General features: G+C 69.7%; 165 protein-coding genes, 4 tRNA genes and 1 pseudogene (1 of these 170 running past the window's edge). 71 read left to right on the forward strand and 99 right to left on the reverse strand.

Annotated elements, in window-relative coordinates:
* A protein-coding gene (locus HHX30_RS19615) for a M1 family metallopeptidase (RefSeq protein ID WP_249350219.1) crosses the window boundary here: on the forward strand, positions 1-345 show its end. Its footprint begins 1,146 nt before the window's first position; only the last 345 of its 1,491 coding nucleotides appear in the window; its start codon lies off the left edge, out of view; its stop codon occupies positions 343-345.
* 127 nt (positions 346-472) lie between these two features.
* On the opposite strand, the gene ilvA is transcribed toward HHX30_RS19615, so the two are convergent.
* From ilvA to HHX30_RS19630, 3 genes are read right to left on the reverse strand one after another with little or no spacing between them, the layout of a single operon-like run.
* Positions 473-1,687 (reverse strand): threonine ammonia-lyase, encoded by a 1,215-nt coding sequence (ilvA, locus tag HHX30_RS19620; protein ID WP_169983427.1) that lies wholly within the window; start codon positions 1,685-1,687, stop codon positions 473-475.
* 28 nt (positions 1,688-1,715) lie between these two features.
* On the reverse strand, positions 1,716-2,684 hold the full coding sequence (locus HHX30_RS19625; RefSeq protein WP_169983428.1) for an ROK family protein: 969 nt from the start codon (positions 2,682-2,684) through the stop codon (positions 1,716-1,718).
* Positions 2,681-3,982, reverse strand: a complete 1,302-nt coding sequence (locus tag HHX30_RS19630; RefSeq protein WP_169983429.1) for an FIST N-terminal domain-containing protein — start codon at positions 3,980-3,982, stop codon at positions 2,681-2,683. The genes HHX30_RS19625 and HHX30_RS19630 overlap by 4 nt, the downstream gene beginning before the upstream one ends.
* Before the next feature lie 198 nt (positions 3,983-4,180).
* Here HHX30_RS19630 and HHX30_RS19635 point away from each other — a divergent pair, with 198 nt between their 5' ends.
* From HHX30_RS19635 to HHX30_RS19650, 4 genes are all read left to right on the forward strand, one after another.
* Complete coding sequence (locus HHX30_RS19635; protein ID WP_169983430.1) at positions 4,181-5,590, forward strand: sigma 54-interacting transcriptional regulator; 1,410 nt, start codon at positions 4,181-4,183, stop codon at positions 5,588-5,590.
* The gene (locus tag HHX30_RS19640; protein WP_169983431.1) at positions 5,587-7,566 is read left to right on the forward strand and encodes a VWA domain-containing protein; all 1,980 of its coding nucleotides are present in this window, start codon (positions 5,587-5,589) and stop codon (positions 7,564-7,566) included. Before HHX30_RS19635 ends, HHX30_RS19640 begins: the two co-directional genes overlap by 4 nt.
* Positions 7,567-8,077: 511 nt before the next feature.
* Positions 8,078-8,512 (forward strand): hypothetical protein, encoded by a 435-nt coding sequence (locus HHX30_RS19645; RefSeq protein ID WP_169983432.1) that lies wholly within the window; start codon positions 8,078-8,080, stop codon positions 8,510-8,512.
* A 67-nt stretch (positions 8,513-8,579) separates the two neighbouring features.
* Complete coding sequence (locus HHX30_RS19650; RefSeq protein WP_169983433.1) at positions 8,580-9,797, forward strand: MFS transporter; 1,218 nt, start codon at positions 8,580-8,582, stop codon at positions 9,795-9,797.
* Between the two features lie 30 nt (positions 9,798-9,827).
* Here the strand turns inward: HHX30_RS19650 and HHX30_RS19655 are convergent, their stop codons facing one another.
* The gene (locus tag HHX30_RS19655) at positions 9,828-10,967 is read right to left on the reverse strand and encodes a cystathionine gamma-synthase (protein ID WP_169983434.1); all 1,140 of its coding nucleotides are present in this window, start codon (positions 10,965-10,967) and stop codon (positions 9,828-9,830) included.
* Positions 10,968-11,084: 117 nt separating this feature from the next.
* Complete coding sequence (locus tag HHX30_RS19660; protein ID WP_169983435.1) at positions 11,085-12,455, reverse strand: cystathionine beta-synthase; 1,371 nt, start codon at positions 12,453-12,455, stop codon at positions 11,085-11,087.
* Positions 12,456-12,575: 120 nt separating this feature from the next.
* Here HHX30_RS19660 and HHX30_RS19665 point away from each other — a divergent pair, with 120 nt between their 5' ends.
* The 3 genes from HHX30_RS19665 to HHX30_RS19675 all read left to right on the forward strand — a co-directional run bounded on the left by HHX30_RS19665 (position 12,576) and on the right by HHX30_RS19675 (position 16,343).
* Positions 12,576-13,550 (forward strand): SGNH/GDSL hydrolase family protein, encoded by a 975-nt coding sequence (locus tag HHX30_RS19665; RefSeq protein WP_169983436.1) that lies wholly within the window; start codon positions 12,576-12,578, stop codon positions 13,548-13,550.
* A gap of 47 nt (positions 13,551-13,597) precedes the next feature.
* Entirely contained in the window at positions 13,598-14,962 is a 1,365-nt protein-coding gene (locus HHX30_RS19670; protein WP_169983437.1) for a PQQ-binding-like beta-propeller repeat protein, read from the forward strand.
* 163 nt (positions 14,963-15,125) lie between these two features.
* A complete protein-coding gene (locus HHX30_RS19675) occupies positions 15,126-16,343 on the forward strand; it encodes an acetyl-CoA C-acetyltransferase (RefSeq protein WP_169983438.1) in 1,218 nt (405 codons plus the stop codon).
* 48 nt (positions 16,344-16,391) lie between these two features.
* Here the strand turns inward: HHX30_RS19675 and HHX30_RS19680 are convergent, their stop codons facing one another.
* The 3 genes from HHX30_RS19680 to HHX30_RS19690 all read right to left on the reverse strand — a co-directional run bounded on the left by HHX30_RS19680 (position 16,392) and on the right by HHX30_RS19690 (position 18,152).
* On the reverse strand, positions 16,392-16,802 hold the full coding sequence (locus tag HHX30_RS19680) for a PPOX class F420-dependent oxidoreductase (RefSeq protein WP_169983439.1): 411 nt from the start codon (positions 16,800-16,802) through the stop codon (positions 16,392-16,394).
* A 160-nt stretch (positions 16,803-16,962) separates the two neighbouring features.
* The gene (locus HHX30_RS19685; RefSeq protein ID WP_169983440.1) at positions 16,963-17,181 is read right to left on the reverse strand and encodes a DUF4287 domain-containing protein; all 219 of its coding nucleotides are present in this window, start codon (positions 17,179-17,181) and stop codon (positions 16,963-16,965) included.
* A 185-nt stretch (positions 17,182-17,366) separates the two neighbouring features.
* Complete coding sequence (locus HHX30_RS19690; protein WP_169983441.1) at positions 17,367-18,152, reverse strand: Bax inhibitor-1/YccA family protein; 786 nt, start codon at positions 18,150-18,152, stop codon at positions 17,367-17,369.
* Between the two features lie 414 nt (positions 18,153-18,566).
* Between HHX30_RS19690 and HHX30_RS19695 the strand changes: the two genes are divergently transcribed.
* Positions 18,567-20,072: a cell wall metabolism sensor histidine kinase WalK gene (locus HHX30_RS19695; RefSeq protein ID WP_169983442.1), complete on the forward strand. Its 1,506-nt coding sequence runs from the start codon at positions 18,567-18,569 to the stop codon at positions 20,070-20,072.
* A gap of 7 nt (positions 20,073-20,079) precedes the next feature.
* Here HHX30_RS19695 and HHX30_RS19700 read toward each other — a convergent pair whose 3' ends face one another.
* From HHX30_RS19700 to HHX30_RS19710, 3 genes are read right to left on the reverse strand one after another with little or no spacing between them, the layout of a single operon-like run.
* Positions 20,080-21,051, reverse strand: coding sequence for an asparaginase (locus HHX30_RS19700; protein ID WP_169983443.1), 972 nt, complete (start codon positions 21,049-21,051; stop codon positions 20,080-20,082).
* Positions 21,048-21,875 carry a Clp protease N-terminal domain-containing protein gene (locus HHX30_RS19705; protein WP_169983444.1) on the reverse strand — a complete coding sequence of 276 codons (828 nt, stop codon included), beginning with the start codon at positions 21,873-21,875 and terminating at the stop codon, positions 21,048-21,050. The genes HHX30_RS19700 and HHX30_RS19705 overlap by 4 nt, the downstream gene beginning before the upstream one ends.
* Before the next feature lie 54 nt (positions 21,876-21,929).
* Positions 21,930-22,667, reverse strand: a complete 738-nt coding sequence (locus tag HHX30_RS19710; RefSeq protein ID WP_311922634.1) for a trypsin-like serine protease — start codon at positions 22,665-22,667, stop codon at positions 21,930-21,932.
* 351 nt (positions 22,668-23,018) lie between these two features.
* Between HHX30_RS19710 and HHX30_RS43310 the strand changes: the two genes are divergently transcribed.
* Positions 23,019-24,074 carry a pentapeptide repeat-containing protein gene (locus HHX30_RS43310; RefSeq protein ID WP_169983446.1) on the forward strand — a complete coding sequence of 352 codons (1,056 nt, stop codon included), beginning with the start codon at positions 23,019-23,021 and terminating at the stop codon, positions 24,072-24,074.
* Between the two features lie 133 nt (positions 24,075-24,207).
* Here HHX30_RS43310 and HHX30_RS19720 read toward each other — a convergent pair.
* The 3 genes from HHX30_RS19720 to HHX30_RS19730 form a co-directional block, all read right to left on the reverse strand.
* Positions 24,208-24,283: transfer RNA gene (locus HHX30_RS19720), tRNA-Leu, on the reverse strand.
* A 241-nt stretch (positions 24,284-24,524) separates the two neighbouring features.
* On the reverse strand, positions 24,525-25,868 hold the full coding sequence (locus HHX30_RS19725) for an NAD(P)/FAD-dependent oxidoreductase (RefSeq protein WP_169983447.1): 1,344 nt from the start codon (positions 25,866-25,868) through the stop codon (positions 24,525-24,527).
* A gap of 165 nt (positions 25,869-26,033) precedes the next feature.
* Positions 26,034-26,831: a uracil-DNA glycosylase gene (locus HHX30_RS19730; RefSeq protein WP_169983448.1), complete on the reverse strand. Its 798-nt coding sequence runs from the start codon at positions 26,829-26,831 to the stop codon at positions 26,034-26,036.
* A 185-nt stretch (positions 26,832-27,016) separates the two neighbouring features.
* Here HHX30_RS19730 and HHX30_RS19735 point away from each other — a divergent pair, with 185 nt between their 5' ends.
* The gene (locus HHX30_RS19735; RefSeq protein WP_311922617.1) at positions 27,017-28,222 is read left to right on the forward strand and encodes a cytochrome P450; all 1,206 of its coding nucleotides are present in this window, start codon (positions 27,017-27,019) and stop codon (positions 28,220-28,222) included.
* A 63-nt stretch (positions 28,223-28,285) separates the two neighbouring features.
* Here the strand turns inward: HHX30_RS19735 and HHX30_RS19740 are convergent, their stop codons facing one another.
* From HHX30_RS19740 to mfd, 9 genes are all read right to left on the reverse strand, one after another.
* The gene (locus HHX30_RS19740; RefSeq protein WP_169983449.1) at positions 28,286-29,281 is read right to left on the reverse strand and encodes a DUF1700 domain-containing protein; all 996 of its coding nucleotides are present in this window, start codon (positions 29,279-29,281) and stop codon (positions 28,286-28,288) included.
* Complete coding sequence (locus tag HHX30_RS19745; RefSeq protein ID WP_169983450.1) at positions 29,278-29,607, reverse strand: PadR family transcriptional regulator; 330 nt, start codon at positions 29,605-29,607, stop codon at positions 29,278-29,280. Before HHX30_RS19745 ends, HHX30_RS19740 begins: the two co-directional genes overlap by 4 nt.
* Positions 29,608-29,730: 123 nt before the next feature.
* The gene (locus HHX30_RS19750; protein ID WP_211592230.1) at positions 29,731-30,669 is read right to left on the reverse strand and encodes a Ppx/GppA phosphatase family protein; all 939 of its coding nucleotides are present in this window, start codon (positions 30,667-30,669) and stop codon (positions 29,731-29,733) included.
* Positions 30,666-31,262 carry a DUF501 domain-containing protein gene (locus HHX30_RS19755; protein ID WP_169983451.1) on the reverse strand — a complete coding sequence of 199 codons (597 nt, stop codon included), beginning with the start codon at positions 31,260-31,262 and terminating at the stop codon, positions 30,666-30,668. Before HHX30_RS19755 ends, HHX30_RS19750 begins: the two co-directional genes overlap by 4 nt.
* A complete protein-coding gene (locus HHX30_RS19760; protein WP_310742356.1) occupies positions 31,259-31,711 on the reverse strand; it encodes a septum formation initiator family protein in 453 nt (150 codons plus the stop codon). Before HHX30_RS19760 ends, HHX30_RS19755 begins: the two co-directional genes overlap by 4 nt.
* A 149-nt stretch (positions 31,712-31,860) precedes the next feature.
* On the reverse strand, positions 31,861-33,141 hold the full coding sequence (gene eno / locus HHX30_RS19765) for a phosphopyruvate hydratase (RefSeq protein ID WP_169983452.1): 1,281 nt from the start codon (positions 33,139-33,141) through the stop codon (positions 31,861-31,863).
* An 82-nt stretch (positions 33,142-33,223) separates the two neighbouring features.
* Positions 33,224-34,213, reverse strand: a complete 990-nt coding sequence (locus HHX30_RS19770) for a MazG family protein (protein ID WP_169983453.1) — start codon at positions 34,211-34,213, stop codon at positions 33,224-33,226.
* Between the two features lie 48 nt (positions 34,214-34,261).
* Complete coding sequence (locus HHX30_RS19775; protein ID WP_169983454.1) at positions 34,262-34,951, reverse strand: SurA N-terminal domain-containing protein; 690 nt, start codon at positions 34,949-34,951, stop codon at positions 34,262-34,264.
* Positions 34,952-35,003: 52 nt separating this feature from the next.
* Positions 35,004-38,501 (reverse strand): transcription-repair coupling factor, encoded by a 3,498-nt coding sequence (gene mfd / locus HHX30_RS19780; protein WP_169983455.1) that lies wholly within the window; start codon positions 38,499-38,501, stop codon positions 35,004-35,006.
* A 228-nt stretch (positions 38,502-38,729) separates the two neighbouring features.
* Between mfd and HHX30_RS19785 the strand changes: the two genes are divergently transcribed.
* Complete coding sequence (locus HHX30_RS19785; protein ID WP_169983456.1) at positions 38,730-39,461, forward strand: methyltransferase domain-containing protein; 732 nt, start codon at positions 38,730-38,732, stop codon at positions 39,459-39,461.
* 4 nt (positions 39,462-39,465) lie between these two features.
* On the opposite strand, the gene HHX30_RS19790 is transcribed toward HHX30_RS19785, so the two are convergent.
* Complete coding sequence (locus tag HHX30_RS19790; RefSeq protein ID WP_169983457.1) at positions 39,466-40,737, reverse strand: hypothetical protein; 1,272 nt, start codon at positions 40,735-40,737, stop codon at positions 39,466-39,468.
* Positions 40,734-41,252 (reverse strand): SigE family RNA polymerase sigma factor, encoded by a 519-nt coding sequence (locus HHX30_RS19795; RefSeq protein WP_169983458.1) that lies wholly within the window; start codon positions 41,250-41,252, stop codon positions 40,734-40,736. Before HHX30_RS19795 ends, HHX30_RS19790 begins: the two co-directional genes overlap by 4 nt.
* 54 nt (positions 41,253-41,306) lie before the next feature.
* Between HHX30_RS19795 and cysC the strand changes: the two genes are divergently transcribed.
* Positions 41,307-42,596 carry an adenylyl-sulfate kinase gene (gene cysC / locus HHX30_RS19800; RefSeq protein ID WP_283246816.1) on the forward strand — a complete coding sequence of 430 codons (1,290 nt, stop codon included), beginning with the start codon at positions 41,307-41,309 and terminating at the stop codon, positions 42,594-42,596.
* Positions 42,597-42,612: 16 nt separating this feature from the next.
* Here the strand turns inward: cysC and HHX30_RS19805 are convergent, their stop codons facing one another.
* A complete protein-coding gene (locus HHX30_RS19805; RefSeq protein WP_169983460.1) occupies positions 42,613-43,644 on the reverse strand; it encodes a glycoside hydrolase family 26 protein in 1,032 nt (343 codons plus the stop codon).
* A gap of 322 nt (positions 43,645-43,966) precedes the next feature.
* On the opposite strand from HHX30_RS19805, the gene HHX30_RS19810 reads away from it, so the two are divergent.
* The 7 genes from HHX30_RS19810 to HHX30_RS19840 all read left to right on the forward strand — a co-directional run bounded on the left by HHX30_RS19810 (position 43,967) and on the right by HHX30_RS19840 (position 51,640).
* Positions 43,967-45,235, forward strand: coding sequence for a YveK family protein (locus HHX30_RS19810; protein WP_169983461.1), 1,269 nt, complete (start codon positions 43,967-43,969; stop codon positions 45,233-45,235).
* Positions 45,236-45,273: 38 nt separating this feature from the next.
* Positions 45,274-46,674 (forward strand): hypothetical protein, encoded by a 1,401-nt coding sequence (locus tag HHX30_RS19815; RefSeq protein WP_311922619.1) that lies wholly within the window; start codon positions 45,274-45,276, stop codon positions 46,672-46,674.
* Complete coding sequence (locus HHX30_RS19820) at positions 46,671-47,597, forward strand: hypothetical protein (RefSeq protein WP_169983462.1); 927 nt, start codon at positions 46,671-46,673, stop codon at positions 47,595-47,597. Before HHX30_RS19815 ends, HHX30_RS19820 begins: the two co-directional genes overlap by 4 nt.
* Positions 47,594-48,448 (forward strand): sulfotransferase domain-containing protein, encoded by an 855-nt coding sequence (locus HHX30_RS19825; protein ID WP_169983463.1) that lies wholly within the window; start codon positions 47,594-47,596, stop codon positions 48,446-48,448. The genes HHX30_RS19820 and HHX30_RS19825 overlap by 4 nt, the downstream gene beginning before the upstream one ends.
* Complete coding sequence (locus tag HHX30_RS19830) at positions 48,415-49,719, forward strand: polysaccharide biosynthesis C-terminal domain-containing protein (RefSeq protein WP_311922621.1); 1,305 nt, start codon at positions 48,415-48,417, stop codon at positions 49,717-49,719. The genes HHX30_RS19825 and HHX30_RS19830 overlap by 34 nt, the downstream gene beginning before the upstream one ends.
* Complete coding sequence (locus HHX30_RS19835; RefSeq protein ID WP_169983465.1) at positions 49,716-50,624, forward strand: sulfotransferase domain-containing protein; 909 nt, start codon at positions 49,716-49,718, stop codon at positions 50,622-50,624. The genes HHX30_RS19830 and HHX30_RS19835 overlap by 4 nt, the downstream gene beginning before the upstream one ends.
* 461 nt (positions 50,625-51,085) lie before the next feature.
* Positions 51,086-51,640, forward strand: coding sequence for a DUF3800 domain-containing protein (locus HHX30_RS19840; protein WP_396704608.1), 555 nt, complete (start codon positions 51,086-51,088; stop codon positions 51,638-51,640).
* 152 nt (positions 51,641-51,792) lie between these two features.
* Here the strand turns inward: HHX30_RS19840 and HHX30_RS19845 are convergent, their stop codons facing one another.
* Entirely contained in the window at positions 51,793-52,293 is a 501-nt protein-coding gene (locus tag HHX30_RS19845; protein ID WP_169983466.1) for a MarR family winged helix-turn-helix transcriptional regulator, read from the reverse strand.
* Positions 52,294-52,390: 97 nt separating this feature from the next.
* Here HHX30_RS19845 and HHX30_RS19850 point away from each other — a divergent pair, with 97 nt between their 5' ends.
* The 3 genes from HHX30_RS19850 to HHX30_RS19860 all read left to right on the forward strand — a co-directional run bounded on the left by HHX30_RS19850 (position 52,391) and on the right by HHX30_RS19860 (position 54,935).
* A complete protein-coding gene (locus HHX30_RS19850; RefSeq protein WP_310742352.1) occupies positions 52,391-53,335 on the forward strand; it encodes an EamA family transporter in 945 nt (314 codons plus the stop codon).
* A 137-nt stretch (positions 53,336-53,472) separates the two neighbouring features.
* Positions 53,473-54,093, forward strand: a complete 621-nt coding sequence (locus HHX30_RS19855) for a cyclodeaminase/cyclohydrolase family protein (RefSeq protein WP_169983467.1) — start codon at positions 53,473-53,475, stop codon at positions 54,091-54,093.
* The gene (locus HHX30_RS19860; protein ID WP_169983468.1) at positions 54,090-54,935 is read left to right on the forward strand and encodes a bifunctional 5,10-methylenetetrahydrofolate dehydrogenase/5,10-methenyltetrahydrofolate cyclohydrolase; all 846 of its coding nucleotides are present in this window, start codon (positions 54,090-54,092) and stop codon (positions 54,933-54,935) included. Before HHX30_RS19855 ends, HHX30_RS19860 begins: the two co-directional genes overlap by 4 nt.
* A 38-nt stretch (positions 54,936-54,973) precedes the next feature.
* On the opposite strand, the gene HHX30_RS19865 is transcribed toward HHX30_RS19860, so the two are convergent.
* A complete protein-coding gene (locus HHX30_RS19865) occupies positions 54,974-56,194 on the reverse strand; it encodes an MFS transporter (protein ID WP_169983469.1) in 1,221 nt (406 codons plus the stop codon).
* A gap of 218 nt (positions 56,195-56,412) precedes the next feature.
* On the opposite strand from HHX30_RS19865, the gene HHX30_RS19870 reads away from it, so the two are divergent.
* Both HHX30_RS19870 and HHX30_RS19875 read left to right on the forward strand, forming a co-directional pair.
* The gene (locus tag HHX30_RS19870) at positions 56,413-56,727 is read left to right on the forward strand and encodes a YciI family protein (protein WP_169983470.1); all 315 of its coding nucleotides are present in this window, start codon (positions 56,413-56,415) and stop codon (positions 56,725-56,727) included.
* Entirely contained in the window at positions 56,724-57,968 is a 1,245-nt protein-coding gene (locus HHX30_RS19875) for an RNA polymerase sigma factor (protein ID WP_169983471.1), read from the forward strand. Before HHX30_RS19870 ends, HHX30_RS19875 begins: the two co-directional genes overlap by 4 nt.
* An 85-nt stretch (positions 57,969-58,053) precedes the next feature.
* On the opposite strand, the gene HHX30_RS19880 is transcribed toward HHX30_RS19875, so the two are convergent.
* The 3 genes from HHX30_RS19880 to HHX30_RS19890 are packed head-to-tail and all read right to left on the reverse strand — an operon-like array spanning position 58,054 to position 60,292.
* Complete coding sequence (locus HHX30_RS19880) at positions 58,054-59,295, reverse strand: RNA polymerase sigma factor (RefSeq protein ID WP_169983472.1); 1,242 nt, start codon at positions 59,293-59,295, stop codon at positions 58,054-58,056.
* Positions 59,292-59,615 carry a YciI family protein gene (locus tag HHX30_RS19885; protein WP_169983473.1) on the reverse strand — a complete coding sequence of 108 codons (324 nt, stop codon included), beginning with the start codon at positions 59,613-59,615 and terminating at the stop codon, positions 59,292-59,294. The genes HHX30_RS19880 and HHX30_RS19885 overlap by 4 nt, the downstream gene beginning before the upstream one ends.
* A 53-nt stretch (positions 59,616-59,668) precedes the next feature.
* Entirely contained in the window at positions 59,669-60,292 is a 624-nt protein-coding gene (locus HHX30_RS19890; RefSeq protein WP_169983474.1) for a dihydrofolate reductase family protein, read from the reverse strand.
* 639 nt (positions 60,293-60,931) lie between these two features.
* Between HHX30_RS19890 and HHX30_RS19895 the strand changes: the two genes are divergently transcribed.
* Positions 60,932-61,306 (forward strand): DoxX family protein, encoded by a 375-nt coding sequence (locus HHX30_RS19895; RefSeq protein ID WP_169983475.1) that lies wholly within the window; start codon positions 60,932-60,934, stop codon positions 61,304-61,306.
* Between the two features lie 10 nt (positions 61,307-61,316).
* Here HHX30_RS19895 and HHX30_RS19900 read toward each other — a convergent pair whose 3' ends face one another.
* From HHX30_RS19900 to HHX30_RS19915, 4 genes are all read right to left on the reverse strand, one after another.
* Positions 61,317-62,141 carry a WecB/TagA/CpsF family glycosyltransferase gene (locus HHX30_RS19900; RefSeq protein ID WP_169983476.1) on the reverse strand — a complete coding sequence of 275 codons (825 nt, stop codon included), beginning with the start codon at positions 62,139-62,141 and terminating at the stop codon, positions 61,317-61,319.
* On the reverse strand, positions 62,141-63,052 hold the full coding sequence (locus tag HHX30_RS19905; protein WP_169983477.1) for a glycosyltransferase: 912 nt from the start codon (positions 63,050-63,052) through the stop codon (positions 62,141-62,143). Before HHX30_RS19905 ends, HHX30_RS19900 begins: the two co-directional genes overlap by 1 nt.
* Positions 63,049-63,972, reverse strand: coding sequence for a sulfotransferase (locus tag HHX30_RS19910; protein WP_310742351.1), 924 nt, complete (start codon positions 63,970-63,972; stop codon positions 63,049-63,051). The genes HHX30_RS19905 and HHX30_RS19910 overlap by 4 nt, the downstream gene beginning before the upstream one ends.
* 132 nt (positions 63,973-64,104) lie before the next feature.
* Positions 64,105-64,794, reverse strand: a complete 690-nt coding sequence (locus tag HHX30_RS19915) for a metalloregulator ArsR/SmtB family transcription factor (protein ID WP_211592232.1) — start codon at positions 64,792-64,794, stop codon at positions 64,105-64,107.
* A 127-nt stretch (positions 64,795-64,921) separates the two neighbouring features.
* Here HHX30_RS19915 and HHX30_RS19920 point away from each other — a divergent pair, with 127 nt between their 5' ends.
* From HHX30_RS19920 to HHX30_RS19935, 4 genes are read left to right on the forward strand one after another with little or no spacing between them, the layout of a single operon-like run.
* Positions 64,922-65,443 carry a DUF2231 domain-containing protein gene (locus HHX30_RS19920; RefSeq protein ID WP_169983478.1) on the forward strand — a complete coding sequence of 174 codons (522 nt, stop codon included), beginning with the start codon at positions 64,922-64,924 and terminating at the stop codon, positions 65,441-65,443.
* 32 nt (positions 65,444-65,475) lie between these two features.
* Positions 65,476-65,904: a hypothetical protein gene (locus HHX30_RS19925; RefSeq protein ID WP_169983479.1), complete on the forward strand. Its 429-nt coding sequence runs from the start codon at positions 65,476-65,478 to the stop codon at positions 65,902-65,904.
* A 1-nt stretch (position 65,905) separates the two neighbouring features.
* Positions 65,906-66,505, forward strand: a complete 600-nt coding sequence (gene folE, locus HHX30_RS19930) for a GTP cyclohydrolase I FolE (RefSeq protein ID WP_169983480.1) — start codon at positions 65,906-65,908, stop codon at positions 66,503-66,505.
* A gap of 16 nt (positions 66,506-66,521) precedes the next feature.
* The gene (locus HHX30_RS19935; protein ID WP_169983481.1) at positions 66,522-67,739 is read left to right on the forward strand and encodes an FAD-dependent oxidoreductase; all 1,218 of its coding nucleotides are present in this window, start codon (positions 66,522-66,524) and stop codon (positions 67,737-67,739) included.
* A gap of 117 nt (positions 67,740-67,856) precedes the next feature.
* Here the strand turns inward: HHX30_RS19935 and cysN are convergent, their stop codons facing one another.
* The 4 genes from cysN to HHX30_RS19955 are packed head-to-tail and all read right to left on the reverse strand — an operon-like array spanning position 67,857 to position 72,311.
* Positions 67,857-69,119, reverse strand: a complete 1,263-nt coding sequence (gene cysN, locus HHX30_RS19940; protein WP_169983482.1) for a sulfate adenylyltransferase subunit CysN — start codon at positions 69,117-69,119, stop codon at positions 67,857-67,859.
* The gene (gene cysD, locus HHX30_RS19945) at positions 69,119-70,033 is read right to left on the reverse strand and encodes a sulfate adenylyltransferase subunit CysD (RefSeq protein ID WP_169983483.1); all 915 of its coding nucleotides are present in this window, start codon (positions 70,031-70,033) and stop codon (positions 69,119-69,121) included. Before cysD ends, cysN begins: the two co-directional genes overlap by 1 nt.
* An 11-nt stretch (positions 70,034-70,044) precedes the next feature.
* A complete protein-coding gene (locus HHX30_RS19950) occupies positions 70,045-70,845 on the reverse strand; it encodes a 3'(2'),5'-bisphosphate nucleotidase CysQ (protein WP_283246818.1) in 801 nt (266 codons plus the stop codon).
* A 2-nt stretch (positions 70,846-70,847) separates the two neighbouring features.
* Positions 70,848-72,311 carry a sugar transferase gene (locus HHX30_RS19955; protein WP_396704542.1) on the reverse strand — a complete coding sequence of 488 codons (1,464 nt, stop codon included), beginning with the start codon at positions 72,309-72,311 and terminating at the stop codon, positions 70,848-70,850.
* 75 nt (positions 72,312-72,386) lie between these two features.
* On the opposite strand from HHX30_RS19955, the gene HHX30_RS19960 reads away from it, so the two are divergent.
* On the forward strand, positions 72,387-73,055 hold the full coding sequence (locus tag HHX30_RS19960; protein ID WP_211592233.1) for an exonuclease: 669 nt from the start codon (positions 72,387-72,389) through the stop codon (positions 73,053-73,055).
* Here HHX30_RS19960 and pth read toward each other — a convergent pair.
* From pth to HHX30_RS20000, 8 genes are all read right to left on the reverse strand, one after another.
* Complete coding sequence (gene pth, locus HHX30_RS19965; RefSeq protein ID WP_169983484.1) at positions 73,030-73,641, reverse strand: aminoacyl-tRNA hydrolase; 612 nt, start codon at positions 73,639-73,641, stop codon at positions 73,030-73,032. The two genes, HHX30_RS19960 and pth, sit on opposite strands and share 26 nt — an antisense overlap.
* Positions 73,642-73,720: 79 nt before the next feature.
* Entirely contained in the window at positions 73,721-74,317 is a 597-nt protein-coding gene (locus HHX30_RS19970; protein ID WP_169983485.1) for a 50S ribosomal protein L25/general stress protein Ctc, read from the reverse strand.
* 136 nt (positions 74,318-74,453) lie between these two features.
* Positions 74,454-75,212, reverse strand: coding sequence for an enoyl-CoA hydratase-related protein (locus tag HHX30_RS19975; protein ID WP_169983486.1), 759 nt, complete (start codon positions 75,210-75,212; stop codon positions 74,454-74,456).
* Between the two features lie 29 nt (positions 75,213-75,241).
* Complete coding sequence (locus HHX30_RS19980) at positions 75,242-75,772, reverse strand: hypothetical protein (protein WP_169983487.1); 531 nt, start codon at positions 75,770-75,772, stop codon at positions 75,242-75,244.
* Positions 75,769-77,016, reverse strand: a complete 1,248-nt coding sequence (locus HHX30_RS19985; protein ID WP_169983488.1) for an FAD-dependent oxidoreductase — start codon at positions 77,014-77,016, stop codon at positions 75,769-75,771. The genes HHX30_RS19980 and HHX30_RS19985 overlap by 4 nt, the downstream gene beginning before the upstream one ends.
* A 5-nt stretch (positions 77,017-77,021) precedes the next feature.
* Entirely contained in the window at positions 77,022-77,216 is a 195-nt protein-coding gene (locus tag HHX30_RS19990) for a ferredoxin (protein ID WP_169983489.1), read from the reverse strand.
* Between the two features lie 31 nt (positions 77,217-77,247).
* Positions 77,248-78,465 (reverse strand): aromatic ring-hydroxylating dioxygenase subunit alpha, encoded by a 1,218-nt coding sequence (locus HHX30_RS19995; RefSeq protein ID WP_169983490.1) that lies wholly within the window; start codon positions 78,463-78,465, stop codon positions 77,248-77,250.
* Between the two features lie 44 nt (positions 78,466-78,509).
* The gene (locus HHX30_RS20000; RefSeq protein WP_211592234.1) at positions 78,510-79,862 is read right to left on the reverse strand and encodes a nucleobase:cation symporter-2 family protein; all 1,353 of its coding nucleotides are present in this window, start codon (positions 79,860-79,862) and stop codon (positions 78,510-78,512) included.
* 353 nt (positions 79,863-80,215) lie between these two features.
* Here HHX30_RS20000 and HHX30_RS20005 point away from each other — a divergent pair, with 353 nt between their 5' ends.
* The 8 genes from HHX30_RS20005 (at position 80,216) to trpS (ending at position 88,552) form a co-directional block, all read left to right on the forward strand.
* Complete coding sequence (locus tag HHX30_RS20005; RefSeq protein ID WP_211592235.1) at positions 80,216-80,962, forward strand: aspartate/glutamate racemase family protein; 747 nt, start codon at positions 80,216-80,218, stop codon at positions 80,960-80,962.
* Positions 80,963-80,970: 8 nt separating this feature from the next.
* Positions 80,971-81,918 carry a polysaccharide deacetylase gene (locus tag HHX30_RS20010; RefSeq protein WP_169983491.1) on the forward strand — a complete coding sequence of 316 codons (948 nt, stop codon included), beginning with the start codon at positions 80,971-80,973 and terminating at the stop codon, positions 81,916-81,918.
* Positions 81,915-82,610, forward strand: a complete 696-nt coding sequence (locus HHX30_RS43315; RefSeq protein ID WP_211592236.1) for a GntR family transcriptional regulator — start codon at positions 81,915-81,917, stop codon at positions 82,608-82,610. The genes HHX30_RS20010 and HHX30_RS43315 overlap by 4 nt, the downstream gene beginning before the upstream one ends.
* Positions 82,611-82,730: 120 nt before the next feature.
* A complete protein-coding gene (locus HHX30_RS20020) occupies positions 82,731-84,017 on the forward strand; it encodes a DUF1116 domain-containing protein (protein WP_169983492.1) in 1,287 nt (428 codons plus the stop codon).
* Complete coding sequence (locus HHX30_RS20025; RefSeq protein WP_169983493.1) at positions 84,014-85,588, forward strand: amidase family protein; 1,575 nt, start codon at positions 84,014-84,016, stop codon at positions 85,586-85,588. Before HHX30_RS20020 ends, HHX30_RS20025 begins: the two co-directional genes overlap by 4 nt.
* Positions 85,588-85,992 (forward strand): DUF2237 family protein, encoded by a 405-nt coding sequence (locus HHX30_RS20030; RefSeq protein ID WP_169983494.1) that lies wholly within the window; start codon positions 85,588-85,590, stop codon positions 85,990-85,992. Before HHX30_RS20025 ends, HHX30_RS20030 begins: the two co-directional genes overlap by 1 nt.
* Entirely contained in the window at positions 85,989-87,245 is a 1,257-nt protein-coding gene (locus HHX30_RS20035) for an MFS transporter (RefSeq protein ID WP_169983495.1), read from the forward strand. Before HHX30_RS20030 ends, HHX30_RS20035 begins: the two co-directional genes overlap by 4 nt.
* A gap of 215 nt (positions 87,246-87,460) precedes the next feature.
* The gene (gene trpS, locus HHX30_RS20040) at positions 87,461-88,552 is read left to right on the forward strand and encodes a tryptophan--tRNA ligase (RefSeq protein ID WP_169983496.1); all 1,092 of its coding nucleotides are present in this window, start codon (positions 87,461-87,463) and stop codon (positions 88,550-88,552) included.
* A 54-nt stretch (positions 88,553-88,606) separates the two neighbouring features.
* Here trpS and HHX30_RS20045 read toward each other — a convergent pair whose 3' ends face one another.
* The 3 genes from HHX30_RS20045 to HHX30_RS20055 form a co-directional block, all read right to left on the reverse strand.
* Complete coding sequence (locus HHX30_RS20045) at positions 88,607-89,584, reverse strand: ribose-phosphate diphosphokinase (RefSeq protein ID WP_169983497.1); 978 nt, start codon at positions 89,582-89,584, stop codon at positions 88,607-88,609.
* Positions 89,585-89,873: 289 nt separating this feature from the next.
* Complete coding sequence (gene glmU, locus HHX30_RS20050) at positions 89,874-91,352, reverse strand: bifunctional UDP-N-acetylglucosamine diphosphorylase/glucosamine-1-phosphate N-acetyltransferase GlmU (RefSeq protein WP_169983498.1); 1,479 nt, start codon at positions 91,350-91,352, stop codon at positions 89,874-89,876.
* Positions 91,353-91,516: 164 nt separating this feature from the next.
* A tRNA-Gln gene (locus HHX30_RS20055) sits at positions 91,517-91,587 on the reverse strand.
* A 1,159-nt stretch (positions 91,588-92,746) separates the two neighbouring features.
* Here HHX30_RS20055 and HHX30_RS20065 point away from each other — a divergent pair.
* From HHX30_RS20065 to HHX30_RS20080, 4 genes are all read left to right on the forward strand, one after another.
* Complete coding sequence (locus HHX30_RS20065) at positions 92,747-93,685, forward strand: acyl-CoA desaturase (protein ID WP_169983499.1); 939 nt, start codon at positions 92,747-92,749, stop codon at positions 93,683-93,685.
* A 277-nt stretch (positions 93,686-93,962) separates the two neighbouring features.
* Positions 93,963-94,979: a TetR/AcrR family transcriptional regulator gene (locus HHX30_RS20070; RefSeq protein ID WP_182909742.1), complete on the forward strand. Its 1,017-nt coding sequence runs from the start codon at positions 93,963-93,965 to the stop codon at positions 94,977-94,979.
* A 146-nt stretch (positions 94,980-95,125) separates the two neighbouring features.
* Positions 95,126-97,222: an RNA degradosome polyphosphate kinase gene (locus tag HHX30_RS20075; RefSeq protein WP_169983500.1), complete on the forward strand. Its 2,097-nt coding sequence runs from the start codon at positions 95,126-95,128 to the stop codon at positions 97,220-97,222.
* Positions 97,222-98,130 (forward strand): NUDIX hydrolase, encoded by a 909-nt coding sequence (locus HHX30_RS20080; RefSeq protein WP_249350222.1) that lies wholly within the window; start codon positions 97,222-97,224, stop codon positions 98,128-98,130. Before HHX30_RS20075 ends, HHX30_RS20080 begins: the two co-directional genes overlap by 1 nt.
* Positions 98,131-98,178: 48 nt before the next feature.
* On the opposite strand, the gene HHX30_RS20085 is transcribed toward HHX30_RS20080, so the two are convergent.
* Both HHX30_RS20085 and HHX30_RS20090 read right to left on the reverse strand, forming a co-directional pair.
* The gene (locus HHX30_RS20085; RefSeq protein ID WP_169983501.1) at positions 98,179-99,645 is read right to left on the reverse strand and encodes a CYTH and CHAD domain-containing protein; all 1,467 of its coding nucleotides are present in this window, start codon (positions 99,643-99,645) and stop codon (positions 98,179-98,181) included.
* Positions 99,646-99,703: 58 nt separating this feature from the next.
* Complete coding sequence (locus HHX30_RS20090; protein WP_169983502.1) at positions 99,704-100,450, reverse strand: trans-aconitate 2-methyltransferase; 747 nt, start codon at positions 100,448-100,450, stop codon at positions 99,704-99,706.
* Positions 100,451-100,531: 81 nt separating this feature from the next.
* Here HHX30_RS20090 and HHX30_RS20095 point away from each other — a divergent pair, with 81 nt between their 5' ends.
* The 7 genes from HHX30_RS20095 (at position 100,532) to HHX30_RS41770 (ending at position 113,732) form a co-directional block, all read left to right on the forward strand.
* Complete coding sequence (locus HHX30_RS20095; protein WP_169983503.1) at positions 100,532-101,056, forward strand: MarR family winged helix-turn-helix transcriptional regulator; 525 nt, start codon at positions 100,532-100,534, stop codon at positions 101,054-101,056.
* Between the two features lie 440 nt (positions 101,057-101,496).
* A complete protein-coding gene (locus tag HHX30_RS41755; RefSeq protein WP_249350223.1) occupies positions 101,497-103,353 on the forward strand; it encodes a serine protease in 1,857 nt (618 codons plus the stop codon).
* 958 nt (positions 103,354-104,311) lie between these two features.
* On the forward strand, positions 104,312-105,814 hold the full coding sequence (locus HHX30_RS40730; protein WP_211592239.1) for a serine protease: 1,503 nt from the start codon (positions 104,312-104,314) through the stop codon (positions 105,812-105,814).
* Between the two features lie 407 nt (positions 105,815-106,221).
* Entirely contained in the window at positions 106,222-107,721 is a 1,500-nt protein-coding gene (locus HHX30_RS20115) for a serine protease (protein WP_169983504.1), read from the forward strand.
* Positions 107,722-108,222: 501 nt separating this feature from the next.
* Positions 108,223-109,767, forward strand: coding sequence for a serine protease (locus HHX30_RS41760; RefSeq protein WP_249350224.1), 1,545 nt, complete (start codon positions 108,223-108,225; stop codon positions 109,765-109,767).
* Positions 109,768-110,378: 611 nt separating this feature from the next.
* Positions 110,379-111,950, forward strand: coding sequence for a serine protease (locus HHX30_RS41765; protein ID WP_249350225.1), 1,572 nt, complete (start codon positions 110,379-110,381; stop codon positions 111,948-111,950).
* Positions 111,951-112,151: 201 nt separating this feature from the next.
* Positions 112,152-113,732, forward strand: coding sequence for a serine protease (locus HHX30_RS41770; RefSeq protein WP_249350226.1), 1,581 nt, complete (start codon positions 112,152-112,154; stop codon positions 113,730-113,732).
* 57 nt (positions 113,733-113,789) lie between these two features.
* On the opposite strand, the gene HHX30_RS20135 is transcribed toward HHX30_RS41770, so the two are convergent.
* From HHX30_RS20135 to HHX30_RS20175, 9 genes are all read right to left on the reverse strand, one after another.
* Positions 113,790-115,595 (reverse strand): ABC-F family ATP-binding cassette domain-containing protein, encoded by a 1,806-nt coding sequence (locus HHX30_RS20135; protein ID WP_169983505.1) that lies wholly within the window; start codon positions 115,593-115,595, stop codon positions 113,790-113,792.
* Between the two features lie 12 nt (positions 115,596-115,607).
* Positions 115,608-116,546: a 4-(cytidine 5'-diphospho)-2-C-methyl-D-erythritol kinase gene (locus tag HHX30_RS20140; protein WP_169983506.1), complete on the reverse strand. Its 939-nt coding sequence runs from the start codon at positions 116,544-116,546 to the stop codon at positions 115,608-115,610.
* Positions 116,547-116,806: 260 nt separating this feature from the next.
* Entirely contained in the window at positions 116,807-118,318 is a 1,512-nt protein-coding gene (locus HHX30_RS40735; RefSeq protein WP_211592240.1) for a serine protease, read from the reverse strand.
* Between the two features lie 402 nt (positions 118,319-118,720).
* On the reverse strand, positions 118,721-119,026 hold the full coding sequence (locus HHX30_RS40740) for a hypothetical protein (RefSeq protein WP_211592241.1): 306 nt from the start codon (positions 119,024-119,026) through the stop codon (positions 118,721-118,723).
* Positions 119,027-119,179: 153 nt separating this feature from the next.
* The gene (rsmA, locus tag HHX30_RS20155; RefSeq protein WP_211592242.1) at positions 119,180-120,034 is read right to left on the reverse strand and encodes a 16S rRNA (adenine(1518)-N(6)/adenine(1519)-N(6))-dimethyltransferase RsmA; all 855 of its coding nucleotides are present in this window, start codon (positions 120,032-120,034) and stop codon (positions 119,180-119,182) included.
* A 26-nt stretch (positions 120,035-120,060) separates the two neighbouring features.
* Positions 120,061-120,918 (reverse strand): TatD family hydrolase, encoded by an 858-nt coding sequence (locus tag HHX30_RS20160; protein ID WP_169983508.1) that lies wholly within the window; start codon positions 120,916-120,918, stop codon positions 120,061-120,063.
* Positions 120,919-121,072: 154 nt separating this feature from the next.
* Positions 121,073-121,270, reverse strand: a complete 198-nt coding sequence (locus tag HHX30_RS20165) for a hypothetical protein (protein WP_169983509.1) — start codon at positions 121,268-121,270, stop codon at positions 121,073-121,075.
* A 57-nt stretch (positions 121,271-121,327) separates the two neighbouring features.
* Positions 121,328-122,920 carry a methionine--tRNA ligase gene (gene metG / locus HHX30_RS20170; RefSeq protein WP_169983510.1) on the reverse strand — a complete coding sequence of 531 codons (1,593 nt, stop codon included), beginning with the start codon at positions 122,918-122,920 and terminating at the stop codon, positions 121,328-121,330.
* A 55-nt stretch (positions 122,921-122,975) separates the two neighbouring features.
* Positions 122,976-124,214 (reverse strand): glycosyltransferase family 2 protein, encoded by a 1,239-nt coding sequence (locus HHX30_RS20175; protein ID WP_311922626.1) that lies wholly within the window; start codon positions 124,212-124,214, stop codon positions 122,976-122,978.
* 396 nt (positions 124,215-124,610) lie between these two features.
* Between HHX30_RS20175 and HHX30_RS20180 the strand changes: the two genes are divergently transcribed.
* A complete protein-coding gene (locus HHX30_RS20180) occupies positions 124,611-126,047 on the forward strand; it encodes a hypothetical protein (RefSeq protein ID WP_311922627.1) in 1,437 nt (478 codons plus the stop codon).
* Between the two features lie 32 nt (positions 126,048-126,079).
* Here the strand turns inward: HHX30_RS20180 and rsmI are convergent, their stop codons facing one another.
* Positions 126,080-126,910, reverse strand: a complete 831-nt coding sequence (rsmI, locus tag HHX30_RS20185) for a 16S rRNA (cytidine(1402)-2'-O)-methyltransferase (RefSeq protein WP_169983512.1) — start codon at positions 126,908-126,910, stop codon at positions 126,080-126,082.
* Between the two features lie 106 nt (positions 126,911-127,016).
* On the opposite strand from rsmI, the gene HHX30_RS20190 reads away from it, so the two are divergent.
* Together HHX30_RS20190 and HHX30_RS20195 are read left to right on the forward strand one after the other, a co-directional pair.
* Positions 127,017-128,624: a phospholipid carrier-dependent glycosyltransferase gene (locus tag HHX30_RS20190; RefSeq protein WP_169983513.1), complete on the forward strand. Its 1,608-nt coding sequence runs from the start codon at positions 127,017-127,019 to the stop codon at positions 128,622-128,624.
* A 103-nt stretch (positions 128,625-128,727) separates the two neighbouring features.
* On the forward strand, positions 128,728-130,122 hold the full coding sequence (locus HHX30_RS20195; RefSeq protein ID WP_169983514.1) for a hypothetical protein: 1,395 nt from the start codon (positions 128,728-128,730) through the stop codon (positions 130,120-130,122).
* 54 nt (positions 130,123-130,176) lie between these two features.
* Here the strand turns inward: HHX30_RS20195 and HHX30_RS20200 are convergent, their stop codons facing one another.
* On the reverse strand, positions 130,177-131,022 hold the full coding sequence (locus tag HHX30_RS20200; protein ID WP_169983515.1) for a cellulose binding domain-containing protein: 846 nt from the start codon (positions 131,020-131,022) through the stop codon (positions 130,177-130,179).
* Positions 131,023-131,151: 129 nt separating this feature from the next.
* Entirely contained in the window at positions 131,152-131,565 is a 414-nt protein-coding gene (locus HHX30_RS20205) for a VOC family protein (RefSeq protein ID WP_169983516.1), read from the reverse strand.
* Positions 131,566-131,648: 83 nt separating this feature from the next.
* Here HHX30_RS20205 and HHX30_RS20210 point away from each other — a divergent pair, with 83 nt between their 5' ends.
* Both HHX30_RS20210 and HHX30_RS20215 read left to right on the forward strand, forming a co-directional pair.
* The gene (locus tag HHX30_RS20210; RefSeq protein WP_169983586.1) at positions 131,649-132,611 is read left to right on the forward strand and encodes a YafY family protein; all 963 of its coding nucleotides are present in this window, start codon (positions 131,649-131,651) and stop codon (positions 132,609-132,611) included.
* A gap of 4 nt (positions 132,612-132,615) precedes the next feature.
* Complete coding sequence (locus HHX30_RS20215) at positions 132,616-133,533, forward strand: amidohydrolase family protein (RefSeq protein WP_169983517.1); 918 nt, start codon at positions 132,616-132,618, stop codon at positions 133,531-133,533.
* Here HHX30_RS20215 and HHX30_RS20220 read toward each other — a convergent pair.
* The 10 genes from HHX30_RS20220 to galU all read right to left on the reverse strand — a co-directional run bounded on the left by HHX30_RS20220 (position 133,517) and on the right by galU (position 141,193).
* Complete coding sequence (locus HHX30_RS20220; protein WP_169983518.1) at positions 133,517-133,891, reverse strand: VOC family protein; 375 nt, start codon at positions 133,889-133,891, stop codon at positions 133,517-133,519. The genes HHX30_RS20215 and HHX30_RS20220 overlap by 17 nt on opposite strands.
* Positions 133,888-134,538: a TetR/AcrR family transcriptional regulator gene (locus HHX30_RS20225; protein ID WP_249350227.1), complete on the reverse strand. Its 651-nt coding sequence runs from the start codon at positions 134,536-134,538 to the stop codon at positions 133,888-133,890. The genes HHX30_RS20220 and HHX30_RS20225 overlap by 4 nt, the downstream gene beginning before the upstream one ends.
* Before the next feature lie 25 nt (positions 134,539-134,563).
* Positions 134,564-135,997, reverse strand: coding sequence for a cell wall metabolism sensor histidine kinase WalK (locus HHX30_RS20230; RefSeq protein ID WP_169983519.1), 1,434 nt, complete (start codon positions 135,995-135,997; stop codon positions 134,564-134,566).
* Positions 135,998-136,231: 234 nt separating this feature from the next.
* Positions 136,232-136,308 (reverse strand) — tRNA-Ala (locus HHX30_RS20235).
* Between the two features lie 50 nt (positions 136,309-136,358).
* On the reverse strand, positions 136,359-137,078 hold the full coding sequence (locus HHX30_RS20240; RefSeq protein WP_169983520.1) for a hypothetical protein: 720 nt from the start codon (positions 137,076-137,078) through the stop codon (positions 136,359-136,361).
* Between the two features lie 370 nt (positions 137,079-137,448).
* Positions 137,449-138,090, reverse strand: coding sequence for a GNAT family N-acetyltransferase (locus HHX30_RS20245; protein ID WP_079313233.1), 642 nt, complete (start codon positions 138,088-138,090; stop codon positions 137,449-137,451).
* Positions 138,091-138,145: 55 nt separating this feature from the next.
* Entirely contained in the window at positions 138,146-138,622 is a 477-nt protein-coding gene (locus tag HHX30_RS20250; RefSeq protein ID WP_169983521.1) for a molybdenum cofactor biosynthesis protein B, read from the reverse strand.
* A gap of 3 nt (positions 138,623-138,625) precedes the next feature.
* Positions 138,626-139,102, reverse strand: coding sequence for a cyclic pyranopterin monophosphate synthase MoaC (moaC, locus tag HHX30_RS20255; protein WP_169983522.1), 477 nt, complete (start codon positions 139,100-139,102; stop codon positions 138,626-138,628).
* A complete protein-coding gene (glp, locus tag HHX30_RS20260; protein WP_169983523.1) occupies positions 139,099-140,283 on the reverse strand; it encodes a gephyrin-like molybdotransferase Glp in 1,185 nt (394 codons plus the stop codon). Before glp ends, moaC begins: the two co-directional genes overlap by 4 nt.
* A gap of 4 nt (positions 140,284-140,287) precedes the next feature.
* Positions 140,288-141,193, reverse strand: coding sequence for a UTP--glucose-1-phosphate uridylyltransferase GalU (galU, locus tag HHX30_RS20265; RefSeq protein WP_169983524.1), 906 nt, complete (start codon positions 141,191-141,193; stop codon positions 140,288-140,290).
* A gap of 33 nt (positions 141,194-141,226) precedes the next feature.
* On the opposite strand from galU, the gene HHX30_RS20270 reads away from it, so the two are divergent.
* The 3 genes and pseudogenes from HHX30_RS20270 to HHX30_RS43755 form a co-directional block, all read left to right on the forward strand.
* Entirely contained in the window at positions 141,227-141,793 is a 567-nt protein-coding gene (locus HHX30_RS20270) for a 5-formyltetrahydrofolate cyclo-ligase (protein ID WP_169983588.1), read from the forward strand.
* A 33-nt stretch (positions 141,794-141,826) separates the two neighbouring features.
* The gene (locus tag HHX30_RS20275) at positions 141,827-143,332 is read left to right on the forward strand and encodes a potassium/proton antiporter (RefSeq protein ID WP_169983525.1); all 1,506 of its coding nucleotides are present in this window, start codon (positions 141,827-141,829) and stop codon (positions 143,330-143,332) included.
* A gap of 52 nt (positions 143,333-143,384) precedes the next feature.
* Positions 143,385-143,606, forward strand: a pseudogene (locus HHX30_RS43755) (FmdB family zinc ribbon protein); the annotation flags it as partial.
* Positions 143,607-143,620: 14 nt separating this feature from the next.
* On the opposite strand, the gene HHX30_RS43760 reads toward HHX30_RS43755, so the two are convergent.
* On the reverse strand, positions 143,621-143,794 hold the full coding sequence (locus tag HHX30_RS43760) for a hypothetical protein (RefSeq protein WP_396704613.1): 174 nt from the start codon (positions 143,792-143,794) through the stop codon (positions 143,621-143,623).
* Between the two features lie 75 nt (positions 143,795-143,869).
* Here HHX30_RS43760 and HHX30_RS20285 point away from each other — a divergent pair, with 75 nt between their 5' ends.
* Positions 143,870-144,673 carry an S-methyl-5'-thioadenosine phosphorylase gene (locus tag HHX30_RS20285; RefSeq protein WP_169983527.1) on the forward strand — a complete coding sequence of 268 codons (804 nt, stop codon included), beginning with the start codon at positions 143,870-143,872 and terminating at the stop codon, positions 144,671-144,673.
* A 127-nt stretch (positions 144,674-144,800) separates the two neighbouring features.
* Complete coding sequence (locus HHX30_RS20290) at positions 144,801-145,409, forward strand: SAF domain-containing protein (protein WP_169983528.1); 609 nt, start codon at positions 144,801-144,803, stop codon at positions 145,407-145,409.
* Positions 145,410-145,433: 24 nt separating this feature from the next.
* Here HHX30_RS20290 and HHX30_RS20295 read toward each other — a convergent pair whose 3' ends face one another.
* Both HHX30_RS20295 and HHX30_RS20300 read right to left on the reverse strand, forming a co-directional pair.
* Positions 145,434-146,558, reverse strand: coding sequence for a D-alanyl-D-alanine carboxypeptidase family protein (locus HHX30_RS20295; protein WP_169983529.1), 1,125 nt, complete (start codon positions 146,556-146,558; stop codon positions 145,434-145,436).
* 130 nt (positions 146,559-146,688) lie between these two features.
* Positions 146,689-147,276, reverse strand: coding sequence for a hypothetical protein (locus tag HHX30_RS20300; RefSeq protein ID WP_169983530.1), 588 nt, complete (start codon positions 147,274-147,276; stop codon positions 146,689-146,691).
* A 158-nt stretch (positions 147,277-147,434) separates the two neighbouring features.
* On the opposite strand from HHX30_RS20300, the gene HHX30_RS20305 reads away from it, so the two are divergent.
* A tRNA-Arg gene (locus HHX30_RS20305) sits at positions 147,435-147,507 on the forward strand.
* Positions 147,508-147,694: 187 nt separating this feature from the next.
* Here the strand turns inward: HHX30_RS20305 and HHX30_RS20310 are convergent.
* From HHX30_RS20310 to HHX30_RS20350, 9 genes are all read right to left on the reverse strand, one after another.
* A complete protein-coding gene (locus tag HHX30_RS20310) occupies positions 147,695-148,216 on the reverse strand; it encodes a hypothetical protein (RefSeq protein ID WP_211592244.1) in 522 nt (173 codons plus the stop codon).
* Between the two features lie 67 nt (positions 148,217-148,283).
* Positions 148,284-149,648, reverse strand: a complete 1,365-nt coding sequence (locus HHX30_RS42760) for a tyrosine-type recombinase/integrase (RefSeq protein WP_169983531.1) — start codon at positions 149,646-149,648, stop codon at positions 148,284-148,286.
* Complete coding sequence (locus HHX30_RS20320) at positions 149,645-149,836, reverse strand: AlpA family transcriptional regulator (RefSeq protein WP_169983532.1); 192 nt, start codon at positions 149,834-149,836, stop codon at positions 149,645-149,647. The genes HHX30_RS42760 and HHX30_RS20320 overlap by 4 nt, the downstream gene beginning before the upstream one ends.
* Positions 149,833-151,224, reverse strand: a complete 1,392-nt coding sequence (locus tag HHX30_RS20325) for a replication initiator (RefSeq protein ID WP_169983533.1) — start codon at positions 151,222-151,224, stop codon at positions 149,833-149,835. Before HHX30_RS20325 ends, HHX30_RS20320 begins: the two co-directional genes overlap by 4 nt.
* 96 nt (positions 151,225-151,320) lie before the next feature.
* A complete protein-coding gene (locus HHX30_RS20330) occupies positions 151,321-151,470 on the reverse strand; it encodes a hypothetical protein (protein ID WP_169983534.1) in 150 nt (49 codons plus the stop codon).
* Positions 151,471-151,491: 21 nt separating this feature from the next.
* Positions 151,492-151,842: a hypothetical protein gene (locus HHX30_RS20335; protein ID WP_169983535.1), complete on the reverse strand. Its 351-nt coding sequence runs from the start codon at positions 151,840-151,842 to the stop codon at positions 151,492-151,494.
* 17 nt (positions 151,843-151,859) lie between these two features.
* On the reverse strand, positions 151,860-152,519 hold the full coding sequence (locus HHX30_RS20340; protein ID WP_169983536.1) for a DUF2637 domain-containing protein: 660 nt from the start codon (positions 152,517-152,519) through the stop codon (positions 151,860-151,862).
* A gap of 18 nt (positions 152,520-152,537) precedes the next feature.
* Positions 152,538-153,890 carry an FtsK/SpoIIIE domain-containing protein gene (locus HHX30_RS20345; protein ID WP_169983537.1) on the reverse strand — a complete coding sequence of 451 codons (1,353 nt, stop codon included), beginning with the start codon at positions 153,888-153,890 and terminating at the stop codon, positions 152,538-152,540.
* Positions 153,883-154,224, reverse strand: coding sequence for a hypothetical protein (locus HHX30_RS20350; protein WP_169983538.1), 342 nt, complete (start codon positions 154,222-154,224; stop codon positions 153,883-153,885). Before HHX30_RS20350 ends, HHX30_RS20345 begins: the two co-directional genes overlap by 8 nt.
* A 128-nt stretch (positions 154,225-154,352) precedes the next feature.
* On the opposite strand from HHX30_RS20350, the gene HHX30_RS20355 reads away from it, so the two are divergent.
* The gene (locus HHX30_RS20355) at positions 154,353-154,709 is read left to right on the forward strand and encodes a GntR family transcriptional regulator (RefSeq protein WP_169983539.1); all 357 of its coding nucleotides are present in this window, start codon (positions 154,353-154,355) and stop codon (positions 154,707-154,709) included.
* 177 nt (positions 154,710-154,886) lie between these two features.
* On the opposite strand, the gene HHX30_RS20360 is transcribed toward HHX30_RS20355, so the two are convergent.
* Positions 154,887-155,105, reverse strand: a complete 219-nt coding sequence (locus tag HHX30_RS20360; RefSeq protein ID WP_169983540.1) for a hypothetical protein — start codon at positions 155,103-155,105, stop codon at positions 154,887-154,889.
* A 150-nt stretch (positions 155,106-155,255) separates the two neighbouring features.
* On the opposite strand from HHX30_RS20360, the gene HHX30_RS20365 reads away from it, so the two are divergent.
* The 3 genes from HHX30_RS20365 to HHX30_RS20375 are packed head-to-tail and all read left to right on the forward strand — an operon-like array spanning position 155,256 to position 156,996.
* A complete protein-coding gene (locus tag HHX30_RS20365; RefSeq protein WP_169983541.1) occupies positions 155,256-155,996 on the forward strand; it encodes an XRE family transcriptional regulator in 741 nt (246 codons plus the stop codon).
* 2 nt (positions 155,997-155,998) lie between these two features.
* Entirely contained in the window at positions 155,999-156,475 is a 477-nt protein-coding gene (locus HHX30_RS20370) for an NUDIX hydrolase (RefSeq protein ID WP_169983542.1), read from the forward strand.
* Between the two features lie 53 nt (positions 156,476-156,528).
* Positions 156,529-156,996: a hypothetical protein gene (locus HHX30_RS20375; protein ID WP_169983543.1), complete on the forward strand. Its 468-nt coding sequence runs from the start codon at positions 156,529-156,531 to the stop codon at positions 156,994-156,996.
* 31 nt (positions 156,997-157,027) lie between these two features.
* On the opposite strand, the gene HHX30_RS20380 is transcribed toward HHX30_RS20375, so the two are convergent.
* The 3 genes from HHX30_RS20380 to HHX30_RS20390 all read right to left on the reverse strand — a co-directional run bounded on the left by HHX30_RS20380 (position 157,028) and on the right by HHX30_RS20390 (position 158,466).
* On the reverse strand, positions 157,028-157,582 hold the full coding sequence (locus tag HHX30_RS20380; protein ID WP_169983544.1) for an HD domain-containing protein: 555 nt from the start codon (positions 157,580-157,582) through the stop codon (positions 157,028-157,030).
* Between the two features lie 67 nt (positions 157,583-157,649).
* On the reverse strand, positions 157,650-158,129 hold the full coding sequence (locus HHX30_RS20385; RefSeq protein ID WP_169983545.1) for a GntR family transcriptional regulator: 480 nt from the start codon (positions 158,127-158,129) through the stop codon (positions 157,650-157,652).
* A complete protein-coding gene (locus HHX30_RS20390; RefSeq protein ID WP_169983546.1) occupies positions 158,113-158,466 on the reverse strand; it encodes a hypothetical protein in 354 nt (117 codons plus the stop codon). Before HHX30_RS20390 ends, HHX30_RS20385 begins: the two co-directional genes overlap by 17 nt.
* Before the next feature lie 162 nt (positions 158,467-158,628).
* On the opposite strand from HHX30_RS20390, the gene HHX30_RS20395 reads away from it, so the two are divergent.
* Together HHX30_RS20395 and HHX30_RS20400 are read left to right on the forward strand one after the other, a co-directional pair.
* A complete protein-coding gene (locus HHX30_RS20395) occupies positions 158,629-159,354 on the forward strand; it encodes an XRE family transcriptional regulator (protein ID WP_169983547.1) in 726 nt (241 codons plus the stop codon).
* Between the two features lie 104 nt (positions 159,355-159,458).
* A complete protein-coding gene (locus tag HHX30_RS20400; protein ID WP_211592245.1) occupies positions 159,459-160,091 on the forward strand; it encodes an integrase core domain-containing protein in 633 nt (210 codons plus the stop codon).
* Between the two features lie 635 nt (positions 160,092-160,726).
* Here HHX30_RS20400 and HHX30_RS20405 read toward each other — a convergent pair.
* Positions 160,727-162,061, reverse strand: coding sequence for a restriction endonuclease (locus HHX30_RS20405; protein WP_169983548.1), 1,335 nt, complete (start codon positions 162,059-162,061; stop codon positions 160,727-160,729).
* Positions 162,062-162,218: 157 nt separating this feature from the next.
* Here HHX30_RS20405 and HHX30_RS43320 point away from each other — a divergent pair, with 157 nt between their 5' ends.
* Positions 162,219-163,271, forward strand: a complete 1,053-nt coding sequence (locus HHX30_RS43320; RefSeq protein WP_169983549.1) for an LAGLIDADG family homing endonuclease — start codon at positions 162,219-162,221, stop codon at positions 163,269-163,271.
* Positions 163,272-163,460: 189 nt separating this feature from the next.
* Here the strand turns inward: HHX30_RS43320 and HHX30_RS20415 are convergent, their stop codons facing one another.
* The 3 genes from HHX30_RS20415 to HHX30_RS20425 are packed head-to-tail and all read right to left on the reverse strand — an operon-like array spanning position 163,461 to position 167,108.
* Entirely contained in the window at positions 163,461-165,410 is a 1,950-nt protein-coding gene (locus HHX30_RS20415) for a DUF3732 domain-containing protein (protein WP_169983550.1), read from the reverse strand.
* A 4-nt stretch (positions 165,411-165,414) separates the two neighbouring features.
* The gene (locus tag HHX30_RS20420; RefSeq protein ID WP_311922632.1) at positions 165,415-165,900 is read right to left on the reverse strand and encodes a three component ABC system middle component; all 486 of its coding nucleotides are present in this window, start codon (positions 165,898-165,900) and stop codon (positions 165,415-165,417) included.
* Complete coding sequence (locus HHX30_RS20425) at positions 165,897-167,108, reverse strand: ABC-three component system protein (protein ID WP_169983552.1); 1,212 nt, start codon at positions 167,106-167,108, stop codon at positions 165,897-165,899. The genes HHX30_RS20420 and HHX30_RS20425 overlap by 4 nt, the downstream gene beginning before the upstream one ends.
* A gap of 431 nt (positions 167,109-167,539) precedes the next feature.
* Here HHX30_RS20425 and HHX30_RS20430 point away from each other — a divergent pair, with 431 nt between their 5' ends.
* Positions 167,540-167,809, forward strand: coding sequence for a hypothetical protein (locus HHX30_RS20430; RefSeq protein ID WP_211592246.1), 270 nt, complete (start codon positions 167,540-167,542; stop codon positions 167,807-167,809).
* Positions 167,810-167,981: 172 nt separating this feature from the next.
* Here the strand turns inward: HHX30_RS20430 and HHX30_RS42765 are convergent, their stop codons facing one another.
* The gene (locus tag HHX30_RS42765; protein WP_169983553.1) at positions 167,982-169,010 is read right to left on the reverse strand and encodes an HNH endonuclease domain-containing protein; all 1,029 of its coding nucleotides are present in this window, start codon (positions 169,008-169,010) and stop codon (positions 167,982-167,984) included.
* A gap of 30 nt (positions 169,011-169,040) precedes the next feature.
* Here HHX30_RS42765 and HHX30_RS20440 point away from each other — a divergent pair, with 30 nt between their 5' ends.
* Positions 169,041-169,382: a nucleoside triphosphate pyrophosphohydrolase gene (locus HHX30_RS20440; protein ID WP_169983554.1), complete on the forward strand. Its 342-nt coding sequence runs from the start codon at positions 169,041-169,043 to the stop codon at positions 169,380-169,382.
* Positions 169,383-169,452: 70 nt separating this feature from the next.
* Here HHX30_RS20440 and HHX30_RS20445 read toward each other — a convergent pair whose 3' ends face one another.
* Entirely contained in the window at positions 169,453-171,885 is a 2,433-nt protein-coding gene (locus tag HHX30_RS20445; protein WP_169983555.1) for a hypothetical protein, read from the reverse strand.
* 608 nt (positions 171,886-172,493) lie between these two features.
* Between HHX30_RS20445 and HHX30_RS20450 the strand changes: the two genes are divergently transcribed.
* Positions 172,494-173,018 carry an integrase core domain-containing protein gene (locus HHX30_RS20450; RefSeq protein ID WP_169983556.1) on the forward strand — a complete coding sequence of 175 codons (525 nt, stop codon included), beginning with the start codon at positions 172,494-172,496 and terminating at the stop codon, positions 173,016-173,018.
* A 367-nt stretch (positions 173,019-173,385) separates the two neighbouring features.
* On the opposite strand, the gene HHX30_RS20455 is transcribed toward HHX30_RS20450, so the two are convergent.
* The 3 genes from HHX30_RS20455 to HHX30_RS20470 form a co-directional block, all read right to left on the reverse strand.
* Positions 173,386-173,658, reverse strand: coding sequence for a trypco2 family protein (locus HHX30_RS20455; protein ID WP_169983557.1), 273 nt, complete (start codon positions 173,656-173,658; stop codon positions 173,386-173,388).
* Positions 173,659-173,675: 17 nt separating this feature from the next.
* Positions 173,676-176,159, reverse strand: coding sequence for a serine protease (locus HHX30_RS20460; protein ID WP_211592247.1), 2,484 nt, complete (start codon positions 176,157-176,159; stop codon positions 173,676-173,678).
* Between the two features lie 965 nt (positions 176,160-177,124).
* Entirely contained in the window at positions 177,125-178,570 is a 1,446-nt protein-coding gene (locus tag HHX30_RS20470; RefSeq protein ID WP_169983559.1) for a pentapeptide repeat-containing protein, read from the reverse strand.
* Between the last annotated feature and the right edge of the window lie 461 nt (positions 178,571-179,031).

Below are 179,031 nucleotides of genomic sequence, written 5' to 3' on the forward strand. Positions count from 1 at the left end.
TGGGCGGAGCACACCGGCCAGTACACGGCCGATTCGGCCTTCCGGCGCTACTACGAGAACGCGGCGGACCCGATGTGGACCTATCCCCCGGGCGCGGCCCGCGCCGACGACCTGTTCAGCGCCGCCGTCTACAACCGCGGCGCCATGACGCTGCACGCGCTGCGCCGGGAGATCGGCGACCAGAAGTTCTTCCCGCTGATCAGGGCGTGGGCCGACGCCCACAGGCACGGCAACGTCACCACGCAGGAGTTCGTCGCGCTGGCCGAGCGCGTCTCGGGCAAGGACCTCAAGGGATTGTTCGACGCCTGGCTGTTCCAGCCGAAGCGTCCCGCCCCGGTCACCTGACCGTCCACACCGGGGGACGGCCCTCGCTCCGCTCCGGTCACCCGGCCGGCCGGTGGACCGCGAGATTCCAGCCGATGTCCACGGCGTCGCCCGGCCTCAGGTTCGGCCCCTGGCCGCCGCGGCCCGATCAGGAGAACAGCAGCTTGTAGCCGTCCCGCCGCAGCGCGCTCAGCACCTCGTCGCAGTGCGCGGGGCCGCGGGTCTCCAGCTGCAGCAGGACCTCGGCCTCCTCCAGGTGCAACCGGGAGCCGAACCGCTCGTGCACCACGTCGAGCACGTTGGTCCCGAGGTCGGCCAGCCGGGCCAGCAGCGCGGCGAGCGCCCCGGGACGGTCGGTCAGCCGGATGCGGAAGGCGAGGTAGCGGCCCGCCGCCGCGAGGCCGTGCCGCAGCACCCTGGCCAGCAGCAGCGGATCGATGTTGCCGCCCGACAGCACGACGACGACCGGCGGCTCGAACGCGTGCGGCTGGTCGAGCAGCGCCGCGACTCCCGCCACCCCGGCTGGCTCCACCAGCAGCTTCGCGCGTTCGAGGCACAGCAGCAGGGCACGCGACAGCGACTCCTCCGACACCGTGACGACGCTGTCGACCAGGTAGTGGATCAGCTCGAACGGCAGTTCGCCCGGCCGCCCGACCGCTATCCCGTCAGCCATCGTGGACGTGGGCTCGACCATGACCGGACGGCCCGCGGCCAGCGAGTCGGGGTAGGCGGCGGCCCGCTCGGCCTGCACGCCCACCACCTTGATCCCCGGGCGCTGGGACTTCACCGCGAGCGCGACCCCGGCCGCGAGACCCCCGCCGCCGATGGGCAGCACGATCGTGGCCGTGCCGGGAAGCTGCTCCAGGATCTCCAGGCCGACCGTGCCCTGCCCGGCGACGACGTCGGGGTGGTCGAACGGGTGGATGAACACCGCACCGGTCCGGTCCGCGTGCTCCCTGGCCGCCCGCAGCGCCTCGTCGACCGTGTGCCCCGCGAAGACCACGTCCGCGCCGTACGCCCGGGTGGCCTCCACCTTCGGCAACGGCGCGCCCTCGGGCATGTAGACGGTCGACTTGGCCCCGACCAGCGACGATCCCAGCGCCACGCCCTGCGCGTGGTTGCCCGCGCTGGCCGCGACCACGCCCCGGGCCCGCTCCTCCTCACTCAGGCGCGCGATCCGCACGTACGCCCCGCGGATCTTGAACGACCCAGCCCGCTGGAGGTTCTCGCACTTCAGATGCACCGAGCCGCCGACGATCTCGGACAACACCCGTGAATGCAGAACGGGCGTCAGCGCCGCCACGTCCGACAGCGACTCGCGTGCGGCGACGACGTCCTCGTACGTCACCTGTGGGACAGCCATGTGCCCATCATCACAGGTTCCGGCACTCTCAACGCTCCGGCGACCAGTACCTGTCGCCGGCCGCCACGAGCGCGGCGGCGCCGACGAGTCCGGCGTCCTGGCCGAGCGCGGCGGGCACGACCCGCGCCCGCCCGGCGAACCCCATGCGGGTGTGCTCCCGCAGCGCCTCCTCCAGTGGCGCGAAAAGCAGGTCGCCCGCCTGGCTGAGCCCGCCGCCGACGGTCACGAGGTCGAGGTCGCACAGGTTGACGGCGGAGGCGATCGCGACGCCCAGGGCGCGACCGGCGCGGGCCATCGCGGCCAGCGCGATCGGATCGCCGGCCGCGGCGTCGGCGGCCAGACGGCGCGCGGTGGCGGTGCCCTCCTCCTGGTAGAGCTCCCCACGCGTGACCGCGGCGTCCGGCGACCAGCCCTGTGCCAGCGCCCAGGCGGCGAGGCCGGGGCCGCGGGCGATCGCCTCCAGGCAGCCGTTGCCGCCGCAGCCGCACGGCGGGCCTTCGGGGTCGACCACCACATGGCCGATGTGACCCGCGTTGCCCGTCCCGCCGTCGATGAGCCTGCCGCCGAGGATCAGCCCGCCGCCGACGCCGGTCGACACGACCATCCCCAGCATGGCCGCACTCCCCTGCCCGGCGCCGCGCCAGTGCTCCGCGACGGCCAGGCAGATCGCGTCGTTGTGGATGCGGACCGGAACCCCGGGGAACCGCCCGGCCAGCCTCCCGCGCAGCGGGAAACCGCGCCAGCCGCCCATGTTGAGGGGCGAGACCTCCCCCTCGGGCCAGATCATGGGCCCGCCGCAGCCGACGCCCACGCCGGCGAGCGCGGCGGGCAGGTCCAGCCGGTCGAGCAGCGCGGTCAGCGTCACCCACAGCGTCTCGGCGTCGGCGCCCTGCGGGGTGGCGACCCGCTCGGCGGCCACGACCCGCCCGTCCGGATCCACCAGGCCGGCCGCGAACTTCGTGCCGCCGATGTCGACGGCCAGGATGAGGTCGCTCACGCGCCCGCTCCCGCGTCCCCGGGGAAGCCCGTACCCCCGGGGAACCCCGTGCCGCCGGGGAACCCGCCGGAAAAGCCCGTGCCGCCGGAGAACCCCGTGCCGCCGGAGAAGCCCGTGCCGCTGGACAGTTCCGTGCCGCTGGAGAAGACGAGCAGCGACGCGGTGAAGCCGTGGACGTGGTTGTGCCCGCCGACCGGCCCGACCTCGCCCGCGGCGAAGAACCCCGCCACCCCGATCGGCCCCAGCGTCTCGCGTACGGCGAGCGCGTCGTGGTCGGCCGAGTCGAACATGCCCGAGCCCCGGCCGTTGCAGGAGAACAGCAGCGCTCCCTCGACCCGGCCGGAATGCTCCCGCAGGTGCTCGTCGAGCAGTTCGTAGAGGTCCTCGTCGGCGGCCTCGGCGTCCCTGACCTGGAACCGCACCGTCCTGCCGATCTCGATCACGTCGCCGACGGCCACCGCCTCGCGCTCGGGGTCGATCCCGATGACCCCGCGGATGAGGAAGTCGCCGCGCTCGTGGCGCTCGGCGTACTCGTCCATCGCGATGCCGATCTGTAAGCCGGCGGCGACCAGGTCGCGGTCCTCCTCGTCGAGGGCGCTGACGATGTCCTCCAGGCGCGCCAGGGCGGGCTGGCCCGCGAGTTCCAGCAGCACGTTGTCCTCGGCGCGGGTGACGACCATGGACGGCCCGATCGGCCGGCAGCCCTGGCTCACGACGGTGCCGACGTTCACCTGGCCGCCGATGACCACGCCGATCGCGCCGGAGTCGTGGACCTCCCCGTTGGCGAACAACCGCACCGAGCCGCGGCCCTGGAGCCCGTTGGCCAGGCCGCCGACGATCGGCAGGGTGCCCAGCACCTCGTGCGAGTGCTCGATGAAGGCGTCCGTGGGGAAGCTGTAGGGGTCGGCGAGCAGGATCGCCGCCCGGTCGTCGGGGACGCGCTCCGGCAGCCCCACGACCACGAACCTGTCCTCCGTCCGGAGCGTCTCCAGGGCGAAGGTGTCGATCCTGGCCCCGCCGAGGGACGCCGCCCACGCGCTCACGGCGGAGGTCAGCTCCACGCCCTGGCCGTGCCCGATCACGCCGGTCGCGCTGCAGCCGATCACGTCGGCCCCGGACGCGACCGACATCGCCCGCTGACCGGCTCTGGCCACGTCGTCGGGGTCGTCACCGCAGATGAAGAAGCACACAAGGTCCGGCGGACCCGACAGGCCGGCCAACGCCTGGCGTACGGCCGTCTCGGCCGCTTCCACCAGGTTTGGGCCCACGGCGAGACCGTCGGCGAAGCGGCTCGTCATTACCGCCATAGTCTCGCCCTCTCTTCCTCCGCGACTGTTTCCCTGGGCCGATTCTCCCCACTGGACGGAGGTCAACGCACGGGCCGCCCGGGCAATTGGTCGCGTCTCCGTGCCGTGTTCCCCTGAGCCGTGTCTCCTGAACCGTGTCTCCGCAAACTCGGCTGCCGGATCATCCGATGGGGACGTAGGCTCGACTCCGTGCACAAATCGCCCACGCCTGCCCCCAGCACTCTGCGTGAACTGCGCGAGAGTGGACACCGATACCGAACGGTCAAGGCCGAGATCAGGGAGAACCTCCTGGCCCGGCTGCGGGCCGGCGAGGCCCGGTTCCCCGGCATCGTCGGCTTCGACGACACGGTCCTGCCCCACCTGGAGAGGGCGCTGATCGCGGGCCACGACCTCGTGCTCCTCGGCGAGCGCGGCCAGGGCAAGACCCGCCTGATCCGCACCGTCACCGGCCTGCTCGACGAGTGGTCGCCGGTGGTCGAGGGCTGTGAGATCAACGACCACCCGTACGCGCCGGTCTGCGTCCGGTGCCGCCGGCTCGCCGCCGCGCACGGCGACGACCTGCCGGTCGCGTGGAAGCACCGCGAGGACCGGTACGGCGAGAAGCTGGCCACCCCGGACACCTCGGTCGGCGACCTCATCGGCGACGTCGACCCCATCAAGATCGCCGAGGGCCGCACGCTCGGCGACCCCGAAACCGTCCACTACGGCCTGGTTCCCCGGACCAACCGGGGCGTCTTCTCCGTCAACGAGCTGCCCGACCTGGCCGAGCGCATCCAGGTGGCGCTGCTCAACGTGCTGGAGGAGCGCGACATCCAGGTCCGCGGCTACAACCTGCGGCTCCCCCTCGACATCCTGCTGATCGCCAGCGCCAACCCCGAGGACTACACCAACCGCGGCCGGATCATCACCCCGCTGAAGGACCGGTTCGGCGCGGAGATCCGCACCCACTACCCCCGCACGGTCGAGGACGAGCTGGTCCTGATCCGTCAGGAGGCCGACCTCGGCGGCCTCGGCGCGGACCTGCCCGACCACCTGGTGGAGGTGATCGCCCGGTTCACCCGCCTGGTTCGCGAGTCGACCGCGGTCGACTCCCGCTCGGGCGTGTCTGCCCGCTTCTCGATCGCCGCCGCCGAGACCGCCGCCGCCTCCGCCGTACGGCGGGCCGCGCTGACCGGGGAGGAGCGGCCCGTCACCCGCGTGTGCGACCTGCCCGGCGTGGTCCACACGCTGCGCGGCAAGGTGGAGTTCGAGGTCAGCGAGGAGGGGCGGGAGATCGAGGTGCTCGCCCACCTGCTGCGCCGCGCGACGGCCGAGACGTTCCGCGCCTCGCTCGGCGGCGCCGACCTCGCGCCGCTGCTGGACAGGTTCGGCGAGGGCGCGCAGGTGGAGTCGGGCGAGCTGGTGCCGGCCCACGAGCTGCTGCGCAGGATCGGCCGCGTCGAGGGCCTGTCGAAGATCATGGCACGGCTCGGCATGGGCGAGGGCGACGAGTCGCCCGGCCACGCCGCCGCGGCGCTGGAGTTCACGCTGGAAGGGCTCTACCTGATGCGCAGGCTGTCCAAGGACGAGACCGACGGCGCCGCGGTGTACCGGACGTGAGCTACTTCTACCGGGAGTACCACGACGGGCCGGATCCGCTGGCTCCGCCGTACGACGTGCGTTCGGCGCTGGACGAGATGGGCGACGCCGTCCTGTCCGGCTCGACGCCGCTCGACGCGCTGCGCGACCTGCTGCGGCGCGGGTTGCCGGGAGCTCCCGACCGCCGCGGCCTGGACGACCTGCTCCGCCAGGTGCGGCGGCGCCGCCGCGATCTGCGGGACAACACCCGGCTCGACGGCACGCTGGAGCGCGTGCGCGCCCTGCTCGACAAGGCGATCGGCCAGGAGCGGGCGGAGCTCCAGCGGGGGTCCGGGGGTCGTCCCCCGGGAGAACACAGTCCCGATCCGTTCGACGACGCCCGCTTCCGGGAGGCGATGCTCGACGCGCTCCCCTCGGACGCGGCGCGGGCGGTACAGGAGCTGGCCGACTACGACTGGCGCTCGGCCGCCGCCCGGCAGACGTTCGAGGAGCTGCGCGACCTGCTGCGCAGGGAGGTCCTCGACAGCCAGTTCCGCGGCATGCGCGACGCGCTGGCCAACCCCGACCCGGCCGCCATGGAACGGGTCCGGCAGATGATGTCGGACCTCAACGACATGCTGGACCGCGACGCCAGGGGCGAGCACACCCAGGACGACTTCGACCGGTTCATGCAGAAATACGGGGACATGTTCCCCGAGAACCCGCGGAACCTGGACGAGCTGGTCGACCAGCTCGCCCGCCGTGCCGCCGCCGCGCAGCGGCTGCTCGCCTCGCTCACCCCGCAGCAGCGCGAGGAGCTGGCCGGGCTGATCGACCAGACGCTGGAGCAGGCGGGCCTGGCCGAGCAGATGCGGCGTCTCGGCGACTCTCTCTACGCCCGCCGTCCCGACCTCGCCTGGGGCGCCCCCGAACGGGTGTCCGGCGAGCAGCCGATGGGCATGGGCGACGCCGTGACGGCCCTGCAGGAGCTGGCCGACCTCGGCGACCTGGAGACCGCGCTGCGCCAGGACTACCCCGGCGCCCGGCTCGACGACATCGACGAGGCCGCGATCCGGCGGGCGCTCGGCCGCTCGGCCGTGGACGACCTGGAGGCGCTGCGGCAGGTCGAGCGCGAGCTGGAGGCCCAGGGCTACCTGCGGCGCAACCGCGGCAAGCTGGAGCTCACGCCCAAGGCCGTGCGCCGCCTCGGGGAGACCGCCCTGCGCCGCGTCTTCGCCTCGCTCGACTCGGGCCGCCGCGGCGACCACGACCAGCGCGACGCGGGCACGGCCGGGGAGCCGACCGGCTCGACCCGCCCGTGGCGCTTCGGCGACGAGCAGCCCATCGACGTCGTCCGTACGGTCGTCAACGGCGTACGGCGGGGCGGGGGCGCGCCCGTGACCCTGTCGGTGGACGACTTCGAGGTCGTGGAGACCGAGCGGCGCTCGGCGGCGGCCGTCTGCCTGCTGGTCGACCTGTCCTACTCGATGGCCCTGCGTGGCACCTGGGCCGCGGCCAAGCAGACCGCGCTCGCCCTGCAGGCGCTGGTCGCCTCGAAATTCCCCCAGGACGCGGTGCAGATCATCGGGTTCTCGAACTACGCCCGGGTGCTGCGGCCCGACGAGCTGGCCGGGCTCGAATGGGACATGGTCCAGGGCACGAACCTGCACCACGCGCTGCTGATCGCGGGCCGGCACCTCGACCGCCACCCGGACTTCGAGCCGGTGGTCCTGGTGGTCACCGACGGCGAGCCGACGGCGCACCTGATGCGCAACGGCGTGCCGCGCTTCGAGTGGCCTCCGTCACAGGAGACGCTGACGCTGACGCTCGCCGAGGTCGACAAGATGACCAGGCGGCGCGCGACGATCAACGTCTTCATGCTGGCCGCCGACGACCGGCTGCGGGAGTTCGTGGACGAGGTCGCCCGGCGCAACGGCGGCCGCGTCTTCTCCGCCAGCGCCGACCGCCTCGGCGAGTACGTCGTCAGCGATTTCCTGCGCGCCCGCCGCACCCGCTGATCGTGGGGCCGTCCGCACGCCGCGCCGGGTTCCCGCTCCTCGGGCAGAAGGCCGGGTTCCCGCTCCTTGGACAGAAGACGGACCGGTAGGCGGTTCGCCGCCTGCCGGCCGGGCATGGCTAAGCACATCGGCGCGGCCCCGGGGCGCGTCCCGGGGCCGCAGGACTGACGGGGACCGGGAAAGCACCGGGCGTCGGGCGTGAGCGGGGAGACGGACGGCCGCGGCCGGGGAATCGATAATCGATTGCCGACCGGGTTGCAATCGGCGGACGATAGACAGGCATCCCCTGTTCGCGCTGGTCGTTCCACATGCCAGTGGAAGGAGCGCTCCCATGTTCGCAGCGGTCGGCCTCGTCGTCCTCATGGTCCTCACCACAGTGCTGTTCGAGATGGCGGTGCACAACCGCCCCCGTCGCCGGAAGTAGCTCCCTGGCGCCCCGGCGTCCGACGCGCCCACGACGAGCGCGTCCGGGCGACTGCGGGGCCGATCAGTCAGGCGATAGCCTCTGCCCATGTCGCCTCTCGACCACCTGCTGCTGTGGCTGCACATAGGGTTCGCGATCTTCGCGCTCGGTCCGCTCACGGCGGTCACGAGCGTCACCCCGCGCTACATCCGGGCGCGCGATCTGAGCGTGCTGCGATACCTGCACCGCGCGACCCGGCTGTTCGGCCTGCTCACGATCGGGGTCTTCCTGTTCGGCCTGTTGCTGGGCCGCAGCGCGCTCGGCGCGCCGTACCTGTCGGTGTCGATGACGTTGTTCGTCGTCGGGGCCGTCCTGCTGGTGATCGTCGAGCGTGACCAGCGTACGGCCATCGCGGCGCTGTCCAGCGAGTCGACGGCGGACGACGCGAAGGTGCAGACCGGGCGGATCGCGGCGCTGGCCGGGATCAGCGCCCTGATCTGGCTCGTCGTCCTCTTCCTGATGGTCTTCTTCAACCCGTCATAAGCATTCCCTCTTTTCGCCGAATGTCCGGTAGAACGTCTTTGGCCGGAATCGGGGGAAAGAGGGGCTAGTGCACCTTACGACGCAACGCCGTGCGGCGTGGGCGCTGGTCGCCCTCGCCGTCGGCGCCTTCACCTACGTCACCGCCGAGGTCCTGCCCATCGGGCTGCTCACGGTGATGGCGGCCGACCTGGACCGGTCGCCGTCCGAGACGGGCCTGCTCGTCACCGGGTACGCCGCGGTCGTGGTGCTGGCCTCGCTGCCGCTCACCCGGCTGACGCAGCGGGTGCCGCGGCGGAGGTTGCTCACCGCCACGCTGGCCGTGTTCGTCGCGGGGATGCTGCTGACCGCCGTGGCGCCGAACTATCCGACGCTGCTGGCCGCCCGGCTGCTGGTCGCGGCCACCCAGGCGCTGTTCTGGTCGGTCGCGACCCCGGCCGCGGCGGCGATGTTCCCCCCGGAGATCCGGGGACGCGCGATCGCCCGGATGTCGATCGGCAGCGCCCTCGGGCCCGTCCTCGGCGTCCCGGCCGGCACCTGGCTCGGCCAGCAGGTCGGCTGGCGGGCCGCGTTCGCCCTGGCCGCCGCCGTCGGCCTGATCACGTGCCTCACTGTTGCGGCGCTGATGCCCGGCCGCCGGCAGGCGGACGGCGGCTCCGACGGCCACGAGCCGGGCCGCGGCGCGACCCCGGACGCCCGCCGCTACGCGCTCCTGATCGTCGCCACCGTCATCGGGGTGGGCGGCTACCTGACCGCGTACACCTACATCACGCCGTTCCTGCTGGAGTTCGGCGGGTTCGCCCCGGCCGCGCTCAGCCCGCTGCTCCTCGCGTCCGGGATCGCCGGAGTCACGGGGACGATCGTGGTCGGCCGGCTGCTCGACAGCCGGCCCAGGACCGCTCTGGTCGGGCCGCTGGCCCTCATCACGTGCGCGCTGCTGGGTTTGTATGCCTTCGGCGCCGTGCGTCCGGTGGCGGTGGTGGCCCTGTGCGTCACCGGCATGTCGTTCAGCGCGCTGGCCGCGGCCATCGCGAGCCGCGCGCTGCAGGTGGCCCCGGGCAGCACCGACATCGCCTCGGCCGGCAGCGGCTCGGCCTTCAACATCGGCATCGCGGGCGGCTCGCTGCTCGGCGGCGCGCTCATCGATCACTCCGGCGTCCGCAGCGTGACCGTGGCCGGCGCCCTGCTGACGGCCACGGCCCTCGCCGCCCTGCTGTGCGAACGGTGGGTGGCTCCCGCCCGCCACCCCGCGCCGGAGCCCGCGGCCCCGGCGCGGAGCGCCCAGTAGACAGGGCGCGGAGCGGGCGTTGGACGGTCGTCAGCCGAGGGCCTCGGAGAGGTCGGCCAGGAGGTCGTCGACGGTCTCGATGCCGACCGACAGACGGACCAGGTCCGCGGGGACCTCCAGCGGCGACCCGGCGGCCGACGCGTGGGTCATCCGGCCGGGGTGCTCGATCAGCGACTCGACGCCGCCGAGGGACTCCCCGAGTGTGAACAGCTTGGCGCGGTTGCAGATCTCGACGGCGGCCTCCTCGCCGCCCTCGACGCGGAACGACACCATCCCGCCGAAACGCCGCATCTGCTTGGCTGCGACCTCGTGGCCGGGGTGCTCGGGCAGGCCCGGATAGAGCACCTGGACGACCTTCGGGTGCGACAGCAGCAGGTCGACCACGCGCTCGGCGTTGTCGCAGTGCCGGTCCATCCGCACGCCCAGCGTCTTGAGGCCGCGCAGCGTGAGCCAGGCGTCGAACGGCCCGGCCACCGCGCCCATCGCGTTCTGGTGGTAGGCCAGCCGCTCACCGAGGTCGGCGGACCGGGTCACCAGCGCGCCGCCGACCACGTCGGAGTGGCCGCCGACGTACTTGGTCGTCGAGTGGACCACGACGTCCGCGCCCAGGCTGAGCGGCTGCTGCAGGTAGGGCGAGGCGAAGGTGTTGTCCACTACGAGCACCGCGCTCCCGTCGTGCGCGACGTTCGCCAGCGCGGCGATGTCCGCGACGTTCAGCAGGGGATTGGTGGGCGTCTCCACCCAGATCGCCTTCGTTTCCGGCCGTACGGCGGCGCGCACCGCGTCGAGGTCGCCGAGCGGCACCGGGTCGAAGGTGACCCCCCATTCCTGGAGCACCCGGGAGAACAGCCGGTAGGTGCCGCCGTACGCGTCGTCGGGGATCACCACGTGGTCGCCGGGCTTGCAGACGGTGCGCAGCAGCGTGTCCTCGGCGGCGAGGCCCGACGCGAAGGCCAGCCCGCGCACACCACCCTCGACGGCGGCCAGCGCCTCCTCGAGGGCGGTCCTGGTCGGGTTGGCCGACCGGCTGTACTCGTATCCCGCCCGCAGGCCGCCCACGCCGTCCTGCTTGTAGGTGGACACGGCGTATATGGGAGGAACGACGGCGCCCGTGTGCGGGTCCGCCTCCTGGCCTGCGTGGATGGCGAGCGTCTCGAAACCATGGTTCATGGCGTCGAGCGTAGCCGCCCGGCCCGCCTGGTCCCGGCGGACGCGGCTGTGGCCGACCCAGCCGTCGGCCCAGGCGTCGGCCCAGTGGTTGGGTCAGTGGTCGGGTCAGTGGTCGGGTCAGTGGTTGGCGAGGAAGGCCAGCAGGTCCTGACGGGTGACCATGCCCACCGGCTTGCCGTCGTCCAGCACCACGGCGGCGTCGGCCTTCTCCAGCGCCTCGACCGCCCGGGCCACCGGCTCACCGGACCCGATCATGGGCAGCGGCGCGGACATGTGGCCGCCGATCTCGTCCTCGGACCGCACCCGGCCGCGGTAGAGGCCCTCCAGCAGGTCGCGCTCCACGATCGAGCCGATGACCTCGGCCGCCATGACCGGCGGCTCCTCCTTCATGACCGGAAGCTGGGAGACGTTGTACTCCCGCATGATCGAGATGGCGGTGCCGACCGACTCGTGCGGGTGGACGTGGACGAACTCGGGCAGCCCCGGCGTCTTGCGTCCCAGCACGTCGCCGACCAGGCCCTCCTCGCTCGACGTGGTGAGGAAGCCGTAGTCGGCCATCCACTCGTCGTTGAAGATCTTCGACAGGTAGCCGCGGCCGCCGTCCGGCAGCAGCACGACCACGACGTCGTCGGGCCCGGCCGCCTGGGCCACCCGCACGGCCGCCACCACGGCCATGCCGCACGAGCCGCCGACGAGCAGTGCCTCCTCGCGGGCGAGCCTGCGCGTCATGCCGAACGAGTCCTTGTCGGAGACCGCGATGATCTCGTCGCAGATCGCGGTGTCGTACGTGGCGGGCCAGATGTCCTCGCCCACGCCCTCGACGAGGTACGGACGGCCGGTGCCGCCGGAGTAGACCGAGCCGATCGGGTCGGCGCCGATGACCTTCACCCGGCCGCCGGAGACCTCCTTGAGGTACTTCCCGGTCCCGCTGATCGTGCCGCCGGTGCCGATTCCGGCGACGAAGTGCGTGATCCTGCCCTCGGTCTGCTCCCAGATCTCCGGGCCGGTCGAGTGGTAGTGGCTCGCCGGGTTCTCGGGGTTGGAGTACTGGTCGGGCTTCCAGGCGTTCGGGATCTCACGGGCCAGCCGGTCCGACACCGAGTAGTACGAGTCGGGGTGGTCGGGCGAGACGGCGGTCGGGCAGACCACGACCTCCGCGCCGTACGCGCGCAGCACGTTGATCTTGTCCTGGGCGACCTTGTCCGGGCAGACGAACAGGCAGCGGTAGCCCTTCTCCTGCGCCACGATGGCCAGGCCCACGCCGGTGTTGCCGGAGGTCGGCTCGACGATCGTGCCGCCGGGCTTGAGCTCGCCGCTCCGTTCGGCCGCCTCGATCATCCGCACCGCGATCCGGTCCTTCACCGAACCGCCGGGGTTGAAGTACTCCACCTTCGCGAGGACCTGGGCGGGCGCGCCCGCCGTGACCTTGCGCAGCCGGACGAGCGGGGTGTTGCCCATCAGCTCCACCAGCGAGTCGTGTACGCGCACCGCGATGACCACCTTGTTTGCCGAAGCTTGTCAGCCTGCCGTCAGCCGGGGTTCCGATAGGGGTGGCCGGAACTCGGCTAATTTCTCCCTCAAACCGTACCGTGAGCATGGGGAGGACGGGTGATCCGGACGTCCGGCGCGGTGCGTGCCGCCCGCCGCATCGCCACCGCCGCCGCCGTGGGCGGAGGCGGGCTCACGGCCCTGGGAGCCGTGACGTACGGCCTGCTGATGGCCGAGGCCATCGTGGCCCGGCGGATCGTGGGACAGCCGCACGGCCTCGACGGCCCTCGGGCCGACGGCGTGTACGGCGCCTTTCCCGGAGAGCCCATCCGGATGGCCGTGCTCGGCGACTCCACCTCGGTCGGCCTCGGCATGACCCGCCCCGAGGACACCCCGGCCGTCCGGATCGCGTACGGCCTCGCGGCGGTGGCGGAGCGCCCGGTGCGCCTCACCGTGGTCGGCCAGTCGGGCGCGGCGTCGGTGGACCTCGGCGTCCAGGTGGACCGCGCGCTGGAGGACCGGCCGGAGATCGCGGTCGTCTTCGTGGGGGCCAACGACGTGACCACGGCCACCCTGCCGGCCCGGGCCGTACGGCACCTGCAGAAGACGGTGCGCCGGCTGCGCGAGGCCGGCGTGGAGGTGGTCGTGGGGACCTGTCCCGACCTGGGCACCGTACGCCCGCTCGCGCAGCCGCTCCGGTGGGTCACCCGGCGCTGGTCGCGGCAGCTCGCCGCGGCCCAGACGGTCGCCGTCATCGAGGCGGGCGGGCGGACCGTGGCGTTCGCCGACCTGCTCGGGCCCGAATTCGACGCGAACCCGGCCGAGATGTTCGGGCCTGATCGTTTTCATCCATCTGCCCGAGGCTACCTACAAGCCGCGTACGCAGTGCTACCGTCTGTATGCGCCGCGTTGGGGTTGTGGCCCGAGCCGGAACCCGTGCGCGTCGAAGGATCGCAATACCTCTTGGCCGCAATGGCCGTGGAGGAACCCGGCACCGAGGTCACCGCGACCCGTGTCGCCGGCCGGGCTGTCGGCCCCCACGGACGGTGGGCGGCGCTGCTCCGCCGGAGACCCGGGCCGCTTCCGAACGCCTGAGGCCGGTCACCTACCGCGGCCGGGCCATCACCCCCTGTAGGAGCGAAATGATCCGGCCCCAGGTGAACCACGTGAAACCCGCTCTGGCCCTCGCCGCGACCGCCCTGCTGACCGGCGGCGCCCTCACCGGCTGCTCCGGCGGCGACGAGGCCGCCAAGGACTACCCGGCCTGGCACAACACACAGGTGAACGCGGTCAGCCGGGCCACCACGGGAGGCGGCGTCGCGGCGGCCACCTCGATGCGGCCCGACGGCTCCCTGGAGACCGTCGCGCTCGACCTCGCGACCGGCCGCCGGCTGTGGGCGCACCCCGCGACGATGGTGGGACGCCTCCCCGGCATGGGAGTGCAGGCTCCCGCGACCGTGGAGACCGGCGGCGGGCAGGCCGCGGTGGTCGCGCTCGACCCCGCCGCCGACCGCAAGGGCGCCACGCTGGTGGCCAGGGACGCCCGCACCGGACAGCAGAAGTGGGTCAGGCCCGTGCGGTCCACCTTCGGGCCGCAGCGCTGCGGGCCGTACGTCTGCGTCTCCGAGGACACCGCGCTCTCGTCCGCCCGCGTCGTGGTCCTCGACCCCCGTGACGGCGCCGTGAAGTGGCGCCTGCCCGGCATCGCCGAGGTCGAGTGGTCCGACACGAGCAAGGTCGTCCTGCTCAGACTCGCCTCCCACCCGGTGCTGGAGGCCCGCACGATCAAGGACGGCAAGACCGTCTGGCAGCTGCCGATCGAGCAGGCCCTCGGCCCGGGCGTCGACCTGAGCGGAGGCTGGGCCTTCGGCGCGACGGGCGACAAGATCATCGGATACGTCGCGCCGTACACCAACCCCCAGACCAAGGAGACCTCGACGTTCGGCCTGTTCTCCGCGCGTCTCACCGACGGCGCCGTCGACTGGATGCGGCCGTCCGTCGTCCGCGTCTACCCCAGCGGCAACCCGGCGTACGCGCCGGTCGTCCGGCCGGTCGACGAGCAGGGCCAGTACGGCGGGTTCGCCCGGCTCGACGCCGAGACCGGACGGGTCCTGGGGCAGATCACGCCCACGCAGGTCCCCGGCACCGGCTGGTGGCTGGCCTTCCCTCCCGAGATGAACAAGCTCGGCTTTCTCAAGCGCGACGCGCCCGGCTCGGTCTTCGACCTCAGCACCGGCGAGCCGACCCCGGTGAGCGGCGCGACCGGGTGGTCGTTCTGCGTGACCGACCCGAAGCCGCTGCCGCTGCGCGGCATGACCCCGGGGTTCTACTCGATCGCGGCGCTGTGCGAGTTCGACCTGGCCACGGGCAAGCGCAGGGACTCCTCCTCCGCTCCGCCCTCCTGGTTCACCGGCGGCCAGAACGGCTGGCGCCTGTGGCGCGACGAGAAGGGCGCCCTCCACGCCGTCAACGACGGCACCGCCACCACCCCCGGCATGTACGGCTGATTGCCGAGCGGCCCGACGGCGAAGCGGGCAACACTGTGCATTAGTACAAAGTTCTGGTGAGTGGGGTCCGGGGCGTGGCGGGCGGCGTACCGAAGGGTAACCTCCGGGGAGGAGGCCCCCCGAACCCTGGGTGGAGGGGCCCGAGATCAGGCAGGAGAGTCACATGCCCGAGGCAGTCATCGTGGCGACCGCGCGGTCACCGATCGGCCGCGCCTTCAAGGGGTCACTCAAGGACATCCGCCCGGACGACCTGACCACGCAGATGATCCGCGCCGCACTGGCGAAGGTGCCGCAGCTGGACCCGAACGACGTTGACGACCTCATGCTGGGCTGTGGGCTCCCCGGCGGCGAGCAGGGCCACAACCTGGGGCGCGTGGTGTCCGTGCTGCTCGGGCTCGACAACGTGCCGGGCACCACCGTGACCCGTTACTGTTCCTCCTCCCTGCAGACGACCCGGATGGCGTTCCACGCCATCAAGGCGGGCGAGGGCGACGTTTTCATCTCGGCCGGCGTGGAGACGGTCTCCCGCTTCGCGCACGGCAGCTCCGACATGCCGCAGGCGCAGAACCCGCTGTTCGACGAGGCGAAGGCGCGGACGGAGGAGACCGCGAAGGGCGGGGCCCCCGTGTGGCACGACCCGCGCGAGGACGGCGTGCTGCCGGACGTCTACATCGCCATGGGCCAGACGGCCGAGAACGTCGCGGCGCTGAAGGGCGTCTCGCGGCGTGAGCAGGACGAGTTCGGCGTGCGCTCGCAGAACCTCGCGGAGAAGGCGATCGCGAACGGTTTCTGGGAGAGCGACATCACCCCGGTGACGCTCCCCGACGGCACCGTGGTGAGCAAGGACGACGGCCCCAGGGCCGGCACGACGTACGAGGCGGTCTCGCAGCTCAAGCCGGTCTTCCGGCCGGACGGCACGGTGACGGCGGGCAACTGCTGCCCGCTGAACGACGGCGCCGCCGCGGTGATCGTCATGAGCGACACCAAGGCCGCCGAGCTGGGCATCACGCCGCTCGCCCGGATCGTGTCGACCGGTGTCACCGGCCTGTCCCCCGAGATCATGGGGCTGGGCCCGATCGAGGCGTCGCGGCAGGCCCTCGCCCGCGCGGGCATGTCGATCGGCGACGTCGACCTGGTCGAGATCAACGAGGCGTTCGCCGCCCAGGTGATCCCCTCCTACCAGGAGCTGGGCATCGACGTCGAGCGGCTCAACGTCAACGGTGGGGCGATCGCGGTGGGCCACCCGTTCGGCATGACCGGCGCCCGCATCACCTCCACGCTGGTCAACAGCCTCCGGTTCCACGACAAGTCGATCGGGCTGGAGACCATGTGCGTCGGCGGCGGCCAGGGTATGGCGATGGTGCTGGAGCGGCTGTCCTGAGTGACGGGGTTGACGCCGGTCCCGGCCCGCGCCGGGACCGGCGCCACGTCAGCCGTGGTAGTCGGGGCCGGCGCGGGTGGGTTCGACCTGGATGATCACGCGCTTGTCCCGGATCATCACGGCGCGGTAGTCGTCCCAGTCCGGGTGCTCACCGCTGATGTCGCGGTAGTACTGCACCAGATGCTCCATCGCGTCCGGCAGCGAGATGATCCGAGCGGTGCCCTCGATCTGCATCCACTCGCCGTAGAAGGCGTCGGTCATCACGGTGAGCACGACCTGGGGGTTCTCCCGCAGGTTGCGGGTCTTGACGGCCGTCTCGCGACTGCTGATCACGATATGGCCGTCCTTGTCGCAGCCGACGGTCACCGGGGAGGTCTGCGGTCGTCCGTCCGGATACCGGGTCAGCATGACCGCTCGGTGGTTCTTCCTGACGAACTCACGCGCCTTGTCGAGATCCATAGAACAATGATGCGCCCGCACCGGACCGGTGCGGGCGCTCACTGCTGCTCGAGGTGCTCAGTGCTGCTCGAGATCGAGAGCCGAGCGCTGCTGCTCGGCGGGTCGCTGCTGGTGCTGTGTGCGCGGGAAGGCACTGCCCCCTCCCGCGCTCCGATGTTCGCTAGAAGCGACGACGCCGCTCGTGCTCGAGGACGATCGCGGCGGCGTAGCCGTGGCTCAGCCCGTGCTCGTCGGCGAGCCAGTTGGCCCGCTCGTCACAGCGTAGGAACGACGGGCCGTTGTCGATGGCTTCGAACCACTCTGGGAGTTCTCGCCCGGTTATGGACGGGACACGGGCGATCAGCTTGTTCTGGGTCTCCGGTGAGTGGTTCAACGACATGGGCACCTCCACGGAAAAGGCGGCTTTGTGTCACGATGCATCACCGGTCCGCGATTGACAAGCCCTCAGCGGCATAGATTTGTTACAAGATGTTGATCGAAAGTTACGGTGTCGATCACCGGATCCTGCTATAGCACGACAAAGGCGCCGCCCCCGAAGGAACGGCGCCCCTTTCGCTCGTACGGCTAGTCGTTGCTCGTGAAGTAGCTGATGAAGCGGAGGATCTCCAGGTAGAGCCAGACGAGGCTCAGGGTCAGGCCGAACGCCATCAGCCACGAGTAGCGCTCCGGCACGCCGGCCCGCACCCCCTGCTCGATCTCACTGAAGTCGAGCAGCAGGAAGAAGCAGCCCAGCAGGATCATGGCGGCGCTGAAGATCCAGCCGATGGGGCTGTCGGTGCGCAGGCCGAGGCCACCGCTGACGAAGATGCTCGCGATCCAGTTGATCAGCATCAGGCCGACCGCGGCGAACCCGGCGGCGAGCACGAACTTGGCGAACTTCGGCGTCGGCCGGAAGATCTTCAGTGCGTACACCGCGAGCGTGCCGCCGAAGGCCATCATCGTGCCGAGCACGGCCTGCAGGACGATGCCGCTGTAGAGGGTCTCGTACATGTGGCTCAGCACACCGATGGCGATGCCGTAGCACACGGAGTAGCCGAGGATCAGCGCGGGGTTCGTGCTCTGCTTGAACGACACGATGAGCCCGAGGATCAGGCCCACGATCATCGCCGGCGCCGCGAGCCCCCAGCCGAGGTTGAAGTACCAGGCCAGGGCCGCCGACACGACGAGCGTGCCGAGGGTCATGAAGCCGCGCACCACGACGTCGTCGATCGTCATGGTCCGCGCTCCCGGGGGAGCGTACGAGGGCGTGGCGTACATCTGGTTCAGCTGCTGAACGCTGGGCGTCGGCCCGGCCCACGCCTGCTGACCAGCCGCCCCGCGCCGACTGAATATGGGGTTCTTACTCTCCATTCGCTTCCTCCAGGACGCGACTCACTGATCAGCCGCTGCGCGGCCTAGTGGGGATGGTGCCCGAGGAGCGGTGCCCCCACAAGTGGGAGCGCCACTCCACCACAGTGGGAACGATCAGGATTCCGCGGGAGTTCCCGCCGGCACCCAGGTAAATACGCCGGTCCTCGCCAAGCAGAGTACCAACTTGAACGGTTCCTTTACTTGATGACTTCAAGTCTAGTGCTAACGTGGTGCGGAGCCGAGAAGTAGCGGCCTGACCAGGCAGAACGCCCTAGTGACCACTCCGCCTGCCGTTGCGAGCCTCTCATCCCGAAACAACCGGCACAGCGAGCCGTCCGGACGGCCACCTCGATCACACGGATACCGCCGCCCGCCCGGAGTGCCCAGGGAAGTGCCATCGCAAGGAGGACGGCGATGAACGTCAGCGGCCCAGCGTTACTGCGGCGGTTCCGGCCTCATTCCATCCGAGGGCGTATCACCGTCCTCGTCACCGCTCTCGCCACCCTGCTGCTGATCCCCACCGGGATCCTGGGCAGCGTGCTGGCCAGGCAGGCGTTCGCCACCGCGGTCTGGCTCGACGCGCGGCAGGAGGCCGCGCTCACGGCCGCCGCATGGCGCACCGGCCATCTGCGGGACATCATCACTCCGCAGGTGGCCGGGATCAGTCTGGTCCAGGTGGTGGCTCCGAACCGGCGGGTGCTCGCCGCGTCGCCCGCCGCCCGGGGGATACCTCCGATGAGCTCCTTCTGGCCGTCTCAGCAGGATCCGATGCAGGACCTGCAGGCCTGTGCGCACGACGGGATCGGCTGCCTGCGCCTGTCGGCGCTCCGGGTGACGCCCGGGCCCGACTCCCCCGTCGTCTACGCGGGACGTCCGATCGACGGCTTCACTCCCGTCGCGATGTTCGACCTGCTCTTCACCGTGGAGGTCGCCGCGCTCGTGCTGCTCACCGCCTGGGCCACCTGGAAGGTCGCCGGACGCACCCTGCGGCCCGTGGAGGCGATCCGCAGCGACCTGGCCGCCGTCAACGTGCACGACCTGGACACCCGGGTGCCCGTACCGACCGGGGACGACGAGATCGCGCGGCTCGCCCGCACCGTGAACAGCACGCTCGCCCGCATCGAGCAGGCGAAGCTGACCACCGAGCGGGCGTTGCGGCGGCAGCGCGAGTTCGCCGCGGACGCCTCACACGAACTGCGCACTCCGCTCGCCGGCCTGCGCACGCAACTCGAGGAGGCGCAACTGCATCCCGACGAGACCGATCTGCGGTCGCTGCTCCGGGACGCGCTGCTCGACGTGGAGCGGCTGGAAGTCATCATCGACGACCTGCTCCTGCTGGCGAAGGTGGGGGCGACCGCCCCCGACCGCAAACCCGTGGACGTCTCGGCGCTGGTCAGGGACGAGGTCGCCCGCCGGGCGGACCGCATACCCGTGCGCCTTCAGCTGGCGGACGGGGTCAGGATGCACGCCGCGCCGCGCCACCTCGCCCGCCTGCTGACCAACCTGCTCGACAACGCGCAGCGGCACGCCCGGAGCGTGGTCGAGATCGGGCTCCGGCGTGACGAGGGCTTCGTCGAGTTGTGGGTCGGCGACGACGGCCCGGGCGTCCCGGCACCCGAACGAGAGCGGATCTTCGAGCGGTTCGCGAGATCGGACACGGCACGCAGCCGGGGCCACGGAGGCACCGGACTCGGCCTGGCCATCGCCCGCGACATCGCCCGCGCCCACTGCGGCACGCTCGTGGCCGGCGAGTCGCCGTACGGCGGCGCCATGTTCGTGCTGTGCCTGCCGGTTTCCGGCTGCCCGCCGAACACCGACGCCACAGCCACGCACGCCGGGAGCCTCCGCGCCCCCAGCCCGTACGAGGAAGCCGCACAGCTGGAGATGGCGCCGGGACCGGTGAACGAGGGCCACGCATGACAGCGGGTCAGAGGCGGGCGAACCAGTCCCGTACGGCCTGCCGCCCGCCTCCGCCGAGCGCCACCATCAGGGCGGACCGGGCCTTCACGGCGGCCAGCCCGCGCGCCCCGATGGCGCCGACCTTCGCGGGCAGCCCCAGCCCCAGCGGCAGGTCCTCCAGCGCGACCGGCCGAGTGTGGCACCGCGAGGCGACCACCACGGGGATGTCCCACTCCGCCAGTTCGCCGATGGTCGCGTACAGGGTGACCGGGACGTTCCCGGCGCCGGTGCCCTCCAGCACGACACCCCTGGCGCCGGCGTCCACGACGGCCGTGAGGAGCACGGGATCCATCTCCGGGTACGTCTTGACCAGTGCGACGTGCGTCTCGGGCTCCCCCCGCGCGGCCGGGGGCCGTGGCGGCGGCGGGGCCGTCAGCTCGGCCCGCCCGTCCACCACCCGGCCGAGGATCGGCGCGGGAGCGGAGGACATGGCCGCCACGCCCGTCGCGTCGGTCATCGTGACCCAGCGGGCCGCGTGCAGTTCGTCGTTGACGCAGACCACCGCACCGGCGCCGCGGAGAGCGGGATCGGCGGCGGCGACCAGGGACGACGCCAGGTTGCGCGGGCCGTCGCTCGACAGCTCGTCCAGCCCGCGCACTGCGCCGGTCAGCACGATGCCGCCGCGCGTAGCGGCGGGCCCGGCGAGCAGGTCCGTGAGAAAGGCCGTCTCCTCGATCGTGTCCAGGCCGTGGGTGACGACCACGCCGTCGAACCCCTCGTCGAGCAGGGCCGAGCGGGCCCGCCGGGCCAGCCGCAGCATCGTGGAGGGCGAGGTGTCCCAGCTCGGCTCGGCCTGGACGTCCTCGGTCACCACCTCCACGCCGAGGTCGCCCGGCAGGGCCGCCAGCAGGTCGGCGGCCGTCGCGAGCCCGGGGCGGCGGGTGCGGCGGGCGTACGCCATGACGTCGCCCGTGGCGACCAGCAGCACGCGTCCGGTCACGAGGCACCGTCCTCGGCGGGCGCGGCGACGCCCGCGTGCTGCTCGAGCCGCTCGACGCGCCGCAGAAGCGGAGCGATCTCCTGCCGGACGACCGCCGCCACGATCTGCGCGGCGTTCTGCGGAACGTTCTGGGTGGCGCTCTGAGCGATGTCCTGAGAGGCGCCCTGTCCCTGGGCCCGCAGGTGGACGTAGCCGGCGAGCGCGGCGGTGACCGCGCGCCGCGTGAGGCGGGGCTCGGCGCCCCTGGCCCGCAGCACCTGCCCGGCGACCCCGTCGGGCTCCGTGACCAGGCCGAGCAGCAGGTGCTCGCACCCGATGTAGTTGTGCCCCAGCGCGTGGGCCTCGGTGACCGCCAGTTCGAGGGCGTTGGCCGCCGCCGTGTCGAAGCGGCTCGGACCGTCCTCCCGCGCTCCCCCGTCCCCGGCCTGCCCGGGACCCACCGCCCCGGCGGGTGCGGCCGACCGGTGGCTCGCGAGGTCGCGCTCGAGCAGAGCGGGCTCGATCTCGATCGCGCGCAGGACGTGGAGGGCGAGGTTCTGGCCCTCGGCCAGCATCGCGGCGAGCAGATGCTCGGTGCCGATGCCGGAGGCGCCCTCGGCCCTGGCCCGCTCCAGCCCCAGCCGGAGGACCGCGCGGGTCCTGGGCGTGAAGTGCGACAGGCGGGGGTCGTCGATCTCGAATTCGCCGAGGACGCTCTCCCGGATGGCGGCCACCCGGCGGACCGCCTGCTCCAGCGCGCGCTGGCAGATCGCGGACACCGGAAGCGCCGCCTTCTTGACCGCCTCCGCGAGATCGTCCGGCAGGTAGACGTTGATCTTAGGCATGCCCCATTGATACCCCCAATGGGGGCATATGTCTATAACCCCAATCTGGCGGCGTCAGGGGAGCGCGACGTACTCGCCGAGGAACTTCCGGGCCGATGGCGTGTCCAGGCGGTAGTCGAGGTTGGTGAACCGGCAGGCGTCGTCCACCCCGCTGATCGTCGTGGCCACGAGCAGCTTGGAGTCGGAGCCCCCGAGATAGTTGGGGCCTCCCGAGTCGCCGTAGCAGGTCCCGCCTTCCTCGCGCGAGGGGTTCGGCGACAGTTCGAGCCACCTGCCGCGGAGGCGCTTGAAGGAGATGGACGTCTGGCTGCGCGTGTCGGTGTAGTGGAACCGCCATCCGTGCGCCTTCTTCGTCGGGTCCACCGAGCCGTAACCGACCGGGGTGAACCGCGCGGTCTCCAGACTGCCGTCGGCCTCGAGCCGGTCGAGCAGGCCCAGAGAAGGCAGCGTGGCCGGCGTGATGCCGGGGACGGGGTCGGAGAAGACGACGACCGCCATGTCGTGAAGTTCGCTCTTGCCGGTGTAGCGCGGGTCGGGCACGTAGCGCCCGGTGTAGAGCTTGCCCCCGGCCTGGTAGTGCCCGGCGAAGGAGACCCGTGCGGTCTTCTGCCCCTCATGTCCGCAGTGGGCGGCCGTGAGGAAGACGGTCGGCGAGATGAGAGTGCCCGTGCAGTACGCCCAGGTGCCGTCGCGTTCCGGCTTGTCGCCGATGAGGGCGCCAACTTCCGGGTGATCCGCATGATCGACCGAGCCATGGGTGATGGCCGATGCCGGCGAGGCGGTACCCGCCACCAAACCGGCAAGAATCATGACAAAAGGGACAAAACGCATGCACAAATGTATCCGAGCATGGGTTCCGTATGGCAAACGCCCGGAGAAGATCTACCGCGTGCCCGTCAGGCCCGGGCTACGCGCGTCACCGGCTGCCCCGGCCGCGGATCACCGGCTTCTCGTGCTGGAACCACGCCCCGGCGCACCCTCTGAACCGGCGCAACCGCTCTTGGGCGCGCCCCTTGCCGTCGTCCCAGGCATGCATGGGGCACAACACGCCATCGACGCGGTAACTCGTTCTTAGGGGATCTTGTAACCAGGGACGTACTCGAACCTTGTAATGGCTTGCCCATCCACACCCGAATGAGGGGTGTGAAGCGAATCATGTTCACGGCCGGGCGTGGGCCGTTCCGGCGCCGCTCCTCGATTCCGGCTCTGACGGCCGAAGAAGTGGCCACCCTAACGCCGAAGGACCGCGAGGAGCTGCGGTATCAGCAAGTCCAGGGCCGCTTACAGGTGGTGAGTACCCTCACGGTGGTGCTCGGTGTCGTGTTCACGGCCCTGGGATTGATCTATACGGCGAGAACTCTCGAAGCCACACAACAAGCACAGATAACAGACCGATACGCGAAATCCGTCGAGCAACTGGGAAACAAGGATTCCCTTGATTCGCGCATCGGCGCGATCTATGCGTTGGAACGGCTGGCGACAGACTCCGCCCGAGATGGAGAGACGATCGCCGAGGTCTTGTCCGCCTTCGTTCGTGAGCACGTTCGCAAGTACGCCCAGGGAAAGCGCGAGGCGGCACCCGTTCCCGAGAGCGACGTCCTCGCTGCGCTCAGCGTCCTCGCACGGCGTCTGAATCCGGCCCACAAGTGGTCGATGGACCTGCAGGGGCTCGATGCGCATGGGCTCGATCTGAACGGTCTGGATCTTCGCCGGGCTGACCTGAACCACGCGCGCATGTCCGACGTTCATCTGGAGGGCGCACGTCTGGAGCAAGCCCGACTCGAACAGGCGGACCTCACGAAATCGCATCTCGGAAACGTCCACCTGGACGGCGCTGACCTGCGCGGTGCCCGACTCATCGAGGCCTACGCGGGAGGCGGCGCGCTGCCAGGGGCGGACCTTCGCGACGCCTACCTGGGCGAGGCGCACATCAAGGGGGCGGACATGCGACGTGTGCGACTCGACGGCGCCGACCTGAACGGCGCCGTGCTGAGTGGCTCCGATCTTACCGGTGCCACCCTGACGGGCGCCGACCTCACCGGAGCCGACCTCACCGACGTGAAGCTCACCAACGCCCACCTGGATGACGCCAACCTTATTGGCGCCTTCTTATACGGAACCGATCTCCGCGACGTGACCGGAATCGACCCGGCCGAGGTGCGCCGGATCGCCAAGACCAACGCCACGACCAGGTTCTGATGCTCACCGGGCATTTACTGCGGGCGGGACCGGCGACTAGTCGATCGATGCCAGCCGTAGACAGCCGGGCACGGTAGAGCAGTGGGCGAACGCACTCTGCGCTGGCCACGGCCTCGTGGGTGCTGGAAGGCGATGGTGCCCCCGGTGGGACTCGAACCCACACCACAGCCCTTTTAAGGGGCTTGCCTCTGCCATTGGGCTACGGGGGCGCCGCGATCATATGTCACGGATCACTCCTCTGTAAGCAAGTTACGTCTTACGCGGCTTGTCCCCCTTTCCACAGTGGGCGAACGGCGCGGGTGGCCGCCACCCGGTCAAGGTCCGGGAGACCGTCCGCACCTTCTCCCCCGTCCATCACACCAGCATGGCAGAGCCGCGGGAACACGGAACGGCCCGGCGGCGGGTGCCGCCGGGCCGTCCGGTGTGCTGGGGTCCTGCCGCTGCGAGCGGTCAGCGCCTGCGGCCGCTCTCCGCGGCCGCCCTGAACTCGTCGCGCGGGTGCTCGATCTCGCCGAGGGAGATCGTCTCGCGCTTGAAGAACAGCGACAGCGTCCAGTCCATCACCACGCGGACCTTCCGGTTGACCGTGGGGACCCGCGACAGGTGGTAGGTGCGGTGCATGAACCAGGCGGGGAAGCCGCGCAGCTTCAGGCCGTAGACGTTGGCGACGCCCCGGTACAGGCCGAGCCCGGCGACCGAGCCGGCGTACTTGTGCCGGTAGTCCTTCAGCTTCTCCCCGCGCAGGTACGCGGTGACGTTGTCGCCGAGGACCTTCGACTGCCGTACGGCGTGCTGCGCGTTGGGCGCGCAGTACTGACCGGGCTTGGTCATGTCGGGGACGCCCGCGATGTCGCCGGCGGCGAAGGCGCCCTTGACGCCCGCGACCGTCAGGCGCGTCGTGGTCTTGATCCGGCCGCGCTCGTCGAGCGGCAGGTCGGTGGAGTTGACGATCGGGCTCGGCTTGACGCCGGCGGTCCAGACGATCGTGGCCGACTCGAACTCGTCGCCGTCCGAGGTCTTGACCAGGCCGCCCTCGCACGACTGCAGGAACGTCTCCATCTTGAGCTCGATGCCGCGCTCGCGCAGCTGCTCGGCGGTCCACTCGCCCATCTCGGGGCCGACCTCGGGCAGGATCCGGTTGGACGCCTCGATGAGCACCCAGCGCAGGTCCTTCTTCTCGATGCTCGGGTAGTAGCCGATCGCGTCCTCGGTCATGTCCTCGAGCTCGGCGAGGGCCTCGATGCCCGCGAAGCCGCCGCCGACCACGACGAAGGTCAGCGCCCGGCGGCGCACGTCCTCGTCGTCGCTCGACTCGGCCCGGTCGAGGAGGGCGAGCACCCGGTTGCGCAGCGCGATGGCCTCGCCGACGGTCTTGAAGCCGATGGCCGCGTCCTCCAGGCCGGGGATCGGCAGCGTACGCGAGATCGAGCCGGCCGCCATGACGACGACGTCGTACTCCATCTCCCGGGACTGGCCCGCGCCGGGCTCGAAGGTCAGGGTGCGCGCCTCGTGGTGCACCTTGGAGACCTTGCCGTTGAGGATGCGCACCTTTGGCAGCACCCGGCGCAGCGGGGCCACGACGTGGCGCGGCGAGATGTTGCCGGCCGCCGCCTCGGGGAGGAACGGCTGGTAGGTCATGTACGACTGCGGGTCGATGAGCGTGATCCGCACGCTGCCGTCGCGCAGCTCACGGCGGAGCGTGCGCTGGAGACGTAGAGCCGTGTAAAGGCCCACGTACCCACCGCCGACGATGACGACGTGCTTCCAGTTGCGGTCTGCCACGATGCCCTCCATGCTTGTGAAAGCATTCACAAGCCTACGTCACAAGATGGCAATCGCACCAATCCACTAGGGCCGAAAGTCCAGTGATTTTCCCCACTTAGTCATCTTGAGATGAGATTTCTCAGGAAAATTCCTGCAATCTTCCCTCAGTGACCGACTTCACACTCGTGAAATCGTTCACAAGGTCCCCAGGGCCGAGGCACGGGCGAAGACCGCGTCGAGCATGTCCGCGGTGACCCGGCCGGTGAAGGTGTTCTGCTGGCTGGGGTGGTAGCAGCCGATGAGCGTGACCGGGGCGGCACCGTAGGAGACGGGCACCTCCACGCCGTGCCCGAACGCCGGCCTGCGGGGCGGCAGCGTGAACCCGGCCGCGCGCAGCGCGGGCCACACGGCCTGCCAGGCGAAACCACCCAGGGCGACGATCACCCGGGTCGTGCCCGCCACCAGCGCGAGCTCCCTGGCGAGCCAGGGGAAACAGGTGTCACGCTCCTCCGGCGTCGGCTTGTTGGCGGGTGGCGCGCACCGCACCGCCGCCATCATCCGCGCGCCGATCAGCCGCTGCCCGTCGCCCGCGTGCACGCTGGTCTCCTGCGCGGCGAGCCCGGTGCGGTACAGCGAGGCGAACAGCCAGTCGCCGCTGCGGTCGCCGGTGAAGATCCGGCCGGTCCGGTTGCCGCCGTGCGCGGCGGGGGCCAGGCCCACGATGAGTGTGTGCGGCTCCTCGTCGCCCCAGCCCGCGATCGGCCGGCCCCAGTAGGTCTCGTCCGCGAACGCCCGCCGCTTGACGTCGGCGACCTCCTCCCGCCATTCGACGAGACGCGGGCAGGCGCGGCACACCGACTGCCGGGCCGTCAGGTCGGCCGGCGTACGGCTCTCTGCCGCGAGTTTGGCGACCTCGCGGGCGTTCTGGGCGACGGGGGTGTCCGGGGCCGCGGGGTCGCCCGGCCAGCCGGAACCGGGAGGAACGAAGCTCATGACACCGATCGTGCCAGGTCAAAGGGGATGCGTCGGTCGAAACCCAGATCTCCTCGCGATCATGCCCCGCAGCCGGCGTCGCACGCGCGGGGACCGGCACGCCGCGGCCACGGGTGTCCCAAGGAGGTCATACCGAGGAAGATTCCAATCTTTTCCATCGCGCGGGAGGTGGGTACGTACGGCCCGTGTCCATCGACTCATGCCCCCCGCTGTTCGGCCCGGCGTTCGACGCCGACCCCTACCCCGCCTACGACTGGCTGCGCCGCAACGCGCCGGTGACCCGCGTGCCGCTGCCCGGCTGCGAGGCGTGGCTGGTCACGCGGTACGAGGACGCCGTGACCGCGCTCACCCATCCCTCGCTCGCCAAGGACCCGGCGGCGGGCTCGCCCGAGTGGCAGGCCGCCAATCTCGGCCTGCCCCTGGACCACCGGCCGGGGCTCGCCCGGCACATGCTCAACGCCGACGGAGGCGACCACGCGCGGCTGCGGCGGCTCGTGAGCGCGGCCTTCACCCCTCGCCGGATGACGGGGCTGCGCGCGCGGGCGCTGGAGGTGACCGACGCGCTCCTCGACCGCCTCGACGGCCCGGAGGCGGACCTGGTCTCCGGTCTCGCCTATCCCCTGCCGATCACGATCATCTGCGACCTGCTCGGCGTGCCGGAGGAGGACCGGGCCACCTTCCACCGCCACGCCTCCGTGATCGACTCGGCGGCGGCGTCCGAGGTGGAGGAGATCACCCGCGCCACCGACGCCCTGGAGAGCTTCCTGGCCGACCTGGTCGAGCTCAAGCGCTCCCGGCCGGGCAACGACATGCTCACCGACCTCGTACGGCGGTCCAACCAGGGCGAGATCGACAAGAACGAGCTGACCTCGACCGCGTTCCTGCTGCTCGTCGCGGGTCACGAGACGACCGTGGCGCTGATCGGCAACGGCCTGCTCGCGTTGCTGCGGCATCCCGGCCAGGCGGCGGCCCTGCGCGCCGACCTCTCGCGGCTGCCGGACTTCATCGACGAGATGCTGCGCTACGACGGTCCCGTACGGAACGCGACCTGGCGCTTTCCCACCGAGCCCGTGGTCATCGGCGGCCAGGAGATGCTGCCCGGGGAGCCCATCCTCGTCTCGCTGCTGGCCGCCAACCGGGACCCGGCGGCGTTCGCCGACCCGGACGCGTTCGCCCCTGGCCGCGTCGGCGAACCGCACCTCGCCTTCGGCCGGGGCCCGCACTACTGCATCGGCGCCGCCCTGGCGAAGGTGGAGGGCGAGGCCGCGATCGGCCGGGTGCTCGAACGGTTCCCCGACCTGACCCTGGCCGCCGATCCCGCCACGCTGAGCTGGTGGCCGAGCGCGATCATGCGCGGCCTGTTCTCCCTGCCCGTCCGCCTGCACGGCTGACGTCGCGCCAACCGGCTCCGTCCACATGACGGAGCCGGAGTGCGGACGCCCTGCCGCCGGAGGTCAGCGCGTCGGCGTGGCGGAGGGCGACGGGGAGCCGGACGGCTCACCGGAGGGCGTGGGCGTCGGTGTGGGCGTCAGTGTGGGCGACGGCGCGGCGGGCACGCAGGTCGCCTCCGGTTCGGTGGGATCGGCGCGGTGCTCGACCGGCCTCAGCGGCAGCGGGTAGGCGTTGCGGATGGGCGGCTCCCCGTCGCAGGGGATGACCAGCTCCTGGTCGAAACCCTGCTCCACCGTGATCGGGTTGCCGTCCTGGTCGTAGAGCCGGACGTTGTGCAGCGGCGTCCCGTCCTCGGCGTACGGGAAGATGTTGTGAACGTCCCCGCCCAGCGACGACACGCTCTCCACCCGTACGCCCAGCGCGCGCACCTCCGGCTGAGGGCCGTAGTCGAACGCGACGCTCCGCGACGACGTGCTGGGGACGTCGGCCATCGCCCCCAGCACGAGGGCCGCGGCCAGCAGGTTGGCCCCGAGCAGCAGCACCCGGCCCCAGCGCGACGCCCCCGTACGGCCGCGCCGGCCCAGCCACACCGACCCCCAGACGACCGCCAGCGTGAACACCCACGCGGGGATGTCGCCGGGGACCAGCCCCGGGGCGCTGATCGGCGCGAGCACGCCCAGCGCGATCGCGTAGCCCCGCAGCACCCACCACGCGGGACGCAGCTCGGGGGCGAAGACGGCCGCCTGGCGGTAGGGCGGCAGCACGAGCAGCCGCGTGTGAACGCGCCGGACGGCTCCGGTCACCCGCTCGCGCAGCCGCCCGCCCAGCGAGGAGTCGCCTCCGCCCTGCGGCCTCCCGCCGTAGGCGGCCCGCAGCTCGGCGGCGTACGCCTCGGGGCTGCCGAGGCGTTCCTCCAGCGACATGCCCGGCTCGGCGGCGACCTCGGCGAGATGCTCGTCCAGGTCCTCCAGCAACGTCTCCCTGTCGCGGGCGGGGAGATCGGCGAGCGCCTCGCGTACGGCGGCGGCGTAGTCCTGGGGCGTCATCGGGGGGTTCATCCTGGGTCGACCTCCTTGAGCAGGTCGTTCATGGTGGCGGCGAAGGACGTCCACGTCTTCGCCGAGGTCTGCAGGAGCGAGCGGCCCACGTCGTTCAGGCCGTAGTACTTGCGGTGCGGCCCCTCTTCGGAGGCGACCACGTAGGAGGTGAGCGCTCCGGCCTTGTAGAGCCGGCGCAGCGTCCCGTACACCGAGGCGTCGCCGACGTCCTCCAGCCCGGCCTCACGCAGCCGGCGCACGACGTCGTATCCGTAGCCGTCGCGCTCGGCGAGCACCGCGAGGACCGCCAGGTCGAGGACTCCTTTGAGGAGCTGGCTACTGTCCACGCAACGCACAGTACTACGCATTGCAGAATAGTGCCAAGATCTTGTGCCACGCTCCGGGCGGCGACGCGGGTCAGACCCGGCGTGCCGAGGCCGTCGCTCCCTGAAGCGGGCTTCTTCTCAGGCTCAGGCGAGGGACCAGGCGATGCCGTCGAGGATGTCGTGCTCGCTCACCACGACCTCGGAGAAGCCGTAGCGGCGGACGATGCGGTCGAGGATGAGCGCGCCCGCGCCGATGACGTCCACCCGGCCCGGGTGCATGACCGGAATGGCCGCCCGCTCGTCGTGCGTCATGGCCAGCAGCCGCGCGGACACCTCGTGGACCCGCTCGGCGGGGATGCGCGAGTGGTGGATGCGCGCCGGGTCGTAGGCGGGCAGGCCGAGCGCGATCCCGGCGACCGTGGTGACCGATCCGGCCAGGCCGACCAGCGTGCGCGCCGTGCGCACGGGGACGCTCTCCTCCACCCGGTCCATGGCCGCCTCGATGTCGGCGACAGCGGCCTCCACGTCCCCGGCGGCCGGCGGGTCGTCGCGCAGGTGGCGCTCGGTCAGCCGTACGCAGCCGATGTCCACCGACAGCGCGCCCTCGACGGACCGGGAGCCGACGACGAACTCCGTGGATCCGCCCCCGATGTCCACCACCAGACAGGGCGTCTCGGCGGCGGACCCGGGGAGGCCCCGGGTGGCGCCGGTGAAGGACAGCCGCGCCTCCTCGTCACCGGTCACCACCTCCGGCTCCACGCCGAAGATGTCCCGTACGCCGGAGACGAAGTCGGCCCGGTTGGCGGCGTCGCGCGTCGCCGACGTGGCGACCACACGGACCGGCACGGGGCCGTCCGGGGAGTGCTCCCTGATCAGCTTGGCGTACCCGCGCATGGCGGTGAAGGTACGCTCCAGGGCCTCCGATGCGAGCCGTCCCGTGCGGTCGACGTCCTGGCCGAGCCGGACGATCTCCATCCGCCGCTCGACGTCGGTGAGGTCGTCGCCCGAGATGTCCGCGATCAGCAGCCGGACCGAGTTGGTCCCGCAGTCGATGGCCGCGACCCGCTTCGTTTCCACGCTCATCCCTCCCGGCCTCCGATCGCCTCTTCCGGCTTCTCCACGACGACGCAGGGGCCGTCGGCCCACCAGTCGGGCAGCGCGTCCAGGGCCTCCCGGCCGAACGGGTTGACCCCCGGCGCGGCCAGTTCGTGGGCGACCAGCGCGTGCAGGCACTTGACCCGGTCCGGCATGCCGCCGGCGGTCTGCATGTCGCGCGGCAGCGGCTCCAGGCCGTCCTCACCGGCCGCGCGGTCGCGGCGGGCGACGTAGTCCTCGTGGGCCGCCCGGTACGCCTCGGCCAGCTCGGGGTCCTCGGCGAGCCGTGCCTGCATCCGCCGCATCAGCCCGGACGACTCCAGCGTGCCGATCGCCGAGGCCGCCCTGGGACAGGTCAGGTAGAACAAAGTCGGGAACGGCGCGCCGTCGGGCAGCCGGGGCGCGGTCTCCAGCACGTCGGGCAGGCCGCAGGGGCACCGGTGGGCGACGGCCCGCACCCCGCGCGGCTCCCGCCCGAGCTGCGCCCGCGCCGCCTCCAGGTCCGCCTGGTCCACCGCGCCCACCTGGTCGTCCGCCACGTCGATCTCCTCGCCTGTCACGATGCCCGCCGCGGTCCTCATCCCGCCGCCGGGGACGGAGTCGGCGTCGGCGCCGGGCTCCGCTGCCCCTGCTGGGGTACGGCGGGCCGCCCCTTGTCGGCCGCCTCGAACGACCGCCAGAGCGTGACGTACCAGGCGGGCCGCTCCGGCGGCTTCGTCCCGGCCTTGGCGGCGGCGGTGCCGGCCTGCTCCTCGTCGAGCACCTGGTAGCAGTCCGCGCCCGGCTCGCAGTAGAACAGCCGCTCCTTGGCCAGGCGCTTGATGTATTCGGGGTCCTCCAGCCGCCGGCGCCGCTCCTCCAGGTTCTGGAGCTTGCGCAGCGCGTTCGCCTCCTGCTGCTCCAGCTGGGCGATCTGCCGGCGCTGGGCGACGTACTCCCGCACGGGGTAGGCCAGGCTCATGGCGATGGCGCACACGACGACCGCGAGGATCGCCGCGCGCCCGGTGAGCTGCGGCCGCTTCGCCGCCACGAAACCACCCCTCCCGGCCGGTCAGCGCATGGCCCGATCGACGGCCACACTAACCGCCCGTCCCGGCCGTCCACGCCCCATATCGCGTGGGCACTCGCCACACCGCGTGTGCGGGGCGTGTCCAGCCGGGCTACCCGCGTGTGCCGCCGCTATCCCTGGAAGCGCGGGAAGGCGGCGCGACCGGCGTACCGCGCCGCGTCGTCGAGCAGCTCCTCGATGCGCAGGAGCTGGTTGTACTTGGCCACGCGGTCCGAGCGGGCCGGGGCACCGGTCTTGATCTGGCCGCAGTTGGTGGCCACGGCGAGGTCGGCGATCGTGGTGTCCTCGGTCTCGCCGGAGCGGTGGCTCATCATGGAGCGGTAGCCGCTGCGGTGGGCCAGGTCGACCGCGTCGAGGGTCTCCGACAGCGTGCCGATCTGGTTCACCTTCACCAGCAGCGCGTTGGCCGCGCCCTCGGCGATGCCGCGCCCGAGCCGCTCGGGGTTGGTGACGAACAGGTCGTCGCCCACGAGCTGGACCTTCGCGCCGAGGGAGGTGGTGATGGCCTTCCAGCCCTCCCAGTCCTCCTCGTTCAGCGGGTCCTCGATGGAGACCAGCGGGTAGGAGCGGACCAGGTCCTCGTAGAAGGCGATCAGCTCGGCGGACGACACGCCCTTGCCGTCGATCGTGTAGACGCCGTCGTTGTGGAACTCGCTGGCCGCGACGTCGAGCGCGAGCGCGATGTCCTGGCCCGGCGTGTAGCCGGCCTTCTCGATGGCGACCAGGATCAGGTCGAGCGCGTCGCGGTTCGACGGCAGGTTGGGCGCGAAGCCGCCCTCGTCGCCCAGGCCGGTGGCGTAGCCCTTCTCCTTCAGCACGCTCTTGAGCGTGTGGTAGGTCTCCGCGCCCATGCGCACGGCCTCGGAGAACGTCTCGGCCCCGATCGGCGCGATCATGAACTCCTGGATGTCCACGTTGGTGTCGGCGTGCGCGCCGCCGTTCAGGATGTTCATCATCGGCACAGGCAGGATGTGCGCGTTCGGCCCGCCGACGTAGCGGAACAGGGGCAGGTCGGCGCTGTCGGCGGCGGCCTTGGCGACGGCCAGCGAGATGCCGAGGATCGCGTTGGCGCCGAGGCGGGCCTTGTTGGGCGTGCCGTCCAGGTCGATCATCGTCTGGTCGATGAGACGCTGTTCCTCGGCGTCGAAGCCGATCAGCTCGTCGGCGATCTCGTCGGTCACGCCGAGGACGGCCTTCTCGACGCCCTTGCCGAGATAGCGCTTCTTGTCCCCGTCGCGCAGCTCGACGGCCTCGAACTGGCCGGTGGATGCGCCACTCGGAACGGCGGCGCGGCCGGTGCTGTAGTCGTCCAGCAGTACCTCGACCTCGACCGTGGGGTTCCCACGGGAATCGAGAATCTCGCGGGCGGTGATGGCCTCGATGGCAGCCACGAACGCTCCTAGCAGAATGGCGGGCGGTTTGCCATCCGAGCCTATCGGTCCCTACTACTCGGTACGGCGGAGGGCCGCCCGTTCACGGCGTGTCCGGCGGCGTCACCCGGTGATCGCCCTCCCACTCCTCCACGCGCCGCCGGTACTCCCTGGCCGCCGCCCTCAGCTCGGCCTCGGGGTCGAGCCCCGCGTCCTGGGTCTCCCGTACGAGCGCGAACAGGCGGGCGCCGGCGGGCGTGGGGAGGTCCTCGGCGAGCACGCCGGGCGCGCCGGCGCGGCCGGCCCGGCGCAGGAGCTGGGCGGCCAGGGAGATCGCGGGCTGGCCCATGGGAACACCGCTGAGCACCGAGCCGGTCTCCCCCTTGGCGGCCCGCTCCGCCGCCTTGATCGTCTCCCAGTTGTCGCTGACCTCACCGGCGCCGGAGACCTCGACGTCCGCGAACACGTGGGGATGACGACGGACCAGCTTCTCCACGATCCCGGCCGCGACGTCGTCGATGTCGAAGCCGTCCCCATCCGTCCCCATCCGCTCTTGGGCGAGACGAGCGTGGAACACCACCTGGAGCAGCAGGTCGCCGAGCTCCTCGCGCAGCGGCGGGCCGTAGTCGCCCTCGTGGATGGTCTCCAGCACCTCGTAGGCCTCTTCGACCAAATACGGCACGAGCGACTCATGGGTCTGCTTGCGGTCCCACGGGCATTCGCGGCGCAGGCGGTCCATGACCTGGACGAGATCGAGCAGCCGGGCCCCGGGCAGGTCGTAGGAACCGGGCACGACCTCGATCTCCGGCGGCTCGTCCAGGGAGATCGCGGCGTGGCCGACCGCGCGCATGAAGTCCTCGTCGCCGTCCTGCGCGGCCAGCCACACGATCGTCTCCGTACGGCTCTCGCGGGCGATCGCGCCGGGGTCCGGGGTCACCACCTCGACCCGGACGCCGGCCTCGTCGAGGAAGGGCAGACAGGGGTGGTCGGGGGTGCCGGTGAGCACCCGTCCCCCGGTGAGGGCCTTCCACGCCGCGGGCGCGAGCAGCCCCGGAGCGACCCTGGGCGAGGTGGTCACCACGATCAACGCCATGTCCCCACCCTAGTCACCGCTCATGGCGTATCACGGCCGCCGTGGGCGTCAGCCGGCTTGGGGGGCGCCTTCCGCACCTTCCGCGCCCGCCGCGCCCGCACCTTCCGCGCCTGCCTCGCCTGCGCCTGCCGCGCCCGCACCGGGCGCGCCGGCGGCTCCGCCGAAGCGGTCGTCGGCGACGAAGCCCTGCTGGGGGTCGAACTTGCCGTAGCGCGGGCTGTACTTCACCGGCACGGTCGAGTCGGCCTCCTCGACGATCTTCTGGAGGGCGGCCTGCTGGCTCGCCTGGTCCTGACCGGCTCCGGACTGCTGCGCCAGCTTGTTGCGGACGATGACGGCGCGGATGAACTCGCGGCTCTCGTCCAGCGGGATGCCGTTGGCCAGCAGCACCTTGTTGAACTGGTCCCAGCCGCCCTGGGCGACGGCGACGTCGTCCACCTCACGGTCGGTGACCGTGACGCCCTTACGCCGGCCGAGCTCCTGGAACTGCCTGCTCGTGGTCATGTTGAGCAGGACCGTCTGCGGCAGCGAGAAGGACAGCTGGAGCTGATTTTCGGGGATCTTGTTCGCGGCCAGGTCGGCGCGCAGCTCGCGGACCTCGTCGTTCAGCTGACTGGAGGTGATGCGCTCATTGCCCACGATTGCCGCGGAACCCGCCTGCACGGGACCGCCGCACGCGGTCACGGCGATACCGGCCGCCGCCAGCGCCACGGCGACGCGCACTCGATACGACTTCACGGACGATCCTCCCGAACGACACCGGCCACGCATATGTTGACAATTTCGCGGGTCACTGTACCCGCATCGGCTCCAGGAACAGGGCCTCGACCAGGTCCCCGCACCATTTCAGCAGGTCGAGGTCGCGAAGCGGCTGACCGCCGATCGGTTTCGTCTTGGGCACCGGGACGAGCAGGATGCTCGTCGCCTGCTTCCAGAGCGAGCGGGGATAGAGCCGCTGCAGCCGCACCTGCTGGGAGTCCTTCAGCTCCACGGGCGCGAACCTGATCTGCTGGCCCTGCAGCGTCACGTCCGTCAGCCCGGCCCGCCGCGCCTTGATGCGGAAGCGCGCCACCTCCAGCAGGTTGTCCACCTCCTGGGGCGGCCTGCCGTACCGGTCGGTGAGCTCGTCGCGGACGGCCGTGATGTCGTCCTCCGAGCCGATCGCCGCGATCCGCTTGTACGCCTCGAGCCGCAGGCGCTCGGAGGTGACGTAGTCGTGCGGCACGTGGGCGTTGATCGGCAGCTCGACCTTGACCTCGGGCCGCTCCTCCACCTTGCTCTCGCCCGCGAGCTTGGACTTCTGCTCCTGCACGGCCTCGGCCATCATCCGGACATACAGGTCGAAGCCGACGCCGGCGATGTGTCCGGACTGCTCGGCCCCCAGGATGTTGCCGGCGCCGCGGATCTCCAGGTCCTTCATCGCGACGTACATGCCGGCGCCCATCTCGGTGTGCTGGGCGATGGTGGCGAGCCGCTCGTGCGCGGTCTCGGTCAGCGGCGACTCGGGCGGGTAGAGGAAGTAGGCGTAGCCGCGCTCGCGGCCCCGGCCGACCCGGCCGCGCAGCTGGTGGAGCTGCGACAGGCCGTAGTTGTCGGCCCGGTCCACGATCAGCGTGTTGGCGTTGGGCACGTCGAGGCCGGACTCGACGATCGTGGTGGAGACCAGCACGTCGAAGTTGCGCTCCCAGAAATCCACCATGATCTTCTCGAGCTGGCTCTCGTTCATCTGCCCGTGGGCGACCGCGATCCGCGCCTCCGGCACCAGCTCGCGCAGCCGCGCGGCCACCTTGTCGATCGTGCGGACCCGGTTGTGGACGAAGAACACCTGGCCGTCGCGCATCAGCTCGCGCCGGACCGCCGCCGCGATCTGCTTGTCGTCGTACGGCCCGACGAAGGTGAGGATCGGGTGCCGCTCCTCCGGCGGGGTGAGGATGGTCGACATCTCGCGGATGCCGGTCAGACCCATCTCCAGCGTCCTCGGGATCGGCGTGGCCGACATGGCGAGCACGTCGACCTGCGTGCGCATGTGCTTCATCGCCTCCTTGTGCTCGACGCCGAACCGCTGCTCCTCGTCCACGATGATCAGGCCCAGGTCCTTGAACTTCACCTCGGGCGACAGCAGCCGGTGCGTGCCGATCACCACGTCGACCGCGCCCGTACGCAGGCTGTCGAGGGTCTCCCGCACCTCGGAGTCGGTCTGGAAGCGGGAGACCGGCTTGACGGTGACGGGGAAACTGGCGAAGCGCTCACCGAACGTCGACAGGTGCTGCTGCACCAGCAGGGTCGTCGGCACGAGCACGGCGACCTGCTTGCCGTCCTGCACCGCCTTGAACGCCGCCCGCACCGCGATCTCGGTCTTGCCGTACCCGACGTCGCCGCAGATCAGGCGGTCCATCGGGACGGGCCGCTCCATGTCGCGCTTGACCTCGTCGATCGCTTCGAGCTGGTCGCCCGTCTCGGCGTACGGGAAGGCGTCCTCCATCTCCCGCTGCCAGGGGCTGTCGGGGGCGAACGGGTGGCCGGGGGAGGCCATCCGGGCCGAGTAGAGCCGGATCAGCTCGCCCGCGATCTCCCTGACGGCCTTCTTCGCCCTGGTCTTGGCCTTGGCCCAGTCGGCCCCGCCCATCCGGTTGAGCGTGGGCGCCTCGCCGCCGACGTACCGCGTGACCTCGTCGAGCTGGTCGGTCGGCACGTAGAGCCGGTCGCCCTTGGCGTACTCGATCACCAGGTATTCGCGGGTCGCGCCCTGGATCGTGCGCTGGACCATCTCGATGTAGCGGCCCACGCCGTGCTGCTCGTGCACGACGTGGTCGCCGACCTTGAGCTGGAGCGGGTCGACCATGTTGCGGCGGCGCGACGGCAGACGGCGCATGTCCTTGGTGGACGCCTTCTGCCCCACCAGGTCGAGATGGGTCAGCACGGCGACGTCCGGCGTGACGAAGCCATGGTCGATGCGGCCCGTCGTGACCTGCACGACGTCCTTCGGCGGCGGGCCGTCGAGATACGGCACCAGCCGCGCCGCCACGTCCACGCCCTTGAGCAGCTCGACCATGCGCTCGGCGGGGCCGTGCCCCTCGCTCAGCAGCACGACGGCCTTGCCCGCGCCCAGCCAGCCCTTGATGTCGGCGAGCGCCCGCTGGGTGTCGCCCCGGTAGGCCTCGACGTCCTGTGCGTCCAGCTCCGCGCCCTCGCCGAACGGCGCGATGCTCCACCACGGCTGGCCCAGCTCGCGGGCGTGGTCGCGCACCTCCTCAAGCGTGCGGAAGGCCGCCGCCTCCAGGTCGATCGGCGCCTCGCCCCCCGCCGCCGCGGCGATCCACGACGCCTCCATGAACTCCTGGCTCGTACGCACCAGCTCGACGGCCCGGCCGCGGATGCGCTCGGGGTCGCAGACGAACACGGCCGACCGCACCGGCAGATGATCGAGCAGCAGGTCCATGGCCCCGGCGAGCACGGGCGCGAACGCCTCCATGCCCTCCACCGGGACCCCCTCGGCGAGCTGGTCGAGCACATCCTTCAGCGCCGGGTGCTCCTCCCCCAGCTCGCGGGCGCGCTGACGTACGTCGTCGGTGAGCAGCAGCTCCCGGCAGGGCGCGGCGAACAGGCCGTCCTGGGCGACCTCCAGCGAGCGCTGGTCGGCCACCTTGAACCAGCGGATCTCCTCGATCGTGTCGCCCCAGAACTCCAGCCGCAGCGGGTGCTCCTCGGTGGGCGGGAACACGTCGAGCAGGCCGCCGCGCACGGCCACCTCGCCGCGCTTCTCCACCATGTCCACCCGGTGGTAGCCGTTCTCGACCAGCCGGGCCACGATGTCGTCCAGGTCGGCCTCGTCGCCGGCGCGCAGCCGTACGGGCGCCAGGTCGCCGAGACCGGCCACGATCGGCTGCAGCAGCGAGCGGACCGGGGCCACCACGATCCGCAGCGGACCCGCGGTCTGGTCGCCCTCGATCGGGTGCGCCAGCCGCCGCAGCACGGCCAGCCGCTGGCCGACCGTGTCGCTGCGCGGCGACAGCCGCTCGTGCGGCAGCGTCTCCCAGGCGGGAAAGACGGCCACGGAGTTCTCGTCGACCAGGCTCGTGAGCGCGGCGGCCAGATCCTCCGCCTCGCGCCCGGTCGCCGTGACGGCGAGCACCGGCCGTACGCGGGACAGCGCGGCCACGGCGAACGGCCGCAACGCGGGCGGCGCCACCAGCTCGGCACCGGGATCGGCGGACTGCCCGGCCGCGTCGAGCGCGGCGGCCAGCCTGGGTTCGGCGGAAACGAGGTCGAGCAGTCCGGAAAGAGACATCGATGCCTTCAAAAGCCCCGTGACTTAGACAGCCGGCGTGCGGACGCGGCCCCCGGCATCCGGCCGACCCCCGCCTGCGCGAAGATCCACGAGATGCTCCCAACCGGGCCGCGGCTATCCAGGCTACGCCCTGTCCGCCCGCCTCGCTCCGCTCGGCCGCTCGGTCCGGGCAAGATGGGTGACGGCAAATGCGCAACTCAACGTCCTCAAATGATTACTCTCAGTCGTATGACAGAGGTTCGGTTGTCGTCCGCGGACCAGGACGACGTGTTCAGCCAGCGGATTCGCGAGCAGTGGACCGACCAGCTCGGACGGCGGCTCGACATCCTCATCGCCGGATGCGGCCGGGGCGGCGCCCTCGACGTGGGGCGGTACGAGCCGAGGATGACGGGGGTGGACGAGGACCTGCCGCCCCTGCGGGCGCACACCGCCAACCGCGGCGACCTGGAGGCGTCCTACCTGGGCGACCTGCGTCTGGTGCCGATCCCGCCGCGCTCCTTCGACGTCGTCTACGTCTCGTTCCTCCTCGAACGCATCCACCACGCCGAGCTCGTGCTCGACCGGCTCGTCGCGGGGCTGCGCCCCGGCGGGCTGCTGCTGCTGAAGATGCGCGACCGGAAGTCGGCGTACGGCTTCTGCGACCGGGTGACCCCCCGCTGGCTGCGGCGGACGCTGTGGCGCACGCTCGCCCCGGCCGGGTCCGTGGGGCCGCTCCCCGCGGTCTACGAGCCGCTGGCCTCCCGGGAGGGCCTCCAGGCGTACTGCCTCATGCGCGGGCTCATGATCGCCGAGGACTACTCGGCGGTGAGCGGCCCGGCCCGGCGGGGACCGCACAGCGGCCTGGTCGCGGTGGTCTGCCGGGCCGTGGCCGCGCTCTCGCGAGGCGGGCTCAACGGCACCGAGGACGAGATCACCATGGTGATCCGGCGTCCGCAGAACCACTTCGCCCGCCTCATCTGAGCCGCTACCTGAGCGTCAGGATCGGCTCCCACGCCTCGGGCTTCTGGCTGTGCTTCCGGTCCGCCGTCAGCGGGACCGTCTGCCTGCCGTCGACGCTCACGAGGACCAGGCCGTTGCGGAACTCGTTGTCGCACGTGCCCGCGCAGCCCAGCGCGACCAGGCGGCGGTCGTCGGCCCAGGCGAGAAGCTGGAGCACCTGCTGACGGCCCACGACCTTGCCCGTCGACAACTCGGTGACCTTGGTCGGCATGCCGTCCCGGCCCGCGAGGAGCGTGCCGTCGGGCGACACGCCCGCCTTCGACTCCGTCGCGACGTGGCCGGGAGGCGCGTCGTGCGGTCTACCCGCCAGGTCCAGGAAGGCGTCGTGCCACCGGGAGAGGCTGCGCTCGCGGATCAGCGTGCCGTCGCCGCTCCACGCGAAGTCGCGCCTGACGTTGCTGTTGTCGGTCCAGCAGGGATCGACGGCGTGGAAGTCCCCCGCCGTCGCGGTCGCCACGTCGACGACGTAGAAGCCGGTGCGGCTGGTGGAGACCGTCTGGAACCGCGGCTGCCGGGGGTCCTCCGGCGTCGCCGCGACCCGTGCCGGGCACCGCCGCCCGTAGTGGACCGAGTCGCGGCTCAGGTCGGGATGGTCGTCGTAGGCGGTGGCCACGAGCTGCGTGCCGTCGGGCGACCAGGAGACGCCTCCCACCAGGTGATCCACGGACACCCATGCCCTCACCTGGCGCTTCTCCATGTCGAAGATCCCGATCCTGCGCGCGGGAAGGTCCTTCTCCAGGACCGCCGCCCAACGCAGGCCGGGCGCGACCTCGGCCCAGCCCCACTCCGTCTTCTCGTAGCTCTCCGTCACCGGATCGAGGAGATACCACGTGCGGTCCATCACCTCACGCCCGGCGACCGCGCGCCGCCGCCACGTGAAGTAGGCGGAGACGGCCACCCGCCCTGCCGCGATCATCTTCTTCGGCGGCGAGTTCTCCGTGTCGGCGAGCACGTCCCGCGCCGGGGACGACGCCCGGTACGGATGGACGCGGTACGGCTGGACGGGCACCACCACCGGCGCGCCGCCGGTGTCCACCGGCGGCGCGAACCGGGGAGCCACGACCAGCGGCACCAGCAGGGCCACGGCCGCCACGAGCGCCGCGCACGAGACCGCCCCCGCGAATCTCGTCAGGCGCAGTCGCGACCGGCGGCGCAGCGCGCGTTCGGCGAGGTCGGCGGGCACGTGGACCTCCCGCGACCACTCCTCCAACGTCTGCTTCAGCATCCGGGGCGTCATGAGATCACCTCACTCAGGCGCAGATCGGCGAGTTCCGGCGCGGTCGCCCGCAGCCGGGCGAGGGACCGGTGCGCGGTGCTGCGCACGGTCCCGACGGAGCAGCCGAGGATGCGGGCCACCTCGTTCTCGGGCAGGTCCTCCAGATACCGCAGCACGAGCACGGCGCGCTGCCGGGACGTCAGCCGGGCGAGCGCGCGGCGCAGGATCATCCTCAGCTCGGCCTCGCCGGTGTCCCCGCGGCCGGCCGGGTGCTCCGGCACGTCCGCCACGCTGACCTCCCGCTGCCGCCACGCCAGCCGCCACCAGCTGACCTGCTGGCGGTACATGACCTGGCGCACGTACGCCTCGGGCTCGTCGAGCCGCCCCCATCGCGTGACCACCTTGGCCAGGGCGGCCTGCAACAGGTCCTCGGCGGAGTGCTGGTCCCCTCCGGTCAGCAGATAGGCCAGCCGCATGAGCGCGGGCGCGCGGGCCGACACGAATTCGCGGAATCGTCGCTCCTCTGCGGCGTCCACGAGCACCTCCTCGGATCAATGTCTGCCTGTAGACGCCCTGGGCACGGGCGCGCTATGCGTGCCGATGCCAGTAGGGTGCGTATCCGACCCCATCGAGGTCCGATCGATCGAGCGGAAACGGATGCCATGACCGAGTGGACGCCCGACGCGCGTGAGCTGGCCGACCTGGAGCTGCTGCTGTCCGGGGCGTACGCGCCGCTGACCGGCTTCCTCACCTCCGCCGAGGTGGAGAGCGTGGTCGACCGCGGACGGCTGCCCGGCGGCGCGCCCTGGCCCGACCCGATCACCGTCACGCTTCCCGACGAGTTCGGGCCCGGCGACCGCGTGACGCTCAAGGACCCCGAGGGCGCGGCGGTCGCGGTGCTGACCGTGGTGGAGCGGGACGGCCACCACGCCGCGGGACCGGTCGAGGCGCTCGACGCCCCCGTGTACGGTCCGTTCGCCCGGCTGCGCCGTACGCCGGAGGAGGTGCGCAAGGACCTGCCCGACGGCGAAATTCTCGCGGTGACCATGCGCGGGCCGCTCGACTCCGCCGCGCTCGACGACGTCGCGGCGACCGCCGAGGAACTGGACGCGGCCGTGCTCCTCATGCCCCTCGTCTTCGGCGAGGGCGGCCCGGCCGTGGTACGCGCCGCGCTCAAGGCGGCCGAGCGGCTCCCCGGGGCGACCGTGGTCGCGGTGCCGCTCGCGCCGCGCGAGGACACCGAGATCGACCTCGAGCTCCGCGAGCACGTGGCCCGCAACTACGGCGCCACCGAGCACTTCGCCGGCCCCGCGCCGGTCACCATCCCCGGGCCGCCGCACAAGCGGGGTCTCGTGGTGTTCTTCACCGGGCTGTCCGGCTCGGGCAAGTCGACGATCGCCCGGGGGCTGCGCGACGCGCTGCTGGAGCGGGGCGGCCGCGCGATCACCTACCTGGACGGCGACGTCGTGCGGCGGCTGCTGTCGGCGGGGCTCACGTTCTCGCGGGAGGACCGCGACCTCAACATCCGCAGGATCGGCTTCGTGGCCGCCGAGGTCGCCCGCCACGGCGGCCTCGCCGTCTGCGCGCCCATCGCGCCGTACGCCGCGACGCGGGACGAGGTGCGGGCGATGGTCGAGGAGGTCGGCGGCGACTTCCTGCTCGTCCACGTGGCCACGCCGCTGGAGGAGTGCGAGCGCCGTGACCGCAAGGGGCTGTACGCCAAGGCGCGCGCCGGGCTGATCCCGGAGTTCACCGGGATCTCCGATCCCTACGAGGAGCCGGAGGACGCCGACCTCGTCCTCGACACGACGGACATGACGGTCGAGCGCGCGGTCGGCGCCGTGCTGAACCTCGTCACCGCGGGCGGCTGGGTCCGCTGAGGCGTCCGCCGAAGGTTCAGGAGGGCGGCACCGGCGTCGACGTGAAGCGGGGCAGCCGTCCGAGCTGTGCGAACGCCCGGGTGGCGCCCGGCGTGGTGTCGAACCTGGTGTCGCCCCGGGGCGCCAGCGGCGAGTCGAAGTAGACCAGCGCCTTGATCTGGGGGTAGTCCCCGATCTGGCGCCGGACCGACTCGAAGAAGTCGCGCTTGAATGCCGGTGCCCCACGCCGCTCGAAGGCGCCCCACTCGGCGACCATGATGGGCTTGGCCGGGAACCTGGCCTGCATCCACCGGTAGAACCCGGGCCAGCCCGGCGCGTCGGGCCGTGTCTTGTCGACCAGCCCGGCGAAGTCGCGCACCCGGTCGTCGGCGTACGGGTCGAAGGCCACCCAGTCGACCACGTCGTCGCCGGGAAAGAGCCGGCCGAACCACGGCTTGACCGCCCAGTTGGGCGCGCCCATGTAGGTCATCACGGTCACCGCGTTGCGCACGCCCTGCTGGCGCAGACGCGTCACCACGTGGCGGTACATCGCGACGTAGTCGGCAGCCGTGTATCCCCCGCCCTCGCGTACGTCGTTCTCCGGTTCGTGGTGGATCGTGAGGAAGAACCGGCCGGGGAAGGTGCGCCGGATGTGCTCGGCGAGCCGGTCGACCCGCCCGTCCACCTCGCCGCGCGCGACCTCGGCCCAGGTGTGGTCGAGCGCCGGCTTCCAGTTCACCAGCAGCAGCCGGGGCCCCTTGGCGATCTCCCGCTCCTCGGCGGTGGGGAAGAGCTCGCCGCCCCGGTGGTAGACGTGCACGATGTCGGCCCTGCGGCCCATGCGCCGTTCGGCCATGTCCACCGCGCGAATCGGGCCGCGTCCGGAGAAGACGTCGGGCGCGATCCCCCACCACGCCCCGCACGTCGGGATGAGCTTGTCGGTGACCGCGCAGGCGACCGGCGTCGTCGCGGCGCCGCCGCCCGGCACCCGCCCGCTCGTGGCGGTGCCCGTGCAGGCCGTCGCGCACGCCCCCGCCACCAGTACGGCCACGCCGGCGATGAGTCTCATCGCGCCCCCTTCCTCGGCAGACCCCGCAATGAACGGATGGGCAAACACCATCCCATCAATTCCCGTGGCTTCGGAAGCCGTTTCCCCATCTCACATGTACGGAAATATCCAGTTTCATCGGCTAATTGAGCGGCCGTTGCCTGGCCCGAATTCGCCAATAGCCGGGGACGAAACGCCGCGGCGGCCTATAGTTCGAGACCGGATCCCGCCGGACCGCCGCCGGGACCACGAACGCGCCCGGCGGCTTCTCCCTCATTCCGGGGGCCACAGCTCCCCGCACTGAGGCCGCGGCCGCGTGACGAACGAGGGCACGGGGAGTTCGATGAGCCTGCCGCCGCAAAGCCGTCACCGGGTGGATCACGGTCTGGCGGAGTACGGTTCGGTGCTCGGACGCAGGCGTCTGGTCGCCGCCGTCTGCCTGCTCGCGGGAGTGGGCGGCGGAGCCGCGGCGCTCGCGCTGACCCCCGAGCGTTACACCGCGGCCGCCCAGGTGCAGGTGCTGCCGACCGGCGCGCAGGAACAGTTCAACGTGCCGAACGCGCGGCAGCGGGAAACGCTCAATCTCGACACCGAATCACAGATCGCCCGGTCTGCGGTCGTCTCCGCCCGGGCCGCCGAAATGCTGAAAAATCCGAATCCGGAGGAATTACGGGAACACGTGACAGTGGACGTTCCCCCCAATTCCGCCATTCTTTCCATTTCGTTTTCCGCGTCCGATCCCCAAGCCGCGGCGGCGGGAGCTCAGGCGTACGCGGAGGCGTATCTGCGCAACCGCACCCGCGCCGCCGAGGACGCGATCGGCGCCCAACTCAAGCTGATCGCCGCGCGGCTGCGCGAGGTCGAGAACGATCTCGACGAGGCCACCGCGAGCCGTACCGCGACCACTCAGACCACGGCGGCCCAGACCACGACAGCCCAGACCACGACAGCAGGGGGCGCGGCCGGGCTGGGGACCACGCGGCGGCAGGCCATGCTCGCCCGGCAGGTGTCGGACCTCACGCTGCGCTACGACGCGCTCAAGACCGTCGCGGTGACGCCGGGCACGGTCATCAGCCCCGCCAGGCCGCCCGCGCGACCGGCCCATCCGAGCCCTCCGCTCTTCCTCGGCAGCGGCCTTTTCCTCGGCGTCCTCGCCGGGGCGGGCGCCGCGTTCGGCCGCGACCGCCTGGACACCCGCGTCCGCACGTGTGCGGACATCGAGAGGCTGTGCGGCCTTCCGCTGCTCGCCGAGCTTCCGGCCAGGCCGGACTCCGGGATCCTCGACGAGATGGCCGCCGCCGTCGCCACGTCACTGGGCGGCGGGCCGCACCGGCTGCTCCTCGAAGGCGTCGGGGTCACGAGCACCGCCAGGCCGCTCGCCAAGGGCCTCGGCTCCGCGCTGGCGCATCTCGTGCCGGTGACGGTCGTGACCGGCCGGTCCGCCCACCCCGACGCCGCCCTGCTGCTGGTCGGCCTGCGGCGGGCGACCTCCCCCGAGGTCGCCCGGGCTGTACGGCAACTCTCCCGGCAGGGCGCCCGCGTGCTCGGCGCCGTCGCCGTACCGCCGGGGTTCGTCGCGCCCGTCCCCGAGACCGCGGAGTGGGGCGCGTGAGAGCCCCCGGTCCCCGCACCGCGAACGGTACTGCGCCGGTGGTCGCCGTCCCACTTCCGCCGATCCCGGCGCAGGAGGCGGGGTGGCAGGACCGGCCGCCCGGCGGGGACCAGCCCTTTCCGGCCCGCCGGCGACGGCGTCGGCGCCGTCCCGCGCGGACGGCGTGGCCGATCGCCGCGCTGCTGCTCGGCTACCCGGTCTGGTGGGCGCTCGGCCTGGGCGGGCTGTCGGTGGTGGTGCTGGCCGCGCCCATGGCGGTGGTGCTGTGGCGCAGGCGGCCGATCCGCGTGCCGAAGGGCTTCGGCCTGTGGGCGCTGCTGCTCACGGGCTACCTCGTCAGCGCGCTCGCGCTCGCCGAGACGCCGGACGGCACGTACGGCGAGCTCGCCGCCGGCCGGGTCATCGGCTACCTGATGCGGCTGGCCGTCTACGTCTCACTTCTGATCATGGTGCTCTACCTGGGCAACCTCACCCATGACGAGCTGCCGCAGCGCACCCTCGTCAGGTGGCTCGGCGTGCTGTTCCTGACCGCCGTCGCGGGCGGGCTGCTGGGCGTGCTCGCGCCCGGCGTCGCGTTCACCTCGCCGATGGAGATGGTGCTGCCGCCGTCGATCGGCGGCCACCCCTTCGTCGCCAACCTGATCCACCCGACGGCCGCCCAGATGCAGCACGTGCTCGGGCATGCCGCGCCGCGCCCGGAGGCGCCGTTCGAGTGGGCCAACGCCTGGGGCAGCGACGTGTCGGTGCTGGTGATCTGGTTCGTGGTGGGCTGGTGGGCCTACGGCGGGCCGTACCGGCGCGTGGCGGCCGTGCTCGCGCTCGCCGTCGCCGCCGTCCCGGTCGTCTACTCGCTCAACCGGGGCCTGTGGATCGGGCTCGGGGTCTCGGCGGCCTACCTCGTGATCCGGGGCGGACGCCCCCTCGCGGCCGCCGCGGCCGCGGCCGTCGCCGCGGCGGCGTTCCTGCTGTCGCCGCTGAGCGGCATCGTCGCCCAGCGGCTGGACAACCCGCACAGCAACGGCATCCGCGCGTTCACCGTGGCGACCACGGTCCGGGTCGCGACCTCGTCCCCGGTGATCGGATACGGCAACACGCGCACCGCGTACGGCAGCCACCGGACCGTGACGACGGGCCGCAGCGCGTGGTGCGTGGAGTGCGGCCATCCCCCGCTCGGCAGCGACGGGCAGCTGTGGCTGCTGCTGATCAGCCAGGGCTTCGCGGGGGCCCTGCTGTACGCCGCCTTCTTCGCCGGCGCGATCCGCCGCTACTGGGCGGACCGGTCGCCGATCGGCAAGGCCGGGACGCTCGTGATGATCCTCGTGCTGCTCTACATGGTCGTCTACGACGGGCTGATCAGCGCCCTGACCCTCTTCCTGATCTCCTTCGCCCTGCTCTGGCGCAACGCCGCCGTCACAACGGACCTCGGGGAGGCCCGATGAGGGACGCCGCCGACCGTCTCCGCTACCTGGACGAGGTCATGGACCTGCTGTTTCCCGGACACGATGCCCATCCGGGCGCCCGCAGCGTGCTGCCGCACCGCCTCGTCCCCCGGCGGGTCGTCCCGCGCAGGTGGTGGCACGCCGCGCTGGGGCGCGGCCTGCCCGTCCACCGCGGGACCGACACGATCGAGACGCACCTGAGCGACGTCCTCGGCCGCCGCGTGCGGGTGGTCGTCCACGTCAGGCCCGCCCGCCGCGCCAACCGCAAACCGATTTTGGAGGCCTACGACGAGTCGGGACTCGCGGGGTTCGTGAAGATCGGCGACTCGCCGCGGGCCCGGCGGCTGGTGCGGTACGAGAGCGAGGTGCTGAGCATGCTCGCCGGGCGGCCGTTGAAGGTCGTCATGCCACCCGACGTGCTGTATCACGGCGAGTGGCGGGGCCTGGAGGTGCTGATGCTGTCCCCGCTGCCCGTGACCTCCCGCCGCGTGCCCGCCCGCCTGCTCGGCTCGGCCGTACAAGAGATCGCCGCGATCCGCCCGTACGGCGAGGAGGGGACCGGGGAGGCGGCCTGGCACGGGGACTTCACCCCCTGGAACGTCGCGGCGGGGGCGGACGAGCGGCTGCTCGTGTGGGACTGGGAACGCTTCGCGGTCGGCGTGCCGCCCGGCTTCGACGCCCTGCACCACTTCTTCCACGGCGCGCTGCGCCGGATGCCGCCCGCGGTCGCCGCCCGATCGTGTCTCGCCCAGGCGGGCGGGCTCCTGGAGCCGTTCGGCGTCGAGGTGGCCCTGGCCCGCCGTACGGCGGTCCACTACCTGGTCGCCCTGGCCGAGCGGCACCGCCGCGACGGCCACGAGCCGCTCGGGCCGCCCGCCGTCTGGCTGAACCCTCTGGTCGATCATGAGGAGTGCCTGCTGTGAAGGCGCCGTTGAAGCACTCCGCGCACGCCGTCTCGTACGCCGCCGGGAGGCTGACCAGCGGCGGCAGGGTGCTGCCGTCGTTCCTGATCGTCGGGGCCCAGCGGTGCGGCACGACCTCGCTCTACCGCGCCCTGTCCCGGCACCCGCTCGTGATGAAGCCGGTGCTGCGCAAGGGCGTCCACTACTTCGACATGGCCTACGAGCGGGGGCTGCCGTGGTATCGCGCCCACTTCCCGCTGACGTCCGGGGCCCGGATGCTCGGTTTCCGGCACGGCCATGCCCCCCAGGCGTTCGAGTCGGCCCCTTACTACCTGTTCCATCCCCTGGCGGGGGCCCGCATCGCGGCCGACCTGCCCGGCGTCAAGCTGATCGCCTTGGTCCGCGACCCGGTCGAGCGGGCCTGCTCCGCCCACGCGCACGAGCTGGCGCGGGGGTTCGAGACCGAGCCGAGCTTCGAGCGCGCCCTCGCGCTGGAGCCGGAGCGCCTCGCCGGTGAGGCCGAACGGCTCCGCAGCGTCCCCGGCTACGTGAGCCACGCGCACCGGCATCAGGCGTACCTCGCCCGTGGACGGTACGCCGAGCAACTGGCCCGGCTGGAGCCGCTCGTGGGGCGCGACCGGATCCTGGTGCTCGACAGCGGACTGCTGTTCCGCGACCCCGCCGCCGTGTACGACCGGGTGCTGGGCTTCCTCGGGCTGCCCCGGCTGGGGGACGTGCAGTTCGAGCGGCACAACGCCCGGCCGCGTCAGGCCATGCCCGCGCCGGTCCACCGCCGGCTCCGCGAGCACTTCGAGCCGTGGGACGCGCTGCTCGTGCCGTGGCTGGGGGCGGTGCCCTCGTGGCGGCGCTGACCGATCTCGCGCGGCCGGGCGGTCTTCTCCGGCACGGAGTCGCCGGTCTGGTCACGGCGGCCGCCGCCGCGGGCGGGCAGTTCGGCCTCGTGCTCGTGGTGACACGGTCGCTGTCCCCGCAGGCCGCCGGGGCGTTCTTCACGGCCACATCGGTGTGCCTGATGCTCGCGGGCGTCGTCCGCCTCGACACCGGCAACGGCCTGGTCCACGCCCTTGCCCGCAACCGGTCCGTCGGCGGCCCGGACGGGGGCCGGCGGCTGGTCCGCGGGGTCCTCGCGCCGGTGGCCGCGCTCGCGTCCGTGACCGGAGCCGCGGTCGCCGTCGCGGCCGGGCCGCTCGCCGGGCTCACCGGCGTGCCCGGCGGCGTCTGGGTGGTGCTGGCCGCCGCCCTGCCGTTCGTCGCCCTGTCGGACGTGCTGATCTGCGCCACCCGCGGCCTCGGCACCATGCGGCCGACGCTGCTGCTCGCCGGGGCCGTCCAGCCGCTCGGGCAGCTCGCGCTCGTCACCGCCGCCGTGCTCTGCGCGGCCCCTGCGCCGGTGCTGGCCGCGGCCTGGGCGCTTCCCCCGGTGGCGGGTGCGGTGCTGGCCGCCGTACGGCTGCGGGGGCTCGGGCCGTACGAGGTGGGAGAGATGGGGGCCTTCTGGCGGCACACCGCGCCGCGGTCGGCCGCGGCGGCCCTGCAGTCGGTGTTCCAGCGGCTCGACGTGGTGATCGTCGCGCTGCTCGCGGGGCCCGCCGCGGCGGCCGTCTACACCGCGGCGACCCGGTTCAAGGTGCTCGGACAGCTCGCCGGTCAGGGGCTCGCCCAGGCCGCGCAGACACGGCTGGTGAAGGCTCTCGCCGAGGGCGACCTGGACGGCGCCCGCGCGCTGTATCGCACCACCACCAGGTGGCTGGTCGTGCTCACCTGGCCGCTGTGGCTGGGATACGCGGTGCTCGCGCCGTGGCTGCTGCCGCTGTTCGGGCCCGCCTACGCCGGCGGCGGCGCGATCGCGCTCGTCCTGTCGGCCACGATGATGGTCGCGACCGCCTGCGGCATGGTCGACGTCGTGCTCGTCGCGGGCGGGCGCACGGCCGCCAGCCTGGCCAACGTGACCGCGGCCGTCGCCGTGACGATCGCCCTCGACGTGCTGCTCGTCCCCGCGTACGGCGCGCTTGGCGCGGCGCTGGGCTGGTCGGGCGGCGTGCTCGTGAAGAACCTGCTGCCCGCCGTCCAGGTCCACCGCCGGTACGGCCTGCTCCCCTTCGGCCGTGTGGCGGCCTCATGAGCCCCGAGCCGCCCGTGCTGGTCACGGGCCTGCCGCGCAGCGGCACGAGCTGGGTGGGCCGGATGCTCACGGCGAGCGGGCGGCTGGTCTACGTCAACGAGCCGCTGAACCCGCAGCGCCCGCCCGGCCGCTCCCCCGGCGTGCTCGACGCGTCGGTGACGCACCGCTTCCAGTACATCTGCCCGGACGACGAGACGCCCTGGCTGGCGGCCTTCTCCCGTACGGTCGCGCTGCGCTACGGCTGGGCGGCCGAGGTCCGCCGCAACCACGGCCCCGGCGACCTCGCGCGGATGGCCAGGTACGGCACGGCCTTCACCCTCGGCCGACTGCGGGCCAGGAGGGCGCTGCTGGACGATCCGTTCGCGCTCCTGTCCGCCGAGTGGTTCGCCGGCCGCCTCGGCTGCCGCGTGGTCGTCGTGGTCCGCGACCCCGTGTCGTTCGCCGGGAGCTGGCGGCGGCTCGGCTGGAGGGTGGACGTGCGCGAACTGCTCGACCAGCCCCTCCTGCTGCGTGACCATCCGTACGTGGCCGAACTCGGGCCCTTCGCCGGCGAGCGGGATGTGATCACCGCGGCGGCCGTGTTGTGGCGGGTCGCGTGGCGGGTCACCGGCACGGTGGCCCGGCGGGCGGCCGGCATCAGGGTCGTGCGCTACGAGGACCTGTGCGCCGCGCCCCTCGACGGCTTCCGTGACCTCTACGACTGGTGCGGCCTGCCCTGGACCGATCGCGCCGCCCGCCGGATAACCGCGGCCTGCACGTCCTCCCGGAGACCGGCGGGTTCCCCGTTCACCTGGACGGGCCTGTCCCGTACGGCCTACCGCCCGATGGACTCCCGCCGGGCGCTCACGGCGGCCTCGCTCCCCCACGAGGACGCCGCCCGCGTACGCGCCCTGGTGCACGGCTGACCCGCGTGTCGCCCGCGACCTCCACTACACGGCTGGTGCGTAGTAGTGGTGCGTACCGGCACCGACGTCCGGGAAATCCCATCACTCCGCCGACGGCGGAGGCATGTTATTTCCCGAACGATACGAGAAACGACTGGTCCCCCCCGCCCGCTCTGCGGTGATCCATACATCGGACGCCGAGCGATCCGCGCAGCTTTGAGATCTCCGTCCGTGATCCCGCTCCCTGGGGTCCAGCGGCGCCAGCAGGCGCGCCTCGTTCGCGACGTGCGGCTCCAGCACCTCGTCCACGAGTGCGAGGCCGCTGCCGGTGAGCCGTACGCGGACGGACCGCCGGTCGCCGGGGTCCGGGATCCGTTCGACCACCCCCTGGCAGCTCGCGCCAGGGCATCGAGTACGCACAGTAGTCACAGGTATGCGTATGGTGTCTCCGTGCCTCTCGCATCCCCCAGGACGACGACTGGATCGCTTTCGTTGACGAGTCCGAGTCCAATTCACAACTCGATCCAGACGTGTACATCCTCGCCGCAGCGCTCGTCCACGGGACGGCGTGCGAAAAGATCAGAGCCTGGGTGGACGGGCTGCGCCTCGACGGACAACGCAAGCTGCACTGGGCCAAGGAATCCGCGAGCAGGCGCGACGGGATCATCCGCGCCGTCGAATCGCTCGACGTGCTGTACCTGGTCGTCTTACTGGAAGACATCTGCGCATCACCATCGGAGCGCCGACGACGCAGGTGCCTTGAGCGCCTCCTGCGGGAGTTGATCCAGGCGGGCGTACGTCACGTGGTGCTCGAGGCGCGCGAACGGACGCAGAACAAGCGCGACCTCGATCTTCTGACTACGCTCGCTTCCCGCCACAGGATCACGGCGAGACCCAGAGTCGATCACGTTGCGGGTCCCGCGGAGCCCTTGCTCTGGCTGGCGGACGTGCTGGCGGGCGCATTGGTCGCGAGCCGGTGCGGGGATCCCGGCTACTGGGAACGGCTGGCCACGTCCGTGGAGATACACCGGCTCTGAAAGATGTGCGGAAAGACGCAAGCCCGGGACCCCACCGTCCGGAGGGACCTTCCCGGGCTCACTTCCAACCGCTTCACGAAGCGGCGGCCTCGTCCGCGATCGTACCCTCCCCGTCCCCCGGCAACCACCGACAGTGAACAAGTGACACGGAGCTAGCCGAGGGTGGTGTCGCCGAGGGAGGCGAGGAGGGTGCGCAGGGCGCCGACCAGGTGATCCCGCTCCCCGGGGTCCAGCGGCGCCAGCAGGCGCGCCTCGTTCGCGACGTGCGGCTCCAGCACCTCGTCCACGAGTGCGAGGCCGCTGCCGGTGAGCCGTACGCGGACGGACCGCCGGTCGCCGGGGTCCGGGATCCGTTCGACCAGCCCCCTGGCCGCCATGCGGTCGATGCGGTTCGTGATCGCGCCGGAGGTCACCATCGCCGCCCTGTTCAGGGCTCCCGCCGTCAGCTCGTACGGCGGGCCCGACCGGCGCAGCGTCGCGAGCACGTCGAACTCCCACGTCTCCAGGCCGTACGACGAGAAGAACTCCTTCAGCTCCCGGTCCAGCAGCCGCGCCAGCCTGGAGACGCGCCCGACGACGCCCATCGGCCAGGGGTCCACGTCCGGCCGTTCCCGCCGCCACTGGTCCAGCAGCATGTCCACGGCGTCGCCCATCCAGGCTCCCTCGAAGTCTCTCAGCGTTCTTTTATTTGACGTTTAACAGTTCGACATGCTGTTATCTCAATGCTGAGATTATCAACGAGGAGCAACCGTGAGAATCGCCAACCATGGTTCCCTGCCGGCCGTGGGCACGCTCGCCCTCACCGCGCTCACCCCGCTGGTCTGGGGTTCGACCTACGCCGTGACGACCGAGTTCCTTCCGCCCGACCGTCCCCTGTTCACCGCGCTGGCCAGGGCGTTGCCCGCCGGGCTCGTGCTGCTCGCCGTCACCCGCGTGCTGCCGCGAGGAGTGTGGGTCTGGCGGGCGGCGGTGCTCGGCGCGCTGAACATCGGGGCGTTCTTCCCGTTGCTGTTCCTGGCGGCGTACCGGCTGCCGGGCGGTGTCGCGGCCGTGCTGGGCGCCGTGGGCCCGTTGTTCGCGCTCGCCTTCGCCGCCCTGCTGCTCTCCGAGCGTCCCACCGCGCGCAAGGTGCTCGCCGGGCTCGTCGGGTTGCTCGGGGTCGGATTGGTCGTCCTGCGCGCCGAGGCGCGACTGGACATGGTCGGCGTGCTCGCCGGGCTCGTGGGGGCCGCGTCCATGTCGGCAGGGACCGTGCTGACCAAGCGCTGGGGCCGTCCCGAGGGCGTCGGCGCGCTCGCCCTCACCGGATGGCAGCTCACCGCCGGCGGGCTGCTGCTCGTCCCGGTCGCCCTGCTCGTCGAGGGCGCGCCGCCCGCGCTCAGCGGCGAGAACCTGCTCGGCTACGCCTATCTGGGCATCGTCGGCACCGCGCTCGGCTACTGGATCTGGTTCCGCGGGATCTCCCGGCTCCCCGCGACGTCCGTCTCCTTCCTCGCGCTGCTGAGTCCGGTCTCCGCGGCCGTCATCGGCTGGGCCGCGCTCGGTCAGGCTCTCAGCCCGGTTCAGCTGCTCGGCATGGTTCTCGCCCTCGGCGGCACCCTGCTCGGCCAGGCCCCGGCAGGGCCCTCCCGGCGCGCCGAGGCCCCGCCCGAGCCCGTACGGCCCGAGGCCGAGCCGGCCTGCCCGTCCCGCTGACGAGGACACGCGAAACAGAGGGCACGCGAGACAGCGGACACGCGAGACAGCGGACACGGGGAAGGCGGCGCAGGCGCGACAGGCGGGACGTGGGAGGATTTTCACGGCCGTGCTGTCACCACCGGAGGACGGGCGCGATGCGCGACGAGAAGATCAGCGACTTCCTCTCCCGGCTCGCCGACCGGGTGCCCGCCCCGGGCGGAGGCGCCGCCGCGGCCCTGCAGGCCGCCCAGGCCGCCGCGCTGCTGGGCATGGTCGCGCGGTACAGCACCGGCGAGAAGTACGCCGAGCACGCCTCCCTGATCGAACGGATCACCGGCGAGACCGACGAACTGCGGTCGAGGGCCCTGCGCCTGGCCGAGGACGACGAGTCGGCGTTCACGGCGGTCACCGAGGCGTACAAGCTGCCCAAGGACACCGACGAGGCGAAGGCCGCCCGGTCGGACGCCATCGCTGCGGCGCTGGTGGGGGCGGGCAGGGTCCCGGCCGAGGTCGTCGGCGTCGCGGGGAGGGCCGTCGGCATCGCCGAGGAACTGCTGCCCGTCGGCAACCGGAACGTCGTCTCCGACATCGCCGCCGCCACCGAGGCCGCGCGGGCCGCGGCGACCACCGCCCGGGTGAACATCGAGATCAACCTCGGCGGGATCAAGGACGAGCGGGCCCGCGCCGAACTGACCGCCGTGGCGGCCGAGGTGGACGGCGTGGCCGCGCGGGCCGAGCGGGTCACCGCCGCCGTCCGTGCGGAGATCGCGAGATGAGCGCCCGGGTGCTCTCCGGCAAGGAGCTCGCCGCGTCCGTCCGGACCGAGGCCGCCGAGCGGGCCACCGCGCTCGCCGCGGCCGGCAGGCCGCCGAAGCTCGCGGTCGTCGTGGCGACCGCGGACGAGTCCAGCGCCTGGTACGTCCGCTCGATCGCGCGTGCCGCCGAGAAGGCCGGCATCGCCTGCGACGTCGTCGACCTCGGCGCGGAGGCCGACCCCGCCCGGATCCGCGACCGGCTGGCGGAGCTGAGCGCCGACGACACCGTGCACGGCGTCATCCTCCAGACTCCGCTGCCGCGGGGTGCGAAGCTGGAGGACCTGGCCGGCGCGATCGCGGTCGAGAAGGACGTCGACGGCGCCAACCCGCTGTCGCTGGGCCGCCTTGCCGCGGGCCTGCCCGCGTTCGCTCCGGCGACCGCCGAGGCCGTCGTGGCGATCCTGGACCACCACGGCGTCGACCTGGCCGGCCTGCACGTCGCCGTGGTCGGCCGGTCCACGGTGGTCGGCAAGCCCGCCGCCCATCTCCTGCTGGACAGGAACGCCACCGTGACGGTCTGCCACTCCCGCACGCGGGACCTGGCCGCGATCACCGCCGTGGCCGACGTGGTCGTGGCCGCGGCCGGCCGCGCCGGGCTGATCACGGCCGAGCACGTGCGGACCGGGGCGGTCGTCGTGGACGTCGGCACCAACCCCACCGAGGACGGCGGCCTGGTCGGCGACGTCGACGCCATCGCGGTCGCGGACAAGGCAGGGGCGCTCACACCCGTGCCCGGCGGGGTGGGCCCGGTGACGACGGCCCTGCTGCTGCGCCACACCGTCCAGGCCGCCGATCGCGGCTGACCACGTCCCCCTGCCGCCCGCGCCGGCCGGACGCGCCGTCAACGGGATGCGCCCCGAGCGTCGACGGGAACGGCCGGGGCATCGGGCCAGGACGGGATACGCATCGCCGCCGGGGCTTTCCAGGCCGCGGTCACCAACAGCGGCACCAGCAGCGCCAGCGTCCAGGTCAGGCCGAGCGCCTGTGCGACACGGCCGACCAGCGCCGGAGCGAGCAGCATGGCGGAGTACGTCATGGTGGTGAGCCGGGCGACCGCGATGGTCGCTCCCGTGGCGCCCTCCTCCGTGCCCGCGTGCCCGGCCGCGCTGAAGATCAGCGGCAGCGGTGAGGCCAGCCCGAGACCGGCGAGGGCGAACCCGGCGACCGCGAGGATCGGCGTGGGAGCCACGACCACCGCCGTAAGACCGGCGGCCGCCAGCGCGGTGCCGCCCCGGACCAGGACGCGTGCCGGGTATCGCGCGGACAGCCGGTCGCCCACGAGCCGTCCCGCCGTCTGGCAGGCGGCGAAGGCGACGAGGCCCAGCGAGGCCACGCCCAGTGAGGCGCCCCGCTCGTCGTGCAGGAGCACCCCGCTCCAGGTGATGACGGCACCCTCACAGGCCAGCACCGCCGCGCCCATCGCGCCGAGGAGCAGGACGCGGCGCGTCCAGCCCGCCCGCCATCCTCGCCGTCCGGCCACCTCGTCCGTACGCGCGGACGGGTGCTCCGCGGGAGGTTCCTCTGCCGGCAGCCATCCGCCCGCCACCAGGGCGACGGTCGTCACGACCGCCCCCAGGATCAGGTAGTGCGTGGTGAGGGACATGCCCGCCTGCGCCGCGGCTCCGCCGGTGAGCGAACCGGCCACGGAGCCGATGCTCCAGGCCGCGTGGCAGCCGTTCATGATGGGACGGTGCGCCGCCCGTTCGACCATCACCGCCTGCGCGTTCATTCCCGTGTCCAGCAGCCCGTTCGCGGCGCCGACGAGGAGCATGGCCGCGGCCAGGTGGACGTGCCCGCCGGCGAGGCCCACCCCGACCAGTGCGAGGGGAAGGACGACCGCGGCGATCCGCACGACCCAGGCGCTGCCGATCCGCACCGCGAGTCGTCCGGCGACCCGCGTGGCGGCGAGCGCCGCCACGGCGACCAGGGCGTTCAGGAGGCCGAGCAGTCCCTCCGTCAGATCGTGATCCATCTTCAGGGAGGGCGTACGGACCGCGAACGCGGCGATCAGGGCGCCGTTCACGGCGAACACCGCCGTCACTGCCGCGCGTGCCCGTGGCACGGCTCTCCGGCCCCGGCCGACTGCCCTCCGGGTCACCTCGGACATGTGTCCCGCCTTCCCGTACGGCGCCTTCCGACGGGCGCCTCCCGCAAAGGACGACGGCGCCGAGGCGGATTTTCGACATTCGGGCGAGACCGGCTGTCGATTTCGGGACTCCACCGCGTCGTAGAGGAGAGCGGCCGCGCAGGGCGGCCGCCGTGTCCCGGAGGAGAGAGCCGATGAAATACCTGCTGTTGATCTGTGTCGAGGAGTCGGTCGAGGTCAGCCCCGAGCAGGCCGACCCCGAGCCGTGGATCGAGGAGACCGAGCGCCGGGGAGTGCGCCTCGACGGGCATCGCCTGTGTCCCGTCGGCGACGCCACGACGGTGCGAGCCGGACTGGTGACCCAGGGGCCCTTCGCCGAGACCAAGGAGCAGATCGCCGGATTCGACATCATCGAGTGCGCCGACCTGGACGAGGCCATCGAGATCGCCTCGAAGCATCCCGTGGCGTCGTTCGGCGCGATCGAGGTGAGGCCGTTCTGGCCGGAATGAGCGGCGCCGACGTCACCCGGGTCGTCGAGGAGGCGTTCCGCGAGGAGTGGGGCCGTGTCGTCGCCACGCTGATCCGGCTGACCGGCGACTGGGACCTGGCCGAGGAGTGCGCCCAGGACGCCTTCGCCCAGGCGCTCGCCCGCTGGCCCCGGGACGGCGTGCCGCGCCGTCCCGGGGCGTGGCTCACCACGGCCGCGCGCAACCGGGCGCTGGACCGGCTCCGCCGCGGCACCACCGAGGCGGCGCGGCTGCGCGCGCTGGCGGCGGCGCCGACCGGCCCCGACCCGGAGCCCGCGGAGGAGGATCACGTGCCCGACGACCGGTTGCGCCTGATGTTCACCTGCTGTCACCCGGCTCTGCCGCTGGAGGCGCAGGTCGCCCTCACTCTTCGTACGCTCGCGGGGCTGACCACGGCCCAGATCGCCGCGGCGTTCATGGTGCCGGAGGCGACCATGGCGCAGCGGCTGGTCAGGGCCAAGCGCAAGATACGCAATGCGGGCATCCCCTACCGGGTGCCGCCCGCGCGTCTGCTGGCCGAGCGGACGGTGGGTGTGCTCGGCGTGCTGTACGTCCTGTTCACCGAGGGCTACTCGGCCAGCGGCGGGCCGAGTCCGACCCGGCCGGAACTGGCCGCCGAGGCCATCCGGCTGGCCCGGGTGCTCGCCGGGCTCATGCCGGGCGAGCCCGAGGCGCAGGGGCTGCTCGCGCTCATGCTGCTGCAGGACTCGCGGCGCGCGGCCCGGCTCGACGAGGCGGGTGACATCGTCACGCTGGAGTTCCAGAACCGCGCGAAATGGGACCACGACGAGATCGAGGAGGGGCTGCGGCTCCTGGACGACGCGCTGGCGCGCCGCCGCCCCGGGCCGTACCAGGTGCAGGCGGCCATCGCCGCCTGTCACGCCACCGCCCTCGACCCGGACGACACCGACTGGCCGCAGATCGCCGGGCTGTACGGGGAGTTGGTGCGGCTGGCGCCGTCTCCGGTGGTCGAGTTGAACCGGGCGGTGGCCGTGGCGATGGCCGACGGCCCCCTCGCCGGTCTGCGGCTGGTCGAAGAACTGCGGGCCGCCGGCGAACTGGCCGGGCACCACCTGCTCGCCGCCACCCGCGCGGACCTGCTGCGCCGGCTGGACCGTACGGCGGAAGCCGCGCAGGCCTACGAGGAGGCCCTGGCGCTCGCACCGACGGACGCGGAGCGCCGCTACCTCGCCCGCAGGCTCGCCGAGACCAATGGAACCTGACAGATGGCGGGGTCATGCGGCGGCCATGGTGCGGGCGAACCGCGGAACACCACCCGGCTTCCCGTGCGAGATGCGTACGTGGGCGCTACCGCAGTTGGTCGCGGCGGCGGGTCAGGTAGGCGGTCTCGGCGGTGTTGCCGGCCAGTTCGATGGCTCTGTCGTAGGCCGCGCGCGACTCCCGGCCGCGGCCCAGCCGGCGCAGCAGGTCGGCGCGGGTGGCGTGGTAGGCGTGATAGCCGGCCAACCTGGGCTCAAGACGGTCGACAGCCGCCAGTGCCACCTCCGGGCCGTCGAACTCGGCCACCGCGATGGCCCGGTTGAGGGCGATGATCGGCGAGGAGTCGAGGCGGACGAGCTGGTCGTAGAGGGCGAGGACCTGCGACCAGTCGGTGTCGCGCATGTCGCGGGCGGAGGTGTGCACGGCGTTGATCGCCGCGAGAATCTGGTAGCGACCCGGAGCCGCCCCGGCGGCGGCAGCGGCCAGGCGCTCGCGCACCAGCCGGTGACCCTCGGCGATCAGCGCCGCGTCCCAGGCCCTACGGTCCTGCTCGTCGAGAGCGACCAGTTCGCCGCCGGCCGAGACCCGGGCGGGGCGGCGGGCCTCGGTCAGGAGCATCAGCGCCAGCAGCCCGGCCACCTCACCGTCCTGTGGCAGGAGCTCGCGGATCAGGCGAGTGAGCCGGATCGCCTCGGCGGTCAGCTCGTGCCGTACGGGATCGGTGTCGGGGCCGGTGGCCAGGTAACCCTCGTTGAAGACGAGGTAGAGGACGGCGAGGACGCCGGAAACGCGCGCCGGGAGATCCTCCGCCGACGGCACCCGATAGGGGATGCGCGCCGCCTTGATCTTGGCCTTCGCGCGGGTGATCCGCTGCCCCATGGCGCTCTCGGCCACCAGGAAGGCGCGGGCGATCTCAGGCATGGTCAGGCCGGCGACCATGCGCAGCGTCAGCGCCACGCGGGTCTCCATCGCCAATGCCGGGTGACAGCAGGTGAAGATCAGCCGGAGCCGGTCGTCGTCGATGGCGCCGGCAGGCTCGGGCGGGTCATCGTCGTATGACATCTGAGCCTTCCTGTGCTTGTCGTCGCGTTTGTTCTCGCGCCGGATCCGGTCGATGGCCTGGCGGTTGGCGGTGGTGGTCAGCCAGGCGCCCGGGTTGGGGGGCACACCGTCGGCCGGCCACCGCTGAACGGCGGTCGCGAACGCCTCGGCGGCCGCCTCCTCGGCGATGTCGAGGTCACCGAAGCGCCTGGTCAGGGAGGCGACCACCCGGGCCCACTCCTCGTGGTGGGCCCGGGTGATCGCCTCGCGGACGTCGACGTCGTTCACAGGAACGGCCGCACCTCGATCTTCCGATCGCAGATCTTCGACGCCTCGGTGGCGAGCTTGAGCGCCACATCCAGATCGGGGGCCTCCCACACCCAGACGCCGGCGAGGTACTCCTTCGACTCCACGAAAGGCCCGTCGGTGAACACCGCCTGCTCACCCCGGTTGTCGATGACCGTGGCTGCGTCGGTGTCCGCGAGTCCACCCGCGAAAACCCAGTAGCCCTCGGCGATGAGTCGTTCGTTGAACGCGCTGATGGCAGGCTGCCTGTCCGTGCTGCCGGGATTGCTCTTGTCATCGATCACGGAAACCAGGTACCGCATCTGAAGATCGCCTCCTGTGGTGTCAAGACAGCGTGGTTCGGTGGTCACGGACTTCACGCCGTCGGCGCATACCGCGGGCGCCCGGCCGGCCGGTAGACCTGGATCGTCACGCCCTTGGAGTCGACGCGCGACTCGACCAGGTCGAGCGCGAGATCCGGGCCGGCGTCGGGGAACAGCCGCGCGCCCTGGCCTACGACCACCGGGACGGTGATGAGAGTCATCTCGTCGACCAGGTCGTTCTCCAGCAGCCACCGGGTCAGGATGCCACTGCCGTGCACCTGCAGCTCACCCCCCGGCTTGGCCTTCAGTTCCCGAACGGCGGCCGCGATGTCTCCGGACAGGACGGTCGTATCCGACCACGCCGGATCTGTGAGCGTGGTCGACGCCACGTACTTGGGCCGTGTGTTCAACGCTTCCAGGACGCCCTCCCAGCCAGGGGCATCCTGGACCGTCAAGGTCCCCCACGAGCCGGCGAACAGCTCGTAGGTCCGCCGGCCGAACAGGAACGCCTCGGCGCGCCGGTAAGTCTGGTTGATGAACGCGTGGGTCTCGTTGTCGCCCTTGCCCCGGGCCCAGCCGCCGCGCTCGAATCCGTTCCTGCGGTCCTCGTCCGACGCGCCGCCGTTTCCCTGCATCACTCCGTCGAGCGTGACCTGAGTCACGGTCGCCAGTTTCATGATCGCGGTTCCTCTGCCTTGGCGCCGCCCCTCGTGGACGGCCTCACCCCTGCTACGAACACCACCGCCCCGATCCGACACCGCCTCCCGGATTTCTTCGAAGAACTTCTCCGGGACGCCGGTCGCCGAGCTCACCGCTCGACAGCAGGCTCAGTTTCAGCGTCAACGGCTGTTCACGGGTTCCTCGACCTTGGGGAAGTCAGAGCAGGTCGCCGGGTAGTGCGGCCCCCTCCTTGACGGCGATCTCGCGGACGGCCGCTTCGCAGGCGGACCAGCGCCGTCCTTCGTGCGTACGACGCTGTGGGGCGGCCGCGGGCACGGCCGGTTCCCGGGGGTGTGCCACGTACAGCGATGCGCGGACGCGCTTTCGGGGTTCAGATCACCGGGGAAGGGCTCAAAGCGCTCGGCAGACATGGCGGAAGCGTAAATCCGGATCTCAGCGCCGAGAAGATCTGCCGTTCATGGGAGGTCATGGCGACGCGTGCCGTGGACGGAAGATTCGGCGTCTCCGGCGCCGGATACGAACCCTGGACGCCGGCGGCATCGCGGCCGAGACAGGCGTGACAGCGGTCCGCGGCGATGGCCACGGCCCGCCCATCCGCTACATTTCGCCCTGCTGCCGCAAGAAACGGACTCCCCATGAACGTCGTCCTTTGGGTCATCGCCGGCCTGCTCACCCTCGCCTTCCTCGTCGCCGGGGTGATGAAACTCGCCCAGCCGAAGGACAGGCTGGCCGCGTCCGGCATGGCCTGGACCGAGGACTTCTCCTCGGGCGCGGTCAAGGGCATCGGTGCTCTCGAGGTGCTGGTCGCCTTCGGCCTCGTCCTGCCAACCGTCACGGGCATCGCCCCGGTGCTGACGCCGCTCGCCGCGCTCGGCATCGCCCTGATCATGGCCGGAGCGGTCGTCGTCCACGCCCGCCGCGCGGAAGCCCAGGTCATCGTCGTCAACCTGGTGCTCCTGGTACTGGCCGCCGTGGTCGCCTGGGGCCGCTTCGGTCCGTACGCCTTCTGACCTCTGCTTCCTACCGCTTGCTTCGCGGCCCGAAGGCCCTGCGCAGCAGGGCGCCGGTCAGAAGGCGCAGGGCGAAGGGGAGGTCGTCGACGAGGTAACGGCGGGCGAGCCGCCGGGGCTCGCCGACCAGGCGGAACAACCACTCCAGTCCATGGTCGCCCATCCATTCGGGCGCGCGGCGCACCGACCCGGCGGCGAACGCGATGGCCGCGCCGCACCCCACGAACCAGGCGTCCGGCAGGTCGGTCCGGAGCGCCGCGATGAGCCGGTCCTGCCTGGGGAACCCGAGTCCGGCGAAGACCAGGGAGGGCCGCGCGGCGACGAGCCGCGCCCGCAGCTCCGCCATCGCCGCCGCACTGGTCTCGAAGCCGTACGGCGGAGCGTGGACGCCCGCCACGACCAGGCCCGGGTGCCGCTCGCACAGCGCGTCGCGCGCCGCCTCGGCGACGCCGGGCGGACCCCCGATGAGATAGACGGACAGGCCGCAGGCCGCGGCGGCCCCGGTCAGCGACCAGATCAGGTCGGCTCCGGTCACCCGTTCCGGCAGCGGACGCCCGAGCAGTCGCGACGCCCAGACCAGCGGCATGCCGTCGGCCACGACGAGTTCGGCCGCGTCGATCAGCGCGCGCAGCGAGGGGTCGCGGGCGGCGGCACGACAGATGTCGACGTTCGGCGTGACGACATGGCCGCCCACACCGCGCTCCAGCGCGTCCATGACATGCGCGACCACCTGCGCCTCGGTGAGCGGGTCGAGCCGCACCGCGCCCACTGGGACCCTGCCGGCCCCGGCCAGCACCGGGTCCACGGCCGCCGTGGGAGACGGTACGTCGGCCATCAGATGCCGTGGCCGCGGACGTGGAGAGCGTGCAGCACGGCGCGCGGGCTGACCAGCCCTCCGGCGACCGCCAGCGCCATCGCCGCGCGCGGCTCGCCCGGCCGCGCGGAGAAGGCGCGCAGAGACCAGCGGGCGGCCTCGCGGCGCCTGCCGAGGGCGGCGTGGCAGAAGGCGAGCTGCCCGTAGACGCGGGCCGCGCCCCGCGGCTCGGCGGCCAGCCCGGGATGCCGGGCGAGCATCCACTCCAGGCCCGCGATCCGGTCGGCCCACCGCCCCGCGTAGTGCGAGGAGCCCCAGCGCACCCGCACGAGCGGCCGGTCGACGTGGACGATCGGATGCCGCCAGGCGGCGCGCAGCGCGAGGTCCCAGTCCTCGTTCTGACCGCCCGGGGCGCTCTCGTCCACCCAGGCCCAGCCCCGGCGGAACAGGAACGTCGAGGAGTGCACCATCATCATGCGCGAGCGGGTGAGGTGCCGGTGGGTGACCCTGCCCGTGCCGGCGAGCCGCGGTACCCGGCGGTCGCCGTACTCGACCTCGACGGCGCAGCTCGCGAAGCCGGCGGCGGGCTCCTCCGCCAGGGCGTCGACCTGGGCGGCCAGCTTGCCGGGCAGCCAGAGGTCGTCGTCGTCGCAGAAGGCGACGAGATCGGTGCCGAGCACGGAGATCCCGGTGTTGCGCGCGCCCGGCAGGCCGCGAGCGCTCCGGTTGCCCAGCACGCGCACGCCCCGGACGGCCCCCGAGTCAGGCATGGACACCTGCTGGGCGACGAGGAAGGCGGGGACGCCGTCGGCCACGACCACCACGTCGACCCGGCCGGCGTAGTCCTGGGCGAGCACCCCGGTCAGCGCGGCCAGGAGCGGACCGGGCCGGTCGCCGCGGGTGGGGATGACGACGCCGACGGACGGCCTCAACGCCCGGCTCCCCGGTGGTAGGCGAGACCGTAACCGTAGAAGAGGAGAAGCGGGAGGGTGAGCGCGGTGACGAGCCACCGCTGGGGGCGCGGCAGGGGCGCCGGACGGTTCCGTATCCCGACCGGGCCCACGGAGAAGCGCATCGGGTTGCCGGATACGGTGTGCGCGACGCCGAGCAGCGCTTCGCGGTCGTCCAGGAAGGCGAGGCCGTCGTCGGGGAGGCCGAGCAGCGCGGCCAGGCGTGCCAGGGTCGCGCGGGGATCGTGCACCAGGTCCTCGTGACGCACCCGGACGACCTGCACGCCCTTGCGGCGCAGCACCTCGTAGGCGAGGTTCTGGGCCAGCCAGTGGACGGCGGTGCGTGCGGGCGTCCAGCGGGTCATCGGCCGCCCGTCCTCGGGCCTGCGCACCCTGCGCCGCCACGACGCGGCCACCGCGCGGGGGTCGCGCACCACCTGCACGACGCGCAGCTCCATGATCGCCGCCAGGCAGTACGCCAGGGAGGCGTGCTTGCTGGAGTCGACGACGACCCGGGCGTCGGCGATCTCGGCCGCCGCCGCGTAGATACGGGAGTACGACCGTACGTACTCGGCCAGCTCGGCCTCACGGCTCGCGAGTCCGAGGGCGAGGACGGGCAGGCGGCGGGTCCGGTCGACGCGGGCGCGCAGGCCGGGCAGCCAGCCCGCCTGACTCTGCCGCCACTGCCCGAACGCGCGGGTGCCCACCTTCGTCCAGAACGGGCACTGGGAGAATCGCTGCCCGCAGCCGCAGGGCTCGTCGGCGCGTACGCCGCGGTCCCACAGGTGGACGACCTCGCCGAGCGGCGCCACGCCGGGCACCTCGCCGAGGAGACGTTCGAGCAGGGTGCTGCCACTGCGTCCCAGGCCGCCCACGAAGATCACTGGCTGTGTGTCGGCCACGTGTCCTCCATGAATGGATGCGAAACGTGACGACACTAGCGCGGAGGGTGATCGGGCGGCTGGCAATCACCAAAGGATCTACGAGCCCGCCACCCGGGGACGGATACAGCCGGCGGTGCCGGGGAAGCCGCCTCAGGAGGAGCGCAGTTCGACGCAGCACTCTCCCGGCCGCGGCACCAGGACGGCCCGCACCCTGGAGGCTTCCAGGCCGGTGAGCATGCCGTCGAGAAAGGCGTGGTTGACCCCGCAGACCAGTTCGGGGGCCCGCGCCGCCAGGGGATGGAACGGGCAGTTGCGCAGCCGTACGCAGGTGGGGGACTCGCGGCCGGGCTCGAAGCCGTGCCGCGCGAGCAGGCCTTCGAGCAGGGTGAGGGCGCGTTCCGCGCCGAGGCGGCCGGGCTTGGCCCGGGCGCGTTCCGCGGCGCCGATCTCCTCGCCGCGCCGGCCGGCGACCCGGACCGCCGCCTGGCGGGCGCTCTCCTCTTCACGCTCCGCGAGAACGGCGTCCATGAGGATGTCGGCCAGCACCTCGTGCCGGCGTTCGGGGATCGTGACGCGGATGTCGGTCTCGGTGGGTTCGTAGACCTTCGGAGTGCGGCCGACCTTGCGGATGCCGCCGACCGCCTCATAGCGGGCGCGTAGCAGGCCGGCGTCGACCAGTTTGTCCAGATGGAAGGCGGCCAGCTTGCGGGAGATCCCGACCGAGGCGGCGGCCTCGTCCCGGGTCACCGGGCGGCGCGCCCTGCGGATGTAGGCGTACATGCCCTGCCGCAGCGCGTCGTCCAGCGCGGCCACCGCACTGATCGCGGGATCCGTCGTCACCCTGCCACGATAACGCCCGCCTGCGCGGTCGAAAACCATAGCCACGTCGATGTACGCGAACACCTTGACCGCCCGGCCGAATAAGACCAACATTCATTGGCGTAATATGTCACACACGGAGGTCCCGATGACCGGTGAGCTGCACGAGGCGAAACGACCGGTGAGCGCGGTGCTGGCCGGGCCGTACGGCCATCCGTTCCACCCGATGCTGGTCGCCGTGCCCATCGGCGCATGGGTGGCGAGCATGGTCTTCGACCTGGTGTCCCGGTTCGCTCCCGATCCGGGTTTCCTGGCCGAGGGCTCGAAGTGGCTCATCGCCATCGGCGTGCTCGGCGCGCTGGCCGCGGCGATGGCCGGGTTCCTCGACCTGTTCGCCATCCCGGCGGGCACCCCGGCGTTCCGCACGGGTCTGCTCCACATGGGGCTCAACCTCGTGATCACCGCCGCGTACGCCGTCGGCTTCCTGTGGCGTCAGGCCGGCCCAGCGGCGGGCACAGCGGCGGGCCCGGTCGCGCTCGGCCCGCTGCTGCTCTCCGCGGGCAGCCTGGCGCTGCTCGTGGTCTCCGGCTATCTGGGCGGCAAGCTCGCCTACCGCTACGGCGTACGGGTGGCCGACGAGGTCACCCAAGCCGACGGTTTCCGGCGCTGACCCTCATTCCACCAACAGGAGGAGAACTCGTCATGGGTATCGCTGCACTGGTCACGTGGTTGCTCACCGCGGTGGGCGGCTTCGTGATGCTGGGCACCTGGATCGCCAGAGGCGGACGGCGTACCAGCCGCTTCTCACCGGGGCTGATCTTCGGTCACTTCGCGCTGGCCGCCGCCGGGCTGGTGGTGTGGATCGTGTACCTGTTCGCCGGCATCGCCGCCCTGGCGTGGGTCGCGCTGGTCCTGCTGGTCCCGGTCGCGCTGCTGGGCTTCGCGATGTTCGCCCGGTGGATCCCCGCCTACCGCGCCCGTACGGCGGTGGCCGGCGGGCCCGGCGCCACCGGCACGGCGGGACCGGCCGAGCGGCACTTCCCGGTCGTGATCGTGGCCGGGCATGGTCTGCTGGCCGTGGCCACCGTGGCGCTGGTGCTGCTGACCGCCCTCGGCGTGAGCGGCGGCTGAGATGCGCTCCGCTACCGCCCTGCGGGTGATCGACGAGTCACGCGACGGCGTGGACCTGGCCGCCGCCGAGCGGGCGGCCGGCGAGTTCCTGGAGGCGCTGGGCATCTCCACGGACTCCGAGAGCCTGCGGGAGACTCCGGCGCGGATGGCCAAGGCGTATGCCGAGCTGTTCACGCCACGCCCGTTCGACCTGACCACCTTCCCCAACGAGGAGGGCTACGACGAACTCGTGCTGGCCCGGTCGATCCCGGTCCGCTCGGTCTGCGAGCATCACCTGCTGCCCTTCGCCGGAGTCGCCCATGTCGGCTACCTTCCCGGCGACCGCATCCTCGGACTGTCCAAGCTGGCCCGTGTCGTCGAGCACTTCGCCCGCCGGCCGCAGGTGCAGGAACGGCTCACCAAACAGGTGGCCGACTGGCTCGCCGACCGGTTGCGGCCCGCCGGGGTCGGCGTCGTGATCGAGGCCGAGCACACCTGCATGACTCTGCGGGGAGTACGGGCGGTCGGCTCGACCACCGTCACCTCGACGCTGTTGGGCATCCTGAGGGAGGACGCCCGCTCCCGTCAGGAGTTCTTCGCCCTCACCGCCACCCGCCCCTGAAGAAGGAGGCATCGCCGTGACACAGCAGAGATTCGTGATCGTCGGAGCCGGTCTGGCCGGGGCCAAAGCCGCCGAAGCCCTGCGCGAGCAGGGGTTCGACGGACGGATCACCTTGATCGGCGCCGAGCCGCATCACCCCTATGAGCGGCCCCCTCTGTCCAAGGGCTACCTGACGGGCACGACCGACCGGGCCGGCGTCTTCGTCCACCAGGACGGCTGGTACGCCGAGCACGACGTCGAGCTGCTGCTCGGCGTGGCCGCGACCGGCCTCGACCGCGGCGCTCACCGCGTCGAACTGGCCGACGGAGGCGCGATCGAATACGACAAACTGCTGCTGGCCACCGGGGCCCGGCCGCGACGGCCGCCGATCCCCGGCGCACAGGAGCCGCACGTGCGCTACCTGCGCCGCATCGAGGACTGCGAGTCGCTCCGGGACGTCCTCGGGAGCGTGTCCCGGCTGGCGGTGATCGGGGCCGGCTGGATCGGGCTGGAGGTCACCGCGGCCGCCCGGCAGGCCGGCGTCGCGGTCACGGTGCTGGAGACGGCGCGGCTGCCGCTGCTGCGCGTGCTCGGGCCCGAGGCCGCCCAGGTCTTCGCCGACCTGCACCGTGACCACGGCGTCGACCTCCGGCTGGGGGTCACCGTCAGCGAGATCACGCCCTCGGGCGTACGTCTGGGCGACGGCGACAAGATCGCCGCCGACGCCGTCCTCGTCGGCGTCGGCGCCGAGCCCGAGGTGCGGCTCGCCCTGCGCGCCGGGCTGCACGTGGACAACGGCATCGTGGTGGACGCGACCCTGCGGACCGGCGACCCGGACATCGTCGCCGCCGGGGACGTCGCCAACGCCTACCACCCTCTACTGGGCAAACACGTACGGGTCGAACACTGGGCCAACGCGCTCAAACAGCCCGCCGTCGCCGCCGCCGCCATGCTGGGCAGGGACGCGGTCTACGAGGACCTGCCCTACTTCTACACCGACCAGTACGACCTCGGCATGGAGTACGTCGGCCACGTCGAGCCGGGCGGCTACGACCAGGTGGTCTTCCGGGGCGACGTCGCGGCCCGGCGGTTCATCGCGTTCTGGCTCAGCGGCGATCGCGTCCTGGCCGGCATGAACGTCAACGTCTGGGACGTCGTCGAGCCGATCAAGAGGCTGATACGCGCCGGGACGCCCGTCACGCCCCAAGCGCTGGCCGACCCCGACCGGCCACTGGAGATCCTCGCCGCCCCTTAGCGCGGCATGACCTGCGGCAACCTGACCTTGCCCGCGGAAGGCCCTGAGGGGCGGGCACCGGATCACTGTCCCGTGCCTCGCCCCCGCAGGCCCTCCCGGGCTCTCGGCGAGTGCCGATCAGTGCGCGTCGACGATCATCCCGGCGCCGACGGTGCCGTTGGTGGCCTCGTCGATCAGGATGAATCCGCCGGTCAGACGGTTGCGGGCGTAGTCGTCCACGAACAACGGCTGGGTCGTCCGCAGCGACACCCGGCCGATCTCGTTCAGGCCGAGGGCGGTGACCGACTCGTCCCGGTGCAGGGTGTTCACGTCGAGCCGGTAGTGCAGGTCGCGCACGAGGGCCCGGGCCGTACGGGTGGTGTGCTTGATGATCAGCTTGGAGCGGGGCTGGAGCTTCAGGCCGTCGGCCATCCAGCAGACCATGGCGTCGATCTCCTGGGCGGCCTGCGGCTGGTTGTTCGGCCGGCAGATCATGTCGCCCCGGGAGATGTCGATGTCGTCACCCAGGCGCAGGGTGACCGACATCGGCGCGAACGCCTCCTGCACCGGGCCGTCGAACGTGTCGATCGCGGTGATCGTCGTGGTCAGGCCGGAGGGCAGGTGCAGGACCTCGTCGCCGGGCTTGAGCACGCCGCCCGCGACCTGCCCGGCGTAGCCCCGGTAGTCGTGCAGCTCCTGGTTGGTCGCGTTGTGCGGGCGGATGACGTACTGCACGGGGAAACGCACGTCGACCAGGTTGCGGTCGGAGGCGATGTGCACGTTCTCCAGGTGGTGCAGCAGCGACGAGCCCTCGTACCACGGCATGTTCTCCGACCGGGACACGACGTTGTCGCCGTGCAGGGCCGAGATGGGGATGAACGTCAGGTCCGAGGCGTTGAGCTTGCTCGCGAACGAGGTGAACTCCTCGCGGATCTCCTCGAACCGGGCCTCGGAGTAGTCGACGAGGTCCATCTTGTTGACCGCCAGCACCAGGTGCGGCACCCGCAGCAGCGTGGTCAGGAAGGCGTGCCGCCGCGACTGCTCCAGCACGCCCTTGCGCGCGTCGATCAAGATGATCGCCAGGTCGGCGGTGGAGGCGCCGGTGACCATGTTCCGGGTGTACTGGATGTGCCCGGGGGTGTCGGCGATGATGAACTTCCGCTTCGGCGTGGCGAAGTAACGGTAGGCCACGTCGATCGTGATGCCCTGCTCGCGCTCGGCCCGCAGGCCGTCGGTCAGCAGCGACAGGTCGGTGTATTCCGTGCCCCGGTCGCGGGAGGTGCGCTCCACCGCCTCGAGCTGGTCCTCGAAGATCGCCTTGGAGTCGAACAGCAGCCGCCCGATCAGCGTCGACTTGCCGTCGTCGACGCTGCCCGCCGTCGCGAAACGAAGGATGTCCATCAGAAGTAGCCTTCCTTCTTGCGATCTTCCATGGCGGCCTCGGAGGCCCGGTCGTCGGCGCGGGTGGCGCCGCGCTCGGTGATCCGGGTGGCGGCGATCTCGTCGATGATCTGCTCCACCGTCGTGGCGGTGGAGGCGACGGCGCCGGTGCAGGTCATGTCGCCGACGGTGCGGTAGCGGACGACCGCCTCGAACGCCGGCTCGTCCTCGCCCCGCTGGACCACCTCGGCGTCGGCCAGCAGCATGCCGTCGCGTTCGAAGACCCTGCGCGAGTGGGCGAAGTAGATCGACGGGATTTCGATTCCCTCGCGCCGGATGTAGTGCCACACGTCCAGCTCGGTCCAGTTCGACAGGGGGAACACCCGGATGTGCTCACCCCTGCTGATCTTGGTGTTGTAGAGGTTCCACAGCTCGGGGCGCTGGTTCTTCGGGTCCCACTGGCCGAACTCGTCGCGGAAGGAGAACACCCGCTCCTTGGCCCGGGCCTTCTCCTCGTCGCGCCGGGCCCCGCCGAACACCGCGTCGAACTCCTGCTCCTCGATCGCGTCCAGCAGCGTCGTGGTCTGCAGCCGGTTGCGGGAGGCCCGCCGCCCGGTCTGCTCGGCCACCCGTCCGGCGTCGATCGACGCCTGGACCGAGGCGACCACCAGCCGCGCGCCGAGCTCGGCGACCCGCCGGTCGCGGAACTCGATCACCTCGGTGAAGTTGTGGCCGGTGTCCACGTGCATCAGAGGGAAGGGGATCGGCGCCGGCCAGAAGGCCTTCTCCGCGACCCTCAGCATGACGATCGAGTCCTTGCCGCCGGAGAAGAGCAGACACGGGCGCTCGAACTCGGCCGCGACCTCGCGCATGATGTGGATCGCCTCGGCCTCGAGCACGTCGAGCTGCGACGTGGTGTAGTCACGCTGAAGCATGGGGACTTCCTTCACGGAGTCTGGCGATGCAGGTCACGGATTCCGGCGAGCAACGTTGGCGCCAGATCCGGTAGGGAGACCAGGATATCCGGCAGTGAGGGGTCCCCCTGGTTGTAGGTCAGGGGTGAGCCGTCGATCCTGCTCGCGTGGGCCCCCGCCGCGACCGCCACCGCGACCGGTGCGGCCGAGTCCCACTCGTACTGGCCCCCGGCGTGCACGTACGCCTCGACCTCTCCGGTGAGGACCGCGGCGATCTTGGCACCGGCCGAGCCGATGGGGACGAGTTCCCCGCCGAGGCGGGCGGCCAGCTCACGGACGAACTCGGGCGGCCGGGTGCGGCTGACCGCGATGCGGAACGGCTCGCGCACCTTCTCCGGCAGCTCGGGCGGCGCCGCCGTCGTGAGCGTACGACCCTGTGCTGGTTTTTGGGCCGATCCCGGCCAGGCGGGCAGGGCGACCGCACCGGCCGTGAGACGGCCGCGTTCCCACAGCGCCACGTGGACGGCCCAGTCCGTGCGGCCCTGCTCCGAGAACTCGCGGGTGCCGTCGAGGGGGTCGACGATCCACACCCGCTCGGCCGACAGCCGCCGGGGGTCCATCCGCTCCTCGCGGGTCGCCTCCTCCGACAGCACGGCGTCGTCCGGCCGCAGCCGCGCCAGCGCGTCCATGAGGAATCGGTGCGAGGCCTGGTCACCGGCGTCCTTCAACGCCCGGGCGTCCGCGAACCCGATACGGGCGCGCAGCTCCACAAGCCGCTCCCCCGCCTCCGTCGCCAACTGCCCGGCAAGGGAATGGTCGTCCCGCATCGTCATTCTCAGTACGCTCCCGCTCCGCGCGCGACCGCAGACCACGTCTTCCATAAGATCTGCAGATCCAGCATGAGAGACCAGTTCTCGACATAACGTAGGTCCAACCGTACCGATTCCTCCCACGAGAGGTCAGACCGGCCGTTGACCTGCCAGAGCCCGGTCATTCCCGGCCGCACCACCAGCCTCCTGCGTACGTCGTCGCCGTACCGCGCGACCTCCTCGGGCAGCGGCGGACGCGGCCCGACGAGCGACATGTCGCCCCGCAGCACGTTGATGAGCTGTGGCAGCTCGTCGATCGAGTAACGCCGCAGCGCGGCGCCGAGCGGGGTGACCCGCGGATCCCTGCGCACCTTGAACAGCACGCCCTCGGCGTCGCTGACCAGCTCGACCTTGCGGGCCTCCGCGTCCCGCCGCATGGTGCGGAACTTGAGGATCGTGAACTCCGCGCCGTCCCTGCCGACCCGCCGCTGACGGAACAGGGCGGGGCCCGGGCCGGTCGCCCGTACGGCCACGGCGACGGCGGCCAGCAGCGGGGCCAGCACGACCAGCGCCGCGCCGGCGACCAGCCGGTCGAACACGTCCTTGACCAACCGGCGTCCGCCCGCCAGCTCGGGATGCTCCACGTGCAGCAGCGGGAGCCCGGCGACGGGCCGGATCGCGGTCCGCGGGCCGGCTACCTCCATCAGCGCGGGCGCCACCACGAGGTCGGTGCGGGTGCGCTCCAGCCGCCAGGCCAGCCTGCGCAGCGCCGTGCCGTCCAGCTCGGGGCAGGCGAGCACCGCGACCGTGTCCGCCCGGACCTGCTCCACGACCAGCGGCACGTCGGAGAAGTCGCCCAGCACCGGCACGTCGCCGACCCCGCCGGTGGCGTAAGCGGGCACGCAGGCGGCCACCACCTCCATGCCGTGGTAACGCTCCCTGCGGAAGGTGCCGACCAGTTCGGCGATCGCCGTCCGGTGGCCCACGGCCACGACCCTGCGCATGCCGCCCTCGCCCCTCGCCCGCCTGCGGTGCAGCCGCCGCCGCAGGCCGTACCGGGCGCCGAGGGTGAGCGCGGTGGCGAGGGGCAGCGCGATCAGCACGTAGCCGCGGGCGATGTCGGTCTTCGCCGCGTACGCGGCGATCGCGACGCCCGCGACCAACGTGAAGCCCGCCCGCGCGACCCGGCGGAACTCCTCCGCCCCCACGCCGATCAGGCGCGGCTCGTAGGCCCGGCTGAGGACCAGGATCACCACCCAGACGGCGGGCAGCGCGGCGCTCGCCATGACATACGGCGTCACGTACGGAGTAACCTCGCCGAACCGGATCACCACGGCGGTGACCCCCGCGAGAAGGGCGCCCAGGATGTCGCAGACGGCCGCGGTGAGCCGATATCGGACCGCCCACGCGGGCGGCCTGGGCATCGGATGGGCGGGCGAGTCGCGCGACGTGCCGACGGCGAGCGAGGACGTGTCACCGTCCAGCACCATCGCCCCCCGTGATGATTCGGCTACCGATCGTGGTGGAATGCTAGCCGCCCGCCCCGGCGTCTCAGGGAGATTTCAGTGAAAGCCGAAACGTACATATCGGTTGATGTCGAGGCGGACGGCCCGATTCCGGGGCCGTACTCGATGGTCAGCTTCGGCATGACCGTGGCCGGCCGGATGACCGGGCGGCGGTTCGAGCGGACCGACCCGGAGTCCCTGACGTTCTACGCGGAGTTACGGCCGATCAGCGACGACTACGTGGCGGAGGCGCTGGCGGTGAGCGGCCTCGACCGGGCGGCGCTGCTGCGCGAGGGACGCGACCCGGCCGAGGCGATGGCGGCGGCGTCGGCCTGGGTGCGCGAGGTGTGCGGCGACGATCTGCCGGTGCTCGCGGCCTTCCCGCTGTCGTACGACTGGATGTGGATGTACTGGTACTTCCTCCGGTTCACCGGGGAGTCGCCCTTCGGCCACTCCCGGTGCATCGACATCAAGACGTTGTACGCCGCCAAGGCCGTGGTGCCGGTGGCCTGGGCGACCAAGCGCCAGATGCCGCGCGAGGTGCGCACGAAGCGCCCGCACACCCACAACGCGCTCGACGACGCCATCGAGCAGGCGGAACTGCTGCAGAACCTCATGGAGTGGCCGGGCTCCGCACACCGCGAGACCGGCGACGTCAGCGGTGCGGCTTCGCCGGACCTCGGCGGGGCGGCTTCGCCGGATCTCAGCGGGGAGGCTTCGCCGGATTGAGGTCGGCGGCGTGGAAGCGGTTCTGCGTGGTCTCCAGACCGGCGGTCATCAGCGACTCCACCATGTCGGCCGCCCGGTCCACGAGGAACGGCAGGTCCTTGCGCTCGGCCGTGGCGAAGTCGCGCAGCACGAAGGTCGCCGGGTCCATGCGGCCCGGCGGGCGGCCGATGCCGAACCGGATCCGCGGGTAGTCGCGCGTGCCGAGCGACTTCGTGATCGACTTCAGGCCGTTGTGGCCGTTGTCGCCGCCGCCGATCTTCGCGCGCAGCGCGCCGTACGGGATGTCCAGCTCGTCGTGGACCACGATCACCCGCTCGGGGGTGACCTTGTAGAAGTCGGCCAGCGCCTTCACCGGGCCGCCGGACAGGTTCATGAACGACAACGGCTTGGCCAGCACCACCGGGAGCGCGGCCAGGCGGCCCTCGACCACCTCGGCCCGCGACCTGTGCGCCTTGAACCGCCCGCCGACCCGGGCCGCCAGCTCGTCGAGCACCATGAAGCCCGCGTTGTGCCGGTTCCCGGCGTACTCCGGCCCGGGGTTGCCCAGGCCTGCCACCAGCCACCGCTGCGCGGACGCGTCGGACATCGCTGTCTCCTCCGCTGTCTCCTCACATGGAAGAGCCCTCCACAGGACACCCTGTGGAGGACTCTCTCACGAACCGGTCCTACTCGGCGGCCTCGGCGCTCTCGCCCTCGGCGGCCTCGCCCTCCTCGGGCAGCTCGGCGACCGGGGCGCCGATCACCTGCAGCACCAGGGCCTCGGGGTCGCCGGCCAGCGTGGTGCCCTCCGGCAGCTTCAGGTCGCTCGCGTGCACCGCGAAGCCGGTGTCCTTGCCGTCCACGTCCACCTCGACGCCGGTCGGGATGTGGGTCGCCTCGGTCTCGACCGAGATCGTGACGAGCTGCTGCTCGACGATCGCGCTGCCGATCGGGTCGCCGGTGACGGTGACCGGGATCTCGACGGTGACCTTCTCGCCGCGCTTGACCAGCAGCAGGTCGACGTGCTCCAGGAAGCCCTTGATCGGGTCGCGCTGGACGCCCTTGGGCAGCGCGATCTCGTCCACGCCCTCGCCCCGCAGGCGGATGAGCACGTTCGGCGTGCGCAGCGCGAGCAGCAGGTCGTGGCCGGGGAGGGTCAGGTGCTTGGGCTCGGTGCCGTGGCCGTACAGGACAGCGGGGACCTTGTTCGCCCGGCGGATCTTGCGGGCGGCGCCCTTGCCGAACTCGTTGCGAAGCTCGGCGGCGATGAGTACTTCGGACACGGCACATCTCCTAGGGATGACTCGACCGACGGATTGGCGCGCTCCCCCTCACCCGCCCTAGCGGAAGGCGTTACGAGCGCAACCCCCACAGCCTACCGTTCACCGTGCCGGACACGCGCCATGGGCGCTCCCCGCATCAGTCGCCGGTGAACTTCGGCTCCCGCCCCTCCCGTACCGCGGCGAAGCCCTCGCGCAGGTCCCGCGTGCCGAACATGAGCTGGTAACCCCGGCGCTCCAGCGCGATCCCGGCCTCGAAGGGGACGTCCAGACCAAGGCGGACGACCTCCTTGATCTGCCGTACGGCCAGGCGGGGGCGAGACGCGATCAGCGCGGCCAGTTCCACGGCCCGGTCGATGGCGTTGCCCTCGACCACCTCGGAGACGTAACCGAGCCGGTACGCGTCGGCGGCGGTCATGGGCGTGCCGGTGAGGAGGGCGTACAACGCGTTCTGCCGTCCGATGGTGCGGGGGAGCCGCTGCGTCGCGCCGCCGCCGGGAACCAGGCCGATGGTGACCTCGGTCTGGGCGAAGCGGGCGCTCTCGGAGGCGATGACGAAGTCGCACTGGAGGATGAACTCGTTGCCGCCGCCGAACGCGTCCCCGTTCACGGCGGCGATCACGGGCTTGCCGCTGTACCAGAACGCCTGGTGGGTGTAGGCGCGGATCGCGCCCACCACGTCGCGTCCGGCCTGCTCGTTCAGGTCGGCGCCGACGGCGAAGACGGTGTCGCCGCCGGTCAGGACGATGGCGCCGATGTCGTCGTCCTGGTTGAGGGTCTCGACGGCGGCGGCGAGCAGCTCACGCACCTCGGTGTTGAGCGCGTTCCGCACCTCCGGCCGGTTGAGCCGGATGATCGCGACGCCGTCGCGGGGCTTTTCGATCTCGACAACTGCCATGGCGGTGCCGGCCTTTCTGTCGGGGGACGTCAGCGGTGAGACTCGAAGGTCTCCATGTTCGGGTTGTTCCTGAGCTTTCCGAAGATCTCGGAGCCGTCGTTGATCCAGTACGGCGGGGATCCGGGCGTGCCCGTCGCCCCGTCGAAGTCGGCGACGCCGATGAAGCAGACCATGAACCAGATCAGTTCCGCCGCGAACATCTCCGGGTGCTGCCGCGGAAGGCGCCCGCCGACGCGCCGGGACCACTCGGTCATGGCCTTGTCGAGGTCGATCCGGAAGCCAAGGGTGATCTCCGGTACGTCGGTGTCGTGGAAGGTCACCAGGAGCAGGTCCCTGCCGCCCTCCACCGCGTACCTCACCTCCTCGAAGGTGAACTCGGGCCAGAACGGCCGGTCGTGAAGGTACTCGTCCTCGGTCGGCGCGCCCGGGGAGCGGCGGTTGGTGCGGTAGCGGTCGCTCAGCAGCGACCACATGTGGTCCCGGATCACCCCGGCCAGCGCGGGGTCCCGCCCGCCGTCGTGCGCGTGTGTCGTGCCGTCTCCGGCCAGGTCGCCGTTCACCCTGCGTACGCCCCCTGGGTCGTCGTTCCTTCGGACTGGATGCGCGCCTTCATGCGCATCACCGCGCGCGGCGCGTTCACCCCGGCGGCGGCGACGACGCGGCCCTCACGGAAGTAGGTCACGAACGGATGCCCGTCCGCGCCGGTCCTCTCGACGCTGACCTCGTCGTGCCCGCGCGCGTGGCCGACCATCTGGTACTTCAGGCCGTACTGGTCGGACCAGAAATACGGCACCTCCGCGAAGGCCGGAGGCTCACGGCCCTCCTGCCCGGCCCACCAGCTCTCGACGGCGTGCCGCGCCTGGGCCGATGCGTTGCTCCAGTGCTCGACCCGCATCCGGCGGCCGAACACGGGGTGCCTCCAGTTGGCGACGTCCCCGGCCGCGAAGACGTTCGGCCGCGCGGTGCGCAGGGCTTCGTCGCAGCCGAGGCCGTCGGAGAGATCGAGCCCGGAGCCGCGCAGCCATTCGCAGGCCGTGACCGCGCCGAGCCCGAGAACGACCAGGTCGGCCGAGGTCTGCCCGCCGTCGTCGAAGGTCAGGACGACCGGGCCGTCCGGCCCGGCCGCCGACAGGCCGGTGACGGTCGTCAGCAGCCGGGTCGTGACGCCGTGGGCGTGGTGCCGGTCCAGGCAGAACTGTCCGAGGTCATCGCCGAACACCGTGTCCATGGGCAGCCGCCCCTGCACGACCAGCTCGACCGGCAGCCCGCAGGACCGCAACGACGCGGCGATCTCGCTGCCGACCAGACCGGCGCCGACGACCACCGTCCGGGGCCGGCCGGGCAGCCGTTCCCTGATCCGTTCGGCGTCGGCGAGCGTCCGCAGGCAGTGGACGTTGGGCAGCCCGGCGAACGCCTCCGGCAGGCGGGCGCGCGTCCCCGTGCAGACGAACAGGGCGTCGAAAGGGATCCAGTGGCCGTCTGACGGTTCTCCCCGGGCCCCCGGCGCGGACGTGACCAGCACCCGGTCGTCGTCCGGGTCCAGTCGCGCGCACACCGCGTGGTCAACGACGCGCAGCCGCAGGCCGTACGCCTCGGGGGCGGGCAGGCGGATGTCGTCGCGGGTGACCTTGCCCTGGATGAGTTCCTTGGACAGGGCGGGCCGGGAGTACGGGCCCGTGCCCTCGGGCCCGCGTACCCAGACGACGTCGCCGGCGAAGCCGCGCCGGGCGAGTTCGGCGACCACGGTGTGGCCGGCGAGGGATCCGCCGGCCACCACGACGGTCTGCGAGGTGGTGGCGACCACGATCGCTATTCCTCCAGGCTCAGCGCGAGGACCGGGCAGGAGGTGATCGACTGCCGGACCTGGGCCTGGATGGCCGGGTCGTCGGGGATCTCGTCGGCGATGTGGAGGGTCAGGTCGTCGTCGACGTCGAAGACGTCGGGGGCGATGCCCATGCACACGCCGTTTCCGTCGCACAGGGTGCGGTCGACAGTGACTTTCATGTGTGTCTCCTTAGGGGCGGGATGTCGCCGGTCAGCGGGCCGCCGCGGGCTCGGTCACGCCGTCGGCCAGGTTCACGTAGTCCTGGTAGCGCTTCAGCAGCCACTGGTTGAACTGGAGGAGCGACTCCTCCTGGAAGGAGTAGCGGCCGGGGCGGCGGAAGCGGGAGCGCATGCCCTTCTGGAGCGAGAGATCGGAGCTGGCGTCCTGCTGGTGGAAGAGGACCAGGCCGTCCTGGGCGATCTTGTAGAGCTGCTCGAAACGGGGGTGCCGGGTGGACTCCTCCGGATACAGGTGGCCGATGCGCAGGTTCATGTGCTCCGGCCCGGCGGGCAGGACGAGGTAGTAGAACAGGCCCTCCGGAACCGCCCCGAATCCCAGGTTCGGCGGGATCGAGGCGAAGATGACCTGGTTGCGTTCCTTCTCGCCGAGCGTCGGGATCACCGGGAGCAGGGCCTTGGTGGTCGGGTTGAATCCGGCGTCCGGGTGATAGAAGCCGGTCGGGTGGTAGACCGCGCCCTCGTCGGGACTGATGTCGACGAAGCTGGTGAGCCTGACGTGCGCGAAGTCGTGCAGCATGCCGTGGAGGTATGCGCTGTGGTACGGCTCGATGCCGTTCTCCAGCTGGGACTTCCAGTTCCAGTTGTTGTCGCGCAGCTCGGCGACCGGCATGCTGACCATGTCGCCGATGTGGTAGTTCTCCAGCTCGGCGGTCAGCTTGGTGAGCGTGGGCGCGAGCGGCTTCGCGTCCGGGTCGAGATTGGTGAAGACGAAGCCGTTCCAGATCTCGACCCGGTGCGAGGGCAGGTATGCCTCTCCCTTCAGGTTCTTCAGGCCGACGGTGTCGTTCATGGACGGCGCCGCGATGAGGGAGCCGTCCAGCCCGTACGTCCAGGCGTGGAAGGGGCAGCGGAAGAGCCTGCCGGTGTTCCCCGCCCCCTCGCACACCAGGTGGGCCCGGTGGGCGCAGACCGGGGTGAGGACCCGGATCTCCATGTCCTTGCCGCGGACCATCATCAGGGGCTCGTCGCCCATGTCGATGCGCACGAAGTCACCGGGCTTCGGGATCTCGTCGACGCGGCCGAGGCAGAGCCACTGGCGCATGAAGATGGCCTCCTGCTCGAAGGCGTAGAACTCCGGATCGACATAGCACTCGCGCGGAAGGTTCCAGCCGGTGGCCATGTCCCGGGAGCCCTCTTCGATGACCTCGAGGATGCGCCGGATGTTCGCGGAGACGGGTGCCTGACCCATGGTTCGGTGCTCCTTACGTGTGATGTGCGCGGCGGGGCGCGAAATCAGGTTGAGCTGTCCGTCGCCGCCGCCGGGGCGGCCTCGGGGGCCTTGGGGGCCTCCGTGGCCGGCGCGCCGCCGCGGACCAGCAGGTGGTTGAAGAGCAGGTTGAGCAGGAAGGCCACCAGCACCGTGACCGTGACCGCGCTGCCGAGGATGAACTGGGTGTCCTGGTTGAAGTTCTGGTAGATGGTGGGCACCGCCACCGGCAGCATCCCGACGCCGAGGGAGACGGCGACGATGAGCAGGTTCTGGTTCCCGTTGAACTCGACCTTCTGGAGCATCTGGATGCCGACGGCCCCCGTCATCGCGAACATCACCAGTCCGGCGCCGCCGATGACGGGACCCGGAAGGCTGGCGACGATCTCACCGAGCTTGGGGATGGCGCCCATGATCACCAGAAGCACACCGGTGACGGTGATGACGTACCGGCTCTTGACCTTGGTCAGGCTGATCAGTCCCACGTTCTGACCGAACGTGGAGTCGGGCACGGAGTTCATGAAGCCGGCCAGCACGGCGGACAGGCCGTCGGTGGCCAGGCCCCGGGCCATGTCCTTGTCGCTGACCTTCTTGCCGACCGTGTCGCCGATGGCGAGCACGCACGCGGTCATCTCGCAGAAGACCACCACCATGGCGACGCACATCGCGACGATCGGCATGAGCCTGAACTCCGGTGCGCCGAACTGCAGCGGTGCCGAGAAGCCGAACCACCCGGCGCCGCCCACCGAGGAGAAGTCGGTGAGGCCCATCATCCAGGCGATCACCGTGCCGAACGCCAGGCCGAACAGCACCGAGACGTTGCGGAGGAACCCGGTGAACAGGCGGTTCGCCAGCACGACGATCACTACGACGGCGAAGGCGAGGAGGATGTACCGCACGCTGGCGTAGTCCGCCGCCTGCGGATCGGAACCGATGATCAGGTCGGCGCTCACCTTGATCAGCGAGAGCCCGATGATCGTGATCACGCAGCCCGTGACCATCGTCGGGAAGAACCGCAGCACCCTGGAGAACGGCCGGGCGATCAGTATCCCGAAGACGCCGGCCGCGATCATCGAGCCGTACATGGTCGGCAGGCCGTATTCGGAGCCGACGAGGATCATGGGAGTGAGGAAGGTGAAGGAGGCTCCCGCGACCACCGGCATCCGGATGCCGAAGAAGCGGGTGAGGCCGACGCTCTGGATGATGGTGGCGATTCCGGCCACCAGCAGGTCGGCGTTGACGATCAGTGCGATGGTGTGCGTCGGCAGCTTGAGCACGGCGCCGAGCACGAGCGGAACCGCGACGCAGCCCGCGTACATGATCAACATGTGCTGCAGGCCGAAGAAGAAGAGTCGGGGCGCAGGGAGGACTTCGTCCACCGGGTGGCGGTCCGAAGCCGTTGATTTGGGTGCACGAACGGTAGGTGACACGGCGGTCTCCTGGGCACTGAGTGAACGCCCCCTGGTCCCTCCGCCGGCGTTGACGAGCCGAGGTTCGGAGCTATGGGCAGGCGTGCGGCGAACCCTGGGTGAGCAGGGGTCGTCTCTACTCCGACGGGCCGGTTCTCCCCCATCGGGAACGGTCACGGTGGGTATCCGGTGCGCCGGTACAAGGAGGTTAAAGCGGGCCAAAAGGGGTGTCAATGACCAGTTCCCGCTTGTTATCCGTCGCAGAGGGTGCTTAGGATTCTGTATACAGTATCCCCGATTAGCTCCCTCTGAGCGGAGGCATCGTGCGGCCGACCGCCCGGCGTATAGGCATGATCACCCCGTCGTCCAACACCGTCGTGGAACCCGTGACCGGCGAACTGCTGGCCGCCCGGCACGACGTGTCGGTCCACTTCACCCGATTGCGGGTCACGAGCATCAGCCTCGATCCCGCCGACACCCGCCAGTTCGCCCAGAACTCCTTCGTCGACGCGTCCCGTCTCCTCGGCGACGCCCGCGTCGACGTCGTCGCCTGGAACGGCACCTCGGGCTCCTGGCTCGGCCCGGGCCGGGACGAGCTCCTATGCGACGAGATGGCGCGGGCCGCCGGCGCTCCCGCCACGACCTCGACGCTGGCCGTCCTCGCGGCCCTGCGTGCCTTCGGGGCCAGGCGCACGGGCCTGCTCACGCCGTACACGCGGGACGTCGGCGACGCCATCGCCGGGCACTACGCGGACCACGGCTTTCCCGTGCACGCGGCCCGCCACTTCGGCCGCACCACCAACTACGACTTCGCGCTGCTCGGCGACGCCGAGCTGGACGAGGCCTTCGACACGCTCGCCGCGGCGGGCTGTGACGCGGTCGCCGTGGTGTGCACCAACCTGCGCGCCGCGCACCTGGCCGCCCGCTGGGAGAGCCGGAGCGGCGTCCTGGTGGTCGACAGCGTCGCCGCGACGCTGTGGCAGGCCCTCGCCCTGGCCGGGGACACGACGCCGATCACCGGGTACGGGCGGCTGCCGGCCCACCCGCCCGCGGTCCAGACGCAGAGATGAGGAACACCATGGCCAAGAACATCAAGATCCTTGTCGGAGTGGACGTCGACGCGGTCGCCGGCTGGCTCGGCTCGTACGGCGGCGAGGACTCGCCGAACGACATCCAGCGCGGGGTCTTCGCCGGCGAGGTGGGCACCCCGCGGCTGCTCCAGCTCTTCGAGCGGTACGGCCTGCGGACCACCTGGTTCATCCCGGGACACTCCATCGAGACCTTCCCGGCGCAGATGGCGGCCGTCGCCGACAGGGGACACGAGATCGGCGCGCACGGCTACTCCCACGAGAACCCCATCGAGATGTCGCTCGAACAGGAACGGGACGTGCTCGGCCGCTGCGTCGAGCTGGTCCGGGACCTGTGGGGACGGCCGCCGCGCGGTTACGTCGCACCCTGGTGGGAGATGAGCCGCAACACCGCCGCCCTGCTCAAGGAGTTCGGCTTCTCCTACGACCACTCGCAGAACTACAACGACTTCCACCCCTTCTACGCCCGCGTCGGCGACGAGTGGACGAAGATCGATTACAGCGGCCGCGCCGAGGACTGGATGACGCCCCTCACGCACGGCGCCGAGGTGGACCTCGTCGAGTTCTGCGGCAACTGGTACGTCGACGACCTCCCGCCGATGATGTTCGTGAAGAACGCGCCGAACAGCCACGGCTTCGTCAGCCCGCACGACGTGGAACGGCTGTGGCGTGACCAGTTCGAGTGGGTCTACCGTGAGCTCGACTACGCGGTGTTCCCCATGACGCTGCATCCCGACGTGTCCGGACGGCCGCAGGTGCTGCTGATGCTGGAACGGCTCTTCGAGAGCTGGCTCGACCTGCCCGGGGTCGAGTTCACCACCTTCGACGCGGCGGCCGACGACTTCCGGCGGCGCTATCCTTTCGACGGCGCAGAGCGGCCCGCACCGGTCGGCGCCGGTCCTGGACCGAGGCGGAAGACCGGGGAGACGGCCCTGTGAGCAGGCAGGCGGACGCGCCGGGTTCGTTCGACATCGACGCCGACTACAAGCCGCTCAGGGACCGCGTACGCGACGAGCTGCGCCAGCGCATCATCGACGACGTGTATCCGGCCGGCACGCGACTGGTCGAGACCGAGATCGCGGCCCAGCTCGGGGTCTCCCGGCTACCGGTGCGCGAGGCGATCCGGGCGCTGGAAAGCGAGGGCTTCGTCAAGACGGTCCCCCGGCGGGGCGCGGTCGTCGTGGAGCTGTCGGCTCAGGACGTCGAGGAGCTGTTCGACGTACGCGAGGCGCTGGAGGTCCTGGCCAGCCAGCAGGCCGCGACGCGGGCCACCAAGGCCGAGCTGCGCCACGTGCGGAACATCCTGGCCCGTGCGCGCAAGGCGCTCGACGCCGGGGACCGCATCGCCCTCGGCAAGGCCAACGAGGCCTTCCACGACGAGATACTCAAGCTGTCCCACAACACCCTGCTGCAGGCCATGCTGGAGCCCCTGCAGGGGCGTCTGCACTGGCTTCTGCGGCAGACGGGGGACCCGTCCGACCTGTTCGAGGAGCACTCGGCGTGGTTCGAGGCGATCGCCTCGGGCTCGGCCGATCTCGCCGCTGAACGCGCCCGCGAGCACGCCCGGCTGAACCGGGAGATCGTGCGGAAGCTCCTGGCCGAACGGCAGCGCCAGACGCCTTCGGCATAACGACCGCGGCCCGGGCGGAACCGCCCGGCGCGAGCGTGCCCCCATCCGGGTCGCTCCCTACTACCGCGCCCGGCGGCCACGTCGCCGCCGCGCCTTCCTCACCCGCTCAGGAGTACCACCATGTCCGATGCCACCATGTCCTCCGATGCCATGCGGGCGACCCTCGACGCCCTGAACGGCACCGAGGTCCGTCTGCGCCACGTCTGCAAGGCGCGGGACGCCACCGGCCAGGTCGGGCCGCGGCGTTTCCTGCACGCCGGACCCCCGATCGACCTGGCCGACATCACCGGGCCCATGCGCGGCGCGATCATCGCGGGCCTGCTGCTGGAGAAGGAGGCCGCGACCGCCGCCGAGGCCGGGGCGATCATCGACAGCGGCGAGGTGACCATCAGCCCCTGTCACGACGCGAACGCCGTCGGGGCGATGGCCGGGATCGTCACGCCGAGCACGCCCGTAGTGGTCGCCGAGGCCACGGGCGGCATCACGACGTTCTCCCCCCTGAACGAGGGGATCGGCGGCGCGATGCGCTACGGGTCGTACGACGAGGCGACGCTCTCGCGGCTGCGGTGGCTCGGCGACGTGCTCGCCCCCGCCCTCGACGAGGCCGTGCGGCGCTGCGATCCCCTCGACCTGCTCGCCCTGGTGGCCGAAGGGCTGCGGCGGGGCGACGACTGCCACAACCGGCTGGTCGCGACCAGCGCGTCCCTGCTCGCGGCGCTCGCCCCCGGCCTGCTGCGCGCTCCCCTCGACCGTGCGGACGCCGCCGACGTCGTCGCGTTCATCGCGGGCAACGGGCATTTCGCGCTGCCCTTCGCGATCTCGGCGGCCAAGGCGGTGACGGTCGCCGCTCACGGGATTCCCGGCAGCCCGATCGTGACGGCCATGGCGAGCAACGGACGGGAGTTCGGCATCCGCGTCAGCGGGCTCGGCGACCGCTGGTTCACCGTGCCCGCGCCGATCGGCGACCCGGTCCTGCTGGACGGGGCGACCATCGACGACGTGAATCCGACCATGGGCGACTCCATGGTCGCCGAGACGGCCGGCTTCGGCGCGTTCGCGATGACCGCGGCACCCGCGATCATGTCCTTCGTCGGCGGGGACATGGCCCGGGCCGTGGAGATCACCCGGCGCATGCGGACCGTCTGCGCCGGCACGAGCCGGCGTTTCCTCATCCCGGGCGAGGACTTCCGGGGCACGCCGCTCGGCATCGACGTGCACAAGGTGCGCGCGACCGGCGTCGAGCCCGTCATCAACAACGGCCTCGCGCACCGGGAGCCCGGACGCGGCCGGGTCGGAGCCGGGATCACTCCCATTCCGGTGGAGCCCTTCGCGGCGGCGAGCCGGGCGCTGGAGGAGGCCGGCTCCGCGCCGTCCGGCGCGACGGAGGAACTGGGGACGCGCGCGTGAGCGGTACGAACATCCCCGCCTTCAGCCCCGCCGACCTCGCCGCCGTCGCCGGCAGATGGGGACTGGACCCCGGCCTGGTGGTCCGGCTCGGCCCCGCCGTCGACCGCATGCGCGACGTCTACCGGCGGGTCCGCGATCTGGCTACCGAGGGGCAGGCCCCCGAACCGCCGCCCGTCCCCGTCACCCGGATCCCCCGCGGCCCCGGCAACCCGTACGGCGCCTGGCTCTACACGGTCGACGAGCCCGGGCCGCCGGGGAGCGGGCCGCTCGCCGGGCGGACGGTGACCGTCAAGGAGTCGATCGCGGTGCGCGGGGTGCCGATGACACTGGGCAGCCGTCTCATGGCCGGTTTCGTCCCCGCGTCCGACTCGGTGGTGGTGGGCAGGGCCCGGGAGGCCGGGGCGGTGATCCTCGGCACGTCCGTCTGCGAGGACCTGTGCTACTCCGGGTCGAGCTTCACCAGCGCCCACGGACCCGTCGGGAACCCCTGGGACCCGCGCCGCTCCGCCGGCGGTTCCTCCAGCGGCGCCGCCGTCCTGGTGGCGACCGGGCAGGCCGACTACGGCATCGGCACCGATCACGGCGGCTCGGTCCGCAACCCCGCCGCCTGGTCCGGCGTGTTCGGCCTCAAACCCACGTACGGGGTCATCGAGTACGACAGCGCCATGCCGACCGAGCGCACGCTGGACCACATCGGCGTGCTCACCCGGACCGCCGCCGACCTGATCCCCTTCCTGGAGGCGACCGCCACGCCGTACCCGGACGGAGACGGCGAGCCGTACGCCGGGGGCTACGCCCGGGAGATCGCCGGGCTGCGTGCCGGGCTGCTCATCGAGGGGTTCGGCTGGCCCGGCCGATCCGATCCCCGGCTCGACGGCCTGGTGCGGGAGTCCGGCCGGGCGCTGGAACGGCTCGGGTTGACCGTGTCCGAGGTGTCGGTGCCGCTGCACCGGCACGGAAGGGACATCCACCTGCCCATCTCCATCGAGGGCGGTCTCACCACGGTCTTCGAGTCCCGCCTCCAGGGCAACAACCACGACGGGCCCTACCACCCGAACTTCGGGGAGGCGTTCGGCGAGGCCCTGGTGCGGCGTCCCGAGGACATCCCGGTCGGCGGGGTTCTGGCCCTCGTCGGAGCCACGCTGCTCCGGGACGCCACCCACGGCAAGGTCATGGCGTACGCGCAGCGCCTGCGGCGGCGACTGCGCGAGCAGATCGACGACGCGCTGCGCGAGGTCGATCTCCTCGTCCTGCCGAGCGTCCCGATGCCGCCGCACCTCCTCCCGGCCGACCCGCGCGCGGCCGTGATCGACACCGAACTTCCCTTCGAGATGCACGACAACAACTGCGTGTTCAACCTCACCGGGCACCCGGCGCTCAGCGTCCCGTGCGGGTTCGTGGACGGGCTGCCGGTCGGCATGCTCCTCGTCGGACGGCCCGGCGCGGACGCGCGCCTGGTCCGCGTCGCCGCCGAGTTCGAAGAGCGCGTCTTCCGCTGCCCTCCGCCCCCGATGCGGCACGACCATCACGAGACCACGGGCGACGGCCTCACCACCGCGAGGAGCAGATGATGACCGAGCAGGCACTGAACGTCTTCGGCGAGCCGCTGGACCCCTGCGGCTTCGACCCGATCACCGGGTACCGGCGCGACGGCTACTGCTTCACCGGGCCCGACAACCCCAAGGGGCACACCGTCTGCGCGATCGTCGACGAGCGCTTCATCGCCTTCCAGTCGACGGTCGGCAACGACATCGCGACGCCGCGGCCGGACCTCGCCTTCCCCGGGCTGAAGCCAGGCGACAACTGGTGCGTCATCGCCTCCAAGTGGTACGAGGCGTACCTGGCCGGCTGCGCCTGCCCGGTGAACCTCGCGGCGACCAACATCCGGGCTTTGGAGGTGGTCCCCCGCGAGGCGCTGATGGAGTACGGGGTGGACCCGCGCCCCGGCCCGGACGGCCGGGGCGTCGAACGGTGAGCCGCTGGAACGCCCTGCGCGCCTACGCCTCTCTGCCCGCCGCCACCGGTTCCTGGTTCCTGGTGGTGACGCTGGTCGGCCGCGTCCCCGCGACCATGGGACAGCTCGGCGCGCTGCTGCTGGTCAGCGGGGCGACGCAGTCGCTCACGCTGGGCGGCGCCACGGCCGCGGCCTTCGCGGTGGGGCAGGCGGCGGGCGGTCCCCTCGTGGGGCGGACCGCGGACCGGTACGGGCACCGGCCCGCCGGCCTGGCCGCGGCCGTGGCGCACACGGCGGCCCTCGTCCTGCTGGTGCTGTGCGTGGGGGCGGATGCCCCCACGTGGGCGTCGCTGGCGTCCTCGGCGGTCGCGGGCTTCTCGGTGCCGCAGGTGGGCCCGCTGTCCCGGGCTCGCTGGACGGCGCTGGCTCATCGCGGCCGGCTGCCGGTGGACCGCCTCCCCACGGCGATGAGCTTCGAGGGAACGGGCGACGAGCTCGCGTTCGTCCTCGGCCCGGCGCTGGTAGGCGTGATCGCGACGGCGGCTTCGCCCCGGACGGCCGTGCTCGTGGCGGCCGGGCTCACCGTCACGACGTGCGTGGCGTTCGCCCTGCACGCCACGGCCACCCTGGTCGTCGGGGAACGGGAACGGGCTACCGGAGCCCGGGCGCCGCTGGCACCCGTGCTCATCCTCGCCGCCGGGCTGACCGGGCTCGGCTGCTACTTCGGCTCGATACAGGCCGGGGTCACCTGGCGGGCGGAGGACGCCGGCGCCGGCGGTGCGGCCGGGCTGATCTACGCGATCCTCGGGCTGAGCAGCGCCCTCGCCGGGGTGCTCGTCCCGATGCTGCCCGCGTCCCTCCCGCTCGTCCGCCGGCTGCAGGGCGGCTTCGTCCTCCTGGGCGTTCTCAGCCTGCCCCTCGCGATCACGGGCGGGTTGAACGCCGGTGGTCTGTGGGTGCTGGCCCCGTTGATCGCGCTTCCCGGCGTCACCATCGCGCCGATCCTCGTCACCGCGTACACACTGGCCGAGATGGCGGTGCCGGTGGAGCGGATCTCCTGGGTCATGACCCTGCTCACCTCCTCGGTCGTCATCGGCTACGCGATCGGCGCGCTGCTGTCGGGCTCCCTCGCCGACCGGTACGGCCCGGCGGCGCCCTTCCTGATCGCGCTCGCCGCGACCGGCGCCGGCGCCGCGGCCGGCACGTTCGGGTGGCGCCGGCTGGCGGCGCTCCGCCCGGGCGCGCGCATGGGCCGTCACGCTCCCGCGCGCTGAGATCCGCTCACCGCGGCACCGAGGGCGTGGTCCGCCGTTCCCCGTTACACTGGCCGCGTGATTCGTATGTCGTGTCTGGGCTGGTGGCGCTCCGCATAGGAGCGGCCATCTCACACGCGTACGACCGGGCCGTTCGGATGGACGGCCCTTTTTCGTGCTCCCTGGACGAGGGGTCGCCGTCGGAACGGCGAACCAGCCGCCAAGGGAGAGACCACATGAGCACGACCCTCGACACCACCACGTCCGACGACCTCGATGTGCCGGCCGCGCGACGGCGCAGCGCCGAACTGGAGAGATCGGTCCGGGAGCGGCCCGGCCGGTTCCGCGCGCTGACCGGCGACCGCCCGACCGGAAGGCTGCACCTGGGACACTACTTCGGCAGCCTGCACAACCGCGTCCGCCTGCAGAACCTGGGGGTGGACATGATGGTGCTCGTCGCGGACTACCAGGTCCTGACCGATCGCGACGTCGCCGAGCGGCTCGCCGAGCACGTGGAGGACCTGGTGCTCGACTATCTGGCCGTCGGCATCGACCCGGCCCGGGCCACGATCTTCACGCACAGCGCGATACCCGCGCTCAACCAGTTGCTCCTGCCGTTCCTCAGCCTGGTCTCGGTCGCGGAGCTGGGCCGCAACCCCACGGTCAAGGACGAGATCGCGCACTCGCGCCAGTCGGCGGTCAGCGGGCTGATGTTCACCTATCCGGTTCACCAGGCGGCCGACATCCTGTTCTGCAAGGCCGGGCTCGTCCCGGTCGGGCAGGACCAGCTGCCCCACCTGGAGGTGGCCCGCACCGTCGCACGCCGCTTCAACAACCGCTACGGCGCCCCGGGCAGCCCCGTGTTCCCCGAGCCCGAGGCGCTGCTGTCCGAGGCCCCGCTGCTGCTCGGCACCGACGGCGGCAAGATGAGCAAGAGCCGGGGCAACTCCATCGCCCTGGCCGCGACCGCCGACGAGACCGCCAGGCTGATCCGCGGCGCGAAGACCGACGCCGACCGCCACATCGCGTACGACCCCGTCGCCCGGCCCGAGGTCTCGAGCCTGGTCCTCCTGGCCGCGCTGTGCCTCGGCCGGGACCCGCACGAGGTGGCCGGCGAGATCGGGGGCAGGGGGGCCGCCGCGTTGAAGGCCACCGTCACCGAGGCGGTCAACGACTACTTCGCGCCCATCCGGGCGCGGCGCGCGGAGCTGGCCCGGGACCGCGCGCACGTCCGCGGCGTGCTGCGCGACGGCAACGAACGCGCCGCCGTCATCGCCGACGCCACCCTCAAGGAAGTACGCGCGGCGATGAACGCCCTCTATTACTGACTGCCGGCACCACCGGGCCCTCGGACGACGTGACCGGGGGCCCGGTGGTGTGGCTCAGCTGTCGCCTTCGAAGAGGCTGGTGACGGAGCCGTCGGTGAAGACCTCGGTGATGGCCCGGGCGAGCAGCGGGGCGATCGACATGACCGTGAGGCTGTCGAACCTCTTCTCCTCCGGAATGGGCAGCGTGTTGGTCACGACCACCTCGGAGATGCGGGAGTTCTTCAGCCGGTCCACGGCCGGGTCGGAGAAGATGGCGTGCGTGGCGGCCACGATGACGTCGGTCGCGCCGTGCTCGTACAACGCGTCCGCCGCCTTGCAGATCGAGCCGCCGGTGTCGATCATGTCGTCGATCAGCACGCAGGTCCTGCCGCGCACCTTGCCGACCACCTCGTGCACCTTCACCTGGTTGGCCACGTCGAGGTCGCGCCGCTTGTGGATGAACGCCACGGGCGTGCCGAGCGAGTCCGACCAGCGCTCGGCCAGCCGTACGCGGCCGGTGTCGGGAGAGACGATCGTGGTGGTCGCCGGGTCGAGCTTGCCGCGCAGGTAGTTGATCAGGACCGGCAGGGCGAACAGGTGGTCCACCGGACCGTCGAAGAAGCCCTGGATCTGCGAGGTGTGCAGGTCGATGGACATCATCCGGTCGGCGCCCGCCTGTTTGAACAGGTCGGCCATCAGCCTGGCGGTGATCGGCTCGCGGCCGCGGCCCTTCTTGTCCTGCCGGCTGTAGCCGTAGAACGGCATGATCACGGTGACCCGCTTGGCCGAGGCCCGCTTGAGGGCGTCCACCATGATCAGCTGTTCCATGATCCACTGGTTGATCGGCGCGGTGTGGCTCTGCATCACGAAGGCGTCGCAGCCGCGCACCGACTCCAGATACCGCACGTAGATCTCGCCGTTGGCGAAGTCGCGCAGCGCGGTCGGCGTTATCTCGACGCCGAGGGCGCTCGCGACCTCCTCGGCCAGCTCGGGGTGGGACCGGCCGGAGAAGAACATCAGGTTCCGCTCGCCGGTCGTCTTCTTGCCGCTCATGCCGCGCTCCTCGCGTGTCGAGCCTGTTCGCCGTACCGGGCGTGGTGAGGCCGGGCCGGCCGTGGCGCCGTTCCCTCGTTTCGCCCGGGGCTCGCGAACCCCTTCGCCCGGTCGATGTGGTCGGTCACGGTGTCCTCCTGGCCTGGCCCTTAGGCGCTACGCGGTCAGACCGCGCCTCGTACGTGTCTTTCCTGTCCCCGTACGGCCCGCGGGGAGGCGGGCCGCAGGTGGTCCTGATCGCCGGTCCTCATTACCGGCCCTGATCACCGGCCCTGGTCATTGGCCCTGGTCATTGGCCCTGGTCATTGGCGGGGTCTGCGCCGTTCGCCGCGGTCGTGTCGCGGGCTTCTGTCGCCCGCAGGGCCGCCTCCGCGGACCGGGTGCCGGCGCGGCGGCGCACCACCCAGCCCTCGATGTTGCGCTGTTTGCCGCGGGCGACCGCCATCGCCCCGGGGGGCACGTCGGACGTGATCACCGATCCGGCGGCCGTGTAGGCGCCGTCCCCGATCGTGACCGGGGCGACGAGCATGTTGTCGCTGCCCACGCGCACGTGGTCGCCCACGACCGTGTGGTGCTTGGCGACGCCGTCGTAGTTGACGAAGACGCAGGCGGCGCCGATGTTGGAGCCGACCCCGATCGTCGCGTCGCCGACGTATGTCAGGTGCGGGACCTTGGAGCCCTCGCCGATCCGCGCGTTCTTGGTCTCGACGAACGCGCCGATCTTGCCCGTGGGGCCCAGCACGGTGCCGGGGCGCAGGTAGGCGAACGGACCCACGGCGGCGCCGGGGCCGATCTCCGCGCCGTCGGCGACGGTGTTGCGCACGACGGCGTCCTCGCCGACGACCGTGTCGGTGAGCGTGCTGCCCGGCCCGACCTGCGCCCCCGCGCCGATCCGGGTGGCGCCCTTCAGCTGGGTGCCGGGATGGATCACGGCGTCGGGCTCGATCGTGACCCCGGCGTCGACCCACGTGCCGGCCGGGTCGACGACGGTCACCCCGGCGCGCATGTGCGCCTCCAGGATGCGGTCGTTGAGCACGCGCCGGACGAAGGCGAGCTGGACGCGGTCGTTGACGCCCTCGACCTCGGCGTGGTCGGCGGCCACGTGCGCGCCCACCCGGTGGCCGTCCTCGCGGAGGATGGCCAGCACGTCGGTCAGGTACTCCTCGCCCTGGGCGTTGGCGGCGCCGATCCGCTTCAGGCCGTCGGCCAGCAGCGCGCCGTCGAAGGCGTACACACCCGAGTTCATCTCGGCGATCGCGCGCTGCTCGGGGGTGGCGTCCTTCTCCTCGACGATCTCCAGCACCGCGCCGTCCTCGTCGCGCACGATCCGGCCGTAACCGGTCGGGTCGGGGACGACGGCGGTCAGCACCGTGACGGCGTTGCCGTCGGCGGCGTGCCGTTCGAGCAGGGCCGCCAGGGTCTCGGTGCGCAGCAGCGGGGTGTCGCCGTACGTCACCAGGACGGTGCCGTCGATCGGGCCCTCGGCTTCGAGGGCGGTGCGCACGGCGTGACCCGTGCCGTTCTGCTTGTCCTGGACGACCGTACGGGCGTCCGGCGCGGTCGCCGCCAGCTGGGCGCCGACCTGCTCGCGCGCGTGCCCGATGACCACGATCAGCCGCTCGGGGGCGAGGCCGCGCGCGGCGGCGAGCATGTGGTCCACGAGTGAACGACCACAGACCTCGTGGAGGACCTTGGGGGTTTTCGATTTCATCCTGGTGCCCTCGCCCGCGGCGAGGACGATCACGGCTGCCGGGCGCGGCACACTCACGGACTGAGGCTCCCTCGGCGTCGCGGCTTACACGGGATCGGCTGCGGCTTCCACGCGTCCACTACCCAGGAACCGCACGGTCACCCGCTCGACAAGGTGAGCTTACCTGCCGTGCCCCGAGAGGGAACCAGCCCCCCTGGGGCGCGGACGGACGGATGAACAGGCTCCCGGGGGAGGATTCGAACCTCCGTTGACAGAACCAAAATCTGTAGTCTTGCCCCTAGACGACCCGGGAAGGGCACAACGTCCCGCCTTGCCGGATTCCGGCGGCCGCCCGAATCCGCACTCAGGATACAGAGCCGACCGTTCACTGAGCATCAGTCTTTCCCAGTGATTCGCCCCATGCCCGGACGTGCCACGTCACATCGCACGACCGCTTCGCCCGGCCCGCGAGCCGGAGCCGGGGTCAGGAGCTCACCGGAGGGGGCGGAAGAAGGCCCTGACGTCCTCGACGAGCAGGTCGGGCGCCTCCATCGCGGCGAAGTGGCCGCCGCGGTCGAACTCGGACCAGTGCACGACGTTGTGTTCGCGCTCGGCGATCCGCCGGACCCCGGCATCGCCCGGGAAGACGGCGACGCCGTGCGGCAGCGCGGAATACTCGGCCGCCGCCCCCAGCCCTTCTGCCCCTCCTTGTAGAGACGGGCGGCCGAGGCGGCGGTCCGGGTGAACCAGTAGATGCTCACATCGGTGAGCATCTGGTCGAGGTCCACCGCGTCCTCGGGCAGTTCGCGGGCCGGGTCGGTCCACTCCTTGAACTTCTCCGCGATCCACGCCAGTTGCGCCGCGGGCGAGTCGTGCAGGCCGAACGTCCAGGAGACCTCGCTCCGCGCCCTCGCCAAGCTCGAACAGGTCCTCCCGTCCCGGCTCCGGCACCGCGTCGGCGACCTGCGGTCGGTCACGGTTCCCCTGACGGACCCGGCCTCGGCCGTGGACCCGGACGTGCTCACCGCGATCGCCGCGGCCGTCCGCCACCGGGAGAGCCTGCGGTTCGGCTACCGCTCCCACGACGGCGCCGAGGACCGTGCACGAGCCGCCCGAACTCGTCGAGCACATCCGCGCACTCGGCGCCCGCCTCGTCGCCGCGGCCCGGCCTCGGACCACGGAATCGTGATGCCGCCGCCTCCTGGCATGTCTCTCAAAATGAGGCGCTCCCGGGTGTTATCGAGACGGCATTACGGGCACGTCGCGGTCGACGCCGCGGCATCGACGGCGCGGCCGAGAGCGAGCACGAGGCATTACCAGATGGCCGACCGTTGGTGCAAGGCGTGGATTCGCCACCAGATATGGCCCGGAGCGTCACCTTCCACACATTCGCTCTTAGGGATTCCTAACTTACGATGGCGTAGGTTACGGTTGCGTAGCCAGAAATTCTTTCCCATCTCGTGAGGTAGCCCATGACCGTCCTGACCGACCGTCCCTCCCCACAGCCGAAGCCGGACTTCGAACCCGAAGGCAAGAGCAAAGCCGATCTGGTCGTCTTCGCACTCGTCGTCGGCCTTCCGATCCTCGCGGTCATCGTCGCAGTACCGTTCGCCTGGGGATGGGGCCTGGGCTGGACGGACGTCGCGATCGCCGGCGTCTTCTACATCGTGTCCGGCTTGGGGGTCACGGTCGGGTTCCACCGCTACTTCACGCACGGCTCGTTCAAGGCCAACCGGCCTCTGAAGATCGCGCTCGGGATCGCCGGCAGCCTCTCGCTGGAGATGTCGGTGCTGGACTGGGTGGCCGCCCACCGCAAGCACCACAAGTTCTCCGACAAGGAGGGCGACCCGCACTCGCCGTGGCGGTTCGGTCCCGGCTTCAAGTCGATGTGCAAGGGCCTGCTGTACGCGCACGTGGGCTGGCTCTTCGAGGTCGAGCGCGTCAACCGCGCCAAGTACGCCCCGGACCTGCTGAAGGACCCGGACATCAAGAAGCTGCACCGGTGGTTCCCCACGATCGCGATCACCTCTTTGCTGCTCCCGCCGGTCCTCGGCGGACTGATCACCTGGTCCTGGCAGGGCGCGCTGACCGCGTTCTTCTGGGGCACGCTGATGCGGATCGGGCTGCTGCACCACGTCACCTGGTCGATCAACTCCATCTGCCACGTGTTCGGCGAGGAGGTGTTCGAGTCGCGCGACAAGTCCCGCAACGTCTGGTGGCTGGCCATCCCCTCGTTCGGCGAGTCGTGGCACAACCTCCACCACTCCGACCCCACCTGCGCCCGGCACGGCGCGCTCAAGGGCCAGATCGACCTCAGCGCGGGTGTCATCCGCTGGTTCGAGAAGGCCGGATGGGCTCACGACGTGCGCTGGCCGACTCCCGAGCGCCTGGCGGCGAAGCGAATTGCCTGACGACTCAGTCAGTGCTGACGGCAGGGCCGCTCTCCGGAACACGGCGGCCCTGACCCTCGCACCGGCATCCCCCTCACCGCTGTCCCCCACATCGGCGCCTCCTTTACCGGCGGCGCCCTCCGTCCCCACGTCCCCGGCCGGTCCCGGCACTCGTACGGCCCCCGTCTCCGCGGTGGCCGTACCGGCGCTTCCGGCCACTCCTGCCGGGAGGACTCCTGCCGGGAAAACAGGGACCGCGACCGTCCCGCGCCGGGTCCGGGCCGCCGCACCCGCCATGATGGAACCCGTGAGCGAGTCCTCCCGATCCCGCAGACGCATGACCGGCGCGGAACGGCGCGAGCAGCTGATCCAGGTCGGCCGTGCCCTGTTCGCGGACAAGGGCTTCGACGGCACCTCGGTCGAGGAGATCGCGGCCAGCGCCAAGGTGTCCAAGCCCGTGGTGTACGAGCACTTCGGCGGCAAGGAGGGCATCTACGCCGTCGTCATCGACCGGGAGATGCAGCGCCTGCTCAGCCTGGTCACCCAGGCCCTGTCGGCCTCGCACGCCCGCATCAAGCTGGAGCGGGCCGCGCTCGCTCTCCTCCAGTACATCGAGGAGAGCAGCGAGGGCTTCCGCATCCTGGTCCGCGACTCCCACGCCGCGTCGGGGACGGGCACCTTCGCCAGCCTGATCAGCGACATCGCCAGCCAGGTGGAGGACGTGCTGGCGGACGAGTTCAAGGAGCGCGGCTACGACCCCAAGCTCGCGCCGATGTACGCCCAGATGCTCGTGGGGATGACCGCTCTCACCGGCCAGTGGTGGCTCGACGTGCGCAAACCGCGCCGCGAGGAGGTAGCCGCCCATCTGGTGAACCTGTCGTGGAACGGCCTGACGGGCCTGGACGCCAATCCCGTGCTCACCGGCGCGACGCGTGGCCTGGTCCTGTCCCCCACCGTGGACACCCGTACGGCGAGTCCCGCCGAGCGCGACTCGAAGGAGCAGGAGAAGCTCCGCCGCGAGCAGGAGAAGGCGCGCGAGCGCGAGCAGCGCGAACGCGCCAAGCAGCTCGAACGCCAGCAACGCGAGCTGGAGAAGGCCAAGGAGCGCGAGCAGCGCGAACGCGCCAAGGAGCTCGAGCGGCAGACGAAGGAGCAGGAGAAGCTCCGCCGCGAGCAGGAGAAGGCACAGGAGCGCGAGCAGCGCGAACGCGCCAAGGAACTCGAACGCCGCCAGCGCGAGCGGGCCAGGGAACTCGAACGCCTGCAGCGCGAGCGAGCCAAGGGACTCGACCGGCAGCAGCACGGAGAGGTCTGACCGCCCGCCGCGCGGGACGACCCCCGTACGGCGGGCGCCGCGGAGGCGCGGCGAACAGGGAAAACGGCGCCTGGGCACCACAGCCTGACGCTTTCGTTGCTACGAAGTTAACGTTCCGTTCAACGACTTAGGGCATATTTCGTTATATGTCCGCCCAAAGCTCCCCCGCCTCTGAGCCGGAGGAGACCGACCTCCCCGCGCACGCCCCGCTGCCCAACGACCGGTTCCTCAACCGCGAGGAGAGCTGGCTCCAGTTCAACGAGCGTGTCCTGGAACTGGCGGAGGACTCCTCGCTGCCGCTGCTCGAACGCGTCCGGTTCCTCGCCATCTTCGCGAGCAACCTGGACGAGTTCTTCCGCGTACGGGTGGCCGGGCTCAGGCGGCGGATGGCGACCGGCCTGCTGCTGCGGACGCCGGGCGGGCTGAAGCCGAGCGAGGCGCTGACGCGGATCGCGACGGTCGCCGACGACCTCGCGCGCAGGCACGCGGCGGTCTTCCACGACCGGATCTGCCCCGAGCTCGCCGAGGAGGGCATCGCGATCGTCCGGTGGGACGACCTCGCCAGGGACGAGCGGACGGCGCTGCGCAAGCTCTTCCGTGAGCGCATCCGGCCGGTGCTGACGCCGCTGGCCGTCGATCCCGCCCACCCGTTCCCATACATCTCGGGCCTTTCCCTGAACCTCGCCGTGATGGTGCGGAACCCGGCGAACGGCCACACGGTGTTCGCGCGGGTGAAGGTCCCCTCGCAGCTCCCCCGGTTCGTGACCGCCTCGCCGAGCAGGTTCGTCCCGCTGGAGGACGTGATCGCGGCGCACCTGGGCGAGCTGTTCAAGGGCATGCAGATCGTGCAGCACCACGTCTTCCGGGTGACCAGGAACGAGGACCTGGAGATCGACGAGGACGTCACGGAGAACCTGATGAAGGCGCTGGAGCGGGAGCTGCTGCGCCGCCGGTTCGGGCCGCCGGTGCGGCTGGAGGTCGAGGACACCATCACGCCCGAGGTGCTGGAACTGCTCGTCGACGAGCTGGGCGTGGCCGGCAACGAGATCTACCGCCTGCCCGGGCCGCTCGACTTGACCGGGCTGCACGCCATCGCCGACCTCGACCGTCCCGAGCTGCACTATCGGCCGTTCGTCCCCGCGGAGGCGATCAGCGCCGAGGACGACCTGTTCGCCATACTGCGCGAGCGCGACATCCTCATCCACCACCCGTACGACTCGTTCGCGACGAGCGTGCAGCGGTTCGTGGAGGAGGCGGCGGCCGACCCGGACGTGCTGGCGATCAAGCAGACCCTCTACCGGACCAGCGGCGACTCGCCGATCGTGGACGCGCTGATCGACGCGGCCGAGGCGGGCAAGCAGGTCGTGGTCGTGGTCGAGATCAAGGCGAGGTTCGACGAGCACGCGAACATCTCCTGGGCGCGCAAGCTGGAGACGGCCGGGTGCCACGTCGTGTACGGCGTGCTCGGTCTCAAGACGCACTGCAAGCTGTCGATGGTGGTCCGTCAGGAGGCGAGCGGCGAGCTGCGGCGCTACTGCCACATCGGCACCGGCAACTACAACCCGAAGACGGCCCGGCAGTACGAGGACTTCGGCCTGCTCACCGCCGACCCGCAGGTGGGCGAGGACGTCACGGACCTGTTCATCCACCTGACCGGCTACTCCCACCAGTCCTACTACCGCAAGCTGCTGGTCGCGCCCGACTCGCTGCGACAGGGTTTGCTCACCCGGATCGAGCAGGAGATCGCCCATCGCAGGGCGGGCCGTGCGGCGCGGATCCGGATCAAGACGAACTCGCTCGTGGACGAGCCCGTCATCGACGCGTTGTACCGGGCCTCGCAGGCCGGGGTGCCGGTCGATCTGTGGGTGCGCGGTATCTGCACGCTCCGTCCCGGCGTGCCCGGCCTGTCCGAGACGATCCGCGTACGCAGCGTGCTCGGCCGGTTCCTGGAACACTCCCGGATCTACGAGTTCGGCGGCGGACGGCGGACCGAGATGTGGATCGGCAGCGCCGACCTGATGCGCCGCAACCTCGACCGCCGTGTCGAGGCGCTGGTGAAGGTCGCCGGCCCGGAGCATCGCAGATATCTGTCCCACCTGCTCGATATGGCGTTCGAGGACACCACCACGGCCTGGACGCTGCATTCGGACGGCAAGTGGCTGCGCCACCGGGGCGAGGTGGATCTCCAGCACCACCTGATCGCGAGCCGCCGCTGGCGGGCCCTGGACGACGGGGCCGAGTGATGGGCGGCGGCATGATCAGGGCGGCCGGTGCGGTCGTCTGGCGGGGGAACGCCGACGACCCGGAGGTCGCCCTGGTCCACCGGCCGGCGTACCGCGACTGGAGCCTGCCCAAGGGAAAGCTCAGGCACGGCGAACACGTGATCGCGGCGGCCCTGCGCGAGGTGTGGGAGGAGACCGGCCTGCGGGTCGTGCTCGGCCGCGCCCTTCCGCCCGTGCACTACATGCGCGGCGGCCGGCTCAAGCGGGTGGACTACTGGCTCGCCCACGCCCCGGGGTACCAGCATGCGATCGGCGGCGACGGGCACGAGGTCGACGAGGTCGCCTGGCTGCCGATCGAGGAGGCGCGGCGGCGCCTCACCTACGCCTGGGACCGCAGCCTGCTGCGCGCCGTCGGCGCCGCTCCCCTGGTCACCATGCCGCTGATCCTGCTGCGGCACGCGCCGGCGGGCTCGCGGCAGGAGTGGAAGGGCGACGACGACCGGCGTCCGCTGGACGAGCACGGACACGCCCAGGCCGAGATCCTGGCCACGGTGCTGGGGGCCTACCGCCCGGTCACGCTGGTCAGCTCGCACAGCAGGCGATGCACGCAGACGCTGCGGCCGTACGCCGAGCGGCACGGGCTGGAGGTGCGCGAGGAGGAGGCGCTGTCGGAGAGCGGCTACGACCCGCGCGCGGCGGAACGCGTCGTCCGCGACCTGCTGGCCGAGCCCGAGCCCGCGGTGCTCTGCAGCCACGGCAAGGTCCTGCCCGAGCTGCTGGACATGGCCCACCGGGCGCCGTACGGCATGGGCGACCGCAACCTCGCCAAGGGCGGCTTCGCCGTACTCCACCGGGCCGTCGCGGGTGCCGTCGGCGACGACGCGGGTGAGCACGTGGTGAGCCTGGAACGCTACGCCACCCACGCTTGATCGTTCACAGGATCACCCGACCCGCCGTGCTCGCGACCGACTACGAGATCACGCGGGGTGGGGGAGGTGGGACCAGACGGCGGGGAACTCCTCGTGGGCCCGGGCCGCCTCGGCGCTCTCGATGCCGGCGAGCACGCCGTAGGTGAAGGTGTCCTCCCCCGCCTGCCTGGCCCGTTCCGCCTCCTCCAGCAGCACGCCCTGGGCGACGACGCCGTCCTGGTGCCGTCCGAGCACCTCCTGCACCTGTTCGGCGCGCTCGGCATGGCCCGGCATGCCGGCCGCCTCGGCCGTGTAGCGGGCACGCTTGGCGGCCTTGCGCACCTCGTGCATGGCCGTCTCCCTCTCCTCGCCCTCCTCCATGCGCCGCGCCGCGTCGTAGGCGTCGGTCACCCGGCGCCAGGCTTTGTCCACGATCTTCGGCAGCGCCTTGTCCGCGTTCTCGGCCGCCGTGGCCGTCAGCGGAGGGTCGGCGGCCAGCGCGTCGAGGGCGTCGAGCAGCGCGAGGTAACGCTCCCCGCCGAGGGCCGCCCGGATGCGGTCGTACGCGTCGTGCTCCCTGGCCCGCAGGTCGTCACCCAGCCTGCGGCGCGCGTCCTCGGTGACGAAGCGGGGATCGAGGGCGTCGAGCCGGGCGGCGAACCGGGCCCGGATGACCTCCAGGTCGCGCGCCTCGCCCAGCACCTCGCCGAGCCACCTGAGCTCCTCCCGGAGCTCCTCGGTGCCGGCGACGATCCGCTTGAACGCCTTGAGCGCGCTGCGCAGACGGCGGCAGGAGACCCTGGCCTTGTGGACGGCGTCCTCCTCGGCCAGGCGCACGTGCGGGTCCCGCGCGAGCAGGGCGGCGGCGTGAGCGCGGAGGTAGGCGGCGACGACCTCCCCGGCTGAACCGGGCTCGGGCCGGGTCACGGGCCGCGGCGCGGGTATGCGGTCGCCCAGGACGCGGGCGAGCTTGCTCGCGCTGTCCGCGGGAGCGGCGCCCGCCTTGCGCAGGCGCTTGGCCACCTTCTTCAGGAGGTCGCGATCGCCCTCCTTGAGCTCGGCCTCGACCTCGCGCCAGCGCCGCACCACCAGCTCGTCGCCGAGCACCGTGCCCTTGACCCGGTCGTCGGCGATCTCCACGAGCACCGTGTCGCCCGGACCGAGCAGCCGGGTGACCCCGCGGCGGGTCTCCAGCTGGGCCACCGGCGCGAGCGGGACGCCCCGCGTGTACGCGAGGACGAGGCTCGCCAGCTCGGCGGGCACCACCTTGGCGCCGCGGGTGAGCGGCCGGGCGATCTCCTGGCGGGCGCCCTTGGTCTTGGGCAGCTTGAGGTGCCAGCCCTCGTCGTCCCCGCCGCGCCGCCGTCGCAAGGTGACGCCCCGGGCCGCCAGCCGCAGGTCGGGGGTGTCGAAGTAGACGGCGGTCAACCGGTGGGAGAGCGGCTCGGCCACCCCTTCGCACCCCGGCAGGCCGCCGAGGTCGGGCAGAGCGAAGCCCTCCGGAACGTCGAACTTGTCCTCTATCTCAAGCGCCACCGTTCCCCCTTGTGGTGTCCCGGTCGGCGTCATACTGCCATGCGAAAGTGAACAGATTTCAAAGGTGCGCGGCCACGAAGATCCGCCGGAACGGGAACGGCGTGCCGTACGGCCTGGGCGGGTAGGCGGCCCGCAGGGCCCGGGCGCAGTCGGCGAGGAAGGCGGCGTGCCGCTCGGCCGGCAGCCGGTCGAGCAGGGGCCGCAGGGCCGTGCCCTTGATCCAGCCGAGCACCGGGTCCTCCCCCGGCAGGACGTGTACGTAGGTGGTCTCCCACGCGTCCACGACGAAGCCGAGACCGGCGAGCAGGTCCACGTAGCCGGCCGGATCCCCGACCGGCACACCCCGCGGCACGTCGCCCAGCTCCTCCCGCCAGGTCGTACGGCACAGCTCGCGCACGACGGCGTGGCTCGGCGCGTGGAAGTTGCCGGGAATCTGGAAGGCGAGCCAGCCGCCCTCGGTCAGGTGACCCCTCCACCGGCGCAGCAGGTCGGGGTGCTCCGGGATCCACTGCAGGAGCGCGTTCGAGACGATCACGTCGACCGCGTGCGGCGGGCGCCAGTCGCGGACGTCGGCCGTCTCGAACGTCGGCCCGGGCGGCGCCTTGGCGATCATCTCGGGCGAGGAGTCGACGCCGTGCACCCGGGCGCCGGGCCAGCGATCGCACAGGGTCGCCGTGAGCTCTCCGGTGCCGCACCCGAGATCGACGACGTACCGGGGCGATCGGGCGCCCACCCGGGCCACGAGCTCATGGAAGGGACGGCCGCGCTCCGTCGCGTAGCGCCCGTAGATCTCCGGATCCCACATACCACGCCTCCGTTATCTTGATGTCAAGATACTCGATATCGCGTGAGATATCTCGATGTCAAGAGAAGATAAACTCGGCCCATGACCTTCTCGAGGCCCGCCGAGGACGAGGTGGACCGGCTGGTAGCGGCCTGGAAGCAGGAGCGCCCGGACCTGGACGTGACACCTCTCGAGGTGCTGAGCCGCGTCTCCCGGCTGAGCCGGCACCTGGAGCGTGAGCGTCGTGCGGCCTTCGCCTCCCACGACATGGAGTCATGGGAGTTCGACGTGCTGACGGCCCTGCGCCGGGCGGGCGAGCCGTACGAACTCAGCCCGGGAGCGCTGCTGCGCGCCACTCTCGTGACCTCGGGCACGATGACGAACCGCATCGACAGGCTGGCCGCCGCCGGGCTGGTCACCCGGCGCCCCGACCCCGAGGACCGGCGCGGCGTGCTCGTACGGCTGACCCCGGCCGGAATGCACCGTGTGGACGCCGCCTTCGCCGACCTGCTGCGGCGCGAACGCGAGTTGCTGGCCGGTCTCGAACAGCACGAGCAGCAGGCCCTCGCCGCTCTGCTGCGTACACTCCTGGTCCCCTTCGACACCTCCAATGGGACAGGTCACTGAGCCGGCCGGCTCCACCTCCACCGAGTCCCCCTGGATTCGACAGCCGACGAACGCCCCCGTCACGGCACGGAAATGCCAATCTCTGCCATTTGTCTCTTTTGACGCTTTCGACTCCACAATTGACGCTTCGTCACCAACTTGTTGGCTTACTCTCCGCAGTGACACAACTCCTTACCACTGTGATTTTCGTCACATTTCTCCCTGGACCGGTCCAGTCCGGCCATGGAGTGAGGGACTCTCGATGGCTACGTGATCAGCGGAGACGAGTCCTGTAGGCGTACGGCGGAGCCGCCAGGACGGCGCATGGAGACCCTGTGGGCACTGATAGCAAATTCTGAAATTTCTGTTTTCAGAGGCTTTCTTCGTTATAACTTCCATCAGTTCCTTCACTGACGCATGGGGCGCAAGTGACGCCCCACGACAGACCAGGGAGATCCACCTTGAAGCGCACTCTCGCTCTCGGCGGCGTCGCGGCCGGCCTCCTGGCCTCCGCAATCGTCGCCTCGCCGGCCCAAGCCGACGACCAGATTCCGGCCATCAACCTCGCGAAGACCAACTTCGCCGCTCAGCAGGTGGCCGCGTTCTGGTTCGGCGAGGCCCGGGCCAACCTCATCAACGCCACGCCGTACAACGTCGAGACCAAGCTCCCGACCAAGCACGTGTCGACCGGCGGGACCTCCGCCAGCAGCAAGGCGGGTGTCGTCGGGTCGAGTGGTGACCAGAAGGCCGCCACCGGCAACCTGAAGAACGTCAACCTCCCCCGCACCGTGGGCAAGGTGTTCTTCATCGGCGCCGACCACAGGCCGCACTGGTGCTCGGCGACCTCGGTGCAGAGCGGGTACAAGAACCTGGTCGCGACCGCTGGTCACTGTGTCTACGACACGGTGAGCAACAAGGCCACCCTCGACAAGTGGGTCTTCATCCCGGGTTACTACCAGGGCAAGACCCCGTGGGGCATCTACGTGGGTAAGACCGCGTACACCCACTACGACTTCGACAACTACGAGGACGGCGACCGCAACTACGCGTTCGTCACCGTCTACAACGGCGTCCAGGTCACCGGCGTCAGCTACGACAAGTACGGCCGTGACGACCACCGTGGGCACAACCACGGGCGTGACGACCACCACGGTCGCGACGACCACGACGGCAAGAACCACGGACGCGACGACCACCGCGGGCGTGACGACCACCGCGGTCGCGACCGCGACGACCACCGCTCGTACGTGAAGCGCCTGTCCATCCGCGAGTTCCAGGCCCTGAACCGGGGCAGGGACCTCACCGGCAACGGCCCCTGGGCCAAGGGCACGGGCGTCGAGACCCGCGAGATCAGCGAGCGCCAGTACAACAGCCGCTTCGACTCCTACCCGAGCGGCGACGGCAAGACCCTGTACTTCCGCAAGAAGGTCTGGGACCGCGACGACCACAAGGGTCCGAGGCACGACGACCACCAGGGCCCGAAGGACGACGCCAAGGCCCTCACGCCGGAAGTCGCGCCGAGTGGCCAGAACAACCGGCACCCCGAGCCCCCCAAGCCGGAGCCGAAGCCGACGGTGACCGTCACCACGACCGCGACCACGACCGCGACCGCGACCGCGACTGTCACCGCGACCGCGACCGCCACGGTGACCGCGACCGCGACCACGACCGTCACCGCGACCCCCACGGGCAAGCCGACGGGCAAGCCGGACTGGTGCGACGACGACCGTCCCCGCAGCAGCTTCTCGGACGACAACGACCGTCGGGGCGGCGGCAGGGACCACTGCGACGACAACAACCACCGGCCGAAGTACAAGTACTACGCCCGGACGTTCTGGGCGAAGTCGGTCCGCAACGACCACAGGCCGCACGGCACGCTGAAGATCAGCCTGAAGGACGTGGGGCGTCTCGGCGACAACGTCGGCGGTCAGGGCCTGGCCTACAACCAGAAGATCGGCACGAACGTCTTCGTGTTCGGTTACCCGAGCGGGTCGCACCCGGACGGCAACTACGCCTTCACCGGCCAGACCCTCAAGTGGGCCTACGGCAAGACCTTCAAGGTGAGCGTCCCGGCCGTCAAGGGCGAGGAGCTCGTCGGGGTCAAGACCTCGTTCACGGGCGAGGGCTCGATCGGCTCGTCCTGGCTGTTCCGCTACAGCAACACCAAGCGGCTCGGCTACCTGAACGGTGTGACCATCGGCCTGGGCGACGTGGACGGCAACGACCGCATCGACACCAGCATCTCGCCGTACTTCGACGGTGAGACCCTGGCCGTCTACCAGTACGCCGCGAAGTTCCACTCGGGCCGCATCGTCTGAGTGTTCTGACTCCTGACGGCGTCAGGAAGGGCCCGGATGGCTTGTCCATCCGGGCCCTTTCGTTTTCCCCGGGCTTCCCCGGGCTTTCCCGGGCTTCCCAGACTTTCCCCGAACGCGACGTCTCCTGCGCGGCCTCCTGCATGCCGGGCGCCGCTGTCATCCCCGTGATCCGGGCCCCCGCACGTACGTGTGGCCCCCCGGGCGCCCCGGCCGCCCGGGCGGCCGCCGGCGCGCGCTGAGGGTCGTACAGCCGGCCTCGGGGCCTCTACCAGGCCCAGATCCGGCCACTGAAATTCCGCGCGCACAGTGGAGAAGGACCCACTTCCCTCTCCCCGGCCTTGACAGAGGCGGTCACGGACTTCGGCCCGACGAACCAGAACGCGACCGAATGTCATTGGACCGATGCAATAAGCCAATGGCAGTTTTCGGACCGGTCCAAATTCCCTGCCGCCGCCGGCGTCTCCATGCCCGCGGAGCACGGCGAGACCTCCGCTCGCGAGGTTCTGTGGAGCAGCGGCATGGGCGGAGGCGGCGCGAGCGGGCCGAGCCGGCTTGCGAGGACGACTCCGCGGACGCGGCCGAATGCGTCCCCACCTGCGGCACAAGCGCTCAGACAGGCCCAATTCCCGCCACCCTGACAACGCCCCTCGTCTCCGATGCCCGCCTTCGCCGCGGGGCCGCTTCGACGCGATGCACACACTTCCGGTTTCCCTCCAAACCTGTGATTTAGGTCACATCCGAGGCTGAACAGCCCCGTCAGGAAGATTGATGCGCGACGTAAATGATCAGGCAAAACGCGTCCGAATCCCCTCGAACGGCACGGCTCGGGCACCGCCGGCACCCGGACGGAAGCCGCGAATGCCCTTACACCCCACATGACTCTCCTATACCTTTTCCCTCGTCTCTTACTGACGGATGGGGCGCAGGTGACGTCCCACGACAGACCAGGGAGAAATCCATGAAGCGCACTCTCGCTCTGGGCGGGATCGCGGCGGGCCTGCTGGCCGCCGCCGCCGTCGCCGCGCCGGCTCAGGCCGACTCGGACGTCGCCCCGCCCGTGAACCTGGCCAACACCAACTTCGCCGCCAAGCAGGTCGCGGCGTTCTGGTACGGCCAGGGCAAGGCGAACCTGATCAACGCCACGCCGTACAACGTCGAGACGACCGTCCCCACGCGGCACGTGTCGACCGGCGGCGCCTCCGCCGACAGCAAGGCCGGCGTTGTGGGCTCCAGCGGTGACCAGAAGGCCGCCACGAGCAACCTGAAGAACGTCAACCTGCCGAAGACCACCGGCAAGGTGTTCTTCATCGGTGGCGACGGCAAGCCGCACTGGTGCTCCGCGACCGCCGTGCAGAGCCAGTGGAAGAACCTCGTGGCCACCGCCGGTCACTGCGTCTACGACACGGTGAGCAACAAGAACACCCTCGACAAGTGGGTGTTCATCCCCGGTTACTACGAGGGCAAGACGCCGTGGGGTATCTACGTGGGTAAGACCGCGTACACCCACTACGACTTCGACAACTACGAGGACGGCGACCGCGACTACGCGTTCGTGACGGTCTACAACGGTGTCCAGGTCACCGACGTGGCTGTCGACAAGGTCAAGAACTGGGTGGACAACCGCGAGTTCGAGACCCAGGCTCTGGCCGAGAAGGCCCAGAAGGAGCTGGAGCTCAAGAGCACCGGCTTCGCGGGCAAGATCGTGCCCGTGGTGGACTACGGCACCAGGGTTCCTCTCCGTACCCCGGGCTCGCAGAAGGCGCCCGCCACCAAGAACCAGCTCGGCGGCAACGTCCCGGCGAACGCGGCCACCCTGGAGAACCAGGCCAAGGAGCACGGCACCTCCGTGTACCAGGACCGGACGTGGGGCACCGAGGTCACCCGGGTCTCCAAGGAGGAGTTCGGCAACGGCGGCTGGACGCCCGACGGCAAGGCCTTCTACTTCGCCAAGGACAACGCCTGGTACAAGGCGACCTACTGGGGCAACTTCGACGTCGACTACAAGCTCCGTGGTCACCTCGTCGACATCGCCCTCAAGGACGTCGGCACCCTGGGCGCCAACGTCGGCGGGCAGGGCCTGGCCTACAACCAGAAGATCGGGACCGGCATCTTCGTGTTCGGTTACCCGAGCGGGTCGCACCCGGACGGCAACTACGCCTTCACCGGCAAGACCCTCAAGTGGGCCTACGGCAAGACCTTCAAGGCCGCTGCTCCGGCCATGAAGGCCGAGGAGCTGGTGGGCATCAAGACCAGCTTCACCGGCGAGGGCTCGATCGGCTCGTCGTGGCTGTACCGCTACAGCAGCACCAAGCGTCTTGGCTACCTGAACGGTGTGACCATCGCGGTCTCCGACACCGACGGCAACAAGCGCATCGACACCAGCGTCTCCCCGTACTTCGACGGTGAGACCCTGGCCGTCTACCAGTACGCCGCGAAGTTCGCTTCCGGCAAGATCGTCTGAGACACCCTCTGACGCTCTGACTGGACCACAGGAAAGGGCCCGGCCTCCGGCCGGGCCCTTTTCGTGTGCCCGAGGGCGCCTCCTTCGTGGAAGCGACAGGCGGCGGGCCGGGCGTCCGACAGGGCCGTCTTTGACGGGAGAGAGCCCCATCTGGTTTCACCAGAAACTGTGATTTAGGTCACACCGCTGGCGCACAAACCACGGCAGCACAACCGAAACACACCCTTAATGATCAGCCAAAACGTGGCTCGGCACCCCGTTGGAAGGGGCGGCGCAGCGGGCGCTGCCGGAAGAGCACAAGCCGCGGAGCGCTTACACCTCACCAAACTCTCCTATAGCTTTCTCCTCGATCCTTCACTGACGGATGGGGCGCAAGCGGCGTCCCACGACAGACCTGGGAGAAATCCATGAAGCGCACCCTCGCTCTGGGCGGGATCGCGGCGGGCCTGCTGGCTGCCGCCGCCGTTGCCGCGCCGGCTCAGGCCGACACCGACGTCGCCCCGCCCGTTAACCTGGCCAACACCAACTTCGCCGCCAAGCAGGTCGCGGCGTTCTGGTACGGCCAGGGCAAGGCCAACCTCATCAACGCCACGCCGTACAACGTCGAGACGACCGTGCCGTCCAAGCACGTCTCGACCGGTGGCGCTTCCGCCGACAGCAAGGCGGGTGTCGTCGGGTCGAGTGGTGACCAGAAGGCCGCCACGGCGAACCTGAAGAACATCAACCTGCCGAAGACCACCGGCAAGGTGTTCTTCATCGGTGCGGACAACAAGCCGCACTGGTGCTCGGCGACCTCGGTTCAGAGCCAGTACAAGAACCTGGTCGCGACCGCTGGTCACTGTGTCTACGACACGGTGAGCAACAAGGCCACCCTCGACAAGTGGGTCTTCATCCCCGGTTACTACCAGGGCAAGACCCCGTGGGGCATCTACGTGGGTAAGACCGCGTACACCCACTACGACTTCGACAACTACGAGGACGGCGACCGCAACTACGCGTTCGTCACCGTCTACAACGGCGTCCAGGTCACCGACGTGGCCGTCGACAAGGTCAAGAACTGGGTGAACAACCGCAAGTTCGAGACCAAGGCCGAGGCGGAGAAGGCCCGCAAGGACCTCGAGCTCAAGACCACCGGCTGGGCCGGCGAGATCGTGGCCGTTCCCGACTACCGGCACCTGGCCCAGAAGGGCGAGGAGTCCACCAAGGGCTACGTCAGCTGGGACGACTTCTGCAGGCTGACCGGCTGGGCGAAGGAGAACACCGACGCGCTCGTGCGCGGTGACAGCACCGACGTCAAGCTGGGCAAGCGGGCTGGCTTCACCATCACCCGCGTCAGCAAGCAGGAGTACGGCAACGGCGGCTTCTCGTCGGACGGCAAGTCCTTCTACTACACCAAGGACAACGGCTACTACAAGGCCCAGTTCTGGGTCCTGTTCGACGTCGACTACATCCTCAAGGGCAAGATCGTCGACATCGCCCTGAAGGACGTCGGCACCCTGGGTGGCAACGTCGGTGGTCAGGGCCTGGCCTACAACCAGAAGATCGGGACCTCGGTCTTCGTCTTCGGTTACCCGAGCGGGTCGCACCCCGACGGCAACTACGCCTTCACCGGCAAGACCCTCAAGTGGGCCTACGGCAAGACCTTCAAGGCCGCTGCCCCGGCGCTCAAGGCCGAGGAGCTCGTCGGCATCAAGTCCTCCTTCACCGGCGAGGGCTCGATCGGTTCCTCGTGGCTGTACCGCTACAGCAACACCAAGCGGCTCGGCTACCTCAACGGTGTGACCATCGCGGTCTCCGACACCGACGGCAACAAGCGCATCGACACCAGCGTCTCCCCGTACTTCGACGGTGAGACCCTGGCCGTCTACCAGTACGCCGCGAAGTTCGCTTCCGGCAAGATCGTCTGAGACACCCTCTGACGCTCTGACTGGACCACAGGAAAGGGCCCGGCTTCCAGCCGGGCCCTTTTCGCATGTCCGGACAGTCTCCGCGAGCCACCCGTCCCGGCAGCGATGTCCGATCGACGCGGGTGAAACCACGCGTGAAGGCGGCGGCTCTCGCTCACGATCGTGACGCATCGACCTATGCGGAGGCGACCGAGGCGAAGGAAGAGTGACCGTTTTGACGGCATTGGAACCCTTCCCGGTTTCATCCAAAACTGTGATTTGCGTCACATTCAACATGAACCGTTCCATCACCCAAGGTGATCACCCATGGAACGGGCCATAGATGATCAGCCAAAACGCCACCGAGGCCTCTGGGCGCGGCCGCGCATGGGGCTTGGCGGCCGGAGAACGAAGGCCGCGGAACCACTTACACCACCCTTATTCCTCCTATACCTTTCTCCTCGTTCCTTCACTGACGCATGGGGCGCAAGTGACGTCCCACGACAGACCAGGGAGAAATCCATGAAGCGCACTCTCGCCCTCGGCGGGATCGCGGCGGGCCTGCTGGCCGCTGCCGCCGTCGCCGCGCCGGCTCAGGCCGACTCGGACGTCGCCCCGCCGGTCAACCTCGCCAACACGAACTTCGCCGCCAAGCAGGTGGCGGCGTTCTGGTACGGCGAGGCCCGGGCAAACCTGATCAACGCGACGCCGTACAACGTCGAGACCACGCTGCCCGCCAAGCACGTCTCGACCGGTGGCGCTTCCGCCGACAGCAAGGCCGGCGTCGTCGGCTCCAGCGGCGACCAGAAGCCCGCCACGGCGAACCTGAAGAACATCAACCTGCCGAAGACCACCGGCAAGGTGTTCTTCATCGGTGCGGACAACAAGCCGCACTGGTGCTCGGCGACCTCGGTCCAGAGCCAGTGGAAGAACCTGGTCGCGACCGCTGGTCACTGTGTCTACGACACGGTGAGCAACAAGGCCACGCTGGACAAGTGGGTCTTCATCCCCGGTTACTACGAGGGCAAGACCCCGTGGGGCATCTACGTGGGTAAGACCGCGTACACCCACTACGACTTCGACAACTACGAGGACGGCGACCGCAACTACGCGTTCGTCACCGTCTACAACGGTGTCCAGGTCACCGACGTGGCCGTCGACAAGGTCAAGAACTGGGTGGACAACCGCGTCTTCGACACCCGCGCCGCGGCGGAGAAGGCCCGCAAGGACCTCGAGCTCAAGACCACCGGCTGGGCCGGCGAGATCGTGGCCTTCGGCCCGAACGACGTCAAGTACCCCTGGAACGAGCGCTGGGGCTGGGAGGTCGCCAAGCACGGCCAGGAGTCCCAGAAGGTCGCGGTCGACTGGGAGCGGTACTGCGGCGGCACCTGCAAGCTGGAGGACGTCCTGGCGCTGGTTCGCGGTGGCCAGGCGGACTACAAGCTGAACCGCAGCAAGGGCTTCGAAGTCGCCCGCATCTCGAAGGAAGAGTACGTCGCTGCTGTGGGCAACGACCACGACGAGAAGATCGTCGGCGGCGTTGTCTACTTCCGCAAGGACAACGGCTGGTACAAGGCCACCTGCTGGGTGAAGTACGCCCTGAAGTTCAAGCTGCGCGGCCACATCGTGGACATCGCCCTGAAGGACGTCGGCACCCTGGGTGGCAACGTCGGTGGTCAGGGCCTGGCCTACAACCAGAAGATCGGTTCCGCGGTCTTCGTGTTCGGTTACCCGAGCGGGTCGCACCCGGACGGCAACTACGCCTTCACCGGCAAGACCCTCAAGTGGGCCTACGGCAAGACCTTCAAGGCGGCTGCTCCGGCCGTCAAGGCGGAGGAGCTGGTGGGCATCAAGACCAGCTTCACCGGCGAGGGCTCGATCGGTTCCTCGTGGCTGTACCGCTACAGCAACACCAAGCGGCTCGGCTACCTCAACGGTGTGACCATCGGCGTCTCCGACACCGACGGCAACAAGCGCATCGACACCAGCGTCTCCCCGTACTTCGACGGTGAGACCCTGGCCGTCTACCAGTACGCCGCGAAGTTCGCTTCCGGCAAGATCGTCTGAGACTCCCTCTGACGTTCTAACTGGACCACAGGAAAGGGCCCGGCTTCCAGCCGGGCCCTTTTCCTATTTTTGTCCCGTTTTCGATGACTATGCGGAAAGCGCAGTCACGAGAACGTCACCGAGGCCCCGAACGGCCCGCCGGCGCCGTGCCACCCGCTCGCACAGAAGCGCCCGAGAATCCGCCTCCTGGCGGCCTCTCCCCTGCCACCCCGGCGCGCGCCTGAAACCCACGCTCCTCCCCTGCGGACCTGCCAGGATCCACCTCTCCCAGGCACGGTGCGCAGCGTCCCTCAGTGGCGCATGGCAGGAGCGAGCCCGACTTTGACGCGGCTCGACCTCCCCTCGGTTTCACCCACTCAGTGTGATTCGCATCACATAGATGCCTGAACCGTTCCATGACTGAGGGTGACAAGAACCGAACAAAGCCACCCTTGATCAGCGGAAATAGGGTCAACATCGTTAGATCGGGACCTCTAACTGCCATTGGTGCCTTACTGGCAGACCTCATGAATCGCCTTACATACCCCTTCTTTCTCCTATAGCTTTTTCCTCGATCCTTCACTGACGCATGGGGCGCAAGCGGCGTCCCACGACAGACCTGGGAGAAATCCATGAAGCGCACTCTCGCCCTCGGTGGGGTCGTGGCGGGCCTGCTGGCCGCCGCCGCCGTCGCCGCGCCGGCTCAGGCCGACTCGGACGTCGCCCCTCCGGTCAACCTGGCCAACACGAACTTCGCCGCCAAGCAGGTCGCGGCGTTCTGGTACGGCCAGGGCAAGGCGAACCTGATCAACGCGACCCCCTACAACGTCGAGACGACGCTGCCCACCAAGCACGTCTCCACGGGTGGCGCTTCCGCCGACAGCAAGGCCGGCGTTGTCGGCTCCAGCGGTGACCAGAAGGCCGCCACGAGCAACCTGAAGAACATCAACCTGCCGAAGACCACCGGCAAGGTGTTCTTCATCGGTGCGGACAACAAGCCGCACTGGTGCTCGGCGACCTCGGTGCAGAGCCAGTGGAAGAACCTGGTCGCCACCGCCGGTCACTGCGTCTACGACACGGTGAGCAACAAGGCCACCCTCGACAAGTGGGTCTTCATCCCCGGTTACTACCAGGGCAAGACCCCGTGGGGCATCTACGTGGGTAAGACCGCGTACACCCACTACGACTTCGACAACTACGAGGACGGCGACCGCAACTACGCGTTCGTCACCGTCTACAACGGTGTCCAGGTCACCGACGTGGCCGTCGACAAGGTCAAGAACTGGGTGGACAACCGCAAGTTCGAGACCAAGGCGGACGCGGAGAAGGCCCGCAAGGAGCTGGAGCTCAAGACCACCGGCTGGGCCGGCGAGATCAAGCCCGTCGTGGACTACCGCACGGTGGTTCGCAACCGGCACGACGAGTCCCAGAAGGAGTACGTCAACATCCTCTGGTGGGCGTACGCCCAGGGCTGGGGTGACAACTACGCCACCCTCAGCAGCCCGTCCGAGCAGGACATCAAGGACATCGCGTCCAAGATCAACACCCAGCGCGGCGGCACCACGGAGTTCAAGGTGTCCCGGGGCACCGGCGTCACCGTGACCCGCGTCAGCAAGGAAGAGTTCAACGGCGCCAAGTACGGCGACGACGAGATCCGCGTCTCCGCGGACTACAAGACCGTGTACTTCGCCTACAACAACGGCTGGTACAAGGTCACCTTCTGGGTGAACTTCGACATCGACTACATCCTCAAGGGCAAGATCGTCGACATCGCCCTCAAGGACGTCGGCACCCTCGGCGCCAACGTCGGCGGGCAGGGCCTGGCCTACAACCAGAAGATCGGTTCCGCGGTCTTCGTGTTCGGTTACCCGAGCGGGTCGCACCCCGACGGCAACTACGCCTTCACCGGCAAGACCCTCAAGTGGGCCTACGGCAAGACCTTCAAGGCCGCTGCCCCGGCGCTGAAGGCCGAGGAGCTCGTCGGCATCAAGTCCTCCTTCACCGGCGAGGGCTCGATCGGCTCGTCCTGGCTGTACCGCTACAGCAACACCAAGCGGCTCGGCTACCTCAACGGTGTGACCATCGCGGTCTCCGACACCGACGGCAACAAGCGCATCGACACCAGCGTCTCCCCGTACTTCGACGGTGAGACCCTGGCCGTCTACCAGTACGCCGCGAAGTTCGCTTCCGGCAAGATCGTCTGAGACACCCTCTGACGCTCTGACTGGACCACAGGAAAGGGCCCGGCCTTGAGCCGGGCCCTTTTCTTATATCCCGGGACGGCTGTCACGCATCGCTCCAGTAACGGCCCTTACGTCCCACTGATCTTCTCCGATAACTTTATTTTCATCCTTTACTGACGCATGGGGCAAATGTCACGCCCCACGCCAGACCTGGGAGAACAAGTGAAGCGCACCCTCGCTATCGGCGGCGTGGCGGCCGGCCTGCTGGCTTCCGCACTCGTCGCCTCCCCCGCACAGGCGGAGAAGGTTCCGGTCGTGCCCCTGGCCGATACGAACTTCGCCGCCAAGCAGGTGGCCGCGTTCTGGTACGGCCAGAAGATGGCCAACCTGATCAACGCCACGCCGTACAACGTCGAGACCAAGGTCTCCTCCAAGGTCGTCGCCCACCTGCCGAAGGAGCCCGCCTCCGTCAAGGCGGGTGTCGTCGGGTCCAGCGGCGACCAGAAGCCCACCGGCACCTCGAAGAACGTCAACCTGCCCCGGTCCTCCGGCAAGGTGTTCTTCGTCGGCGCCGACAACAAGCCGCACTGGTGCTCCGCCACGGCCATCCAGAGCGGGCACAAGAACCTCGTGGCGACCGCCGGGCACTGTGTCTTCAGCACGGCGAAAGAGAAGGCCACGATGAACAAGTGGGTCTTCGTCCCCGGCTACTACCAGGGCAAGACCCCGTGGGGCATCTACGTCGGAAAGACGGCCTTCACCCACTTCGACTACGAGGTCTACGCCGACGGCGACTTCGACTACGCGTTCGTCGCCGTCTACAACGGTGTCCAGGTCACCGACGTGAAGACCGACAGCGTCAAGAACTGGGTCGACAAGCGGGTCTTCAAGACCCTGGCCGAGGCCGAGAAGGCGCAGAAGGACGTCGAGATCAAGCAGACCGGCTGGGCCGGCAAGATCGTGCCGTTCGTGTCGAAGCCCGAGACGGTCGTCAGGGACAAGAAGAACAAGGAATACCAGCAGACGTGGATCGACGTCTGCAGCTGGGCGCACTGGCAGAACCTCCAGGCGCCGGCTCTCACCGCCGAGAACAAGGCCCCCGTGACCAAGGACGCCGTGGAGATCCTGAACAAGGGCCGCGGTCAGACGACGGACTTCAAGACCGCGCCCGGCACCGGGATCAAGGTCACCCGCGTCTCGCTGACCGAGTACAACTCGGCCAAGGACGAGGTGAAGATCGGCGACGTCGTGTTCCGCGTCTCGGAGGACGGCAAGAGCGTCTACTTCATCTACGACAACGGCTACTACAAGGTCAACTTCTGGGCCAAGTACGACCTGGACTACAAGCTGACCGGCAAGATCGTGGACATCACGCTGAAGGACGTCGGCCGCCTCGGCGACAACGTCCCCGGTCAGGGCCTCGCCTACAACCAGAAGGTCGGCCAGCCGACCTTCGTGTTCGGCTACCCGAGCGGGTCGCACCCGGACGGCAACTACGCCTTCACCGGCAAGACCCTCAAGTACAGCTACGGCAAGACCTTCCCCGCCGTGGCGCCGTCCATCAAGGGCGAGGCCCTGCAGGGCATCAAGTCGTCCTTCACGGGTGAGGGCGCCCTCGGCTCCGGCTGGCTGTTCAAGTACGACAACAACAAGCGGTTCGGCTACCTGAACGGCGTCACCATCGGCGTCTCGGACACCGACGGCAACGACCGGTACGACACCAGCATCTCGCCGTACTTCGACGGCGAGACCCTGGGCGTCTACAAGGTCGCCGCGGCCACCGCGTCCGGCAAGATCGTCTAGTCGCCGATCGCATGCGAAGGGCCCGGCAGCCTGCCGGGCCCTTTCCTTTTCATCCGCCTACTGGTCGAGACGTTCGGCGAGCGTCATCCACTCCAGCTCGGCCGCCTCCTTCTGCGCGGCGATGTCGCGCAGCTCGGCGTCGAGCTTGGCCAGGCGCTCGAAGTCGCTCGCCGCCTCCGCCATCTCGGCGTGCAGCTTCGCCTCGCGCTCGCCGAACTTGTCGATCTGCCGTTCCAGCCGGTTGAGCTCCTTCTGCAGCTCGCGCAGTTCCTTGGCGGACAGCCCACCGGCCTGCACCGGCTGACTGTCCTGCGGCGCCTGCTCGGGAGCGCCGGCGCCGGAGGCCGCGCGGGCCGACAGGGCCTGGCCCGCCGCACGGCGCTCCAGGTATTCGTCCACCCCGCCCGGCAGCATCGACAGCGTGCCGTCTCCGAGGAGCGCGACGCAGCGGTCGGCCACCCTCTCCAGGAAGTACCGGTCGTGGCTGACCAGCACGAGCGTTCCCGGCCACGCGTCGAGCAGGTCCTCCAGCTCGGTGAGCGTCTCGATGTCGAGGTCGTTGGTCGGCTCGTCGAGCAGCAGCACGTTCGGCTCATCCATGATCAGCCGTAGGAACTGCAGCCGCCGGCGCTCGCCGCCGGACAGGTCGCCGACGACCTTCCACTGCGCCTCGCCCCGGAAGCCGAGACGTTCCAGCAGCTGGGAGGCCGACCACTCCTTCTTGCCCACCTGGACGTACTTGCGGATCTCCTCGACCGTCTCCAGCACCCGCCGCGTGGGGTCCAGCTCGACGAGCTCCTGCGACAGGTGCGCGAGCCGCACGGTCCTGCCGCGTACGACGCGGCCGGAGTCGGGCTCGACCGTGCCGGACAGCAGGCGCAGCACCGACGACTTGCCCGAGCCGTTGACCCCGATCAGGCCGATCCGGTCCCCCGGCCCGAACTGGTACGTGCACCGGTCGAGCACCAGCGGACCCGATCCCGGGCCGCCGGCGTGGAGCGTCACGTCCTCCAGATCCGCGACGGTCTTGCCGAGCCGCGCCGAGGCGAAGTTGAGCAGCTCGACCGTCTCCCGCGGCGGCGGCTCGTTGGCGATGAGCGCCTCGGCGGCGTTGATCCGGAACTTGGGCTTGGAGGTCCGGGCCGGCGGTCCGCGCCGCAGCCAGGCGATCTCCTTGCGCATGAGGTTCTGCCGGCGGTCCTCCGCGGCCTGCGCGATCCGCGCCCGCTCGGCCTTGGCCAGCACGTACGCCGCGTAGCCGCCCTCGTATCGCTCGACCGAGCCGTCGACGACCTCCCACGTGCGGGTGGAGACCGCGTCGAGGAACCACCGGTCGTGGGTGACCACCAGCAGCGCGGACTTGCGCTGGACGAGATGCCCGGCGAGCCAGGCGATGGCCTCGATGTCGAGGTGGTTGGTGGGCTCGTCGAGGATCAGCAGGTCGTGCTCTTCGACCAGCAGCTTCGCCAGTGCCGTACGGCGGCGCTCACCGCCGGACAGCGCGCCGGCGGGAGCCGCGAGGTCGATGTCGCCGAGCAGGTTGGCGAGGATCTCCCTGATCGCGGGATCGCCGGCCCACTCGTGCTCGGCCCGTCCGGCCAGCACGATGTCCTTCACGGGCGTGTCCGGATCGAACTGGTCACGCTGGGAGAGCGTGCCGACGCGCAGGCCGCGCGTATGCGTGACGCGGCCGCTGTCGGGCTTCAGCGTTCCCGCGATGATCGAGATGAGCGTGGTCTTGCCACCGCCGTTGCGGCCGACGACGCCGATCCGGTCGCCCTGCTCGAGTCCGAGCGAGATGTCGGCGAGCAGCGGCTTGGGCCCGAAGGCGTGGGAGACGGACTCCAGATTGACCAGATTCATGGCCTGTAAAGCTTATCCGGCCCCCGCACCGGCAACGGTCGCGCCGGGGACGGGACCGTGCGCGGTGACGACGGCCCGGCAGCCGTCGACGTCCGTGATCAAGCCGGCCAGCTCGTGCGCGTGCTCTGCCGACTCGGCCAGGAACGCGCAGGTGGGGCCGGATCCGGAGACGAGCGCGCCGAGCGCGCCGCGCTCACGCCCGGCGGCGAGCGTGTCCGCGAGCGAGGGACGCAGCGCCAGCGCCGCGGGCTGAAGGTCGTTGGCCAGCGCCTGTCCCAGCGCCTTCGCGTCGCCCCGGCGCAGGGCGTCGAGCAGCGTCTCGCTCACCGCGGGACGCGGTGCGGCCACTCCCGCCTCCTCGCGCAGCCGGTCGCACTCGCCGTACACCCTCGGGGTCGACAGGCCGCCGTCGGCGAGCGCGAAGACCCAGTGGAAGACCCCCGCGGTCTCCAGCGGCGCGAGCCGCTCGCCGCGTCCGGTGCCCACGGCGGTGCCGCCGAGCAGCGCGAACGGCACGTCGCTGCCGATGTCGGCGGCGATCTCCATCAGGTCCTCGACCGGCAGCCCGAGGCCCCACAGCTCGTTGCAGGCGACCAGGGCCGCGGCGGCGTCGGCGCTCCCCCCGGCCATGCCGCCCGCCACGGGAATCGACTTGCGGATCAGCAGATCGGCCCGGTACGTACGGCCCGCCCGGCCGGCCAGCGCCATGGCGGCCCGGACGGCGAGGTTGTCGTCGCTCACCGGAACCTCGCCGGTGTGGTCCCCCTCGACCCTGACCCTGAGCGGGGCGGCGGTGACGTCCCCGTCCGCCGGCTCGGCGGCGGTGACCTCGTCGAACAGCGAGACCGCGTGGAAGACGTTCACCAGGTCGTGGTAGCCGTCCTCGCGCAGCGGGCCGACCGCGAGCTGGAGGTTGACCTTCGCCGGCACGCGCACCGTGATCGCGCTCATCGCCCGCTCCCCCGCTCGTGTCGTCCTCGCGTGTGACGTCCTGGTGTGTGACGTCCTGGTTGTGGGCGACGGGCGAGGCCACGTCGTCTGTGCCTGACCATGGGACCCGAGCTTAGCGGCACCCGCCCATGGGGACATCTCGCGGATTTCCGCTGGTCATCGGTTGATTATCGGTTGGTTATCGGTGCCCGTACATGCGGAAAGGGCCCGGCTGGACGCCGAGCCCTTCCCTCAGTTCACCCGATGGCCGCGGGAGAACCTCAGACGATCTTGCCGGAAGCGAACTTCGCGGCGTACTTGTAGACCGCCAGGGTCTCACCGTCGAAGTACGGGGAGACGCTGGTGTCGATGCGCTTGTTGCCGTCGGTGTCGGAGACCGCGATGGTCACACCGTTCAGGTAACCGAGACGCTTGGTGCTGCTGTAGCGGTAGAGCCACGAGGAACCGATCGAGCCCTGGCCGGTGAAGGAGGACTTGATGCCGACGAGCTCCTCGGCCTTCATGGCCGGGGCGGCCGCCTTGAAGGTCTTGCCGTAGCTCCACTTGAGGGTCTTACCGGTGAAGGCGTAGCTGCCGTCCGGGTGCGACCCGCTCGGGTAACCGAACACGAAGACGTTCGTGCCGATCTTCTGGTTGTAGGCCAGGCCCTGACCACCGACGTTGGCGCCGAGGGTGCCGACGTCCTTGAGGGCGATGTCGACCAGCTTGCCCTTGAGCTTGTAGTCGACGTCGAAGTTGCCCCAGAAGGTGGCCTTGTACCAGGCGTTGTCCTTGGCGAAGTAGTAGGCCTTGCCGTCGGACGACCAGCCGCCGGCGCCGAACTCCCGCTTGGAGACCCGGTTGACGACGACGCCCCACGTCTTGTCCGAGTAGGTGGAGGTGCCGTACTTCTCAGCCTGCTCCGCCAGGGTCTTCTTGGCCGAGTCGATGGTGTTCGGGTCGACCGCGATCTGGGCGACGCTGGCCTCGACCTTCTTCGAGTCCGGGGTGCGCAGCGGCACCTTGTGGGCCCAGTCGATCCGGCTAACGATCTTGCCCGCGAAGCCGGTGCTCTTGAGCTCCAGCTCCTTGCGCGCCTTCTCGGCCTCGGCCTTGGTCTCGAAGTTGCGGTTGTCGATCCAGTTCTTGACCTTGTCGGTCTTGACGTCGGTGACCTGGACGCCGTTGTAGACCGTCACGAACGCGTAGTCGCGGTCGCCGTCCTCGTAGTTGTCGAAGTCATAGTGGGTGTACGCGGTCTTACCCACGTAGATGCCCCACGGGGTCTTGCCCTGGTAGTAACCCGGGATGAAGACCCACTTGTCGAGGGTGGCCTTGTTGCTCACCGTGTCGTAGACACAGTGACCAGCGGTCGCGACCAGGTTCTTGTACTGGCTCTGCACGGCGGTGGCCGAGCACCAGTGCGGCTTCTTGTCGGCGCCGATGAAGAACACCTTGCCGGTGGTCTTCGGCAGGTTGACGTTCTTCGACGTGCCGGTGGACGCCTTCTTGTCACCGCTGGAGCCGACGACGCCGGCCTTGCTGTCAGCGGAGGCACCGCCGGTCGACACGTGCTTGGTGGGCAGCGTGGTCTCGACGTTGTACGGCGTCGCGTTGACGAGGTTGGCCTTGCTCTGGCCGTACCAGAACGCGGCGACCTGCTTGGCGGCGAAGTTCGTGTTGGCCAGGTTGACCGGCGGGGCGACGTCCGAGTCGGCCTGAGCCGGGGTGGCGACAGCAGCGGCGGCCAGCATGCCGACCGCGATGCCGCCGAGGGTGAGGGTGCGCTTCAACTTACTACTCCCTGGTCTGATCGTCGGGCGCCGATTGCGCCCCATCCGTCAGTAAAGGACGGGTAAGAAGCTATCCGAGGATTTGCCAGTTGTGACCCCGTCTAGTGGTTTCAGTCTGATCAGCTGGTCAAGATCGAACCCCTGGCCGCCGCTCGAATCGCCCTGCGCGCCGTCACGTTTTCGCTGATCACGGAGGCCGCCGTCGCGACGTCGTCACTCAACGTCACTGATCCACGCAAGCCACCAATGTGACCCAAATCACATTAATCTGATGGAACGAGATGGCTAGTTGATCACGTCAAAATCGGTCCGACAGAGCACCTGCGGGCCCCGGCGCGCGTATGCCCGGGACCCCGTCCAGCGCGCCCCGCCCGGAGCCCAGCCGCGCGGTCAGGGCCGCGGTCAGGGCCGCGCGGGACACGGCCACAGGGGTCCTGGGCGCTCACCCGCGCCACAGCGGGCCCGCTCCACCAGCCGGCCCATCAGCGCGCCGGCCCGCTGCGCGTCGCGCCGCATCTCCTCGGTCGGGGTGAAGGTCCCGGCGAGGTGGACGGTGAGCGAGTGCACGTCGGCGTCGACGATCCGGTTGAGGAAAGCCGGCGTCGCCCCCGGCAGCCGGGACGCCGCGACGCCCTGCGAGAAGTGGTCGGTCACCCAGGTGCTGCAGCACGAGGCCGGCGACCAGATCGCGTTCGCCGCGGCGATCACGGCTGGGCCATGACCGGGACATCGCGACGGCCACCGGACAGCCCTGCCGCTCACGCCCGCAATGGCCCGGCCGCTGATGGAGGTCGCCACCCGGCGCTCACGGCCTCACGGCGCGCTCCAGAAGATCCGCACGCCCTGGGAGATTCGCGCGGCCTAGGCGATCGCGGCGGCCCGCTGCTCGGCGATGCGCGCGAAGTCCTCGATCCGCAGCTGCTCCCCGCGCGCGGAGGGGTCGATCCCCGCTCCGACCAGAGCCTTCTCGGCGGCGGCCGGCGTGCCGGCCCAGGAGGCGAGCGCGGCGCGCAACGTCTTGCGGCGCTGCGCGAAGGCCGCGTCGACGGCGGCGAAGACCTCCTGGCGGGTCACCGTCGTCGCCGGCGGCTCCCGCCGTACGAGCGAGACGAGTCCGGAGTCGACGTTCGGCGCGGGCCAGAAGACGTTGCGCCCGACCGGTCCGGCCCGGCGCACGTCGGCGTACCAGGCCGCCTTCACCGAGGGAACCCCGTAGATGCGCGACCCCGGCGACGCGGCGAGCCGGTCGGCGACCTCCGACTGCACCATCACCAGCCCGCGCCGCAGCGACGGCAGCACCTCGAGCAGGTGCAGCACGACCGGCACGGACACGTTGTACGGCAGGTTGGCCACGAGCACGGTCGGCTCGGCTCCGAGGTCGGCGGGCCCGACCTTGAGCGCGTCGGCGTGCACCACCTTCAGCCGGTCGGCCACCTCGGGGGCCCGCTGCGCGACGGTCAGCGGCAACTGCTCCGCCAGCACCGGGTCGATCTCCACGGCGACGACCTCGGCGACCTCCGGGAGCAGGGCGAGGGTGAGCGAGCCGAGCCCCGGGCCGACCTCGATCGCCACGTCTTCCGGGGTGACCTCGGCGAGCCGGACGATCCGGCGGACGGTGCCGCCGTCGATCACGAAGTTCTGCCCCAGCTTCTTCGTCGGCCGGAGGTTCAGCTTCTCCGCCAGCACACGCACTTCGACCGGCCCGAGCAGACTCATGGCTCCAGTGTGGGGCATCGGCGCGACTACCAGGCGCCGAAAACGGTCTCGCCGTTGGCCGTGATCCGGGCGGCGAGGTCGGCGACGTCCATGCTCTTGACCTCCGCGAGGCAGCGGAGCGTGAGCGGGATCAGGTAGGGCGCGTTGGGCTTGCCCCGGTGCGGCGTCGGCGGCAGGTAGGGCGCGTCGGTCTCGACCAGCATCAGCTCGGGCGGGGCCACCACCGCCGCCTCCCGCAGATATCCGGCGTTCTTGTACGTCACCGGGCCGGAGAACGACATGAAGTAACCGGCGTCGACGCACCGCTTGGCCATCTCGGCGTCACCGGAGAAGCTGTGGAAGACCACCACGTCGGGGGCGCCCTGGTCGGCGAGCACGGCGAGCACGTCATCGTGCGCGTCGCGGTCGTGGATGACCAGCGCCCTGCCGGTCCGCTTGGCGATCTCGATGTGCGCGCGGAAGCTCGCGTGCTGGTCGTCCTTGGACGCCCAGTCGCGGAAGTAGTCGAGACCGGTCTCCCCCACCGCCCGCACGTGCGGCAGCCGCGCGAGATCCTCGATTTCGGCGAGGACCTCGGGTGTGGCGGCGTGCGCCTCGTTCGGGTGGATGGCCACCGCCGCGTAGACGTCCCGGTGCTCACCGGCCACGGCGGCGTTCCACCGCGAGGACGGCAGGTCGTAGCCGACCGTCACCAGGCGCGTCACGCCGACCGACTTCGCCTCGCCGAGGATCGACTCGACGCTCGCCCCGGCCGCCTGGGCCGCCAGCGCGACCGGGTCGCCCGAGGACGCCTGCCGGTTGCCGACCATGATGTCCAGGTGGCAGTGGCTGTCGAACACCTCACCCGGCAACGCCTCGGGCTTCACGGGACGCTCATGCGACATGCCCCCAAACCTACCGCCCTGCGCCACACGTGAATTCCCTCGCAGCCGAGTATGCTCACTGCCTTGGGACTCTTCGCTGCTCAGAGGTGCCGTCGCGGCTAAGGGTAAGCCTCGGCAGGATCATCTGGGGCGGGGAGTTGGACATCAGTGGAGCCTAGGCGATGTCGGCATGCCGCTCTGTTCGCGTGAACACCAGGAACTCCTGCAGTTCCTGGTCGTCCTCGAACGTGTCGGCGGCGAGCTCCTCGACATGGCCGATCGGGCGGGCGTGCTTCAGCCTGATCAGCTCATCTACAGAGGTCTTCTTCCGAACGGGAGGGAAGATCGGGTGATCCGGCTGGTTCTCGCTCATGATCTCCCCTCCGCTGATTCGACCACTCTCCAGAGTACGTACCCACTCGCCCCGACGTCAGGACTTGGCGTCTTCCAGCCTCGGGAAGAGGATCTCGCCCTTGACGACCTGGGCGCCGGCGGGCAGCTTGCCCCAGGTGGCGACGTCGGCGATCCGCTGGTCCGCGAGCGCGCCGAGGTGCGGCTCCGCCCCGAGGGACGCCCACAGCTTCTCGCTGGTGGCGGGCATGACCGGGTGCAGCAGCACCGCGATCGCGCGCAGCGACTCGGCCGCCGTGTAGAGGATCGTCGCGAGGCGCGCCTGCCCCTCCGGCGAGTCGTCCTTGGCCACCTTCCACGGCGCCTGGTCGCTCAGGTAGCCGTTGACCTGCTTGACGAAGTCGAAGATGGCGCCGATGCCGCCGGCGAAGTCGAGGTTGTCGCCGATCATGGTGTCCGCATGGGTCGCCGCGGCGGCGAGGCCGTCCGCGACCGCCTGCTCGGCCGGACCCGCGTCCTTGGCCTCGGGCAGCACTCCGTCGAAGTACTTGCCGATCATCGCCGCGACCCGGGACGCCAGGTTGCCGAAGTCGTTGGCGAGCTCGGAGGTGTAGCGGGCGGAGAAGTCCTCCCAGGAGAACGAGCCGTCCTGGCCGAACGGGATCGCCCGCAGGAAGTAGTAGCGGTAGGCGTCCACGCCGAAATGGCTCGTCAGGTCGCGCGGCGAGATGCCGGTGAGGTTGGACTTGCTCATCTTCTCGCCGCCGACCATCAGCCAGCCGTTGGCGTAGACCTTGCGCGGCAGCGGCAGGTCGTTCGCCATCAGCATGGCCGGCCAGATCGCCGCGTGGAACCGGAGGATGTCCTTGCCGACCAGATGGACGTTCGCCGGCCAGGTGGCGTCGAACTTCGCCTGGTCGGAGCCGTACCCGACGGCCGTGGCGTAGTTGAGCAGCGCGTCGATCCACACGTAGATGACGTGCTTGGGGTCCCAGGGGATCGGGACGCCCCAGTCGAACGTCGAGCGGGAGATCGACAGGTCCTGCAGGCCCTGCTTCACCAGCTGCACGATCTCGTTGCGCGCCGAGGCGGGCTGGATGAAGTCCGGGTTCTGCTCGTAGTGCTCGAGCAGGCGCGGGCCGTACGCGGAGAGCCTGAAGAAGTAGTTCTCCTCCTTCAGCCACTCGACCGGGCGCTTGTGGATCGGGCACAGGTCGCCCTCGAGCAGATCGCCGGGCGACTTGTACTCCTCGCACCCGACGCAGTAGGGGCCCTCGTACTCGCCCCTGTAGATCTCGCCCTTGTCGTACAGGTCCTGCACGAACTCCTGGACGCGGTCGGTGTGGCGCGGCTCGGTGGTGCGGATGAAGTCGTCGTTGGCGATCTGGAGGTGCTCCCAGAGCGGCTTCCAGGAGTCCTCGACGAGCTTGTCGCACCACTCCTGGGGCGTCACGCCGTTCGCCTCGGCCGTACGCATGATCTTCTGACCGTGCTCGTCCGTGCCGGTGAGGTACCACACCTTCTCGCCCCGCTGGCGGTGCCAGCGGGTGAGCACGTCGCCCGCGACGGTCGTGTAGGCGTGGCCCAGGTGCGGGGCGTCGTTGACGTAGTAGATCGGCGTCGTCACGTAGAACGCCGACTCCCCTGATGCAGTCGTTCCTGTAGCCGCCATGTGCGAATCCTATCGGCCCCGGGGAGGTGACTCCCCGGGATAAAACCGTGGTGTGTCAGGCCACGGACTCGCGGCCGGCGGTCTCGGACTCGCGGCTGACGGCCTCGGCGGCCTCCTCGGCGGCGGACGCCGCGATGTCGACCGGGTTCTCCCGCGTACGGCGGATGCCGAGGATGCTGATGAACAGCGACGCGAAGATCGTCTGGAAGCTCATGACGAACGCGGTCGCCGAGGGCACGACGAGGCGCAGCGACTCGGCCGGGATCAGCTCGCCGAAGCCGCGACCGCCCCAATGGGCGAGCGAGGCCACCAGGCCGACCAGACCGGCCACGGCCAGGGCGCCACCCGCGAGCAGGCCCTTCTCCAGCGTGACGACGTCCACCAGCCTGCGGATGCGCCGGTCCTCGGGGAGGAAGCCCTCCTCGGCCGCGTACACCTTGGTGAACAGCGCGAACAGCACGGCCTGGAATCCGCTGATCACCATCGCGGACGCGCCGACCAGCGTGTCGACGTCGAAGGCGAGCTTGCCGATGTAGACCGGGCCGAACGTCAGCGCGGCGCCGACGACGAGGCCGAGGCTCATGAGCACCAGGCCCGGGATGAAGAACAGCCAGCGCGGGCTGTACAGCAGGAGGAAGCGCAGGTGGCGCCAGCCGTCCCGCCAGGAGCGCAGGTGCGGCGGGCGGGAGCGGCCGTCGGGCGACAGGGTGGTCGGCACCTCGCGGACGTCGAGCCCCTGCAGGGTCGCCTTCACGACCATCTCGGAGGCGAACTCCATGCCGCCGGTCTGCAGCCCCAGCCGCAGGATGGAGTCGCGGCGGAAGCCCCGCAGGCCGCAGTGGAAGTCGCCGATCGCGCTGGGGAAGAACAGCCGGCCGATGAACGACAGGACCGGGTTGCCCAGGTAGCGGTGCAGCGGGGGCATGGCCCCCGGAGCGATGCCGCCGCGGAACCGGTTGCCCATGACCAGCTCGGCGCCGTCCCGGAGCTGCTCGACGAAGGGCATCAGGTTCGTAAAGTCATAGGAGTCGTCGGCGTCGCCCATGATGACGTACTTGCCGCGCGCGGCGCGGATTCCGCCGATCAGGGCGTTGCCGTAGCCCTTCTCGTCAATGTGGACAACCCGGGCGCCCGCATCGCGGGCCAGCTGTTGCGAGCCGTCGGTGCTGCCGTTGTCGGCGATGACCACCTCGCCGTCGATCCCGTTCTCGCGCATGCACGTGAGAGCCTTGCGAACACAGATCTCCACGGTCTCGGCCTCATTGAGGCATGGCATGACAACGGTAAGTTCCACGTCGCAACTCCTCGCATATGACGGCAGGACACCAATGATGCCCGCTTCCCAGTAGCGTCCGAGTCAAGTCCGCGAAACGGCTGGCATTCTGTAACCGTGACTCCACCCACCGCTGGAGCGGCGGGCTTCCCGCGCCGCCGGCCGAGCGGCGACGCAGAGGACGAGCCCGGCCCGGACAATTCCCATCGCGCCGGCCACGCCGATGTGTACGGCATGCCCGCAGGTCACGCGCCGGATTTCGGCGCGGGCGGCGGAGTTCTCCTTCGCCCCATGCCCGCGGGTTTTCCGTGGCAGGCGCCGACAATCGAGGGGAGGAAGCGCGGAAACACCGGCCGGCCGACGCGGGCCGTGCCCTCCGCGCGACTTTGAATGGTCGCGATCGCTGATCCTCCCTCCGTGGACGCCTCCCCCGCCGGCGGCTGGGGCCGTACGGTCGCCTTGCTGCGCCGGCACCGGGTCTTCGCGGTCGCGCTCGGCGTCGCCTTCGTGCTGCGGATCGTCACGATGCTGGGCTTCGGCCCGGCCATGTGGTTCAACGACTCCTACGACTACGTGTCGGTGGCGCTGCGCCCGCGTCCGCACCCGATCCGCCCGGACGGGTACAGCTTCTGGCTGCTGCTGCTCAAGCCGTTCCACAGTTTCTCGCTGGTGGTGTTTACCCAGCACCTCATGGGCCTGGCGACGGCGTTCCTTATCTATGCGCTGCTGACCAGAAGATTTGGGATGCCAGGCTGGGGGGCGACGCTCGCCGCCGCTCCCGTGATGTTCGACGCCTACCAGATCCAGCTCGAGCAGCTGATCATGTCGGACACCATGTTCATCCTGCTCGTGGTGGGCGTGGTGACGCTCGTGCTGTGGCGGGAGCGGCTGACCTGGCGCGGCGGCACCGTGGTCGGGCTGCTGCTCGCCCTGACGGCGCTGACCCGGAGCATCGGCCTGCCCATCCTCGCCCTGGTCGTGGCGTACCTGGTGATCAAACGGGCGGGCTGGAAGCCGATCGTCGCCATGGTCACCGCGTGCGGGCTGCCCGTGCTCGCGTACATGGGCTGGTTCAAGGCGGTGAACGGCCAGTTCGCGATGACCAACAGCGACGGGGTGATCCTCTACATGAGGACGTCGCTGTTCGCCGACTGCCACAAGATGAACATCGACGAGCGCCGCGAGCTGGAGCTGGCGCTGCTGTGCATCAACGTCGCGCCCAAGGACCGCGGCCTGTCCGCGCAGGCGTACCTGTGGTGGGACGACCAGAACCAGCTCCACGTCTTCGGCTCGGGCATGAAGTTCACCCCGGAGATCAACGCCAACGCGAGCACGTTCGCGAAGAGGGCGATCCTGTCCCAGCCGGGTGACTACCTGGCCGCGGTGGCCAAGGACTTCTTCCGTGCCTTCCAGTGGGGCCGCCCCCGGTTCCCGGACGCCAAGACCTTCCTGCAGTACGAGTTCGACAACGAGTACACCCGCAAGCTGCCCAAGTGGAGCTCCTACCACAGCACCACGGACAAGGACGCCGAGGCGTACGAGAACGGCCCGGCCGCGACGCACGTGGTCTCGCCGTGGTCGGACATCATGATCGGATACCAGACGGTCGTACGGCTGCCGGGCCTCGTGCTGGGCCTGCTGCTGCTGGCCGGCCTGTACGGCGTGGCGCGCCGCTGGCGCGACCTCGGCGGGCCCGCGCTGCTGCCCTGGCTGGGGGCGGCGGGCCTGATCCTGGCCCCGGCGGCGACCGCCGAGTTCGACTACCGCTATCTGCTGCCCGCGGTGCCGCTCGCCTGCCTCGCCGCCGCCCTCACCGCGCGTGATCTTGTAGTTGGCCGCAGGAGTGGCCGCTGATCCGGGCCCCATCGGCGGGACGAACTACAAGGTCACGGCGAGGGGGTGGCGTGGACGGCGTTGTAGAGGTCGCGTTTGGGGACGCCGGCGGACTTGGCCACGTCGGCGATGGCCTGCTTGCGCGGCACGCCCGCGCCCTCACGCCTGGCCACCTCCTCGACCAGTTCCTCGATGCTCGGCGCGGCCTCCTCGGCGGTCCGTCCCGCCACCACCAGCGTGATCTCGCCCCTGACCTCGCCGGCCGCCCATTCGGCCAGCTCGCCGAGGCCCCCGCGCCGCACCTCCTCGTACGTCTTGGTGAGCTCCCGGCAGACGGCGGCGGGCCGCTGGGCCCCGAATGCCTCCGCCATCGCCTCCAGCGTCGCGTGCAGGCGGTGCGGCGCCTCGAAGAACACCATCGTGCGCTCCTCGGCCGCCAGCGCCGCCAGGCGCCTGGCCCGCTCCCCGGGCTTGCGCGGCGGGAACCCCTCGAAGCAGAACCGGTCGCTCGGCAGGCCGGAGACGGCGAGGGCGGTCGTCACCGCCGACGGGCCGGGCAGCGCCGTCACGGGCAGGCCGGCCTCGACCGCGAGGCGGGTGAGCCGGTATCCGGGGTCGGAGACGCCCGGCATCCCGGCGTCGGTGATCACGACCACGGTCCGCCCCTCGCGCAGCGCCTCCAGCAACTCGGCGGCCCGCGCGCTCTCGTTGGCGTCGTAGTAGGACACCACGCGGCCCCCGATGACGATCTCCAGGTCGGCGGCGAGCCGCCGCAGCCTGCGGGTGTCCTCCGCCGCGATCACGTCGGCGGCGGCGAGCAGGTCGCGCAGCCGTGGGGACGCGTCTTTGGGCTGGCCGATCGGGGCCGCGGCGAGAACGAGCACCCGTCCACCCTATGACCGGTGTGAAACATTCATCGCCGAAAGGCCTGTTGCCGCAATCCTCACGTGAGTCGTGTCCATGACGGGGACACACCAGTAATCTGTCGGCGTGACCGTGACCGACCATTCCCACAAGGCGTTCGAGCAGCCGGAAGAGGGAGCGCAGGACGAGGCTCCCACGGTGTCCCTGCGCGACCGGCTGGTGCCGCCCATGCCCGGCAGCGGCATGTGGGGCTGGCTCGGCCCCATCCTGGTCGCCCTGTTCGGCGGCTTCCTGCGGTTCTACCGGCTGGGCACGCCCCACTCGGTCGTCTTCGACGAGACGTACTACGCCAAGGACGCCTTCGCGACCATCAAGTACGGCGTCGAGCGGCAGTTCGTGGAGGGCGCGGACAAGCTCCTGCTCGCCGGCAACGAGAACATCTTCAAGCAGTGCGGCACGGTGGGCGAGTGCGCGTCCTACGTGGTGCACCCGCCGGTCGGCAAGTGGTTGATCGGCCTCGGCGAGCTGATCTTCGGCGCGAACCCCTTCGGCTGGCGCTTCGCCGCCGCGCTGCTCGGCTCGCTGTCCATCCTGATCCTCGCCCGCACGGCCCGCAGGATGACCCGCTCGACGCTGCTCGGCTGCGTGGCCGGCCTGCTGCTGTCCCTCGACGCCCTCCACTTCGTGCTGTCCCGTACGGCGCTGCTGGACATCTTCCTGATGTTCTGGGTGCTCGCCGGGTTCGCCTGCCTGGTGGCCGACCGCGACTGGTTCCGCAGCCGCCTGGCCGACTGGCACGAGGCGGGATCGCCGGCCGGCGGGGCGCGGCTGGGCCTGCGGCCCTGGCGCCTGGCCGCCGGGCTGTGCCTGGGCGCGGCCATGGCCACCAAGTGGACCGGCGGCCTCTACATCGCCGCTTTCGCGATCATGTCGCTGCTGTGGGACGCGGGCGCCCGGCGGGCCGTCGGGACCGGCCGGCCGTACGGCACGGTCGTCCGCCGCGACCTGCCGCTCGCCGCGGCGTGGATGGCGGTCGTCCCGGTCGTCACCTACGTCGTCTCGTTCACGGGATGGTTCGTCACCGACAAGGGATATGGCCGCAACTGGGACCAGGCCACCGCGAACGGGCCGGTCTTCTTCGTCATCGACTCGTTCCGGTCGTGGTTCGACTACCAGAAGCAGGTGCTCACCTTCCACACCGGCCTGGAGACGAGCCATCCGTACCAGTCCGAGCCCTGGCAGTGGCCGCTGCTGCTGCGCCCAGTGGCGTTCTTCTACGAGTCGCCGAAGAACTGCGGCGCCGCCTCCTGCTCCTGGGCGGTCCTCGGGACCGGGACGCCGATCATCTGGTTCGCCGGCGCCATCGCGCTGATCGGCATGATCGCCTGGTACGTCGCGACCCGCGACTGGCGCGCCGGCGCGGTGCTGCTCGGCTACGCCGCCGGGTGGCTGCCCTGGTTCTACTTCGCCATCGCGGACAACCGGACGATGTTCATGTTCTACGCGATGCCGATGGTGCCGTTCATGATCTTGGCGCTCGTGCTGGTCTGCGGGCTGATCATCGGGAGAGAGAGCCCGGCCCGGCCCAACCGGCGCGTGGTCGGCTCGGCCGTGGTCGGCGCGTTCGTGCTCCTGGCCCTGGTCAACTTCGGCTGGCTCTATCCCGTCATCGCCGCCGAGGTCATCCCGTACGACTCCTGGCACGCGAGGATGCTGTTCGACCGGTGGATCTGAGACCCCCGTATCGTTGGGCGCATAGCGTTGCGCTCAGAGGGGGTGGTCGCGAGTGATACCGGGTCGTCGTCAACGATGGGGTCGATACGGCAGACTGCGGGTCATGCCCGCACCTGACGTCGCCGCGCTCCTCGCCCAGCTGGAGCGCTCCGATCCGGACATCGCCGAGCCCGCCCGCGTCGCGGTCGAGTGGCTCGCCGGTGGCGAGGCGCTGGAGACCATCAGCCAGTTCGACGTGTGCGAGTTCCTCTGGTACACGCTGCCGATCAAGGTGCCGGGCGACCAGGCGACCATCGCGCGCGCCCTCGGCGAGCTGCTGAGGCTCGCCGGCATGGAGCGCTACGCCGCCCTGTGCGACTCCCCCGCCACCGCCCGGATCCTGCTGACGTACGCCAGGGAGGGCGAGGAGGCCGGGGCCGCGGCCTACCACCGGGAGCTGGAGGCCACCGGAGTGGTCCCCCCGGACATCGCCGAGCTGTCGTGGAGCTCGATCATGGGGCCGGAGGAGCTCGGGGCGCACGTCGCCTGCGCGGCCGCCCTGGAGCTGGCCATCGTCGCCGGAGACCCGGTGGACCGCGAGGAGCTGACCCGCCGCTGGCTCACCACCCCCCGTCCCGAGCTGGGCGGCGACTGCTGGCTGCACCGGGTCCACGGCGAGCGGCTGAACCGCTGGGTGCTCGGGCGCGGCACCGCCCGCCGCGAGCTCGCCCAGCCCTTCGAGGTGCGGCTGCACGCGCCGATCGCGGCTCCGGACGAGCCGCACCTGGAACCGCTGCGCTGGCTGCTCGGCCTGGCCCGCACGGGGGTCCGCCTCACCGAGCGGCTCAACGTCGGGCGGGCCGTGGCCGTCGAGGCGGCCGGCCGGTTCGGCTGGGCGGATCGGACGGTGCGCGGCGAGAACGACGTACCGGCCCTCACCGAACTACGGCAGATCGCCGTGGACGACCTCGGCGCGCTGCGGCGCAGCGGGCGGAGGCTGGTGCTCACCACCACGGGCAGGAACCTGCTGGACGACCGCGCCGCCCTGTGGGAGGCGGCCACGACCACGTTGCTCGTCCCCGCCCCCGGAGAGCACGACTTCGAGGTCTCCATCCGCGAGTCGGCGCTGATGATCCTGGTGGACGGCGGCGTGGTGCGGGACGACGAGCTGCGCGACCGGGTCGCCGAAGTGGTCAACGGCGAGGGCTGGCGCACGACGGACGGCGGCCGGGTCGGCGGCGCCGACCTCACCGGCCCGCTCGCCCGGCTCCGCCACCGCCTCGACGCCCTGGGCCTGGGGGCCGCGACCCACACACCCGAGGCCGCGTCCCAGGAGCCCGGGGCGGCGTCCCAGGAGCCCGGGGCGGCGGGACGGGAACCCGGGGCGGCGGGACGGGAACCCGTGCGGCGTGCCGGGGGCGCGAAGACCTGGCGGCTCACGACCGCCGGGCGCCGCGCCGCGCTGGCCGCGCTGCGCGCCCAGGCACTGCGCCCCCGGCAGTACGCCGGCCTCGGCTGAACCGGGCGGGCCCCCGCGTGCTGTACGGGGACGCCCCCGGCGCGGTTGAGGGCCTCAGCTGGTGACGATCTTCCTGGTGCAGGGCTCGCCGTTGAGATGCCACTGCACGGGGTTGGAGTCGCCCCCGGAGTAGGAGCCGTTGAAGCCGAGGTGCACCGTCTGATGGGGACCGATGTCGGTAGCCCAGGAGGGGGCCGCCGCCGTCACCTCGGAACCGGTCTGGGACCAGGTGGCGGACCATCCCGAGGTCACCGTCTGGCCGGGGTCGGTGAAGAGGAACGTGAGCCGCCAGTCCCTTACGGGCGTGGTGCTCGTGTTGGTGACCTCGATGGTCGCGGTCATCCCGCCCGTCCAGGTGACCGGCCGGTACACCACCTGGCAGTGGATCGTCTGCGGGAAGGACGGCGACGGCGTGGCGATGATGTCGTTGTAGATCCTCACGGTCACGGATCCCGACGCGGGTGAGACTGCCCCCTGTGTGTCGACGGCCACGACGTGCAACTCGTGGTCCACGAATGCGACACCGCTGGGCGGCCAGCCCAGAGCGAAGCTGCCACCGGTGGCGTTGGGCCCGAAGGTCGCCACGGCGGACGTGACGCCGCCCCGCGTCTCCTGCACCCGGTAGCAGGCGATGCCGTCCTCGTCGGTGGCGGGGGCCCAGCGCAGGCTGACCGCGTTCAGGAACACGTTGACGATCTCCGGCGTCCCCGGCGCGGTCGGCGGCGTGCCCGACGGCGATGTGCTCGGCTCGCACGGGATGGGCGTGGGCGGCGGCGGCGCCGTCGTGAGGGCGTAGGCCGTGGCCCCCGACTCGGTCTCGACCACCGCCGGCACGACGAGCGCGGCGGCCGCCAGGAGCACCGCCGTCATCCAGGCGCTCATCTCCGTCTTCGAACTCATCGTCCGCACTCCTCGTGTCGGTTGACGGCCCCGGTGACGGTGATCGTCCGCGTCGGACGGCGGCCGGTCAACGGACGCCGGCGCGGCAGGCCGTCCGCGCCTGGTGGGCGGTGCGCGGCTCTGCAACTTTCAACCGCGGCGGCCTTCGAGGACCTCCAGATAGTGGGCGTTGTACATGATCCCCAGGATGTTGCCGAACGGGTCGGTCACCGAGGCGGTCACGAAGCCGGGGCCGCGCTCCGTCGGCGCCTCGTGCTGCTTCGCGCCCATCGACAGCAGTCTGCCGAGGCTCGCCGCCACGTCGTCGACGTGCCAGTAGACGACGGCCCCGGCCGGTTCGGTGGTCGGGTGCGGCGCGTAGCGGCGGTCGATGAAACCGAGTTCGTGCTGGTGGTCACCGAGGCGGAACTCGGCGTAGGCGAGCCGCCCGTCCGGCCCCCGGCGCTCGAAGTAGGCCTCCACGCCGAGCACTTCCGCGTACCACCTCGTCGCCTCCTCGACGTCATCGGCCCAGAAATTCACGGTCGTCAGTCCACGCAACATCGGTTGCTCCCTTCGTCGATGACGTGAACGTTAGAAGGCATTGAGGAACGTGCGGTTCCTCAATGAACGGGATACTGCTCGGCATGCTGGAAACCTCCGTACGGCTGCTGCGGATGCTGGCGCTGCTCCAGACCCGGCCCGGCTGGTCGGGTGCCGACCTGGCGGACCGGCTCGGCGTGACCACGAGGACCGTGCGCAACGACGTCGAACGGCTGCGCCACCTGGGGTACGAGATCCGCTCGACCACCGGCGCGGCCGGCGGATACCGGCTGGGAGCGGGGTCCTCCCTGCCCCCGCTGCTGCTCGACGACGAGGAGGTCGTCGCGGTGGTCGTCAGCCTGCAGGCCGCCGCGGGCAGCACCGTGACCGGCATCGAGGAGACCTCGCTGCGCGCGCTCACCAAGCTCCAGCGGATGCTGCCGTCCCGGCTGCGCCACCGGATCGAGGCCGTGCGCGCCGCGACGGTCGCGGTGCCGGGGCACGGTCCCACGGTGGACCCGGAGACGCTGACCTCGATCGCCGCGGCCATCCGCGACCACGAGACGCTGCGCTTCGACTACCTCGACCACCGGGGGCACGAGGGGCGCCGCACGGCCGAGCCGCACCGGCTCGTCTTCACCGGGCGGCGCTGGTATCTGCTGGCCTGGGACGTCGACCGCCGCGACTGGCGGACCTTCCGCGCCGACCGGGTGCGGCCGCGCGTCCCGAACGGCCCCCGGTTCACCCCGCGCGAACCGCCCGAGGGCGACGCCGCCGCCCACGTCGTACGCGGGACGGGCTCGGCCGCCTGGAGGCACCGGGCCGTCGTACGGCTGCACGCTCCCGTCGACGTCATGGGCGCGCGGCTCACCGCCGCGGCCGGGCTGCTGCGTGCCGACGGGGCGGACGCCTGCGTGCTGGAGACCGGCGGCGACTCACTGCACAACCTGACGACCTTCCTCACCTCGCTCGACGTGCCCTTCACCGTGCTCGACCCGCCCGGCCTGCGCGCCCACCTGCGTACGCTCGCCGGGCGCTACCTGGCCGCGGGGGCGGATAACGTGTGAGGTCATGCCGGACGAGACGATCGCCAAGGAAGACGACATCCGGAGCGTGAACGCGTTCTGGCGGAGCCTGGGCCTGCCCGGCCTCGTCGACGTGCACACCCATTTCATGCCGCACCGCGTCCTGACCAAGGTGTGGGCCTACTTCGACTCCGCCGGGCCGCTGGTCGGCAGGGCCTGGCCCATCACGTACCGGCTGCCCGAGGACGACCGCGTCGAACGGCTCAGGACCTTCGGCGTGCGGGCGTTCACCTCCATGCTCTATCCCCACAAGCCCGGCATGGCCGAGTGGCTGAACGACTGGGCCGCCGGCTTCGCCGCCCGGGTCCCCGGCTGCCTGCACACGGCGACGTTCTTCCCCGAGCCCGGCGCCTCGCGGTACGTCGCGCGGGCGATCGAGGCGGGCGCCCGGGTGTTCAAGGCGCATCTCCAGGTCGGCGCGTACGACCCGAACGACCCGCTGCTCGACGGGGTCTGGGGGCTGCTGGAGGACCACGGCGTCCCGGTGGTCACGCACTGCGGGTCGGGCCCGGTTCCCGGGCCCCACACCGGGCCGGAACCGATCGCGGCCCTGCTCTCCCGGTATCCCCGGCTGCGGCTCGTGATCGCCCACATGGGCACTCCCGAGTACGCCGAGTTCCTCGCGCTGGCCCTGCGTCATCCGTCGGTCTGCCTGGACACGACGATGGCCTTCACCCGCTTCACCGAGGAGACCGCGCCCTTCCCCCGGGGTGCCATGCCGCTCCTGCTGGATCTTCAGGACCGCGTCCTGCTCGGCACCGACTTCCCCAACATCCCCTACCCGTACGCCGAGGCGCTGTCGGCCCTGGCCGACCTGGACCTCGGGGACGGGTGGCTGCGCGCCGTCTGCCACGACAACGCCGCCGGGGTCTTCGGCCTCCGGTCGGTCACGCCGGGGACATGACCTCGTAGAGGTTGCGCGCCGCGTCGACGAAGAACAGCCCGCGCGGACACAGTGGATGGTCGATCCGGCCGTTGTCGGGCTCGGCAGGATCGTTGCCGTAGGGCACCCCGGCCTCCCGCAGGCGGGCCAGGATCCCGTCGAACGTGACCGAGTCCACGTCGAAGGCCAGATGCACGCCGACGGGGTCCGCCACGGTCATGAAGTCCAGGGTCAGCGTGTCGTTCACCCGTACGGGCGCGAAGTGGCCGTCCCGTCCGGCGGGCGGGAGCTCCGGCAGACCCATGACCGAGGCGAAGAACCGGGCCGCCTCGCGGTTGTCCACGGCGGGGACGATGGTGTGGTTGAGCGTGACGGTCATGCCGCGCTCTCCCGGCTCTTGAGGGTGCCGTGCAGGAGGATGTCGACGAGTTCCTCCGGGGACGGCCCCTGGGAACGGGTGAAGAGCATCCCCAGGAAGACCGAGGCGATCTTCTCGGGTTCCAGGCGCAGCGCCGAGCGGTCGGGTTCGATCAGTTCGACGATCGCCTCCCGAGTCGCCTTCATCGAGGCCTCCCTGCTTCCCGGGGACGGCCGGTCACCTTCCCGGTCACCTTCGCGGTCGCCTTCGCGGGCACCGTCCCGATCGCCGCGGCCTCGCTCGCGGCGGTGACCGGTGCCGTGCAGGGCCCCGATCACGGTCCCCATGCGTCCCAGGTGGGCGCGCAGTGCCTCGGCCGCCTGTGTCAGCCGATCGGGAAGCGGTTCGCCGAGGGAAATCGAGGCCAGCTCGCGCAGCACGTGGCCGGGGTTCATCGCCTCGGTCAGGCACGCGTCGAGCAGTTCGTCCTTGTCGCCGAAGGCCCTGAAGACGGTGCCCTCGCCGATGCCGGCGGCCCGGGCGATCTGACCGGTGGTGACGGCGGCGCCGTGCTCGGCGACCAGCGGAAGCGCCGCGGCGACGATCATCGCCCGGCGCTGCTCGGTGCTCATCGCCGGCGCGCGCCGGCGTGTGGGGGAATCTGTCATGCCTCCGACAGTACGGAGTGAGTACTCACTCCGTCAATGGATTTGTGGGAAGGCTGTCGTCGGCCGGACCCGCCGCCGTGGCGGGAACGGCCGTGAGGCGCAGGACGAAACGGGCGCCGACGGGGCTGTCCTCGATTCCCAGGCTGCCTCCGTGGGTCTCCGCGATCTGCCTGGCTATCGCCAGACCCAGCCCCGCGCCCCCCGCGTCCCTGCTGCGCGCCGCGTCAAGCCGGATGAACCGGTCGAACACCAACTCGCGCTTGTCCCGGTCGATGCCCGGCCCGTCGTCGACCACTTCCAGCACGGCCGCGCCGTGATCCTCGCCGGGTTCGTGCCGTACGGACACGGTGATCGTCGTCTTGGCATGCCGTTCGGCGTTGTCGAGGAGGTTGGTCAGCAGCCGAGCGAGACCCACCCTGTCGCCGACCACGACGACCCCCGGCTCGAGCGCGCACTCGACACGCTTGGCCGGGTGACGGCGGTTGCGCAGCTCCGCGGACACGAGCTCGGCCAGATCGAGCCTGCACTGCTCGCCGCACACGCCGTGATCCAGCCGATCGAGGGTCAGCAGGTCGTGCACGATCGCCTGCAGCCGGTCGAGGCTGGGCAGGAGGACCGAACCCAGCTCGGGCACGCTGGTCTCCTCCGGCGCGAGAAGGCCGTCCTCCACCTCGGCACGCATGGCGGCTATCGGGGTGCGCAGATCGTGGGAGGCGTTGGAGACGAACTGGCGCTGGTGCCGCAGCGCGCTCTGCACCTGCTGCAACGCGCCGTCCAACCGGCTCAGCGTGCGGTTGACGCTGTCGGCCATCGCCCGGATCTCGTCATTTGTGGGCGGCACCGGCACCCGGCGGCCGGGGCAGTTTCCGTTGATCTCATCCAGCTCCGCGCGAATGGCGTTCACCGGTCTGAGCGATGCCCGCACGTTCCGGAAGCCGACATAGGTGATGGCCGCGGCCAGCGCCGCCGCACTCGCCCCCACCAGCCCGGCCAGCCAGGTATCCACCCAGGGCGGCACCACCGGGGAGGCGCTGTAGACCATCCATCTCTCGCCCATGCGGTGCGCCCACTGCGCCACGACGATGTTGCATTCGGCGGCCGGGAAGTCGCCGCCGCACACGACGCAGGTGGTGCTGTTCCTGGTGTCCGGCGGAACGAAGCGCGCCATTCTCGGCTTGCCCTGCATCTTCGTGGTCGACGCGACCACGCGGCCGGACGGGTCGAGCACCTGGAGATCGCGCGACTTGTATTCGACGAGAGGGTAGGTCAGTTGCCCCCGCTCGAGCTCGACGGCCACCCGGCCACCCGCCACCGCGACCTCCCTGGTGACGGTGTCGCTGACGTAACGATGAAAGCCCATCATGACGGACATGGCCAGCAGCGCACACAGCAGGACGGCCGTCGCCCCGGTGAACAGGGTGATCCGGCGCGTGATGGAGAAGCGGTCGTGCAGGCGCATCCTCCCCCCTCCTGGCCAGTGGACCACATGGGGCGGAAAGAGCCGGAAAAGAAGTGGCCGCCCGAACCCGACAGGTCGCCACGGTCCCATCCGCATCTCCGGCGGAACACCAAGGGTTCCCCGGCTCTCGTCCTCGTACGCTCACGACGGCGGGGTGGGACACGCGTGGCCGCTCAGACGGTCGCGCGGAGAAGCAGAGAGGCCGGTCCCGCTGGGCGGAACCGGCCTCTGTCGTGGTGGAGCTATGGGGATTTGAACCCCAGACCCCTTCGATGCGAACGAAGTGCGCTACCGGACTGCGCTATAGCCCCAACGACCTCGACTAGATTAGCAAACTCTGCGGGGTGTTCGCGCCACCGAATCAGTCTCCGGCCGCGCGGCGTCCGTCGGCGTACTGGTCGAAGACCTGGACGCGCCTGCGCGCCTCGAACTTGATGATCTCCGCCTCGCGGGCCAGCGCGGCCAGAGCGCGGCGGCGTTCCCGCTGGCGGCGCAGCTGCTCGGCCCGCGCCCGGGCGGCCTTCTCCCGCTGCTCCCTGTCCACGCGCACGGCCACCCGCAGCACGGCGAGGTAGCCGACGATGAGCACGCCCGAGGGCGCGACGGCCCACCAGGGCATCACGCGGACGGCCGCGGTGACCACGGAGGCCAGCACGAGCAGGATGCTCCACAGGAGCCGCCGCCGGCGCCGGGCGAGGATCCGGGCGCGGCGGTGGGCGGCGACGCGGCGAGCCCGCGCGTGCCGCTCCGCCGCGACCTGCTCCGCCGTGACGGTCTCGGCCTGGTCCGCGGTGACGATCTCGGCGCCCGGCGCGACCTCTGCGGAGGCCACGGCCGGCGGTGTGACGACCGTGTCGGCGTCGCCGCCCTCCGCCTCGCCGCCGGCGTCGTCGGAGCCGGCCTCCGAGAAGTCCTCGGCGGAGACGGCGGGGTCGGCGGCGGGCGGCTCGGACAGCGTGGACGCCTCCGCCTGCTCCTCGAACAGGTCGTCGTCGATGTGCCGGTCCCTACGCAGCCACATGGGCAGCAGGACGCTGAGCCACATGACGACGATGGCGAGGTAGAGGACGGCGCTACCCATGCGCCCACCCCCACACCCCCGGACGAAGGGCATGGTGAACACGTCCGTGGACCTGTGTCGGCGGAGAGGTGTTCACGTCACGCACCGTAGGACTGCGTGTCACTGAATGACGAGCATTCGGTCCGGTGTGTCGCGAGATCGTCAAAGCTCTTCATGTAATTCGATCCCGTGCGAGCGCGTGATCCTCACAGGCCACGCCCGTCATCGCGAGGACGGGCCACCCGGGTGCGATGGACGGAGCCTGCGTGCATGCGGACGTCTCCCGTGACGCGGTTTCACCTTTCGTCAGGCAGCATCACAGCGCACGCTGGTGATCGGTTTGCTCTTCGATTGCAGCGGCGCCCGCCCAGGAGTGCCGGGGCGAATCCGCCTAGCCGGGGCTGGACTCGCTGCGGCGGGCGGCGGAGTTCATCGTGCGGCGCCACTGGACGAGCAGTCCGCGCGGCACGTCCTCGACGGTCAGCGCGTAACAGATGTGATCGCGCCACGCGCCGTCGATGTGCAGTTGACGCCGGCGGATGCCCTCCTCGCGGAACCCGAGCTTCTCCACGACCCTGCGGCTGGCGTGGTTCTCCGGCCGGATGTTGGCCTCCAGACGGTGTAAACCGGTCGTGAAGAAGCAGTGGTCGACGGCCATGGCGAGCGCGGTCGGAATGATGCCCCGCCCCGCCAGCGCGCCGTCGACCCAGTAGCCCACCTGTGCCGAGCGGGCCGACCCCCACACGATCGCCCCCACGGTGAGCTGCCCGGCGAACCGTCCCTCGTACGTGACGACCCAGGGCATGGCCATCCCCTGGCGGGCCTCGCGGCGCAGCGTGCCGACCATCGAGACGTACGGCCCGAGGCCGGTGCGGAACAGCGGGGTCTCGGGGTTGCTCGGTTCCCAGGGACGCAGCCATTCGGCGTTGCGCAGCCGGGTGTCGCGCCAGTCACGGACGTCACGCAGGCGCAGCGGCCGCAGCCCGACGGGCCCCTCGGCCATGGACGCCGGCCAGCCGCGAAGTCGATCCATTCGTCAATCATCCACCGGAACACGGTCAACGCGCCACGCGGGACGCCTCGCGTCCTCAGCGCGCATGGTCGCCGCCGTGCATCTGGTCGACGACATGAGCCAGGATCGGGGTCAGCACGGCCATGCCGTCCCGTACGCCGCCGGAGGAGCCGGGCAGGTTGACCACCAGCGTCCTGCCCGCCTGCCCGGCCAGACCGCGGGACAGGATCGACGTCGGCACCTTCTCCCTGTTGACCTGGCGTACGGCCTCGGCGATGCCCGGGATCTCCCGGTCCAGCACCCGGGCGGTCATCTCCGGAGTGAGGTCGAGAGGCGTCACCCCGGTCCCGCCCGTGGTGACGATCACGTCGTAGCCGGCGGCGACGCCCTCGCGCAGCGCGGCCTCGACGGCGTCCCCGTCGGGGACCACCTGGGGCCCGTCCACCCGGTCGCAGCCCGCCTCCTTCAGGAGGGAGGCCAGCAGCGGCCCGGAGCGGTCCTCGTAGACGCCCGCCGACGCCCTGTTGGAGACGGTCACCACCAACGCGCGCACGCCTTACTCCTGTCCGGAACGGGTCCAGTGGCCCTTCTTGCCGCCCGTCTTCTCCTCTACCCGGACGTCGGTGATCACCGCTGCCGGGTCGACCGCCTTCACCATGTCCACCAGAGCGAGCGCCGCGACGGTGACGGCCGTGAGCGCCTCCATCTCGACGCCCGTCCTGTCGGCCGTACGGACCCGGGCGGTGATCTCCACCCCCTCGTCCACGACGGCCAGGTCGACCTTCACCCCGGTCAGGGCGATCGGATGGCACAGCGGCACGAGATCGGGGGTGCGCTTGGCGCCCATGATCCCGGCGATCCGCGCCACGCCGAGCGCGTCGCCCTTCGGCACGTCCCCCGCGCGCAGCACGGCCACCGCCTCGGGCGACAGCAGCACCCGGCCCGTCGCGACGGAGGTACGCGCGCTCACGTCCTTCTCGGAGACGTCCACCATCCGGGCGGCGCCCGACTCGTCCACGTGAGTCAGCTTCATAGCGGTATCACCTCCACCTCGGTGCCCTCGGGCAGCGAGGTCACGTCCTCGGGCACCACGATCAGCGCGTTCGCCCCGGCCAGCGCCGCGAGCTGGTGCGAGCCCTGCCTGGTCACCGGCGCGACGCTCTCGCCGGTCAGCATGGCCCGTAGGTACGACCGCTTCCCGGCGGGAGAGCGCAGCGGCGCGGTGACGGTCGCGCGTACGGTCGCGGGCGGCCCGGCCGGGAGTCCCTGCATCACCCGCAGGGCCGGCTTCACGAAGAGGACGAACGAGACGAACGACGAGACCGGGTTGCCCGGCAGCGTGAAGATCGGCACCCGGTCCGGCCCCACGACGCCGAAGCCCTGCGGCATGCCCGGCTGCATGGCGACCTTCTCGAAGGTGACCGTGCCCAGCGGCGACAGGGCCTCCTTGACCGGCTCGTACGCCCCCATCGAGACGCCGCCGCTGGTGATCACGGCGTCGGCCCGCAGGAGCTGGGCGTCCAGGGTGTCCAGGAACTCCTTGGGGTCGTCGGTCACCGAACCGGCCCGGAACCCCTCCGCCCCCGCCTCGCGCACGGCCGCGGCCAGCATGAAGCTGTTGGACTCCCAGATCCGCCCGGCGCCCAGCGGGGTGCCGGGCTCGGCGAGCTCGGCACCCGTGGACAGCACGACGACCCTCGGCCGGGGCCGCACCCGCACCCGGCGGCGGCCGACCCCGGCGAGGATGCCGATCTGGGCGGGCCCGATCCTGGTTCCCTCGCGGAGCACCACGTCGCCCGCCAGGACGTCCTCGCCCGCCCGCCGGATCGCGTTGCCGAGCGGGGCCGGCCTGTCGATCCGTACGCGGGCGGTGCCGCCGTCGGTCCACTCCACCGGGACGACGGCGTCGGCGCCCGCGGGCATGGGCGCGCCGGTCATGATGCGGGTGACCAGGCCGGGGCCGAGGGCGTTCAGCCCGCCGTCGCCGGCCGCCACGTCCCCGATCACGGGCAGCGTGACGGGCGCGGCGGCCACGTCCTCGGCCCGTACGGCGTAGCCGTCCATCGCCGAGTTGTCGAACGGCGGCAACGGGACGGGCGAGGCGACGTCCTCGGCCAGCACGGCACCGAGGGCGGCGTCGATCTCGACCTCGAGCGGCGCGAGCGGACGCACCGCCGCGAGGATGTCGGCGAGATGGCGGTCGACGGGCTTCATCGGCTCACTGTCCGGACTTGTCGAGGAACTCCCGCAGCCACGGCATGAACTCGGGGGCGAGGTCGTCCCGGTTCGCGGCGAACTGCACCACGGTCTGCAGATACTCCAGCTTGTTGCCGGTGTCGTAGCGACGGCCGCGGAACAGCACGCCGTGCACCGGACCGCCCTCCTCCGGGCCCGTCGAGGCCAGCGTACGCAGGGCGTCGGTGAGCTGGATCTCGCCGCCGCGCCCGGGCGGGGTCCGCTCCAGCACACCGAACACGGCCGGGTCGATCACGTAGCGGCCGATGATGGCCCAGTTCGAGGGCGCCTCGTCGGCCGGGGGCTTCTCCACGAGGTCGGTGACGCGGACGACGTCGTCCTCGTCGGTCGGCTCGATGGCGGCGGCGCCGTACAGGGAGACGTGCTCGCGCGGCACCTCCATCAGCGCGACGACGCTGCCGCCGTAGGTCGCGCGCACCTCGATCATGCGCCTGAGCAGCGGGTCGCGCGGGTCGATGAGGTCGTCGCCGAGCAGGCAGGCGAACGGCTCGTGGCCGACGTGCTGCTTGGCGCACAGGACGGCGTGGCCGAGGCCCTTGGGCTCCCCCTGCCGCACGTAGTGCATGGTGGCGAGGTCGACGGGCTCCTTCACCTGGTTGAGCCGCTCTTCGTCGCCCTTGGCGCGAAGAGCGTCCTCAAGCTCGTACGCTACGTCGAAGTGGTCCTCGATCGAGCGCTTGTTGCGGCCGGTCACCATGAGGACGTCCAGCAGTCCGGCGGAGACGGCCTCCTCCACCACGTACTGGATGGCCGGCTTGTCGACGATGGGCAACATCTCCTTGGGGGTCGCCTTCGTCGCGGGAAGGAAGCGGGTGCCGAGACCCGCGGCGGGCACGACGGCTTTGGTCACGGGATCGAAGTCAGCCATGAGTAGACACTAACGGAGCGGTCTTTGGACAAGATGAACCTGCGTCGGCGTATCCTTCGCGGCCGATCGGAACTCGATGCCAGGACGCTGCGCGAGTCGTCGGCGTCCATCCGGGAGTTACTCCTCGACCAGCCGTGGGTGCAGATGGCGGGCCTGGTGGCCTGCTACTGGTCGACCGGCACCGAGCCGTCCACACAGGGGCTGATCCTGGCCCTGTGGAAGCACGGCGCCACGGTGATCCTGCCGGTCCAGCGCCCGGACGGCGACCTCGACTGGGCGGTGTACGACGGCCCCGACTCGCTGGCGCCCGGCCCCAACGGGATCATGGAGCCCGTGGACGTCCGGCGCGGCGTCGACGCGATCCGCACCGCCGCGCTGGTCATCGCGCCGGCCCTGGCGGTGGACCGGGTCACCGGCGTACGGCTCGGCCGCGGCGGCGGGTTCTACGACCGCGCGCTCGCCCGCGTCGGGCCGAACGTGCCGACGGTGGCGCTCCTGCACGAGGGCGAGTTGATGGAAGGTGTTCCGGCCGAGCCGCATGACCAGCGCGTACGCTTCGCCGCCCTCCCGAGTGGAATCGCCCGTTTGGTACAGATATGACAAGATTGACGTAACGGACGGCGAAGGGAGCGGGTGGGTCTGAACGTCTGGCTGCTCCTGTCCGCCGTCGTCGTCATCGCGGCCATCGCGTCCGTACGGATCGCGCATCGCACCGGCCTTCCCACGCTGCTCCTCTATCTCGGCCTCGGACTGCTGCTCGGTGAGGGCGGCATCGTCGGCATCAACTTCGACAACGCCCAGACGGCCCAGCAACTCGGCATGGTCGCGCTCGCCGTGATCCTCGCCGAGGGTGGTCTCACCACCAATTGGAACCACGTACGCGCCGCCGTGCCGACAGCGCTCGTGCTCGCCACGGCCGGGATCGCGGTCAGCGTCGTCGTGCTCGCGGCGGGCGTCGCGGTCCTGCTCGGCATGGAGTGGCGGATGGCGCTGCTGCTCGGCGCGTTCCTGGCGTCGACCGACGCGGCGGCCGTGTTCTCCGTGCTGAGACGGCTGCCGCTGCCGCCCCGGCTCGCCGGGATCCTGGAGGCCGAGTCGGGCTTCAACGACGCCCCGACCGTCATCCTCGTGATCATGCTGAGCGCGGGCTCGTCGCTCACCCTCTCGCTGCCGCACGTCCTGCTGGAGACCACCGTCGAACTGGTCATCGGCGCGGCCGTCGGTCTCGCCGTGGGCCCGGCGGGGGTGTACGCGCTGCGCCGGGTCGCCCTGCCCGCCTCCGGCCTCTACCCGATCGCGGTGCTGGCGCTCGCGTTCGTCACCTACAGCGGGGCGACCCTGCTGCACGGCAGCGGGTTCCTCGCGGTCTACCTGACGACGCTGATCCTGGGCAACGCCAAGCTCCCCCACCGCGCCGCCACGCGGGGCTTCGCGGAGGGCGCCGCCTGGCTCGCCCAGATCGGGCTGTTCGTCATGCTCGGCATGCTCGCGGATCCGCGCGAACTGCCGGGCGTGCTCGTCCCGGCCCTGGTGTCGGGCCTGCTGCTGGTCCTGCTCGCCCGGCCGGCGTCCGTGCTGGTGTCCGCGGCGATCGCGCGGCTCCTGCGCCTCGGTTCGCTGACGTGGCGCGAGCAGGTGTTCCTGTCGTGGGCGGGGCTGCGCGGCGCGGTGCCCATCGTGCTGGCCGCGATCCCCTGGGCCGCCGGCCTGCCGGGAGCGAAGGGCCTGTTCAACGACGTCTTCATCATCGTCATCGTGTTCACGATCCTGCAGGGGCCCACGCTGCCGTACCTCGCCCGGGTGCTCGGCCTGGCGGCGGAGGGCGAGGCCCGCGACCTCGACGTGGAGGCCGCGCCGCTGGAGGAGTTGAACGCCGACCTGCTGCAGGTCCGCATCCCGTCCGGCTCGCTCATGCACGGCGTGGAGATCTTCGAGCTCCGGCTGCCCGCGAACACCATGGTCACGCTCGTCGTACGGAAGGGGCAGTCGTTCGTGCCCACGCAGACGACCCGGCTGCTGGCGGGCGACCAGCTTCTCGTGGTCACCACGGCCGCCCAGCGGGAGACGGTCGAACGCCGCCTGCGCGCCGTGAGCCGCCGCGGCAAGCTCGCCGGTTGGTACGGCGAACGCGGCAACTGAACGGGGCTGTCCAACGGGCCTTGAGCGAAAGGGACGCCCCGGGGCAATAAACATGGCTGGAGTGGCGTTTGCGCTTGTTGGTTGCGTACGATTAGCAATCGACCCGGTCGAGTGCCAGTCTCAGGAGGAGCGAGTGCCTACCTACCAGTACGCCTGTACCGCTTGCGGTGAGCAGCTGGAGGCCGTCCAGAAGTTCTCTGACGACCCGCTCACGGAGTGCCCGGCCTGCCAGGGCAAGCTGCGCAAGGTCTTCTCCGCCGTTGGCATCGTGTTCAAGGGCTCCGGCTTCTACCGGACCGACAGCCGTTCGTCGAGCACGTCGTCGACTCCGGCCGCCACCGCGTCGTCCTCCTCCACGAAGTCGTCCGGCGACTCGGGCAAGAAGGAGGCCGCCGCGGCCTCCACGAGCTCGTCGAGCTCGTCGAGCACCTCCTCGTCCAGCACGTCGTCGTCCGGCTCCACCGCCGCCGCCTGAGGTTATCCACAGGGGTCGGCGGGACGCGCCGGGTGGGCGGCGGCGTTCGCTAGTGTCGGCCCATGGTCAATCGCGCAGACATCGGGGTAATCGGCGGTTCGGGGTTCTACTCGCTGCTGGAGGACGCCGAAGAGATCGACGTGACGACGCCGTACGGCCCGCCGAGTGACTCGATCACCGTGGGCCGCATCGGCGAGCGGACCGTCGCGTTCGTCCCCCGGCACGGCCGCGGCCACACTTTTCCTCCCCACCACATCCCCTATCGGGCGAACATGTGGGCTCTGCGGTCCCTCGGCGTCCGCCAGGTGCTCGCGCCCAGCGCGGTCGGGTCCCTGCGCCCGGAGATCGGCCCGGGCGCCCTCGTGATCCCCGACCAGCTCGTGGACCGCACCCAGGGCCGCGAGCAGACCTACTACGACAGCGGGGCCGTCCACGTGTCGTTCTCCGACCCGTACTGCCCCGTGGGCAGGGCCGCCGCCGTCGCGACGGCGCGCGAGACGGACTGGGACACGGTCGACGGCGGCACCCTGGTCGTGGTCCAGGGGCCCCACTTCTCCACTCGGGCCGAGTCGAAGTGGTTCGCGAGCGCGGGGTGGTCGATCATCGGCATGACCGGGCACCCCGAGGCCGTCCTCGCCCGTGAGCTCGCCCTCTGCTACACGACGCTCGCCCTCGTGACCGACCACGACGCCGGCGTGGAGGCCGGTGAGGGGGTCACCCACGAGGAGGTCCTGGCCTTCTTCGCCGCCAACGTCGAGCGGATGCGCGCTCTGGTCGGCCAGGTCGTCGAGGCCCTGCCGGAGGAGCGCGCCTGCCCCTGCGGCAGCGCGCTCGACGGCGTCAAACTGCCGATCGAGCTTCCCTGAGACCACCGATGCGTGCCACGACCCGTCGGCGGCGGCCCTCCGCCCATCGGCTCCTCCTGATCGCGCCCGGCCGACGGTGTGAGGCCGCTCGTGGAACAGCCGGAGCCCGTTTCGGGGCGGTGCGGCCATGCGCGACGTGAGGCGCCTGGCGGTGCGGCGTCGCCGTCCGATCGCCGCCGTCCTCGCCGGTCTGGCGGTGGCCTGCGTGCTGCTGGCCGTCCGGACCCCTGACGGGGTGGAGGTCCTCGCCGCCGCCCGAGACCTCCCCGGAGGCCGGCTGGCCCCCTCCGACGTCATGGTCGTACGGCTGCCGCCCGACGCGGTGCCCGCCGGGGCGTACGTGCCCGGCACCCCGGTGACGGGCCGCGTGGTCGCCGGTGCGCTGCGCCGGGGTGAGCCGCTCACCGACGCGCGCCTGCTCGGCCCCGGCCTGTTCCGCCAGGCCCTTGCCGGGCAGGCGCCCGCCGGACAGGTGGTCGCGACGCCGATACGGATCGCCGATCCCGACGCCGCCCGGCTGCTGTCCCCGGGTGACGTGATCGACGTCCTCGCGGCCTTCGATGACGGGCCCTTCCAGGCCCGGGTCATCGCCCAGGAGGCGCGGGTGATCGCACGACCGCCCGGCCGTACGGACGGCGGGGCGCTGCTCGTGCTCGCCACGACCCCCGGCCAGGCCGCGCAACTCGCCCAGGCCCAGGCGCAGGGCAGGCTCTTCGTCACCATCCACCCGCGCTGAGACCCGGCCGTCAGCGCGTGCTCGTCACAGGAGTGAGCCGAGCTTGGGGTCGTACTCCCAGTGCCAGGGCTCGAAGGGGCTGCTGTAAGCCCAGGCGGGGTGGAACCAGCCGAACCGCTTGCCGTTGGCCTCCAGCCAGTTGAACTGCGCCGAACGGAAGTTCTGCACGCCGCCGCACAGGTCGACGGCGAGCCCCAGTCCGTGGTTGCTCTTACCGGGAGTGGCCGCGAAACCGGGCCGCCGGTAGTAGACCGACTGCTGCTCGCTGAGGCTGCGGTAGCTGTCGGAGATGCATATCGAGGTGCCGAACCGCTTCTTGTAGGCGATGTTGAGATCGGCGAAGGCGATCGCCGCGTCCGCCCGCAGCGTCTCCCCACCCTGCGGCAGGGGGCACAGGATGTTCTTGGGCAGCAGGCCGTTCGGGTACTGCTCCGCCTGGGTGATCCTGGTGGGGTCGCATCCCCCCGCCCCCTGTGTCCCGTCGCCGATCTTCACGCCGAGCTTGATCAGCGCTCTGGTCAGCGATCGGACCAGAGTGGACGAGCGCTTGCGCAGAGCGGTCACCTGGGCGCTCAGCTGCGCCTCCTGCAGAAGGCTCGCCGCCCGGAGCTCCTGGGCCTCCTGGGCGAGCTGCTGCTGCCGCTCCAGCAACTTGATCGCGTCGCCGAGCACGTTGTTCCGCCCGGCGACCAGGTGATCGAGGTCGGCGATCCTCCGGAGCGTGTCCGTGCCGTTTCCCACCCTGAAGAACGGGCTGAGCCCGTCGACGGACGGGTCCTGATACAGCGACGACGCCAGGTCGGACAGCGGTTTACGCATCTTGTTGAGCTCCGCCGTGGCCTGCTGGAGGCTTTCGAGCTTGGCCACCAGCTCCTTCTCCACGGCGCCGAACTTCTTCTGGCGCGCCACCAGCGCCCTGTTCGCGTCCTCGATGGACTTGTACGCCTTCTGGGCCTCTCGCCGCAGCTCGGTCAGCGAGGTGGGCTCCTTGCCGAGCTCACCGGCCCAGGCGGTCGCGGTCGTCGAATCTCTCGCGGTGACCGTGGCGTCTGCCGAGGCGGCCGTGGCCGTGCCGTACGGCGCGCAGACGGCCAGCGAAGTCATCACCGTGGCGACCGCGATCAGCCTGGCTGATCGAGGAGATGACACGATCGACTCCCCCGTTTTGCGAACTCGTGACCTGGGTCAGGGACGCACGTTACTACAGCGCCCTGTGTGCCCGAGCCCCGGTTCGCATAAGCGCTATCGACCGGTCACGTCGCATTTGCGCGTTTCCAGCTCATCGCCCGCCTTCCGGGTGAGCCTCTTGTTCCCGGCAGAGCTCCCACAACCATGTGTCCCGCCACTCGGGCGCGCACCTGAAGGTCGTCTCCTCGCGAGGTTCCGGCTTCGCCTCCGCCGGACGCCGCACCTCCGGGGCATCCCTGTGGACGACCTCACGCACGGGCCGGACGATCGGAAGGATCCGTACGATCCCCTCGTAGAGACGCGCTGGACCAGTCGGCTCGGGCACCGGAGTCGGATCCAGCAGGGGCTCCCGCACCGCCCCCGCCATCGGAACCACGGCGATCCTCCAGGCTTCCGGGGCGTCCCCAGCGGGCGGCACGGTCGGCCGCGCGCCGGGCATCCCGGCGGGCACCCGGTCTCCCGCGGTCGCGGCGGGCGCTCCGGCACGCCCCTCACGCGCCGTCCCGGCCGGTTCCGCCCGTACGGCCGCGTCCGATGCGGAATCGCTGCGCGCCCGCTCCCCGTAGCCGGTGAAGTCGGCCATGAGCATGCCCGAGGCCAGGATCGCCGGCGCGATCAGCGCCACGACGAGCACCGCCGATCGCAGCCCGCGCGCGGCTCCACGTCGCGTTACGGTCACGGCCAGCGACGGTAACCGCCCTGCCTACGCCGCCGTACGGCGACTTGCCATGCCTTTACCGCAGGTCAGCCTGCCGGTGACCGGGGAACTCGAAACGACACCCCCGGTGGAGGCGCGAGCGGGCCCAACCTTTCGCTAGGCTTACTGATGCACATCAAGCCTCCGTAGCTCAGGGGATAGAGCACCGCTCTCCTAAAGCGGGTGCCGCAGGTTCGAATCCTGCCGGGGGCACCTAGTTGACCTTGTCATTCGCTCCTGACCTGGGGCTTCTCTCTCGGCATGGCTTCCTACCGCATGCAGCCGTAGGCCACGGGGAGCAGCCCTGAATCACCGTTCACGGAATATGCACGGGATGATCTTGTGGCCGTTCGGCCAGGTCAACGCAGATGGTGGTGCCGTTCTCCGGTCAGGTCTCGCATCAGTCATCAGCGGCCACAAGCAGCGAGAGGACGCCGGCCGTGCGGTCAATGAGGATCAGTTCGTGGAAGTCGGTGTGGACTCCGCCCCAGTCATGGAAGGCTTCGTGGCCGAGGTCCTCGAGCTGATATCGGCTCGTCGCCGCCGTGAGCAATGAGTAGACCTCTTGTTCCAGGCAGGCGGTCAGGGCAGGGGGAAGCGCCCCGAACTGTTCGGCCCAGCCGCGAAGGAGTTCGTTCGCGTGCTCCTCATTGATCTGGACATATCGGGCTGGGGTTATGTGCCGCAGCCAGTAGGGCCCATGCCGCAGTCCTTCGGCCTCTATGCCTCCCCCTGCGTAGTCGTCGCGAAAGGCCACATGGCCGGTCAACGCCGTCAACAACCAGTCGTCGCCGGGATCAGAGCGAGGCAGATCGAACCGCTTGACGTCGACCCATCGGAAAGCATGCCCGGCTGGGGAGTCGAAGTGGAAGTCACGAAAGTTGATGAAGGTCTGATCCCGGTAGGCGAGGCTTTCCGACACCTCTCAACGATAAAAGCGGCCGGGGCAACGACCCGACCGCTTGTCTTGAGACCAATAGGGCGGAACCTTACAGCTCCAGGGCTTTAGTGATCTGCCCGTTGGCGCGAGCCCGTTGCCCCTCGATGCACTTCGCATAGACGCGTAGGAGCACGTCAACGCCGTGCCCTGCACGCTGGGCGACCTCAGTTGGCGGGACGCCCGCGTTGAGCCACAAGGAGACCGCCGCATGCCGGAGGTCGTATGGGCGAGCCGCCAACGGCGACGCGACCTGTTCGACGGTGAAGGCCAGCCGCCGAGCCTCCTGCCAGACGGCGGAGTACGCCGACGAGGAGAACGGCCGACCCTTGCTCGTTCGGAAGAGCCTGCCGTCCTTCGCTGTGCCGTACGTCTCGATGTGCTCGTGGAGGATCGCGACGAGGACCTGAGGGATCGGAATTTCGCGGGTGTCGTCCTTGGCCCGGTGTTTTAGGCCGCGTTCATCGTGGGTCTCCCCCGAGTTCGTCCACCGCTTGTTCGCCTGTGGCCGCGCCTTCTCCAGCGTGATCAGGCCCCACCCCTCGGCGGGGAGATCGCAGTTCTGTTGGCACAGCCCCGAAGCCTCCTCCGGGCGGAGGGCGGCGTAGTACACGCAGGCGAACATGGCCATCATCCGAGGGCCGCGCGTACGGCCCACCTGGGTCACCGCGTCCAGCAACACCCGCGCTTGAGCCGGATTTACCACCGTTCGAGGGTCGACGGCCCCGGCGGCTTTCGGAGGTTTCCACTTCACCGCATGCAGCGGGTTTGCGGGCAGCTTCTTGAGCTCCACCGCGGATTCCATCATGTGATGGAGCACGGCCCGCTTGCGCCGTACGGTATTGGCCGCCGCCGGCTCGCCGTCGAAGCGGAGGGCGATAGCGTCGAGGGCCGAGCGGATCACGGCCGGTTCCATCAGGTCGACGAGGGGCAAGGACGCCGCTTCCAGCCAGGCGAGCGCCGCCTTGTGTTCCGGCCGCAGCTCTCCACGCCGCTTGTCCGGCAGGAAGGCGTACTCCCGCAACACCGCGCGGAGGTCCTCGTCCTCCGGCCTGCCCGTCAGATCCTTGACGAGAGCGGGGACGAGAGACAGCAGGGCGTACGTCATCGTCTCGCGAGTCCGGGCCGCCGAGTGGACCCAGCGGGCCGCCATGTACGACCGGGCGAAGTCGAAGAATGTCGGCCCGGTATCGGCTGGCTTGGCCATCGACTCGGGAAGCCCCGTACACAGGTCGAAAGCCTCGCCCCGCTTGGCCGCCTGCCGCAGATCGGACACAAAGTTCTCGGCGAGTGCCTTCGTACGGAAGGTCTTGGACTTCTCCTTGGGGCCGACCTTCCACCGCGTAACGTACGAAGGCGTCTTGCTGGAGGCGTTGCGACGGATGTCCCAGAACTTCACGTCATAACTGGTGCTCACGCGGCCTCCTGTAGTGAGGCCAGCCAGGCCGTGAGGTCGCTGCGCCAGACGCGGAGTTCGCCGTTGGGAAGCTTGATGCACTTGGGCGCGTGACCGAGTTCGCGCCAGCGGTAGAAGGTCCGGCGGGAGACGCCGCCCAGCTCGGCGAGGACCTCGGGCACCGTCAAGAGTTCGTCGCGCCGGGTCATCGGGCATCGCCCCCATCCGGTGGCGACGATGGCGGCAAGGGCACGCCCGCTAGTCCGGCGACGAGTGCGTCTCCCGGGGAGTAGCCCTTTCCGGCGTACTCCCATTCGCTGATCACAAGGACGGTGTCTTCGTCGAGGAGGGGCAGGCGACCGGTGGTGACGTCTTCGTCGCGGGCATGGTTCTGCCGGTCAGCGCGGATGTCTCCGAGGGTGGTGGAATAGCGGCGGGATCGGGTGGAGAAGTGACCGCGAAAGCCGAGCATGTGCGCCCACTGGGTAACCCGGAGTTCGGCCAGTTCCTCGAAGGTGCCGAGGTGGAGGCATTCGGCGATGAGCCGCCGGGCGTGGTCGCGGACGGGTAGGGCGGTCAGGTCCTCGCCGGGGACGATGCGCCGGTCGATGGTGCCGACGCATTCGGCGGCCTTCGTGGCGTACTTGGCCACGTACCCGGCTACGGCCTGGTCGGTTAGCTCGCCGTCCAAGGTGATCGGGCGGGCGTCGAGTTGCGTGCCCCAGCGCAGCACCCGTTCCGGGTGGCCGTCGTAGGCGGGCACCTTGGCCGTGACCACGGAGGCGGCGTGCCCTACAGCTGCTGCGAGCAGGTCGAGGGTGGCCCAGGCCGGGGGCGGGGAGATGGGTCCGGCCGGTCCGTCGAGGCGGATCACGGCGTGAAGGTGGACGACACCGCGCCGCTGGTATTCCGCGACCTTGGCGAAGGAGACGACGAGCTGGTCCCGCATGTCGCGCAGGGTCAGTCCGCCGAGCTTGGCCAGGTGCCGGCGAAGGGCGTCGGCGAAGCGCTTCCACAGCAGCGGCGCGACCGCATTGAACAGCACTGAGCCGGTGTAGTCGTAGCAGTCGGGGCACAGCGGCTCGCCGAGGCACTCATCCTCGGCGCCGTGCCGGGCGGTGCAGGACAGGACGCGCCCGTGCGGGCAGGTCTCGGCGTCGCGGCGGGGGTGGCAGGGCAGGACCCTCCTGTTGTGCTGCCTGCGGGTGTGGACCGGGCCGAACGACGGTGCGGTGAGCGTGACGAACAGGCACGGGTGCGCGGTCACCGACGCGGGGACGCCTTTGCCGCCGACGAGGCCGGCGCGGATGAGGTGGTAAGTGTCGGCGCGGTAGGTCTCGGCGCAGGCAGGGCAGCGGGAGGCGCGGCGGGTCTTGCAGGGCACGCGCAGGACGCCGTCGGGTTCGAGGCGGGTGCTGTAGCGGTGCAGCAGGGTCCCGGTGACCTTGTCCCAGTGTTCGACCTTGCCCCGCAGGTGGATCGGCTGCCGGCAGCCGCCCGTACGTCGGATCTGGGAGGCGAAACGGGAGCAGTCGGGGTCGTTGAGTCGGGCGATGACGCCGCGGATGGCGTGCGCGTTGGCGGATGTTACGGGCAAGATGGAGACCTCCTTTCACTCGATGGGGTGGAGGGATGGCCCCCGACCTGGCGGTTGTCTTGGCGGATGTACGGCCAGGCCGGGGGCGCTGCGGGTTCAGCAGAAGCCGAGCCCGTCACAGTGGCGGCAGGTCTCGCCGTAGGAGTCGAGACCGCCTCCGCCGCAGTGGCAGCACTGCCACCGCAGAGGCGTGATCGGCGCGGGAGTCGCAGGAGTCGCGGGCGGGGCCTGCTCGGTGTCGGGCATGGGCGTCACCTCCTTTCGTGGTCAGGCGGCCTGCGCCGCGTTCCCGTAGGGGACAGGGTCGGGCTGGATGCAGCCCTCGTAGCTGCGATCGGCCTCGTACTGGGCGCGGCGGGCGGCGAGGATGGCCACGGCCTTGTACTCCACCGGTCCGAAGTGAACCGCAGCGCCGTAGTGGCCGAACTCCTGGCTCGCCCGAACGCCGAGCAGTTCGGCGATGTGGTCGACCTCGGCGCACATCTCGGCATCCGTGGCTCCGTGCGGGAAGTGCAGGGCGTAGACGGAGCGTGGGACGGGAACGGCCGGGTTTGCGTCCAGGAAGTCGGCCAGAGCGCGGAGCCCGGCGATGAGCGCGGTCCGGCGGTCGTCGTTCATGGGCTGATCTCCTTTCGTCAGGCGGGTTCGGATGCGGTGCGCAGGGTGCGGAGCAGATCTGAGGCGAGCTGGTTGGACACGCCGAGGCGGGCGCGAAGCAGGTCGCGAGTGATCGGCTTGCCGTGCTTGGCCTGGTGCTCATCGGCCACGCGGCGGGCATAGTCGACCAGCGCCGGGGACGGTCCCGGCTCGCCGTCCTGCCCGTCCTGGACGGCGGGGACGAGCGCCGGGGCCGAGGACGGCGAGGACGGGACGGCGTCGACGGTCAGGACGGGCACGGACGATTCAGTACGAGGAGCGGCGGCGCGGCGTTCGAGCATCGAGACGGCGATGAGGAACGCCCCGGCGGGAGTGGCCGCCGTCAGCCAGCCCCACACGGTGAATTCGGCCTGGTGCAGGTTGGCGGCCAGCGACAACACGATCCCGCCGGCCAGGACGAGGGTCGGCCAGGACACGAGGCCGGTCCGTTGGCGGCCGGTCTTCTTGTCCCGCTGGCGTTCGCGGGCGGCCATGACGCAGGTGAGGTCGACGCAGACGGCCACGGCCCACGACATCCAGCCGGTCTGTCCGTGGTCGGTGGCGGTGTCACGGATGTGGGTGAACGATCCGGCACCCGCGATGGCGGCCAGGACGAGAACCGGCCCGGTGTCGAGCAGCCATGAGGCAAGGCGTCGCATCGTTACCCCCTTTCGTGATCAGGCGGACAGCAACTCGGAGAGCGCGGCCTCATCAAGGCCGGTGACGCGGCCGGACTGGGCGATCTCGGACCACGCGGGAGTGAGCCGGGACCAGTGCCGGGCGGTGTGTTCTGCGGTCTGCTCGGAGACGTGGCAGGAGCGGGCGCGGTACCACTGGCCGTCCTGATGGGCGACGATCGCGACACCGGGTGTCTCGGCGGGGATAGCGCGGGCGGACACCAGGGCGGCGGGGTCGAGATCGCCGAGCGTCATGGTCGCGGTTTCCGGGTCGTTGACCCGGTGGCAGATCCGCCCGGAGCACTGCGCCCGGAGGGCGGTGACGCCGGGGCCGAGGTCGGAGCCGATCCGCTGGCCGGACAGGAACAGGTAGATGCCGAACGCCCGCCCGAGTTGTGCGATGCGCAGCAGCGCGGTTGAGGTATGCGCGATCTCGTCTTTCTCGGACTTGTCGGCCATCAGGTACAGCTCGGCCAGCTCGTCGACCAGCACCACCACCGGAATCGGCCGCACGCCGGGCGGGAGTTGCCAGATGTTGCGGGCACCGGCCGTACGGCACAGCCCCATCCGGTCGACCATCACGGCCATCAGGTCATCCAGCAGGCCCACGCTCTCGGCCCGCGTGGTCGCCAGGGCCGACAGCCGGGGCGCGTACGGGGTGAACTCGACGCCGCCTTTGAGGTCGATACCGACCAGGGCGACCGGTTGCGGAGCGAGCCCGACCAGCAGGGCGTTCGCGAGGTTGGACTTGCCCGATTGGGTGGCGCCCGCGTTGATCCAGTGCGGGACGGTCCGGAAGTCGATCGTCCACAGCGCGCCGGTCTCCAGCCGCCCCACTTGGACGGTGAGCAGGTCGCCGGAGGCCGGCATGTGGTCGAGCCGGACCAGCGGGTCCCGCACGGTGGCGGCCAGGACGACCCGGGCGGGACGAGGGGACGAGACCCGTACGGCATGGACGCCCCAGGAGTGCGCGAGCCGCTCGGCGGCCTGGGCGTAGTCGGCGGGGATCTGCCCTTCGAGGGTGTGGACCGTGACGCGCCAGCCGTGCCGAGTCGGCAGGGGCAGCCACATGAACGGCTTGGTGTCGACCGCGACCCGCTGGAAGCGCCGCCGTACCTTCACGAGCCCGGTGGAGGCGATGGCGCCGGGGACGGTGGTGAACCACCAGCGTTGCCGCTTCTTGGTCAGCCCGCAGCCGAGGGCGACCTTGCGCCAAGTCGCCCGGACGGTGAGGGCGACGAGAGGGAAGCCGACGATCAGCCAGAAGGAGCGGAAGTGGTAGCGGTGCCAGGCCCACAGGCCGGCCGCCGTAGCGGCCAGGCCCGCGAGCAGTGTCAGCAGGGCGTCACGCATGGGCGGTCACGCCCGCCGGGACGATCGAGCTGGCCCGGTAGCTGATGCCCCAGCGGGCCTCGCCGCCCCGGGACATCTCCCAGACGTAGCCGACCAGGCCGACCGGCGTAACGTCCTGTCCGGCGGCGATCTGCGGCTCGCCGGAGGTGCCGACCTTGACGAGTTCGATCCGGCCGAACTCGTCCTCCACCGACAGGACGATCTCGTAGACAGTGTTGCCGTTCTTATCGGTCTTGATCTCGCCCGTGTCCTGGTTGAGGACGCGCGGGCGGGGCGCGCGGACGCAGACGAACTGCAGCTTGGTCACGTCGACCGGGATCGGAATGGTGCGCATGCGATGGACCTCCTTAGCCTCGTAGCCAACATAGTTAACTAGGTTGGCCTGGTTGTCAATGTTCTCTCGGTTGGCTTGGTCGTTTTCCTGTGCTGAGATGAGACTTGGGTCCTCAGGACAGGAGAGGGATGGTCAAGAAGACGGGACGGCCCGGTTACCTCCAGATCGCCGACGATCTGCGCGAGCAGATCCGCGGCGGATCTCTGCCGCCCGGCTCCCCGTTGCCGTCGACCAGCCAGCTCGCCGCCCGGTACGACGCCTCGCTCAGCGTCGTGAAGCTCGCGGTCGGAATCTTGCGAACCGAGGGCCTGGTCATCGGCCAGCAGGGCAAGGGCGTGTTCGTCCGGGAAGACGTCCAAGACGTCGAGCCGGGGCCGGCGGGTGACTTGGCGAGCGAGGTCATCGCGCTACGCACCGCCGTACAGGACCTGTCGGAACGCTTGGCACGGGTCGAAGAGACCTTGTCTCAGCAATCCGAGAGTTAGGACCACCGTCCCGGACTCTTAAGCCGGTGACGTGCCGAGCCAGCCGCGCGGACGCATCCCCAGAGGCGACCCCGCTACGCATGGCCTTGTCCTCCCGCCGGATGCCGACCAGGACCGCCAAATAGCCGACGGTCACAACCGCGGTCAGGGCCAGGGCGATGATCAGAGGCAGCGCGCTCACGACCAGATCACCCCCAGGGCGGCGGCGCCGAGCGGGCCACGCGGAGGACGCCGGGTGATGGCGCGACGCCGAGCGGCCCGGCGCCGGGCGACCTGACGGCGAGTCCACCGGTCACGAGCGATGCACTTGGAGCAGCGGGTCTGCCCCTCCTCCAGCAGCGCCCCGCACTCGCAGCCGGGGACCTCCTCCGGAGGGGCGATCGTGGTGTCTGTCATGGTCTGTTCTCCTTCCGTCGCAGGTAGTGGTGCGTTGTGACACCGAGAGTGCGACGGAAGGGCAGGACGAGATCACTACACGACGGGACATGTTCAAGACGTCCCGTCTACGATTGCCACGTCCCTGGACGTCCTGACGCGGCAGGTGAAATGGCCAACGAGCGACTACGCGCGGCCCTTCTGGAACGCGGGGTGAGCATCGCCGAGCTGGCGACTGCGATCCAGGTGGATCCCAAGACCGTCGAACGCTGGATCACCAAAGGCCGCGCACCGTACCGAAAGCACAGGTACGCCGTCGCCGCTCACCTGGGAGTGGACGAGAGTTACCTGTGGCCTGAGGCGTTGACCCGAGAACAAGTCGCCTCAGCGTCCGAGAGCGAGATCATCACCGTCTACCCGCACCGCTGGGCCGTCCCCCGGGACGCCTGGGGACGTCTGTTCGCGTCCGCGACCCAGGAGATCGGTGTCCTCGTCTACAGCGGCCTGTTCCTCGCCGACGACGCTGGAATCGTGCGAATGCTCGGCGAGAAGGCCGCCGCCGGAGTGAGGGTGCGCATCCTGCTTGGTGACCCCGACAGTCCCGAGGTCGCCCAGCGCGGTGCCGACGAGGGTATTGACGACGGCATGGCGGCCAAGATCCGCAACGTCCTCGTCCTCTACCGGCCCATTCGCGGTCGGGAAGGGGTGGAGATCCGTCTTCATCGCACGGTGTTGTACAACTCCATCTACCGCGGGGACGATCAGCTTCTCGTCAACACCCACGTGTATGGAGTGCCCGCCGGCAACGCCCCTGTCCTGCACCTGCGCAAGGTGTTAGGCGGGGACATGGTCGCCACCTATGTCGACAGCTTCGAGCGCGTGTGGGAGCAGGCCACGCCGGTAGAGTCGTGATCGTGGCCCGCCGGATCGACTACTACGACGACCCTGACGCTCCCAAGCCGAACAGCCTCGTCCCGTCCGTCAATGTCGTCGTCATCAACGACGCCGGGGACATCCTGATGATCCGCCGCAGCGACAACGGCAACTGGGCCGTCCCCGGTGGTGCCATCGACCTCGGCGAATCCCTCCCCCAGGCCGCTGTACGCGAGACCCTCGAAGAGACCGGCATCGTCTGTGAGATCACCGGCCTCGTCGGCACCTACACCGACCCCCGCCACGTGATTCTCTACACCTCGAACGGCGAGGCCCGGCAGGAGTTCTCCATCGTCCTCACCGCCCGCGCCATCAGCGGCGAACCGACCCCGAGCAGCGAGTCAACCGAGGTCCGATGGATGCCACGCGACAAGGTGGAGACGCTGCAGATGGACCGCTCAATGGCCCTGCGGATCGGCCACTACCTCACCGGCGCCGTCCTGCCGTACATCGGCTAAAAGGCCTTGACGCGCGGCCTGGAATTGTCAGATTAGGCCGATACAGTCCGCCCATGAGCTACGACTTGTACTTCGTCGAGCGAGAGCCGGGCCAATCCTGGGATGACGCTCTCAAGGCGCGCGAGGAGGCTCTGGAAGCGCGCGAGGAGGAGCACGAAGACGACCTCCCCTTAGACGTCGACGCATGGGACAAGATTGTGTCCCGGGTGCGCGGCGTCCTTGGAGAGGTTGACGTCTTCGAGAGCCCGCCTGTATGGGAGATCAGCCACGAAGCAACTGGCATCCAGTTGGGCTACTGCGAGGGACAGTGGGACATGACCGCCCCCTACTGGACCCACGGGGAAGACGCTGCCGACGTCGTTCGCACGATGCGCACTCTGGCTCCGATCGTCGAGCAGGAAACCGGGCTCGAATGCTACGACCCGCAGCTCGAACAGCCGCTCGCGGACATCGAGCCCGCGGACACGGCATGCGCAGTCGCTATGTTCAATCGCGTGGCCGAGATGCTTGGCAGGGCTTAGCACCTCAGCACGCCGAATGCAGTCGGGCGGTTCAGGCCCGTTGCGCGGCCAACGCGCTCTCGACCGCCTGCACCGCGGCCAGAATGCGCGGCGTAGACGTCGTGATGGAGCGGCTCACCAAATGCTCGGGGCCATAGCGGGAATGGATCTCTGCCAGTCGCTCGGTGACGTCGAGGTGCCGGCCGTCCGGGCCCGTGGTCATGTCGCAGTACGTCAGCGCCTCCACCAGCTCCGGCCGTTCCTGAGCGAACTCTGTATTGAGCACGTCGAGCAGACCGCGCTCGGCGGCCTCGTTGACCGCGCAGGAGTGATGGGCGACCAAGCGGCACAGGCGCTCGTCGGCGCCCGCCACATCGCGTAGGTAGCGGGCGCCATCAAGGGGGTGAAACCCGGTGTCGAGCAGCTCAGGGGAGTAGCCAATGTCGTGCAGGTAAGCGGCAGCGGTCAGCGTGTCGGTTTCCTCCCCGAGGATCGGGGCTAGCGACGTGGCTCGCGCCGCCACACCCTGGGTGTGTGCCCAGCGCCGGGGCAGCGGCTTGGCAAGGAGTCGTTCGGCCAGTTCACGCGCCCACTCAGCTTGTCCCACAAAGCAGACGATAGGCGCACCGGCCCCCACAAGACCTACGGCACCAACCCAGACGTCCTAGGACGTCCTATTCGTGGGAGCGGACGAACCGGCCCTTGCCTTGCCGGGACACAATCAGCCCTTCGCGCTCCAGCTCTGCGAATGCCTGCCGTACGGTGTTGCGTGAGGCGTCGTACAGCCAGCGGAGTTCCGCTTCGCTGGGCAGCAGGTCTCCGGGGCCGAGGTCGCCCCGCTCGATTCGCCGCCGCAGCTCCCGGGCGATGAGCTGGTAGCGGTAGGAGGCATCGACCGGAGCGCCAGGGCCTTGCACAAGCCGCCCCTTCGAGGGGACCGTCACGATCAACCCCTCTGCCTCCAAGGTCCGCAACGCACGACGCACTGTGTTGCGGGCAACGCGGAACTCCGCCGTCAGGGCGGTCTCCGAGGGCAGCGCCCGCCCCGCCGGGTAGACACCCGTCGCGATCCGCTCGCGCAGCCGCTCAGCCAGCTTGCCGGAGACTCGCTGCCCGGTCAGCCACGCCTTACGCCGTTCAGGAGCGGTGCGCATCGAGAATCTTCGTCAGGTCGATACCGAGCTCTCCCTGTTCACCCTCGCGCCAGCCCTCGCGCGCCGCCTTCTCGATCCGGTCGGCCGCCGGCAGCAGGCGCAGGCACGAGACCCGCTCGTCGTGCTCGTCGCCCCAGTAGAACCACAAGAACGCGAGGTGGACGTAGACCCGGCGGGGCCGTAGCCGACTGTCGGTCACGTTCAAGGCTGGCCGGTTCTTTTCATCCACGATCAGGACCCCCGTGATCCCGCGCTGTTCCAGCTCATCCCGCAGCTCCGTCAAGAGCTGTTCCTGATACTCGCGCTGCCGCTTCTGAACCGGCCGCAGTTGCTCCATGCCTGACACGCTCCTTCGGCTGGGGTGGGCGCGTTCATCGCGCCCATGCCGAACGAGCTTCCGCCGAGGCGAGGGAACCTCTACACCGCGACTAAGGGACGTCTAGGGACGTCTCGTGTTAACGTCGCAGGCAGAGCCGCCGCCCCTAGGAGGTACGCCCCCGTGAGCGACACCCTGCGCCATGCCCTTGCCCGGGCCAGACTCGGAACCGTCGACGTCGCCGCCGCCCTCGAAGTGGACCCCAAGACGGTCGATCGCTGGCTCAAGGGCCGCATCCCCTACCCGCGCCACCGCTGGGCGCTCGCCGACATGCTGCAACTCGACGAGAGTGACCTGTGGCCCGCCGTCGCCCAACCACGGCGAACCATTTCCCACGAAGTGAAAGCCGTCTATCCCCACCGCTGGGCCGTGCCGCAGAACATCTGGCGGCGGCTCTTCCAGTGCGCAAGTCGCGAGATCGACATCCTGACCTACAGCAGCCTGTTCCTCGCTGAGGACACCGGCATGATCCGCCTGCTCGCCAGCAGGGCCGAGGTAGGCGTGAAGATCCGCATCCTTCTCGGCGATCCGGACAGTCCCGAAGTGGCCGCCCGAGGAGCCGAAGAAGGTATCGGAGCCGACGTTATGGCCGCCCGAGTACGCAACGCTCTGATGCTGTACCGGCCGCTCCAGAAGGCCGACGGCGTGGAGGTCCGCCTCCACCGCACGACGCTCTACAACTCCATCTACCGGGCCGACACCGAGTTACTGGTAAACGTCCATGCTTACGGCACCGCGGCGGCCCAGGCCCCCGTGTTGTACCTCACTGCCACCAGGGACGAAGACAGCACAGCCGTCTACCTCACCAGCCTCGAACGCGTCTGGGCCACAGCCGAACCGCTCTGCTGACAGCCCGTCTCGCGGATCTAAAACTGACGGACATCGTTGACACCTGGGTCTCCGACCACTACGGAGACCATCTATGTCGACTCCCCCGAACCCCCCACTCGACCGTGAAGCCAAACGGCGCCTGGCGGATCCTCAAGCGCCTGGACATGGGCCGGTTGCCGGCCTCCCAGCGCTACAAGCGCCACGACCGCCGCTGGAAGCGGTACGAGAAGCAGCTGCCCGGCCACCGCGTCCAGATCGACGTGAAGTTCATCGAGCCGATCGCCGGTGTCACCAGCCGCAAAGGCGGCCGAAACAAGTACTACCAGTTCACCGCGATCGACGACTGCACCCGGCTGCGCGTCCTGCGCATCTACCCCCAGCTCAACCAGAAGACCGCCATCCAGTTCCTCGACTACGTCCTGCAGCGCCTGCCCTTCCAGGTGCAGGTCATCCAGACCGACAACGGCGCAGAATTCCAGACGGCCTTCCACTGGCACGTCCTGGACAAGGGCATCAACCACGTCTACATCAAGCCCCGGACCCCGCGGCTGAACGGCAAGGTCGAACGCTCCCACCGCATCGACGCCGAAGAGTTCTACCGGATGCTCGAGGGCGTCGTCATCGACGATGCCCAGGTGTTCAACGACAAGCTTCGCGAATGGGAGGACTACTACAACTACCATCGACCCCATGGCGGCCTCGGCGGCCAGACTCCCTACGAACGCCTCAAGCAGAAGACCACGGCCCAGGCGTAAACGATCACCGTCGGTTGCACAGTCAAGCATCAGCCGAGGTAGGACACAGCCCGTCTCGCGACACAAAGCAACTTTTCTTCTCGCTATTAAAGCGGCCCGCTGCGCGGCCCGCCGGGAGCGCCGGCTGGCAAGCGTGCCCGGCTGCGGCTCTTCGGCCGGTCCGGGCACGCACCGCCCGCGCTCCCGGAGTACCAGCAGCAAGGCCACCAAGAGCGTGACGAGCGCTCACTTAGCCCCGCCCTGTGGGGTCCACCGCCCGCCCCGGCCGTCGAGCGCGTCGGAACCGTCGAGCCGCTCGTGCGGTTACTCCCGTCCAATTTTTCCGTGCTCGCATTGTTCCTAGTCGCGTCGCCGTCGTTGAGGCCGGCCTATGGGTGGGCCGTCATACCCTTGCAGGTGGCGATCGCGCTGTGGCTGGCTACCGTACGGGGCTGAGGGCGATCGAAGGCCCGGGACCTCGTTCCTCAGCCCCGGCCCACTGGGCTAGCAGGGCTGAGCTACGTAGATGCGACCTCGGGGCAGCTCTCGGCTAGTCGGGAAGCACGGCCCACGCGTATATCCACCTCACATGACAACCGTCAGGTGGAGCCGCGCAGAACAGTCTGCTCGATCCAAGTAGATAAGTGTCCTACCTGTTATTTGCCCAGCGCACGGAGCATACCTTCCGACCGAAGCCAATCCGTCAATCGAATCTTTGAGGTGATGATGTTCGCCAGGTCATCCCCGCTCACCGCGAAGATCATGCCGCCGCCCGCCTGAAATATCTTGAGGCGATCAAGAAAGGTCCGTGAAAAACCAGACATAGATACGAAGATACCTATCTTGCATATAGCATTTCTATCCTGAATCTTAGACTCGAGCACTCGCAACTCTTGCACGCCTGGCCTATCTCTCCAGTTTTTGCATTCGATCATTATGAGGGGACTTCCTTGCGCCACCCAAAAAGGGTTCGTGAGCCCATTGGCGACTACGACATCAATCTCTTCTTCGCGCGTTCGGAAATTCTTCTCTATAACTTGGAGCTCCGGCGCCTCTGTCTTCAGTATTGCGACGATCAAGTCTTCTAGCAGATTGCCCCGTTCTCTCATTGTGGTTTCACTCAAAGATGATGCAGCCAGAAGACGGCCATGCAAATCGGCTGCTCGCGCAAACCAGAAGTGTCGGCTGAGTTTGCTGTCGAATGAAGCTAGAACGCCAAACAGATGGCCCATGGTGTGTGCCCACTTCGTCAGCCCCTCTGCCGCCTGAGTCCAATACTCTGCAGCGTACGCCTGAGCCTCTTCTTCCGTGGTGACACCAGCGGTAGCCTCTGCATCTTCTGTGAGGTCTAGGGTGACGACACTCTCCGCCCGCAAGTGTTGCAAAAAAATGCAAATAATGATGGGCCACGCTAAGACGGGAGCATCTCGATACAGATAAGCAAGCGATTCGGCAGCTCTCACTGCGGCGAATGTATTGGGAATGCCTGCCTGCATAGCCGCTCTGAGTACCTCGTCGCAGACATGACCCGGATTCGGGATGTCACCATCATATGTGATGTCCTTGATCAAGGGAACGTCGTCAGCATCTCCGTCATTCCATTGATAAGCCATCAACTCGCCCAAGGCGTTGAGATCCACCTCGGGCGACAGAATCAGAAACTCTTCAAATTTAGATTCAAACTCTGCTTCTGGCACCTCTCCTGAAAACAGCGCGCCGGCGAGCATGCCAGTAGATACGCCTCGGGCCATCCGAATATCCGAATAGGCGGACAACGTCGCGTGCCATCCCAGGCCGATATCTGCCAGGTTCTCTAGAATCTCTTCAACGCGTGCTTGATAGGTTACACTGATGACCGTTTCATCGGCTCCCTCTCGACGGCCGATCCTCAGTTGATCATGTCGAAAGAGAAGGCGAGGAATGTTGCCAGCATATTTGCGCCACATCAATATGATGCGGCCGTCAATCTTTAGGTACGTGTCGAAGCCCATACGGCATCTTACCGCCATAGGAGACAAACGTCAGGTGGTCGCGAGGCTTATCTAGCAACAGTGAGAGTCGTACCTGTCGGGCAGTGATGCCCCAAGCAAGATCTCTACTTCGCCAAAAGGGCGCACTCTGTCGGAGGCGTAGGCAATCATCAAGGATGTGGAGCCCATACATCGGCTTACGACCGAGTCCGGCCGCGTCCTGGAGGTCAACGGCGAGCATCGACTGTACGCCGCAACGTACCTCACGACGAAGGAAGCCCGCTGGAGGTCGAGCAATGGCCCGAAGATTGACGTGCTCGGCTGGACGCCAGTCGCCCAGCTCGCGGTAAAGTCCGATACCGGGGCTTGGATGATCGCTGTTCCGTCCCGCGTCGCACCTGCTGCCATGCCCAGCGACCTCTCCGTCAATGAGGCGTTCGTTCTCGGCGCGCTGGTAGGCGACGGTTCGATCAGTAGCAGTAAGGCTACAGTCGCACTCACGACCCCTGCAGGCGAGTTCGTCGACGCCTTCATTACTGCAGTAGAGGCGATCGGTGACCGGGTGACTCAGTACGAGACCGGAACCCGAGTCGCCACGTGGGGTGTCCGTGCTCGTCCAGAGAATCGGATTGGGTCCGGCCGAGGGGCACGCAACTCCTGTCGAACCCGAGTTCTGCTGCGCCGGGTGGGGCTTATGGGAGCTAAGAGTGCTACTAAGTTCATTCCCGACGAGGTCTTCGGATCAAGTAACGAGGCGCTCGCGGCTTTCTTTGGTGGCCTGTTCGCCGCAGATGGGCACATGCAGATCGGAAAGCCATCCGGGCCCAGATCACGAGGGGCCAGCCAAGTTACGCTTGTCACGGTGAGCGAACGCCTCGCACGGGATGTGCAGGAGGCTCTTCTGCGGTTCGGTGTGAACGCTCGCCTTAGATATCGGAAGAATCTGCGCGGCGGTCTGCCCTCCATGGAGGGCAAGATCTACTCCTCGTGGGAAATCGCGGTCAGCACCGCATCCGATGTCCTCGCCTTCGCGGAGGTGATTCGTGTTCCCGGTAAGCAGGGCCAGCTTGATCTCCTCGCGGAGCGTGCCCGCAAAGCACTCATAGCCAAGCCACACGGCGGCAACGTCAAGCAGTGGCGGACCAGGCATCTGAACGCTGACCTACGGTGGGAGAAAATCAAGTCTGTCGAGATGGTCGGAACTGACCAGACCATCGGCAATGCGGGTTAGCCGTCAGGCACTAGGAGACGTGCGTCCACGCTACCGAACCAGAAGCACGTAGGGACGCAAACCGGCAGGTACAGCCTATCGGCGCGACCTTCCACGTCGGCGATGCCCTTCGACGCGCTCGGGTGTCTCGGCGGAGTCTGGTAACCGGGCATTCCCATTCCGATGCCGGCCAGCATATGCGAGCGAGTCTCAGCTTAACCAATCGGCAGGGATGAGCTTGGTCCCGCCTCGCCAATTGTGTTCGACGGATTCGCGGAACCAAGGTTCGGAGAGATTGGCATGGTCGCCGACGATGATCTGCAGGCCGGGCGAAAGTTCCTGGATGACGTCGTACAGCAGCCGGAAGGTCCGCAGGACGGCGCCGCGATCGGCGTCGCCTTCGGGGACGCCGCTCTGTAGGGACATGTCGGAGGGGTAGTGGGCCTGGGTTGGCTGGTCGAGGATGAGGAAACGGGGTACGGGCCTGTTCTGCCTGGTGAAGTAGCGGTGGAGTGCCAGGTGGGTCGCCAGGTGGTAGCCGATCCAGTTGGCGGCACTGCCGATGCGTTCCAGTCGGATGGGACCTCGTTCGGTGTCGGTGACGACGGTGAGGCGGGCGAGGTCGAGGCGGACGCTGCCCTTGCTGTGTTCGAGTTCGAGCCGGTCGGCGTAGGCGGTCATGTCTTGGCCGACCAGGAAGAGCCGTGAGGTGAGCTGTTCGCGGTCCTCGTCGTCATTGAGTTCGGCTTCGAGGGCGGCAACGGTCGCGGCTGCACTTTCGGCGGCCGCGCGTAGTCTCTGCAGTTCAGTGTCGTCGGTGGAATCGACTCGGGACAGGATTGCGTCGATGCGTCCGCGAGTAAAGTCGCGTCCGTCGGCTGAGGTGAGGTCTGTGACCCGGTTGGTGGTGCGCAGCGCAGTCAGGGCGGCTTCGGTGCTGGCGAGTTGGTCGCGCAGGGAACTTGCCTGGCCGTCGAGGGCGATGAGGGCGCTGCGCTGGGACGGCCTCGCCTCGGCGAGGTTCTCTAGCTGCGCTTGCAGCAGGGTCAGACTGGAGCGGAGGGCTGCCGGAGTCGGGTCGGCGTGTTCGGTCTCGTGCCCACAAGCCGGGCAGGTGGGGGAAACCGAGGGCCCGGATTCGGGCGCGGCGTCGATGAGGCCGAGGCTTGCCAGACGTCCGGCCTGGAGCTGCAATGCCTCCTCGTAGTCCGTTTCCCCATCGCGTTGGTCTAGTAGTAGAGCCCGGTCGGCCATGACCCGGCCGAGGTCGGCCCGTAACGTTTGTGCCTGGCGTTCCAGAGCGATGTATTGGTCCTGCTGGGCGATGTCATCGACCGCGGGACGGGGCTGTTGCGGAGGCGGCGCGACGCGGGCGCCCTGGAGGACGCGGACCAGCCTAAGACGGTCGGTGACCTCTTGCTCAGCGATCAAACCGACGGCGCGGGCCTCGCTATACAGGGCGCGCAGCTCTACATCGATGGTTTGAGCTGCCAGTTCCGCACCGCGAAGCGCGGCTTCGGCGCGTTGGAGAGCATGTTTGGCGCCTCGGAGCTGGGCACGTTTGATCGCTTGGTCCTGCGGGACGGCCCCGAGGAAGTAGGGGATGGTGTCGCGCAGGCTGTCGGCGATGCCGCGTTCGCCCTGACGGTGGAACAACGTGGTGGAGCTGGCGATCTCGTTCTGGCTCTGAAGGCAGAGCAGGACGGCGTGGGCGAGAGTCGCCTCCAGCGGCGCGCGGCCGCCGGCTCTAGGGTCGGTGATGTTCTCCTCGATGCCGATCCGTCGGCCGATCTGGGTGCGCAGAGTGGCGGCGTTTGTGTTGACGACGAGGTCTTCCAGCGCTGGCGGCTGGCGGAGGTCGTTACCGAACTCCAGCATGGCTTGCTGGGAGGACGCCTTCCCTGCGGCGGGTGCGGGGCGGGCAATGAAGACCTGCCCCTCATCCAGCTGCCAGAGGGTCGCATACCAGACGACGGTGTCGGTGATCGGCCCTTCGGGAACCTGGATGGACTTGCGCCCCAGGCAGTAGTCCACGATGGTCAGCAGCGCGCCTTTGCCTGTCCGAGACTCACCGGTGACAATATTCAGACGTCCGGGCCGAAAGTCGACACGGCGGACGGCGCCCTGGGCGTTGTAGAGGATGACCGACAGCAGCTGCACCGAATTAGGGTGCCACACCGAAGAGCGCGAAGAGGGTTGCCGGTTGATCTACCCGGGTGAACCACTTCCCGATGAGCCCGGACGCGCGGACGATCTGGGGGGCGTCACCGGCCTTGATCGGCATGACGGTGGCTGCGAGCGTGCCATGCAGTCCGCCGTCGCCGGTCACCGTCAGCATGCGGTTGGCCATGCCGAACCGCAGCCCTTCACGGACGTGCTCGGTCAGGGCTTGGGCGCGCTGTGGGAATCCCGCCCGGATCACGGCGTTATCGGTGATCCAGGTTGAGAGGTGGGTGCGGGTGTCTCGTGGCAGCGCCTCCCGGGTGCCCTTGTGGAGGACGAGGGGCGCAATCAAGAACGTCAAGTACCAGGGCATCGCTTGGCTGGACTGGCGTTCGTACTGGATGGCCCCGTTCGCGGAGATGACGGCCATGAGTGCGGGGTTGAGAAGGGCAGCCGCCTCGCGAGGTCGATCCGCCCACGCTCTCACGGGCCCTCCGATGCCTCGACCGGGGCGGAGACGCTGAGGAGTTCCTCAAGACGGGACTGGAAGTCAGGGTGCCACCCGATCACCCGGTTCTCGGCCAGCACGTGACGTCGGCCGCGGGCGAAGAACGCGTCGTTGTAGCGTGGCCGCACGTTGACCGAGGTGGAATCCCGCAACGTGCGCAGCAGCGCCTTACCTGCGGCGATCTTCGCGTTCTCGTCGGCGTCGAGCCCGAGGTCTTCCACCATGTCGGCGAACGCCCGATCCCATTCGTCGCGTAGGTTGTCCTCGAACTTCCCGAGTTCATGCAGGCCGATCAGGTCCTCGGTGATCCATTTGGTCGCCTGCGTGACAGCGCGGTAGTAGTCGACGATCGCTTTGCGGAGATTCACCTCGTTGCAAGCGACCCAGCGCATCTGATGCACGAAAACACTGTCGGTATGCAGGGCGATGACGTGGTTCTCATCGACATCGGCCAGCTCCACGGTGGTGGGCAGATTGTCTTCGCTGAACTGATCACGTAGATGCGAGAGCATGGCCTGGGCCTCGCCCGCGCCCACCCTCTGGCGGCGGCGTTGCAGCATGTCCAGAGCGACTCCAGCCCACCACTTCCACACCATCGACAGGTACAGGTCCTGGTTGGCGTGCGGCAGTGCAGCCCACAGGAGCTTGCGAAGTTTCTCGTCCAGGTCATCGACGCCGAGGGCTCCATCGGCCACGGTCACACGGTTCAAGAAGATCTGCTGTTCGGCCTCGGTGAAGTCCAAGAAGCGCTTGCGCGCGTTCTCGGTGATCTTGTTCGTGGACGTACGTGCCGCGTCGTTGAGCTTGATGACCGCCGCCTGGGTGTTGCGGGAGTCTCGCCGCAGAGCATGGGCGGCAGTATTGGCAGCTGCCACGGCCGTAGTCACCAGGATCAGCGCCGGACCCTGAGGATCCGTGGGTTGCGCGGTGTTCATCCACACCGTGAGCGTCTTCCACAGGTCGACGTCCTTGTCGCCCAGCGCGGTGGCGGAGCCGATGTGATGCTTGGCTTGCAATAGCTCAACCGGGGAACCGGCCTGTTCCCAGGCAACATCATCGTGAGTCTCGATGCTGATCGCCTGGTCGGGCCGGTCGGGAGCCCGCTGGAGCAGTTCGATCAAACACCAGTTCACTTGGTAGAGATACCCGATCGCACTCGCGGAGGCGTCGTGCTGACCGGCAGGCATAGATCGAGTTTCTACCGGTCCCGGACCCGTGTCCAGTGGTGACTGATGAGCGCCTGGTTGAGGGGGTGGACGCTGGCGGCGCTCAGGTGCGGTTTGAGGTCGCCGGCGCGCTTGCCCCCACAACTCGGCGAGCGCGGCGCCGATCTAGGCATCGGCAACCTCGGCCAGCGGCCGATCCCGGCCGACCAGCGCCGTGACGCGGTCGATGGCCGAGGCGTAGGCGCGGTGGGTGTGGGTAGTTGACGGTGCGCGGGGTGGCCAGGAAGGCGTCGGCGGCCGCGGCGGTTGAGCCCGTACGTGGAGGACGGGCCGTGGCCGGGGGTACCCGACGTCTTTCGTCACCTGGTGGAGGAGTCCCCGTTCTGTGACGAGGACGGCATGCCGGTGGTGACTGCATGCCTGTGGTGTGAAACCGGGATGAGCATTGGCAGGTGAGGGACATCGAGTACTCGGACGGTGAGGATGACCCGGATGGAGCCGCCCACCTGTTCGGACTGCGCGTCGATCCGTCGCCGGAAGCGTTTCGGCGGTTCGCCGAGGACTATTACGAGATTTCTGTGGACCTCGATGCAGTGCGGCACGTCTATGCTCTTCGCCCGCTGACCTCGGCAGTCGTCACTGCGCTGAACCCTGATTTCACCTTGGAGGACCTTGCCGAAGACCTCCGGCGGCAAGGTATCCGTCTGCGGCCGGCTGAGTGATTGCTTCGTGGGCATTGGGTGGGGTGCCTCCAGGGCCGGCACGCCCCGGGCTGACTGCTGTACAGCAGTCCGTACAGCAACACCGCCTCACTCGATCACACTCCACCGGCCCGTATCCATCGCTTGATCTGGCCGTGAGGCCGCTGATGAGGCGTGTGCCCTTGCCTACGGATCAGATGGCTAGGGATGCGGTGTGCGCGCCTGTGGGTGGTGTCCACACAGCCGGCAGCAGCTCGGTTGCTCGCTGGTAGGCACGCTGGAGGGTGGCGTGCCGGGCGGCCGCGGTGTCGCCGGTCTGGGCTACGAGGACTTCGCGCAGCGGATGACGCGACTCGATGAGGTCGTTGTTGCGTTGCTCCAGCCAGGGCATCCAAGCTTCGTGCGGTGCTTGGTCCCGCTTGGTGTCGTTGCACAGCTTGCACGACAGCACCAGGTTCCAGACAGCGTCGACGTCCGGCCCGTCCCACCGGCGGGTGAGCAGCTTCCAGGGCAGGACGTGCTCCACGACTGGCCCGGATCCCGTGTCCTGTGCCATGAGTTGGTTGCAATAGGCGCAACGGCCGTCTTGGTACCCGTTGAGGGCCGCGACGACGCCGGTGACGCTCTTTCGACGCTGCTTGGTCTGCAGGACCAGGTGCTGGGTGTCGGGGTCGTAGACAAGCGCAGGGTTCAGGATGGCGCCGGCTACGCCTGTCGCCCATGCCGTCTCCACCAGCCGCCATCGGGCGGCGGTCTCAGCGTCGAGGTCGGGGGCATGCACCGATCCGGCGAGTGCGAGGAGTTCGTCGCGCAGCACAAGGCCCGGGGCGGCGGAGTTCTTGCGCCGATCCTCGTAGTAGCGCACTGGTGCGGGATTGCCACTGAGCTGGGGGAAGGCGTCGATGACGTTGGCGAAGCCGAGCTGGACGGTCCGTTGGTGCAGCGTGTCCCGGTCGAGTTCGCCGGCGTTGAAGGTGCGGCAGGCGTCCAAGAACCTGCTACGGGCGGCGGTGCCCTGCCGGGGCTGGCGCTGAAGGGCCTGACAGAGCAGGTCGGCGTACCGCGGCGCAAGCTCCTCCAGCGTGATGCGGCTACGGCCGGTGGCAGCGACCTCCAGCAGGGTCGTGCCGAAGGCGAACTTATAGGTGGCCGAGTTGGAGCCGTACAGCACGATGGCACGCCATACGCTCTCAGCTGTGACCACGCCGCGTTGGTAATCCACGCGAGCAGTATTGGGCAGGAGGGTGACATTTTGGGCCAGGAGCAGGCGATCGTCTACGGCAAACTGGTCCGTGACCGGATCCCCGAGATCATCGAGGCCGACGGCCGGACGGCCAAGGTACGCGTCCTTGACGAGTCGGAGCTGGTCCCCGCGCTGACCGCCAAGCTTGCCGAAGAGATCGAAGAGCTGCGCCAGGCCAGTCCCGGCGATCACCTGAGGGAACTGGCCGACATTTACGAGGTACTGGCGACCCTCACCGAAATACTCGGATTCTCCGAAGAGCAGGTCCAGGAGGCGGCACGTCACAAGCGGGCCGAGCGAGGCGGATTCAGCCGCCGCCTGTGGCTCCACGAAGTGATCACAGATGACTGAAGGATGCCAATCCCGACACGGCCCAGGGTAGCGCGTGGCCGTTGATCCCGGCGGCGGGTGCTTCGGACCTTTAGATTTCGGTGTCCGCCCTGGCAAGACGCGCTACGAACTCGACCTGAGGTGTGCCGAGAGGGCCCCAATCGCTGAAGCTGGCTACTGCGTTTTCGACCAGGACGCGAGTGGCCTGTGTCCATTCCTCTGCTGTAGTGGCAAACAGCAATCGATCGGCGCGTAGCCAAGCGGCCGCACGGCACTTCTTGAGGACCTCCTGCTTGCCCTTCTTGCCAGTTAACTCTCCGGGCGTCTTGCACTCTGCCACGGTCAGAACATCGTCGGTGTACGCCACCAGGTCCACCTCAACTTGTGGTTGGTTCCCCCGCAGAATCGCGACCTCCTCCAGGTCGTCGAACATTCCACGCTGTTCCCTGTGTTGCTTCCGCAGGTACGCCGACAGCAGAGCCGGCACCTCACCGTGTTCGCTCAACACATGGCGGCCCACCGGGTGCAGGTCGTAGAACCACTTCGGTTCGTCTGGGGGAAGCTTCCATGCGTGCCGATCAAGGTCATTCAACGCGTCGCAGCGGACACAGCTCCAGTGCTGGCCGAGTTTGTCGACCGTCTGGAACTGCTTCTGCTCACAGGTCGCGCACCTGAGCACCATTCCCCGGCGCAGTACTCCGGCGCGGAGTGCGGCATCGGCATGTTCGCGGACGTCGGCCAATTCCAGATCAGCCACTCGCGCGCAGATGCCGGCAAACGTCAGTACACCTTCGGTCGATGAGAGCGAGACACCCTCCCCATCGGGGTACGCCTCATTGGTTTTAGCGCTAGTCGCCAGCATGGCGCGGAGAGCCGGCAGTAACGGGCCACCGAAGAGATTGACATATCGCCGACGCCCGCCGAGCATGTTGGCCAGTAGCGACGTGCGCCGTCCGGCCTCGCTGGGCAGCACAGCGAGGTCGTGCTCGGCCGCTTTCGCTCGGACCCAGGCGGCGAGGCTGAGGTGTCGGAGTGCGACACGTGCGAGGGTGTTCTCCGATCGGGTGCCTGCCAGGACGACGTCATACCGTCGTGATCCATATGTCACGCCATGGCGACTGCTGCGTGCCCATGTCAGCATAAATGGGGGCTGGTCGGCGAAGATCTCCCGGCTGTCCAGCCCGCGTCGGCGCACGGTGTGGCCCGGCTGCCAATGAACGTCGACCTGCCATTCCAGATCCGCGTGCGCGGCCAGCTCCCCATTGACCAGCACGGGTGCTGGCAACGGAGCGGCCATGCGGCTCGTGCCGTCCTCCGCCACGGATACCGGCACGGTGACCTGACTGTCCCACTGATCCTGCACAGCCAGGCCCACTGTCGTAGCCTGCCGCCAGGGCAGCTCCGGGCCCAGGATGACCGGAATAGCGTCATCGTTCTGCGGGCTTCTCATCGGGTACGCCGCCAGAAGGCGTTCACGCCAAAGCTCTAAATCATCTTTCAGCCTCGACATCGACGTGATTACGAGGCGATTGTCGCGCCGGGCGAGGTCCCGCGCGATCCTCGTCACGCCATATCCAATGGGCCACGGCACGGCGTCCTCGTCCAGCATGGACGGCAGCCAGTAGGTGTTGCCATATGTCAGTTGCCAAAGGCGCGACAACGCGAAATCTTCCGCGCTGTCGCCCACCACCAAAAGCCCCGTACGGTGGAAATCGAGGCCGGTGATGATCTCGACCAGATGCGCCTTGGTGCGCTCATGCGCGGTCGGCGTTGTTCGTCTGTCCACCCCGAAAGCCAGGCCCGGATGCCACACCAGTTCGTTGGGCACCAAGCCGTCCGGCTGGCCTAGGAGCCAAGACGCTAGCGCTTTGCGGGCACCGTCATCAAGCTCGGGTTCCTCCGCGTCGCGCGACGGCGGGGCGGCAACCCCGGCATAAGAAGCCACCGCGGCACCCACTACGCCACCCCAGTCTGTCGGGCAGGCAAGGACAGATGCCTGCCATGTACCCGGCATGTCGAGGACGTTCGCAAAGTGACCGCTCGACTCCTCGCGCAGTGACGTAACGTGCTCATGCCACCCATCACCTGTGAATCGGGACCGGTAGGACGAACACGCAGCGACTACCTGCTTCCGGGCCGCCTCGTCCTCCGCGCTCGGCACATCGTCAGCACGCACCATGGCGAGCAATCGCTCGCGATCGACTCCTTCGAGAGGCTGGCCGTCATCTCCGCTAAAGGAGATGAGACCGGGACGGAAGTGCTCCATATCCGCGACCGTTGGGCTGTACGTCACGACGAAGTCGGGGTCGTATGCCTCGCACGCCCGTAGAAGCACCGCGTTCACCTGCCCACCCTGGTGCGGGACAACCGCGAAACCAGCACCGCCCCAGACCTTGTCCGCACGATAGAGCGCGCGGCGCACCCAGTAGCTCCAATGCTTGCCACCTTCGACCACGATGACGACTCGCGGCGGACGAGGGGTGATACTGACCGAGGCGTAGGACAGGGTCTCGTTCGACGTCACTTCCGAACTAAACCACGGCCTACCGACAGTCACTCCATGAGTACCAATCAGCGCGCCGGCGGAGGGCGGTAGACCGGGCGGTCGCTCACCCGGCCAGGTTCAGTACGCGAGACCGCGATCCCTCAAGCTTCTGTCCGCGAAGCATGTGCGAAATGATCAAAAAAGGGGGAGGCACGGCCTCAGTGGTAGCCGCAGGTCAGGACACCTAACCAACCATGATTGCAACCGCTCTCCTGAAGCGGAGCCCATAACACTCACCGACGACCAGGGCACCAGCTGGACCTCCCTCGCCATCCCAGCTCTGTCGGCACCCATAGGGCGATGACGTCGTGCCCTTAGCGCTCGCGGGGGCGACGTCACCGTACGGCTTCACCGAGCCTTGAATGAGCCACGCGAAGGCGGCGACCTCTCCGGGGTTGTCTCGACAGTCGCGGCGCCCCGTCATAGAAAGCTCAGAGATCAGTAGAAGTGTCAGGAACGCCGTAGCCACGGAACAACTGTCAACGGACTCCCGATAGTTTTCAGGATCCCCGACAACAACAGGTTGATCCACTGCGATGTCCACGTGGACAGTCCTTAACCACCGGTACCCCTTAGGGAGCAGGCTCATGGTCGAACTCGGTTTCACCGGTGCCAGCCGCCCCGCTCAGGACTACAAGTTCCTGTCTGTGACCGATGGAGACACCCCGAACATCGGCTGGTCGGCCTCGATGTCCAAACGCGCCACGTTGGTGCTGGACGCCCTGGACATGGCGTTGTGGCGGCGCGACCGCGCCGGACACCCCGCTGGCTCCGGCCTCATCCATCACTCCGATGCCGGCAGTCAATACACCTGTTTCCGCTTCACCGCCCACCTGATGACCGCCGGTATCGACGCCTCGATCGGCACGGTCGGGGATGCACTCGACAACGCGCTAATGGAATCGCAGATCGGCCTGTACAAGACCGAACTGATCAAACCACACGGGCCGTGGCGTGGCCTGACCGAGGTGGAACTGGCCACCGCCGAATGGGTCGAGTGGTTTAACACCACCCGCCTGCACTCCTCCATCGGCAACATCCCGCCGGACGAGTACGAAGCTCTCTACTACGCTCAACACCACCCCAGCGAACCCGCTGGAATCAACCCCTGAGGTCTCCACCAAAGCCGGGGCGGTTCAAGCCGTCGTGTGCGGGCAGGGCAACCAGCATGCGGGGAAGGTCACCGGGGGCAGGTACACGCGAACGACGGCAGGCCAATCGCTAAAGCCGCTCAAGACCTGTACCTGGTCTCGCCGCGGACAAACGCCGACCGTCACCGTCTCGGGCAAGGGCTCGGGCCGAGTCTCCCTGGCGGGCTTGCAAACCCGGGCAACGGACCCGCCTGATCTTCCACATGCTGCTCTACCGGGGCCGTAAGAACGAGCGGAAAGGGTTCCGCGAGGACTAAGCCCGCCTGTTAGACGCCTCTGGCCGTGGGACTCCTTGTCGGCGATCTGCCCTTCTATAGGAAATACTTTGTCAATAGCCAACCTCGGCCGGAGATCCGTCCAGATTCTTAGGGCTGAGATTGACTGTGACCTTATTGACTGTGGCCGAACCTCTGCTTCCTGCTCCTTCAGCTTCGAGAACCCACACCTTAATGCCACCCTTGGCAGACTTCTCTCTCGTCAGGGTAAAGGAGAACTCGATCTCGATGTCCCCCACATCGAACGGCATCTCGGTTCCTTCGCCCAGGCGTCTTGCCTCGAGCAACTCATTTCTTACGGCGTTTATGGCCTCGGATAGTCTCATCCATGCATGATCCGACATCAATCTTCATCCTCTCTTGTTTTGATAGGAACTGCTTCCGCAACTCCACGAAGAGCGTCGGCTAGCCCTTGGAGAGCTTCGGCTATCTGCGATAGTCCTTCTTCTTGGAAACTCGATAGCCTGCGAGTATCTCTGGTTAGGACGCCGGCTGCGTTCGACAGAGTTGGACGTAGCTCTTCTAGCTCTCGGTGCAGCTTCCGAGACAACGAGAAAACTTGTTCTGTATCTTCTTCAGCATGCATAAGGCGTTCGGCTACGCGAGTTAGCGATCTGCTGGACTCATACAAGATGGACCAGTAGTCTTCGAGGAAGTTAGAAAGGGAAGGCGCCACGCTGAGGGCATCATCTAATGCGGAGCGACACTCCTCTAGCTCTTCCATTGCTAGGTCGATCGCTTCAATAGCGGAACCAATATCGACGCCACCTTCACCTTCCAGCGAGAAGGCGTCAACGTACATATCCCATAGCTCTGCTGATGCATCACCTTCCTGTGCTGATCCCGATGCCGCAGCTACTACGTGTCGTATGCGATCCGATTGGGATGGGTAGGCTCGGCGCAGAACTCGCTCCACAGCTCCCGGATGTCCGACAACAAGGCCTGCACTAGCCACCATCTCGAAGCGAACATCGTGTGTCCTCTCACTAAGAAAAGTGGCCATAACTTCTCCGATCTTCGGCTCGCTTCCCGCAAGGCGGAAAAGTGTAGTCAGGGCGCGCATCTGTTGGAGCCTGGAGAGTTTGGGCATCGGTGATAGAAGCGTCTCAGTATTCTTGAGCAAGTTCGTCTTCAACAAACGATCACTGAGCGCACCTATGCCAAGCGGCGTAAAGTAGTCTCCATCTCGACCGGGGTAAAGGTCGTGAACGATATCGACGACGAGCAAGCCGTCATCAACCTCTAGGTCAGCAATCAATGTAATCAGTCGTTCGGCCTCCGTGTGGGTGGTAGCGCCGTACAGAACAGCTGCGGCTAGGATGTTCTCCAAGCGACTAGAATGCATTCGTAGCCCGTTAGAGCGAAATGCTCTACCCATGTGTTGAATTTCATTCGATAGAAGCGCCTCTTCGGGTTGATCTTTCGTCTCCGGACTACTTATGGCCAGTATCCATCTCAGGGCTCGTAGATGGATATTAAGGATTGTCATCACAGACTCTGGCGCGAAATACGCATCGTTGGAGGCGTTGAGTATCGAAGAATCCAAGATAGACGAAGATCCGTTATTGATTCGATGGTCGAACGCCTGCGCGGCCGCGGTGAATAGGCTTCTAGCGTTCTGGCCGCTATCGGCGACATGCTCTAACCTGAAGACGCGCGCACCTGCGACAGCTGAAGGAGGAAGTTGATGCCCTAATTCTTCCCACCACCAGCCTGCTGATCTGGCAAGCATAACCAGGCGGACGGAAATACCATGGTTGTATGCAAGGATGCTAGCTAGCTCAGCAATGTAAGCTGGCTTAAGCTCGGCGTTGTCAATGACTATAAGGGTATTGACGGTTAGCATACTGAGGCGTCTAAGTTGTTCGCCTGTAGCGCTAACTGGCCCTCTACCTGCTAGCAGTTCTGCACTCCATCCATTGCTTCGAGCATCGCGGATGAGCTGTATGGCGGATCGAGTTTTTCCGACGCCTACTTCCCCAACCAACATACCCAGCGCAAATCCCGGAGAGTCCATCCACGACGTAATAGCCGTGAGATCGCTCACGCGACCTGTATATTCAACTACCTCTTTCGTAGGGTCAAGTAGTTGTGAAGGAAGAGTGTGATTTCCGAGAAACGGAAAAGTTCTTAGCGGCTCTGCAATGTTGACAAGCTCAACGCTCTCAAATGACATAGAAGCGTTCGTGTGGCGCAAAGCTGACTTGACTGTTTCCAGTCCATGAGACAGCAAGTGAACAGGCGTTGCCTCAAGTCGATTGTATGGAGGGTCGGGCTGGGCATGGGTAACGATACCAATTAGAAGGTCTTGAAAAAGTACCGGAGCGCCTGATACGCCGCCCCACGGATTTAGCGGTTTACTTGCTTTAGTCACAGCCGGATCGATCCACCGACCACTGGTCACTTGTATCTGGATTCTATTTATATCAGACGTTGTGATTGGATTTACGGTTCCAATTGCCTGCTCTATGCGCCACTGATTGTTGACGCGTTGAAAAACTGGATAGCCGATAACCTCCGTGCGGAGTTCGGGAGCTGCGGAAGTAATGACCCCTAGCCGTGCGGGATTAATGGGCAAATCCGCGACAGGAGTGGCAGTTCGTAGAATCGCAACATCTAAATCTTTGTCGCTCCACGTAAGTTCGACTTCTGCCCCTAGCGTGCATGCAGGGCCTTGAATGCTCCCGGCGGTCCGACCGACGTGATACGCCGTTATTGCTAGAGAGGAGTCGAGTAAGTAGCCGGTGCCTCTTCTGCCGCCGCTTCCGAAAGTGGGAAGTACGGCTACCACTCGCGCTTGACGTCTGTCCATAGATCCCAGCTTCATGCGACTGCCAGAGTAAATCTTAAAGCAGGGAGGGGTGGTTGCCTAGATCTCCCACATCGAGGTGCGGAAATTTAGGCCCGTCGCAAACTATAACTTTCGGCTGCTGCCGATTAGGGCGATCAACCTCAATCACCTTGACCTTCGCGCTGCTCAGATGACGAGCCAGGGCGGCACCGTAGGAGCCGGTACTCTCACCCCCCACCGCATGCAGCCAACCGAAGGAACATATCCACTCCGGCATGCCCACGTATCCCGCTCTGGTTGCCGGAACTCGCGATCGGCGATCCGGCGCGCGTTCATCAACATCACCGCGGGCATGGTGAGTGTTGACCTGGGTATCGATCCCGCCTTCGTAATGTTGGCAGCGACTCAGACCTCAAGGGGCTGCGGGCTGCGTGACGATCTGCGTGACAACGAACAGGGACGATCACGGTCACCGCGGACGTTCGCGCACTGTCGAGGCAGGTCGTCGGCCTGACCCACAGGTGGAGGATCACATGTTCGAATTGCCTTGAATGCAGGTGGTCTGTCGAGACGGAGTGACGGCAACGTCGGGCACCAAGCCCACATGACGCGTACTCTTGACGGCGGCCCGGCACCTGGTCTGCCTGACTGGGCAGGGGGATCGTGACTGCTAACAGGCGCTTATCGCGTGGGCGAAGACGTCGGCTGCGGTGGCCGCCTGCTCGCTGATCACGTGAACGTAGACGCGGAGGGTGATGGCCGCGACGACGTGTACGGGGACGCCTGCCATGAGCAACGTCGTGGCGTGGATGTGCTGGAGGTCGTAGAGCCGGACGCGGGGAAGCGGTGCTTTGGGATGCTGGTGTTGTGGGCCCGATGAGTTTGGGCATGAGCGAGCTGGGTGTGCTGAGCCCGAGGACTTCGCCGCGCCGGAGGCCGAGGGCTAGGAGGATCACAAAGGCGGCGTGGAGCGATCAGTTGTGGCGGGCGTTTAAGCCGCCTTAGGCGTCGTTGCCTAACATGTGCTTCATCCACAGCTTCTCCTGCCGTGCAATGAACTCCCGTTCTCGCCCTGCAGGGATCCGTACGATCACAGCCATCCCACCCCCTTCCGGAAGCTCCCCCCAGCCCTTGGGCCAGATGTTGGTCAGTAACTTTGTCGCGACCTTGGCTCCGCCAAGATTGAGGTCCTCCTCAGTTGCCTGCACGCCCGAGAAGTTGACGGCGTCGCCAAACTCCGCCAGCTCAAAGGTCGTGTCCTTGAAATCCACGCCCGCAAATATCGCATCCCAGGCCACCATCAAAGATGTGAAATTGGCGGACCGCAGAAACGACGAGCCGTGGAACGACAGTGCGCCGCGAAAGTCGCAGGACGCGAAGCTGGCGTGCTCGGAGAAGCGGCAATCTACGAAGTGAGCGTCATACTCGAAAGCGGACCTTCCGAAGTAGGATGCACCGTAAAATGATGCACCTGAGAAAGAGGTGGCTCCGTGTACCTTACTTCCCGAGAAGTAGAACTCGCCATTCAGCTGTGCGCCGTCAAAGGATAGGCTTCCTTCGATCAAGCTGTTCTCCAACCATGTGTCGCCGAGGAATTCCGCGTTCTTGAAGCTTGCCGACGCGACGTATGTGTGCCTCAGATCGATGTTCTTCAGCCGCGCCCCTTGCAGGTCGATCTCCATACCCTGCCAAAAGGCGGGTGATGGTTGCGGATGATACATTCGGTCAGGCCAGGTGATGTGGCGGGCGATGATGTCCTGTGCCAGGATATGCGCGTCATCCACACCTCGTCGCCGATTGTCATTTCTCAGATAGCGGCACAGTGCGGAGATGACGTTTCGCCTCATGGCGGTCGAGCTCTCACCGACTTGTTCCAGCATTTCCAAGGCTCCCGCACGTACTTGCACGTCTTCATTGGCGAGAAGGGAAGTAGCCTGGATATAAAGAGCAGTCTGGTTCGAGGTGGTCGCCAACCTAGGCTGCACGACATTTTCGATGTTGCCAATTCCAAGAAACTGGGCCTTGACTCTTTCCATGGATGGTCGGTCGAGGATTGCCACCAGTCGCTCAATATGATAGATCTCGCATGGCACCTGCGCACTGTCGCGCAAATCTCGACGCTCCGACAATGTCAGCTCTTGATTCGTTACAAAAGCCAAGCCGCATGCGCCATTCTTCGGTGCTCCAGCAATATCTGACTTGAATTTACTTTTGATCGTTGCGAATGCCTGCTGCCCACGTGGGAAATAGACGGCCATGATCCACTTCTCGCCCCCGCGCTGCATGGAAGCGTCCATCGTTCCGTCGGGACCACCTAGTGGGTGACTGGGATCGAGGTTTTCAAAGCCTTCATGCAGCATCACCTGTGCGGCTAGGCGCTCCGATGGAGCCTGGCCAGACGTCCACATGAGCAGTCTGTGCCACGTCTCGTCCCAACGCTCAGCCATGAGTGCATTGTGGACTCATCTGGTCTGGAGAGTCATCGGGCCTCGAGCTATAACGTCTTCTGTCGCCGGCCCTGGCATCCAGCGCTGACGGATGGTTCACGCCGACGTGCCTGTGACACGTCGCTGCCGCCTTTTCCATGAGTCTCGGTCTGCCGCGCCGCTCCCGGTGCTCAGCCCGAGCGGCCCTGCGCTCCGGGCGGCTTGTCATCGGATGACCCGGTGACCGGGTCAGCAGGTGCCGCGGGACATGTGCGGGATGATCAAGCGCGCGATGCGAGCTCATCAACGCGTTTCAGCAGGTTGACCTATGCGATTAGCAGCATCTGCCCGCTCTCTCCTGATCCGAAAATCGGACATTCACCAGGCACGCGGCAGCGAACCTCACGTGGTGATGCGGAGCAGGGGCGCGCAGACCGGGATAGTCACGCAGCCGGTTCGAGGGTGACGCGATAGCCGAGAGC

This window comes from Microbispora sp. H10836, from assembly GCF_012999525.1.
GTDB lineage: Bacteria > Actinomycetota > Actinomycetes > Streptosporangiales > Streptosporangiaceae > Microbispora.

Excerpts from the sequence above, each read along its gene's own strand:
- ilvA (WP_169983427.1), bottom strand. The coding sequence starts at position 1,687 with ATGGCTGTCCCACAGGTGACGTACGAGGACGTCGTCGCCGCACGCGAG.
- HHX30_RS19630 (WP_169983429.1), bottom strand. The coding sequence starts at position 3,982 with ATGACGAGCCGCTTCGCCGACGGTCTCGCCGTGGGCCCAAACCTGGTG.
- HHX30_RS19645 (WP_169983432.1), top strand. The coding sequence starts at position 8,078 with ATGTCGCCTCTCGACCACCTGCTGCTGTGGCTGCACATAGGGTTCGCG.
- HHX30_RS19655 (WP_169983434.1), bottom strand. The coding sequence starts at position 10,967 with ATGAACCATGGTTTCGAGACGCTCGCCATCCACGCAGGCCAGGAGGCG.
- HHX30_RS19670 (WP_169983437.1), top strand. The coding sequence starts at position 13,598 with ATGATCCGGCCCCAGGTGAACCACGTGAAACCCGCTCTGGCCCTCGCC.
- HHX30_RS19675 (WP_169983438.1), top strand. The coding sequence starts at position 15,126 with ATGCCCGAGGCAGTCATCGTGGCGACCGCGCGGTCACCGATCGGCCGC.
- HHX30_RS19680 (WP_169983439.1), bottom strand. The coding sequence starts at position 16,802 with ATGGATCTCGACAAGGCGCGTGAGTTCGTCAGGAAGAACCACCGAGCG.
- HHX30_RS19685 (WP_169983440.1), bottom strand. The coding sequence starts at position 17,181 with ATGTCGTTGAACCACTCACCGGAGACCCAGAACAAGCTGATCGCCCGT.
- HHX30_RS19690 (WP_169983441.1), bottom strand. The coding sequence starts at position 18,152 with ATGGAGAGTAAGAACCCCATATTCAGTCGGCGCGGGGCGGCTGGTCAG.
- HHX30_RS19695 (WP_169983442.1), top strand. The coding sequence starts at position 18,567 with ATGAACGTCAGCGGCCCAGCGTTACTGCGGCGGTTCCGGCCTCATTCC.
- HHX30_RS19705 (WP_169983444.1), bottom strand. The coding sequence starts at position 21,875 with ATGCCTAAGATCAACGTCTACCTGCCGGACGATCTCGCGGAGGCGGTC.
- HHX30_RS19725 (WP_169983447.1), bottom strand. The coding sequence starts at position 25,868 with ATGGAGGGCATCGTGGCAGACCGCAACTGGAAGCACGTCGTCATCGTC.
- HHX30_RS19730 (WP_169983448.1), bottom strand. The coding sequence starts at position 26,831 with ATGAGCTTCGTTCCTCCCGGTTCCGGCTGGCCGGGCGACCCCGCGGCC.
- HHX30_RS19740 (WP_169983449.1), bottom strand. The coding sequence starts at position 29,281 with ATGAACCCCCCGATGACGCCCCAGGACTACGCCGCCGCCGTACGCGAG.
- HHX30_RS19750 (WP_211592230.1), bottom strand. The coding sequence starts at position 30,669 with ATGAGCGTGGAAACGAAGCGGGTCGCGGCCATCGACTGCGGGACCAAC.
- HHX30_RS19755 (WP_169983451.1), bottom strand. The coding sequence starts at position 31,262 with ATGAGGACCGCGGCGGGCATCGTGACAGGCGAGGAGATCGACGTGGCG.
- HHX30_RS19770 (WP_169983453.1), bottom strand. The coding sequence starts at position 34,213 with ATGGCGTTGATCGTGGTGACCACCTCGCCCAGGGTCGCTCCGGGGCTG.
- mfd (WP_169983455.1), bottom strand. The coding sequence starts at position 38,501 with ATGTCTCTTTCCGGACTGCTCGACCTCGTTTCCGCCGAACCCAGGCTG.
- HHX30_RS19785 (WP_169983456.1), top strand. The coding sequence starts at position 38,730 with ATGACAGAGGTTCGGTTGTCGTCCGCGGACCAGGACGACGTGTTCAGC.
- HHX30_RS19790 (WP_169983457.1), bottom strand. The coding sequence starts at position 40,737 with ATGACGCCCCGGATGCTGAAGCAGACGTTGGAGGAGTGGTCGCGGGAG.
- cysC (WP_283246816.1), top strand. The coding sequence starts at position 41,307 with ATGCGTGCCGATGCCAGTAGGGTGCGTATCCGACCCCATCGAGGTCCG.
- HHX30_RS19805 (WP_169983460.1), bottom strand. The coding sequence starts at position 43,644 with ATGAGACTCATCGCCGGCGTGGCCGTACTGGTGGCGGGGGCGTGCGCG.
- HHX30_RS19810 (WP_169983461.1), top strand. The coding sequence starts at position 43,967 with ATGAGCCTGCCGCCGCAAAGCCGTCACCGGGTGGATCACGGTCTGGCG.
- HHX30_RS19820 (WP_169983462.1), top strand. The coding sequence starts at position 46,671 with ATGAGGGACGCCGCCGACCGTCTCCGCTACCTGGACGAGGTCATGGAC.
- HHX30_RS19835 (WP_169983465.1), top strand. The coding sequence starts at position 49,716 with ATGAGCCCCGAGCCGCCCGTGCTGGTCACGGGCCTGCCGCGCAGCGGC.
- HHX30_RS19845 (WP_169983466.1), bottom strand. The coding sequence starts at position 52,293 with ATGGGCGACGCCGTGGACATGCTGCTGGACCAGTGGCGGCGGGAACGG.
- HHX30_RS19855 (WP_169983467.1), top strand. The coding sequence starts at position 53,473 with ATGCGCGACGAGAAGATCAGCGACTTCCTCTCCCGGCTCGCCGACCGG.
- HHX30_RS19860 (WP_169983468.1), top strand. The coding sequence starts at position 54,090 with ATGAGCGCCCGGGTGCTCTCCGGCAAGGAGCTCGCCGCGTCCGTCCGG.
- HHX30_RS19870 (WP_169983470.1), top strand. The coding sequence starts at position 56,413 with ATGAAATACCTGCTGTTGATCTGTGTCGAGGAGTCGGTCGAGGTCAGC.
- HHX30_RS19875 (WP_169983471.1), top strand. The coding sequence starts at position 56,724 with ATGAGCGGCGCCGACGTCACCCGGGTCGTCGAGGAGGCGTTCCGCGAG.
- HHX30_RS19885 (WP_169983473.1), bottom strand. The coding sequence starts at position 59,615 with ATGCGGTACCTGGTTTCCGTGATCGATGACAAGAGCAATCCCGGCAGC.
- HHX30_RS19890 (WP_169983474.1), bottom strand. The coding sequence starts at position 60,292 with ATGAAACTGGCGACCGTGACTCAGGTCACGCTCGACGGAGTGATGCAG.
- HHX30_RS19895 (WP_169983475.1), top strand. The coding sequence starts at position 60,932 with ATGAACGTCGTCCTTTGGGTCATCGCCGGCCTGCTCACCCTCGCCTTC.
- HHX30_RS19900 (WP_169983476.1), bottom strand. The coding sequence starts at position 62,141 with ATGGCCGACGTACCGTCTCCCACGGCGGCCGTGGACCCGGTGCTGGCC.
- HHX30_RS19920 (WP_169983478.1), top strand. The coding sequence starts at position 64,922 with ATGACCGGTGAGCTGCACGAGGCGAAACGACCGGTGAGCGCGGTGCTG.
- HHX30_RS19925 (WP_169983479.1), top strand. The coding sequence starts at position 65,476 with ATGGGTATCGCTGCACTGGTCACGTGGTTGCTCACCGCGGTGGGCGGC.
- folE (WP_169983480.1), top strand. The coding sequence starts at position 65,906 with ATGCGCTCCGCTACCGCCCTGCGGGTGATCGACGAGTCACGCGACGGC.
- cysN (WP_169983482.1), bottom strand. The coding sequence starts at position 69,119 with ATGGACATCCTTCGTTTCGCGACGGCGGGCAGCGTCGACGACGGCAAG.
- cysD (WP_169983483.1), bottom strand. The coding sequence starts at position 70,033 with ATGCTTCAGCGTGACTACACCACGTCGCAGCTCGACGTGCTCGAGGCC.
- HHX30_RS19950 (WP_283246818.1), bottom strand. The coding sequence starts at position 70,845 with ATGACGATGCGGGACGACCATTCCCTTGCCGGGCAGTTGGCGACGGAG.
- HHX30_RS19955 (WP_396704542.1), bottom strand. The coding sequence starts at position 72,311 with ATGGTGCTGGACGGTGACACGTCCTCGCTCGCCGTCGGCACGTCGCGC.
- pth (WP_169983484.1), bottom strand. The coding sequence starts at position 73,641 with ATGTCCGACGCGTCCGCGCAGCGGTGGCTGGTGGCAGGCCTGGGCAAC.
- HHX30_RS19975 (WP_169983486.1), bottom strand. The coding sequence starts at position 75,212 with ATGGCAGTTGTCGAGATCGAAAAGCCCCGCGACGGCGTCGCGATCATC.
- HHX30_RS19990 (WP_169983489.1), bottom strand. The coding sequence starts at position 77,216 with ATGAAAGTCACTGTCGACCGCACCCTGTGCGACGGAAACGGCGTGTGC.
- HHX30_RS19995 (WP_169983490.1), bottom strand. The coding sequence starts at position 78,465 with ATGGGTCAGGCACCCGTCTCCGCGAACATCCGGCGCATCCTCGAGGTC.
- HHX30_RS20010 (WP_169983491.1), top strand. The coding sequence starts at position 80,971 with ATGGCCAAGAACATCAAGATCCTTGTCGGAGTGGACGTCGACGCGGTC.
- HHX30_RS20020 (WP_169983492.1), top strand. The coding sequence starts at position 82,731 with ATGTCCGATGCCACCATGTCCTCCGATGCCATGCGGGCGACCCTCGAC.
- HHX30_RS20030 (WP_169983494.1), top strand. The coding sequence starts at position 85,588 with ATGACCGAGCAGGCACTGAACGTCTTCGGCGAGCCGCTGGACCCCTGC.
- trpS (WP_169983496.1), top strand. The coding sequence starts at position 87,461 with ATGAGCACGACCCTCGACACCACCACGTCCGACGACCTCGATGTGCCG.
- HHX30_RS20045 (WP_169983497.1), bottom strand. The coding sequence starts at position 89,584 with ATGAGCGGCAAGAAGACGACCGGCGAGCGGAACCTGATGTTCTTCTCC.
- HHX30_RS20065 (WP_169983499.1), top strand. The coding sequence starts at position 92,747 with ATGACCGTCCTGACCGACCGTCCCTCCCCACAGCCGAAGCCGGACTTC.
- HHX30_RS20070 (WP_182909742.1), top strand. The coding sequence starts at position 93,963 with ATGGAACCCGTGAGCGAGTCCTCCCGATCCCGCAGACGCATGACCGGC.
- HHX30_RS20075 (WP_169983500.1), top strand. The coding sequence starts at position 95,126 with ATGTCCGCCCAAAGCTCCCCCGCCTCTGAGCCGGAGGAGACCGACCTC.
- HHX30_RS20080 (WP_249350222.1), top strand. The coding sequence starts at position 97,222 with ATGGGCGGCGGCATGATCAGGGCGGCCGGTGCGGTCGTCTGGCGGGGG.
- HHX30_RS20090 (WP_169983502.1), bottom strand. The coding sequence starts at position 100,450 with ATGTGGGATCCGGAGATCTACGGGCGCTACGCGACGGAGCGCGGCCGT.
- HHX30_RS20095 (WP_169983503.1), top strand. The coding sequence starts at position 100,532 with ATGACCTTCTCGAGGCCCGCCGAGGACGAGGTGGACCGGCTGGTAGCG.
- HHX30_RS40730 (WP_211592239.1), top strand. The coding sequence starts at position 104,312 with ATGAAGCGCACTCTCGCTCTGGGCGGGATCGCGGCGGGCCTGCTGGCC.
- HHX30_RS20115 (WP_169983504.1), top strand. The coding sequence starts at position 106,222 with ATGAAGCGCACCCTCGCTCTGGGCGGGATCGCGGCGGGCCTGCTGGCT.
- HHX30_RS41760 (WP_249350224.1), top strand. The coding sequence starts at position 108,223 with ATGAAGCGCACTCTCGCCCTCGGCGGGATCGCGGCGGGCCTGCTGGCC.
- HHX30_RS41765 (WP_249350225.1), top strand. The coding sequence starts at position 110,379 with ATGAAGCGCACTCTCGCCCTCGGTGGGGTCGTGGCGGGCCTGCTGGCC.
- HHX30_RS20135 (WP_169983505.1), bottom strand. The coding sequence starts at position 115,595 with ATGAATCTGGTCAATCTGGAGTCCGTCTCCCACGCCTTCGGGCCCAAG.
- HHX30_RS20140 (WP_169983506.1), bottom strand. The coding sequence starts at position 116,546 with ATGAGCGCGATCACGGTGCGCGTGCCGGCGAAGGTCAACCTCCAGCTC.
- rsmA (WP_211592242.1), bottom strand. The coding sequence starts at position 120,034 with ATGAGTCTGCTCGGGCCGGTCGAAGTGCGTGTGCTGGCGGAGAAGCTG.
- HHX30_RS20160 (WP_169983508.1), bottom strand. The coding sequence starts at position 120,918 with ATGTCGCATGAGCGTCCCGTGAAGCCCGAGGCGTTGCCGGGTGAGGTG.
- HHX30_RS20165 (WP_169983509.1), bottom strand. The coding sequence starts at position 121,270 with ATGAGCGAGAACCAGCCGGATCACCCGATCTTCCCTCCCGTTCGGAAG.
- metG (WP_169983510.1), bottom strand. The coding sequence starts at position 122,920 with ATGGCGGCTACAGGAACGACTGCATCAGGGGAGTCGGCGTTCTACGTG.
- HHX30_RS20195 (WP_169983514.1), top strand. The coding sequence starts at position 128,728 with ATGCCCGCACCTGACGTCGCCGCGCTCCTCGCCCAGCTGGAGCGCTCC.
- HHX30_RS20200 (WP_169983515.1), bottom strand. The coding sequence starts at position 131,022 with ATGAGTTCGAAGACGGAGATGAGCGCCTGGATGACGGCGGTGCTCCTG.
- HHX30_RS20205 (WP_169983516.1), bottom strand. The coding sequence starts at position 131,565 with ATGTTGCGTGGACTGACGACCGTGAATTTCTGGGCCGATGACGTCGAG.
- HHX30_RS20210 (WP_169983586.1), top strand. The coding sequence starts at position 131,649 with ATGCTGGAAACCTCCGTACGGCTGCTGCGGATGCTGGCGCTGCTCCAG.
- HHX30_RS20215 (WP_169983517.1), top strand. The coding sequence starts at position 132,616 with ATGCCGGACGAGACGATCGCCAAGGAAGACGACATCCGGAGCGTGAAC.
- HHX30_RS20220 (WP_169983518.1), bottom strand. The coding sequence starts at position 133,891 with ATGACCGTCACGCTCAACCACACCATCGTCCCCGCCGTGGACAACCGC.
- HHX30_RS20225 (WP_249350227.1), bottom strand. The coding sequence starts at position 134,538 with ATGACAGATTCCCCCACACGCCGGCGCGCGCCGGCGATGAGCACCGAG.
- HHX30_RS20230 (WP_169983519.1), bottom strand. The coding sequence starts at position 135,997 with ATGCGCCTGCACGACCGCTTCTCCATCACGCGCCGGATCACCCTGTTC.
- HHX30_RS20240 (WP_169983520.1), bottom strand. The coding sequence starts at position 137,078 with ATGGGTAGCGCCGTCCTCTACCTCGCCATCGTCGTCATGTGGCTCAGC.
- HHX30_RS20245 (WP_079313233.1), bottom strand. The coding sequence starts at position 138,090 with ATGGATCGACTTCGCGGCTGGCCGGCGTCCATGGCCGAGGGGCCCGTC.
- moaC (WP_169983522.1), bottom strand. The coding sequence starts at position 139,102 with ATGAAGCTGACTCACGTGGACGAGTCGGGCGCCGCCCGGATGGTGGAC.
- glp (WP_169983523.1), bottom strand. The coding sequence starts at position 140,283 with ATGAAGCCCGTCGACCGCCATCTCGCCGACATCCTCGCGGCGGTGCGT.
- galU (WP_169983524.1), bottom strand. The coding sequence starts at position 141,193 with ATGGCTGACTTCGATCCCGTGACCAAAGCCGTCGTGCCCGCCGCGGGT.
- HHX30_RS20270 (WP_169983588.1), top strand. The coding sequence starts at position 141,227 with ATGAACCTGCGTCGGCGTATCCTTCGCGGCCGATCGGAACTCGATGCC.
- HHX30_RS20285 (WP_169983527.1), top strand. The coding sequence starts at position 143,870 with ATGGTCAATCGCGCAGACATCGGGGTAATCGGCGGTTCGGGGTTCTAC.
- HHX30_RS20290 (WP_169983528.1), top strand. The coding sequence starts at position 144,801 with ATGCGCGACGTGAGGCGCCTGGCGGTGCGGCGTCGCCGTCCGATCGCC.
- HHX30_RS20320 (WP_169983532.1), bottom strand. The coding sequence starts at position 149,836 with ATGACCCGGCGCGACGAACTCTTGACGGTGCCCGAGGTCCTCGCCGAG.
- HHX30_RS20330 (WP_169983534.1), bottom strand. The coding sequence starts at position 151,470 with ATGCCCGACACCGAGCAGGCCCCGCCCGCGACTCCTGCGACTCCCGCG.
- HHX30_RS20335 (WP_169983535.1), bottom strand. The coding sequence starts at position 151,842 with ATGAACGACGACCGCCGGACCGCGCTCATCGCCGGGCTCCGCGCTCTG.
- HHX30_RS20340 (WP_169983536.1), bottom strand. The coding sequence starts at position 152,519 with ATGCGACGCCTTGCCTCATGGCTGCTCGACACCGGGCCGGTTCTCGTC.
- HHX30_RS20345 (WP_169983537.1), bottom strand. The coding sequence starts at position 153,890 with ATGCGTGACGCCCTGCTGACACTGCTCGCGGGCCTGGCCGCTACGGCG.
- HHX30_RS20350 (WP_169983538.1), bottom strand. The coding sequence starts at position 154,224 with ATGCGCACCATTCCGATCCCGGTCGACGTGACCAAGCTGCAGTTCGTC.
- HHX30_RS20355 (WP_169983539.1), top strand. The coding sequence starts at position 154,353 with ATGGTCAAGAAGACGGGACGGCCCGGTTACCTCCAGATCGCCGACGAT.
- HHX30_RS20360 (WP_169983540.1), bottom strand. The coding sequence starts at position 155,105 with ATGACAGACACCACGATCGCCCCTCCGGAGGAGGTCCCCGGCTGCGAG.
- HHX30_RS20365 (WP_169983541.1), top strand. The coding sequence starts at position 155,256 with ATGGCCAACGAGCGACTACGCGCGGCCCTTCTGGAACGCGGGGTGAGC.
- HHX30_RS20375 (WP_169983543.1), top strand. The coding sequence starts at position 156,529 with ATGAGCTACGACTTGTACTTCGTCGAGCGAGAGCCGGGCCAATCCTGG.
- HHX30_RS20385 (WP_169983545.1), bottom strand. The coding sequence starts at position 158,129 with ATGCGCACCGCTCCTGAACGGCGTAAGGCGTGGCTGACCGGGCAGCGA.
- HHX30_RS20390 (WP_169983546.1), bottom strand. The coding sequence starts at position 158,466 with ATGGAGCAACTGCGGCCGGTTCAGAAGCGGCAGCGCGAGTATCAGGAA.
- HHX30_RS20405 (WP_169983548.1), bottom strand. The coding sequence starts at position 162,061 with ATGGGCTTCGACACGTACCTAAAGATTGACGGCCGCATCATATTGATG.
- HHX30_RS20425 (WP_169983552.1), bottom strand. The coding sequence starts at position 167,108 with ATGCCTGCCGGTCAGCACGACGCCTCCGCGAGTGCGATCGGGTATCTC.
- HHX30_RS20450 (WP_169983556.1), top strand. The coding sequence starts at position 172,494 with ATGGTCGAACTCGGTTTCACCGGTGCCAGCCGCCCCGCTCAGGACTAC.
- HHX30_RS20455 (WP_169983557.1), bottom strand. The coding sequence starts at position 173,658 with ATGAGACTATCCGAGGCCATAAACGCCGTAAGAAATGAGTTGCTCGAG.
- HHX30_RS20460 (WP_211592247.1), bottom strand. The coding sequence starts at position 176,159 with ATGAAGCTGGGATCTATGGACAGACGTCAAGCGCGAGTGGTAGCCGTA.
- HHX30_RS20470 (WP_169983559.1), bottom strand. The coding sequence starts at position 178,570 with ATGGCTGAGCGTTGGGACGAGACGTGGCACAGACTGCTCATGTGGACG.